The organism is Saccharopolyspora terrae (assembly GCF_004348435.1).
In the GTDB taxonomy this organism is placed as follows: Bacteria; Actinomycetota; Actinomycetes; order Mycobacteriales; family Pseudonocardiaceae; genus Saccharopolyspora; species Saccharopolyspora endophytica.
In genome coordinates, this window is the sequence record NZ_SMKS01000004.1 from 1 (window position 1) to 209,347 (window position 209,347).

Genomic DNA, 209,347 nt, shown 5'->3' on the forward strand with positions numbered 1-209,347 from the left:
GGCTCGGGCTCCGGCTCCGGCTCCGGCTCGGCGGCCGGAGCCGCGGCCGGGGCGGCGGACGCCTCGCCGGCGTCGCCGATGACGGCGAGCTCGCCGCCGATCTCAACGGTGTCGTCCTCCTGGGCGACGATGCGCTGCAGCACGCCGGCGGCCGGGGACGGGATTTCGGTGTCGACCTTGTCGGTGGAGACCTCGAGCAGGGGTTCGTCGACCTCGACGGTCTCGCCCTCCTGCTTGAGCCACCGGGTGATCGTGCCCTCGGCGACGCTCTCGCCGAGCGCCGGCATCTGAACGGAGAAGGCCATCGGTTGCTGACTCCTCGTGGGTGTGGCGGGGTGCGGCTGTCTTTTCGCTGCTGCTGCGTGCGGCTGTCAGCCGTGCACGTGCAGCGGCTTGCCGGCCAGGGCGAGGTGGGCCTCGCCCAGAGCTTCGGTCTGGGTCGGGTGGGCGTGGACCAGCGGAGCGACGTCCTCCGGCAGCGCCTCCCAGTTGTAGATCAGCTGCGCCTCGCCGATGAGCTCACCGACGCGGTCGCCGACCATGTGCAGGCCGACGACCGGGCCGTCGGTCGCGCGGACCAGCTTGACCGCGCCCTGGGTCTTGAGGATCTGGCTCTTGCCGTTGCCGGCCAGGTCGTAGGTGAAGGTCTCCACCGAGCCGTACTGCTCCTTGGCGGCGGCTTCGGTCAGGCCCACCGAGGCGACCTCGGGGTGGCAGTAGGTCACGCGCGGGATGCCGGCCTCGTCGATCGGCTGCGGGTTCAGGCCCGCGATCTCCTCGGCGATGAAGATGCCCTGCTGGAAGCCGCGGTGCGCCAGCTGCAGGCCCGGCACGATGTCGCCGACGGCGAACACGCCCGGGACGTTGGTGCGCAGGCGCTCGTCGGTGCGCACGAAGCCGCGCTCCATGGTGACGCCGACCTGCTCGAAGCCGTGTCCGGCGGTGTTCGGGCCGCGGCCGACGGCGACCAGCAGCAGGTCGGCGTCGTAGGTCTCGCCGTTCTCCAGGCTGACCGACACGCCGTCGTCGCTCTGGGTGGCGCCGGTGAACTTCACGCCGGTCTTGAACTTGATGCCGCGCTTGCGGAAGGCGCGCTCCAGGCGCTTCGAGGCGAACTCGTCCTCGTTGGGCACCAGGTGCGGCAGCGCTTCCACGACGGTGACCTCGGCGCCGAACGAGGCCCAGACGCTTGCGAACTCCACGCCGATCACGCCGCCGCCGAGCACGACGACCTTGTTCGGGATGAAGTCCAGGTTCAGCGCCTGCTCGCTGGCGATGACGCGCCCGCCGAGCTCCAGGCCGGGCAGCGTCTTGGAGTAGGAACCGGTGGCCAGAACCACGTTCTTGCCGGTGTAGCGGGTGCCGTCGACCTCGACGGTGTTGGCGTCGACGAGGGTGCCCGCACCCTCGACCATCGTCACCTTGTGGGCCTTGGCCAGGCCCTGCAGGCCCTTGTACAGGCCCGAGATGATGTTGTCCTTGTACTTGTTGACACCGTCGATGTCGATGCCTTCGAGGGCGGCGCGCACCCCGAACTGGTCGGCGTCTCGGGTGGAATCGGCGACCTCGGCCGCGTGCAGCAGGGCCTTGGTCGGGATGCAACCTCGGTGAAGGCAGGTCCCACCGAGCTTGTCCTTTTCAATGAGGACGACGGACAGGCCGAGCTCGGCCGCGCGGAAAGCGCAGGCGTAGCCGCCCGAACCGCCGCCGAGAATGACCAGATCGGCGGACGTGTCGGTCACTTCGCACTCCTCGACAGGGCGTCATTGACTTGCGGTTGGTCGCGTGACCTGGTGGTCATGCACACCACCAGCCATCTTGTCACCACCCGAGCGGACGATGCGCGGTGGGCCGGGTGATCTGTGCTGCATTCATCACCTGGGCGCCGCGCATTCTCAGCTCGTTTTCACACTCCGCACATGTTCGCGGTGGCAAAATCGAATGCAGCCGGCCTGAATCGGTATTGGGGAGGCGAGTTCGGTGGGCTTATTCGACCGGTTCCGCAACCGCCGTCCCGGCACCGGGCGGCGCGCCACGGCCGCGGACACCGACCACCTCCGGAACTGGACGGCGCAGCGCCGCGGCGTCGAGGGCTACCTCGAACCGCAGACGTTGGTCACCGAGACGACGCTGCTGCTCATCGCCCACGACGGGGAATGGACGCGTCGGCGGATCGAGTCGCCTTCGGCGGCCGGGCGCTTCACCAGTCGGCTCGGCATCCCGCTCTACGAAGTCGCCAAGGTCGGATATCCGCAACGAATGCGCGATTACCAGGCCCGGCAGCGCATTCTCCGCAGGCGTGCGCAGCGCGCCGCCGACGAACGGCCGTGAACGCGCGAGTCGCGGTTTTCGCGGATTCGCTGCGCGCACGGCCGCGGGTGAGGGCTGAATCGATTCGTCGGTGAATCAGTTCGCGACGCGCGTCGTCGGCGTGCACCGCACCGGGAACGTCACGGACTTGGCGATGTAGCAGAGCTCGTGGGCGCGCTCGTGCAGCGCTTCGGCGACGTCGACGGTCGCCAGGTCGCAGACGGTGACCTCCGGTGCCAGCTCGATGGCCTCGAACTGACCGGTGCCGTCGGAGTTCTCGGTCAGGATGCCGCGAGCGTGGTCGTGGTAGCCGGTGACGACGACGCCGGAGTCGGCCGCGAGGTGCAGGAACCAGAGCATGTGGCACTGCGACAGCGATGCGACCAGGAGTTCCTCGGGGTTGTAGCGGTCCGCGTCACCCAGGAACACCGGGTCGGCGGAGGCGTCGATGGAGTCCTTGCCGACGGCTCGCACCTCGTGGGTGCGCTCGTAGCTGTGGTAGGAGCTGGTGCCCTGGCCGGTGTTGCCGGTCCACACCACGTCGACCTGATAGCCGTGCCTGGCCGCGGTCAGCGTGGCCGGTTGCGATTCGGTCATAAACCCATCGTGACATCGGCGCACCCCGCAGTGGTGACCTTTTCGTGACCCGGATCACAAAGACTGGGCCGAGGTCACCCCGGGTTGAACTTCTCGTTCCGCATCGTGGGCGGTTCGCCGGTTCCGCCCGGAGCCGACCGGGTTGGTCGGCTCCAGACGGCCGGCGAGTGCGGGCTCAGCCGTTCTCGGCGATGTCGGCGAGCACCGCCGCGAGGGTCCGGACCGGGACACCGGTGCCGCCCTTGGGCGTGTAGCCCCACGGCGAGTTGGTGTTGTAGGACGGGCCCGCGATGTCGATGTGCGCCCACTGCACGCCCTCGGCCACGAATTCCCGGAGGAAGATGCCCGCGGCCAGCATGCCGCCCCAGCGGTGGTTGGTGACGTTGGCCAGGTCGGCGAGCTTGGAGTCCAGGTCCGCGCGCAGCTCGTCCGGCAGCGGCATCGGCCAGCCGCCCTCGCCCACGGCCTGCGACAGCCTGGCAACCCGGTCGCGGAAGCCGTCCTCGCCCATCACGCCCGGGGTGCGGTTGCCCAGCGCGACGACCTGCGCACCGGTCAGCGTGGAGGTTTCGATCAGGTAGTCGGGCTCGTCCTCGCAGGCGCGGGCCATCGCGTCGACCAGGATCAGCCGGCCCTCGGCGTCGGTGTTGAGCACCTCGACGGTCTTGCCGCCGTACATCTTCAGCACGTCACCCGGGCGGTAGGCGGTGCCCGACGGCATGTTCTCCGCCATCGGGACGGTCGCGGTGATCTCCAGCGGGTAGTTCAGCTTCGCCGCCAGCACCATCGTCGCGATCACCGAAGCGGCACCGGACATGTCCGAGGTCATGTTCTCCATGCCCGCGCCCGGCTTCAGCGAGATGCCGCCGGTGTCGAAGGTGATGCCCTTGCCGACCAGCGCGACCTTCTTCGCGGCCTTCGGGCCCTTGTGCCGCAGTCGCACCATGCGCGGCGGGCGCGACGAGCCCGCGCCGACGCCGAGGATGCCGCCGAAGCCCTGCTTGCGCAGCGCCGCCTCGTCGAGGACCTCGACCTCCAGGCCCGCGGCCTTGGCCAGCTCGGTGGCGCGCTCGGCGAAGGAGGCCGGGAACAGGTCGTTCGGCGGGGTGTTGATCAGGTCGCGGGCGGTGTTGACCGCCTCGCCGATCGCGGTGCCGCCCTTGAGCGCGTGGGTGGCGGTGTCGGCCTTGGCGTCGGCGACCACGAAGTCCACCGCGGCCACCGGGCCGTCACCGTTGCTCGACTTGTACTGGGTGAAGGCGTAGGCGCCCATGACCGTGCCCTGCACCGCAGCGGGCAGGTCGGCGGCGGGCAGGGTGGTCGCGGCGTGCTCCACACCGGACAGCGCGCGGGCGGCGGCACCGGAGGCGCGGCGGACGGCCTCGGCGCTCGGGCCGTCCTCGCCGGCCTTGCCCAGGCCGACGGCCACCAGCACGGTCGCGGCCAGCCCGTGGGCGGGCAGCTTGACGACCTCATCGGCCTTCCCGCTCGCGCCCAGCGAGGTCAGCACCTTGACCAGGTCGCCGTCGAAGGCCGTGGCGACCGGCTCGGCACCGGGTGCGAGCCGCAGGCCGTCGGCGCCGGAAACGGTGCCGATGACGAGCGCGTCCGCGCTCAGCTTGGCCACCGCGGTGTCGGTGAGTGCGAGTTTCGGGGTCGTCACGTGGTCATCCTCCGGATCGGTGCCTTTCCCGCACTCTAGAACGCCGGGTCCGCCGATGATCGGCGTGTTCACCGTGAGCGTGGCGGGAGGGCAGTGGTCATCACGTCCGTCATACGCTCACCGGCGGTCTCCCGCCATGAGTCAGCCGACAGGAGGCTGAAGTGCCCGCACTCGTCTGCAAGGGTGGTCCGGTGACCCGACAGGTGGAAACGGACAGCCGGGCGGTGACCGGCCGCGACGCGTTACCGCTCGCGCTCAGCGGCATGGTCGGCATCGGCGTGCTGCTCGGACCCGCACCCGCAGCGGCGGCGGCCGGACCGTGGGCGCCGCTGGGACTGCTGATCGCGCTGCTGGCAGCGGTGTGCGCGTCCTCGGCTGTCGCCCACCAGTCCCGAGCCCACCACGGGCCCGGCGCGACCTACGCGTGCGTGCGCGAGCGGATGGGCCTGCTGCCCGCCCGCATCGGAGCCTCGGCCCACCTGGCCGCGCAGGTCGCCGCGATCGCCGCGATCGCCCGCGTGATCGGCGAGTTCTTCCTGCCGTCGGCCAGCGCCCTGGTGGCGGGGGCGGTGATCCTGCTCGTGGTCCTCTCGGCGACCACCGGGCTTCGGATCCGCGGTGCCGCGGCCTGGTTGTGGGTCGCGCTGAGCCTGGCGGTGATCGTGCTCGTGGTGGCGATCTGCTTCGCCATCGACCCGGTCGGAGGACTACCCGCGCACGTCGATCCCGGCGCCTCCAACGAGAGCGCCGTGGGGATCATCGGCGCAGGTGGGGTGCTGTTCCTCGCGTTCACCGGCTTCGAGCGACTCGCCGCGCCCACCGAGGACGGCGACCGCGCGCCCTGGGCGGTGACCCGCCGCCTCACCACGATCTCGCTGGTCGTGGTGACGGTGCTGCTGGCGGCGATGACGGCCGCCCTGACCTACCAGCTCGGCTGGGAGCGGCTGGCGCTGTCGCCGATGCCGATCCGCGACGTCCTCACCGCCGCCGCGGCCGCCGACCTGGTGCCGCTGGTGTGCGTCGGGGCGGCCGTCGCGCTGCTGCCGGTGCTGCTGGGCGCGCTGGAATCGCTGCGCTCGACGGGGCTGGGGATGGTGCGCGACGGCGAGCTCCCGCGAGTCCTGGGCCGCACCGGTCCGGCCGGAACCCCGTACCTGCTCGACCTGATCGCCGGGGTCGCGGCGGTGATCGTCTCCCAGCTGATCGACCCGATCGCGTTGATGTCCTTCGCGGCCTGCGCGCTGCTCCTGCACTACGCTCTTGCCAACGCAGGCGCCCGTTTGCTGCTCTCCGATGGACCCACTTGGCCCATGCGGGGTGCATGCCTTGGGATGGGTTTGTCGGTCGTGCTGGCGATGAGCATGCCGGTTTCTGCGATGCTGACAACGCTCGGAGTGGTTGTTGTCGGTCCTTTGCTGGCGGGAATCGTTTCGCGCCGGTGGAAATGAGGCGGTCATGCCCAACTCGATTGTGGACGAGATGACCTGGAATTCTCAGCGCTACCAGTGGTCCTCGGGCGACGAGGTGCTCTACAGCTTCTGGCGCCTGGACGGCTCGCTCGGGAACGTGCACCCGGCTCGCGTCGTCTCCGACGACGGCGAGGAGCTGCTGTGCTGGGTGCTGCCGGACACCCCGGTTCGGACCACGACCTCCCCGGACGGGCGGCACCCGCGTGAATTGCCGCTCGCGGAGCGGTTCTCCGGACCGCGCGTGCCGGCCCTGTCGACCTGGCGCGGTACCTCGACGTTGCGCTTGGTCCACGAGAACCGGTGGTCGTCGGTGTGGTGGTTCTTCGAACCCAGCGGGGAATTCCGGAACTGGTACGTCAATCTCGAAATCCCGCGCGGCCGGGACGAATACGGCGTGCGGCGGGTCGACGGCGTGCTGGACGTGGAGGTCATGGCGGACGGCAGTTGGTCCTGGAAGGACGAGGACGAGCTCGACGACGCGCTGGCCGCAGGCCGTTTCAGCCACGCCGAACTGGCGAAGCTGCGCGCCGAGGGTGAGGAGATGATCTCCCTGGCCAAGGACGGCGCGTTCCCCTTCGACGGGACCTACTGCGACGCCCGCCCGGACCCGTCCTGGTCCGTGCCGAAGCTCCCCGCGCACCTGCTCAGCTGATTCACGCGGCGTCAGCCGCTTTCTCCAGAGCTCGCACCGCTCAGCAAGACGAGTGGAACGAGTGAAGAGTCAGCTGATCGAGATGAACAGCAGAAGGGTGATCACCGCGACCAGGACGGTCGTGCCGACCACCGAGCCGGTGGTCACCTGCTGCGGGAACCACTGCTGGTACTTGTTGCGCCACCAGAAGGCCCAGCCCGCGGCCCCGATCGCCGCGAGGACGACGCCGAACACGCCGATCCAGGCGTAGCCGAGGGTGAGCAGCATGCCCGCGCCGAACGGCATCAGGCCGGCCAGCACACCAGCGCGGACGTCCTGCGGGACCGAGGTGGGCTGCGGCGCGGGGGTGTTCTGGGCCTGCGTCATGGCTCCATCATATGTCGCCCGCCGCGGAGGAATCAGCAGAATCTCCGCGTCCGTTTAGCAACGCCCGGATACTTGGATGACCAACTGACGCCAAGCCGGTTTTCACTGCTCCAGCGCACGCGATACCGTACGCGCATGAACGGAGAACTGTCTTTCACCCGGACCCCCAACCCGCAACCGGTCTCAGCCGAGCGCCGCGCGGAGGTACTGGAGAATCCCGGGTTCGGCAAGTTCTTCACCGACCACATGGTGACGATCAAGTGGTCCGAGGACCAGGGCTGGCACGACGCCCGCCTGGAGGCGTACCACACGCTGGAGTTCGACCCGGCGACGTCGGTCCTGCACTACGCGCAGGCGATCTTCGAGGGGCTCAAGGCCTACCGCCAGCCCGATGGCTCGATCGCGGCGTTCCGCCCGGACGCCAACGCCCGCCGTTTCCGCAGCTCCGCGAACCGGATCGCGATGGCGGAGTTGCCCGAGGAGCTGTTCCTCGAATCGCTGCGCGAGCTGGTCGCGGTGGATCGCGACTGGGTGCCCAGCACTGGTGAGAGCTCGCTGTACCTGCGGCCCTTCATGGTCTCCACCGAGATCGGCCTGGGCGTGAACCACCCGTCGAAGACCTACCTGTACTCGCTGATCGCCTCGCCGGCCGGCTCCTACTTCGCCGGTGGCGTGAAGCCGGTGACGGTGTGGCTGAGCCACGAGTACGTGCGCGCCGCTCCCGGTGGCACCGGCGCGGCCAAGTTCGCGGGCAACTACGCGGCGTCGTTCCTGGCGCAGGCGCAGGCCGTGGAGCAGGGCTGCGACCAGGTGGTCTGGCTGGACGCCTGCGACCGGCACACGGTCGAGGAGATGGGCGGCATGAACCTGTTCTTCGTGTTCGGCTCCGGTGCCGACGCGAAGCTGGTGACCCCGGCGCTGAGCGGCAGCCTGCTGCCCGGCGTGACCCGGTCCTCGCTGCTGGAGCTGGGCAAGGAGCTCGGCATGCAGGTCGAGGAGCGCAAGATCACCGTCGAGGAGTGGGAGAAGGCGGCCACCACCGGCGAGCTCACCGAGGTCTTCGCCTGCGGCACTGCCGCGGTGATCACCCCGGTCGGTCACGTCAAGCACCGCGACGGCGAGTTCGGCGTCGCCGACGGCCGGCCCGGCGAGGTCACGATGAAGCTCCGCGAGCGCCTGACCGCGATCCAGTACGGCACGGTCGAGGACACCCACGGCTGGATGACCAAGCTCGGCTGAGCACCTGGTCCACCGACGCCCCTTGCGGTTGATCGCAGGGGGCGTCGTCGTGTCTAGAAGTCGAGGCGGGTGACCTTGTCCGGGTGCAGGACGATGCGGAACCAGGTCCCAGCGCGGAGTCCGGCGAGGTCGTGCGCGCGGCTCGGGTCGTCGAGGTCCCAGTACCGGGCCGCGAGGCGTTCCACCAGCTCGGGCGCTCCGCCGGTTTCCACCGAGGTGCGGCCGGCGACCGACACCCAGCGTTCGCGTTCGGTCGCGGGTGCGGCGACGACCAGCGACGCCCGGGGATCGCGCCGCAGGCGCTCGACCTTGGGCGAGGCGGGGTCGGTGAACAGCTCGATCGTGCCCTCGGTGGTGGCCTCGAACCACACCGGCCGGGGCTGCGGCGGGGTCGGGCCTGCGGCCACCGACAGGAAGCCGTGCAGCGGGCGGCGGAGGAATTCGAGGTCCTGTGCGCTCAGCGTGCTCATGCCGACGATTCAACGCCCCGATCCTGGACGGTTCCATGGGTGAGAAGCCGGATCACCTGCGTCATCGTCTAACGTCGGTGATGTGGACGCGTTCGGTGACCTCTTCCGGGGGCTGCGGGCCCAGGGCTCGTTGTTCGGCAGCTCGACGCTGACGCCGCCGTGGTCGCTGCACTTCGTGGACGGAGCACCGCTGACCCTGTGCACCGTCCTCGACGGACAGGGCTGGATCGTGCCGGGGCGCGGCGAGCCCGAACCGCTGCGGGACCGCGACACGGTCGTGGTCCGCGGACCTGCGACGTTCACCTTCGTCGACGAGATCGGCACCTCGGCGGAACCGCTGGCGTGCGGCGAGTTCTGCGCGACTCCCGAGCTGGGCGGCACGCGGCACCGGCTCGGCTGGCACGACCCGGGCCAGGGGAGCGGGACGACGTTGATCGTCGGCGCCTACCCGCTGCGCGGCGAGATCAGCCGAAGGCTGCTGGAAGCCCTGCCGGTCGTGCTGCGCGTGGAGTCGGGCGGCACGGGTGATCCGGTGCTCGACCACCTCGCCGCCGAGGTGGCGGTGGACGCGCCGGGTCAGCAGCTGGTGCTCGACCGGCTGCTGGACTGGATGCTCGTCTGCACCTTGCGCGAGTGGTTCGACCGTCCCGGCGGTGAACCTCCGGCCTGGTGGGAGGCTCAGCGGGACCCGGTCGCGGGCGAGGCGCTGCGCCTGCTGCACGCGGAACCGGCGACGTCGTGGACGGTCGCCTCGCTCGCCGGGCGCATCGGGGTGTCGCGCTCGACGCTGGCCAAGCGGTTCACCGATCTGGTCGGTGAACCGCCGCTGACCTACCTCACCCGCTGGCGCATGACCCTCGCGGCGGACCTGCTGACCGAGCGCGGCTCGGCGACCATCGGCGAGATCGCTCGCACCGTCGGCTACGCCGATCCCTTCACCTTCAGCGCCGCGTTCAAGCGCATCCGCGGCACGACGCCGAGCGCCCACCGCCGAGCGATCTGAGGGTCTAGAACTGCCCGAGCGTCGCGCCCACCAGGACGACGGTCGTCGCGAGCTCCGAGGCCGCGCCCAGGACGTCGCCGGTGATCCCGCCGAAGCGGCGGCCGACGTGCCGGGTGAACAGCAGCAGCACCCCCGCCGCGACCAGGACGGACACCGCGGCGGCCGGGCTGATCAGCGCGGCGGCGAGCGTCGCCGCGAGCCACCAGGCGATCACCAGCCACAGCGGCTGGCTCCCGGCGACGAGCGCACCCATGCCCTCCGGGCGCGCCGACGGCAGGCCGCTGCGGCAGCACAGCACGAACGCCGCGCGCCCGGTGGCGCAGGCCAGCGCCAGCACCCACGGGGTCTGCGCGACCGCACCGATGCTGACGGCCTGCACGCCGATCACCAGGATCAGCGCGACCACCGCGAACGGTCCCGCGCCGCCGTCGCGCATCACCTGCAGCGCGCGTTCCGGAGGTCCGTAGCAGCCGAGACCGTCGACGGTGTCGGCCAGACCGTCCACGTGCATGCCCCGGGTGATCAGCACCAGCAGCGCCACCACGAGCAGGCCCGCGAGCAGCGGGGGAGCGCCCAGCGAGCTCAGCGCCCACAGCACCAGCGCCCCGGCGCCGCCGACGAGCGCCCCGACCAGCGGTGCGAAGGAGATCGCCTGCCGGCACGAGCGGTCATCGACCTGTCTCGCGGGCCACGGCAGCACCGTCAGCCAGGACACCGCCAGCCGCAGACCGTCGGTCACGCCCCGGCCTCTCCGGCGACGCCGGCTTCGTCGAACGTGGCCATCTCACCGAGCACCTTCACCGCCGCGGTCAGCACCGGCAGCGCAGTGAGCGCGCCGGAACCTTCGCCGAGCCGCAGCCGCATGTCCAGCACCGGCTCCAGGTCGAGGTGCTGGAGCACCAGCGGTCCGCCCGGTTCGGCGGACCGGTGCCCGGCCAGCCACCACTGCCGCGCTCCGGGCGCGAGCTCCTCGGCGACCAGCGCCGCCGCTCCGACGACGACCCCGTCCAGCATCACCGGGGTCTTGCGCACGGCGGCCTGCGCGAGGAAGCCCGCGAGGGCGGCGATGTCGGCGCCGGTGGAGGTGCGCAGCAGCGCGATCGGGTCGTTGTGCACCTTGCGGGCCCGGCGCAGCGCGTCGCGGATCGCCGCGGTCTTGCGCATCCACGCGTGGTCGTCGATGCCGGTGCCGCGCCCGACGACGGCGACCGGTTCGGTGCCGGTGAGCAGCGAGATCAGCACGGCGGCGGGCGTGGTGTTGCCGATGCCCATGTCCCCGGCGATGAGCAGGTCGGCCCCGGAGTCGACCTCCTCGTCGGCGATCGTCCGCCCGGCCTGGACGGCGGCCCGGACCTCCTCGTCGGTCAGCGCGTCCTCGCGGTCGATCGCCCCGGAACCGCGCCGCACCTTGTGCGCGCTGACCGCCGGCGGCGTGTCGACGGTGACCGACATGTCCACCACGCGCACGGTCGCTCCGGCGTGCGAGGCCAGCACGTTGACGGCCGCGCCACCGGAGAGGAAGTTGCTGACCATCTGGCCGGTCACCTCGGGCGGGTAGGCCGACACGCCGTGCTGGGCGATGCCGTGGTCACCTGCGAAGACGACCACGCGGGCGCGCGCGGGCGCGTGCGGCGGGCACACGCCCTGCCGCGCGGCGAACCACACGCCGAGCTCTTCCAGCCGTCCCAGCGACCCGGCCGGCTTGGTCAACTGCGCCTGCCGCGCCACGGCTTCCCGGGATGCCTGCTCGTCGGGTGCGGGAACGGGCGGGAACTCGATCGTGCCGGGGTCGTTCTGTTCGGTGGGCAAGCGAAACCTCCGTGTTCAAAAACCGCAGCTCAGCAGGGTTCTCCGAAGCTCACCGGATCCGCAGCGGGCATCCGGCGACCAGCAGCAGCACCTCGTCGCACACCGCCGCCAACCGGGCGTTGAGCGAGCCGAGCTCGTCCCGGAACAGCCTTCCAGACCGGGTCCCGGGCACGACGCCGAGGCCGACCTCCGCCGACACCAGCACGACGCGCGCGGCGCTCGCCGACACGGCCTCGACCAGCGCGTCGCAGTGCGCCGCGACGACGTCCAGCGCCGCCGGATCGCGCTCCCAGGCCCCGGCGTCGTCGAGCACCCCGGTCAGCCAGGTGGCCAGATCATCCACCAGCACGGGGTCGCCCCCGGAGGCCTCGGCGAGAACCCGCCGCAGCGACTCGGAGTCCGGCGCCTCCACGGTCCGCCAGCAGTCGGGCCGCCGCGCCACGTGCTTGGCGATCCGCTCGTTCCACTCGCCGTCCGAAGGATCCCGCCGCGCGGTGGCCACGTAGGTCACCGCGGCGTCCTCGGGCACCAACCCCTCGGCATGCGCCGACTTCCCGGACCGAGCCCCACCCAGCACCAACGACCGCACGAAAACCTCCGCTCAACAACCGCCGAGACCGTACCCGGAGGAGGGCCCCGACCGGCCCAGTGGTGCCCACGCTCACCGGAGGTGGTTCTGGTCCGAATTGACCGGGCGAATCGGACATTGATCATGGACGGTTCGAACCGAAACTGCCCACCGGTGACCCACTCCAGCCACGATCGCGAGGGCCTTCCCCGAGGAAGCCCCCGACTGGCGCTGCCCCGCTAGTGCTTCGCGGTGTAGGGGGCTGGGGCGGGGAGGTCGGCGTTCTCGCGGACCCTGGTGGCGTGGCGGTCGATGGAGGTGAGGGCGGCGGCGACGTCGTCCGCGGTGACCTCGAAGGGCATCGAGTGGATCGTCTCGCCTTCGGCGGTTGCCGCGGTGGCCACGGCGCGCACCGACTCGGTGTCGTCGGGGCGGATGCCGACCTCGGTGAGGGTGGTGGGCAGGCCGACGGCCGTGGTGAACTCGATGAAGTCGCGCAGGTCGCCCGGGGTGGCGCCTTCCAGGACCAGCTGGGCCACTGAGCCGAGGTTGACCTTCTGACCGTGGGCCAGGCCGTGGGTGGCGGCGACCGAGGTCAGGCCGTTGTGGACCGCGTGGGCCGCGGCGAGTCCGCCCGACTCGAAGCCCAGGCCGGAGAGCAGCGTGTTGGCCTCGATGACCTTCTCGACCGCCGGGGTCACCTGGTGGTCGCGGACCGCGTCGATGGCTGGCAGCGCGTTCTCCCACAGGACGTCCCAGCTGAGCTTCGCCAGCGCGGTGCCGGTGAGCGTGGGCAGGCCCCCGGCCATCGTCTTCGAGCCGGACCGGGAGGTGGCGCGGGCCTCCAGCCAGGTGGCGAGCGCGTCGCCGACACCGGCGATCAGGAACTCCGCGGGGGCGTTGGCGACGACCTGCGAATCGACCAGGACGAGATCGGGGTTGCGCGGGAAGAAGCGGTACGCCTCGAACTCGCCGTCCTCGGTGTAGATCACCGACAGCGCGCTGCAGGGCGCATCGGTCGAAGCCACCGTGGGAGCGTTGGCCCAGCGGATCCCGGCGATGTGCCCGGCCGCCTTCACCGCGTCGATGGTGCTGCCACCACCGATCGCGACCACGACGTCGGCGCCGGACGAGGTGATCTCGCCGACGAGCCGGTCCACCTCTCGCGAGCTCGGGTTCCCGCTGAAGTCCCTGCGGTCGACCGGGAGACCCGCTCGGGTCAGCGAGGCCTCGACGTCATGACCGACGAACCCCCACACCACGCCGTCGGCGACCAGGAGCGGTTTCGAGCCGAGTTGGGCGAGGTACTGGCCGAGCTGGTCGATCGCTCCCTTGCCCTGGACGTATCGGCCGGGGCTGATCATCGTGCGGATCGTCATGGTTGCCGTTCCTTCGGGCCTCGATGCGATGGATCGGCCGAGCGTAGGAGCGGTGCACGCGCGGCTGCAGGGTGAGCGTGTCTCATCTTGAGACGAAAAAATCCGCCCCGCTCACGTGGGTGAGCGGGGCGGATCTCGAAGCTCGGGATCAGCCGATCTTGGCGATGTCCTTGGGGGTGTAGCGCGGGCGCGGGACACGCAGCTTGCGGATCTGCATGGCTCGGGTGAAGGCGTACCAGCCCAGCGAGAACGGCCGGTCCTTGTGGTCCGGGAACTTGGCGCGGACCCGCTTGTTGACGTAGCGACCCAGCAGCGTGCCCTCGACGACCATCATGATCAGCAGGGCCAGGCAGAACAGCGTCGCGTACTGCTGGATGAGCATGTTCTGCGCCAGCGTGGTGGCGAAGACGATCAGCACCAGCGGCATGAACAGGCCCATCAGGTGCCTGCGGGTGTCGACCAGGTCGCGGACGTGGGCACGGACCGGGCCCTTGTCACGCGGCATCAGGTAGCGGTCGTCGCCCTGCATCATGCGCTCGCGGCGCTCGGTGGCGGCCTTGCGGCGCTCGTCCTTGTTGCCCCGAGCGCGCTTGACCGCCTCGCGCTGCGTCATCGGCGGCGGCGGGACCGGGCCGCGCCGCCTGCCCTCGGCCTCGCGCCGCGAAGGCGTGGGCTTCCCCTTCTTGGGGGTGTGATTCTGCGCGCGCTCCTCCGCGGACTGCTCTGCGTCGTTCTCGGAGTCCGTGCTTGCGGTCTGCTCAGCGCTGCTGCGGCGAAGGAACCTCACCCCTCCAGGTTATTCGACGCGTCGAGCGGGCTTGCAGGAGACCGTCCGGTTCGTCCTGCGCCTACCACGTCACACCTGATCCGGGCGTGCTTGTGCCACCATGTAGGGAGGAGACAACAACGTCCCCGGGTTCGCCCGCGGGAATACCCCGGGTCCGGTCGTGGTTGAACGTCACGCCGGAATCGGAGAGCGAGACCACGAGGGAGTGTCCATGACCGCCCCGAACACTGTTACCGAGACCGAGGCGCCTGCCCACGGTGTCACGCTGACCGACTCTGCTGCCCAGAAGGCCAAGGCCCTGCTGGACCAGGAGGGTCGCGACGACATGCACCTGCGCATCGCCGTGCAGCCGGGTGGCTGCGCCGGTCTGCGCTACCAGCTCTTCTTCGACGAGCGCAGCCTCGACGGCGACGCGCGCCGCGACTTCGAGGGCCTCGGCGTGGTCGTCGACCGGATGAGCGCCCCGTACCTGGAGGGCGCGGTCATCGACTTCGTCGACTCCATCGAGAAGCAGGGCTTCACGATCGACAACCCCAACGCCGGCGGTTCGTGCGCCTGCGGCGACTCGTTCCACTGACGAGCAACCCGTTCTGGCAGGAGGCCGGCACCCGCTCGGGTGCCGGCCTCGTTGCTGTTCAGGCCGTGCTGACGACGCGGACGATCTCGTCGTCGAGCACGATCTCGTCGCCGTCGACGAGCTGGCGGCCGCGGCGGGTCTCCACCGCGCCGTTGACCATGACCAGGCCCTCTTCCAGCACGTCCTTGGCTTCGGCGCCGTGCTCGACCAGCCCGGACAGCTTGAGCAGCTGACCCAGCCGGATCATGTCGTCGGAGATCTCCACTTCGCGCATGCCCCCATTGTCTGCCGCCGCCCCTGGTCGCGGCGTGGGGGCACGACCGGTGCTCGTCGAGAGCGCTACTCTCGAATTTTCCGTCACCGTCCGTAGTGAATTGGAGGCGTGCTGTGTCAGTCGCAGTGACCGGAAGCATCGCCAGCGACCACCTGATGCACTTCCCCGGCAAGTTCACCGACCAGCTCGTCGCCGACAACCTGCAGCAGGTCTCGCTGAGCTTCCTCGTGGACGACCTGGTGGTGCGGCGGGGCGGTGCGGCGGCCAACATCGCCTTCGCGCTCGGAGTGCTCGGCAGGCGTCCGGTGCTGGTGGGCGCCGTGGGTGAGGACTTCGCCGACTACCGGTCGTGGCTGGAGCGCAACGGGGTCGACTGCGCGGGAGTGCACGTCTCGGAGTACGCCCACACCGCGCGGTTCGTGTGCACCACCGACCAGGCCTTCAACCAGATCGCCTCCTTCTACGCGGGAGCGATGACCGAGGCCCGCAACATCGAACTCGCACCGGTCGTGGCCGCGCACGAGGTCGACCTGGTGCTGATCAGCCCGAACGACCCCAAGGCCATGCTCCGGCACGCCGATGAGTGCAGGCAGCGCGGCTACCGCTTCGCCAGCGACCCGTCGCAGCAGCTCGCGCGGCTGAGCGGCGACGAGATCCGCCGGATGGTCGAAGGTGCCGACTACCTGTTCACCAACCGCTACGAGTGGGGCCTGCTGCTGCAGAAGACCGGCTGGAGCGAGGACGACGTGCGCGCCAAGGTCGGCGTCCGCATCACCACGCTCGGAGCCGACGGGGCGGAGATCGTCGAGCGGGACGGTCAGCGGCTGGAGGTGCCCGCAGTTCCCGAGGTGGCCCGCGCCGACCCGACGGGTGTCGGTGACGGCTTCCGCGCCGGTTTCCTCGCCGCCGTCGAGAGCGGGCTGTCGCTGGAGCGGGCCGCGCAGCTCGGCTCGCTGATCGCGGTGCACGTGCTCGAGGTGACCGGGACGCAGGAGTGGACCCTCGACCACGGCCGCGCCCGCAAGCGCTTCGCCGAGACCTACGGGGAGGACGCCGCGGCCGAGGTCGCCGCCGCGCTGCCGCTCGGATAGGCCTCGCGATTCGCAATCCTTGCAAAAAATTGCGAAGTGTTATGGCTGGTAAATTGCTGGTTCGGTTGGCGTATTGACTTTACCTGCGCAAGAAAATGTGATCGTAGGCGTTCGCTCATCGCAGGAGATGCGAAGGAGAATGTCGATGCGATTAACGGTGCTAGCGCTGGCCGCGACCGTGGTCGGCACCGCCCTGGTGCCCGCCGCGTTCGGCCAGGAACGCGCTCCGGCGCCGGCCACCGCCCCCGTGGCCGGGCCGATCATCCAGATGTTCCAGTGGCCGTGGGACTCGGTCGCGAGTGAGTGCACCAACTTCCTGGGCCCGAAGAAGTTCGGCGCGGTCCAGGTGTCGCCGCCGCAGGAGCACATCGTGCTCCCCGAGGCCGGTCACCCCTGGTACCAGGACTACCAACCGGTCAGCTACCAGCTCGAGACCCGCCGAGGGAACCGCGAGCAGTTCGCCAACATGGTCAAGACCTGCAACGACGCCGGCGTGCAGATCTACGCCGACGCCGTGGTCAACCACATGGCCGGTTCCGACGGCGACCACCCGGGCAGCGCGGGTTCGGAGTTCACCAAGTACGACTACCCCGGCACCTATTCGGACGCCGATTTCCACGACTGCCGCAGGGACATCGCCAACTACAACGACAAGTGGGAGGTCCGGAACTGCGAGCTCGTGGGGCTCGCCGACCTCAAGACCGAGAGCGACTGGGTCCGCCAGTCCGAGATCAAGTACCTCAACGACCTGATCAGCCTGGGCGTGTCCGGGTTCCGAGTCGACGGGGTCAAGCACATGCCGCCGGAGGACATCGGCGCGATCTTCGGTGGTCTCAACGCCGTTCCCGGAACGGGCCAGAAGCCCTACGTGTTCCAGGAGGTCATCGCCGACTCCACCACCACGGCGGGGGAGTACGCCGGCAACGGTGACGTCACCGAGTTCGCCTACCAGGGCAAGGTCAGCGACGCGTTCAAGAACGGCTCGCTGGAGCAGCTCGACGGATTCACCGACGAGATGCCGCTGCCCGCCGATCAGGCCGTGGTGTTCATCGACAACCACGACACCCAGCGCAGTTCGCCGACGCTGACCTACAAGGACGGCACGGCCTACGACCTGGCCGTGGGCTTCGAACTCGCCTACCCCTACGGCACGCCGCAGCTGATCTCGAGCTTCGCCTTCGACAACTCCGAGCAGGGCCCGCCCGCGGAGGCCGACGGCACGACCAAGCCCGCGAGCTGCGACGACCCGGCGTGGGTGTGCGAGCACCGGCGGCCGATCATCGCCGGGATGACCGGGTTCCACAACGCGGTCCAGGGCGCCCCGCTCACCGACTGGTGGGACAACGGCGGCGGTCAGATCGCGTTCGGCCGTCAGGACAAGGGCTTCGTGGCGATCAACCGCGAAGGAGGGGAGCTCTCGCAGACCTTCCAGACCTCGCTGCCCGCGGGCAGCTACTGCGACGTGATGTCCGGTGAGCTCTCGAACGGCGCCTGCACCGGCCAGACCGTCGAGGTCGGTGAGGACGGGAAGTTCACCGCGACGGTGGCCGCGAACTCCGGTGTCGCGCTGCACGCCGGAGCCAAGCTCGGCTGATCGACGCCCGGCACGTGGGCTGTTCGGATGCATTTGCCGAACTCCTGCGTGCCGGGCATATCCGAATTGATCTCATGTTCGTTGGGGGGTTGATCCCACGTGGGCAGGAAGGGCGATTCGGATGCGACACAGGATTTGGGCGATAGGCGCGGCAGCGCTCATCGCGCTCGCGGCGGTGCCGGCCTCCGCGACCGCTGACGAGCGGCGCGACGTGATGTTCGTCGGCAACAACTGGGACGGCACCGTCGACCTGCTCGACGCCGCCGACTTCGACAAGTACCAGCGCATCAACGTGGTCCCGGACCTCGACCAGCGGATGCGCGAGATGACCCCGGACCAGCACGCGGCCATGCTGATCATCCGCGAAACCGCGGGCGAGGGGAACGACCAGCTGGTCGACGACATCGCGGTCTCCCCGGACGGCAAGACGATGTACGTCTCGCGGCCCAGCCTCGGCGACGTGGCCGCCTACGAGATCGCCACCGGCGAGCAGGTCTGGCGCACCCCCGTCGAGGGCTACCGGTCCGACCACATGGCGCTGTCCCCGGACGGCACCGAACTGGCGGTCTCGGCGACCACCGCCAACATCGTGCAGCTGCTCAACCCCGCCGACGGCTCGGTCACCGGCAGCTTCCCGACCGGCGACTTCCCGCACGAGAACCGCTACTCCGCCGACGGGAAGACGCTGTACAACGCCACCATCGGCCGCGTGGTCATGCCCGACGACCCGGCGCTGGACGGCCTCAAGGGCAAGCGGCAGCTGACCATCGTGGACGCCGAGACCCAGCAGGTCCGCGACACCATCGACTTCGGCGTCGGCATCCGCCCGTTCCTGGTGACCCCCGACGGCAAGACGATGTACGCGCAGCTGTCGTTCCACAACGGTTTCGTCGAGTACAGCCTCGAGGAGAAGCGGGTCACCCGCACCGTGCACCTGCCGCTGTCCGAGGACGCGCAGCAGATGAAGCGCGAGGACTACCCGCTGGACTCCGCGCACCACGGCCTCAGCGCCAACGCCGACGGCACCAAGCTGTGCGACGCGGGCACGATCTCGGACTACGCGGCCATCGTGTCGGTCCCGTCGCTGACCACCGATGCCATCGTGCCGGTCGGCAAGAAGCCGTACTGGGCCGCGACCAGTCCCAACGGCCAGTACTGCTTCCTGTCCAACAGCGACAGCGACGACATCTCGGTGGTCGACTTCAACGGCACCAAGGAGACGGCGCGCATCCCCGTCGGCGACCACCCGCAGCGAGTCCGCGGCTACGCGATCCCCACCTCGGTCCTGCACGGCTGAGCGCGCAAGGGGGTGGAAGCACCGGCCGGAACTTCCACCCCCTACCGCGAAACCGGTGGTTCTGCGGGGCGTTCCGTTCCTGTGTCAGTTGACGCTCTCGTCCGCGTCGTCGTCGGGTTCCCAGCGGAGGAGGTCTCCCGGGGTGCAGTCGAGGGCCTGGCAGAGGGCTTCGAGGGTGGTGAAGCGGACGGCCTTGGCTCGGCCGTTCTTCAGGACCGCGAGGTTCGCCGGGGTGATGCCGACGCGCTCGGCGAGCTCACCCACCGACATCTTGCGCTTGGCCAGCATGACGTCGATGTCGACCGCGATCGGCACTCAGATCACCTCGTCCAGCTCGGCCTGCATCTGCGTCGCCTCGATGTCGCGGTCGACGGCCTGCGCCAGCAGCACGCGCAGCACCAGCACGATCAGCGCCACCCCCAGGATCGCCACGACCACGCCGCAGATCAGCAGCACGACACCCGGGGCCACTGCTTCGCCGGGTGCCAGCAGGCAGGCGAGGGCGAACACGTCGAGCGCCGCCGCCACGATCGCACCGATGATGACGTGCACGTGACGGAAAGCCGCGTGGGAGAACACGGTTCCGCGCCGCACCATCGTGACCAGCCGCCACACGCAGACGACCACGACCTGGCAGGCCACCAGTCCGAGCACGACGATGAGCAGCAGCGGCACCCGCAGGTAGGCGTAGTGCGGGTTCAGCTCCTCCAGATCGGCGTTGAGCAGCGGCACCATCACGGCCTGCACGAACAGCGACCCGGCCAGCAACACCACGAGCACGACTCGCAGCGCGAGCACCGCCAGCTTTCCCATCGCCACTCCTTCGATCGAACAACGATAAGAATCTATCGAAAAACGATAGGTCGTGGCAAATCAGGAGTTACCGGGTGAGGATCATCGTGGTGGCGCGCTCGCGCAGCTGGACATCGGAGCGCTGCCCGGTCAGCTCTCCGGGTCGAGGAGGGCCTCCGCGACTGCGGTGATGTCTTCGGGTCGCACCCGGCAGCAGCCGCCGACGAGCATGGCGCCGGCTGCGCGCCACTGGCGGGCTTGCCGTGGGGACAGGCGGGGATCGCCGGTCCAGGCGTGGTGCTCGGCGTCCCACCCCTCGCCGCTGTTGGGGTAGGCGACGAGCGGCTTTTCCGTTGCGGCACGGGCAGTTTCGAGCGCGGGCAGGACGTCCTCGGGATTCGAGCAGTTGATGCCGATCGCGTGGATCGCGTCGGATCCGGCCAGGGCGAAGGCGTCGGCGAGCGGTTGGCCGGCGCGGGTGCGGTCGCCGTCGACGGTGAACGACAGCCACGCCGGCAGTCCCAGACCGGCGACGGCTTCGATTAGGACCTCGGCCTCCTCGACGTCCGGGATGGTCTCCAGCGCGAGGATGTCCGGGGCCGCGTCGGCCAGCGTCTCCAAGCGCGGGACGTGGAACTCCCGCAGCTCGTGCTTGGTCAGCCCGTAGTCGCCCCGGTATTCGGAGCCGTCGGCGAGGGTCGCGCCGTACGGACCGATGGAGGCGGCGACCCACCGGTGCTCGCCGGGCTCGACCTCACCCGCCAGCCGCGCCAGCTCGACGCTGCGGCGCAGCAGCCGCTCGGCTCCGGCGCGGTCGAGACCGCGCTCGGCGAAGCCCTCGTACGACGCCTGGTAGCTGGCGGTGGTGGCGATGTCGGCGCCCGCCCGGTAGAACGCGGCGTGCGCGGCGACGATCTCCTCCGGGGCGTCGGCCAGCAGGCGCGCTGACCACAGCGCGTCGGCGAGCTCGTGCCCCATCGCCTCCAGCTCCGTGGCTAACCCGCCGTCGAGCACCAGCGGCCGATCGACCCTGAATCCCTGCATGCCGTCCAGCGTAGTGGTGTTCCGTAGGGCGGACCCCCTCGAAACCCGGCGTGGGGAGATCCGAATTTCGCGCGAAATTCGACCCCGAAACTTCGGACACGAATTTCGCGCGAAATTCGAACGGCTCAGCCCTTCACGCTGCCCGCCGCCAACCCGGAGACCAGGAAGCGCTGCACGGCGTAGAACACGATCACCGCCGGGATCGCCACCAGCACCGACGCGGCTGCGAGGTGGCCCCACTCCGCCCGGTTCTGCTGGACGAAGACCTGAAGGCCGACCGCGAGGGTCTTGGACTCGTCGGCCGCGGACAGGAACGCCGAGGCGAAGGCGACCTCGCTCCAGGCGACGATGAACGAGTAGAAGCCGGTCACCGCCAGACCCGGGCGGGCCAGCGGCAGCACCAGCCGCCAGAACACGCCGAGCGGTGAGAGCCCGTCGACCCGCCCGGCCTCGTCGATGTCGGCCGGGATGCCGTCGAAGTAGCCCTTGAGCATGAACGTGCAGAACGGGATCGCGGTGCTGCAGTAGACCAGCACCAATCCCAGCGCGCTGCCCTGCAACCCCAGCTTGAGCAGGATGTTGTACAGCGGCACGATCAGCACCGCGAACGGGAACATCTGCACGACCAGGAACGACAGCAGCAGCCAGTGCCTGCCGGGGAACCGGAACCGGCTCAGCGCGTAGGCGGTGGTCGCCGCCAGCAGCACGCCGAGCACGGTGGTCAGCGCCGCGATCAGCACCGAGTTGCCGAACCACGCCAGGAACGAGCCCTTCGCGCCGCTGAGCACGTCGGTGTAGTTGTCCAGGCTGGAGTCGTTGAACAGCGACGGCGTCGCCTCGATCGCCTTCGCGTCCGGCTTGAACGACACCACCACGACCCAGAACACCGGGAACACCGCGATCAGCGACGCGATGATCAGCGCGCCGTGCAACCCGATGCTCGCCGGGGTCGAGCGCCGGCCCCGGCCGCGCGGTCGCGCGGCGGCCGACGACGCCCGAAGGGACGCTGCGTCGATGCTCATCACAGCACCTCTCCCTGCCGCGCCATCGCGCGGCGGTAGATCGCGGCGAAGACCAGCAGCACCGACAGGATCAGCACGCCGTAGGTGGAGGCGATGGCGTAATCCCTGGTGGCGCCGGAGAAGAACCGCTCGAAGGCGTAGGTCACCAGAATCCGGGTGTGCGGGTTGTTGCCGGTGATCAGGTAGATGACCGGGAACATGTTGAACGTCCAGATCACCCCGAGCAGCACCACGCTGCTCGACACCGGGCGCAGGCCGGGCATCGTCACGTTGACGAACCGCTGCCAGGGCGTGGCCCCGTCCATCTCGGCGGCCTCGTAGAGGTCCGACGGGATGGCCTGCAGCCCGCCGAGCAGGGCGACCATCATGAACGGCACGCCCAGCCACACGTTGACCACGATCACCGACACCAGCGCCAGGTCCGACTGCCCGAGCCACACCTGACCGGGCAGCCCCAGGGCCTCCAGCACCCAGTTGAGCAGGCCGTAGTCGGCGTTGAGCAGGTACCGCCAGGCGAAGGCGCTGATGAACACCGGCACCGCCCACGGCAGGATCAGCAGAACCCGGTACACCCCGCGCCCGCGCATCCGCCGGTTGAGCAGCATCGCCAGGCCCAGGCCGATGCCGTAGTGGCAGACCACGCACGCGAAGGTCCAGATCACGGTGCGCACCAGCGTCGCCCAGAACGAGCCGAACGCCGCCGAGCCGGACAGCACGTTGAGGTAGTTGTCCCACCCGACGAAGGAGTAGCGCGCCTCGCGGTCCAGGACCGGGTTGGCGATGTTGGTGTCGTTGATGTCGGTGAACCCGAAGTACACGCCCTGCAGCAGCGGCAGCACGACCAGCAGCGCGAGGACCGCGACCACCGGCAGCACCATCGCGTAGCCGAACCAGTACCGGGCGAGGAAGTTCCGCATGATCAGCGCTTCGCGTAGTCGGTGAGGATCGTGGTCTGGTAGGTCTGCGCCAGCTCGTCCAGCGCGGCCTGGGTCTGCTTGCGGCCGGACAGGACGTCGCCGTAGGCGGTCTGCAGCGGCTCCAGCAGTTCGCTGTTCTGCGGGATCCAGGCGCGGCTGTGCGTGGTCGCGGCCAGCGGGCGGAACGCGGTGACGATCGGGTTGGCCGCCACCGCCGGGTCGTCGTAGGCGGACTTGCGGGTGGGCAGCAGACCCAGCTCCGCGGCGACCTTCGCCTGGCTGGCGGTGCTGCTCATGCAGGCGACGAACTTCTGCGAGGCCTCGGTGGCGTCGCTGCCCTGCCGGATCACGTAGTCGTGGCCGCCCACCGGCGACGGGGTCGCCGAGCCGGGAACCGGTGCGATGCCCAGGTTGGCGGGGTCGGCGAACTCCGGGGAGGCGGTGAACTCCGAGACCGCCCACGGGCCGTCGATGACCATGGCCGTCTCGCCGGTGGTGAACGCGGTCTTCATGCTGGTGTAGGAGTTGGGCTGGTCGAGCGAGGTGCGGGCGGCCTTGGCGTCGAGCAGGTCCTTGGCGACCTGCACGCCGCGCACGGTCTCCGGGGAGTTGACGGTGATCATCCGCGCGTCGGAGTTCACCAGGTCACCGCCGTGGGTGTAGATGAACGGCAGCGCGTAGTACTCGTCGTTGTTGAGGAACAGCGCGTTCTCGCCGCCCAGCTTCGGGGCGATGGCCTTCAGCTCGTCCCAGGTCTGCGGTGGTCTCACCCCTGCGGCGTCGAGCTTGCGCTTGTTGTAGAACAGCGCGAGCGCGTCGGTGACCTGCGGGACTGCGTAGGTCTTGCCCTCGAACCTGGTGGATTCCAGCGTGTTCGGCAGGAAGTCGTCGGTGCCTGCGGTCAGCGGCGTGCCGGAGAGGTCCTGGATGAGGCCGGCCTGCGCGAGCTGCGAAACCCAGCCGACGTCGGCGCGCAGCACGTCCGGGCCCTGCCCGCCTTGCGCCGCGGTCTTGTAGTTGTTCAGCGCCTGGTCGAAGGCCACCGTCTCCACTCGCACCTGGTAGCCGCCGGTGCGGCCGCACTCCTGGGCGAGTTCGCTGAACACCGCGCTTTCCGCCGAACCGCTGGTGTCCCAGTACACGACCTGGTTCGCGTCGCCTGCCGAACCGCCGCACCCGGTGAGGGTGAGGGCTCCGACCAGGCCCAGGGCAGCGGTGACCGTGGCCTTGGGTCTCATTTCCAGACCTCCCGTTGTGCAAATTTTTGCAACCGACTGGCGTTTGATTGCATACCCAGAATGTGATGCCCGTCAAGATGTTCGAGCAGAAATGGACAGATTCCGGCAATCGGCAATGGAGCTTCATTGCAAATTATTGCTACGCCGTGCAGTATCGTGTCGAGAACCATCGGAGTGGGAGGAGTTCGGCGTTGGCGGGTCTGGCCGAGATCGCGGAAGCGGCCGGGGTGAGCGTGTCCACGGTGAGCCGCGTGCTCAACCGCAAGTCCGGCATCGCCGAGGAGACCCGGCAGCGCGTGCTCGACGTGCTCAACCAGCTGCCGCACACCGCCCGGGGCGTCGGCGCCCTGCGGCGCACGGGAGTGATCGGCCTGCTGGTGCCGGAGCTGTCCAACCCGGTGTTCCCCGCCTTCGCCGAAGCGCTGGAAAGCCGTGCCTCGCAAGCGGGTTACGCCTCGCTGCTGTGCAACACGCGCGCAGCGATGAGCGAGCGGGAATACGTCCAGATGCTCCAGGCGCGCGGCGTCGAGGGCATGATCTTCGTGTCGCCGGAGATCGCCAACCCCGACAACGACGACCGCCGGACCCGCGGCTACTACGAGAAGCTGGCGCGCGAGGGCGTCCGGATGGTGTTCGTCAACGGCGGCACCCCGAGCCTGGACGTCCCCGACATCACCGTCGACGAGCACCTGGCCGGCCACACCGCCGCCCGGCACCTGCTGGAGCTGGGGCATCGCCGCATCGGCTTCGTCAGCGGGCCGTCGCGCGCGCTGCCGTCCCGGCTCAAGCGCGCGGGCTGGGCCGCGGCCCTGGAGGAAGCCGGCGTCGAACCGGCCGCCGAACTCGTCGCGCACGGCCCGTTCTCCGCCGAAGGCGGTGCCGAGGCGATGTCCCGGCTGCTCGACGGTCCGCAGCCCACGGCGGTGCTGTGCTCGTCGGACGTGATGGCGCTGGGTGCGATGGGGGAGGCCAAGCGGCGCGGGCTGAGCACGCCGGAGGACATCTCGGTGGTCGGCTTCGACGACATCCCGCTGGCCGCCTACTGCCAGCCGGCGCTGACGACCCTGGCCCAGCCCATCCGCGACATGGCCGCCGCGGCCGTCGACGAGCTCTTGCGGCAGCTCGACCCCGACGGCGACGAGCGCGGCTCGACCAGCTTCAGCCGCATGTTCCGGCCCAGCCTGATCGTCCGGGAGTCCACTCGGGAGCGTTGACGCAGGTCGAACTGCGCGTGATCGAAGTCCTGCCCGGTCGGTTCAGACCAGAACTGCCCGCACTTCGGAAAGGGAGCAGCATGTCTTGGTGGCGTGACGCCGTGGTGTACCAGATCTACGTGCGCAGCTTCGCCGATGGCGACGGCGACGGGATCGGCGACCTCGCGGGAGTGCGGGAGCGGCTGCCGCACCTCGTGGAGCTGGGCGTCGACGCGATCTGGCTGACCCCGTTCTACCCCTCGCCGATGGCCGACGGCGGCTACGACGTCGCCGACTACTGCGGCGTCGACCCGCTCTTCGGCGACCTCGACGACTTCGACGCACTGCTCGCCCAGGCCCACGACACCGGTCTGCGCGTGCTGGTCGACGTCGTCCCGAACCACACCTCCGACCAGCACGCGTGGTTCGCCGAAGCCCTGGCCGCCGAGCCGGGTTCGGCCGAACGCGACCGCTACCTGTTCCGCGAGGGACGCGGCGACGAGCCGCCGAACGACTGGGAATCGATCTTCGGCGGCCCGGCCTGGACCCGGCTGCCCGACGGGCAGTGGTACCTGCACCTGTTCGCGCCCGAACAGCCGGACCTCAACTGGCGGAACCCGCAGGTGCGCGCGGACTTCCGCAAGGTGCTCAAGTTCTGGCTGGACCGCGGGGTCGACGGGTTCCGCATCGACGTCGCGCACGGCATGATCAAGCACCCCGACCTGCCCGACACCGGTCTCAGCGAGCAGATCTCCCTGCTGGGGAAGGGAGAGCTGCCGTACTTCGACCAGGACGAGGTGCACGAGATCTACCGCGATTGGCGCGCGCTGTTCGACTCCTACTCCGGCGGGCGGATCGGCGTCGCTGAAGCCTGGGCGTCCACCCAGGAGCGGCTGGCCCGCTACGTCCGGCCCGACGAGCTGCACCAGGCGTTCAACTTCGCGCTGCTGGAGGCGCCCTGGTCGGCGGAGGAGTTCGGCAAGGTCGTCACCGAATCCCTGGCCACCACCGCTCAAGTCGGTGCGACCACCACGTGGGTGCTGGGCAACCACGACGTCCAGCGCCCGGTGACCCGCTACGGCGACAGCGAGCTCGGCCTGTCGCGCGCCCGCGCGGCGGCGCTGCTCAGCTTCGCCCTGCCCGGCTCGGTTTACGTCCACCAGGGCGAGGAGCTGGGACTGCGCGAGGTGCTGGACCTGCCCGACGAGGTCCGCCAGGACCCGATCTGGACTCGGTCCGGCGGCACCGACGTCGGCCGCGACGGCTGCCGCGTGCCGTTGCCGTGGTCCGGTGACGAGCCGCCGTTCGGCTTCGGTCCCGGCGGGAGCTGGCTCCCCGCGCCGGGGGAGTGGGCGTCGTCCACGGTGGAGGCCCAGCGCGCCACCCCGGGTTCGGTGCTGCGGCTCTACCGCTCGGCGCTGGCGCTGCGCCGCGAACTGGCCGTCCTCGGCGACGGGGAGCTGTCCTGGTTGGACGCTCCGGAGCAGGTGCTGGCGTTCGCCCGCGAGCCGGGTTTCGCGTGCGCCACCAACTTCGGCGAGACCTCGGTCAGCCTCGACCTCCCCGGTGACCTGCTGCTCCGCAGCGACGGCGCCGAGATCTGGACGGGAGAGCTGCCGCCGTCCACGACCGTCTGGCTCGTGGAAGGGAAGAAGTAACCAAGAATCGTCCTAGTGGGTCTATTTCTGCCCGAATGACCGTGGTCGCATGTGAGTCACCAACGACACGGAGGTGACTCGCATGATGCGACGATTAGCAACGACCATGGCAGCGGCGGCGCTGTCCGCCGTCGCCGTGGTCGGTTCCCAGGCGCCGGCGTCCGCCGCGCCGAACTTCCAGGTGCCCTTCAAGTGCGGCGTCGAGGTCACGGCCGCCACCTTCAGCGGGCACAGCCCGGCCAACTCGGTCGACTTCCAGCGCGAGGGCATCACCGGCATGGCCGTCCTCGCTTCCGCCGGAGGCACCGTGACCAGGTCGGAGAACGAGGGCGACACCAGCTACGGCCGCTGGATCGAACTCGACCACGGCAACGGCTGGCGCACCCGCTACGCCCACCTGTCCAGCCAGGCCGTCTCGGTCGGCGACGAGGTGTCGGCAGGCGGCAAGCTCGGCGAGGCCGGCGCCACCGGCGGAGTCACCGGCCCCCACCTGCACTACGAGCAGATCCTCGACGGCGCCGACCGCAAGGTCGTCCTCAACGGCGAAGCCGTCCCGTACTACGACCACACCCCCTTCACCAGCAAGAACAACTGCTGACGCCCCTGGGGGCATGAAAACGGCCGGTCCACCTCCAGCGAGGCGGACCGGCCGTTGTGCGGGTGCGTGGTCAGAGGCGCACGGGGTAGTGCGGCTCCGGGACCTCGGGGGAGAGGCGGCCTTCGATGAAGATGGCGTGCCAGAGCATGAAGACCAGCAGGGCCCAGAGGCGGCGGCTGTGGTCGAGGACGCCGGAGCGGTGCTCCTCCAGCAGCTGCAGGATCGCGCGGCGGTCCAGCAGGTGATCGGTCTGGGACTGCTGGATGATGTTGCGCGCCCAGTCGTGCATCTCGTCCTTGAGCCAGAGCCGGATCGGCACCGGGAAGCCGAGCTTGCGCCGGTTGAGCACGTGCGCCGGGACGACCTGGTACAGCGCCTGGCGCAGCGCGTACTTGGTGGTCTCGCTGGTGATCTTCTGCTCCAGCGGCACCGTGCTGGCCACCCGGAAGACCTCGTTGTCGAGGAACGGGACCCGCAGCTCCAGCGAGTTGGCCATGGTCACCTTGTCGGCCTTGACCAGGATGTCGCCGCGCAGCCACGTGAACAGGTCCACGTGCTGCATCCGCGTCACCGGGTCCCAGTCCTTCGACAGGCTGTACGGGCCGCCGGTGACGTCCTTGTGCGACACGCCCGGGTCGAAGGCGCGCATGATGTTGCGCAGCTGGTCGTCCCGGAAGATGCGCGCGTTGCCGTAGTAGCGCTCCTCCAGGTCCAGCGAACCGCGGCGCAGCAGGTCCTTGCCGCGCACGCCCTCCGGGATGTGGCTGGAGACCTTGCCCATCGCCTTGCGCAGCGCGCCCGGCACCTTCTCGAACGGCGCCAGCGACAGCGGCTCGCGGTAGATCGTGTAGCCGCCGAACAGCTCGTCGGCGCCCTCACCGGAGAGCACCACCTTCACGTGCTGCCGGGCCTCGCGGGCGATGAACCACAGCGGGACCAGCGCCGGGTCGGCCACCGGGTCGTCGAGGTACCAGATGATCAGCGGCAGCGCCTCCATCATCTCCTCGGCGGAGACGGTGCGGACCACGTGCTTGACGCCGATCGCCGCGGCCGACTCGGCGGCCACGTCCACCTCCGAGTAGCCCTGCCGCTCGAAACCGGTGGTGAAGGTGATCAGGTTCGGGTTGTGCTCCTTGGCCAGCGCTGCGATCGCCGTGGAGTCGATGCCGCCCGACAGGAACGAGCCGACCGTCACGTCCGCGCGCATGTGCTTGGCGACCGAGTCGCGCATCACATCGACGATCTCGTTCTGCAGCCGTCGCACGTCGGCGTCGGTGTTGGCCGGGCGCGGCCGGAAGTTCGGCTGGAAGTACCGCTCGGTCACCAGCTGCCCGCCCGGCGAGACGGTGAACGAGGTCCCCGACTCGATGCGGCGGATCTGCCGGTGCAGCGACTCGGGCTCCGGCACGTACTGGAGCACGAAGTAGTGCTGCAGCGCCTTGTGGTCGAGCTCCTCGCCGATCTTGAGCGTGTTGGCCAGGCTGAGCAGGCTCTTCTTCTCGCTGGCGAAGGCCGTGCCGCCGGGACCGGTGGCGTAGAACAGCGGCTTGATGCCGAACGGGTCGCGCGCGCCGTAGACCACCTTGCGCTCGCTGTCCCAGATCATGAACGCGAACATGCCGCGCAGCCGGCCGACCGAGTGCGGGCCCATGTAGTGGTAGGCGGCGACGATGACCTCGGTGTCGCCGTCGGTGGCGAAGCGGGCGCCGTACTGCTCGATGAGCTCGGCGCGCAGCTCGAGGTAGTTGTAGATCTCACCGTTGAACGTGATGGTGTAGCGCCGCGGGTTCTCCGGCGGACCCCAGGTCAACGGCTGGTGGGAGTGCTCAAGGTCGATGATGGACAGCCGGTTGAAGCCGAGGACGACCTCACCGCCCTGCCACGTGTCGCTCTCGTCCGGTCCCCGGTGTCGTTGACAGGGCAGCGCGTTGGCCACGGCGTTCACGCTGTAACCGGCAGATTCTTCAGTGGGACAGATGAGTCCAAGCAGGCCGCACACGCGTCTCGTGCACCTCTCCGAGTCGGGGGGAAAAGGCTGGCTCCAGTATGCAGAACCTCAGCCCGCGCGCTGCACGCGCGTGGTGTGGAGCGTTCTGGGTCGTCCTGCTCGGCGGCGCGGGTGGGGGAACCTGAGCGGCTCCGTGGACTCCGCGCGCCACTCCTTGAGTATGTCGATACGCGGCGTCGCGGCGTGCTCGCCACGAAGCCGCTGAAGAACCCCCGGCGGTGCAGGCTGCTCAGGTGGTCACCCGAAGGAGAAAGTGGCTCCGCCACTTCGAGACGAGCACTGCGCGAGCGATCGACGCCCCCGGAGCAGTATCGCGGCTACACCTGGGCTAGGCTCTGCCCAGGATTCCGGCGGCGGATCTGCGGTTGCCTGCGGGCGAACGGGGATCGACCAAGCCGCTTCGGTGAGTTTTGCACGAGGAGGCGTCGCGCAGTGGGCCTGAAGGAGGGGACCCGAGTGCCACGGCTGGTCAAGGTCGCTGGTCTGATCGGCCTGGTTGGTGTCGCGGCCACTGGCTGCACGACCGACGAGGTCCTGCGGTTCGGATGGCCAGAGGGTGTCACCCCGCAGGCCGAGGCGATGCGGAACCTGTGGACCTGGTCGGTGATCGCAGCACTCGCGGTCGGTGTGTTGGTGTGGGGACTGATCTTCTGGTCGGTCGCTTTCCACCGCAAGAAGAAGAACGACGAGGAACTGCCGCGTCAGTTCCAGTACAACCTGCCGCTCGAGCTCATCTACACGGCGATTCCGTTCGTGCTGGTGGTCGTGCTGTTCTACTTCACGGCGGTCACGCAGAACACGGTTCTGGCCAAGCCGGCGAAGCCGGACCAGACCGTGAACGTGATCTCGTTCCAGTGGAACTGGGAGTTCAACTACCCCGGTTACAAGACGCCGGACGGGCAGCCGGTGCGCACCGTCGGCAGCAGCAGCGAGATCCCGCTTCTGGTCGTGCCGGTCGGGCAGCGCGTCGAGTACCACATCAGCTCCACCGATGTGATCCACTCGTTCTTCGTCCCGGAGTGGCACTTCAAGCGGGACACCTTCCCGTACCCGGAGAAGAACAACCAGGACAACGTCTTCCAGAACACCGTTGAGCGGGAAGGCTCGTTCGTGGGCCGGTGCGCCGAGCTGTGCGGCACCTACCACGCGATGATGAACTTCGAGGTCCGGGCGCTTTCGCCGGACAAGTTCGACCGGTACATGCAGCTGCGCACCCAGGTGAACCCGCAGACCGGGCAGACCTACACCGCTGCCGAGGCCCTCGGCGCGATGAACTGCGGTGAGCTGTGCACGCCGCACGCGGTGACCGGTGTTCCGTTCAACACCGACCGCACCGGTGGCGTGCCCTCCGGCATCGGGACGAACAGCTAGGGGTGCCCTCGACAGGGCGTACGGCGTGAGAGCGAGGACTCCATGAAGGTCGAATCGAAGATCTTCAACATCATCACCGTTTTCTTCTTCCTGTCCGCAGTCGTCTACGGCGTCTGGGCCAAGGAGCCGGTGGGCACCGTGGCGCTGGTCCTGGTCGGCGGTCTGTCCTTGATCATCGGCAGCTACTTCTCCTTCGTGGCTCGCCGGATCGAGGAGCGTCCCGAGGACAACCCGGACGCGGAGATCAGCGACGGTGCTGGTGAGCTGGGCTTCTTCAGCCCGGGCAGCTACTGGCCGGTCGGCCTGGCCGCCGGTGCGGCGTTCGCGGGCATCGCCCTGGCGTTCTTCCACGTCTGGATGATCGTGCTCGCGGTCGGCTTCCTGCTGATCATGGTCGCCGGGCTGGTGTTCGAGTACCACACCGGTCAGAGCAGCCACTGACGCAAGAGAACGTGAAAGGCCCCTCGGTCGCGACCGAGGGGCCTTTTCGCATCTAGGATCTCGTTCGACGAACAACCACGCAGCAGGAGGTTCTCCCTCGTGATCACGGCCATCGTGCTGATCCAGACCGCCGCCGACCGCCTCGCCGAAGCGGCTCAGGAGATCGCCGACATCGACGGCGTCGACGAGGTCTACTCCTGCGCCGGTGATGTCGACCTGATCGCGATGCTCCGCGTCGCCAAGCACGAGCACCTCGCGGACATCGTCCCCGGCAAGATCAACAAGGTCGCCGGTGTCCAGGACACCGACACCCACATCGCCTTCCGCTCCTACTCCCGCAGGGACACAGAAGCAGCCTTCTCCATCGGTCTCGAAGAGGAGTAGCGGATTGATCCTTCGGCGTAGCGGTGCGGGTGGCGGAACCTGACACGCCTTCTGGCTCCGGGATCCGCGACTTGAGTATGTCGATACGCGGCGCTGCGGCTGTCCTCCCCAGAAGACGTGTCAGAACCCGCGGCGGTGCCGGTTGCTCAGGTGGTGAAAGAGAAAGCACCTCCGGTGCTTGCCTGACGGTGTTGTGGCCGTGGTTCCCCCACCCGCACCGCTGAGCAAGGCGAGCAGCTGTTGTTCCTTCAGCGGAGTTCTGCGCAGAGGGTTGTCCAGCGGTCCAGGAGGGCCGCTGCGGCGCCTGAGTCGATGGCTTCGGCCACTCGGGTCAGGCCGGCCTCGAACTGCGTCCGCAGGTCCGTTCCGGGGCCGTCGTAGGCGACGCAGGCTCCGGCCGCGTTGAGCAGGACCGCGTCGCGGACCGGGCCGGTGGCGCCTGCCAGGAGATCGCGGACGACCTCGGCGTTGTCCTTCGCGTCCCCGCCCTGCAGATCTTCCGGGCGGCTGCGGGCGATGCCGAAGTCCTGCGGGTCCAGCGCGTCCTCGCGGACCATGCCGTCGTTGACCACCCAGAGCGTGCTCGCGGCCGTGGTGGTGATCTCGTCCATGCCGTCGTCGCCGCGCACCACCAGCGCCGCGTTGCCGCGCGCGGCGAAGACCTCGGCGACCACCGGCGCCATCCGGCGGTCCGCGCAGCCGATCAGGCCTGCGGCCGGTCGGGCCGGGTTGGTCAGCGGGCCCAGCACGTTGAACGCGGTCGGGATGCCGATCTCGCGCCGCGGGGCTCCGGCGTGCTTGAACGCGGGGTGGAACACCGGCGCGAAGCAGAAGCCGATGCCGACCTCCTCCACGCAGCGCGCCACGGCGGTCGGCGGCAGGTCGATCGCCACGCCGAGCTCTTCGAGCACGTCGGCCGTGCCGCACTTCGACGAGGCCGCGCGGTTGCCGTGCTTGACCACGGTCACCCCGGACGCTGCCAGCACGATCGAGGCCATGGTGGAGATGTTCACGCTACCGCTGCGGTCACCGCCGGTGCCGACGATGTCCACCGCGCGCTGGGTGATGTCCAGCGTGCGGGCGTGCTGGAGCATCGCGTCGGCCATCCCGCGCACCTCGGCGGACGTCTCGCCCTTGGCCCGCAGCGCCACCACGAAGCCCGCCACCTGGGCCGGTGTCGCCTCGCCCGACATGATCAGGTCCATGGCCCAGGCGGTGTCCTCCGCGGACAGGTCCGTACCCGCGACCAGGCTGCCCAGCAGCCCTGCCCAACTTCCCGCCATGGTTCCCACGATCTACTCCGTCGGTTCGGCTGTCCAAGGAAAACTATCGTGCCGCCGCGCACGCCTCCTGATCTGCCCGATATGGCATGGATCGCAGGCACCGACCGGATCTCAGCGGAAACCGGAACGCGGAATTCCGTTGAGGCCCGGTCGGTGCCTGCGCAGACCGAGTCGCCCTCGCGGGCGAGGCGAGGATCAGGCCGGGACGGGCTTGCCCTGGGTGCGCAGGACCTCAGCGACGGTCTCGGCGGAGGCCAGCGGGTCCAGCGGGTGCACCAGGACCGCGTCCGCCTGCGACCAGGTGGCGAGCCATCGGTCGTCCTTGCGGCGGACCGCCACGACCACCGGCGGGCACTGGGTGATCTCGTTCTTGAGCTGCCGGGACACGCCCATGCCGCCGGTCGGCTGCGCTTCGCCGTCGAGGATCAGCAGGTCGACCTTGCCCGCGTCGACCTCGCTGAGGACGTCGGCGACGGTGCTCGCCTCGGTGTAGTGCAGCCGGTCCAGATCGGGTGCCGGGCGTCGCCCGACGGCGTTGATGATCGCCTCCCGGACCTCGGCGCGGTGGCTGAACACGAGAACGTTCGTTGTTGCGGTGCTCATCACTGGCTCCTCGGCGAGCTTGCGGACACCCGCACCCGATCTGCGCAGCACGGGGCATGAACAGGTCCGAATGCTAGCTGCCCGAGCGGGTGTGACAGTAGCCACCCGGCCGGATTCGATCATTACGGCCCCGGCTGCAGGGCGTCCCAGCCGAAGGTCTCGCCGCCGTGCCGTTGCGCCAGACCGGCCATCCGGGAGGTCTCCTGTGAGCAATGCAACGCATCCAATCGCTGCACACGGAGCGCTACCAACGGGGTCAAACCGGACACGCTGAGGTCATCTCCGCGGCCTCCGGGGCGCAAGGTCCACTCATCCGAGGCCAGCAAGGCCCTCGCGGTGTCGACCACGTCACCGGGAAGTGCCAGGTGGTGGCGCAGCACCGCAGGATCGTCCGGGTTCCAGTGGGTAGCCCTGGCCAGTGCCGTCGACGCGGCCTCGGCGTCGTCGTAGGACCACACCACCACCTGCAGTCCGGGGTCATCGATGCTGATCACGGGCTTGTCGCGGTCGGTCCGGCGGAGTCCCAGCGCGGTCAGAGCGGACCGAAGAGCTTTCACGTTGAGTTACCTCCAGATCGCAATCCGATCACCTCGCAGTCGTAGGGGAGGACCCGAGGGCGCGAGGGGAAAAGCTGCAAGACATAATGCGTCGCGTGACAACGGCAGCGCCCTCAATCAGTCAACGCGTGCACTCGCTGAACCGACCCAACATGGTCAGCGTCGGCACCATCGTTTGGTTGGCCAGCGAGCTGATGTTCTTCGCTGGACTCTTCGCCATGTTCTTCACGGTGAAGGCGCAGAACGAGGGCGCGTGGCCACCACCGCCCACTCACCTGAACCTCCCGTATGCCCTCCCGTTCACGGTCATCCTGGTGGCGTCGTCGTTCACCTGCCAGTGGGGCGTGTTCGCGGCGGAGCGGGGTGACGTCTTCGGTCTCCGCCGGTGGTACGTGATCACGCTGATCATGGGCACGGTCTTCGTGCTCGGGCAGGCCGGTGAGTACTTCCAGTTGGTCACCGAGCACGCGACCACGATCGCGTCGTCGGCCTACGGAACGGTCTTCTACATGACGACCGGCTTCCACGGGCTGCACGTCATCGGCGGACTGGTCGCGTTCGTCTTCCTGATCATCCGGACGAAGCTCAGCAAGTTCACGCCGGCTCAAGCCATCGCAGCGATCGTCGTGTCGTACTACTGGCACTTCGTGGACATCGTGTGGATCGGCCTCTTCGCCGTGATCTACCTCGTCCCGTGATCGCTCCTCCAGCGAGGAACCTCGATCGCCTGGCACGAACGAGGCCGAAACGAACACCCCGAACCGGACAGCAAGGGTTGCCGCACTCATGACCACCACTAAGAAACGGAACCGCGCGGGCTCGAAGCTCAAGCGGCGGATCTCCGGTGTACTGGCGCTGGGCATTGCGTTGGTGGGTGCCGGTGGGCTGTACACCGTCCTGACTCCCGAGCCGCAGACCGCGCACGCCGCAGCGGACCCGGCATTGGTGAGGCAGGGCGAGCAGCTCTACAACAACGCCTGCATCAGCTGCCACGGATCCAACCTGCAGGGCGTGCAGGACCGTGGACCCAGCCTGACGGGCGTCGGCGAAGCCGCAGTGCACTTCCAGGTCTCCACCGGCCGCATGCCGATGGTCCGCCAGGAAGCTCAGGCGATGCGCAAGCCGCCGAAGTTCACCCCGGAGGAGATCGACGCGCTGGGCGCGTACGTGCAGACCTACGGCGGTGGGCCGGCGGCCCAGAAGCAGTCCGGTCAGGCGCTGCAGGGCGGCGACCCCTCGCGCGGTGGCGAGCTCTACCGCCTGAACTGCTCGTCCTGCCACAACTTCACCGGACGAGGCATCGCGATGTCCTCCGGCAAGTTCGCGCCGAACCTGGACCAGGCGACGGAGCAGGACATCTACCACGCGATGCTCACCGGGCCGCAGAACATGCCCAAGTTCTCGGACCGGCAGCTCACGCCGGAAGAGAAGAAAGACATCATCGCCTACGTCAAGTCCGTCACCAACGGCAACAACAACCCGGGCGGCAACTCCCTCGGCGGCTACGGCCCCGGACCGGAAACGGTGATCGCCTGGGTCGTCGGACTCGGAGCGCTGATCGGCCTCACCCTGTGGATCGGAGCCAGGGCATGAGTGAGCAAGAGAACAAGGACTACACCGAGGCCGAGCTGGCGGAGATGAGCCGCGACGAGAAGATGCGGCTCGGCCTGGCGCTCGACGACGTCGAGCTGGTCGAGTACCGGGACAACTTCCCGGTCAGCGGGACCCGCGCCGAGCGACGTGCCGAGCGCAACGTCGCCGCCTGGTTCGTGCTGGCCGGCCTGTCCGCGCTGGCCTTCATCGCGGTGTTCATCTTCTGGCCGTGGGGCTACCAGCCCTCGACCGATCCGACCGCGCACTTCATCTACTCGCTGTACAACCCGCTGATCGGCTTCTTCCTCGGCCTGTCGATCCTGGCCGTGGGCATCGGCGTCGTGCAGTACCAGAAGAAGTTCATCCCGCACGAGGTCGCGGTGCAGCAGCGCCACGACGGTCACGGGTCCAGCGAGGTCGACCGGCAGACGACGGCCGCGATCCTGGCCGACGCCGGCAACCGCAGCGGGATCGCCCGCCGCAAGATGATCACGCGCACCGCGGGCTTCGGCCTGGGTGCCTTCGGCCTCGGCGCCGGCGTGTTCGCACTCGGCGGCATGGTGCGCAACCCCTGGGCCGAAGAGGGCCAGGAGTCGCTGCTGCACACCGGCTGGATGCCGGAGCACCCCGGCGAGAAGATCTACCTGCGTCGCGACACCGGCAACCCGCACGACGTCTCGTTGCTGCGGCCCGAGGACATCGACGCCGGTGGCTTCGAGACCGTCTTCCCGTTCCGGGAAGCCTGGCGGCACGACGAGCACGAGCTGATCACCTCGATGCGCAAGGGCGACGCGCCGGTCATGCTGATCCGGCTCCGCCCCGGCAGCAAGCCGGTCAAGCGCAAGGGGCAGGAAGACTTCAACTACGGCGACTACTACGCCTACTCGAAGATCTGCACCCACCTGGGCTGCCCGACGTCGCTGTTCGAGCAGCAGACCGGCCGCCTGCTCTGCCCGTGCCACCAGTCGCAGTTCGACGTGGTCAACACCTATGCGAAGCCGGTGTTCGGCCCGGCCACGCGTGCCCTGCCCCAGCTGCCGATCACGGTGGACGAGGACGGCTACTTCGTGGCGAAAGGCGACTTCATCGAGCCCGTCGGTCCGGCGTACTGGGAGCGTAAGTCATGAGTTCGATCACCACGCCCACGAAGGGAGAGAGCAAGCTGTACGGCAAAGTCGCGCACGCGGCCGACGAGCTGGACACGCGCTACCGCTTGGCTCCCGGCATGCGGCGGCAGCTGAACAAGGTCTTCCCGACGCACTGGTCGTTCCTGCTCGGCGAGATCGCGCTCTACACGTTCATCCTGCTGCTGATCACGGGCACGTACCTGGCCTTCTTCTTCGACCCCTCCATGCAGGAGGTCGAGTACCAGGGCCTGTACACCAACCTGCGCGGCGTGGAGATGTCGCGGGCGTTCGAGAGCACGCTGAACATCTCCTTCGAGGTTCGCGGCGGTCTGTTCGCCCGTCAGCTGCACCACTGGGCGGCGCTGCTGTTCATGGCGTCGATGGTGGCGCACATGCTGCGCATCTTCTTCACCGGTGCGTTCCGGCGCCCGCGTGAGACGAACTGGATGATCGGCGTCACGCTGTTCATCCTCGGCATGTTCGAGGGCTTCACCGGCTACTCGCTGCCGGACGACCTGCTGTCCGGCACCGGTGTCCGCATCGCCTCCGGCATCACCATGTCGGTCCCGGTGCTCGGCACCTGGGTGCACTGGATCCTGTTCGGCGCCGAGTTCCCCGGCACCGACCTGATCCCGCGGTTCTACCTGTTCCACGTGTTCCTGCTGCCGGGTCTGATCCTGGGTCTGGTCGCGGCGCACCTGGCGCTGGTCTGGTACCAGAAGCACACCCAGTTCCCGGGCGTGAAGCGCACCGAGAGCAACGTGGTCGGCGTCCGGATCATGCCGGTGTTCGCGGTCAAGGCCGGTGCCTTCTTCGCGATGGTCGTCGGCGTCTGCGCGATCATGGCCGGTGTCTTCCAGATCAACCCGATCTGGAACCTGGGCCCGTACATCGCCTCGCAGATCTCCGCCGCGTCGCAGCCCGACTGGTACATGATCTGGACGGACGGTTCGTCGCGTCTGTGGCCGGCCTGGGAGGTCTACCTGGGACCGTTCATTATCCCGGCGCCGTTCTTCCCGACCGCGCTGTTCATGGGCATGATCTTCACGGCGGCGATCATGTACCCGGCCATCGAGCGCAAGCTCAGCGGCGACAACGCGCACCACAACCTGCTGCAGCGTCCGCGCGACAACCCGGTACGCACCTCGCTGGGTGCCATGGCGCTGACGTTCTTCATGGTGCTGATGATCTCCGGTACCAACGACATCATCGCCTTCGAGTTCAACATCTCGCTGAACGCGATGACCTGGGCCGGCCGCATCGGCCTGCTGGTGGCGCCGCCGATCGCCTACTGGATCACCTACCGGATGTGCCTGGGTCTCCAGCACAGCGACCGGGAGGTGCTCGACCACGGCGTCGAGACCGGCATCATCAAGCGGCTCCCGCACGGTGAGTTCATCGAGGTCCACCAGCCGCTCGGCCCGGTGGACGACCACGGCCACCCGGAGGCGCTGCCCTACCAGGGCGCTCCGGTGCCGAAGAAGATGAACCAGCTGGGCGCCGCCGGTCACCCGGTCGAGGGCAGCCTGCTGAAGCCGGACCCGGTCGAGGAGACCGCCGCGCTGGAGCAGGCCCGTCACGACGACGCGGTCCGCGAAGCCGAGGAGCGCGCGCAGCTGACCGCCGGCAAGCCTTCGCAGCCGACGGAATAAGCACGAAGCCGAAATCGGCCCGGTACCCCGAGCGGGTGCCGGGCCGTTTCGCGTCTCCGGCGCGGGTTCGCGGCGGTCGGTAGCGTCCGGGCATGGCTACGTTGCAGGATCCGAAGGTTCGCGAGTTCCTCTCCCAGGGCACCCGGACCGGGTTGCTCGGTTTCACCGCCGCCGACGGCCGTCCGCTGGTCGCGCCGGTGTGGTTCGTCGTCGACGGCGACGTGCTGGTGTTCAACACCGGCAAGGACTCCGCCAAGGGCAGGTCCGTCCTCCGCGACCCCCGGTTGGCGCTGTGCGTCGACCTGCCCCACCCTCCGTACGCGTTCGTGCAGGTCCAGGGCACGGCGGAGGTGTCCGAGGATCCCCAGGACCTCGTCGACACCGCCACGATGATCGCGGCCCGCTACGTCGGACCGGACAAGGCCGAGGAGTTCGGCCGTCGCAACGGCGTCCCCGGCGAACTCGCGATCCGCATCCACCCCACCAAGATCAACGCGGCCTTCGACATGACGGCCTGACCCAGCTCAAACCCCGAATACCGCAGTAATCAGACCCCCAACAACGGCCGTTCTCCGCCCGACGAACCGGATTACGGCCGTAATCGGGACCCTGATTGCGGCGGTTTTCCGGGTGGTGGACGGATTGCCCGGTGATCGGCGTTCTGATCACCGGGGCGATCAGGGTGGGGTCAGTCGATGGCTGCGTAGGGGGTTCGGCCTGTGGTGGCCTTGTCGAGCCAGGTCCGCCAGGTGGCTGCTGCGCTCGCGGGCTCGGTCCAGGGCGTGGTGGTGCGGACCAGGCGGGTTCCGCCGGTGGTGAGCCAGCGGTAGATGACGCGGGTCTCGTCGGCGGTGGCGCCGTGGAGGGGACCTGGGCCGTCGAGCACCGTTTCCGCCGACGCCTGGAGCATGTCGACGACCGGCATCGGCGGGACGCCCCGGCGCGCGACCCCGGCGGAGGCGAGCCGGCCGTGGCGGATGACCGACAGGTGCCAGCCGCGCCGCCCGTCCGGGCGGGCCGCGACGAGTTCCGGGACCGAGGCGAGCGCGGACAGCCGCTGGCCGCGGTCCAGCGAGCGGACGAGATCGGCGAGCCGGTCGCGGTGGTTGGCAGCGTCCTCGAACCGCTCGGTGTCGGAGAGCCGCTGGAGCTCCTCGCGCAATCGCTCCAGCAGGTCTCCGCTGCGTCCGCGGATCACGTCCCGGATGGCGATGACCTCGGGCTCGTACTCCTCGGCGCTCTGCAGCCCGGCGCACGGGGCGCCGCACCGACCCAGCTCGTGCAGCGCGCACGGCCGGATCGGTTTGCGCGGTGAGAGGCGCTCGGTGCAGCGCCGGACGAACGTCGCCGACTGCAGGGCTTCTACGGCCGCGCTCGCGGCGTGCCGGGAACCGAAGGGCCCCAGCGCGTCCTCGCGCGGCGTGCGCACGATCGACAGCCTCGGGAACGCCTCGTCGGTGAGCACCACCCACCACGCGCGCTGCGGGAACTTGGAGCGCCGGTTGTAGCGGGGTTGGTGCGCCGAGAGCAGCCGCAGTTCCCGCACTTCGGCTTCCAGCGGGTGCGCGCACTCGACGTGGTCCACCCGGTCGGCGATGCCGACCATCTCCTTGACGCGGGCCCTGCGCTCGCCCGCGGTGAAGTACTGGCGCACGCGTCGCCTCAGGTCGGAGGCGGTGCCGACGTAGAGCACCTCGTCGTTGGGGCCGCGGAAGAGGTAGACGCCGGGGGAGTTGGGCAGCGAATCGGCCAGGCCGCGCTTGCGCTTCTGCTGGGGCGTGACGTCCGGGAGGTGCCCGAGCAGGTCCTCCAGGGTGCGCACGCCGAGCGGTCCGAGCCGTTCCAGCAGGGCGTGCAGCACGTCGACGGTGGCGCGGGCGTCGTCCAGCGCGCGGTGCACGGGTTCGGTGCGGGCGCCGAGGACGCGGGCCAGCGTGCCGAGCTTGTGGTTGGGCGTCTCGTCGCGGGTCAGGACCCGGCGAGCCAGCCGGACGGTGTCGACTACCTGCGGTTTCGGCCATTCCAGCCCGAGCTGTTCGCAGCCGGCCCGCAGGAATCCGAGGTCGAAGGGAGCGTTGTGCGCGACCAGCACCGCGCCGCGGCAGAACTCCAGGAACGCGGGCAGCACGCTGTCCCAGCGAGGTGCGTCGTGCACCATCGCCTCGGTGATGCCGGTGATCGACACGACGGCGGGCGGGATGCCGCGTTCGGGGTTGACCAGGGTTGCGAACTCGCCGAGCACTTCTCCGCCGCGCACCTTCACCGCGCCGATCTCGGTGACGGCGTCGCCCTGCCGGTCGCCACCGGTGGTCTCCAGGTCGACCACCACGAACGTCGCCTCCTGCAGCGGGATTTCCTCGCTGATGGCGATCTCGTCGAAGGTCAGTTGGCGGTGCGCGGACATCATCGGCACGCTACGTCCCACCACCGACACCGCCACGCGTGCGTGTGCGCGGAACGACGGCGATTAGCCTGTGGGAATGGCGACACCGAACTCGGGGCCGGACGGTCCCACTCCGGAGGAGTCCGCTGTGGACGGTTCCCAGCAGACTCCCGGTGCCGCGCCTGTCGATCCCGAGCACCTGCCTCCTCCGCTGCGCGCCCGGCTGGCCGACCTGGCCGCGGGCGCGCTCGACGAGATGCGCTCGACCGACGTGCCCGCCGCGCTGCGCCCGGTGGTGCGCTTCGCACCGGCCAAGCGCGCCAAGCTTGGTCAGCCCGCGCTGCTGAGCGCGCTGCGCGATTCCTCGGTGTTCCGCACCTCGGTGCTCGACTGGTGCCGCAACCACCGCCCGGGGGCGCTGTCGTTGCAGGACCCGGATCCGGTGGTCGTCGGTGCCGCGGCGGTGTTGCAGGGCGCCGCGATCGCCTCGCACTACGCGGAGTTGATCGGGTTCCGCACCGAGCAGGGGCAGTTGCGGGCAGAACGCGATTCGGCCCTGGCGAAGGTCGAGCGGCTGACCACCGAGGTCGACCGGCTCAAGGCGGAGCTCGCGCAGGCTCGCGAGTCGGCGGATCAGGCCGCGGGCAACGCGGAAGCCGACCGGCTGCGGAAGCGCCTGCGGGAGCAGGGCGTGCGGTTGCGGGAGGCCAAGGACGCCGCCGAGGCCGCGCGGGAGGAGCTCGCGCGGGCCCACGAGGAACGGGAATCGGCCGTCGCCGAGGTCGCGGCCGACCGGGATCGTGAACGCCTGCGCGCGCAGGATGAGCGGCAGCGCGCCGATCACGCCGCCGCGGAGGTGCGGGTGGCGCGGGAGAGCGCCCGGGAGGCGCGGCAGGGCGACGAGGTCCGGCTGGCGCTGCTGCTGGAGACCTTGGAGGGCGCGGTCGGCGGATTGCGCCGCGAGCTGGGTGCCGCCGGTTCCGGGCCGCGCCCGGCCGACGTGGTGCGGCGGGTCCGGGAGCAGATGGCGACCTCCGGCGTGGTCGCCGACGTCGCCGCGCTGGACAGGCTCCTGGGCCTTCCCGCGGTGCACCTGATCGTGGACGGCTACAACGTCACCAAGACCGGGTATCCGGAGCTGCCGCTGGCCGATCAGCGCGATCGGCTGAGCCATCAGCTCGCGGCGCTGGCCGCTCGCACCGGTGCCGAGGTCACGCTGGTTTTCGACGGGGCGGACGTGCTGGCGGTGCCGACGGCGGGACCTCGTGGGGTGCGGGTGCTGTTCAGCGAATCAGGGGTGCAGGCCGACGACGTGATCCGCGATCTGGTCGCCGCCGAGCCGGAGGGCCGTCAGGTCGTGGTCGCCACGTCGGACCGGGCGGTGGTGACCTCGGTGCAGCGGCGCGGCGCCTACTCGGTGTCCTCGGCGATGTTGTTGGCACGGCTGAACCGGGTCTAGGTGCTGTTGAGGAGTCGTTTTGCTCAGCGGTGCGGGTAGCAGAACCTGAGCGGCTCCGTGGACTCCGTGCGCGCTCCTGATGTATGTCCAATACACGCGTCGCGACGTGCTCGCCACGAAGCCGCTGGCGAACCTGCGGCGGTGCAGGTTGAGTCCCGCACCTGAAACAGCGGCTCCGCCGCATTCTCAAACCGGGTCCAGCCGTTCGTCGCTGTTCTGGTGCCGCCCGGCGACTTCGGGGAGGTGTCCGAAGTCATAGTGGATCACTCGGGTACGCTCCGTATCCCGAAGGTGGGCGTGTTGTGGTGACAAGTCCAGGTGACGGTGGCGCAAGATCCGTTACTGTGAGCAAGTGACTATCCTCCGTTAGGGGAGTTCAGTCGCGCTCAGTAGAAAAGGGGCCCCGCTTCTAGACGTGTCGCCTCACCTTTCGTAACCTACCTGAGTCCTCGTGGCGATCAGTTGCTCATACCGGGCGACACGCGAGGCGCCGCTGATTCGGTTTTGTCGGGGAACCGGGCCGCGTTCCAGCGGGTTTTCCGCATGCGGTCAGGCGGTCGGAAGCAGAAGGAGCTGTGCGCGACGTGGCGTCGCACGGAATCAAGCGCTCATTGCGAGGCGCCCTGGCCGCTACCGCGGTCGCTGCAGTCGTCGGCATGACCTCCGGCGGTGCCGCCCTCGCAGACCCGCCTCTCCCGAACAACGCCTCGGACGCGGCCAAGCAGGTCCGCGAGCTCCAGCACCAGGCTGAGCAGCTCACCGAGGACATGAAGAAGGCCGAGGACGACCACGAGGCCAAGAAGGCCGAACTGGCTCGTTCCGAAGCTCAGGCCGTGCAGGCCGAGCAGGTCGCCAACCAGGCCCGCGGTGAAGAAGAACGGTTCCGCGGCCAGGTCGACAAGCTCACCCACGCCTCCTACCAGGGCGCGCGGTTGAACAAGCTTTCCGCACTGCTGGTGAGCGAGACCCCGGACGACTTCCTGAACCGCGCTTCCGCGCTGGACGCGCTGGCCAAGGACAACAACGACGCGGTCAAGGCGCTCGCGGCGGCCACGCACCAGGCCGAGAACGCGGAGCGGACCGCGAAGGACGCGCGCAACCGCGCGGCCCAGGCCGAGCAGGACGCCGCACGGCTGTCCGTGGACATGAAGAACAAGTCCAAGGCCATGAAGGACCAGATCGAGAAGGTCGAGGAGAAGTACGCCGAGCTCAGCGGCGAGGACCAGGACTCCCTGATCTCCGACGGTGAGACCGGTGTCGACTCGATCGCCGGTGCCGGTGCGGCCATCCAGGCCGTCAACGCGGCGCTGGGCAAGCAGGGCTCGCCCTACGTCTGGGGCGCCAAGGGCCCCAGCAGCTTCGACTGCTCCGGGCTCATGTACTGGGCCTACAAGCAGGCGGGCGTGACCATCGGCGGCTCGACCAAGACCCAGGTCAGCGAGGGCAAGTCGGTGACGGCCAGCCAGCTCAAGCCGGGCGACCTGATCTTCTACTACAGCCCGGTCAGCCACGTGTCGATGTACATCGGCAACGGCAAGGCCGTGCACGCCCCCACCTCGGGCGACGTGGTGAAGGTGACCGACTACAAGAAGATCGGTGACGTCACGGCCATGCGCCGCGTGGCGGGCTGATCCGCGAAGTCGTGCTTCGGGGCCGGTGCCTTCGGGTGCCGGCCCCGAAACGTTTTCGCGTGCGGTTTGCGTCGACCGGTGCGGTGAACGGACTTACGATGCGAGCCGTGTCTTCGACCGGAAAAGCGCGCGGCTGGCTGGTGCTCGCCGCGTCGGCCGCGGTGCTGGGTGGGCTCGCGCTGGTGGGTCTGCCGTCCCCGGCTCCGGTCGAACCACCGCCGGCCCCGGCCGGGCACGCGGGTCTGGCCGCCCGGTTGCCGGCCCCTGAGATGGCCGTGCGCGACTTGCTGACCCGCCGCGAGGAATCCATCCGGGACGGCGACGAAGCGGCGTTCGCGGCCACTGTGGACCCGGAAGCGCCCGCCGAGTTCCAGCAGCGCCAGGTGCAGCTGTTCCACAACCTGCGGTCCGTGCCGCTGAGCAGCTTCGGCTACCGGCTCGACGGCGCTCCGCTGGCGCACGCCCCGGTTCCGGCCGCCGACGAGGTGCTGGCGTCCCGGGTGGTGCTGCGGTACGCGCTGTCCGGTGCCGATTCGGTGCCCACGCAGCGCCCGCTCGGCTACTTGTTCGTCCGCCGGGGCGCCTCCTGGTACCTGTCCGCGGACACCGGCGTGGTGCCCGACGCGTGGCGCGGACCGTGGGACTTCGGCCGCGTCGAGGTGCGGCGCACCGATCGCGGGGTGGTCGTGGGCCACGACGCCGCCGCTGTGGACCGGATCGCGGAGCAGCTGGACGCGTCGGTGGCCGACGTGACCGAGGTGTGGGGGAGTGGCTGGGCGCAGCGCGTGGGCGTGCTGGTTCCCGGCTCACCGGAGGAGCTGCGGTCGCTGGTGGGACCGGAGTTCGCCGTCGACGGCATCGCCGGTGTGGCGATCGCCGATCTGGTGGACACCCGGACGAGGCGGGTGGAGGGCGCTCGCGTCGTGCTCAGCCCGAGCACCACCGAGCAGCTCTCCGGTGTGGCGCTGGGCGTGGTGCTGCGGCACGAGATCACCCACGTCGCGGCTCGGGCGGTCACCGCCGACGGCGCTCCGATGTGGATGCTGGAGGGCTACCCGGACTACATCGGCTACCGCAAGAGCGGACTGGCCCCGCGCGACGTCGCCCCGGACCTCGCCCGCTCGGTCCGGGAAGTGGGCCCGCCGCTGCGGCTGCCCACCAACACCGAGTTCCACCAGGCCGGTCGCCGTCTCGACCTCGCCTACCAGCAGTCCTGGTCGGTGGTGCACTTCCTGGCGCAGCGCTTGGGCGAGCCGGGCCTCACCCAGCTCTACCGCCGCATCGCGATGGCCACCAGCCCGGACGAGGCGGAGGCCGCCCTCCACGAGTCCACCGGCATGACCTCGCCGCAGCTGCTGGCGGCCTGGGGCGCGGACCTCCCGAGGTCGCTGGCCTGAGGGACGAGAACGGCGGTGCGACGACCGGAATCCGGTCGTCGCACCGCCGTGTGTCACCCGGAGGCGTTCGAGAACCGGCACCGCCCGGGTCGACCGGACGGTGCCGGTGGCTCAGGAGTAGATCGCCTCGATGTCGGCCGCGTGGTTCTCCGCGACCTTGTTGCGCTTGAGCTTCATGCTCGGGGTGAGTTCGCCGGTCGCCTCGGTGAAGTCCTCGGTGAGGATGCGGAACTGCTTGATCGCCTCCGCCCGGGACACCGCCTTGTTGGCCTCGTCGACCGCGCCCTGGACCTCGGCCCGCAGGTCCGGGTCGTTGATCAGCTCGGACATCGGCGTGTCGGCCGGCCGGTTGTTGTTGGCCAGCCAGGACGGCACGAACTCCGGGTCCAGCGTGATCAGCACGCCGATGAACGGCTTCTGGTCGCCGACCACCATGCACTGGCTGATCAGCGGGTGCGAGCGCAGCCCGTCCTCCAGCACGGCCGGGGCGACGTTCTTGCCGCCGGCGGTGACGATGATCTCCTTCTTGCGGCCGGTGATCCGGAGGTAGCCCTCGTCGTCCAGCGAGCCCAGGTCGCCGGTGTGGAACCAGCCGTCCTCGATGGACTCCTTGGTGGCGGTCGGGTTGTTCCAGTACTCCTTGAACACCACGTCGCCCTTGATCAGGATCTCGCCGTCCTCGGCGATGCGGATCGAGGTCCCCGCCAGCGGGCGGCCGACGGTGCCGACCTTGAAGCCCTCCTCGACGTTCACCGCGGCCGCGGCGGTCGTCTCGGTCAGGCCGTAGCCCTCCAGCACCGGGACGCCGACGCCGCGGAAGAAGTGCGCCAGCCGCTCGCCCAGCGGAGCACCGCCGGAGACCGCCGCGATGCAGCGGCCGCCCAGCGCGGCGCGCAGCTTGCCGTAGACGAGCTTGTTGAACACAGCGTGCTTGACCTTGAGGCCGAGCCCGGCGCCGCCGGTGTCCATGGCCTTGGAGTACTGGACGGCGGTTTCCTCGGCGGCGTCGAAGATCTTGCCCTTGCCGTCGCCGTGGGCCTTCTGCTTCGCGGTGTTGTAGACCTTCTCGAACACGCGCGGCACGGCCAGCACGAACGTCGGCCGGAACGAACCGAGGTCGTTGATCAGGTCCTTGACGTCCGCGGTGTGGCCGAGGGTGACCTTGCCGTAGACGCACATGATGGTGATCGCGCGGGCGAGCACGTGCGCCATCGGCAGGAACATCAGCAATGAGTTGCCGGGCTTGGTCAGCTGCGGGAACGCGTCGATGTCGGCGCGCACCTCGGCGAGCAGGTTGCGGTGGGTCAGCACGCAGCCCTTGGGGCGGCCGGTGGTGCCCGAGGTGTAGATGAGGGTCGCGGCGTCCTCGGCGGTGACCGCCCTGCGCCGCTCGTGCACCTGCTGGTCGGGTACCTCGGCGCCCAGCGCGGTGAGCTCGTCGACCGCGCCGGCCGCGCCGCCGCTGGTCGGTCCCTCGATCTGCCAGACGTGGCGGACCTCGGAGAGCCGGTCGATGACCTTGTCGATCTCGGCGCGGTGCGCCTCGGTCTCGACGAAGGCGGCCTTCGCGCCGGAGTCGGTGAGGATCCACTCGGCCTGGTCGGCCGAGGAGGTCTCGTAGATCGGGACTGTGATGCATCCGACAGTCCAGATCGCGAAGTCCAGCAGCGTCCACTCGTAGCGGGTGCGGGACATCAGCCCCACCCGGTCGCCGGGTTCCAGCCCGGCGGCGATCATGCCCTTGGCCACGGCCAGGACCTGCGCGGCGAAGTCGGCGGCGGTGACGTCGACCCAGGTGCCGTCCACCCGGCGCCGGAAGCTCACGGTGCTCCCGAAACGCTCCGCGTTGGCCCACACCATGTCGGTGAGGTTCTCGTCCTCGGCCACTTTCGTAGTGGCGGGTGCGCTGAACTCTCGCACGTCGAAACCTCCGAAGAAAAGCCTGTCTAGTGGGCTCAACCTAACGCTGATAGTTACTGGGCGGTAGCCCCCGTTATCTCAGGCCACACCAGCGGGCACAGCCTAAACCTCTTCCATTCGGACGATCGTCCACCGGTCGGCGGCGCGACGGGTGCGGCGACGGCGGGTAAGAACAAGTGCACAACGGGCGGTGCGATCCGGCACCTCGGCGGATTAGGTTCGACAGAAGCCGTCATCTCGGAAGTGGGGTTGGAAGTTGCGCGTTCACGTCGTGTCCGACGTCCATGGCAACGTCGAGGCGCTCAAGCGCGCCGGCGACGGGGCCGACGCGCTGGTCGTGCTGGGTGACCTGATCGACTTCGTCGACTACCACGATCACGGCAACGGCATCCTCGGTCGCGTCTTCGGCGCGGAGAAGGTCGAGCGGTTCGCCGAACTGCGGCGCAGCCGCCGCGGCCCGGAGTTCGGGGCCTACATCCGCTCGCTGTGGGCGAGCCTGACCGACCCGGCCCAGACGGTCGCCGACGCCGTGCGCGAGCAGTACGCGGAGCTGTTCGGCGCGATGACCGCACCCACCTACGCGACGCCGGGCAACGTCGACGCGCCCTACCTGTGGCCGGAGTTCGCGCGCGAGGGCATCCACGTCCTCGACGGCGAGACGACCGAGATCGGCGGGCTGACGTTCGGGTTCGTCGGTGGCGTGCGGTTGCCCGAAGGAGCGACGCTGCGCCTCCACTCGGCCTGGGTGCCCTACCTGCGTGTCGCGGAGGAGTACGACGAGGCGGTCGCCTCGCTGCCCGCCGTGGACGTGCTGTGCACCCACCAGCCGCCCGCCGTCGCGGAGCTGACCTACGACGTGGTGGCGCGCAGCCAGGAGGCCGGTGCCGCCAGCGTGCTGGCGCGCATCAACGCTGATCAGCCCCGGTGGTCGCTGTTCGGGCACGTGCACCAGCCGCTGTCGCAGCGGATGCGCATCGGCCGCACCGAGTGCGTCAACGTCGGGCACTTCAAGCGGACGGAGCGGCCGTACGTCCTGCGGTGGTGAATGACGCCCGAGGAGGTGAGTTTCGCGGACTTCGCAGAAACCTCGCTCCTCGTTGACGCCGCGCGGGTGGCTACCCGGTAGCCTGCGCGCATGGTCGATCAGTCCACCCAGTCCATCGAGATCGAGGCCCCCGCTGCGCGGATCATGGCGGTCATCGCGGATTTCCCGGCGTATCCGGAGTGGGCGGAAGCGGTCAAGGAGACCGAGGTGCTCACCCAGAACTCCGGCGGGAGCGCCGAGCGGGTCCGCTTCGTGCTGGACGCGGGCGTGGTCAAGGACACCTACACCAACGTCTACAGCTGGTCCGCCGACGGCCTCTCGGTGAGCTGGGAGCTGGTCGAAGGTCAGGTGCAGAAGGCCCAGAAGGGCAGCTACGCGCTCAAGCCGCTCGGTGACGAGCGCACCGAGGTCACCTACAGCCTCGCTGTCGACCTGGCGATCCCGATGATCGGCCTGTTCCGGCGCAAGGCGGAGAAGATGATCATGGATACGGCGCTCAAGGAGCTCAAGCGCCGCGTGGAAGCGGAATAGATCGCCCATTGCGCATACTGCTGTTCACCGGAAAGGGCGGGGTCGGCAAGACGACCCTGGCCGCGGCCACTGCCGCGCGCGTCGCGGGCGACGGCGGCAAGGTGCTGGCGGTGTCGACCGACCCGGCCCACTCGCTGGCCGACGCGCTCGCCGCCGACCTGGGCGCGCAACCCGCCGAGGTCCGCGTCGGTGACACCGGCGCGGTGCTGCACGCCGCCGAGGTCCAGACCCGCAGCCTCGTCGACGGGACCTGGCGCGAGCTCCGCGAGCACCTGCGAACCCTGTTGCGGGGCGCGGGGGTCGGCGAGGTCGACGCCGAGGAGCTCACCGTGCTGCCCGGTGTCGAGGACCTGCTCGCATTGACCGAGGTGCACCGGCTCGCGAGCAGCGGGCTGTGGGACACCGTCATCGTCGACTGCGGCCCGACCGCTGAAACGCTGCGCCTGCTGGCACTTCCCGAGTCCCTGGCCGGGTACCTGGAGCGGCTGTTCCCCGCCCATCGCAGGGCCGTTCGCGGTCTGCTGGCCGGCATCGCCGGCAGCGACCAGGTGGAGCGCTGGGACGCCGTCGCCGACGGGCTCGGCAGGCTCGCCGAGCAGCTGGCCGCGCTCAAGGAGATGCTCACCGACCCCGGCACCAGCGTTCGCCTGGTGCTGACGCCGGAATCCGTCGTCGCCGCCGAGACCCGCAGGACGCTGACGGCCCTCGCTCTGCAGCGGATCCGCGTCGACGGGCTGGTCGCCAATCGCGTGGTCCCGCACCCGGGTTCGGCTCGGGGCGACGCCGCCGGTTGGCTGCGGACCCGCCGCAAGGAGCAGGAGGCGGTCCTCGACACGCTGCGCGCTGCCACCGACCTGCCGCTGCGCACCGTCGAGCACCGCGCCGCCGAGCCGGTCGGCACCGCGCAGCTGCTGGAACTCGGCGCTGAGCTCTACGGCGACGGCGACCCGCTCGCCAACGACGCGACCCCGCCGGAGATGCGCGTCGGCGGTGGCGGCAAGTCGCTGGACGCGGAGTACACGCTGCGCATCGGACTGCCGCTGCACCCGGCGGCCGAGCTGGACCTGGCCCGGATCGGACCCGAGCTGGCGATTACCGTCGATGGACGGCGACGGCTCGTCGCCCTGCCCGCTGTGCTGCAGCGGTGCGTGGTGACCTCGGCCGTGGCCGGCGACGACGGGCTGACGGTGCGGTTCCGTCCCGACCCCGATCTGTGGATGCGGTGAACCAGATGCGCGAGCACGATCGACTGCTCGAAGAGCTGCGGCTGCTGTTGGACGCCTTGGCGGGCAAGGCGGAGGAGTACCTGCGCGGCTGCGCGCGCGAAGGGCAGCCGGACGAGTCCGGTGCGGGCTGCGGCTGGTGCCCGCTGTGCGCCGCGATGGACCTGGCGCGCGGGCAGCGTCCCGAGCTCAACGACCAGCTGCTGGGCATCGTCCAGCAGCTGCGGCAAGCGCTGGCCGACCACGCCGAGCACTCCGCGGACGAGCCTGAGGAGGCCCAGCCGGAGGAGCCGAAGGTGCAGCGCATCCAGGTCCAGCGGGTCGCGGGACCGGTTCTGGCGGAGAGAGACGCGGTGTGCTGACCATCGGCGTGGACGTGGGCGGTACCAGCGTGCGCGCGGCCGTGGCGGACGAGCACGGCCAGATCCTGCGGATGCACCGGGTGCCGACCCCGAAGACGGGTCCGGAGCTCAACACGGCCATCGCCGACACGGTCCGGGTGCTCACCGACCAGTACCCGATCGACGGAGTCGGTCTGGCGGTCGCGGGTTTCGTCAGCGAAGACCGCCGGGTGGTGCGGTTCGCGCCGCATCTGCCGTGGCGGCACGTCGCCGTCGCCGACGAGCTCTCCCACCGGCTGGGGCTTCCGGTGGTGCTGGAGCACGACGCGAACGCGGCGGCCGTGGCCGAGCAGCGCTTCGGCGCCGCCGTCGGCGCCCGCGTCGCCGCCCTGGTGGCGATCGGGACCGGCATCGGCGGTGCGCTGGTGATCGACGGCGAGGTCTTCCGGGGCGCGTTCGGCGTGGCCCCGGAACTCGGCCACCTGCGGTTGGTCCCGGGAGGCCGGGAGTGCCCGTGCGGCAAGAGCGGCTGCTGGGAGCGCTACTGCAGCGGAACCGCGCTGGCCGCGACCGCCGCCGAGCTCATCAGAACCGGCAGCACGTCGTTGCCTGCGGAACCGTCCGGCCTCGACGTCGCCCGCGCGGCGGACGCAGGCGACGAGGTCGCGGTCCGCGCGATGGACGACCTGGCCCGCTGGCTGGGGGAGGGGTTGGCGCTGGTCGCCGACGTCTACGACCCCGAGGTCGTGGTCATCTCCGGCGGTGTCTCCGACTCGGCGCACCTGTTCCTCGACAAGGCCCGCGATCATTACGCGGCGGCCGTCACCGGCTCCGGTCACCGGCCCCTCGCCCGGGTCCGCGTCGCCCACCACGGCGACCCGGCCGCGATGATCGGGGCGGCGGCCATGGCCCGCCAGCACGTCCTGACCGGCCCGAAGGTCCCCTGAGACAAGCGGTCTTCTAAACCTGCGCGCCGTCGTCGTCGGAATCGCTGGGCGGCGTGTGCCGGAGCCGGAAGAGCAGCCAGCCGATACCGGCGCTGATGAGCACCAGGCCCAGCGGGAGCTTCACGGTCGCCGCGATGCCCGCCAGGCCGGGGATCAGCAGCACCAGCACGCCGAGCACCACGATCCCGACTCCGAGGAAGGTCGCCGGGCGCGGGATCGGCAGCGGCGGGGGCTCGGGCGGAACGAAGTGCTCCTCCTCTTCCGCCGCCGGTGCCCAATCGCGCGGTCCTTGCTCGGCGGGCGGTTCCACCGGCTTGGTCTCGTCCGGTGCGCTGGCCGCCGGACGGGTCTGCTCCTCCGGGGACGGCTGCGACTGCGCGTCGTCGTCCTCGCCCGGCCACTTGCCGAACTTGGTGTCGCGTTCGAGGTCGGCGACGATCTCGGCGAAGGCGGCGTCGATGTCCTCCGGCCCGTCCGAGGAGTTGTGGCGGGCGCTCATGCCGATTCACCGACCCGTGCGCTGTGGACGCGGTGCACGAACTCGACGCTGCCGCTGAAGATTCGCGGCGCGTCGTGATCCAGGGTCGCGACGTGGTAGCTGTCGTCGAGCACGACCTCGGTGACGTCCTGGCTGCCCACCTCGTTCAGCACGATCGCGGAGTTCTCCGGCTCCACGACGTGGTCGACCGCGGAGTGCAGCAGGAGCAGCGGCTGCCGGACCGATCCGAGGTCGGCCCGCACCACGCTCCACAGCTGCTGCAGGCTCGCCATGCCGCGCAGCGGCAGGCGCGAGTAGGCGAGCTCCACGACCTCCGGCTTGGCGATGTCACCCGCGATGGCCGCCAGCGACGGAACGACCCGGCTGAGCACCGGCAGCAGCTTGGCCTCCTTGCGCAGGGTCATCACCGACGGGTTGACCAGCACGATCCCGGCGATGTCGGGGTGCTGCTCGGCGAGGCGCAGCGTCAGCGTGCCGCCCATCGAGAGGCCGAAGACGAACACCGACCGGCACCGGTCGCGCAGCTCGTCGAGCGCCTGCTCGACGGCGCCGTACCAGTCGCGCCAGGTCGTCCGGTTGAGTTCCTGCCACCGCGTTCCGTGGCCGGGGAGCAGCGGGCAGCGCACGGTGTGGCCGGCTTCGGCCAGGTGTTCGGCCCAGCCCCGCATGCTCTGCGGTGTGCTGGTGAACCCGTGGCACAGCAGCACGCCGATGTCGTCGGAGCCCTCGTGCGCGAATGGTTCTGCGCCGACTAGCACTGACCCTGTTCCTCCCACCCGTGAACCTCCCACCCGGCTCGAACGCCACGGGGCCGCTGTGCCTGTTGCGCTTCATCGTCGCACGCGGAGCCGCCGATTGGGACTGGCTCGTGAGCGTCCGAGGATCCGCCGTTCGCGGCGCAGTGCACAACGAGGTCGTGTTGGGGAGTGCGGCGGAGCCGCTGTTTCAGGTGTGGGACTCAGCTCGCACCGCCTCAGAACCCGCTACCCGCTGAGCAAACAGTTCCCAAACGGCTCCTAGCGGAACGGAGGATTCCATACCAGGTGTGACGTGATCGGTTTCCGGACGGTGCTCATTGTGCGCAAAGTTCGCGCTCCGTAGGCTGAGCAGCAAAGTTTCGCGCGTGAGGAGGCGGCGGCGCCGTGATGTACTGGGTGATGAAACACCTACTGCTCGGTCCCCTCATGAAGTTGTTCTGCCGCCCGCGAGTCGAAGGCGTTGAGCGCGTGCCGCGCGAGGGTGGCGCGATCCTGGTCAGCAATCACATGGCCGTCGCCGACTCGTTCTTCATGCCGCTGATGATGCCGCGGCGGGTGACGTTCCTGGCCAAGCGCGAGTACTTCACCGGCAAGGGAGTGCGCGGCAAGCTCAAGAAGGCGTTCTTCTCCGGCGTCGGCCAGGTGCCGATCGACCGCTCCAGCGGTGCCGCCGCGCAAGCAGCCCTGGACACGGGTGTGCGACTGCTGTCGGAGGGCAAGCTGCTGGGCGTGTACCCGGAGGGCACCCGTTCCCCGGACGGCCGCCTCTACAAGGGCAAGACCGGTGTGGCCCGGATGGCGCTGGAGTCGGGGATGCAGGTGATCCCGATCGCGATGTTCGGCACCGACAAGGTCAACCCGATCGGCTCGAAGATGTGGTGGCCGCACAAGGTCGTGGTCAAGGTCGGCGAGCCGCTGGACTTCTCCCGCTACGAGGGCATGGCGGGTGACCGCTTCGTCGAGCGCTCGATCACCGACGAGATCATGTACGCCCTGATGGAGCTCTCCGGCCAGGAGTACGTCGACGTCTACGCCTCCAAGGTCAAAGACGAGCTGGCCGCGCAGGGCAACGACCTGGGCGGGTGGAGCAGCAGTTCGGCTTCGCGGCTGCCGCAGACCAAGGCGGGCTGACGGGCCGGACCGAGTCGCTCGAACACCGCCGCATACGCTTCGTGGGTGCGGTACTTCTACGACTGCGAGTTCATCGAGGACGGGCGGACCATCGATCTGGTGTCGATCGGTGTGGTCGACGAGACGGGTCGCGAGTTCTACGCGGTGTCCACCGAGTTCGACGCCGCCCGCGCGGGCGCCTGGGTGCGCGAGCACGTCCTGCCGCAGTTGCCGCCGCCGGCCGAGCAGTGCTGGAAGTCCCGGTCCCGCATCCGCGAGGACCTGTACAAGTTCCTCACCTCGCGCAGCGGGAACATCGAGCTGTGGGCCTGGTACGCCGCCTACGACCACGTGGCGCTGGCGCAGCTGTGGGGCCCGATGCCGACGCTGCCGTCCCGGATCCCGAAGTTCACCCGCGACCTGCGGCAGCGCTGGGAGGACGTCGGCAAGCCCAAGCTGCCGTCGGCCCCGGACAACGCCCACGACGCGCTCGCCGACGCCAAGCACAACCTCGAGCGCTGGAAGGTCATCGAGGAGATCCAGCGCAAGCGCGGATACCCGCTGTAATTCCGCCATACCGGCGAGTAAGCACGTCAGGTTCTTGCTGCACCGATCCAGTCCGTGAAACGCTGTCCCGAGGGGGAGACGTGGATCACTGACGGGTTGGATTCGAGGAGGCGGCAACAGCGATGCCCGCTGGAATGCGTGTCGGAGTACTCACCGGTGGCGGCGACTGCCCAGGGCTCAACGCGGTGCTCCGCGCGGTGACCCGCAAGGGGATCTCGGTCTTCGGGCACGAGATCATCGGATTCCGGAACGGCTGGCTCGGCCCGATCGAAGGCCTGACGACGCCGCTGACTCTGGACAAGGTGGAGGAGATCCTCAACCGGGGCGGCACGATCCTCGGCTCCTCGCGCACCAACCCGTTCAAGGTCGACGGTGGCGTGGACCGGCTCAAGGCCACGATCGCCGAGCACCGGATCGACGCGCTGGTCGCCATCGGCGGTGAGGACACCCTCGGCGTGGCAGAGAAGCTCACCCAGGAGGGCGTGCCGGTGGTGGGGGTGCCGAAGACGATCGACAACGACCTCGACGCCACCGACTACACCTTCGGTTTCGACACCGCCGTGCACATCGCCACCGAGGCGATCGACCGGCTGCGCACGACGGCCGAGTCGCACCACCGCGCGCTGGTGGTCGAGGTGATGGGCCGGCACGCGGGCTGGATCGCCCTGCACTCGGGCCTGGCGGGCGGCGCGAACGTGATCCTGGTGCCGGAGCAGGAGTTCAGCGTCGAGCGCGTCGTGGACTGGGTCGAGCAGCGCTTCGAGCGCCAGTACGCCCCGATCATCGTCGTCGCGGAGGGAGCGATCCCGGAGGGCGGCGAGGAGCTGCTGGCCGGTGGCGAGAAGGACGCGTTCGGGCACGTCCGGCTCGGCGGAGTCGGCACCTGGCTGGCCGATGAGATCGCCAACCGGACCGGCAAGGAGTCCCGCGCGGTCGTGCTCGGCCACACCCAGCGCGGCGGCACCCCCACGGCGTACGACCGGGTGCTGGCCACCCGCTTCGGCCTGCACGCCATCGACGCCATCGCCGACGGCGACTACGGCAAGATGGTCGCCCTGCGCGGCACCGACATCGTCCGGGTCCCGCTCGGCGAGGCGACGGCGGCGCTCAAGACGGTCCCCAAGGAACGCCTCGCCGAAGCCGAAGTCCTCTTCGGCTGACCCACCCGGCAACGCGGGGGCCTCGAACGAAGGCCCCCACGTTCCATCATGTGGACGCGGTTTCTCGTCCGGTTAGGCTCTTCCTTCGCGATTCGAACGGTTCGCAGCGTCGCGGCCGACACCCCCGTTCATCTCGAAGGAGCCCGCGTGTCCACGCAATCCGCCGCCGAGCGCCCGCCGGTGCTCATCCGCTCGGCGCAGGACGTCACCGAACTGGTCAACTCGGGTGCGGCGCGCGGCAGTCACGCGAAGATGATCGTCCTGCTGGCGCTGGGCGGGATCTTCCTGGACGCCTACGACCTCACCTCGCTGGCCTACGGCATCACCGACATCAAGCAGCAGTTCGGCCTGACCTCGGTGGGCGCGGGCGCGGTGACGGCCTCGATCAGCGTGGGCGCGATCCTCGGCGCCTGGTTCGGCGGCGTGCTGGTCGACCGGCTCGGCCGCTACCGCGTGTTCATGGCCGACATGCTGTTCTTCGTGATCTCCGCGCTGGGCTGCGCGCTCGCCCCCAACGCCGAGGTGCTGATCTTCTTCCGGTTCCTGATGGGCTTCGGCGTCGGCATGGACATCCCGGTGGCGATGGCCTTCCTCGCCGAGTTCTCCCGGCTGCGCGGCAAGGGCAGCAAGGGCGCGCGCACCGCGTCCTGGTCGACGGCCTGGTACGTGGCCACCAGCGGTTGCTACGTGGTGATCATGGCGCTGTACTTCCTGCTGCCGGAGGCCCACCACGGTCTGCTGTGGCGGTTCACCGTCGGTTTCGGCGCGGTGCCCGCGCTGGTGATCCTGCTGGTGCGCAACAAGTACATGAACGAGTCCCCGTCCTGGGCGGCCGACAACGGTGATCTGCGGCGCGCTGCGGAGATCCTCACCCGTTCCTACGGCGTGAACGCGACCGTCGCCGAGGACGCGCAGGTTCCCGAGAAGCCCAAGCGCAAGGGACTTCCGGAGGTCAAGCGGCTCTTCGAGCGCCGCTACCGGGCCCGCACCTTCCAAGCCCTGACGATCGGCCTGGCGCAGACCTTCGGCTACAACGCGGTCGCCTACGGCCTGCCGGTGATCATCGCGAGCATCCTGGCGCAGGGCGCGCTGAACACGATCAGCGCGTCGCTGGTGCTCAACCTGGTCTTCGCGGTCACCGGTGGTGTGCTGGGGATCCGGCTGGCCAACCGGGTCGGCGCGTGGAAGCTGACGTTCGTCGGCTTCGCCGTCCAGCTGGCTTCGCTGGTGGCGCTGGCCCTGATCGGCAAGCCGGACGGCACCGCCTACGTGCTGTTCGCAATCGCCGCGCTGGGCGCGTTCATGTTCGCCCAGGCGTCCGGTCCGGGCGCGCACTTCATGAGCTTCGCGTCGCTGAGCTACCCGACGTCGATGCGCGGCACTGGCCTCGGCTTCAACCAGGGCACGCTGCGCGTCGGTTCGACGCTGGCCCTGTTCTTCTTCCCGGTCCTGAGCGCAGCCCTCGCCAGCGGCGTCTTCTGGGTGATCGCCCTAGCGCCCCTCATGGGCTTGATCGCCCTCGTCGCCAAGCGCTGGGAACCGGTCGGCTACGACGCCGACGCCGTCGAAGCGGAAGCCGCACCAGCCGACACCCCCGAAGCGGAACCCGAGTCCGCCACCCGATGACGACGCTTCCGCAGGTGACCGGATTGCTCCAGTTCTCCGTGACCCGATTACGGCGGTAATCCGCGTTCAACCCGGAATACCGCCGTAATCGGGACCCCGAATACGGCCGTAATCCGGGTCCCTCGGTGCCGAGGACGGGATGGCTCCTGGTTCGTCGATGAGGTCGCTCGGGTGGGGCGTGTTGCGTGTCACCGCGTCCGCCGAGTGCGGGTGTGGAGCCTGGGTGGAGGCTGGGGAGTGGTGCTCTCCGGGATCGTCCTCGCTTCGGGTCAGGTCAGGGTGCGTCCTGGGGTGGGTGCGGTGCTCGCGGGGGAGTGCGGGATTGCGGGGATTCGCGCGGTGGATGGGGTTGATCCGGTTCTGAATCGACGCCGACCGGTAGTGGACGTCGCGGGTCCGAGTGTGAGACTGCGCTCCCGACGAAAAAGGAGTAGCGCGGAGCGCCTATTCTTGACCGCGTGAACTGGACCGTCGACGTCCCCGTAGATGACCTGCCCGAGTTGCCTCCGCTGCCGTCGGAGATGCGCGCCCGTCTTGATGACGCCTTGGCTCGCCCCGCGGCTCAGCAGCCGACGTGGCCGGACCAAGAGGTCGGCAGCGTTCGCAAGGTGCTGGAGAGCGTTCCGCCGGTGACCGTGCCCTCCGAGGTGGACCAGCTGCGCCAGCACCTCGCCGCGGTCGCCCGTGGCGAGGCGTTTCTGCTGCAGGGGGGTGACTGCGCGGAGACGTTCGCGGACAACACCGAGCCGCACATCCGCGGCAACATCCGGACCCTGCTGCAGATGGCCGTCGTGCTGACCTACGGCGCGAGCATGCCGGTGGTCAAGCTCGGACGGATCGCCGGCCAGTACGCCAAGCCGCGCTCCAGCAACACCGACGCGCTCGGCCTGCCCTCCTACCGCGGCGACATGGTCAACTCGCTGGTCGCCACCGAGGAGGCCCGGCGGCACGACCCGTCGCGGCTGATCCGCGCCTACGCCAACGCCAGCGCCGCGATGAACCTCTCCCGCGCGCTGACCAGCGCCGGGATGGCCGCGCTGACCAAGGTGCACGACTGGAACAAGGACTTCGTGCTCAACTCGCCGGCCGGTGAGCGCTACGAGTCCGTGGCCGCCGAGATCGACCGGGGCCTGCGCTTCATGCACGCCTGCGGCGTCGACGACTCCAGCCTGCACTCCGTGGAGTTCTTCGCCAGCCACGAGGCGCTGGTGCTCGACTACGAGCGGGCCATGCTGCGGCTGGACCACAGCGGCGACACGCCCCGGCTCTACGACCTGTCCGGTCACTTCCTGTGGGTCGGCGACCGCACCCGTCAGCTCGACGGCGCGCACATCGCCTTCGCCGAGCTGATCTCGAACCCGATCGGCCTCAAGATCGGCCCGAGCACCACGCCCGAGCAGGCGGTCGAGTACGTCGAGCGGCTGGACCCGAACAACGAGCCGGGCCGGCTCACGCTGATCAGCCGGATGGGCAACGGCAAGGTGCGCGACGTCCTGCCCGCCATCGTGGAGAAGGTCACCGCCTCCGGGCACCAGGTGATCTGGCAGTGCGACCCCATGCACGGCAACACCCACGAGGCCAGCACCGGCTACAAGACCCGCCACTTCGACCGCATCGTCGACGAGGTGCAGGGCTTCTTCGAGGTGCACAACCGGCTGGGCACGCACCCGGGCGGCATCCACATCGAGCTGACCGGTGAGGACGTCACCGAGTGCCTGGGCGGCGCCCAGGAGATCTCCGACTCGGACCTGTCCGGACGCTACGAGACCGCCTGCGACCCCCGCCTGAACACCCAGCAGTCCCTGGAACTCGCATTCCTGGTCGCAGAGATGCTGCGCGGCTGATCTTCGGTCGGTTGCCGAACAGGACCCGGGATCTCTTCCGGGTCCTGTTCTCGTTGGTCAGCGGCGGAGGAGGTGCTCTTCGCGGAGGTCGCGGGTGAAGTCGCGGATCGGGCCGCTCAGGCCGAGCGGGTCGAAGCGCAGCAGCGAGATCCCGCCCAGCACGGCCGCGCCGATGCCGACCGCGACGAACGGCCAGTTGTACATCGCCTGCTCGCCGTCGGGGTAGTAGGCGAGCACCAGCGCGATCGAGGCGCCCACCACGTAGGACAGGGCGCGGGGCGTCCAGGCGAACGCCGAGCCGAGGGCGAGGCCCCAGGTCAGGTACCAGGGCAGCACCACCGGCGAGAGCAGCGCGCCGCAGCACAGCACGATCGCCGCGCGGCGCACGGCTTCGGTCCCGCCGTCGCGGGCCTGCCACCAGTTCCAGGCCAGCAGCGCCAGCAGCAGCATCGAGCCCAGCGTGCGGGTGGTGCCCACGATCGGCCAGATGTTGAGCTCGCCGAACAGCGACAGCACGGTGTGCACGGCCTGCCCGACGGCGGTCGGCGCCGACAGGTAGTTCACGATCATACCGGGTGCCGACAGCGCCGACAGCCAGCCGAAACCGACCTTGGCCAGCGCCGTGCAGGCGCCGAAGACCACCGCGAACACGCCCAGCGCGGGCACGACCGCGTGCACGAAACGGCGCAGCCTCGGGCCCTCCAGCCGGGCAGCCCAGATCCACACCAGGAACGGCAGCGCCAGCCCGGCGGTCGCCTTCACCGCCATCGCCGCCGACACCAGGCCGATGCCGAGCACGTTGCGTCCCCGCAGCATCGCCAGCGTGCCCGTCGCGAGCAGGCCGATCATCAGCATGTCGTTGTGCGGGCCGCCGACCAGGTGCACCACGGTCATCGGGCTCGCCGCCACCAGCCACAGCGCGACCGGCAGGCGTCCTCCCAGGTGCTCGACCAGTCCGGGCAGCGCGCAGATCAGCAGCACCAGGCCGCCGAGCAGCACGAGCCGCATGACGATGACGCTGGCGATCACGTCGTGCCCGGCCAGCAGGATCACGCCCTTGGCCACGCCCATGAACAGCGGGCCGTAGGGCGCGGGGGTGGTCTGCCAGGTGGGGTGGACGTTCTCCGGGATCGGGCCGGTCAGCATCGCCGGCCCCACGCCGTAGGGGTCGAGGCCGTGGAGCGCGAGCAGCCCCTGGCCGAGGTAGCTGTAGACGTCGCGGGTGAACAGCGGCGGGGCGATGAGGATCGGCGCGAGCCAGGCGGCCGTCGCCCACAGCACTCCGCGCGAGGACACCAGTCGTGCGATCACGCCGCGGCCGAGCCGCACCCACGCCCAGACCAGCAGGGCGAATCCCACGTAGACGACGGTGACCGCCACATCGCGACCGTGACCGTAGCGCAGCACCGACAGCGGGCTGTCGCCCAGGATCGGGTCGTGGATGAGGGTTCCCGCGGCGCCGACCGAGCCGGCCAGCAGCATCACGGAACCGATCGCGCCGAGCGCGATGGTGCGCAGGGGCAGCGGACGTCCGGGGAGACGTCCGCCGAAGCTGAACGGGTCGGCTGTCGTGTTGTGGGTCCGTCCGGACCTGCCTGGTGCCGACTCCACGGAGACAATCGGGGCCATGGTGCGCTCAATATTTCCACAAGCGCCCGCCCGTCCGGCTCTGACCAGGTCAGATCGCGTGTTCCGGCACCTTCGCGGATGATCTCCGCATCCCGGATCCCCCCTGGTAGATCCACACGTTGGAAAAACGTTACAACTCAGACACGAGATCAGGATCACGCCTACGGGTGGAGATCTTCCCCCGGAAAGGCGACCGCCGATTCGGCTAGCGAGTCGTCAGAACGCTGTGACGTGGATGGCTGAACCGGGCTTCACCCGGCTGCCCGGCAGCGGGTACTGGCCCAGGATCACCATGTCCTCGCGCTGGAACAGCGCCTGCACGCTCAGCTGGAGTCCGAGCTGAGCCACCTGCACCTGCGCCTCGGTGACCTTCATGCCGTTGAGGCTGGGCACCGGGACCGCGTTGGACACCACCACGCCGATGCGCGGACGGCCGACCAGCTTGACCTCGGTGCCGATCGTCGGGTTGGTGCTGACGACCTTGCCGGCATCGATGTCGCCGTCGAACTGCTGGCCCGCGTCGTAGGGCTCGAAGCCCGCGTTGCTCAGCGTGGTGAAGGCGTCCTCGCGGCTCATCCCGCGCACGTCCGGGACCTGCACCGGCGGTGGGCCCTTGCTGACGACCAGCGACACCTCGGAGTTGAGGTTCACCCGGGTGCCCGGGGCCGGATCCACGCTGATCACGCGCCCTTCGGGCACCGCGCGGTCGTACTGCGCCGACGAGGAGTCCTGCTTGGGCTGCAGCTTGGCGTTGCGGATCAGGTTCTCGGCCTCCGCGACCGTGATGCCCGCGGCGATCTGCGGCACGGCGGGCTTGCCCAGCGAGACCACGACGTCGACCGAGCCACCGCTGCGCACCTGCGAACCCTCGGTCGGGTTCGAGCTGAGCACGATGCCTTCCGGCACGTCGTTGTCGTTCTCCTTGGCCACATTCGCGGTCAGCCCGGCGCCTTCCAGCGTCTGGACGGCCTGCTGCTCGGACACCCCGACGATCCTGGGCACCGAGACGTAGCTGCCGAAGCCGAGCCAGAACGCCGCACCGCCCACCAGCGCGGCCAGGACCAGCACGATCGCGGCCCACATCGCGCCGTTGCGGCGGCCCTTGCGCCGCTGCGGCTCCATGCCCGCGCCCGGTTGCGGGGTGTCGTAGTCCTCGGTGGCCGGGCGGGCGAGCGCGCGGGTGTGCTGGCGCGGCGGCTGCTGCTCGAAGTTCGCCGGGACCGGCTCGACCCGGGTCGGCTGGGCCCGCACGGTCGGGAACTGCTCGGTCGGCGGGTCGGCGACCGGCGGCATCAGCGCGGTCGTGGCCTCCGAGGCCGGCACCGGCACGGCCACCGGGGCGATGCCCAGGTCGCTGCGCACCTGCTCCAGCTCGGCCAGGAACGCCTCCGCGTCGGCGGGACGCTGCGCCGGGTCGCGCCGGGTGGCGCGCAGCACCAGGGCGTCGACCGCGTCGGGCACCTCGGGTGAGGTCGTGGCGGGAGGGGGCACGTCGTCGTTGACGTGCTGGTAGGCCACCGACATCGCGGTGTCGCCGGTGAAGGGAGGGCGGCCGGTCAGCAGCTCGTAGAGCACGATCCCGGCGGCGTAGACGTCGGTGCGGGCGTCGGCGGCACCCGTGGTGACCTGCTCGGGGGAGAGGTAGGCGACGGTGCCGAGGATGACGCTCCCGCTGGTCGTGCCCGCCTCGGCGGCGGCGCGGACCAGCCCGAAGTCGGCGACCTTGACCGACCCGTCCTTGCCGATGAGCACGTTCTCCGGCTTGACGTCGCGGTGCACCATGCCCGCGCGATGCGCGGAGGCCAGCGCCGAGAGCACCGGCTGCATCACGCTGATCGCCATGGCCAGCGGCAGCTTCCCGCCGCGGTCCAGGATCAGGTCGCGCAGCGTGCACCCCTCGACCAGCTCCATGACCAGGAACACGTGGTCGCCGTCGGATCCGTGGTCCACGCCCTGGTCGTAGACGGCCACGACGTCGTTGTGGTGCAGCTTCGCGGCGGAGCGGGCTTCGCGCTCGAACCGGTCGACGAAGGAGCGGTCGCCCGAGTAGCGGGCGTCCATCACCTTCAGCGCCACCGGGCGCTCCAGGCGGGTGTCCAGACCTCGGTAAACGGTCGACATGCCGCCGCGCGCGATCATCGAGTCGACCCGGTAGCGACGTTCGAGAAAGGCTCCGACGAGGCTGTTGCCCTGTCCTTGCCGCGTCTCAGGTGTCATCGCTCGCCATTCCCCGGGTTCCTTGCCACCACCGATTGTGGCAGGTACGCGCACGGTACCGGTGCTCGGTGGGGCAGAGGTGGTGATCAACAACTTTACCCGCGCGGTGCACGGCACGCCGGGCGGTCATGTGGCAAGGTGTTCGATGTGGTTGCAATCCCTGCTGCCCCGGACGTGCTGGCTCCCGATGTGGAGGTCGTGCCGCTGACCGCCGTGGCTGAGAAGCTCGGTCGGTCCGTCACCCGGGTGCATCAACTCATTCGTGATGGTCATCTGCTCGCCCTGCGGCGGAACAAGGAGCTGGGCGTGCCCAGCGCCTTCTTCGTCGACGACGAGATCGTGAAGGGACTTCCCGGCACGATCACCCTGCTCCGGGACGCCGGTTACCACGAGGACGAGATCCTCCGGTGGCTGTTCACCCCGGACGACACGCTCCCGGGCGCTCCGATCGACGCGTTGCGCGGCGACCGAGGCCGAGAGGTCAAGCGCCGGGCTCAAGCACTGGGCTTCTGACGGACTCCCCGGGTGGCGTGGCACCACCCGGGGAGAACGCGCTCAGCCGGGCTGGTCGTTGTCCTTCATCGAGCCCCAGCCGTGCCACTTGTCGACCTCGATCCAGGCGCTGACCCGCGGGTTCTCCCGGTTCGGGTACTGGTTGCCGAGGTAGTGGTGGGCGAGGCGGTCGATGTCGACCAGCCCCTCGTCGTCCTTGAACTCGGTCACCCGGCCGACGACGGTGACGTGGGTGTACCAGTCGCCGGAATCCAGGACGCTCAGCGTCACGCGCGGGTCCCGCTGGATGTGCTTGAGGCGAACGCGGGCCGCGTCCATGTTGATCAGGACCCGTCCGTCGTCCTCCCACAGGTACCAGGTGGGGGTGGACACCGGCGTGCCGTCGGAACGCAGCGTCGTGATCACGGACGGGTTGGCGCGGCGCAACAGCTCGACGGCGTCGGGCGGCAGCGGCGGCTTGGACATGAGGTCTCCTCGATCACTGGGGTGTCGTTGCGGCGGAGCCGTGAAGATCACCGATCCCCGCGATGAGCATCATCGCCACATCGGCGGCGCGCCGCCATCCGGGGGTGGCGGGGTCCGAACAGTCCCTTTCGCCTGGTCAGCTCGGGCCTGAACCGCCCAGGACCCGCTGCGCGGCGAGCTTCCCCGAGATCAGCACCGGAGGGACCCCGACCCCCGGAGTCGTCCCGGAACCCGCGAGGACGACGTTGCCCGGACCCCGGACCAGGTTCTTCGGCCGGAACGGCCCGGTCTGGGAGAAGGTGTGCGCGGCCGAGAACGGAGTGCCCGCGGCGTGTCCCTCCGCAGCCCACTCCACGGGCGTCACCAGGTCCGACGTCTCGATCGCCGCGCCGAACCCGGAGAACCCCCGGTCGTCGAGAACGCGCACCAGCTCCTCGCGGTAGCGGGGTCCCACGCGCGCCCAGTCGATCGGTCCGGCCTGCAGGTTCGGGCACGGGGCGAGGACGTAGTGCAGTTCCCCGCCGGCCGGCGCCAGCGAAGGATCGCTCGCCGTCGGCCGCGTGACCAGCAGGGACGGGTCGGTCATCGGTCGTCCGTCGCGGATGATCTCGGTGAAGGTGCTCTGCCACGCCTCGCCGAAGGAGATCGTGTGATGGGCCGTCGACCAGCTCCGCGTGGTGCCGGCGTGCAGCACCACGGCCGACGGCGACCAGCGCAACCGGCGCTTCGGCCGGCTGCCCAGCAGCCGGTGCACCACGGGCAGGTCGGGGGTGAGCACCACCGCGTCGGCGGGGATCCGCTCGTCGGCGGTGAGCACCGCGCTGACCCGGTCGCCGCTGCGCTCCAGCCCGGTCACCTCGGTCCCGTACCGGAACTCCACCCCGGCCTGCGCTGCGGCTTCGGCCATCGCCGCGGGGACCGCGTGCATGCCGCCGCGCGGGAACCACACGCCGTTGATCGTGTCCATGTAGGAGATCACCGCGTACAGCGCCAGCGCGCGGCGCGGGTCCAGGCCCGCGTAGAGCGCTTGGAAGGAGAACACCCGGCGCAGCCGCTCGTCGCGCAGGAACCGCCCGATCGCCGGGCCGAGCCTGCCGAAGCCCCCGAGCGCCACCAGCCGCGCCAGTTCCGGCGAGATGAGGTCCAGCGGCGAGTCGAAGTTGGCGTCGATGAACCGGTGCATCTCCGCCCGGTAGACCTCGGTCAGCCAGCGCCGCAGCCGCCGGTACCCGTCGGCCTCGCGTGGTCCGGCCAGCCGCCGCACCTCGTGCTCCATCGCTTCGGCGTCGGTGTGCACGTCCAGCACCGACCCGTCGGCGAACTTGGCCTGGTAGGCCGGGTGCAGCGGGATCAGGTCGAGCCGTTCGCGCACCGACGAGCCGACGGCGTGCAGGGCTTCGTCGAGCAGCTCCGGCATCGTCAGCACGGTCGGGCCGGTGTCGATCCGGTACCCGTCGAGCACCTTCAGGCCGGCTCGGCCGCCCGGAACCTCAGCGCGTTCCACGACCGTCACCCGGCGCCCCGCACCGGCCAGGTGCAGCGCCGCGGACAACCCGGCCAGCCCGGCGCCGACGATCACCACGTGGTCGGTGCGTCCGGTGACCGAGCGCATCGCGTCAGTGGCTTCGGTCGGTGACCGCGATGGCCAGCTCTGCCAGCCGCGACGCCGCGGGCTCGTCAAGCCCTGCGGTGTGCAGCGCGAGCATCGCCGATCCGGTCAGCTCGGTGATCCGCTTCTCCACGGCCGCCACCGCTCCCAGCTCGGTGAGCACCTCGCGGGCCGAGGCCACTCGCTGCTCGGTGAGCAGCGGATCGCCCAGCACCTCGTGCAGCAGGTCCAGCTTCGCCTGGTCGTCGCGCTCGTGGGCGGCCGCGACCGCTTCGGCGATCAGGACCGTGCGCTTGCCCTCGCGCAGGTCGTCCCCGGCGGGCTTGCCGGTGACCGCGGGGTCGCCGAACACGCCGAGCAGGTCGTCGCGCAGCTGGAACGCCACGCCGATGCCGGAGCCGAACCGGCGCAGCGCGGTCAGCGCCTCGGGCGTGGCCCCGGCGATCTCCGCGCCCAGCTCGAGCGGCCGCTGCACGGTGTAGGAGGCGGCCTTGAGCAGGCAGATCTTCAGCGCGGCTTCGGGCGACTCGTCGACGTTGACCTGTCCCAGCACGTCCAGGTACTGGCCGGAGAGCACCTCGGTGCGCATCGCGCGCCACGGCCGCAGTGCCCGCGTCATCGCCTCGGCCGGGATGCCCGAGGTGTGCAGCATGTCGTCGGCCCAGGCCAGCGCGAGGTCGCCGAGCAGCACGGCCGCGGCCATGCCGAACTGGGTGTCGTCGCCGGTGTAGTCGGAGTCCCGGTGCTGCTGCTGGAACCGGCGGTGGATCGTCGGTTTGCCGCGCCGCGTGTCGGACTCGTCGATGAGGTCGTCGTGCACCAGCGCGCACGTCTGGATCAGCTCCAGGGCGCTGGCGGCCTGGAGCATCGCCTCCGCCTCGGGCCCGGTGGCCGCGCCACCGCAGGCCCGCCAACCCCACCAGGCGAAGGTCGGGCGGATGCGCTTGCCGCCGCCGAGCACGAAGTCGTTGAGCTCGGCAACCGCCGACCCGACGGCGGGGTCGAGGTCGGCCGCCTCGTCGCGCCGGGCCTGCAGGCAGGTGGCCAGCACCCGCTGGACGTGACCGGGCAGATCAGCTTCGAAATCGGCGTTGCCGCCGACGGCCCGCATGGTGGCCGAGTACATGGGAGGCACGCCTCCATCCTGCGCGATGCCGTCACGCGGTTTCCTGCGGGGCCACGGCGTTGCTCCCCGTATCTGGGCGAACTCCGGAGGGTGACGATCTCGGATGTTGGGGCTCCGTGCGAAGCCCGTGATCAGAGCTTGGCGCCGGGTCGGGTTCGCAGGTGGTTGCGCAGCGCGAGCGTGGCGATCAGGACCGCCGCGACGATCGCGACTCCGCCCACCAGCAGTGCCCATCCGATCCAGTCCATCCCGGAACCGGTGGTGAACTGGAAGGTCGCGTAAGGCTGGGTGACCTCGCCCGGGCTCAGCAGCCAGGTGACCGTGCCCGCGCTCTCCTCGCCGTTGGTCGTGGTGATCTGACCCGGTGCGCTGATCTTGAGCTCGATGCCGCTGTCGGTGTCCGCCAGCGGCGTCAGGTCCGCCTGACCTTGGAAGATCACCAGCGAGCCGCTGCGGTGCATCTGGAGGGAGAAGCGCGAATCCGTCGGGCTCATCGCCGCTGCGAGCTGCTCGACCTCCTGGAAGGAGAGGTCGTTGAACGACAGGTTCGCCCCGACCCTGGTGCCCTCATGGTAGGGCCGGACCTGGACGCGATCGGCCAGGTTCGGGGGCGGTCGGAGGTCGAACGGTACTTTGCCGTCCGGCGTTTCGGTGGCCACCAGCACCTCTCCGGAGACCTTGTCGTCGCCGGAGATGGTCATGGCGGACCTGACGTGCAGGCACCCGCTGAGCATCGTGCCGAGCAGGATGATCAGCAGTACCAACAGGGTTCGGCGCGGTGTGTTGCCCTCCACGCGAGGGATGCTGCCACCGAAGCGGGGAGTTCGCCGTTCGTGTGATCGTCGGCGGTGTCCGCTTTTCGTCGTATCGCGTCGGTTCTTTCGGCGCGCGCTAGCGTGGGCCGCATGGGAGTTGACCACAACGGCGTACACGCGATCAGCGACCGGTTCGTCGACGAGCTGGCGGCGCTCGATCCGATCGCGAGCACCTACCTGGGCCTGCCCGGTGGGGAAGAGCAACTGACCGACTACTCGCCCGACGGCCACCGGGCGCGCGCCGAACTGGCAGCCCGCAGCCTCGCCGAGGTGCGCGAGGCCGAACCGGCCGACGACGCCGAGCGCATCGCGAAGGCGGTGTTCACCGAGCGCATCGGGCTCGACCTCGAACTGCACGAGATCGGCGCGGACATGTCCTCGCTGAACGTGATCGCCAGCCCGGCGCAGGAGCTGCGGCAGGTCTTCGACCTGATGCCCGGTGACACCGACGCCGACTGGCGGACCATCGGCCGCCGCCTCTCGGCGATGCCCGAAGCAGTCCTGGGGCTGCGCGCGGGCCTGACCGAAGCGGCCGCGGCGGGCAACGTCTCCGCGGCGCGGCAGGTCCGCAAGGTCGCCGAGCAGTGCGACACCTGGTCCGGGCGCAAGGGCGAGGAGTCGTTCTTCGCCGCGATGGTCGGCCGCGCCCAGGGCATCGAGGACTCGCTGCGCCGTGAGCTGGAGACGGCCGCGGAATCGGCCGCGGAGGCCTACGCCGGCCTGGCCGACTACCTGCGCGGCGACCTCCTGCCCAAGGCGCCGGAGAAGGACGCGGTGGGGGAGGAGCGCTACCGGCTCTGGTCGCGCTACTTCACCGGCGCGAAGCTCGACCTGCGCGAGGCCTACGAGTGGGGCTGGCAGGAGTTCTCCGGCATCGAGGCGGAGATGAAGCAGGTCGCGAACCGGATCAAGACCGGCGCGACGCTGGCCGAGGCCGCGGCCGTGCTCGACGCCGACGAGCGCTACCGGGTGCGCGGTCAGCGCGAGTTCGAGCAGTGGATGCAGCGGTTGTCCGACCAGGCCCTCGCCGACCTGCGCGGAACGCACTTCGAGATCCCGGACGCGCTGATGCGGCTGGAGTGCAAGATCGCCCCGCCGGGCGGGGGCGTCGGCGCCTACTACACCGGTCCCACCGACGACTTCTCGCGTCCCGGCCGGATGTGGTGGTCGGTTCCCGCCGACCGGCAGGACTTCCCGACCTGGCGCGAAGTGTCCACTGTGTACCACGAGGGCGTGCCCGGGCATCACCTGCAGGTGGCGACCTCGGTGCACGAGGCCCAGCGGCTCAACAAGTTCCAGCGGCTGGCCTGCTTCGTCTCCGGCCACGGCGAGGGCTGGGCGCTCTACGCGGAGCGGTTGATGCGCGAGCTCGGCTACCTCTCCGACGACGGCGACCTGCTCGGCATGCTCAACGACCAGCTCTTCCGCGCCGCGCGCGTGGTCGTGGACATCGGCATGCACCTGGAGCTGGAGATCCCCGCCGGAACGGGGTTCCACGAGGGTGAGAGGTGGACGCCGGACCTGGGGCTGGAGTTCATGCTCAGCCGCACCATCACCGACCCGGCGCAAGTGCGCGACGAGATCGACCGCTACCTGGGCTGGCCCGGTCAGGCGCCGTCCTACAAGCTCGGCGAACGCTTGTGGCGCGCCGCTCGCGACGAGGCCAGGCAGCGCCACGGCGCGAACTTCGACGTCAAGGCGTTCCACACCGAAGCCCTCAAGATGGGCTCGATGGGCCTGGACACCCTCCGCGAACAGCTCGTGGAGCTGTAGGACCGACGGGAGGAGAACTGCGGTGTTCGCCCTGGCGAGCACCGCAGTTCCGCGCCGGTCAGGCCAGGGGGAGGGGACGGCCCAGGACCGCGAAGGGCCTGGGATCGCCGGTGAAGCTGTAGTTGCGCAGGACGTCCTGGAAGCCGACGCGCTGGTAGAGCTTCCAGGCGCGGGTCGGGCCCTCCGGGGTGGACAGCAGGACCTTGCTGCCGGGCGCTCCGGCGAGCAGCTTGCGCAGGATCTCCTCGCCGAGCCCGGCGCCCTGCGCGCTCGGGTGCACGTGGAGCTCGGTGAGCTCGAAGTAGTCCTCCAGCCAGGACTCCCCGCCGACGCCCGTGGTCGCCAGCCCTTGCCGGACCTGCTCGTGCCACCACTGCCCCGGGGCGCCGAGGTAGCCGTAGCCGATGCCGGTGAGCTCGTCGTCGTCGTTGAACGCGCCGATGCAGCGCCAGCCGGCGCGAAGCATGTGGGCCGACCACATCGGAGCGCGCTGCTGGGCGGTCACCGGTGGGTAGCCCATCGCGGTCACGTAGATCCGGAGGGCTTCCGGGAGTCTCGCTCGCAACTGTTCGGCGGTCAGTTCGAATACCCGGTCGCAGCTGGGGGAGGGCGCAGCGGTCACGGCCGAACACTAACGCCTCTCGGGTCTGAGGTCTTTCCTGCTCCCGGGCAACGCCGTTCGCCGGTGCTTCACGCCCGCAGGCACTCGAACAGGTGAGCTACGGCGCATCGCTTGAGTCGATCTCCGTTCGACGCTAATCTGAGCTTGTTCGAACGAGAGTTCGACGAACCCTCGTTCGAACCTCGGTCCGGCGGTGGGGTGGGGGAAGCACCTCACCGCCGGGCCTCACAGCTGAAGGGAGAGAGCCGATGTCTTATCCCACCGACCTGTCGATCCCGTCGCCGCGCTACTCCGTCGAGAACCAGGGGCCCACGCCGGAAGCGGACACGCCCGCCGGTGCCCTCTCACTCCTGCTGCACGCGCGAACCTGCCTGCACGAGGCCGAGACCGCGGACCGCCCGGGTGAGCGGTTCATCGCCGCGCACCTGGCGGCGCTGCGGGCGGCCACAGCGGTGGTCGTGGCGCGTGCCGCGCCGCGCGAGGACAAGCGCCCGGCGAGCGTGTGGCAGCTGCTCACCGCCGCCGCACCAGAACTGCGCGAGTGGGCCGCCTACTTCGCCGCGCGCTCCAACCGGCGGGCCGCTGCCGAGGCCGGTGTTCCGACCACGACCGACGCGCACGCCGACGAACTGCTGGACAACAGCCGGGAATTCCTCGGCATCGTGGGGCGGAGCCTGCTGGGGGCGACGCGTGAACGGTACTGACGTGGGACTCGACTACGGACGCATGCTCGATCAGCTGGGCGTCGAAGCGCAGCTGCTGACCGCCGCGACGCACGACGCGCACGCTGACGCACCGGTGTTCAGCGCGTCCGGCCGCACGGTCGGCCAGACCCTCCGGCACCTCGGTGATCTGTGCGAGGACGTGCTCTGCTGGCTCGGATCACCGGATGCTCAACGCCACTGGGATCTTTCCGCCGAACCCGACCTCCGGGAGCTGACCAACCGGTTCGCCGTCCGGATGGCCGACCTGCTCGCCGAGTTCATCTCCCGCCCGCCGGACGACCCGTGCCCGACGTGGTGGCCCGAGCAGCACACCGTGGCCTTCTGGGTGCGGCGGATGCTGCACGCCGCCACCGTGCACCGCGCCGACGTGCAGACGGCGGCGGGCATCGAGCACACGCCGATCGATCCGGAGGTCGCCGCCGACGGCATCGACGAGGTGCTGCGGGCCTGGTTCGGCTACCGGCTGCACTCGTTGCGGATCACCGCGACCCGGCCCTGCTCGGTGGGCGTGCACGTGCCCGGACGCAACTGGCTGATCACCGCGGACCCGAGCGGCGCCGCGGTGACCAGCTCCGAGGACGTGGCCACCACGACCCCGGACGCGGTGGTCGGCGGTGACCCGAGCGCGGTCTACCTGTGGATGTGGGGGCGCTTGCCCAACCGCGCGGTGGAGACCAGCGGCGACCCGGATGCCATCGCCCAGCTCTGGGGCCTGCTGCAGCTGGCGACCCGATGACCACGGGACCGGCGTGGCCGGTTCGGCGAAATTCGATTGCCCTAGCCCAGGAGGTGACACATCGTGGACGGATGCTGATCCGCCGCGAAACCCCCGCCGACCTCGCCGCCATCCGCCAGGTGCACGCGGCGGCCTTCGCCGACGCCGAGAACCCCGACCGTGAGCCGGTCGAGGTCGGACTCGTCGACGCCCTGCGCGCGGGCGAGGCGTGGCTTCCGGCGTTGTCGCTGGTCGCCGAGCGATCCGGGCAGATCGCCGGGCACGTCGTGTGCAGCCGGGCGCACGTCGGCGAGGTGCCGGTGCTGGCGCTCGGACCGATCGGCGTGCCCCCGGAGTCGCAGCGCGCGGGCATCGGATCGGCGCTCATGCACGCCGTGCTCGGCGCCGCCGACGCGCTGGGCGAACCGCTGGTCGCACTGCTCGGCCACCGCGAGTACTACCCCCGGTTCGGCTTCGAACCCGCGGCGGACTTCGGCATCGCACCGCCGGTGGCCGAGTGGGCCTCGCACTTCCAGGTCCGCCCGCTGACCGCCCACGACCCGGCCGTGCGCGGCGAATTCGCCTACGCCGCACCGTTCATGCAGCTGTAGCGGACGCTCACGCCCGCAGCCGGAGACCTTTCGGCGTGGCGCGGAACCCCGCCTCGGTGAGGACCTCCGCCAGCCGCGAACCCCACGCGCCTTCGCCGTCGGCCCGCTCGACCGCGAGCTGGTCGAGCCAGCCCTCGCGCACCACGCGGGCCAGGCCCGCTGCCGCCGCTCGGAGCGCGGCGTCGTCGTCGGTGAACGACAGCAGCGACTTGCCGCCGCGTTCGACGTAGAACACCGCCTCACCGGCCACCAGCACCACCAGCGCACCGGCCTTCCGGCCCGGCCGGTGCCGGGTGTCGCCCATCGGCGCGGGCCAGTCCAGCGCACCGCCGTAGGGCTGCGCGGGATCGGCGGCGGCCAGCACCACCGCATCGGTGCTCGCCTCGTCGTCGCCGGAGAGCGCCCGCAGCCGGTCGATCGCACCCGGAACCGCGAACTGCGCGGCGCCGAGCCCTTCGATCACGTAACCGCGCCGGCAGCGCCCGGACTCCTCCATCGCCCGAAGCACCTTGTACACCGCCGAGAACCCGCCGGTCACCCGCTCGACGTCCAGGGCGCCCCGGGTCAGCACCCCGTGCCGTTCCAGGAACGCTTCGGCGCGGGCGTGCGCGCGGCGCGTCGGTTCGGCGGCGGGTTGCGGGGCGAGCGACCAGCGTCCGGACACCGTCGGCGGTCCGCTGCGCGGCGGCATCGACGGGCGTCCGGCGCGCAGCCGCGCGTACCGGCCGCGCGGCGCGCTGCGACGCGGCTTGTGCGCGGCACCGCGGCCGGAGACCAGGGCGCGCAGCGGTGCGAGGGTGTCGTTGGTGACCGCCCCGGCCCAGACCAGGTCCCACAGCGCGGTGGTGATCGCGTCGTCGGCAGGTGCCTCCTCCTCCTGCTCCAGCAGGAGCCCACCGGCCCGGTCGGCCAGCTGCCGGAAGAACAGCGCTCCACCCTCCAAAGAGGACAGAACCGCCCGGTGCAGCGGTGAATCCGTCGAATCCTCCGGGAGGTCCGGCAGCAGGAGGTCGGCGACATCGGTCGGGGCCAGCGCGATCCACCCGTCACCGCCGGCCAGCGAGCCCGACCCCACCCAGCTCACCTCGCCGGTCGCGGTCAGCTCGTCGAGCAGTGCGGGGGAGTAGCCGGGCAACCGCGCGGGCAGCACCAGCGACTCCAGCGCGCTCGCCGGGACCGGTGCCCCGGCGAGCTGCTCGACCACCGAGTACACGTCGTCCACGGTCGGAGCGGTGCGCAGCCGCGCGCCGATGCCGTGCCACACCGGCAGGAAGCGGCCCAGCGCAGCGGGTTCCACCGGCTCGACCTCGGCCCGCAGTCGAGCCAGCGACGCCCGCCGCAACCGGCGCAGCACCTCGGCGTCGCAGTAGTCCAGCGCACCCCCGCCACCGGCCTCCAAGGGACGCAACTCGCCGCGCACCAGACGTCCTGAGCCGGTCAGCCGGTCCAGCACGCCGTGCACCACGGCCACGCCCAGCCCGAACCGCCGGGCGGCGGCGTCGGCGGTGAACGGACCGCGGCACCGCGCGTAGCGGATCAGCAGGTCGGCCAGCGGATCGGCGACGGGCTCGGTGAACGCCTCCGGCACACCGACCGGCAGTGCGACGCCGAGCGCGTCGCGCACCTTGCCCGCGTCCTCGATCGGGATCCAGCGCTGCTCGCCGGCCATCCGGACCTGCAGGACGCGGCGCTGCTCGGCCAGCTCGTCGAGCCATTCCGGCCGCACACCGCGTTTCTCGGCCTCCGACGTGGACAGATCGCCGAGGAAGCGCAGCAGGTCGGCCGCGCCTTCGGCGTCGCGCGCGTGGCGCTCGGGGGCGAGCCGCTGCAACTGCTGCTCGATCTCGTCCAGGGCCTCGGAATCCAGCAGTTCGCGAAGCGCCTCCGAGCCCAGCAGCTCGGCGAGCAGCGTCGAGTCCAGGCTCAGCGCCGCCGACCGGCGCTCGGCCAGCGGAGCGTCGGTCTCGTAGAGGAACATGCCGATGTAGCCGAACAGCAGGCTGCGCGCGAACGGCGACGGCGTCGGCGTCTCGACCTCGACGACCCGCACCTTGCGGGCCGCGACCTGCTGCATCAGCTCGGTCAGACCCGGCACGTCGTAGACGTCCTGCAAGCATTCCCGCATCGCCTCCAGCACGATCGGGAATTGCTCGTACTGCGCCGCCACGGTGAGCAGCTGCGCCGACCGCTGCCGCTGCTGCCACAGCGGGGTGCGGCGGCGGGGGTCCCGGCGCGGCAGCAGCAGGGCCCGCGCCGCGCACTCCCGGAACCGGGCGGCGAACAGCGCCGAACCGCCGACTTCGTCGGTCACCATCTGCTGCACCTCGGCCGGTGGGAGCAGCACGTCCTCGGCGGTCGGCAGCACTTCGGCGCCGGAATCGTCGAGCGCGTCGGCCAGCCGCAGCACGATGCCGTCGTCGGAGGAGGCGATCTGCGGTTCGACACCCCGCCGTTCCCTGATCCGCGCGCCGACCGCCAGCGCCCACGGCCCGTTGACCTGGGCGCCGAAGGGGGAGTGGATCACCATCCGCCAGTCGCCGAGCTCGTCGCGGAACCGCTCGACCACGATCGTCCGGTCGTCCGGCACGTGCCGCGTGGCACGCCGCTGCTCGTCCAAGTAGGACATCAGGTTGTCGCGGGCCCACTCGTCCAGCCCGGCCGCCGTGATGCGCTCCCGGGCGTCGTCGGCATCCGCGCTGGTCAGCTCGCGGACGAAGGCGCCCAGGGCGCGGCCGAGCTCCAGCGGGCGTCCGGGTTGATCGCCCTTCCAGAACGGCATCCGCCCGGGTTCGCCCGGCGCCGGGGTGACGATGACCCGGTCGTGGGTGATGTCCTCCACCCGCCACGCGCTCGTGCCCAGCAGGAACGTGTCGCCGACGCGGGATTCGTAGACCATCTCCTCGTCGAGCTCACCGACCCGCACGCCACCGCGACCGGCCTCCTCGTCGCCGGGCGTGGTCACCGTGAACAGGCCCCGGTCGGGGATGGTGCCGCCGGAGGTCACCGCGAGCCGCTGCGCGCCGGGACGGGCGCGCAGCTCGTCGTTGACCCGGTCCCACACGATCCTCGCCCGCAGCTCGCCGAACTCCTCGCTGGGATAGCGCCCGGCGAGCATGTCCAGCACCGCGTGCAGCGCCGAGTCCGGCAGCCCCGCGTACGGCGCCGAGCGGCGCACCAGCGCGGCGAGCTCGGCCACCGGCCAGTCGTCCATCGCCGCCATCGACACGATCTGCTGCGCCAGCACGTCCAGCGGGTTGCGCGGGTAGGAGATCGACTCGATCAGCCCGCCCGCCATCCGCTCCGACACCACCGCGCACCCGACCAGGTCGCCGCGGAACTTCGGGAACACCACGCCGCGGGAGACCGCGCCGACCTGGTGACCGCCGCGCCCGATGCGCTGCAAACCGGAGGCCACCGTCGGCGGCGTCTCGATCTGGACCACCAGGTCGACCGCACCCATGTCGATGCCCAGCTCCAGCGACGAGGTCGCCACCACGCACGGCAGGTGCCCGGACTTGAGCTCCTCCTCGACGACGGCCCGCTGCTCCTTCGACATCGAGCCGTGGTGCGCCTTGGCCACCACCGGCGGAGCTCCCGAGCCGATGCCGGAGCCGCCGACGGCCTCCGCCGGGAACCGGGTCATCGGCTCCGTTTGCTCGGCGGCGAGCTCGTTGATGCCGGCGGTGAGCCGCTCGGCCAGCCGCCGCGAGTTGCTGAACACGATCGTCGAGCGGTGCTGGCGGATCAGCTCCAGGACGCGCTCCTGGACCGAGGGCCAGATCGAGGTGTGCTGCTCGGCCGCCTGCTCTCCGGTCTCGCCGGTGGACGCGCCGAGCTCGGCCATGTCCGGAACCGGCACCTCCACCCGGACCTCGACCTCCTTGGGGTGGGCGGGCTGCACGGTGCGCACCGGCCGACCGCCTGCCAGGTAGGTCCGGACCTCCTCGACCGGTCGCACCGTCGCCGACAGCCCGACGCGCTGCGCGGGGCGGGCCAGCAGCTGGTCGAGCCGTTCCAGCGACAGCGCCAGGTGCGCTCCGCGCTTGGTGCCCGCGACCGCGTGCACCTCGTCGACGATCACCGTCTCCACCCCGGCCAGCGATTCGCGCGCGGCCGAGGTCAGCAGCAGGAACAGCGATTCCGGGGTGGTGACCAGCACGTCCGGCGGTGTGCGGGCGAAGGAACGTCGCTGGTCGGCGGGGGTGTCACCGGTGCGGATGCCGACCTGGATGTCCGGTGGATCGCCACCCAGCCGCTGGGTGGCCTGGCGGATCCCGGCCAGCGGCGCGCGCAGGTTGCGCTCCACGTCGACGGCCAGGGCCTTCAGCGGTGACACGTAGAGCACCCGGCAGCGCTTCTTCGGCTCCGACGGCACGCCCTCGGAGGCGAGCCGGTCCAGCGCGGCGAGGAAGGCCGCGAGCGTCTTGCCGGAGCCGGTCGGCGCCACCACCAGGGCGTGCTCGCCCGCCGCGATGGCCTGCCACGCGCCCCGCTGCGCCTCGGTGGGCGCGTCGAAGGCGCTGCGGAACCAGTCGCGGGTCGCTGCGGAGAAACCGTCCAGCACGTCGCTCATGCTCCCCATGCTGGACCACGACACCGACGAACGGCGCTGGTGATGGCGCTCGTCGGGCCCCGAGGCCTACCGCGACCGCGGGGGCGGGCCGCTCACTTCCGGTTCTGCCAGAAGAAGCGGATGGCCAGCGCGATCACGGCGATGAGGGTCGCGGCGATCACCACTTGCCCCAGCGGCGTGGACATACCGGTCGGATCGGTCTGCAGGAGCAGCACACCACCAGCGTACGGGCGCCACGTAGGCTGGTCGACGATGCGCCACACCGCTTTCCGCCAACGCATGGCCGAGGAGTTCGGCAGGGTCCGGTCCGAGATGCTCGCCCAGGACCACGTGTTCTCGGCCCTCGGAGGACGCACCGTGGACCAGGCCCTGGAGGACGGCTACACGACCAAGGAGGTCTGGGCCGCGGTCTGCGAGACCTTCGAGGTCCCGGCCGAACGCCGCTAGGGGTTGCAGCGGGCTCTGCCGCGCGGGTCGTGGAGCTCTCAGCCCCGGGCCCCGTCCTCCTGCTGGAAGTCGGCCCACGGGTTCTGGGCGCTGATCTGCTGCTGCTCGGTGCGCCCGACTTCGCGGTAGTGGTCGTAGGCGCGGCGGCGCTCCTGGCGCATGTGCTCGAGCCGGTCCGCCGTGACCCGTCGTCGCTGCTCAGGCGTGGCGTGGCCCTCCGCGACGGCCAGTTCGTCGGCGCACATCGGTTCGAGTTCGGAGATCCGCCGCTCGTCGGCGATCACGGACTCGGGGTCCTCCTGGACCGGCGGCTCGTGGTGGCGGTAGCGCACGTAGGGGTTGTCCTCGGGGAGCCCGCCGCTGACCCGGCCGTAGAAGCCGAAGAACATCAGCACCAGACCCGCGACGAAGCTGAACACCACGTTGCTCATCTCGAAGGCGAACACGTTCCACGGGGTGTGGAGCAGGCCGAGGTTGATCAGCCCGGACAGGAAGAACAGCACCCCGATGGCGGCCGTGGTGGTGGAGGCGACGGGGCCGCCCCAGGCCGCGGCGGCGACCAGGGCGGCGCCGACGACGATCGACACCACGGCGAGCAGGCCGTTGCTGGACAGCCCCAGCACGTCGATTCCGTCGGTGGTGAACAGCGGGACCCGGTTGGCGAGCCCGAGCACGCCGAAGACCATCAGGCACGCCCCGAACACGGCCGCGGCGATCCGGTAGAAGCGGTTCAGCGGGTGTTCCGGTGGTAGGTAGCGATCCATGCGCATGTCGGGCACCTCCTGCGAGCGAGGTAATCCCGAGTGTCCACCTGTGGTGCGCTGATCGCACTGTCACTCGACCAGGTGATGCATCCGGCGTGTCGGCATGACGCTCGAACATCCGTTCGCTTAGTATGGGTTCACGGACCGGGAAGGCCCGCAAACCCCGCGAGTCGGATTGTCGGTCCCAGCCCGTAGCGTCTGAAACGACGTGAACGACTCGCTCCCCAGAGAGTCGCCCGAAGACCCGACTCGAAGACTTCACCGAGGTGGACCCCGATGGCAGCAGCGACACCGGACAAGGGCAAAGCGCTGGAGCTGGCGCTCGCTCAGATCGACAAGCAGTTCGGCAAGGGATCGGTCATGCGGCTCGGCGACGACTCGCGGCCGCCGGTCGAGGTCATCCCGACCGGTTCGATCTCGCTGGACGTCGCACTGGGCATCGGCGGCCTGCCGCGCGGTCGTGTCGTGGAGATCTACGGCCCGGAGAGCAGCGGTAAGACCTCGGTCGCCCTGCACGCCGTGGCCAACGCCCAGAAGCTCGGCGGCACGGCGGCCTTCGTCGACGCCGAGCACGCGCTGGACCCGGAGTACGCCAAGGCGATCGGTGTGGACACCGACGCGCTGCTGGTCTCCCAGCCGGACACCGGTGAGCAGGCGCTGGAGATCGCGGACATGCTGATCCGCTCCGGTGCGCTGGACGTCATCGTCATCGACTCGGTGGCCGCGCTGGTGCCGCGCGCCGAGATCGAGGGCGAGATGGGCGACAGCCACGTGGGTCTGCAGGCCCGCCTGATGAGCCAGGCGCTGCGGAAGCTGACCTCCGCGCTGTACAACGCCAAGACCACCGCGATCTTCATCAACCAGCTCCGCGAGAAGGTCGGCGTCATGTTCGGCTCCCCGGAGACCACCACCGGTGGTAAAGCGCTGAAGTTCTACTCCTCGGTGCGACTGGACGTGCGCCGGATCGAGACGCTCAAGGACGGCTCCGACGCGGTCGGCAACCGGACCCGCGTGAAGGTCGTCAAGAACAAGGTCGCACCGCCGTTTAAGCAGGCCGAGTTCGACATCATCTACGGCATCGGCATCAGCCGCGAGGGCTCGCTGATCGACATGGGCGTCGAGCAGGGCATCATCCGCAAGTCGGGTGCCTGGTACACCTACGAGGGCGACCAGCTGGGCCAGGGCAAGGAGAACGCCCGCAAGTTCATGCGGGAGAACCCTGACGTGGCCAACGAGATCGAGAAGCGGATCAAGGAGAAGCTCGGCATCGGCGCCACCCTCGACGCCGAGGGCGGCGACAGCGCCGCCGAGCCGGCGCCGGTCGAGTTCTGATCGACGCCTTGGCACGGATGAACGACGAAGGAACGCGCCGGGGGAGCGGTCGTCGCGCCCCCGGCGCCGAACCTCGCGACGGCGAGGCGGCGGAGAAGAAGCAGCCTCGCAAGCCCGAGGACCCCGCCGCGCAGGCCCGCGACATCGTGTACCGGCTGCTGGCCAGTCGCGCTCGCAGCCGACTCGAACTGCGGCAGGCGTTGCTGCGCAAGGACATCGAGGAAGACGTCGCCGACGGCGTGCTGCAGAAGTTCGCCGACGCGGGCCTCATCGACGACGCCTCGTTCGCCGAGGAGTGGGTGAACCAGCGCCAGCGCTCCCAGGGCCTGGGGCGCAAGGCGCTGGGCTTCGAGCTGCGGCGCAAGGGCATCGACGAGCACCTCGTGGAATCGGCTCTGTCCAACGTGGACAACGATGCCGAAGCTGAGCGCGCCCGCGAACTGGTGCAGCGCAAGCTGCGCAGCACAGGATCGCTCGACTACACCGCGAAGGTGCGCCGCCTGGTCGGCATGCTCGCCCGCAAGGGCTACTCCGAAGGTCTGGCCTACCGCATCGTCAAGGAGGAGATCGAGAACGCCGGCGACGCGGCGGACTCCGACTTCTCCTGACCCCTGGCGGCTTTCTGGGCCGTTGGGGTGAAGCCCGGTGAATACCCCGAGCGGAGCTGATCTCTCTCCCTAGGCTCCAGCGCGCCGCGTGGATCGGCGCATTGGACGTCGGTCGCGCTCGACGGACCTGGGGGACAAGGTGAGTCAGCCCGCGCGAACACCAACGCAGAACCCGTACGTGGCCCAGCCGAAACCGAAGTTCGGCGGGCTGGCGTGGACAGCGCTCATCCTCGGAATCGTCGGGATCTGCGGATCGATCCTGCCGATCCTGAACAACGCCACGGCCCTGGCCGCGCTCGTCGGTCTGGTGCTGGGCGTCATCGCGCTGTTCGGAAGCCGGAAGGTGCTGGCCGGACTCGGCGCGGTGCTGTGTGCGCTGGGGATCGCCGCCACCGCCGTGCTCCAAGGGCTCGTGGTCGCCGAGCTGGACCGGGTGCTCCCCGGTGCGCAGCAAGAACAGCCGCCGTCGAGCGCGCCGGCCCCCGCTCTGCGGCTGCCGTTCGGCGAACGGCACACCTGGCCGAAGGGGCGGACGATCTCGATCCTCCCGCCCGTTCACTACGAGGAGACCAGCCAGTTCTCCCGTCCTCCCGAGGGGAAGCGGCACGTCCAGTTCGACGTGGCGGTGCGCAACGGCGGTGACACCGCTTACAACGTCATCAACGCGACGATCACTGTCACCCACAACGGGCGGCTCGCCCAGCAGCACTTCGGAGCGGGGGATCCGATCCCGGTGGCGCAGCTGCCGCCGGGCGGAGAAGTGCTCTACACCATGGTTTTCGAGATCGGGGCCGAGCCGGGCGAGCTCCAGGTCAGCGTGCAGCCGGCGTTCGCCGCTGAGGAGACCGCCCACTTCGCCGGTCCGTTCTGACTGTGGGACGTGGGTACCAGAACGTCGGTGGCGCGTCGTAGGGTTCCTGGCCATGACGAAGTCGAGGAGCCCGCAGCACATCGTGTGGGACTGGAACGGAACACTTCTTGACGACAACCACGCGGTCGTGGCCGCGGTGAACAGCGTGTGCACCCGGTTCGGCCGGGAGCACATCGACATCGACGAGTGGCGCACGATCTACAGCCGGCCGTTGCGCGCCTGCTACGAGACCCTCCTGCGGCGCGAGATCGCCGAGGACGACTGGGCCGCTGTCGACGAGCTCTACCACGTCGCCTACCGGGAACTGCTGGACTCCTGCGGCATGACCGAGGGCGTGCCGCACGTGCTGCAGGACTGGGCGGCGACCGGCCGGACCCAGTCGCTGCTGTCGATGTGGTTCCACGACGAGCTGGTCGAGCTGGTCACGGCCCGCGGTCTGCACGAGCTCTTCGACCGGATGGACGGGCTGCGCACCTCGGTGGGCGGCGGGTCCAAGGACGAGCACCTGCGCGCCCACCTCAAGGTGCAGGAGCTCGATCCGGCCGAGGTGGTGCTCATCGGTGACGTCCTCGACGACGCCCACGCGGCCGAGCAGGCCGGTGCGCAGTGCGTTCTGGTGACCACCGGCGTGATGGACCGCCCCAAGCTGGAGAAGTCCGGGTACCCGGTCGTGGACTCGATTCCGGAGGCCCTCACCCTGATCGCGGCGTGAAGCCGGGGCGCCCGCCGGAGCGGGCGCCCCGAGCGTCAGCGCAGCGCGGCGGCCTCGGCGGCCAGCTGCTCGATCTTCGCCCAGTCACCCGCTGCCAGCAGGTCCTTCGGAGCGAGCCAGGAGCCGCCGACGCAACCGACGTTGGGCAGTGCCAGGTAGTCCGGCGCGGTCGCCGGGCTGATCCCGCCGGTCGGGCAGAACCGCAGGTGCGGCAGGGGGCCGGCGATGCCCTTGAGGAACGGCACCCCGCCGCTGGGCTCGGCGGGGAAGAACTTCATCGCGCTCGCCCCGCGCTCGGCCAGCCGCATCGCCTCCGACACCGTGCCGGCACCCGCCAGGTACGGCACCCCGGAGGCGTCCAGGTCGTCCAGCAGCCGGTCGGTGGTGCCGGGGGTGACCAAGTAGCGCGCACCGGCGTCGGCGGCCTGCTTGGCCTGGCCGACCTCGGTGATCGTGCCGGCGCCGGCGACCATGTCGGGCACCTCGGCCGCGATGCGTTCGATGGCCGGGAGACCGGCCGGGGTGCGCAGGGTGACCTCGATGGTCCGGATTCCGCCGCGCAGCAGCGCTTCGGCCAGCGGGACGGCGTGCTCGGCGTCGCCGAGGGCCACGACCGGCACCACGGGTGCCAGGTCGAAAACGTCGGCTGCGGTGTTCATCTGCTCGTCCAATCGCGTCGGGGCGGTGGTTCCGCCGCTGGTCATACTCGCACCTGCGGTTGGGCCTGCCCGAACACGCTCGCGCCCTGGTCGGCCCTGCCGACGGCCTGGCGGAAGGCGGCGAACAGCTCCCGGCCGGTGCCGAACGGCGCCGGGTCCGCCCCGCGCGCGGGTTGCCGCGCGGTGAGCTCGTCGTCGGGCACGAGGGCTTCCAGCGTGCCCCGGTCGGCGTCGAGCCGGATCACGTCGCCGTCCTGGATGCGCGAGAGCGGTCCGCCCGCAGTGGCTTCCGGGGTGAGCTGGATGGCGGCCGGGATCTTGCCGGAGGCGCCCGACATCCGGCCGTCGGTGACCAGCGCGACCTGGTGCCCGCGATCCATCAGCACGCCCAGCGCCGGGGTGAGGCCGTGCAGCTCGGGCATGCCGTTGGCCTGCGGGCCCTGGTTGCGGATCACGACCACGACGTCGTGGTCGATCTCGCCCGCGGAGAAGGCCGCGGTGAAGTCGTGCTGGTCGTCGAAGACCCGCGCCGGCGCGGTAACGGTGCGGTGCGTGGCGGCCACGGCCGACACCTTGATCACCGCGCGTCCGAGGTTGCCCTCCAGCACGCGCAGTCCGCCGTCGGGCGCGAACGGGTCGTCGACGCCGCGCAGCACGTCGGTGTCCAGGCTCTTGGCGGGACCATCGCGCCACACCAGCTCGCCGTCGTCGAGGAACGGCTGCTGCCGGTAGCGGTCCAGGCCGGGCCCGGCGACCGTCTTGACGTCGGCGTGCAGCAGGCCCGCGTCGAGCAGCTCACCGATCAGCGTCTGCACGCCACCGGCCGCCGCGAAGTGGTTGATGTCGGCGGATCCGTTCGGGTAGACCTTCGCCAGCGACGGCACGACCGCCGACAGCTCCGAGAAGTCGTCCCAGGTCAGCTCGATGCCCGCGGCCGCGGCGATGGCCGGCAGGTGCAGCGTGTGGTTGGTCGAGCCGCCGGTGGCCAACAGCGCGACCACGCCGTTGACGATGGCCTTCTCGTCGAGCAGCTCGCCGATCGGCGTGCGTCCCTCGCCCTGGCCGAGCCGCACGACCTGACGGCCGGCTTCCTCGGTGAGCGCCTTGCGCAGCGGGGTGCCCGGCGGCACGAAGCTGGAGCCGGGCAGGTGCAGGCCCATGACCTCGACGACCAGCTGGTTGGAGTTGGCGGTGCCGTAGAACGTGCAGGTGCCGGGGGAGTGGTAGGAGGCGGACTCGGCCTCCAGCAGGTCCTCGCGGGTGGCCTTGCCCTCGGCGAAGAGCTGCCGGATGCGGCTCTTCTCGCGGTTGGGCAGGCCCGAGGGCATGGGGCCGGCCGGCACCAGCAGGGTCGGCAGGTGACCGAACGCCAGCGCGCCGATGAGCAGACCGGGCACGATCTTGTCGCACACCCCGAGCATCAGCGCCCCGTCGAACATCTCGTGGGACAGCGCCACGCCGGTGGCCATCGCGATCACGTCGCGGGAGAACAGCGACAGCTCCATGCCGGTGCGGCCCTGGGTGATCCCGTCGCACATCGCGGGAACGCCGCCCGCGAACTGCGCGACACCGCCCGCTTCGCGCACCGAGTCCTTCAGCCACGCCGGGAACTCGTTGTAGGGCTGGTGCGCGGAGAGCATGTCGTTGTAGGCCGACACGATCGCCACCCCGGGCTTGCTGACGCCGCGCACCGCGAGCCGGTCGGAGCCGCTGCATGCGGCGAAACCGTGCGCGAGGTTGCTGCAGGGCAGTTCGGCCCGGACGGGGCCCTGCGCTGCTGCGGCGTTGATGCGTTCGAGGTAGGCGGAGCGGGTCTGCTCGCTGCGTTCTGCGATGCGGCGGGTGACCTGCTCGACGACGGCGTGCAGTGGCGCCATGATCGCCTCCGAAGGTGAGCTGGACAAACGGGCGACTTCGTTGGCGCCACATGGCGCGGGTCACACTAGTGGGTGTGGCCTGGATTTCACAATCGATCCAGTCCATGAGAACTCGTTCCCGTCGGGCACCGACCGTGCGCGATCATGGTCGGGTGGACCCGACGGTGAAGGAGTGGTTGTGAGGATTCGCCTGCTCGCAGTGGCGGCACTGGCCGTCGTCCTGACCGGGTGCGGGCAAGCCGAACCCGCAGCGCCGCCGCCACCTCCTCCACCCGCCCCGGAGGTCCCGGCCGCACCGCCGAGCTCCTCGGCGGGAGGCGACGTGGAGCTGGGCAGCTCGCCGACGCTGACTGCGATCAAGCAGCGGAAGCGCCTGCTGGTGGGTGTGCGCGCCGACCAGCCGGAGTTCGTCACGCGCGACCCCGCGGGCGGCTACCGGGGCTTCGACGTCGACATCGCCCGCGACATCGCCCGCCGCATCGGTCTGGACCCCAGCACCCAGGTGCAGTTCCGCCGCCTGCCCCCGACGCTGCTGCGCGACGCGGTCGCCGCGGGCAACGTCGATGTCCTGCTGGGCGGCACCGCGGACGTCCCGCAGCTCGCGCAGATCCCGTACGCCGTCACCGACACCGAGCGGAACCTGGTCGTCAAGGCCGACGACCCCAAGCTCGCCGAAGAGCTCCGGGGGATGCTGCGGGCCGCGGTCGCCGACGGGACCTGGCAACGAGCCCACGACCAGAACCTGGCGCCCCAGGGGATCTCAGCCCACCCGTGACGTGAAGAGGCGCCTCCGGGAACGAGTCCCGAAGGCGCCTGCTTCGTCCGGATCAGGCGTCGCGGCCGGTGTCGTCGACGGCGACCGCGCCCAGCTTGCCCTTGCGCCCTTGGCTCATCCGGCGCTCGGTGTAGACCGCCAGCCTGCTCAGCGCGTAGTTGATGAGGATGAAGATCGCGCCGACCACGATGTAGGTCTGGATCGGGTTGCCGAGGTTCTGGATGATCACCTGCGCCTCACGCACCACGTCGACGTAGGCGACGATGAAGCCCAGCGAGGTGTCCTTGACGATGACCACGAGCTGGCTGATCAGCGCGGGCAGCATCGCCCGGAACGCCTGCGGCAGCAGCACCGTGCTCAGCACCTGACCGCGGCGCAGGCCGATGGCGTAGGCGGCCTCGCTCTGGCCCTTGGGCAGCGAGAGGATCCCGGCGCGCACGATCTCGGCGATGATCACCGAGTTGTACGCGGTCAGGCCGATCACCAGGAACCACATCGGCGACAGGTCCAAGCCCACCGAGGGAAGCACCCGGAAGGCGAAGAAGACCATGATGACCACCGGGATGCCGCGCAGAAGCTCGATCACGCCGACCACCAGCCAGCGGTACCAGGGCGCGCTCACGACGCGGGTGATCGCCAGCAGGGTGCCGATGACCAGCGAGAACACCATCGCCAGCGCGGCTGCGGTGAGGGTGCCCAGCAGGCCGGTGCCCATCAGGCCCCACAGCGCGGTGAACGTGCCGTTGGTCGGGTCCAGCAGCGGACCCCACTTCTCGGCGGTCAGCTGGCCTCGCGTGCCCAGCGTGTAGAGCACCCAACCGACCACCGCGAGCAGCAGCAGCCCGACCGCCGCGCTGGCGACCAGCGAGCGTCGTTTCGCCTGCGGGCCGGGGGCTTCGTAGAGAACCGCGTTGGTCATCGCGCGATCGCCACCTTCCGCTCCAGGTAACCCAGCAGCAGACCGGCCGGGATGGTGAGCACCAGGTAGAACAGCACCACGCCGAGCAGCACCGGCAGCGCGGCCAGGCCGCGCGCCGAGGTCAGCGTGTCGCCGACCGAGAACAGGTCCCCGCCGACGCCGAAGGCGCCCACCAGGGCCGAGTTCTTGATCATCGCGATGATCACGTTGCCCAGCGGCGGGACCACCGTGCGCACGGCCTGCGGCAGCACGACCAGCGACAGCGACTGGCCGAAGGTCAGGCCCACGGCGCGCGCGGCCTCGGCCTGACCTGCCGGAACGGCGTTGATGCCGCTTCGGATCGCCTCGCACACGAACGCCGAGGTGTACAGCGCCAGGCCGATGGTGCCGAACCAGAAGTACGAACCGTTGATGCCCAGCTCCGGCAGGCCGAAGGCCATGAAGAACAGCACCACGGTCAGCGGACAGTTGCGCAGCACGTTGACCCAGCTGGTCCCGGCGGCGCGCAGCGGAGGTAGCGGGGAGACCCGGAAGCCCGCCGCGATGGTGCCGATGACCAGCGCGAGCAGACCCGCCAGCAGGCAGATCTCCAACGTGCGCACGAGACCGCTCAGGTACAGCGGCAGGTTGTCGATGATGACTTGCACAGATTCCACTCCGGCCAAGAGATGAGGGTGCCGACCGGATCGGACGGCACCCTCATTCCGCTATCAGGTCAGCTGCAGGGGTCGGCCTGCGGAAGGCTCGGCGTCTGCTTGGACACCTTGCCGGCGGTCGCCTGCCACGCCTTCGCGTAGGTGCCGTCCTGGCCGGCCTGCGCGAGGGTCTGGTTGATGAACTCGCAGAACTTCACATCGCCCTTCTTGATGCCGATGCCGTAGGGCTCTTCGGTGAAGGGCTTCTCCACGAGCTTGAACTGCCCGCCGCTCTTCTCGACCAGACCCATCAGGATCACGTTGTCCGTGGTCACCGCCTGGACCTGACCGGTGCGCAGCGCGTCGGCGCACTTGGAGTAGACGTCGAAGAGCACCAGGTTCGGCTCGTCGACGTACTCCTTGATCTTCTCGGCCGGCGTCGAGCCGGTCACCGAGCAGACCTTCGCGCCGGTGGCCCGCAGCGTCTCCGGACCGGTGATCTGGGCGTTGTCGGACTTGACCATGATGTCCTGACCGGCCTGGTAGTACGGCCCGGCGAAGCTGATCCGCTGCTTGCGCGAGTCGTTGATGGTGTAGGTGGCCACCACCATGTCGACGCGGCCCTGCTCGATGATCTCCTCGCGGGTCTTGCTCGGCGCCTCGACCCACTGGATCTTGTCCGCGGGGATGCCCATCTTCGCCGCGACCAGCTTGGCCATCTCGACGTCGAAGCCCTGCGGCTTGCCCTCGAGGTCGTTCAGGCCGAACAGCGGCTGGTCGATCTTCGTGCCGATCCGGATGGTGCCCGCCTGCTTGAGGTTGGCCATCGTGCTTCCGGGCTCGAACTGCGCGTTCTGGTCCACCGGGATCTCCGGGGCGCCTCCGCCGCCGCCCAGTTGGTTCTCGCCGCCCCCGCCGCAGGCGGACAACGCCAGCGCCAGCGATGCCGTCAGCACCGTGACCAGACGAAATCTCTTGCCTCGCATCTGCTTACGCCTCTCTGTGCAGTGGTGGTGACACTCAGTGGGTGAGGATCTTGCCGAGGAAGTCCTTCGCCCGGTCGCTCTTCGGCTCGCCGAAGAACTTCTGGGGCTCGGCGTCCTCGACGACCTCGCCATCGGCCATGAACAGCACGCGGTGCGCGGCGCGGCGTGCGAAACCCATCTCGTGCGTGACGACGACCATGGTCATGCCCTCTTCAGCGAGACCGGTCATCACGTCGAGCACCTCGTTGACCATCTCCGGGTCCAGCGCGGAGGTCGGCTCGTCGAAGAGCATGACCTTCGGCTTCATCGCCAGCGCCCGGGCGATCGCCGCCCGCTGCTGCTGGCCGCCGGAGAGCTGTGCCGGGTACTTCTGAGCCTGGTCGGTGATGCCGACCCGCTCCAGCAGCGTCATCGCGTCGCGCTGGGCCTCGTCCCGGCTCTGCCCGCGAACCTTGATCGGCCCGAGCGTGACGTTCTCCAGGATCGTCTTGTGCGCGAAGAGGTTGAACTGCTGGAAGACCATGCCGACGTCGGCGCGCAGCTCGGCCAGGGCTCGTCCTTCGGCCGGCAGCGGCACGCCGTCGATCTCGATCGACCCGTCGTTGATCGGTTCCAGCCGGTTGATAGCCCGGCACAGCGTCGACTTTCCGGAGCCGGACGGGCCCAGGACCACGACGACCTGCCCCTTGGGCACGTCGAGGTCGATCGACCGCAGCACGTGCAGTGAGCCGAAGAACTTGTCGACCGCGGACATCCGGATCATCGGAACGTCCGTGGGGGCTGCGGTCATCCAGTGCTCCCGAATGCGTCGTATGTGGATTTCGATGGCCGAAACTTAAGCCTGTCGTGGCTGCGGAGTCCAGAGGTTGGGATCGATACGTTGTTTCAACTCCGTTACGCAACGGAGTTAGCGTCGTCCGCCTGACCGCCTATCGTGTCGGGGATTTCCAGCCGTTCGTTGCGGTCAGTAATCACCCGCAGCGTGTTCCTTCCGCTCCATCATCGGTCCGGGCGGGTGAATCGGCGATCTGACCAGGCGCTACCGTGGAACGGTGAGCACGAAGACGTACGAGATCCGCACTTTCGGCTGCCAGATGAACGTGCACGATTCCGAGCGGCTCGCGGGCATGCTGGAAGACGCCGGGTACGTGCGGGCCGACAACGGTCGGGAGATGCCCGCCGACGTGGTCGTGTTCAACACCTGCGCCGTGCGCGAGAACGCCGACAACCGGCTCTACGGCACGCTCGGCCACATGCGTCCGCAGAAGGACGTCAACCCGAACATGCAGATCGCCGTCGGTGGCTGCCTCGCGCAGAAGGACCGCGACACGATCGTCAAGAAGGCGCCCTGGGTCGACGTCGTCTTCGGCACCCACAACCTCGGTTCGCTGCCGACGCTGCTGGAACGCGCGCGGCACAACCAGGAAGCCGAGGTCGAGATCCTGGAGTCGCTGGACGTCTTCCCGTCCACGCTCCCCGCCCGCCGCGACTCCGCCTACTCCGGCTGGGTGTCGGTGTCGGTCGGCTGCAACAACACCTGCACCTTCTGCATCGTGCCCGCGCTGCGAGGCAAGGAGAAGGACCGCCGGCCCGGCGAGATCCTCTCCGAGGTCGAGGCGCTGGTGGCAGAGGGCGTGCTCGAAGTGACCTTGCTCGGCCAGAACGTCAACGCCTACGGCGTGGAGTTCGGCGACCGCTTCGCCTTCGGCAAGCTGCTGCGCTCCTGCGGCGAGATCGAGGGCCTGGAGCGGGTCCGCTTCACCTCGCCGCACCCGCGCGACTTCACCGACGACGTCATCGAGGCGATGGCCGCGACCCCCAACGTCTGCCCGCAGCTGCACATGCCGCTGCAGTCCGGCTCGGACCGCGTCCTCAAGGCGATGCGCCGCTCCTACCGCAGCGAGCGCTTCCTCGACATCGTGGGCAAGGTCCGCACGGCCATGCCGGAAGCGGCCATCACCACCGACATCATCGTCGGCTTCCCCGGGGAGACCGAGGAGGACTTCGAGGCCACGATGGAGGTCGTGCGGCGCGCCCGGTTCTCCAGCGCCTTCACCTTCCAGTACTCCAAGCGACCGGGCACGCCCGCTGCCGACATGCCCGACCAGCTGCCCAAGGAGATCGTGCAGCAGCGCTACGACCGCCTGGTCGCGCTGCAGAACGAGATCTCCTGGGACGAGAACAAGAAGATCGTCGGACGCGAGGTCGAGCTGCTGGTCGCCGAAGGGGAGGGGCGCAAGGACGCCGAGACCCACCGGCTCTCCGGCCGCGCCCGCGACGGCCGCCTGGTGCACTTCACGCCCACCGGCGCGCTCGACGGCGAGATCCGGCCCGGCGACCTCGTGCGCACCACGGTCACCCGCGCCGCCCCGCACCACCTGGTCGCCGACGCCGACATCTCAGGCCACCGCCGCACCCGGGCGGGCGACCACTGGGAAGAGGGCGTGCGCCCCAAGACCTCCGGGGTCAGCCTCGGGCTGCCCTCCATCGGTGCCCCGGCTTCGCAGCCGGCGGCGCAGCAGGGATGTGCGTGTTGAGCGAGGAACAGGACGTGAAGAGCCGCGGTGAGGTGCTGCGGCGGTTCGAACCGGGAGCCAAGGCGCTGGTCATCGCCACGGTGATGCTGGCGCTCGTGGTGAGCTCGCTGCTGCCCTGGGTGGGCGGCAGTCCCGGGTACGAGGTGCTGACCGGGCATGCGGATCCGTCGCTGAAGGTGGGGCTGCTGCCACGGCTGTTCGCGATCAACTCCGCGATCGTCGGCCTGGGCTTCGGCGCGCTGGCGCTGATCACCCGCCGCTGGGGCGCGTCCTTCCTGGCCGGTGTCGCCGGACTCGTGGTCACCTTCGAAGGCATGATCGCGATCTGGTCCCGCCAGACCAGCGGCCAGGCCGGACCGGGCCTCGGCCTGGTGCTCGCGGTCATCTGCATGGCCGTCCTGGCGATCCAGTGGATGCGCATCGTCTGGTCCCGCGACTGAGCGGTTGCTGGTTCGCGTTCTGACCACAACCGCCCGCAGAGCGATGACGCCCGCACCGAGTCCGGTGCGGGCGTCGTCGTTGGCGCGGGTCAGCGGTTAGCGATGGCCTGTTCTGCTGCGTGCAGCCATTCGCGCCACTGGGCGGCTTGCTCGTCGGCCTTCTTCGCGCGGCGCTCGTCGCCCGCGGCGCGGGCCTTCTCCGCCTGAGCCTCGAACTGCTCGACGCGGTCGCGGAACTGGTCGACGCGGGCCTGGGCCTCCGGGTCCGTGCGGCGCCACTGGGCGTCGACCGCGTCGCGGACCTTGTCGGCCACGGCGCGAAGCCTGCCCTCCAGCTCGCGCATCCGCTCGCGCGGCACCTTGCCGATCTCGTCCCAGCGCTCCTGCACGCGCTGCAGCTGCGCCTGCGCGGCCTTCAGGTCGGCCGACGGGTCGATCTGCTCGGCCTCGACCAGCAGCTCCTCCTTGAGCTTGGCGTTGGCGGCGAACTCGGCGTCGCGCTCGGAGAACGCCTCCGACCGGCGGCTGAAGAACCGGTCCTGCGCGGCCCGGAAGCGCTGCCAGAGCGCCTCATCGCTGTCCTTGGGCGCGCGACCGGCGGCCTTCCAGTCGGCCATCAGCTGCTTGTAGCGGTTGGCGGTGTCGCCCCAGTCGCTGGACTCGGTGAGCGACTCGGCCTCCTCGACCAGCTCCTGCTTGTGAGCCTTGGCCGCCGCGCGCTGGCGGTCCAGCTCGGCGAAGTGCGAGCCGCGACGGCGGCTGAAGGCGTCGCGGGCCTTGGAGAACCGCCGCCACAGCTGCTCGTCGGTCTTGCGGTCGACGCCGCGGACCTTCTTCCACTCGTCGAGGATCTGGCGCAGTCGGTCACCGGCCGACTTCCAGTGCGTCGCCTCGTGGGCGATCTCCTCGGCCTCGGCGACCAGCGCTTCCTTGCGGGCGATCGCCTCGGTCCGGGCGCGCTCCTTCTCGTGCTTGGCGCCCTCGACCGCTTCCTCGGCGCGGGCCAGCAGGTGCTCGATGCGGGCGCCCAGGGCGGCCAGGTCGCCGATCACCGCGGCCTCGGCCAACGATTCCTGCAGGTGCTTGGCGCTGGTCAGCGTGTGCTTGGGCTCGCCGGCGTGGGTGCCCAGTCGGGTCTCCAGCAGCTCGACCTCGGTGACCATGTCGTCGAACTTGCGCGCGTAGAGGGCGAGGCCTTCGGCCGCATCACCGGCCTGCCAGGAACCGATCGCCCGCTCACCGTCGGCGGTGCTCACGTACACCGTGCCGTCGGCGTCCACCCGTCCCCACTTGGAGGGGTCCGCGGAAGCCTTCGGTACTGCGGGCGCGACCGCGGGTGACCCGGTGTTGCTGCTGGTCGAGTCCGCGACCGCCTTGCTGGCGACCGACTCGGGGCTCGTGTCCTGGTGCGTCATGGCCGGCTTCCTCCTTGCGTGCCCGCTTCGATGCCCGTGTCAGCCACGGGCGCCCCGCATCGGCGGGGCCCAGCAAGCGTCAGCCCGAACCGTCGGATGGTCCGGCCTCCGCTGGCGCATTCAAACAGGTCAACAGCCGATTCGGTACTCCATACCCGAATCGGTGCCCGGCTGAAACCTCGGGACCTCATGACCTGCACGGCTTCATTGTCATCGGTCACCCGTGTGGCGGCAGCGAGCAGGGTGCCGATGCCTCGCATCGGTTCGATCCGCCGCAGTGCGCGGCCACCTGCTCCAGCCAACTCGCCCGTGACCCCATGCCGTGCACGAGTGCGATCACCCGTGTCATCGTGCCGCACCCGCCGCTGCTGGTCCTCGCGCTGGCTGTGCTCGCCGGCGCCGAAGCCGAGCGGTTGCGGGGCGCCTGTTCGCGCGCCCTGTCCAGTCTGACGGATTCGAACGCCGAATGGGTGGTCGTTGGTGCAGATCCATCCTTCCCGACGCGATTCAGATCGCACACCGCTTCGAGTGGCGCCACGACCCGCTCCGGGCGGACGGAACCGGGCAGTGGGCACTTAGAGTTCTGGTGTGTCTTCGCTCCCGCACCCCGTCGCCGTCGTCGGGCCCACAGCCACCGGAAAGTCCGACCTCGCCGTGCTGCTCGCCGAGCGGTTCGACGGCGAGGTGATCAACGCCGACGCGATGCAGCTCTACCGCGGGATGGACATCGGCACCGCCAAGCTCACCCTCGACGAGCGGCGGGGCGTCCCGCACCACCAGCTCGACGTCCTCGACGTCACCGAGACCGCCTCGGTCGCCGCGTACCAGCGAGCGGCCCGAGCCGACCTGGAGGACGTGCTCGCCCGCGGTCGCACCCCGATCCTCGTGGGCGGGTCCGGGCTCTACGTGCAGGCGGTCGTGGACGACCTGACGTTCCCCGGGACCGATCCGCAGGTGCGGCAGAAGTACGAGGACGAGCTGGCCAAGCTCGGACCGGTCGCGCTGCACCGGAGGCTCGCCGAACTCGACCCCGCCGCCGCGGCGGCCATCCTGACCAGCAACGGACGTCGCATCGTGCGGGCGCTGGAGGTCATCGAGATCACCGGCGAGCCGTTCTCGGCGAACCTGCCCACCCCGGGCCCGCCCCGCTACGGCACGGTCCTGGTCGGCCTGGACCGGCCCGCCGAGGACCTCGATGATCGCGTCGACGAGCGCGTGACCCGCATGTTCGACTCCGGCCTGGTCGATGAGGTGCGCCGCCTGGAGGAGAAGGGGCTGCGCCACGGCCGCACCGCCAGTCGTGCGCTGGGCTACCAGCAGGTGCTGGCCGAGTTCGACGGCGCGGACGACATGACCGCCGCCGCGGCCGAGACCGCACGGTTGACGCGCCGCTTCGTCCGGCGGCAGCGCTCGTGGTTCCGCCGCGACGAGCGCATCAACTGGTTCGACGCCGCGGACCCCGAGCTTGCCGACCATGTCCGTGCCCTGGTGAATCCGTAGACTGGCGACGTGCACGCCTTCGGAGGACCCGAGTACATCAAGGGCCACGGGACCCAGAACGACTTCGTCATCCTGCCCGACCCGGACGGTGAGCTGGAGCTCACCGGCGATCGGGTGCGCGCTCTGTGCGACCGGCAGCGCGGTCTGGGCGCGGACGGCGTGCTGCGCGTGATCCGCGCGGGCAACCTGCCCGACGCCCCGGCCGACGTCCCCTCGGACGTGTGGTTCATGGACTACCGCAACGCCGATGGATCGATCGCCGAGATGTGCGGCAACGGCGTGCGCGTGTTCGCCCGCTACCTCGTCGCGTCCGGACTCGCCCCGTCCGGGGACCTGCAGGTCGGCACCCGCGCGGGCATCCGCCCCGTGCACACCCACCAGGACGGCCGGGTGACCGTCGAGATGGGGCAGGCCAAGATCTTCGGCGAGTCCACCACCACGGTGAACGGCACCGCTTTCGCCGGCGTTGCCGTCGACGTCGGCAACCCGCACCTGGCCTGCGTCGGAGGCCACGATCTCGACGCCCTCGACCTCAGCGCAGCCCCGCCGCACGACGTGAACCTGTTCCCGGACGGCGTGAACGTCGAGTTCGTGCGGCCGCTCGGCGGCGACGAGGTGCGGATGCGGGTGCACGAGCGCGGTGTCGGCGAGACCCGCTCCTGCGGCACCGGCACGGTCGCCGCGACCGCCGCCGCCCTGCACGCCGCAGGTCAGACCACCGGTCGCCGGGTCGTGCACATCCCCGGCGGCACCGTCGAGGTGGAGATCACCGCGAGCGGTTCCACCCTGACCGGCCCTGCCGTGCTGGTCGGTGGAGGACGGCTGGACCCCGACTGGTGGCAGAACCCGTGACGACCTCTTCGACGATCCCGAACCCGCAGTTCAGTGCTGCGCGGACGGGTTCGGGCAAGCGCAGCGAGTGAAAATGGGTCGCGCAGCGTGGGACAATGACCGTGAGATGAGAGATTCCTTGACCGCATCCCCAGAGCTCGACCACGACGCCGCCTTGGACCAGGACATGGCCGACGGCGACGAATTCGAACCGATCCTGGCCGGTGGTGAGCCTTCCACCGGCGAGATGGAGCTGGAAGACCGCGCCTCGCTGCGGCGGATCTCCGGGCTGTCCACCGAGCTCGAGGACATCACCGAGGTCGAGTACCGGCGGCTGCGGCTGGAGCGCGTCGTTTTGGTGGGCGTCTGGACCGAGGGCGACGCCGCGCACGCCGACGCGTCGCTCGCCGAGCTCGCCCGCCTCGCCGAGACCGCCGGTTCGGAGGTGCTCGAAGGCATCATCCAGCGGCGCGACCGTCCCGACCCCGGTACCTACATCGGCTCCGGCAAGGTCCGCGAGCTGCGCGACCTGGTCGCCTCCAACGGCGCCGACACGGTCATCTGCGATGGTGAGCTCTCGCCCGGCCAGCTGCGGCAGCTGGAGGAGAAGCTCAAGGTCAAGGTGGTCGACCGCACCGCGCTGATCCTCGACATCTTCGCCCAGCACGCCCGTTCCAAGGAGGGCAAGGCGCAGGTCGAGCTCGCTCAGCTGCAGTACTTCCTGCCGCGACTGCGCGGCTGGGGTGAAACGATGTCCCGTCAGGCCGGTGGCCGGGCGGGCGCCAACGGCGGTGTGGGCACCCGTGGTCCCGGTGAGACCAAGCTGGAGACCGACCGCCGGAGCATCCACAAGCGCATCAGCAAGCTGCGCAAGGAACTGGCCGCGATGAAGACGGTCCGCGGCACCAAGCGCAGCCGCCGCGAGTCCAACGAGGTCCCCGGCGTGGCCATCGCCGGCTACACCAACGCCGGCAAGTCCAGCCTGCTCAACGCGTTGACCGGTGCCGGTGTTCTGGTCGAGGACGCCCTGTTCGCGACTCTGGACCCGACCACCCGCAAGGCCGTCACACCCGATGGCCAGCCGCACACGCTCACCGACACCGTCGGGTTCGTGCGCCACCTGCCGCACCAGCTGGTCGAGGCGTTCCGCTCCACCCTCGAAGAGGTCGCCAGCGCGGACCTGCTGGTCCACGTCGTCGACGGCTCCGAGGCGTCGCCGCACGAGCAGGTCGCCGCCGTGCGCGAGGTGCTCAGCGAGATCTCCGCGGAGCACAAGTCGGAGATGCCTCCAGAGCTGCTCGTCGTCAACAAGATCGACTCGGTGGACGCGACGCGCATGGCCGAACTGCGCCGCCTGTTGCCGGAGGCCGTGCTCGTCTCGGCCCACAGCGGCAAGGGCATCGAGCACCTGCGCGAGATCATCGCCGACAGGCTCCCGCGCCCGGAGGTGTTCGTCGACGCCCTGATCCCCTACACGCGGGGTGACCTGGTGGCGCGGCTGCACAGCGACGGCGAGGTCGTCGAGGAGGAGCACACGCCCGAGGGCACCCGGATCCAGGCCAAGGTCCGCCCGGACCTGGCCTCGCTGATCGAGCCCTTCGCGGCCAACGGTGCGGCCTGACCGAGCCGGCGGCCTGACCGGGGCCGCGCTGCTCGCCGCCTGCGCGATCCTCTCCGGCGCGCCCGCGCACGCGCAGTCGGCTCCGGTGGAGTTGTGCACCATCGAGGAATCCGGGCTCTCCGAGCTGTCCGGTCTGGCCTCGGACGGGGACAACTGGTACGCCGTCAACGACAGCGGATCGCGGGCGCGGGCCTTCGTGCTCGACCCGCGGACCTGCGAGGTCCGCTCGCAACGCACGGGCGACAGCGATCCCTACGACGTCGAGGACCTGGCGCTGGCTCCGGACGGAGCGCTCTGGCTGGCCGACACCGGCGACAACCGGCACAAGCGGGAGAACGTGGCGCTGCACGTGCTGGACCGCAACGGCGGTTCCGCGCTGTACCGGATGTCCTATCCGGACAGTCCGCACGACGCCGAGGCGCTGCTGCTGGATCGGGCCGGAGTGCCGCACATCGTCACCAAGGAGCCGCTCGGCTGGGCGGGGGTGTACCGGCCCGCGGAACTGTTGGACGCAGGGCGGGTCGTCCCGATGGAACGGGTCGGTTCGGTGTCCCTGCGCGCGACGAAGACCCCGGGCGGACCGCTCGACGGATCGATGGGTTCGGTTCTGGTCACGGGTGGATCGGTGAGCGCGGACGGCACGCTGGTGGCGCTGCGCACCTACAACGAGGCCTACGTCTACCGCTCGCCGAACGGGGACGTGCTCGAAGCGCTCAAGGGCGAACCGGTGCGGATTCCGCTCCCGGACGAGGAGCAGGGCGAAGCCATCGCCTGGCAACCCGACGGCAGCCTGCTGTCCGGTTCAGAAGGTGGAGAAGCGGTCCGCCGCGTCGCCGGGGCGGACGGCGACCCGTCGGCTGAGACGGCCACCGACCAGCCCGCGCCGTCCGGCGGCGACGGCGACCAGGCCCAGCCCGCGACCGAGGAGGGCGGCATGTCCACCGGTCGCGCGCTGCTGTTCGCCGGAGTCATCGCCGCCCTGCTGGTCTACCTCGTCAGCTGGCGCCGCAAGCGCTCCTGACCGCCTCGCTCAGAGGCGGCGCAGGACTGCGACGACCTTGCCGAGGATCTGGGCGTCGTCACCCAGGATCGGCTCGTAGGCCGAGTTGTGCGGCATCAGCCAGACGTGCTCGTCGGTGCGCTTGAAGGTCTTCACCGTCGCCTCGCCGTCGATCATCGCCGCGACGACCTCGCCGTTGTCCGCGTCGGGCTGCTGGCGGACGGCGACCCAGTCGCCATCGGTGATGGCCAGGTCGACCATCGAGTCGCCGACGACCTTCAGCAGGAACAGGGTTCCGTCGCCGACGATCTCCTTGGGCAGCGGGAAGACGTCCTCGATGGACTCCTCCGCCAGGATCGGACCGCCCGCCGCGATGCGACCGACGACCGGGACGTAGGCCGGCTTCGACTGAGCCTCGTTCTCCGGCTCGCCGCCGACCAGCACGCCCACGGTGCGCGGCCGGTGCGGGTCGCGGCGCAGGAAGCCCTTCCGCTCCAGCACGCGCAGTTGGTAGGCGACCGAGGAGGTCGACGTCAGGCCCACCGCGTCACCGATCTCCCGGACGCTGGGTGGATAGCCGTGCTCGCTCATCCACTCCCGGATGGCCTCCAGCACCTTGAGCTGGCGGTCGCTGAGCTCCTCGGCCGCGGTGGCCTGCTCTGGCACGGTGTCCACCTCGGCAGGGGAGTCCTTGATGTCGTCTACGCGGCCCCCGATAGAGCCGGTCGCATTTCTCGCCACCGCTGCCTCCTGAATCCGTGTGAACTGCGGTGCTGGTCTTCATCGAGCGGTGTGCCGCCCCGGATCTGGTCACCGGTGTTCGCCGTCCGCTGCTCGCTTTCCACAGTAGACGCGGTAAACACGGAGATCAAACACCTGTTCGAGTTAATTTTGGCTCAGGGTCTCGCGCTGAAGGCCACTCTTGGTACACAATCGCACGGAGGTTCGATCGAACAACCTTTCGATCATCGTTCCGCGCGGGAGGCGACATGACCACGTTCATCGACACAGTACGGCGAGTTCGGCCTGTTGAGCGGGAGTCGCTCGCCGGTCGGCCGGAAGTCGAGCCGATCGTGTCGCCCCTGCGTCGGGCCGAGGCTCGTCGCCCGCATGGGCGGGTGATCGAGGCTCGGCGTCGCGGGCAGGCCGCCGAAGCCAGATCGTGCGCCAGGCCGGTGCTGGAGAAGGGCAGACTCGGCGAGTGGCTCGTGCTCTCCGGCGTCGCCGCCGCAGCCTTCCTCGGCGTGGTGCTGGTGGGGCTGTTCGGGGCGGGCGACGCGCCGGTGGCGGGAGGTACCACCGTTGTGCAGGTGCGAACGGGGGACACTCTGTGGAGCATCGCGACGCGCATGACACCCGATGCCGACCCCCGCGCGGCGGTCGATCGCATCGTCGAGCTCAACGGTCTCGGGGCGCCTTCCGCGGAAGCGGGCCGATTCCTGGTGGTGCCGGTCGGTAGCTGACCGAACCCCAAGATGTTGTGGTTCGCCGGGTTTTCCCAGCTGGGGCGAGGGGTGCGTCATCCGGCCGGGCGACACAGGTGTGTCGGTTTGCAACGCGGTCCGGCGCGGGTTTAAAGTCGACCACAACATCTAGTAGTTACGTCCATGTGGTTAGTCCATAGATTGGGCTTCCAGGGTTCTGGGTACCCCGTGGACGTACGTGGTCGCGGGCCGGTGGGACCGGCTGACGACCTCCAAGGGGGAAGGGGGGTGAATGGCCGGTGCGGTGCCCGTTCTGCCGCGGCGATGACTCCAGGGTCGTGGACTCGCGCGAAGTGGAGGACGGCCAGGCGATCCGCCGCCGACGCTCGTGCTCGGCGTGTGGTCGCCGGTTCACGACGATCGAAGAGCTGGTGTTGTCGGTCGTGAAGCGATCGGGCGTCACCGAGCCCTTCAGCCGGGAGAAAGTGGTCACCGGTGTCCGCCGGGCCTGTCAGGGGCGTCCTGTAGAAGAGGACGCGCTGCAGCAGTTGGCGCACCAGGTGGAGGAGGCGATCCGGTCCTCCGGCGTCGCCGAGCTGCCCAGCCACGAAGTCGGGCTGGCCATCCTCGGTCCGCTGCGGGAACTGGACGAAGTCGCCTACCTGCGCTTCGCGAGCGTTTACCGCGCGTACTCCTCGGTGGAGGACTTCGAGAAGGAAATCACCGACCTGCGGGCTGCGAGGGAGTCACTGCGGGACGGCGAGCAACTAGACGTGGAGTGCGGCGGTTGAGCAAGCCGCGACGGCGTGCGTCCCGCAGAGGGGGCGGAAGCGCGAAAGGCCATTCGCAGCCCCGGGCGGGGACGGCGAAGAGAACAGAGTCACGACCGAACCGGACGGGGAGCCCGGACGGGGCCGACGAAACGCGACGAGCGACTGAGCGAGCGATGAAGAAGGAAAAGGGGCAGGTCATGACAGAGACCGTCGGTAGCCCGGCCGGCGCAGCGGGGGAGCCGGAAGCAGATGCTCGCAAGGGCATCCGGGTTGAGCGCGTCTACACCACCGAGGGGGTGCACCCCTACGACGACGTCAAGTGGGAGCGTCGCGACGTGGTGATGACCAACTGGCGGGACGGTTCGGTCAACTTCGAGCAGCGCGGGGTCGAGTTCCCCGACTTCTGGTCGTTGAACGCGGTCAACATCGTCACCAGCAAGTACTTCCGCGGTGCCGTCGGCACCGACGAGCGGGAGGGCAGCCTGCGGCAGCTGATCGACCGCGTCGTGAAGACCTACGTCGCCTCCGGCGTCGAGAACGACTACTTCGCGACCGACGAGGACGCGGAGATCTTCGAGCACGAGCTGACCTACATGCTGTTGCACCAGGTCTTCAGCTTCAACTCGCCCGTCTGGTTCAACGTGGGAACCAGCTCGCGCCAGCAGGTCTCGGCCTGCTTCATCCTGTCGGTCGACGACACGATGGAGTCGATCCTCGACTGGTACAAGGAAGAGGGCCTGATCTTCAAGGGCGGTTCCGGTGCCGGGCTGAACCTGTCCCGCATCCGCTCCTCCAAGGAGCTGCTGTCCTCCGGTGGCACCGCTTCCGGCCCGGTCTCGTTCATGCGCGGCGCGGACGCCTCGGCGGGCACCATCAAGTCCGGTGGCGCGACCCGTCGCGCGGCCAAGATGGTCGTCCTCGACGTCGACCACCCGGACGTCGAGGAGTTCATCGAGACCAAGGCGCGCGAGGAGCACAAGATCCGCGCGCTGCGCGACGCCGGTTTCGACATGGACCTCGGTGGCGCGGACTCCAACTCGGTGCAGTACCAGAACGCCAACAACTCGGTGCGCGTCTCCGACGAGTTCATGCGCTCGGTCGAGAGCGACAACGACTTCGGCTTGCGCTCCCGCACCGACGGCGACGTGATCGACACCGTCAAGGGCCGCGACCTGTTCCGCAAGCTGGCCAAGGCCGCGTGGGAATGCGCCGACCCGGGCATCCAGTACGACGACACGATCAACGACTGGCACACCTCGCCGGAGACGGGCCGGATCACCGCGTCCAACCCGTGCTCGGAGTACATGCACCTGGACAACTCCAGCTGCAACCTGGCCTCGTTGAACCTGATGAAGTTCCTGCGCGATGACCTGACCTTCGACGCCGAGCTGTTCGAGAAGGCCGTCGAGTTCGTCATCACCGCGATGGACATCTCGATCTGCTTCGCGGACTTCCCGACGGAGTCGATCGGCGTCACGACCCGCAAGTTCCGCCAGCTCGGCATCGGTTACGCCAACCTCGGCGCGCTGCTGATGGCCACCGGTCACGCCTACGACTCCGACGGCGGTCGTGCGCTGGCGGCGGCGATCACCTCGCTGATGACCGGCACCGCCTACAAGCGTTCGGCCGAGCTCGCCGGTGTCGTCGGCCCCTACGATGGCTACGCCCGCAACGCCGAGGGCCACCAGCGGGTCATGCGCAAGCACGCCGCTGCCAACGACCTGGTGCGCACCTACCACCACAACGACAAGACCGTGCACAAGCTGGCCACCAAGGTGTGGCAGCAGGGTCTGGAGATCGGGAACCGCAACGGCTGGCGCAACGCCCAGGCGTCGGTGTTGGCCCCGACCGGCACGATCGGCCTGATGATGGACTGCGACACCACCGGTGTCGAGCCCGACCTGGCGCTGGTGAAGTTCAAGAAGCTGGTCGGCGGCGGCTCGATGCAGATCGTCAACCAGACGGTCCCGCGCGCCCTGCAGGCCCTGGGCTACCAGGAAGAGCAGATCGAGGCGATCGTCGAGTACATCGCCGAGCACGGTCACGTCGTGGACGCGCCTGGTCTGCGCCAGGAGCACTACGAGGTCTTCGACTGCGCGATGGGCGAGCGCTCGATCGCGCCGATGGGCCACGTGCGGATGATGGCCGCGGTGCAGCCGTTCATCTCGGGTGCGATCTCCAAGACGGTGAACATGCCGGAGTCGGCGACCGTCGAAGAGGTCGAGGAGCTCTACTTCGAGGGCTGGAAGCTGGGCCTGAAGGCGCTGGCGATCTACCGCGACAACTGCAAGGTCGGCCAGCCGCTGTCCGCCGGCAAGGGCGACAAGGGCGAGTCGGAGAAGGTCGTCGAGAAGCAGATCGAGTACCGCCCGGTCCGCAAGCGCCTGCCGAAGAAGCGCCCGAGCCAGACGGTGTCGTTCACCGTCGGCGGTGCCGAGGGCTACCTGCACGCCGGTTCGTACCCCGACGACGGGCTGGGCGAGATCTTCGTCAAGCTCGGCAAGCAGGGATCGACCCTGGCCGGTGTGATGGACGCCTTCTCCATGTCGATCTCGGTGGGTCTGCAGTACGGCATCCCGCTGGAGTTCTACGTCTCGAAGTTCCAGAACCTGCGCTTCGAGCCGGCCGGCATGACCGACGACCCGGACATCCGGATGGCCAGCAGCGTCCTGGACTACCTGTTCCGCCGCCTGGCGCTGGACTACCTGCCCTACGAGAAGCGCGCCCAGCTGGGCATCTTCACCGTGGACGAGCGGGAAGCCCAGGTCAACAACACGGAACCGGCTCAGCCTTCGGACAACGTCGACCTGGACACCATGCGGTCCACGGTGGACTACGCGAAGGCCGAGGAGAAGTCCGAGTCCAAGCAGGAGGTCCGCGCGGGCAGCTCCACCGAGCTGCTCGAGCTCCAGCTGGGCAAGGCCGCCGACGCGCCGCTGTGCATGACCTGCGGTACGAAGATGCGCCCGTCGGGCTCGTGCTACCTCTGCGAGGGCTGCGGCTCCACGTCGGGCTGCAGCTGAGCCTGAGCGCTGAATGACCGAAGTCCGGGGTGGGCGTGACCAACACGCCCAACCCGGACTTCTTTCGTGTCAACGCCTTTCGCATTCGCCCAGCACGCGTGCTCACGTTCGGGGGATAGCCGTGGGGCGGGCGTCGTGAGACGACGAACGGCGAGCCCCTGGTTCGGCACTCTCGTCCGCACCGAAACACGCGGAGGTGGAGATGCGGGCACGAAGCTTGCTGAAGAACGCGGTCCTTTTCGCCGCACCGGGAGTGCACGTCCTGACCGTGACGGGGTTTCCGGACCGGTCGGTGAACAGCCTGGCGGCGTTGGACCACCGCGGTGAACTGGTCCTGGACAACCCCGAGGTCGAGCGCTTCCTCGACGAGTTGCTGCACGAGGGGACGATGGTGTCGCTCGTCCTCCACTCGCTCACCGACGAGGTCGCGTTCACCGATTCCGAGGGCAGCGACGTCCTGATCAAGCACGTGTACGGCTGGTTCATCGAAGACGGAACGGTCAGTCCGGTTCGCGCCGCTGAGGCGTTCGACCTGGGGTGCGTCGACCCCGACGCCGGTGAGCCCATCCCGCCGGAACCAGGCATCCACTACGAGGACGCCTGGCCGCTGGTCCTCCAGGACTAGGTGTGATGTCCGGGAGGTTGTCCCGGTCGTGGTGTGTGAGTTGGTCCTATTCTGCAGACAGGTGAAGGCCTCTGGTTGTGAAGTGGAGCTGTCTAGGAACCGCTTCATCAACCGGAGGCCTTCGTGTCCCACCCTAACGCCACGCTGACCCCACGTACCCGGCTGCGATTGGCTCGTTTGATCGTCGAGGAGGGCTGGACGGCCACTCATGCGGCGAAGATGTTCATGGTGGCTCCGAGAACAGCACGGAAGTGGGCCCAGCGGTACCGGGTCGAAGGCGTCGCGGGAATGCGTGATCGCAGTTGCCGGCCGCACCACAGCCCGAACAAAACCCCTGATCAGCTCGTGCGGCGGATCGTGGGGCTGCGGTGGCGTCACCGGCTGGGCCCGGTCCAGATCGGCGGGCGTGTGGGCATGCCGGCCTCGACCGTGCACGCGGTCCTGGTGCGCTGCCGGATCAACCGGCTCGCACGAATCGACCGGGTCACCGGCGAACCCTTACGCCGCTACGAACACGACCACCCCGGATCGCTGATCCACGTCGACGTCACCAAGTTCGGCAACATCCCCGACGGTGGCGGCTGGCGCTACCTCGGACGGCACCAGGGAAAACGCAACCGCGCCCTCACAGCACACCGCACCGGCGAGCGCGACCGTCACCACGCCCCACTGCTGGGCACTGCTTACCTGCACACCGTCATCGATGACCATTCCAGGGTCGCCTACGCCGAAATCCGCCAGGACGAGAAAACGACCACCGCGATCGATGTGCTGCACGGCGCTGTCGCGTGGTTCGCCGAACACGGCGTCACCGTCGAACGGGGACATCACAACTAGGCCTCCAGCTGGAACCCCGCTCCCACGACGAAGGCCGGTGCGGTCCCGAGGAACCGCACCGGCCTTCGTCGTGCTCAGATCAGGACTGCTTCTCGGCCAGGATCTTCTCCGTGGCGACGAGGCGAACGCAGACGGCCAGGCCCGCGGTGGCGGCCTCGACGTCGGCGAGCTCCGGGAAGGTCGGCGCGATGCGGATCACCGAGTCCGTCGGGTCGTCACCGTAGGGGTGGGTCGCACCGGCAGGGGTGAGGGCGATGCCCGCTTCCTTGGCCTTGGCGACGACGGCCTTGGCGCAGCCCTCGGGGACCTCCAGGCTGATGAAGTAGCCACCGGCCGGGTTGCTCCACTTGGCCAGCCCGGTGCCGCCCAGCTCAGCGCTGAGGATCTTGTCCACAGCTTCGAACTTCGGGCGGATCAGCGCGGCGTGCTTGTGCATGTGCTCGCGCAGGCCGGCGGCGTCGCGCAGCAGCCGGGCGTGCGCCCGCTGGTTGACCTTGTTCGGGCCGATGCTGCGCTTGGACGTCGAGGCCAGCCACCACTCCACGTTCGCAGGCGAGGAGCCGAAGAACGCCACGCCCGCACCCGCGAAGGTGATCTTCGAGGTGGAGCCGAACACGAGCGCGCGGTCGGGGTTGCCGTGCTCGGCGCACAGCGCCAGCACGTCGGCGATCTCGGCTTCGTCATCGGTGAGGTGGTGCACCGCGTAGGCGTTGTCCCAGAAGATCCGGAAGTCCGGAGCCGCGGTGCTCATCGCGGCGAGGCGTCGCACGGTCTCGTCGGAGTAGACGGCACCGTCCGGGTTGCTGTACTTCGGCACGCACCAGATGCCCTTGATCCGGGAGTCCTCGGCCACCAGCCGCTCGACGACGTCCATGTCCGGGCCGTCGGGCGTCATCGGTACGGTGATCATCTTGATGCCGAGCCGCTCGGACAGCGCGAAGTGGCGGTCGTAGCCGGGCACCGGGCACAGGAACGCGATCTCCTGCTCGGCGACCCAGCGCTGGGTGCCGCCGGGCACGCCGTTGAGCAGCGCGAAGACCAGGGCGTCGTGCATGAGCTCCAGGCTCGAGTTGCCCGCCGCCAGCAGCTGGTCGACCGGCACCTGCAGGTCGTCGCTGAAGATCGCCCGCAGCTCGGGAAGGCCGTTGAGCCCGCCGTAATTGCGCAGGTCAGCGCCGTCGGCGTCGGTTCCGCTGGAGAGGTCGAGCAGCTCGTTGGACAGGTCCAGCTGCTTCGGCGACGGCTTTCCTCGGGTGATATCCAGTTTCAGGCCGCGCGCCACGAGATCTGCGAACTCCTGGTGGGCGCGGTCGCGCTGGGCGGTCAGCTCTTCAATGGATGAAGCTGGATCAGGCACCGGTTGTTTCCTTCGCCGTGTCGAGTAACGGGTCGGCAAACAGCCTAGCTCTCACCTGCAAACCGGTTTGAGACGGCACGCGGGCCTGCGAGCCGGATGTGACCACGTGGGTGCTGGTGCTGCCCCTCGGCAAGCGGCATGGTGGGGCTCGTGCGCAGGTCATCGGCCACGGTCGGCAGTGCCGTGTTCTTCTTCGCCGGGCCGGGAACGGTCACCGTTCTCGTCCCGTGGCTGCTCACGGGCTTCCGATGGCACGAGCCCGTCCCGCACTGGTGGCCGGCGCGGGTGCTGGGCGGTGCGCTGATCCTCGCGGGTGCGGCGGTCCTCGTGCGCGCGTTCAGCCGGTTCGTCCGCGAGGGCCGGGGGACGCCCGTCCCGGTCGCCGCTCCTGACCAGTTGGTGGTGGGCGGGCTGTACCGGCACGTGCGCAATCCGATGTACGTGGCGTTGTTCGCGGTGCTCATCGGCGAGCCGCTGCTGCTCGGAGGCCTGTGGCTGCTGTACCCGCTGCTGCTGTGGTGCTTCGTGGCTCCGTACGTGCGCTGGCGCGAGGAACCGGCGCTGGTCCGCCGCTTCGGCGCGGACTACCAGCGCTACCGGAGCGAGGTTCCCGCCTGGATCCCGCGACTGCGTCCCTGGCACGGGTAGAGCGCCGGAGAGGACCGGAGCACGGGCGGATCGATCCTGGTCACCGGTGGTACGGGCACGCTCGGCAGCGCCGTGGTGGGGTTGGACTCCCTCAGCGGCGGCTGAGCAGGTGTGCCGCGGTCGCGGTCGCGGCGGTCACGGCGAACACCGAGGGCCAGGCGCCGATCTTCTTCGCCAGCGGGTGCGAGCCCGCCAGCGCCGTTCCGTAGGTCGCCCCCAGGGCCAGCGCCGGGATCACACCGGCGCGGCGGCGGCAGACCTCCATCGCGCCCAGGCCGGCACCTGCCGCGACGACTCCGCCCCAGTGCCGGTGCTGGGAGGCGCGAGCCACCGCGAAGCCACCGATCAAACCGGCCGAGGTCAGCAGGCTGGACGGAATCGACATGCGTACTCCTCGTTCGTTCCGGTCCCGAGGCTTCGACCTTACTGCCGCTCGGGTGGTTCTGGCGGGAACCCGCCGCATCGGTGATTGACTTCCCATTTCGCGCTAAGAAAAGTGCTGGTCTCGTCCTTCTTCCAGACTCGGGAGCCTGCATGCGGCGCGTTGTGACCGGTTATCTCGCGGCGATCTTCGCCCTGCCCCTGGTCGGGTCCACGGCGGCGGCCCAGCCACCGCAGGGCCCGGTGTTCTCCGACGGCGAAGCGCAGCCGGTGTTCGACCCGGCTCAAGCGGTGCGCCAGGACCTGTTCGTCACCGCGCCGGTCGACAGCGACCACGACGGGCAGCAGGACCGGGTGCACGTCCAGGTGGTGCGGCCGAAGGAGTCCGAGCAGGGCCTGCGGGTTCCGGTGGTCTACCAGGCCAGCCCGTACTTCTCCGGCGGCAACGACGTGCCCAACCACAACGTCGACACCGAGCTGCACGTGCCGGAGCAGGCCGGGCCGCGCACGATGCGCCGCACGACGGGTGACGAGCGGGTCGCCGTCGCCGCCGAGATCGACTGGGCGTACGAGCAGTACCTGCTGGCCAGGGGCTATGCCGTGGTCTACGCCGAGTCGCTGGGAACGGGGGAGTCCACGGGGTGCCCGACCACCGGTGCCGAGAACGAGACGATCGGCGCCAAGTCCGTGGTGGACTGGCTCAACCACCGCGCACCCGGCCACGACGCCGGCGGTGCGCCCGTTCAGGCCCACTGGTCGACCGGCAAGGTCGGCATGATGGGCGTCTCCTACAACGGCACCCTGCCCAACGCCGTGGCCTCCACGGGGGTCGAAGGCCTCGAAGCGATCGTCCCGATCGGGGCGATCTCGAACTGGTACGACTACTACCGGACCGACGGGGCCGTGGTCGCTCCCGGTGGTTACCAGGGCGAGGACGCCGATGTGCTGGCCGAATACGTCCACACCCGCGCCGACAGGGAGCCGTGCCGTCCGGTGATCGACGGCCTCACCGCTGAGCAGGACCGGATCACCGGCGACTACAGCCGGTTCTGGGACGAGCGCAACTACCTCGACGACGTCGACAAGGTGCACGCGGCCGTGCTGTCGGTGCACGGGCTCAACGACTGGAACGTCAAGACGCGCCAGGCCGCGCAGTGGTACGGGGCGCTGCGGGAGCACGACGTGCCGCACAAGATCTGGTGGCACCAGTCCGGCCACACCGACCCGATCAAGCTGCGCGAGCAGGAGTGGCTGCGGACGCTGAACCGCTGGTTCACCCGCTACCTCTACGACGTGCCCAACGGCGTCGAGGGCGAGCCGCGCGCCACGGTGCAGCGCGAGGACGGCAGCTGGACCGAGGAACCCGAATGGCCTGCCCCGGATGCCGCCGAGACGGTGTTGCGGCCGAGCGCGGGTGGATCGCAGCGAGGTGGTCTCAGCGCTGGCAGCCCTGCTGCTGAGGCGGTGGAAGGCCTCACCGACGACGCCGGTCTGCTGGCCGAGGACCTCGCGGCGGCACCGAGTTCGCCGAACCGGCTGGCCTACTTCACCGAGCCGCTGGCCGAGCAGGCGCGGGTCAGCGGTGAGGTCCGCGCCGACCTGGCGCTGACCTTCGACCGGCCGGCGGCCAACGTGACCGCTCTGCTGGTCGACCAGGCGCCGGACGGTTCGGTCTCGGTGGTCACCCGCGGGTGGACCGATCCGCAGAACCGGGAGGCGCTGGACCGCACCACCCCGATCGAGCCCGGGCAGAACTACGCGATCACCGTGTCCATGCAGCCCGACGACTACGTGTTCGCTCCCGGGCACCGGCTGGGCGTGGTGGTGCTCTCCAGCGACCACGACTTCACGCTGCGCCCCAAGCCGGGCGCGGGGATGCGGCTGGACCTGGCGCGCACCAGCATCTCGATTCCCGCCGTCGGAAGGATTTCATGACCGAGTTTCATGAAATCCGTTGCGGTAGCGGAGAGCAACCTTCGACGGGGTGGCGAAGTTAGCCTGATCGATCGTCGCTGATGGGTGTGGTTGCGGGCGTTTCGGCGCTGATCTGTCCACAGCGGACGAAGTTGTCCGGAGATTCGCGAAACCGGTTTCGCTGAGCCGGTTTTCGGCTCCATCGTTGTGGCATGACAACGCGACTGAACACCCAGATATCGCTCAGCGATCCCGGTGACGTGCTCGCCGCGCTACCGCACATGATCGGGTTCAACCCGGTCAACTCCTTCGTGCTGCTGACGCTGCACGAACTGACCTGCACCCCGAAGTTCGGCATGACCATGCGCGTGGACCTGCCGTGCCCCGCGAACGCCTGCGCGTTCGGCGAGTTCCTGCTGACGGGCCCGCTGAGCAGGAAGAACGTCGAAGGCGTGATCATGGTGGTGGTCGGGGACAAACCCAACTACTCGGGCTGCCCGCAGAGCTGCGGAGGCAGGTGCCACGAGTCCGACGAGCCCGGTCCCGACTCCGAGCCGCCGATGCTCGGCCTGATCGACGTGGTCCGGAAAACGCTGCTGCAGGCCGGGATCGTGACCGCTCACGCGCTGCACGTGCCGGAGATCGCGGCCGGCGAGAAGTGGCGGTGCTACTTCGACGAGGGCTGCCGCGGAGTCGTCGCGGATCCGAAGGAATCCGCGATGGGAGCGGTGATGGCCGCCGAGGGGTCGGTGACCTTCGGGAGCAGGGACGAACTGCGCGAACTCGTCGCGCCCGAATCGCAAGAGGTGATCAGCCGCTGGTCGGCGAAGCTCGACGCGCTGACCGAGGAGGCCATCGACTCCTACGACCCGTCGCGCGTCACCGAAGACCTGCGCAAGGTCTTCGGCGCCATCCAGCGCATCGCCGCGGGCTCCGCGCTCACCGAGGACGACCTGCTGGGCGTGCTGCAGGCCGTCGCGGACACCCGGGTTCGGGACATCGTGATGGGCACAGCGCTGAGCGAACTGGCGCGCCCGGCCGAAGAGCTCTGGCTGACGCTCGTGCGCAAGGCGCCGGATCCCGAACTCGCGGAGGTCGCCGCGCTGCTGGCGTTCTCGGCCTACGTGCGCGGTGAGGGCGCGCTGGCGGGTGTGGCCCTGGAACGCATCGAGAGGGTCACACCCGGACACACCCTCGGCACCCTGCTCCGGCAGGCCATGGACTCCGGAATCCCGCCCGCGGAGCTGGCCGGCATCGCCCGGCACTCGGTCGACGACGCCCAGCTCCTGCTCGACGAGGACGGAGCCTGCTGATGTGCGCGAAGAAGCGGAAGAAGCGATCAGGACGCGTGGCGCGCGCGGGTGAACTCCCACGCGTCACGCACGATCACGCCGATGTCGGCGCGCTGGGGCTGCCACCCCAGGTCCTCCCGCGCCCGCTGGCTGGACGCCACCAGGGTCGCTGGGTCGCCCGCCCGGCGGGGTGCGACCTTCGCCGGGATCGGGTGCCCGGTGACCTCGCGGCAGGTGTCGATGACCTGCTTGACCGAGAAGCCCGTGCCGTTGCCCAGGTTGTAGATGCGGTGCTGGCCGGCCTCGGCGTTCTGCAACGCCAGCAGGTGGGCGTCGGCGAGGTCGGTGACGTGGATGTAGTCGCGGACGCAGGTGCCGTCGGTGGTGGGCCAGTCCTCACCGAAGATCTGCACCTGCTCGCGCTGACCCAGCGCGACCTGGAGCACGATCGGGATCAGGTGGGTCTCCACGGTGTGCCGCTCGCCGAACGCGCCGTGCGCCCCGGCGACGTTGAAGTACCGCAGGCTGACCGCACCGATGCCGTGCGCCGTCGCGTAGGAGGTGATCGCGTGGTCGATCGCGAGCTTGGTGGCGCCGTAGGTGTTGGTCGGCCGCGTCGCCAGGTCCTCGGTGATCGGGGAGACCTCGGGCTCGCCGTAGGTCGCCGCCGTCGAGGAGAACACCAGTCGCGGCGTGCCGTGCTCGCGCATCGCATCCAGCAGGCGCAGCGACGTGACGACGTTGCCCTGCCAGTACTTCTGCGGGTCCTCCATGGACTCGCCGACCAGCGACTTGGCCGCGAAGTGCAGCACACCGTCGAACTTCTCCGCGAGCAGCTCGCTCGCCGCGGAGGCGATGTCGGCCTCGACGAACTTGCAGCCGTCCGGGATCGCGTCGGCGTGCCCGGTGGAGAGGTCGTCGACCACGACGACCTCGTGGCCCGCCTCCACCAGGCGTGCTGCGCACACGCTTCCGACGTAACCGGCACCGCCTGTGACCAGGAGCTTCAACTGCGCACTGCCTTCCGTGGGAAAACTAGTCGATTCAGCGGGAAGCGGAGGTCGACGAGCTCGTCACAGGTCCCGTCCCGCACCGGCGGAGGGTATCGCGATGAACACGCGCGGCTCGGTGAGGCTCCGCTCGGCGAACGCGGACCGGACGGCGGACTCGATCCGCTCCCGGTCAGCGCTGGAGATCAGCGCGATCGCCGAACCGCCGAAGCCGCCGCCGATCATCCGCGCGCCCAGTGCGCCGGCCTGCACCGCTGCGTCCGCTGCGACGTCGAGTTCCAGGCAGGAGACGCGGTAGTCGTCGCGGAGGCTGGCGTGGGAGGCGTTGAGCAGCGGGCCGATCTCGGCGTAACCGCCGGAGCGCAGCACCTCCACGGTGGACAGCACTCGCTCGTTCTCGGTGACCACGTGCTTGACCAGCGGCTGGAGCTCGTCCGGAAGCTGCTCCAACGCCGCAGGCAGTTGCGCCGCCGAAACGTCCCGAAGTGCCTTCACCTCGAGCAGCTCCGCCGCCCGCTCGCAGCCCTTCCGGCGTTCTCCGTAACCGGATTCGCTGTGCGAGTGCTTCGCGCGGGTGTCGATGACCAGCAGCTCGAGGTCGGCGCTGCGCGGGTCGAACGGGACCTGCTCGGCCTCGCCGGAGCGGACGTCGAAGAACAGCACGTGGGACTCGACGCAGCGCAGCGACGCGGTCTGGTCGAGCAGTCCGGTGGGAGCGCCGACGTAGTCGTTCTCCGAGCGCTGCACGAGCCGCGCGATCTCCGCCAGGCTCGGCGCGTCCGGCTCGCCCGGCGCCAAGCCCAGGTGGTCAAGCAACGCCAGCGCAACAGCGCACTGCAGCGCGTGGGAGGACGACAGACCTGCGCCGGTGGGGACGTCACCGACGATCATCAGGTTCATGCCCGGTACGGGGTGACCGGCTTCGCGCAGCGCCCACGCGACGCCCGCCGGGAAGGCGGACCAGCCGGTGTGGGACCCGGGCTGGAGGTCGTCGACGACGACCTCCTCGCCCTGGTGGAGCTCGCCGTCGTCGCCCAGCGTCGTGCTCACGAGCGTGCGGTCCTCGCGCGGCCCGACGGCCACCGCCACCCGGTGCGGAATCGCCATCGGGAGCACGAAACCGTCGTTGTAGTCGGTGTGCTCACCGATCAGGTTGACCCGGCCCGGGGCCGACCACACCGCGCTGGCGGCACGGCCGTGCTCAGCGGCGAACAGCTCCGCCGCGCGTTCGGAGACGGTCACTTGGCGGTCACCATGACCGCGTGGGCGATGCTCGACGTGAGCTCGGCGGTACCGCTCTGGCCGCGCACCTCGATTGGCTTGTTGGCCCCGACCACCGACAGGATCTCGACCTCGTTGCCCGGCACGATGCCGACCTCCTTGAGGTCGGTCATCAGGTCGGGGTCCAGCTGCACGTGCTCGGCGATGCGGCGGATGACCGCGCGGCCACCGCCGTTGCGGGCGATCTCGTCGACTCGCTGGAGCTCGCCGTCGACCGCGCTCTCGACGTGATCGACACCGAGGTCGTCGAGTCCGGGGATGGGGTTGCCGTAGGGGGACGTGGTGGGGCCACCGAGGAGCTTGACGAGCTTGCGCTCGACGGCCTCGCTCATCACGTGCTCCCAGCGGCACGCCTCGTTGTGCACGTGCTCCCACTCGAGGCCGATCACGTCGACGAGGAGCCGTTCGGCGAGGCGGTGCTTGCGCATGACGCTGATCGCCCGGGCGCGTCCGGCCTTGGTCAGCTCGAGGTGGCGGTCCTCGGCGACCATCAGCAGGCCATCGCGCTCCATGCGGGCCACCGTCTGGCTCACGGTGGGTCCGCTCTGCTCCAGGCGCTCGGCGATCCGCGCCCGGAGTGGCACCACGCCCTCTTCCTCGAGGTCGTAAATGGTGCGAAGGTACATCTCAGTGGTATCGATGAGATCGTTCACGTCGGCTCCCCATTCAAGTCCCAACCACGATGCTAGTCGCTGGCAGCGACAACGGTCAGTGGCCGGGGAGTTGACAGCCAAGATTGATGACCGACCTCGTCGGCGGGTTTCGAAAGGCCGTCATGCATCCCTTGATCAGTACCGATGATCTCATGTCCGCGCTGAGTGCGGACCCGCACCCGACGCTGCTCGACGTGCGGTGGTCACTGCTCGGACCACCGGGACGGGAGGACTACGCCGAGGGGCACTTGCCCGGAGCGGTTTTCGTGGATCTGGACGCCGAGCTGGCGTCCGAGCCAGGCCCCGCCGGCCGGCATCCACTGCCCGATCCGGCGGCCTTCCAGGAGGTCCTCCGCCGTGCCGGAGTGGACGCCGACCGGACCGTGGTGGTCTACGACGCGGACAACGGTTCGGCAGCGGCCCGGGCGTGGTGGCTGCTGCGCTGGGCCGGGCACCGCTCGGTCGCCGTCCTCGACGGGGGCTACGCGGCGTGGACCGCCGAGGGCAAGCCGACCACCACCGAGGTCCCGGGACCCGGTGACGGCGGATTCCGGGTTCGGCCCGGTGCGATGCCGGTGATCGACGCGGACCAGGCGGCCGGTCTGGCTCGCGACGGCGTGCTGCTCGACGCGCGGGCTCCGGAGCGATACCGGGGTGAGGTCGAGCCGATGGACCCGCGCGCCGGGCACGTCCCCGGAGCGCGCAACGCGCCGTTCAGCGAGCACACCGGTGAGTCGGGGCGCTGGCGTTCTCCGGAGGACCTGGCCGAGCGCTTCGCCGCGCTGGGCGTCACCGGCGACAGCGCGGTCGGCGCCTACTGCGGCTCGGGCGTGACCGCTTGCTCGGTGCTGCTCGCGCTGGAGCACGCCGGCATCACCGACGCTCGCAACCCGGCGGCGCTGTACGCGGGCTCGTGGTCGAACTGGGCAGCGGACCCCGCTCGGCCGGCGGCCACCGGTGCGGACGCGGGCTGAGGCCCTCGCAAGATCGATCCGGTTCGGCGGGTCACGCGGCCGAGACCCTGTGGCGGGTGGCTTCCTGCGGGTAGCGTCCCGCCCATGGGTTCTCAGTTGGCCGTGGTCTGGGACGAGTCGCTGCTCGAGTACGACCTCGGCGGGCACCATCCGCTGCATCCGATCCGCCTGGACCTGACCATGCGGCTGGCCGACTCGCTCGGCCTGCTCGACGGCGTGGAGACGCTCAAACCTGAGCCGGCCACCGAACGGGACCTGCTGCGGGTGCACACCGCCGAGTACATGGCCGCCGTTCGCTCGGCGCCGCTGAGCGGCTGGGAGGTCGGGCACGGGCTGGGCACCGACGACAACCCGATCTTCGACCGGATGCACGAGGCGTCGGCCCTGATCGCGGGCGCGTCCATCAAGGCGGCCGAGCAGATCGTGTCCGGTCAGGCCGATCGCGCCGTCAACATCGCCGGCGGACTGCACCACGCGATGGCCGATCACGCGGCCGGGTTCTGCGTCTACAACGACTGCTCGGTGGCCATCGCCTGGATGCTGGAGCAAGGCGTCGAACGGATCGCCTACCTCGACGTCGACGTGCACCACGGTGACGGTGTCCAGGCGGCGTTCTACGACGACCCGCGCGTCATGACGATCTCGCTGCACCAGCACCCGGTGACGCTGTGGCCGGGCACCGGCTTCGCCACCGAGGTCGGCAAGGGCAACGCCGACGGCACGGCGGTCAACATCCCGCTGCCGCCGGGCACCGGCGATGCGGACTGGCGGCGCGCCTTCCACGCGGTGGTGCCCTCGGTGCTGGACCAGTTCCGCCCGCAGGTGCTGGTCACCCAGTGCGGGGCCGACGCGCACCGCGACGACCCGCTCGCCGACCTGTCGATGACGGTCGACGGTCAGCGCGCGACCTACCAGAACCTGCGCGAACTCGCCGAGAGCTACGCCGGCGGCAAGTGGCTGGCGCTCGGCGGTGGGGGATATTCGCTGTTCCGCGTGGTGCCCCGGGCGTGGACACACCTGCTGGCGACGCTGCTGAACCGGGACGTAGCGCCGGAGACGACGATCCCTGAGGATTGGATCGCGCACGCCGTCCGGCGTGCGCAGAACGTACCGATGCCGACGTCGATGTCGGACGGGGCCGACCCGTCCTTCGAACCCTGGACCGGGGTGACCGCTTCGGCGGTGGACACCGCGATCCGCGACGCCCGGCACGCGGTTTTCCCGCTGCTCGGGCTGGACCCGGCAGACAGCCGCGACTGAGGAGCATCCGAAGTGGACGAAGTGCTGGGAGAGGAGGCCGGGCCGCAGCAGGACTACCCCCGGCAGTGGGAAGCCGACGTGGTGCTGTCCGACGGCGGCACCGTGCACCTGCGGCCGATCGTCCCGGCCGACAAGGACAAGCTGCTGGCCTTCCACGGGCGGCTCAGCGACAGGACGAGGTACTACCGGTACTTCGGCCCGTACCCGCGGATGCCGGAGCGCGACGTGCGGCGGTTCACGCAGGTCGACTACCTCAACCGGATCGCGCTGGTCGCGCTGCTCGGTGACGACATCGTCGCGGTCGGCCGCTTCGACCGGCTCGGTGAGCAGAAGTCCGCCGAGGTCGCGTTCGTGGTCGAGGACGGTCACCAGGGGCGAGGGCTGGGCTCGATCCTGCTGGAGCACCTCGCGGCCGCGGCGCAGGAGCGCGGTCTGCGGCGCTTCGTGGCCGAGGTCCTGGCGGAGAACTCGACGATGGTCCGGGTCTTCCGCGACGCCGGCTACCAGGTCAGCCGGGCCATGGAGGAAGGCGTCGTGCACCTGGAGTTCGACATCGACCCGACCGAGGAATCGGTCGCGGTGGCCCGAGCCCGGGAACAGGCCGCTGAGGCGCGCAGCGTGCACAACCTGCTGCGCCCGCGGTCGGTGGCGGTGATCGGGGCCTCCACGGATCACCGCAAGATCGGTCACGCGGTGCTGACCAACCTGCTCACCGCGGACTTCACGGGCCCGGTCTACCCGGTCAACCCCGAGCACCGCTCGGTGCGCGGCGTGCGGGCCTACGCCTCGGTGCTCGACATCCCCGACGAGGTCGACCTGGCGGTGGTGGCGATTCCGGCTGCCAGCGTCAACGAGGTCCTCGACGACTGCCTGGCCAAGGGCGTGAAGACGCTGGTCATCGTCTCCTCCGGCTTCAGCGAGTCCGGTCCGGCGGGGCGCGAGGTCGAGCGCGAGATGGTGCGCGCCGCTCGCGTGCACGGCATGCGGGTGGTGGGCCCCAACGCGCTCGGCGTGGTCAACCCCGATCCGGAGTTCCGGCTCAACGCCAGCCTCGCGCCGCAGCTGCCCGGACGTGGCCGCACCGGGTTCTTCTGCCAGTCCGGCGCGCTGGGCGTGGCGATCCTGGAGACGGCTACCGAGCGCGGGCTCGGGTTGTCGACGTTCGTCTCCGCGGGCAACCGCGCCGACCTGTCCGGCAACGACCTGCTGCAGTACTGGCAGACCGACCCGGCCACCGATGTCGTGCTGCTGTACCTGGAGTCGTTCGGCAATCCGCGCAAGTTCGGTCGGCTCGCCCGGCGTCTGGCCCGCAGCAAGCCGGTCGTGGTGGTCAAGTCGGGCCGCAACTCGGTGCGCGCGGGCCTGGCGGCGACCACGGTGGAGATCGACGAGACGAGCGTGCAGGCGCTGTTCGAGCAGTCCGGCGTGATCCGGGTCGAGTCGGTGGCGCAGATGTTCGACACCGCGCTGCTGCTCGCGCACCAGCCGCTGCCGCAGGGCGATCGGGTCTCGATCGTGGGCAATTCCTCGGCGCTGGGCATGATCGCCGCCGACGTGGCGCAGGCGCAGGGACTGCAGCTGGCGCACGAGCCGGTCGACGTCGGGGCCGTGGCCGGGCCGGAGGAGTTCGCCGCCGCGGTGCGCGATGCGGCCCTGCGCGACGACGTCGATGCGCTGATCACGGTGTTCGCCCCGCCGGTGGCGGTGCCTGGAACCGCGTACGCGCGGGCGCTGCGGAACGCGCTGCAGGAGGCCGACGCCGCGCGTTCGAAGCCTGTGGTGACCACGTTCCTGGCGGCCGAAGGCGTGCCGGACGAACTGGTCGTGCCGGGACCGGACGGGACCACGGGCAAGGGATCGGTGCCGTCGTACCCGAGCCCGGAGCGCTCGGTGCTCGCGCTGGCTCGCGTCACCCGCTACGCGAAGTGGCGTGCGGCGCCGAAGGGGCACTTCGTGCGGCCGGAGGTGGAGGCCGAGCAGGCGCGTTCGCTGGTCGAGCAGTGGCTGGCCGAGGGCGTGGGGGAGCTCGGCGACGAGCGCACCGTGCGGCTGCTGGGTTGCTACGGCATCGAGGTGGTGGCCTTCCGCAAGGTCGTCGACGTCGACGGCGCGGTCGCCGCGGCCGAGGAGCTGGGCTACCCGGTGGTGCTGAAGTCCACCAGCGCCAAGCTGCGGCACCGCAACGACCTGGTCGGGGTCCGGCTGGACCTGGGCAGTCCGGAGGCGGTGCGCACGGCGTACGCCGACGTGCGCCGGGTGTCGGGGATCGACGAGGTCTACGTGCAGCGGATGGCCGGGCGCGGGACGTCGTGCGTGATCGACCTCATCGACGACCCCTCGTTCGGCACGCTGGTCTCGTTCGGGCTCTCCGGCGTGGCCAGCGAGCTGCTGGGGGACAAGGCGTACCGCGCGCTGCCGTTGACCGACGTCGACGTCGCCACGCTGGTGCGCGCTCCCCGGGCCGCGCCGCTGCTGGTCGGGTACCGGGGCGTGGAGCCGGCCGACCTGTCCGCGCTGGAGGACCTGGTGCTGCGGGTGGCGACCTTGGCCGAGGATCTGCCCGAGGTGCGGCAGCTGGTGTTGCAGCCGGTCCTGGCCTCGCCGAACGGTGCTGCGGTGACCGGGGCGAGGGTGTCGCTGGGCGAGTCCGTGGCGGTTCCGGACACCGGGCCGCGAAGACTGCGATAGGGGACACAGACGGAACGTGTTAGTTCCGTTAATCTGTGCGCGTGGATGAGGTCACGACCCGGAAGATCGACGCGCCCGCCCCCGTGCTCGGCGTGGTCCCCGCAGGCCAGTACCGGATCAAGGTGCGCGCGTTGCAGCAGGACGACCCGAGCGCGCCGGTCGCCGTGCTGGCACCGGCCATGGGCGTGCCCGCCGGCTACTACCGGCGGTTCGTCGCCGAGCTGCACCAGCTCGGCATGACCGTGGTGTCGTACGACGTGCGCGGGCAGGGCGAGAACAAGCCCCGGGCCCAGCGCGGAGTCCACTTCGGCTACCAGGACTTCGTCAACGACCTCGACGCCGTGCTCGACCTGGTCGAATCGGTCTTCCCCAGGGCGCCCCGGTTCGTCCTCGGTCACAGCCTCGGCGGTCAGATCGCGTTGCTGCACACCGCTGCCAACCCCGGCCGGATCCAGGGCGCCGCGCTGATCGCCACCGGTTCCGTCTGGTACCGGGGCTATCCCGGCCTGGCCAAGTACTACTACTCGCTGCTGGGCACTCAGACGATCGCACTGGCTTCGACGCTGCTCGGGTACTGGCCCGGCTACGTCTTCGGCGGCAGGCAGGCGACCGGCCTGATGCGCGACTGGGCGCGCCAGGCGCGCACCGGGCGCTGGCGGCTGACCGGATCCGACCTCGACTACGACGCCGCCCTGGCCGAGGTGACGACCCCGCTGCTCACCGTGACCGTGGACAACGACGAGCTGGCGCCGACCTCGGCCATGGACGACCTGGTCAAGCACTCCACCCGCGCAGACCGCACGTCCCGGCACTACACGGCCGACGACGCGGGCGGGCCGGTGGACCACTTCAAGTGGACGCGGAGCTCCGCGGAGATGGCGGCCTGGATCGAGGACTGGATGAACGGCGTCCTCGGGCGCTGATCGCGGATTCGCGCACCGGCCGGGTGAATTGTGTGAAAGGTGTGGACTGATCCACCTCGGCCGGGACGCAACCGCTGGCTCCCGAGCGTCCGTCTTAGAGGTATGAGACGCCTACACACTGCAGTGGGCGCGGGGAGTCTGCTTATCGTTCTGGCAGCCTGCGCCCAACAGCCGACCAACGACGTGGGGTTCGGTGGTCAACCGCCGGTGCCTCCCGGACCGGTTCAGCCGAAACCTGAACCGGAACGGACGCCGGTGGCCGCAGAGGCCATCGACCTCTCGCTGCTGCCAAAAGGATATCCGAAGAAGGTCTGGACCCAGGACAACGGTACCGCAGTAGTCGCCTCCGGTCAGGAGGGCGGCTGCAGCAAGGTTCGCGCCGAACTGGCGGAGCAGACCCCGGACCACGTGAAGATCATCCTGGTGGAGGAGACTCCGGAGCCGCCGGGCATCTGCACGATGGACCTGAGGTACCCGCCGGTGGCGGTGAGCCTCGACGCACCGCTGGAAGGGCGAAAAGTGGTCCTGGAGCAGAAAGATGTGAAGGTTCCGCGCTGATCGGGCTGTAGCGCGGCGGTAACCTGCCGCCGTCGCGCGCGCAGAACCCGGCTCGCCGCCGGAGGTGGGGCTCCACGGCGGACCTGGTTCGGCAGTCCTGTTCTCGATGCGGGCTTTTGCAGCGGGATGACCGCAGCCGCTTGGGCTCACCCGCGCACCACGCGCGGGTGAGCCCAAGACCGGTCGCCCATCGCGAAAACCTCGGAGACGTGTGCAAGCGGCGCAGCCCGGATTCCAGACGGCGTGTCAGGTTCCGCCACCTGCACCGTCGCGCACCACGAGTTCGGGAGGAGGCTCTCAGCGGCCGAAGGAGATCTGCAGGGTGGGCTGCGTCGAGTTGGCGAAGAAGTCGTTGCCCTTGTCGTCGACGACGATGAAGGCGGGGAAGTCCTCGACCTCGATGCGCCAGACCGCTTCCATGCCCAGCTCGGGGTACTCCAGCACCTCGACCTTGCGGATGCAGTCCTGCGCCAGCCGCGCGGCCGGGCCACCGATCGAACCGAGGTAGAACCCGCCGTGGTTCTGGCAGGACTCGGCGACCTTCTTCGACCGGTTGCCCTTGGCCAGCATGACCATCGAGCCACCCGCGGCCTGGAACTGCTCGACGTAGGAGTCCATCCGGCCGGCGGTGGTCGGGCCGAACGAACCCGATGCGTAGCCGTCGGGGGTCTTGGCCGGACCGGCGTAGTAGACCGGGTGGTCGCGCATGTAGTCGGGCATCGGCTCGCCCGCGTCGAGCCGCTCGGCGATCTTGGAGTGCGCGATGTCGCGCGCCACGACCAGCGGACCGGTCAGCGAGACGCGGGTCTTGACCGGCAGCTTGGACAGCTCGGAGCGGATCTCGGCCATCGGCCGGTTCAGGTCGATCTTGACGACCTCGTCGGAGAGCTGTTCGTCGGCGACCTCCGGCAGGTACTTGGCCGGGTCGCGCTCCAACTGCTCCAGGAACACGCCCTCAGGGGTGATCTTGGCCTTGGCCTGCCGGTCCGCCGAGCAGGACACCGCGACGCCGACCGGCAGCGAAGCGCCGTGCCGGGGCAGTCGGATCACGCGCACGTCGTGGCAGAAGTACTTGCCGCCGAACTGCGCGCCGATGCCGAACTGGCGGGTCATCTCCAGGACCTGCTGCTCCATCTCGACGTCGCGCAGCGCGTGCCCGGAGCCGGAGCCCTCGCGCGGCAGCTCGTCGAGGTAGCGCGCGGAGGCGAGCTTGGCGACCTTGAGGTTGTACTCGGCCGACATGCCGCCGACGACGATCGCCAGGTGGTACGGCGGGCACGCGGCGGTGCCCAGCGAGCGCAGCTTCTCCTCCAGGAAGCGGCCCAGGCGCGTCGGGTTCAGCAGCGCCTTGGTCTCCTGGTAGAGGAAGGTCTTGTTCGCGCTGCCGCCGCCCTTGGCCATGAACAGCAGCTCGTAGAACGGGTCGGTGCCCGGCTTGTTGAACAGCTCGATCTGGGCGGGCAGGTTGCTGCCGGTGTTGCGCTCTTCCCAGAAGTTCAGCGGCGCCATCTGCGAGTAGCGCAGGTTGAGGTCCTGGTAGGCGTTGAAGATGCCGCGAGCCAGCGACTCCTCGTCCTGGCCGCCGGTGAGCACCGACTCGGTCCGCTTGCCGATGACGATCGCGGTGCCGGTGTCCTGGCACATCGGCAGCACGCCGCCGGCCGACACGCAGGCGTTGCGCAGCAGGTCCGTGGCCACGAAGCGGTCGTTCGCGCTGGCCTCGGGGTCTTCCACGATCGACTTCAGCTGGGCGAGGTGCGACGGACGCAGCAGGTGCTGGATGTCCTTGATCGCCTCGGCGGCCAGCGAAGTCAGCGTGGCGGGTTCGATCTCCAGGAAGCGGCGCCCTGCGGCTTCGACGACCTTGATGCCTTCATCGGTCACCAAGCGGTACTCGGTGTCGTCGGGGCCGAGGGGGAGCACCTCGGTGAAGTCGAAATTCGTGGTGGTCACGTCGCGGCTCCTTTGCGCGCGTTCGGGTTACGCGTGCACTCATGTAACCGCGCAGCGGATCACGCCGTCCACACGGGTGGGCTATGTGTGACGGAGACCTGATGGTGCGCGCCGGGTGCGCCCTGGTCGAAACCTGCTCGGATTGACATTCTCGGGGGGACGGCTCCCCTCACATCGGAGGCTTCATGCCGACGTCGGACGCTCTCGATGAACTGGTCAACCTCCGCGACCTCGGCGGTCAGCCCACCGGCGACGGTGTTCTGACCAGGTCCGGCGTGGTCTACCGCAGCGATGCCCCGCACCCCGGTGATCGGGACCCGGCCGAGGCCGCCGCGTGGCCGCCGCGGGTGGTGGTGGACCTGCGCGAAGCGGTCGAGACGCAGGACGAGCACCCGCTGGCCACCGTCGCGCAGGTCCACCGGGTTCGGGTGCTGGAAGGGCTGGACAAGCCGGAGACCGACGGTTCCGTGCACGAGCTGACCCTGCTCTACGAGGGGATGCTGCAGGGCGCTCCGAAGAAGCTCGTCGAGGTGTTCCGGCAGGTCCTGGAGGCCGACGGCCCGGCGCTGGTGCACTGCGCGGCGGGCAAGGACCGGACCGGTGTGGCCTCGGCGATGCTGCTGGGCGCGGCGGGAGTGCGGCAGGACGCGATCATCGCCGACTACGTGCGCACCGACAAGAACATGTTCCGCGTGCTGCAGCGGCTCAACGAGGCGCCGGAACTGCCGCCCGGGGTGGACGAGGAGATGGTCGCCGAGTTCTTGGCGACCCCGACTCAGGCCATCGAGCGAGTGCTGGAGATCTTCGACGACCACCGGGGCGCTGCGGGCTGGCTGAGCACCCACGGGGTCACCGACGACGAGCTGGATCGCTGGCAGGAGAAGTTCCTGCAGAAGTAGGTGAGGAGGCCGGACCCGCCTGTTCGACGAGCCCGCCCTCCTCCAGCAGGCGGTGGAGGACCCCACCGCTCAAGCAAACGGGAAGAAGATCTTCGCGTTTTCTCCGCATCGGGTCAACGAGCCGATCGGGTGCAAAGTGACGCAGATCGGCCAGAACAGGGCACGACCTCGCGCCCGATCGCCTCAACCGTCACAGAGGTCACAGGAGAAGGCGGAGCGCCCCTCGGGTGGGGAGGGGCGCTCCGCCGGCTTCAGCTGGCGTAGGCGCGGAGCCGGTCGGCGCGGTCGCCCTGGCGGAGCTTGGACATGACCTCGCGCTCGATCTGGCGGACCCGCTCGCGGGACAGCCCGAACGCCTTGCCGATCTGGTCCAGGGTGCGCGGCTGGCCGTCTTCGAGGCCGTAGCGCATCCGGATGACCGCCTGCTCGCGCTCCTCCAGCGTGGACAGCACCCTGCGCAGGTCGTCCTGCAGGAAGCCCGAGATCACCGCGTTCTCGGCGTCGGCGGACTCGGCGTCCTCGATGAAGTCACCGAGCGGCGCGTCCTCCTCGGCGCCCACCGGCATGTCCAGGCTCACCGGGTCACGCGAGTGGTCCATCAGGTCGAGGATCTTCTCGACCGGGATGCCGGCCTCTTCGGAGAGCTCGTCGTCGGTGGCCTCGCGGCCCAGCTTCTGGTGCAGGTCGCGCTTGATCCGGGCCAGCTTGTTGACCTGCTCGACCAGGTGGACGGGCAGCCGGATGGTGCGGCTCTGGTCCGCCATGCCCCGGGTGATGGCCTGGCGGATCCACCAGGTCGCGTAGGTCGAGAACTTGAAGCCCTTGGTGTAGTCGAACTTCTCCACCGCGCGGATCAGGCCCAGGTTGCCCTCCTGGATGAGGTCCAGCAGGGGCATGCCGCGTCCGGTGTAGCGCTTGGCGAGGCTGACGACCAGACGGAGGTTGGCCTCCATCAGGTGGTTCTTCGCGCGCCGACCATCCCGCACGACGGCATTGAGGTCCGAACGCCGCTCGGGGGAGAGGTTCTTGCCGGTCTCCAGCAAGTGCTTGGCGAAAACTCCGGCCTCGATCCGCTTGGCGAGGTCGACCTCTTCCTGTGCGGTGAGCAGCGCGGTGCGCCCGATGCCGTTGAGGTAGACGCGCACCAGGTCGGCCGATGGTCCCTGGGTGTCCAGTTCTTCGGCGACGGCGACGTCTGGCTTGGTGGTCTGCGGGACGGTCATGAGCTCCCTCCCTGACGGGCTGGCTAGCGGGGCGCAATTCACACCGACGCATCGGTGCGCGGTGCGGAAGACGCGTACGCTCGGTATTACCGGGGCTTCCGCGTCGACGTTCTTCTTCGGATGTCGGGTCGGTGCCGGTGCTGTCGGTTCCGCCGGATGTCCGGTCGGGAACTTCCAGGGTTCGGTCACCGCTGTCGGCATGGCCGTCGAAGCTTCGTTACCTGGAAAACGACGGGCGCGACGAATTCGTTCCCGATGTTCTCGATTCGAAGACGTCGCGGCCGTCACATCCGTTGCGCCCCCAAGCCTGAGGATTTCCTGAGAGCTCTCGTTACATTTAGACCTCAACCAAAAGTGTGAATGGTCCGTCGTTCACGCTTTCGACCGCCATCATCGCCCCGAACACCCCCGCGGACACCCGAGCGCCCCGCTCGCGGAGCTCCGCGACGACCTCTTCCACCAGCGGCTCCGCCTGCTCGGGGCGGGCCGCTTCGGTCCACGACGGTCGACGTCCCTTCTTGGTCGATCCGTACAGGGTGAACTGGCTGACGACGAGCAGCGGTGCCCCTGTCGTGGCGCACGACTCCTCGTCCCGCAGGGCTCGAATCTCGTGCAGTTTCCGGGCCATTTTTACGACTTCCTCGCGGCCGTCGGAATGCGTCACACCCAATAGGACCAACAGTCCGGGTTCATCGATCTTGCCGACCACTTCACCCTCGACCGTTACCGAGGCGCGAGTGACGCGCGTGGCGATTGCCCTCATTGATCAACACCTCGCCATTCGACCGGAACGACCATTCCGTGCCGCACGAGTTCGCGCACCATCGGAATCGCAGCGGAGGTCAACTCCTCCACATCTTCGCCGTAACCCATCGCGAGCAACTCCAGCAGTTCGTCCAACGGCAGCGCACCGCGGAATCCGGCCAGCAACCGGACGCCGAGCTCGTCGATCTCGTGCTGCCAACCGGGTCCGTCGGTGCGGTGCAGGCGGTGCACGATCGGCTCCCAGCCCTCGTCGCCCGGCTGCGAGACCTGCTCCAGCACCGTGCTGTCGGCGGTGACCAGGCGAGCGGCCAGCAGGTCGTCGTCCGAGTCGTGCTCCCGCAGCCAGTCGACCCGGCGCAGCCAGGCGTCGGACTCCGGGCCCAGCGGGTCGTCGAAGGCGTGCCGCAGGTCCTCGCAGATGACCTCACCGGGGCCGTCGGTGCGGCGCAGGGTGACGAAACCGAAGCCGATGCCGATCACGTCGTTGCTCTCGAACCAGTCCAGCCACTCGGCGGCCTTGCGCATGCCCTGCTCGGAACGCAGGTCGTAGCCGGCGTCGCGCAACCAGGTGCCGACGTAGAGGTCGGGGTCGGCGACGTCGCGCTGCACGAACCAGGCGTCCACCCCCGCGCCCGGCGGGAGCCAGGACGCGACGCGGTCCTCCCAGTCCTCGCCCTCGCGGTGCACCCAGGACGCCAGCAGCTGCCCGGTGCCGCCCTCGTTGAGGAACGACGGCAGCTGGCGCACCACCAGCGCGCTCGCGTCGTCACCGGCCAGGCCGGAGTCGCGGTAGGTGAAGTCGGTGCGCGGCGGTCCGACCACGAACGGCGGGTTGCACACGACCAGGTCGAACCGGCGGCCCCGGACCGGGTCGAACCACTCGCCCTCGCCGAGCTCGGCGTCGACGTCGTTGAGCCGGAAGGTCGCCGCGGCCAGCGCCAGCGCCCGCTGCGAGACGTCGGTGACGGTGACGCTGCTCGCGTGAGTGCTCGCGTGCAGCGCTTGCACGCCGCAGCCGGTGCCCAGGTCGAGCACCGAGCCGACCGGCCGCCGGGTGGTGGCGCGCACCAGGCTCAGCGAGGCGTGCCCGACGCCCAGCACGTGGTCGGGGTCGACGGGACGGCCGCCGCGCAGGTCGGAGTCCAGGTCCGACACGACCCACCAGGAGTGCTCGCCCTCGCCGTGGGGGCGGATGTCCAGCCCGGCGCGCAGCAGCTCGCCGTCGGCGGCGAGGATGCCGGCCGCCAGCGCGTCGTCGATGGTCAGCGAGCCCAGCGCGGCCTGCACGTCGGCGCGGGTCTCGGGTCGGCCCAGCAGGAACAGGCGGACCAGGGTGCCCAGCGGGCCGGCGCCCTCGGTGGCGCGCAGCGCGGGCATCGGCTCGCCGCGGCCGAGCGCGGCGTGCGCGGAGTGGCCGAGCAGGTCGAGGACGCCGTCGGCGTCGTAGGAGGCGGCGCGGAACGCCTCGCGAAGTCGGTCGATGCGGTCAGCGGACAGATCTGGAATCACGTCCTGAATCCTCACACGCCCGTCGACCGATGCCGCCGCTCACTCGGTCGGGCGGTTCGCCGCGGCCGGAAACCGTCGGTGGTGCGACCTAGCATCGAGGCATCGCTGATGGGGGAGTCGACATGACCGTTCTGGACAACAGGCCGAACACCGCGCTGCTGGTCATCGACGTGCAGAAGGGCGTGGTCGCCGACGCGCACGATCGGGACCGGGTCGTGGCCAACATCGGCCACCTGGTCGGCCGGGCCCGTTCGGCCGGTGTCGACGTGGTGTGGATCCAGCACCACGACGACGGGCTGGTCCGCGACAGCGAGGGCTGGGAGCTGGTTCCCGAGCTGGACCGCGGCGAGGCCGAGCCGCTGGTGCACAAGTCCTACGGAGACGCCTTCGAGGACACCGAGCTGGAGGAGGTGCTGGCCGACCGCGGCATCGGCCGGCTGATCGTCACCGGGGCGGCGACCGATCAGTGCGTCCGGTGCACGCTGCACGGCGCGTTCGTCCGCGGCTACGACGCGACGCTGGTCGCCGACGCCCACACCACCAGCGACCTCAGCCGCTACGGGGCGCCATCGCCGGACGAAGTCATCGCGCACACCAACCTGTACTGGCAGTACCAGGTCGCACCCGGACGCACGGCGGGAACGGTCAGCGCGGCGGCGGTCGACTTCGCCCGCGCATGAGCGAAACGGCGGTAGTCACCGCGCCGACGCCTCGCTAGATTCGATCGGTGCCTGACGCGATGTTCGCCCATCCCCGGCTCGCGCCGCTCTACGACGCGTTCGAATCCGACCGCAGCGACCTTCCCGCCTACGTCGAGATCGCCGACGAACTGGGCGCGGCCCGCGTTCTCGACGTCGGGTGCGGCACCGGCTCGCTGGCGATCCTGCTCGAGGAAACCGGCCGGACGGTCGTGGGAACGGACCCCGCGGAGGCCTCCCTCGCGGTCGCCAGGTCCAAGGACGGCTCCGCGCGGATCGTCTGGGTGCGCTGCGACGCCACCGCCCTGCCGACGATCGCGGCCGACCTCGTGGTGATGACCGGCAACGTCGCGCAGGTCTTCCACACCGACGAGGAGTGGACGCGCGTCCTGCTCAGCGTCCGCGCCGCCCTCCGGCCGGGCACGCACTTCGTGTTCGAGACGAGGAAGCCGGAGCGCCGCGCCTGGGAGCGGTGGCCGGGCACGACCAGCGTCGACCTGCCGGGCCTCGGCCGCGTCGACGGCACGACGAGCTCACCGACGTGAGCCCGCCGCTGATCTCGTTCCGCAACACCTACCGGTTCGCCGACGGCGAGGAGCTCACCTCCGAGTCCACCCTGCGCTTCCGGGAACGGGAGGAGATCGAAACCTCCCTGGGCGAAGCCGGCTTCGAAGTCCGCGAGGTGCGCGAAGCACCGGATCGGCCGGACGAGGAGCACGTCTTCATCGCCCGTCGCGCGGACTGAAGCGGCTCACGCCGAGTTCAGGATGCGCTCCAAAGTGCGACGTCCCATGCGGCTCATGACCGGGTTGCTCTCGACGTAGTACCAGACGAGCCCCATCGCCTGCTCGAACGCCCACGCCTTGCCGCGCTCCCACTCGAGGTCGTCGCAGCCGAGGTCGTCGCGGAACTCGCGTCGCGGCTCCTGCTCCAGCAGATGCCACGCGGCGACCAGGTCGAGGGAAGGATCGGCCGGCCCCAGCCCGCCGACGTCGATGACCCCGCTCAGGCGCCCGTCGGACACCAGCAGGTTGCCGGGGATGAGATCACCGTGGGACATCACATCGGGGGCCCAGCCGCGGGGCAGCTCGCGCATCGACTCCCAGAGCCGCTGGAGCCGCGCGACGTCGAGGAGCTGCTCGCTGTTGTCGAAGCAGGTCCGCATCCAGGAGTCGTGCGACCGGAGATCACCGCCTCGTCCGGAGCCGCGGAACGTCCGCCCGCGCGTGTCGATGGCGCGAACGCCGCGAACGAATTCGGCGAGATCGTGCGCGAAGGCGACGGAGGAACCGGGGTCCTCGTCCGTCGCGACCATGCCGGGCAACCAGGTGTGCACCGACCACGGCATGGGGAACCCGGCACCGGGCTCGCCCAGAGCGATGGGCTCGGGCGTGCGGAACGGCGTGCGTCCCAGCAGCTCGCGGGCCGCCTCTGCCTCGGTCTCCAGCTCGCGCCGCTTCACCGCGAGGTCCTCGGGCAGCAGGGGGAACCGGGCGGCGAACTGCTCACCGATCCGAACGATGGCGTTGACCGTGCCCTGCGACGACGGCTCCCAGACCGGAAGACCTCGCCACTCGGGGAACTGCTCGTCCACCAGCTCGCGCACGGTCGCCAGCGACACGGTCACCTCATCGGGATGCATGCCCACCCGCGCAGCATCGCTCACCGAGATCGCCACCGGCAAAGGATGTTCGCCGCTGACGAGCTCCGGGTGCTCGTCCGAGCGAGGACCGGACCCGCGCGTGCGAGGATGGGGCCATGTCCGATGTACTGCACCTCACCGGGGACGCCGAAGCGGATCAGTTGTTGTCCGACGACCCGTTCGCGCTGCTCACCGGGATGCTTCTGGACCAGCAGGTGGCGATGGAGCTGGCGTTCGCCGGCCCGAAGAAGATCGCGGACAGGATGGGCGGGTTCGACGTCGCCAAGATCGCCGAGGCCGATCCGGAGGAGTTCGTCGAGCTCTGCGTGGCCAAGCCCGCGATCCACCGCTACGGCGGTTCGATGGCCAAGCGGGTCCAGGCCCTCGCCCAGCACGTCGTCGAGCACTACGACGGCAGGACCGAGGCGCTGTGGACCGACGGCGACCCCGACGGCAAGGAAGTCCTCAAGCGGCTCAAGGCCCTGCCCGGTTACGGCGAGCAGAAGGCCCGGATCTTCCTCGCCCTGCTCGGCAAGCAGCGCGGGGTCGAGCCGCGGGGCTGGCGCGAAGCGGCGGGCGCCTACGGCGACGAGGGCTCGCGGCGCTCCATCGCCGACGTCGTCGACGAGCAGACCCTCCAGGAGGTCCGCTCCTTCAAGAAGGCTCAGAAGGCCGCCGCGAAGGCTGCGAAGTAGTACGCACTTTCCGCTGGGCGGGTGGTGTTCGGGGCGGAAGCCGGGCGAACGAGAACCGGCCGCCCTCCTGACGAGGACGGCCGGGCGGTCAGGCGGCGGCTGCTGCTCCGGGCTTCTGGTACTTGTCGACGTACTCCTGGTCCGAGAGCTCGGAGATGGCGTACATGATCTCGTCGGTGATCGAGCGCAGGACCGGGAGCGACGCCTCCATCCCCGAGTAGCGGGTGAAGTCCAGCGGGTCGCCGAAGCGGACCGTGACCTTGGCCAGGCGCGGGATCTTGGTTCCGCGGGGCTGCAGCTTGTCGGTGCCGGTCAGCGCCACCGGGACGACCGGGGCGCCGGTGTTGAGAGTGAGCCTCGCGACGCCGGTGCGGCCCCGGTAGAGACGGCCGTCGGGGGAGCGCGTGCCCTCCGGGTGGATGCCGAAGGCGCCGCCGTTGCGCAGGACGTCCTCGGCCGCGCCGATGGCCTCCATCGCGGCCCGGCCGCGTCCTCGCTCGACCGGGATCGCGCCGAGCGAGCTGAACAGCCACTTGCTCAGGCCGCCCTTGAAACCCGTGCCCCGGAAGTACTCGGCTTTGGCCAGGAACGCCACCGGACGTGGCAGCACCAGCGGGACGATGAAGCTGTCCAGCACGGCGAGGTGGTTCGGCGCCAGGATCACCGGGCCCGTCGTGGGCACCTTCTCCGCGCCGATGATCTTGGGTCGGTAGACGGACCGGGCTACCGCACCCACGACCCGTTTGCTCACCGCGTACATCATGTGTGGTCACTCCCGCGCCGAAGTTCTCTCGCTCCCACGTCGAATCTAACGCGGTGAGGTTTCGCGCGTGCGTCGCGCCGGTCAACCAGTGGGGGTAATCGCCGGGCCCCGGGGGTATCGGCGGGCACCTGCGGGTGGGAGCATGGAGATTGGAGGTAGCGTCGTGAACACTTCACATCGTGACGACACCCCGGTGCTGATCACCGAGGCTCAGCCGTCGATGGACGATGAGCAGGCGACTCGCCGCCGCAGGTACGCGATCATGATGGCAAGCCGGATTCCGTGCCTGATCGGCGCGGTGGTCGTGTTCCAGGTGTGGCAGCTGTGGTGGTTGGCCCTGATCATCCTGGCCATTTCGATCCCCCTGCCGTGGATGGCGGTCCTGATCGCCAACGATCGGCCCGCCCGCAAGTCCGAGCACGTGAACCGGTTCCGCCGTTCGCACCGCAGCATCGAGTCCTCGAGCCATCGCGTCATCGAGAGCACCTGACACCGCCTCCGCGGTGGTCAGAACAGAGCCGCTGCGGACAGACGCATGCGGCGTGCGGCATCATTGGTGCCATGAGCACGATGACGCTGCCGGAGACCGACACCCGGAACGAGACAGCTGATCAGACCAGCGATGATCGTCCCGAGGTATTCCACTACGTGCAGAAGGACAAGATCGCCGAGAGCGCGGTCATGGGCACCCACGTCGTGGCGCTGTGCGGCGAGGTCTTCCCGGTCACCAAGTCCGCGAAGCCCGGTTCGCCCGTCTGCCCGGACTGCAAGGAGATCTTCGAGTCGCTGCCTCCCGGGGCCGACAAGTAAGTCGGGTGCCTCCCGAACCGCCGCGGGTCAGCCGCCGTGCGGTTCGGGTTGGCCTGCGCGCTTGAAGTTCACCGGCTTGCCGTTGGTGTGCGGCGGCTCGGGGTCGGACGTCGGTGACTCCGCCTCGTGCTCCGGTTCCGGCGCGTTGTCCTCGCGCCAGGCGCGGTAACCGTCCTCGGTGTGCATCCGCTGAGCCAGTCGCCGCATCTCCAGCCGACGCCAGCGCCGCCGCTCGCGGCGGGTCATCTTCGCCGGCCACATCTCCTGGATCGCGTTGTTGAACTCCGCGCCCATGATGATCGCGAAACCGATGAAGAACGCGAAGAGCAGGAACGCGATCGGCGTGGCCAGCGCGCCGTAGGTGTATCCGGTGCTGGTGATCCAGGTGATGTAGACCCGCAGCCCGTAGCTGGCCACCAGGAACAGCACCATCGCCAGCAGCGCGCCCGGCACGCCGCGGTGCCAGGGCAGCTTGCGCGGGAGCGCCACGCTGTAGAGCGTGGCCAGCGCGATCACCAGACCGGCCGCCGTCGCCGGGTAGTAGATCGCGTGGATGAGCCAGGTGACGTCGTCCTGCAGCGCGTGCGGGAACACCGTCGGCAGCCACTCCGGCCCCAGCGCCACCACCGGCATCCCGATGATCGCCAGCACCAGGCCCACCAGGTAGAGCAGCAACGCCACGATCCGCTGCCAGACGCTGTTGCGAACCAGGTACTGGTCGTAGGCCTGGGTGATCGAGTCCACCAGCGACGCCAGCGCCGAGGAACCCGCCCACAGCGACAGCAGGAAACCCATCGAAGCGATCTCGCTGCGTCCCTTGGTCAGGATGTCGCCGACCGTCGGCCCGATGATCTGGTCCACGACGCTGCTGGTGAACACGGTCCGGCAGAAGGCCAGGATCTTGTCGTGCACGGCGTCGACGATCGCGGGCCCGAACCAGTCGCCGAGGTAGCCCAAGCTGCCCAGCAGACCCAGCAGCAGCGGTGGCAGCGACATCGTCTGCCAGAACGCCGCAGCCGCGGATTCCGAGAAGATGTTGTCCCACCACGCCTTGTCCAGGGTGCGTGCGACCAAGCGCAGGGGACCGCGGCGGACCGGGACCTCGTCCCGCGCTGCGGTCGTGCTGCGCCCCCGACTGTCTGGCGAACTCGGCGAACCCATGTCGCCTATAAGGATGCTTCATAGCTCCCGCGCTTAGGCGTCGAGGTGTTGAAACCGGAGTGTCGGAACCATCTCGATCGGCCGAACCGGTGTCGACCGGAGCGCGAAGGTAAGCTGCACGGCGGCCCGCCACGAGTTGATCGGTGCTGGTTGATCCAGTTCTCCGGTCAGACCAGATGTCCGGGGGAGTGTGGCGGTCGCGGGGCTCAACGGATGTGCCCGCACCATCCGGTTTGGGGAAACGAGGAAGGGAGCGGCGAGCCGGCGTGTCCGAAGCGCAACTCGACTATTCCGTCCGATCTGTTCTGAGCGACCCCTCGCAGGCACCGTCCCGGCCACTTCGAGCCTGGCAGCGGCGAGCTCTCACCAAGTACCTGGCCAACCGGCCCACGGACTTCCTGGCCGTCGCGACGCCCGGCGCGGGCAAGACGACGTTCGGTCTGCGGGTGGCCGCCGAGCTGCTCGCCGACCGCACGGTCGAGCAGGTCACGGTGGTCGCGCCGACCGAGCACCTCAAGCACCAGTGGGCGTTGGCGGCCGGCGGCGCCGGGATCCCGCTGGACTCCAACTTCCGCAACGCCGACGGCATCACCTCCAGCGACTACCGCGGCGTGGTCGTCACCTACGCGCAGGTCGCGGCCCATCCCAACCTGCACCGGGTGCGCACCGAGCGGCGCAAGACGCTGGTGATCCTCGACGAGGTGCACCACGCGGGCGACGCGAAGTCCTGGGGTGACGCGATCCGGGAGGCGTTCACCCCCGCGGTTCGCCGGCTGTCGTTGACCGGTACGCCGTTCCGAAGCGACGACTCGCCCATCCCGTTCATCGGGTACGAGTCCGACGCCGACGGGTCGTTGCGCAGCCGCGCCGACCACTCCTACGGCTACTCCGACGCGCTCGCTGACGGCGTCGTGCGGCCGGTGCTCTTCCTCGCCTACTCGGGCGAGGCGCGCTGGCGCACCAACGCCGGCGACGAGTTCAGCGCGCGCCTCGGTGAGCCGCTGACCGCCGAGCAGACCGCCCGCGCGTGGCGGACCGCGCTGGACCCGTCCGGCGAGTGGATCCCCGCGGTGCTCAAGGCCGCCGACACGCGGCTGGAGCAGCTCCGCCAGGGCGGCATCCCCGACGCGGGCGGTCTCGTGATCGCCACCGATCACCCGACGGCCAAGGCCTACGCCAAGGCGCTGCACCAGATCACCGGCTCGGATCCGGTGGTCGTGCTCTCGGACGACCCGCAGGCCTCGTCGCGGATCGGTGCCTTCGCCGAGTCCGACGACAAGTGGATGGTCGCGGTCAGGATGGTCTCCGAAGGCGTCGACGTGCCTCGCCTGGCCGTCGGCGTCTACGCCACCAGCGCCTCGACGCCGCTGTTCTTCGCCCAGGCCATCGGCCGCTTCGTGCGCTCGCGGCGACCGGGGGAGACGGCCAGCATCTTCCTGCCCAGCGTTCCGGTGCTGCTGGAGCTGGCCAGCCAGCTGGAGGCGCAGCGCGACCACGTGCTGGGCAAGCCGCACCGGGAGAAGGACGGCTGGGACGACGAGCTGGTCGCTGCCGCCAACGCCCAGCGCGACGAGCCCGGCGAGGAGGAGAAGGCGTTCACCTCGCTGGGCGCCGAGGCCGAGCTCGACCAGGTGATCTACGACGGTTCGTCGTTCGGCACGGCCGCGTTCAGCACCACCGAGGAGGAGCAGGACTACCTCGGGCTGCCGGGTCTGCTGGAACCGGATCAGGTCAGGGCGCTGCTGCGGCAGCGCCAGTCGCAGCAGCTGGACGACGTCGGCAAGCGCGAGGCCGATGCGAAGGCGGCCAAGGCCGCCGAGCAGGCCGAGCAGCAGTCGCGTCCGCAGAGCGTGCAGGAGCGGCTGCAGAAGCTGCGCAAGGAGCTCAACACGCTCGTGTCGCTGCACCACCACCGCACCCGCAAGCCGCACGGCAAGATCTACAACGAGTTGCAGAAGGTCTGCGGCGGTCCGCCCACGGCGATGGCCACGGTCGAGCAGCTCGAAGAGCGGATCGCCACCCTGCGCTCTTGGTGAACCCCTGATGCGCGGGCGGGTGTCCGGCTAACCTGTCACCCGCCAGAGCGACGATCTTGGGGCGGGTGCGGTGACCGGCGACGCGTGGAACATCGGGCTCAACATCATCGCCAGCGTGATCACCGGCTCGGTGGTCTGGATCTCCACTCGGTTGCTGCGACTGCGGAAACTGCGGCGCAAGCAGGCGTTCTTCGGGTTGAGCAGCGGGGGTGAATGCCTGCTCGTGGTGCCGCGGATGGTCTCGGCGGACAACGAGCGGAGCGTTCACCGCAACGACGCCGCCGCGATGCTCGACCTCTCGGCGATCCTCGGCGAGTGCGGCGCGAAGCCCGAGGTGATCTTCCACGACCAGGTCTACCAGGGCTTGGCGGACAAGCCCGAGTTCTGCATCGGCGGGCCGGTGGCCAACCAGCGCACCGAAGCGCACGTGAGGTCGGTGCTTCCAGGCGTCCGCATCGCAGGACCGGAGGAGCGGACGGCGATCGAGGTGGGCGGGGAGAGCTACCCGTCGAACACCCGCCGGGTCGAGTACGCGCTGCTGGCGAAGATCGTCCGGAGCAAGCGCGACAAGCCGGCGTTCGTGATCTGCGGTCAGACCTCGATCGCCAACCGGGCCGCTGCCCGCTACCTCGATGCCGAATATCAGCGCCTCCGGAGCCGGTACGGCGTCCGGCGGTTCTGCGTGCTGCTGCGGGTCATCGAATCCGAGAGCTACGGTCCCAGCGTCGTCGAGCTCGTCCGCGACATCACCGCCGAGGCGTTCACCCCGCGCCCCGCCGAATCGGCCGAGGTCACCTCCGCGTAGTGCGGTGCTGGTCCGAACCCCGTGATCAATGTCCTCTTTGTCGGGTCAATTCGGACCAAGGCCGCCCGGGTGCGGGAGCGAGGGCGATGATCTTGGCGGTGCGTTCGGTCTTCTAGGGTCGCGGCATGGGATTCGACGTGGAGAAGGTCCGGGCGCAGTACCCGGCGCTGGCAGATGGCCGGGCGTGGCTGGACGGGGCAGCGGGCACGCAGGTGCCGGAATCGGTGATCGAGGCGATCAGCGACGCCTACCGAGCCGGGTTGTCGAACGTGGGCGGACCGTACGAGTCGAGCCGCCGCTCGTCCGGGATCGTCGCCGAGGCTCGCGCGGCCGTGGCGGATCTGGTGAGCGCGCCCGATCCGGCGTGCGTGGCGTTCGGGCCGAGCATGACGTCACTGACCTACCGGTTCGCCGGAGTGCTGGCGCTCGGCTGGAACCCGGGCGACGAGATCGTGGTGACCGGCCTCGACCACGACGCCAACGTGCGGCCGTGGGCGCAGCTGGCGCAGCGGGCCGGTGCGACCGTGCGCACCGCCGAGATCGACCCGGCCACGGGTGAGCTCCCGGTCGACAACGTCGTCGGGCTGATCGGGGATCGCACCAAGCTGGTCGCGGTCACCGCCGCGTCCAACCTGCTGGGGGTCATGCCAGACCTCAAGCCGATCACCGACCGGGCCCGCGAGGTCGGCGCTCTGTCCTACGTCGACGGCGTGCAGCACTGCCCGCACGCGCACGTGCGGATCGCCGACCTGGGCGCGGACCTCTACGCCACCAGCGCCTACAAGTGGGCCGGACCGCACCTGGCCGCCGTCGTCGCCGCCGATCCGTGGGTCTTGGAGAACCTCCACCCGGACAAGCTCGCGCCGTCGCCCGAGAGCTCCCCGGAGCGCTTCGAGCTGGGCACCAACCCCTTCGCCCCGATGGCCGGTGTCGTCGCGGCGGTGGAGCACCTGGCGGGCTTGGACAGCGATGCGACGGGCAGCCGCGCCGAACGCCTCGCGACCTCGCGGGCGGCCGTCGTGGCGCACGAGGAGCAGCTCGCCGGTCGGTTGTTCTCGGGACTGGCCGAACTGGACGGCGTCCAGCGCCACGGCACCCCGCAGGGACCCACCACGCCCACCGCGTTCTTCACCGTCCGGGGCAAGGCCCCGGCGGAGGTCTCCGCGGCGCTGTCGGAGCGGGGGCTGAACGTCTCCGCCGGTCACTCCTACGCCTGGGAGCTCGTTCACGCCCTCGGGATCGGGCCCGAGGGCGGCGTGCGGGCGAGCCTGTCGCACTACTCCACGGCCGACGAGGTCGACCGCCTGCTGGCGGCCCTGCGCGAGATCAGCGCCTGAGAACGCACCGGGCCCCCGCAGCGCTCGGCTGCGGGGGCCCGGTGACCTGGCTGATCAGGTTGTCACTGCTCGTCCTGTTGGAGGTCGGCCCGCACGTCGCGGAGACCGGCTTCGTAGGCGCGGGCGTGGTGCCCGCAGAACAGAAGCTCGCCACCGGACGGTAGTACGGCGCGAAGCTTGGCAGCGGCCCCGCAGCGGTCGCAGCGGTCGGCGGCGGTCAGCTCGGGGCGGGTGAGCGTTCCCGGCATCGATATCTCCCTCCGTCCCGGCGTCGGATTCCACCCGACGCCCTCGATCCTGCTACGACCACCGGTGTCCTACTGGCTGCAGGGTCGGTGCTCGTTGGCTCTACTCTTCCAGACGTTTTAGCCGGAGTCAGTGTTCCCGCGCGGGCTAGCGACGGTCGTCACCATGAAGTACCCGGTTGCAGCAGTGATCCTTGCGGAGCGTGATCAACATCGGGGTTGCCTCGCTGACCTGCGATGATGCGAAGATCGGCGAATCTAGCTGGACAAACGCTCCGACCGGTCAAGGCCGATGCAGGTGGGTTGGATCACAAATATGACGATCCGTGATCGGTCGTGTTCCTCTGGAAGCGAACAGCAAATCTCAGCACTCGGACGGAAAATCGGCCGCTCGAACCTCCGGAATCGGCCTTCGGGGCCGAAGTGGACACGCGAAAAAGGTCGCCGACCCGAGTGGGTCGACGGCCGATTCCGGACAATTCGGTCAGTCGAGGTAGTCCCGGAGGACCTGCGACCGCGACGGGTGGCGCAGCTTCGACATCGTCTTGGACTCGATCTGCCGGATCCGCTCCCGGGTCACCCCGTAGACCTGGCCGATCTCGTCCAGCGTGCGCGGCTGGCCGTCGGTGAGGCCGAAGCGCAGTCGGACCACGCCCGCCTCGCGCTCGGACAGCGTCGCCAGGACCGACTGCAGCTGGTCCTGCAGCAGCGTGAACGACACCGCGTCGACCGCGACGACCGCCTCGGAGTCCTCGATGAAGTCACCGAGCTGGCTGTCGCCCTCGTCGCCGATGGTCTGGTCGAGCGAAATGGGCTCCCGGGCGTACTGCTGGATCTCCAGCACCTTCTCCGGGGTGATGTCCATTTCCTTGGCGAGCTCTTCCGGCGTGGGCTCGCGACCGAGGTCCTGCAGCAGCTCGCGCTGGATGCGGCCGAGCTTGTTGATGACCTCGACCATGTGCACCGGGATGCGGATGGTGCGCGCCTGGTCGGCCATCGCACGCGTGATGGCCTGACGGATCCACCAGGTCGCGTACGTGGAGAACTTGTAGCCCTTGGTGTAGTCGAACTTCTCGACCGCGCGGATCAGACCGAGGTTGCCCTCCTGGATCAGGTCCAGGAACGCCATGCCGCGGCCGGTGTAGCGCTTGGCGAGGCTGACCACCAGGCGGAGGTTGGCCTCCAGCAGGTGGTTCTTGGCGCGCTCGCCGTCGCGCACGATCCAGCGCAGGTCGCGCCGCATCTGCGTGGTCAGCTGCTCGCCGGACTCCTCGATCTGGCGCAACCGCTCGGCACCGTAGAGGCCGGCCTCGATGCGCTTGGCCAGCTCGACCTCTTCCTCGGCGTTGAGCAGAGCGACCTTGCCGATCTGCTTGAGGTAGGCGCGCACCGAGTCCGCGGAAGCGGTCAGCTCGGCGTCCTTGCGCGCCTGCCGGAGCGCCTCGGACTCCTCTTCGTCCCAGACGAAGTCACCGGACTCCTTGGAGTCCTCGTCCGGAACCGGCTCCTCGGGAATCTCCACCTCGACTTCCGCGAGATCGCCGACCTCGGGAGAGGTCAGGTCGGTCTCGATCGGTTCGTCGATCTCCATGCCCTCGCCAGTGCCCTTGGCGGAAGCCGACTTGGTCGTCTTCTTCGCCGGGGCCTTGGCGGCGCCCTTCTTGGCCGCGGGCTTGCGGGTGGTCGACTTCGCACCCGTCGAGCTCTTGGCGGTGCTCTTGCGCGCGGCAGGCTTCGTCTGCTCGACGTCAGACGAAGCAGCCGCCTCCGAAGCTGGGGTGGCCTGGGACTGGCCCGACTCGGCTTGAGCGCCGCCAGCGTTTGCGGCGGTGCTGGAGCGTCGGGTTGCGGTTTCTGCGGCTGCCACGTACGCCCTTTCGCGACGGTCGATCAGGGCAGGCCGGAGGGCGCGAAACCTCGGCCGCCAAAGGTCGGGGAACAACCCACCGGACTCGGCGTCCTGGCTGACGAACAATCACCCGTGAAGTGCCGGGGTGATCGGCTCGCCGCCGCACCGGCTCCCGCCGTCGGTGAAGGTGTTGCACCAGCGGGCGGGCTCACCAGCGTTCACCAGCCAAAAGGACTTCGAACCAAGTGGGTCGTGTTCCATTGTAACCGCGATGCGGGGGTGCGGTTCCGCTGCAAGGCGGAGTCCGCGCGTCCCTCGGTGTGCTAGGCACGGCTCCGGAAGGCCGTTGCGAGCCGTGCCGAACACTCCGACGGGTGTCCCTCGGGACGCCCCTTCGGAGCCGGGCTCAGCACGCGGTCGCAGCTGTGCCCGGCAGCGGTCGGATCAGCTCTTCGCGCTGCTCGCAGAGGCCATCGCAGCACCCACGATGCCCGCGTCGTTGCGCAGCGCGGCCGCCACCACGGGGGTGCGGGTCTCCAGCAGCGGGATCCACTTGTGACCCTTCCGGCTGACACCGCCGCCGGCGATGATCAGATCGGGCCAGATGAACTTCTCCAAGGACTGGATGTAGCGGGTGACCCGCGGCGCCCACTCCTCGTAGGAGAGCTCCAGATCGTCCTTCACCGACGCGGCGGCCTGCGACTCGGCGTCGTGGCCGTCGACCTCGATGTGGCCGAACTCGGTGCTGGGGACGAGCTTGCCGTCGATGAACATCGCGCTGCCGATGCCGGTGCCGAAGGTCAGCACGACGACCTGGCCCTCGTGCCCGACGCCCGCGCCCGCCTTCATCTCGGCGACCCCGGCGGCGTCGGCGTCGTTGAGCACGACGATCTCGTCCCGGCTGCGCCCGAGGCGCTCGGCGAACAGGGCCTGGGCGTCGGTACCGATCCAGCCCTTGTCGATGTTGGCTGCGGTCAGCGCCGTGCCGTCCTTGATGACGCAGGGGAGCGTCACGCCGACCGGTCCGGTCCAGGCGAACTTCTCGACGATCTCGGCCACGGCATCGGCCACCGCGTCCGGCGTCGAGGGTTGCGGCGTCGGGATGCGCAAGCGCTCCTCGGCCAGCACTCCGGCCTCGATGTCCACCGGCGATCCCTTGATGCCGGACCCACCGATGTCCACGCCGAACCCGCGGGCTGTCGCCATGGCTGATCCTTCCTATTCGATTCAGACCAAGGTGTGCAGACCTTAACGGGACTGTGTTGCGATGTCTGCGTGGGATTGCCAAAAGATGTGGATGCGAACGCCTTGTCCGAGGTCGCGGTGCGAATCGCCCGCGAAGCCGCCGATTTGGCCCGAACCGTGCGTGATCAGGCGGTGACCGACGGTGTTGACACGAAGAGCACCGAGACCGATGTGGTCACCATGGGCGATCGAGCCGTGGAGCGCTTGGTGCGCGAGCGGCTCGCCGAGCTTCGCCCGGGGGAGTCCGTGCTGGGTGAGGAGGAAGGCGGCGACGGTGCGCTGGACGGACTGCGCTGGGTCGTCGACCCGATCGACGGCACTGTGAATTATCTCTACGGGTTCCCCTTCTACGCGGTCTCGCTGGCCGCGCAGGTCGACGGCCGCTCGGTCGCCGGAGCCGTCGTCGAACCCGTCTCAGGACGGGTCTGGAGCGCCGCGGCCGGCCACGGGGCCTTCCTCGACGGGAAGCCGCTGCACGTCTCCGGCGCCGACCGGCTGGACCTGGCGCTGGTGGGCACCGGGTTCGCCTACGCGGTCCAACGCCGCACCGCCCAGGCGCGCGTGGTGAACGACCTGCTCGGCCAGGTCCGCGACATCCGCCGCGCGGGAGCCGCCTCGCTGGACCTGTGCTCGGTCGCCGCGGGCTGGCTCGACGCGACCTACGAGGTCGGGCTCAACCGCTGGGACTGGGCGGCCGGCGCGCTGATCGCGCAGGAGGCCGGAGCGGCGCTGCGGCTCCCGGAGAAGGGCTCGTCGGACGGGCTGGGCGACGAGATGCTCGTCTGCGCCACGCCCGGGATCGCCGAGGGGCTCACGGGCGCCCTGCGCGCGGTCAACGCCGGCGAGGTCTGACCGCTCGTGGCGGGAACCCGCCAATCAGGTTCGGGTTTCCGCCACGGCATCGATAGCGGTCCGTTGCGAGTTGTTGCCGGGAATCGTTATCAGCAGTGCACGTCGCGGGCCTTGGTGAGCAGGTCCTCGCTGATCTGCGGCGGCGTCACCTCTTGCTGCGCGCCGTCCTGCTGATCGCGCTGCGGCACCCAGTTCTGCAGCTGCTGCAGGATCTGCTTGGCCTCTTGCGTGGTCTTGATGTCGTCGAAGCGCGAACCCAGCGCCAGGTCCAGGCCGGCGTCCTCGCGCTCGTCGCGCACCAGCTGCGCGCACGGCGCGATCAGGCTCAACGTGCGGGCCGCGCTCATCCCGGCGGCTCCGAACCGGATCTGACCGTGGCACTGCAGGTCGTAGTTGACGTAGACCGAGTCGTTGTCGGCGCCGGTCTTGACGAAGCCCAGGCTGGCCAGCTCGTCGCCGACCATGCTCGCCTGCCTGCTCTCGCCGTTGCCGTTGAGCACCCGCACGTGCACGTCCTGCGGCGGGACGGGGGTCGTGGAGTTCAGCGCGTCGCGTTCGAGCATGGTGCCCACCGGAACCTGCGGCGGCATGCCGCTGGCCTCGGGCGGAGCGGTCGGCGCTCCGGGCGGGTTGCACCTGGTGGCCGTGTCGATGTCCTCCACGGACCCGAAGACGCGAGTCCACAGCAGTCCGGACAGCACGACCAGCGCCACCAGCACGACCAGCGCGGGCAGTGGTCGGCGTCGGCGATATCCGACTCGCCGTCCCGGCCTTGCACCTACGGCTCCCACGTCCGCCCCTCCCTGGATGCCTCGGATCCGCGCGCTCCCGCCCGCACTGGATCAGCCTAGGGGTTGAACCTGTGGTGCGCGGTGTTGGTCGCCGCTGCCGTGTCTTGATCTCCCAGTGATCGTCTCGAAGCCGATGTCGACCGGGAAACCGCGAGCGCATCGCATCACGCGGGGATCGGCAGGGCAACCGGGACGGGCCGCCGCGAGGACTCGGCCGACCGGTCGAATTTTGATCTACGATGCCCTCCGAATGCGCGCAATGCCACACCTATGGGTGACCTGCTGCGTGTTCGCAGAAGTTATGAGCTACCCTCTCGGCGCCTCACGGAGTGCCGAGTTGAGGCAAGTCGCTCTTTACGGGGGAACTAGACGCGTTGCAGGGCGAGACCGCGATCACTGTCCCATCGGGCACAAATTCGGGTCCTGGAACGTTTACCAGCGGCACACCATTGCAGTCTCCACAAACGCAGGGGTGAATCACGATGGCGACCGACTACGACGCTCCTCGCCGCGAGTCCGAGGACTTGGCGGAGGACTCGTTGGAGGAGCTGAAGGCGCGACGCAACGATGCGCAATCCGGCGTCGTCGACGAAGACGAAGGGGCGATCGCGGAGAATTTCGAACTGCCGGGCGCTGACCTGTCCGGCGAGGAGATGACCGTCAAGGTGCTCCCGAAGCAGGCTGACGAGTTCACCTGCTCGAGCTGCTTCCTCGTCCATCACCGCAGCCGACTGGCCGAGACCAAGAACGGTCAGTTCATCTGTCGTGATTGCGCCGCCTGAGGCGCACGTCGACGACTCACAACGGGAAGTGGCTGGGCACACGCGGGCGGCGTGTGCCCAGTGTTTTTCCCGAGAAGAATTGAGAGTGGTCTCTTCGCTCGGCGGTCCGGGTGGCGGACCCGCGAACGCCTCACGAGACCGGTATCCGCTCGCCTGACCCGGGTTCTGTCACCGCTCGCGGAGCAGGACGGCCTTGAGCCGTTCCGGCTTGCGCGTGCTGACCACCCAGTACGGAGTGGGGTCGTCCGGGTCGTCGAGCCAGATGCGCACGGAGGTGCGCACCCAGGAGCGATGCACCAGGAACGCCGCGGGATCCAGGTTCGGGCCCAGGGAACGCCGCTGCTCGGCGGGGGAGATGACCTCGACCTCGTCGATGAACCGGAGCGGCAGGTGGGCGTCGCCGACCCACAGCTCGTCGTCGACGACCTCGACCTTGAGCCTGCCCAGCCACAGCGGCACGACGATCGCCAGCGGCACCAGCACGACGTAGGGCAGCCACGCCCGCACGCCCGGGTAGCCCATGTGCACCTGAGCGGCCATCAAGACCGCTGCGACCAGCGGCAACGGCCAGGTCCACCACGACGCGTACAGACGCTCGCGGAACACCGCCTGCCCCTCCGAGTTCGCCTGACCGGGGGTGTCCCGGCTCGTGGTGGCTGCTTCTGCGCTTTCCGACACGCATCCAGGGTAGTCTCGCCGCCCGTGTCGAACGTGCAGGTCCTGCTTACCCGAACCGACCCCGGCGTACCGCTTCCCGAATACGCCAAACCCGGGGATGCCGGTGCCGATCTGGTAACCACCAGGGATGTGGTTCTCGAACCGGGCGAACGCGCGCTGGTGGGCACCGGAGTCGCCGTGGCGCTCCCGGAGGGCTACGCGGGCTTCGTCCACCCGCGCTCGGGGCTCGCCGCCAAGACCGGGCTCAGCGTGGTCAACACGCCCGGCACGATCGATTCCGGGTACCGCGGTGAGATCAAGGTCTGCCTGATCAATCATGATCGTGTGCAGCCGGTGTCGCTGCGACGAGGTGACCGGATCGCCCAGCTCGTCGTGCAGAAGGTCGAGCACGCCGTGTTCACCGAGGTCGACGAGCTGCCCGAGTCGTTGCGCGGTACCGGTGGGCATGGCTCCACTGGTGGTCATGAGGTGCTGACGGCGTCGGGAACCACCGAGGCCGGTCACAGGACGGAGGTCTGAGGGGATGTTCAGAAGGGGCCGGGGGAAGTCCAAGCGCGACGCGGCCATCGAGGAACAGGCCGAGGCGGCGGAGCAGGTTCCCTCGCGGGGACCGTACGACGAGAGCGAAGCACCCGATTCCGGGGTGGAGCGGCTCGACCTCGGTTCGGTGCGGGTGCCGGTGCCCGAGGGAGGCCAGCTGCAAGTCGAGGTCGACCCCTCCGGGCCGGTGCGCGCGGTGCACCTGGTGACCCCGGTCGGCAGGCTGACCGTGAGCGCCTTCGCGGCGCCGCGCAGCGGCGGGCTGTGGGAGGAGGTCGGCAACGAACTGGCCGACCAGCTCCGCAAGGACGGCGCGCGGGTGCACACCGAGCAGGGCGACTGGGGCGTCGAGCTGGTGGCCGACTCGCCGAAGGCGGCGTTGCGGTTCGTCGGCGTCGACGGTCCGCGGTGGCTCCTGCGCGGTGTGGCGGCGGGTCCGGCGGAGTCCGCCAAGGAGTGCGCTCGGCTGCTCTACGGCGTCCTGGACGACACGGTCGTGGTCCGCGGCTCCGAGCCGATGCCGGTGCGCACGCCGTTGCCCATCGAGCTCCCCGAGGCGATCCTCCGCCACATCCAGCAGGCGCAGGCGCAGCAGACCGAGACGCCCAACGGGCAGGTCTGAGGCCGGCGCGGGGTGGGGAGCTCGACGGCCCCACCCCTGCGCCGAACGGGTGAGACGAACGGCGTGCTCCGGTGCGAGTTCTTAATCCCGCCGGGCGTGGGATTCGGCCCGCGCAGGCGGTTAGGCTGGGAAGTGCACGGGCTGCGGAGTCGAGCCCCGAGGCGCACAGGAGCGCTAGATGAGCAAGACCGAAGGCGGCTACTGGAAGCGCCTCGTGCGGAGCCTGACCAGCGATGTCGCCGAACTTGACGCCGACGACCTGTCAGACCGGTCGCAGGCGGGAGGCGCGCAGCGGGCCAGCGATTGCCAGTGCGGGCAGGAAGCCGTGGTGCTGGGCCGGGTTCGCAGCGTCGAGCTCTGCCCCAAGACCTCCGCGCCCACCCTGGAGGCAGAGCTCTACGACGGCACCGAAGGGGTGACTCTCGTGTGGCTCGGGCGCAGGCGCATCGTGGGAATCGAGCCGGGCCGTATCGTCAAGGCCCGTGGCCGGATCGCAGTCCGTGACGGTCGCAAGGTGCTGTACAACCCCTACTACGAGTTGCAGAACACCGCATGAGCGAACATGACGCATCGGCTGCCGGGCTCAACGCCCGGCAGACCGACGATGACCGGCAGCCCGCGGGCAAGGCCGGTGTTTCCGAGCAGACCCTGCTGGAGCAGATGGGCGGTGTCAGCGGGCTCGCGTACTCCGCTGTGCCGATCGTCGTGTTCGTGGTGGTCAGCTCGTTCACCTCGATGATGCCCGCGATCTGGGCCTCGATCGGTGTCGCGGTGGCCATCGCGATCTTCCGCCTGGTGCGCAAGGAGCCGCTGCAACCGGCGATCTCCGGCGTGCTGGGCGTGGCGGTGTGCTCGTTCATCGCCTACCGCTCCGGCGAGACCAAGGGCTTCTTCCTGCTCGGCATCTGGACCAGCCTGATCTACGGCGGGGTGTTCCTGGTGTCGGTGGCGGCGCGCTGGCCGCTGGTCGGAGTGGTCTGGTCGGCCCTCAACGGCCTGGGCATGGAGTGGCGCAAGCAGCGCCGCGCGATGCGCGCCTACGACATCGCCACGCTGTCCTGGGCGGCGGTGTTCGGCGCCAAGTACGTGGTGCAGCAGTGGCTCTACGACAACGACCAGACCGGCTGGCTGGCCTTCGCCCGCATCGCCATGGGCTACCCGCTGACCGGCATCGCGCTGGTCGTGACGGTCTGGGCGATCCGCAGGGCCAAGAAGGTCGCCGAAGAGGCGGCGGTCGCCGCGGCCTGAGCGCGCTCGACGTGGTGCGGGGCGGTTCCACCGGGAACCGCCCCGTTCGTCATTCCCCGTGGTCGTGGATGACCGCGCGGATCTCGTTCTCGACGTTGCTGGTGGCCACGAACAGCATCTCGTCGCCCGCTTCGAGCGGGTCGTCAGCCTGGGGCACGATGACCCGGCCGCCGCGCAGGATGCTCACCAGCGCCGCGTCGACGGGCAGCTTGAGGTCGCGGACCCGGCGCCCGGCCAGCGGGGTCGACTCCGGCAGCGTCACCTCGACGAGGTTGGCCTGGCCCTGGCGCAGCGTCATCAGGCGCACCAGGTCGCCGACGTTGACGGCTTCCTCGACCATCGCGGCCAGCATCCGCGGCGTGGAGACCGCGACGTCCACGCCCCAGGCGTCGGTGAACAGCCACTCGTTGCGCGGGTCGTTGACCCGGGCCACGACGCGGCGCACCGCGAACTCGGTCTTGGACAGCAGCGAGACCACGAGGTTGACCTTGTCGTCGCCGGTGGCCGCGATGACCACGTCGCAGGACTGCAGTCCCGCCTCCTCCAGCGACGCCAGCTCGCAGGCGTCGGCGAGCATCCACTCCGCGCCCGGGATGCGCCTGGGGTGGTAGTTGCCGGTGCTGCGCTCGATGAGCAGCACCTCGTGCTCGCCTTCGAGCAGCTCCCGCGCGATGGACTGGCCGACCGCGCCGGCTCCCGCGATCGCGATTCGCATTACTCGCTCTCCTCGGGTGTGCGGCGAGCAGCCGCGGTGACGTCGGTGACGGTTCCGGACAGCGCCGCCACGTAGACGAGGTCGTCGGCCTGGATCACCGTCTTGCGATCGGGCAGCACCCCGTTGCCGAACCGCATGATGAACGCGACCCGCGCGCCGGTCGCCGACTCCACCTCGGAGACCTTGCGCCCGATCCAGCTCTCGTGCAGCGGGAGCTGCAGCACGGCGACGGCACCGGACGGCTCCCGCCACGCGGTGGCCACGCCCTCCGGCAGCAGCATCCGCAGGAAGCGGTCCGTCGTCCACGGCACGGTGGCCACGGTCGGGATGCCGAGCCGCTGGTAGACCTCGGCTCTCTTGGGGTCGTAGATGCGGGCCACGACGTGCGCCACGCCGAAGGTCTCCCGCGCCACCCTGGCCGAGACGATGTTGGAGTTGTCCCCGTTGGACACCGCGGCGAAGGCGCTGGCCTGCTCGATCCCCGCTTCTTCCAGGATGTCCCGGTCGAAGCCGTTGCCCGTGACCTGCTGACCGCGGAAGTCCCGGCCCAGGCGGTGGAACGCCTGCGGGTCCTTGTCCACCACGGCCACGGTGTGATCGAGCCGTTGCAGCGCGGCGGCCAGGGAGGCCCCGACCCGGCCGCAGCCCATGATCACGACGTGCACGACCTTGTCTCCTCGCTGCGTGTTGAGCGCACTGGAACAGCTGCTGCGGACGACGCCGCTCGTCGCCGCTGACCGTACCCGGGCGGGGGCGGTTCGGTGACCGCCGCGGCCGTCCGGAAACGGGCTGGTGCACCGTACCGGGTGACTCCCTCGGAGGGGCACCACGCCACCCCGGATGTGACCTGAGAGCAATTCGAAAGCCCGCATTCACCGGTACCCGCGCCCCACCGCTTACGCTCTGCACCGTGTCCAAGCTCGCAACCGCGGCGAAGCGGCTGATCGTCGGTCGGCCGTTCCGCAGCGATCGCCTCTCGCACACGCTGCTGCCCAAGAGGATCGCGCTCCCGGTGTTCGCCTCCGACCCGATGTCCAGCGTCGCCTACGCGCCGGAGGAGATCCTGCTGGTGCTGTCGGTGGCGGGTGTGTCCGCCTTCGCCATCAGCCCGTGGATCGGCGTTCTGGTCGCGCTGGTGATGATCGCGGTGGTGGCCTCCTACCGGCAGAACGTGCACGCTTACCCCTCCGGTGGCGGTGACTACGAGGTCGCCACGGTCAACCACGGCCCGCGCTGGGGGCTGGTGGTGGCCAGCGCGCTCCTCGTCGACTACATCCTCACCGTCGCGGTGTCGATCTCCTCGGCCGCGGCGAACATCGGTTCGGTCATCCCGTTCGTCGCCGAGCACAAGGTGCTGTTCGCGGTCGGCGCGATCGCGTTGCTGACCGCGATGAACCTGCGCGGCATCCGCGAGTCGGGCAACTTGTTCGCGATCCCCACCTACGCGTTCGTGATCGGCGTTCTCGGCATGATCGGCTGGGGTTTCTTCCAGAGCGTCGTGCTGGGTTCGGACCTGCGCGCCGAGAGCGCGGGATTTCAGCTGGCGCAGGAGGAGGGCCAGTTCGCCGGAGTGGCGTTCGTGTTCCTCATCCTGCGCGCGTTCTCATCCGGCAGCGCCGCGCTGACCGGCGTCGAGGCGATCAGCAACGGTGTGCCGGCCTTCCGCAAGCCCAAGTCCCGCAACGCCGCGACCACGTTGGCGCTGATGGGCGGGCTGGCGATCCTGATGTTCCTGGGCCTGATCATGCTGGCCCGCGTCACCGGCGTCGTCGTCGCCGAGGATCCCGCGCACCAGCTCATCGGCGCGCCCGAGGGGTACGAGCAGAAGACGCTGGTCGCGCAGCTGGCCGGCGCCGTGTTCGCGGGTTTCCCGCCGGGCGTCTGGTACCTGGTGTTCTTCACCGGCCTGATCCTGGTGCTGGCCGCCAACACCGCCTTCAACGGTTTCCCCGTGCTGGGGTCGATCCTGGCGCAGGACCGCTTCCTGCCGCGCCAGCTGCACACCCGAGGCGACCGGCTGGCGTTCTCCAACGGCATCCTGTTCCTGGCGTTCGGCGCGATCATCCTGGTGTTCGCCTTCGAAGCTGAGGTGACGCGGCTGATCCAGCTCTACATCGTCGGCGTGTTCGTCTCGTTCGTGCTCAGCCAGAGCGGCATGCTCCGGCACTGGAACCGGCTGCTGCTGCACGAGACCGACCCGATGGCGCGGCGCAGGATGCGCCGGGCGCAGGCGACCAACGCCTTCGGCCTGTTCATGACCGCCAGCGTGCTGGTCATCGTGCTGATCACGAAGTTCACCCACGGCGCCTGGATCGCGATCGCGGCGATGGCGGCCATCTACGTGCTGATGACGGCGATCCGCAAGCACTACGACCGGGTCGCCGACGAGCTCCAGGAGTCCGAGGCCGACGCGGTCCTGCCGTCGCGCAACCACGCGCTGGTGCTGGTCTCCAAGCTGCACCTGCCGACGATGCGGGCCATCGCCTACGCGCGCGCCACCCGGCCGGACGAGCTCGAAGGCGTCACCGTCAACGTCGACGAGGAGGACACCCGGACGCTGACCGCCGAGTGGGAGCAGCTGAACCTGCCGCTGCCGCTGAAGGTCCTCGAATCGCCGTACCGGGAGATCACCCGACCGGTGCTGGAGTACGTCAAGCGGATCCGGCGGGACAGCCCGCGCGACGTGGTCACGGTGTTCATCCCCGAGTACGTCGTCGGACACTGGTGGGAGCAGCTGCTGCACAACCAGAGCGCGCTGCGCCTCAAGAGCAGGCTGTTGTTCCAGCCGGGAGTGATGGTCACCAGCGTGCCGTGGCAGCTGGCGTCGTCCACGAGGGTGCGAGCACAGCGGATCACCTCGATGCCCGGCGCGACGCGTCGGGGTCTGGGGAGCAATGGAAAGGTGAACGGTGACCGAAAAGCCGGATTGGACCGGTAGGCGGCTGGAGGTCGAAGTCGGCCCGGTGGCCCACGGAGGCCACTGCGTGGCCAGGTACGAGGGCCGCGTGGTGTTCGTCCGCCACGCCCTGCCGGGGGAGACCGTGACCGTCGAGGTCACCGAGGACAACGGCGGTGGCTTCTGCCGCGCGGACGCCGTCGAGGTGCGCGAGGCCGCGCCGGGCCGGGTCATCCCGCCGTGCCCGCTGGCCGACGCGGCGCTGGGCACGGACCGCTGCGGTGGCTGCGACTTCCAGCACGCCGACGGCGAGACGCAGCGCGAGCTCAAGGCCGCGGTGGTCACCGAGCAGCTGCAGCGCATCGCGGGCCTGGACTGGCCGGTGCGGGTCCAGGAGCTGCCCGGCGGGCTGCTGCGCTGGCGCACCCGCGCGCGGCTGGCGGTCGACCGCAAGGGCAACGCCGGTTTCCGGCCGAGCCGCAGTCACCGGGTCATCCCGGTGGCCGACTGCCCGATCACCGTCAAAGGTGCCGTGGAGGAGCTCGCCGAGCGCCGCTGGCGGCCGGGTGCGGAGCTGACCGTGGCCGCCGACGGCGAGGGCGAACTGCACGTCACCGCCGTGGACCGCAAGCCGCAGCGGCGCGGTCGCCAGCAGGGCGTCGCTCGCCAGGTGGCGGGCAGCGGGGTGGCGCACGAGACGGTGCGGGGGCGCCGGTTCGACGTCGGCGCGCAGGGCTTCTGGCAGGTCCACAAGGCCGCGCCGGAGACCTTCACCGAGGTCGTGGCCCGCTTCGCCGCCGCTCCCCCCGGTGGCGTGGCGTGGGACCTCTACGGCGGTGTGGGCTTGTTCGCCGCGGACCTCGCCGAGCAGGTCGGCCCGACCGGTTCGGTGCTGCTCGTGGAGTCCTCGCGCGGCGCGGTGGAGGACGCGGTGTCCAACCTCCGCGACCAGCCGCAGGTGGCGTTCCGCGCGGGAACGGTGGAGCGCGTCCTCGAGGACGAGGACCTGCAGGCGCCGGACGTCGTCGTCCTCGACCCGCCCCGCAAGGGCGCGGGCCGGCAAGTGGTGGAGGCGATCGCGGCCCGCGAACCGGCTCGCGTCGTGCACGTCGCCTGCGACCCGGCGGCCCTGGCCCGCGACGTCTCGCTGTACGCCGAGAACGGCTACCGGATGGTCGACCTGGAGGCGTTCGACGCGTTCCCGATGACCCACCACGTGGAGTGCGTCGCCGTCCTCGAACACACCCCGAATAACGCCTGACCAGCGAAATCACCACGGACCAACGCCGCCCTCAGCCCACGGACTACCGCCGTGTTCAGATCACGGATTACGGCGGTATTCGGGGTGACGGATTACGGCCGTAATCAGGTGACCGATCATGGCCGTAGTCGGGTCGCGGATTACCGCCGTAATCAGGTGACCGATTGCGGCCGTAATCGGGATAGTGGTGGCCGCTGGGGGTTCAGGTGAGGCGGAGGACGTGCTTGCCTCGGACGCCGCCGGCCTCCAAGGCGCGGTGGGCGTCGGCGATCTCGTCGAACGGCCGGACGGTGTCGACGACCGGGCGGATCGAACCGGCCTCGGCGTGGCGCGCGAGCTCGACGAGCTGGGAGGTCGTCGGGTTGCCGCTGAAGAAGCGGACGCGCTGCGCGCCGTGGACGACCGAGCCCGCGATGTATCCGAGGCTCGCTCCGATCCGGTCGATGTCGAAGGCGATGGCCACCATGCGTCCTCCCGGCGCGAGCAACCGCCGGTAGGCCCGTTGCTCGGTCCCGACGGTGTCCAGGACGACGTCGTAGCGGCCGAGGTCGGACGGCCGGTGCGTGCGGTGGTCGAGCGCTTCGGCGGCGCCGAGGTCGCGCACGAAGTCGAGGTTCCCGGCCCCGGCGAGCGCGGTGACGCGGGCACCGAGCAGCGCGCCGATCTGCACGGCCACGCTGCCGACACCACCGCTGCCGCCGCGCACCAGGAGACGTTCTCCCGGCTGGAGGCGTGCCTTGTCGCGCAGGGCGGTCATGGCGGTCGTGCCGCCGGCGAGGAGCGAGACGGCTTCGGCGTCGGAGAGGTTCGCCGGTGCGGGGGCGATCTTGCGGGGGTGGACCGCGACGTAGTCGGCGGCGGCGCCGAAGCTGCGCCCCAGCACGCCCCACACCCGGCGCCCGGCGGCGATGCCGGTGACCGAGGAACCCACCTCGGTGACCTCGCCGACGAAGTCGATCCCGAGGCGCTGCGGGAACCGGCGCCCGGTCACCAGGCGCATCTTGCCCGCCCGGGCCGTGAGCTCACCTCCGTTGACGCTGGTGGTGCGGACGCGAACCAGCACCTGGTCGGAGGTGATCTCGGGTGCGGGCACCGCGCCGACGTAGAGCACGTCGGGGGCGCCGAAGCGGTCGTAGAGGGCAGCGCGCATGTCGGTCACGAAGGTTCCCTTCCGGGACTGGGGAGGCGGTTCTCCCACGCTAACGAGATAAACGGTCGACCCCTTCCGTTTTCCGTAAAGTGAGAGACATGCCTGCTCAGGACCCTCAGATGGCACCGGCGAAGCCCCAGCGCTCCGACGCCCGGCGCAACCGGGAGCAGATCCTCGCCGCGGCTCGCGCGGCGTTCACCGCGCAGGGGATCGACGTGCCGATCACCGCGATCGCACGCCGCGCCGGAGTCGGCCCCGCGACGCTCTACCGGCACTTCCCGACCCGCTCGGCGCTGGTCACCGAGGCGTTCGCCGAGCAGCTCGCCGCGTGCGTCGCGGTGCTCGACGACGCGCTCGCCGACCCCGACCCGTGGCGCGGGTTCTGCGCGGTGGTCGAGAAGGTGTGCGCGATGCAGGTGGCCGACAGGGGTTTCACAGCCGCCTTCCTGTCGGAGTTCCCCGAGGCCGTCGACCACGAGCGCGAGCGCCGCCGGGCCGAGGAGGGCATCGCCGAGCTCGTGCGGCGCGCCCAGGAAGCCGGGAAGCTGCGGGCGGATTTCGCTCCCGACGACATCACCCTGCTGCTGCTCGCCAACTGCGGTGTCGCGGAAGGCGTGGGGGAGCAGAAGCTCGCGGCCGCTGCGTCCCGGCGGCTCGTCGGCTACCTGCTCCAGTCCTTCAGCGCGGGCGATGGCTCTCTGCTGCCGCCTGCGCCTCCACTGGGGTTGGAGCAGGTTCACAGCAGATGACCGCATTGGTCAGTGGGGCTGAGTTCAGCGGGCGGCTGCCGCTAGGGTTGCCGCGGCTGGAGGAGGTGGCCGGGTGTTCGGTGAGGTGCCAGGACGGGTGGACCCGCGCGTGTCCGACGTCGTTGGACGGCGTTGGGTGAGGGCGCGATCGTGGCTGAGGCTCGCAGCGTTCTGGTGCGTTGCGGCGGCCGTGGTGAGCGTGGTGGCGGCTGCGGCGTCCGTGGCCACCAACTGGTCGTCCTTGCCTTGGGTGGCTCCCTTGGACACGCGAGAGACGCCGGACGTGCTCTTCTCGCACGGCATTGTCGTCGTGCTCGCGGTGGTGCCCCTCGTGTTGGCGAAGCGGATGTTCAAGTCGGGTGCCGATGGCATCGACTGGAGGCTCAAACCGGATTTCTGGGTCTTTCTCGGGATCTTCGTCGGCGTTTTCGAAGCTGTCGCGCTGATGGTGATGACGGTCGTTGTGACCGACGTTCCCTGGTGGGTCCGGGTCAGTGGGCTGATCATCGGGTTCTCCGTTCCGACGCTGGCGGCGTTCATGGCTCGACGGGCGATTGTGGCCGAGCCGTTGAGGGAGATAGGCGGTAGCGAGTTCGTACTGGTGAAGGGACTTCGGTCCCCGCAGGGCGACGGTGAGGACTCCGTCAAGATCACGGGAGACTCACTGCGACTGTCGGTCCGCACGGCTGCTGGACACCCGGCCAACCGGCCGTCCACGAAGGACATCAAGCTCGCGGACATCACCGAGATCGGCGTCCGGACCAGTCGGCCCGGCGACGGTTCCTGGGCGAGACTTGCTGATGGCAGGGGAGCTTCTCTGCCGGAGGGTGACATCGTCGAGATCCGCACGCGCACCGACACGCAGCTACTCCCGGCGGATCCGGAGCTCGCCGAGCTCATCCGTGCACGGGCAGCGCTGAACGGCTCGGAACCGGCACGCATCGAGGACCGGACGTGACGGCTCACGAGCACACTCCCGAGGTCCTCCCGGCGCCGCCGGAGGCCGGAACCGAGATCGCCCCGGTCGTCGGGCTGCCGAGCTCTGCTGCCGAGTCAGTTCCGGGGCGCCGCGCGCAGGCCTTCGGCATCGGTGCCGTGGCGGTCGTGGTGATCCCGGTCGGCCTCGTGCTCTGGGGCATGCGCGGACTTGACCTCGGTGCCGGCATCGCGGGCCTGGTCGGCATCGCCGTGGCGACCGCTGCCTGGCTGGCCGACGCGCGCACGCCGAGGCGCTGGAGCGGGTGGGCGCTGCTCGCCGCGCTCTCCGCGGCCTACGTCAACCTCGCGCTGGCGCCGATCGGGCTGGTCGCCCTCGCCGCCGTGATCATCTGCCCGCTGCTGGCCCGGGTCGCGCACAAGCGTTTCACCGCAGCGGGTTTCGACCTGGCGGAGATCGACGTCGAGGTCGGCTTCGAGATCTACCGCCACCAGTCCGCGCGCCTGCGGATCGAGCGCGATCGGGCCGTGCTGGCGCTCAAGCGCATGGCCGGTGGCGGGAACGTCGATCAGGCGATCCCGCTCTCCGAGGTCAAGCTGGCCCAGCCCGGCGAGATCGTCGGCGGTGACTCGTGGCCGCTGCCGGGCGCGATGGCCGTCCGGCTGTCCGAAGGCCCGGCCGTGCGGGTCGTAGCCGGCAAGCAGCAGTGGATCGTCAACGTCGAGGACCCGCGACTGGTCGCCGCGATCCTGCGCAGGCGGCAGTCCGCGGCCTGGTCGCAGCGGACCGGGCCGCAGGACCTCGGATCCTGGCACGCGCTGCGCAAGTGGGCCACGGCCCAGACGACGACCTTCCGCAACGGCAAGAAGGCCCAGTCCTACCGCGTGTTCCGCCCGATCGTCGGCTTCTTCGCGGGCGTGCTCGGCCTGATGCTGCTCACGATGCAGATCGCCGGTGGCGGCACGAGCCCGAGCACGTGGCTCGCCACCGCGGCGATGCTGCTCATCGGCGGGTTCTTCGTGGTCAGCTGGCTGCGGCAGCGCACCCGGCTCGGCTACGCCGAACTGCAGTCGCTGCCGCCGAACAGCCCGCCGTGGGGCGACCCGCGACCCGAGGTCGCCCCGATCTCCGGCTGGCGGCCGTGGAGCTGACGCGACCCCGGATCAGCGCGGGCCGTCGGGCAGGTCCAGCTTCTCCGGAGACTGCTGCTTCGGGGTGTCGGTCTCTCCGTAGGAGTTGTTGTTGACGTTGTTCGGCCCGCCGTCGATGTTGGCGTGCTGCCCGACGGTCGAGGAGTTCACGCCGTTGCTGTAGGGACTGTCCACATTGGCCCCGGACACCGCGCCCTCGTCGCTCTCGAAGCGCCAGCCCTGCGTGTTGGAGCCGGAAACCCACTCGCCGCCGTCGCCGGTCGGTCCGCGACCGTTGCCCTCCCAGGTCGCGTTGAGGCCCTCGTGCCTGCTCTGCATCCCGCCCGTCGCGCCGCTGACACCACCGGAGATGGCGCCCGAGGTGATGTCGTTGATCCCCGGTGCCTGGCCGTGAAAGCCCTGGTTGATGGTGTTGCCGAGCACGCCCGAGATCGAACCCCGCGCTGCGCCGTAGGCGGCGGCTTCGGTGAAGTTCTTCGTGGCGTTGCCCGCCAGGTCCTTGCCGACCTGCTGGCCGATGCCCGGAGCGACACCGTCGACGAGACCACCGGCCAGACCCGCCGCGACACCCGACACCGCCGCGTTGCCGGTGTTGGACCAGTCCCAGCTCTGCCGGTCGCCCTTGGCGAACTGGAGGCCCTGGATGGCCCCGTCCACGCCGACGTTGATCGCCACGTTCAGCAGGACCTGCTGGCCGATCTTGGTCAGCAGCTGCTGGAAGAACGTCCGCACCGTCAACTGCGTCGCCGCCTGGGCGATCGGGATGCCCGCCGTGCTCGCGCCGAAGGTCGCCACCGCCGAGGCGATCATCGCGGCGATCTGCGCGGCCAGGATGACCAGCGCGGCGATGATGCTGTACTTGGTGTACTCGATCTCCAGCGCGGCGTTGTCGGCTCCCTCGCCGAGGGCCTCGCAGAGCTTCTTCATCTCCGGAAGGTGACCGGCGTCGCCGTTGCAGAAGTCCTTCATGAACTTCTCGAAGGCGTCGTGCGTGTCGCCCTTCATCGTGCCCAGCGCCGACCGCACCGCGCCCTCCGTCTCGCTGATGACGCCCTCGATGTCGACGCCGCACTGCGTCCACGCCTCGGCGACCCTGCGCAGCGCCGTCTCGTCGCCCTCGGGCCAGCTCGCGCCGACCACGATGGGGAACAACCAGCTGACCTCGCCCGGGATCTCGATGCCCACGTCGTCCCCCTCAGCCCTGGCTCTTGATGCCGTCGGCGTTCGCCTGGTCGACGTCGTCCCAGGTCCGGGCGGTGGCGTCGAGCTCGCCGCGGACCTGGTGCAGCGCCTGGGCGAGGCCCTTCATGCCGTCGGTCCCCTGCTGGGAACCGGGCACGTAGTTCTTGGCGAACTCCTGGCCCGCCTCGTCACCGCCCCAGCACTGCCCTTCGGCCTGCAGGACGCCGTTGAGCTTGTCCAGCGCGGACTGGAGCTTGTCCGACGACGCGTCGAACTTCGGTGAGGCGCCGCGCAGCGCCTCGGGGTCGACCTCGAATCCCATCACCAACGGTCCTTCCGGAATCGCGACCGGGGTTCGAAGTCGTCCCAGTCCTCCTCAGCTGCGGGCTTGGACGCAGTCGAGGGGGCGCTCGGTTCCGGGGCCGGCGGGATCAGTTGCGACAGCGAAGGCGCGCCCGGGAACAGGTCCGGCAGGTCGGGGACGTTCTCCTGCAGCGGCGCCACCGCCGCATCGGCCTTCGCGCGGGCGTCCCGGGCTGCGGACTGGGCCGCTTCGGTGAAGCTCTTGGCGAGTTTTTCCGGCGTGCTCGACCGCAGCGCGGAAGCCGACAGCGCCGTGTCGGTGACGATGCCCACGGCGTTGACCCGAACCGTGACCAGACCGTCGGCGGAGGTGGCCTCACCCGTCGCGGACAGCGCGCTGGCCTGCGCCTCGTGCAACTGGGCGGTCTGACGCTGCAACCCTTCGAGCATCGAGCTCACCTGCTCGCGCATCGCGGCGTTGCGCGCTTCGAGCTCGGCCCTGCGGCCATCCGGATCAGTCATCTCGCCTCCCGTTGGATCAGACGGAAGGTAGCAAGACCGCGATTCGGGTGGTGCTGGACACAGGGACGTCACATCCGCAGGTGGGGAGCACGACGGAGCAGGTGGGAGAGCATCACCGCTGGTGCGCGACCGCGCCCGGTGGCCGCATGGCCCCTCCGTAGACTGGGGCGCACTATGCAGACGGAGCCGGGTTGCCGGCCAGGCCCCGGCATTGCGATTGTGACCGACCGGCACGACAAGCGAGGTGGAACACGGTGACGCTGCTGGGGTCCGTGCGCAGTCCGGCCGACGTCAAGCGCCTGACGCACGCCGAATTGGCGGAGCTGGCCGAGGAGATCAGGCACTTCCTGATCCAGAAGGTGTCGCGGACCGGTGGACACCTGGGGCCCAACCTGGGTGCGCTGGAGCTGACCCTCGCGCTGCACCGGGTCTTCGACTCGCCGAACGACGCGCTCGTGTTCGACACCGGGCACCAGGCGTACGTGCATAAGATCGTGACCGGTCGCCAGGACGGCTTCGACCAGCTGCGCAAGCGGGACGGCCTGTCCGGCTACCCGTCGCGCACCGAGAGCGAGCACGACTTCGTCGAGAACAGCCACGCCTCGACCGCGCTGTCCTACGCCGACGGGCTGGCCCGCTCGTTCCAGGTCACCGGTGCCGAGCGGCACGCGGTGGCGGTCGTCGGCGACGGCGCGCTCACCGGCGGCATGTGCTGGGAGGCGCTGAACAACATCGCGGCCGACCAGGACCGCCCGGTCGTCATCGTTGTCAACGACAACGGCCGCTCCTACGCGCCGACCATCGGCGGTCTCGCCGAGCACCTGGCGGCGCTGCGGCTCAACCCGAGCTACGAGAAGGCCCTGGAGTCCGGCAAGCGCACGCTGCGCAAAATGCCGGTCGTGGGCCGCTCGCTCTACACCGGTCTGCACGCCGCCAAGAGCGGCATCAAGGACGCGATCAGCCCGCAGGTCATGTTCTCCGACCTGGGCCTGAAGTACCTGGGCCCGGTGGACGGTCACGACATGCGCGCGATGGAGTACGCGCTGCAGATGGCCAAGTCCTTCGGCGGACCTGTGATCGTGCACGCCGTGACCCGCAAGGGCAACGGCTTCGCCCCGGCCGAGAACGACGAGGCCGAGCAGATGCACCAGGTCAAGGTCATCGACCCGGAGACCGGCCTGCCGAAGAAGCCCGCGCCGAAGAGCTGGACCGACGTCTACGCCGACGAACTGGTCGGCATCGGCGCCGAGCGCTCCGACGTCGTGGCGATCACCGCCGCGATGCTGGGGCCGACCGGGCTGAAGAAGTTCGCCGAGGCCTACCCGGAGCGCTGCTTCGACGTGGGCATCGCCGAGCAGCACGGCATGACCTCCGCCGCCGGTCTGGCCATGGGCGGCCTGCACCCGGTGTTCGCGGTCTACTCGACGTTCCTGAACCGGGCGTTCGACCAGCTGCTGATGGACGTCGCCCTGCACAAGCAGCCGGTCACCGTGACGCTCGACCGCTCCGGCATCACCGGCGACGACGGTGCCAGCCACAACGGCATGTGGGACCTGTCGATCCTCGGTTTGATCCCCGGCATCCAGGTGGCGGCTCCGCGCGACGCGGTGACGCTGCGCGAGGAGCTGCGCGAGGCCGTCGCCGTGGACGACGGGCCGACCGTGCTGCGCTTCTCCAAGGGTTCGGTGATCGAAGAAGTCCCGTCCGTGGAGCGCGTCGGCGGGATCGACGTGCTGCGCGCCGACGAGCGCAAGGACGTGCTGCTGGTGGCCGTCGGCGCGTTCGGCGAGCTCGCCGTGGCCGCCGCCGAGCGGCTGGCCGCGACCGGCGTCGGCGTGACCGTGGTCGACCCGCGCTGGGTCGTCCCGGTGCCGTCGAAGGTCGTGGAGATGGCCGCCGAGCACCGGCTGGTGGTCTCGCTGGAGGACTGCGGACGGCACGGCGGGTTCGGCTCGTCGCTGGCCGCCGCGCTGCGCGACGCCGAGCTGGACGTGCCGCTGCGCGACCTGGCGGTGCCGAACGACTTCCTCCAGCACTCCTCCCGCGAGGAGGTGCTGGCCGATCTCGGCCTGACCGAGGCCGACATCGCCGCCCGCATCAACAACTGGTTCTCCGGCCGGCGCGGCGCGCAGCTGCACGTCGCCACCGAGGCGGACGCCGCCCACGGCTGACCGCGCACCCCGATTTCAGTGGGAATCCGGTTCCTGATCTCCACTGCGATCGGGGTTCGGATTTCCGCTGAAATCCGGTAACCCGGCCTTGACCTCGGCGGGTGACCGCCTGTGCTGTGGCAGGGTGGATTCGTGCGAATCCTGGTCGTGGAGGACGAGAAGCCGCTGGCCGATGCGGTGGCGCGAGGGCTGCGGCGCGACGGCATGGCCGTCGACGTCGCCTACGACGGCGAGAGCGGCCAGGAGAAGGCCGCGATCACCCGCTACGACGTCGTCGTGCTCGACCGCGACCTGCCCGGCATGTCCGGTGATGACCTGTGCCGCGATCTGGTCGGTTCCGGCGAGCTGACCAGGGTGATCATGCTGACCGCCTCGGGCACGGTCGCCGACCGCGTCGCGGGGCTGTCGCTGGGCGCCGACGACTACCTCGCCAAGCCCTTCGCGTTCCCCGAGCTCATCGCCCGGGTGCGCGCGCTGGGCCGCCGCGCCACGCCCGCTCAACCGCCGCTGCTGACGGCCGAGGACCTGGAGCTGGACCCGGCCCGCCGCACCGTCAGCCGCTCCGGAGCCGAGATCGAGCTGACCCGCAAGGAACTCGGCGTGCTGGAGGTGCTGCTGTCGGCCGGTGGCGCGGTCGTCAGCTCCGAGGAGCTGCTGGAGCGGGTCTGGGACGAGAACGCCGACCCGTTCACCACCACGGTGCGGGTCACGATGATGACCTTGCGCAAGAAGCTGGGGGAGCCGGGCGTCATCGAGACCGTGGTCGGCTCCGGGTACCGGGTGCCCTCCGCGGCTCGCGCCGAACACGCCAGGGACTGATCGTGGGAGCGCTCACCCGGCGCGGACCGGGATTGCGGCTCCGGCTGACGCTGCTGGCGACGTCGCTGGTCGCGCTGGTCAGCGCGGTGCTGCTCTGGCTGGGCTGGGTGCTGGTCGGCAACGTCGTCGCCGCGGTGCCGCGGCTGCCGGCGGGCACACCGGTGCGGGTCGGGGGAGTGGACGTGCCCGCCGAGCTGCTCGGTGCCGCGCTGCGCGATTCGGCCCGCGAGCAGGTCCTGCTGATCGGCGGGCCGGCGTTCGTCGCCGTGGTGGTCGCCGCCGCGCTGCTGGCCTGGCTGGTCACCGGCCGGATGCTGCGACCGCTGCAGGACGTCACCGAGACCGCGCAGCGGCTGTCGGCCGAGTCGCTGGACGAGCGGATCGCGCTCAGCGGTCCCCGCGACGAGGTGGCCAGGCTCGCCGACACCTTCGACGCCATGCTGGACCGCCTGCAGGCCGCCTTCGACGCCCAGCGCCGCTTCGTCGCCAACGCCAGCCACGAGCTGCGCACCCCGCTGTCGGTGGTGCGCACCGAGCTCGACGTGACCCTGTCGGACCCGCACGCCGACGAGGCCGAGCTGCGCCGGATGGCCGATGTCGTCCGCGAGGCCACGGCCCGCGCCGAACGCCTCGTGGAGGCGCTCCTGCTGCTGGCCCGCACGGAGGGAGTGGAGCTCGCGGTCCGCGAACCGGTCGACCTCACCGACGTCGTCGGCCGGGCCCTGCGCGCGGTCGACCCCGAGGCCCGCAGGCGGGGGTTGCGCGTGAAGCGTTGCACCGAGCCCGCTTTCGCGGTCGGAGATCCGGCGCTGCTGGAGCGGGTGGCGGGAAACCTGCTGGAGAACGCGGTCCGGCACAACGTCGAGGGCGGCTGGGTGGAGGTCAGCACCGGCGCCGACCCGCGGTGGACGACGCTGCGCGTGGCGTCCTCGGGTCCGGCGATCGCACCGGAGTCGGTGAACGCCCTCTTCGAGCCGTTCCGCCGCGCCGGTGTTCAGCGCACCGCCCGCAACGGCACCGGACTGGGCCTGTCGATCGTCCAGGCCGCCACCACGGCCCACCACGGCAACATCCACGCCACCGCGCTGCCCGCGGGCGGCCTCGCGATCACGATCCAACTCCCCGCCGCACCCTGAGGCCGTGAACGAGGAACGGGGGCCGGAGCACGTGCTCCGGCCCCCGTTCCGGGTTGCTCGGGTCAGGCGGGCAGGGACGCCACGCCCGGGGCGAGGAACCGCTTGCCGTTGACCTTCTCGGACACGCCGGAGCGGTCCAGGAACGGGGTGATGCCGCCCAGCCAGAACGGCCAGCCCGCGCCGAGGAGCATGCACAGGTCGATGTCCTGCGCCTCGGCGACGACGCCCTCGTCCAGCATGATCCGGATCTCCTCGGCCAGCGCGTTGAGCGCGCGGTCGCGGACCTCCTCGCTGGTGGAGGGCTTGTCACCCGACTTCCACAGCTCGGCGACCTCGGGGTCGACGACGGTGTTGCCGGACTCGTCGAACGTCCACACCGCGGTCTTGCCCTCGTCGACGAACCGCTGCAGGTTCTCGCTGATGCCGAACCGGTCCGGGAACGCCGCGTTCATGGTGCCGTTGACGTGCTGGGCGACGGCCGGGCCGACCAGCTGCAGCAGCACCATCGGGCTCATCGGCAGACCGAGCTCGTCGAGGGCGTTGTCGGCCACCTCGAAGGGCGTGCCCTCGTCGACGGCGGCGATGATCTCGCCCATGAAGCGGGTCAGCAGCCGGTTGACCACGAACGCCGGGGCATCGGAGACCAGCACGGACGACTTCTTCAGCTTCTTGCCGACCGCGAAGGCGGTGGCCAGCGAGGCGTCGTCGGTCTTCTCGCCGCGCACGATCTCCAGCAGCGGCAGCACCGCGACCGGGTTGAAGAAGTGGAAGCCGACGACCCGCTCCGGGTTCTTCAACTTCGACGCCATCTCGGTGATCGACAGCGAGGAGGTGTTGGTCGCCAGGATCGCCTCGGGGGAGACGTGCTCCTCCAGCTCGGCGAAGACCTTCTGCTTGACCGTCATCTCCTCGAAGACGGCCTCGATGACGAAGTCGGCGTCGGCGAAGGCCTTCTTGTCCAGCTCACCGGTCACCAGGGCCTTGAGGCGGTTGGTGGCGTCCGGCGACAGGCGGCCCTTGCCGGCGAGCTTGTCGATCTCGCCGTGGATGTAGGCCACGCCCTTGTCGATGCGCTCCTGGTCGATGTCGGTGATGACCACCGGCACCTGCAGGCGGCGCACGAACAGCAGCGCCAGCTGACCGGCCATCAGACCGGCACCGACCACGCCGACCTTGTTCACCGGGCGGGCCAGGCCCTTGTCCGGCGCACCGGCCGGGCGCTTGGCGCGCTTCTGGGCCAGGTCGAACGAGTACAGCCCGGCGCGCAGCTCGTCGGACATCAGCGCGTCGGTCAGCGCCTCGGTCTCGGCGGCGTAGCCGGCGTCGATGTCGTTGTTGCGGGCCAGCTCGATGAGCTCGACCGTCTTGGTCACCGCGGGCGAAGCGCCCTTGGTGCGGGCCTCGACGATGCCCTTGGCGCGCGCCACGGCGTCGTCCCAGCCCTTGCCGCGGTCGATCTCCGGGCGCTCGACGGTCTTGTCGCCGTTGACCACGCGGACCAGCCAGCGCAGCGACTCCTCGAGGAAGTCCGCGCCTTCCAGCAGCTCGTCGAAGATGCCCAGCTGCAGGGCCTTCTTCGGGTTGAGCATCTTGTTCTGGCTCAGCGCGTTCTCGATGATCACCGTCACGGCCGCGTCCGGGCCGATGAGGTTCGGCAGCAGCTGCGTGCCGCCCCAGCCCGGGAACAGGCCCAGGTAGCACTCCGGGAACGCGATCGCGCCCGCGTTGGAGGCGACGGTCCGGTAGTGGCAGGACAGCGCCAGCTCCAGGCCACCGCCGAGGGCGGCGCCGTTGACGAAGGCGAACGTCGGGATCGTCGACTCGGTGAGCCGGCGGAACACGTCGTGGCCGGTCTGCGCGATGGCCTGCGCGTGCTCGCGCTGCGACACCTGGCCGACGCCGGTGAGGTCCGCGCCGACGGCGAACACGAACGGCTTGCCGGTGACCGCGATCGCGGCCGGCTCGGCGGCGAACGCCTCGTCCAGCGCGGCGTTCAGGCTGCTCAGACCACCCGGGCCGAAGGTCGACGGCTTGGTGTGGTCGTGGCCGTTGTCGATGGTGATGAGCGCGAGCTTGCCGGTCAGACCGGGAACGTCGACGAGGCGGGTGAACGCCTTGGTCACGACCTCGTCGGGGAACAGCGCCGCGAAGTCAGTCACTGCTCGCCTCCTGCGTTGTAGTTCGGGTTCTCCCAGATGACCGTTCCGCCCATGCCGATGCCGATGCACATGGTGGTGATGCCGTAGCGGACCTCGGGGTGCTCTTCGAAGTGGCGGGACAGCTGAGTCATCAGCCGCACGCCGGAGGAGGCCAGCGGGTGGCCGCAGGCGATCGCGCCGCCCCACGGGTTGACCCGCGGGTCGTCGTCGGCGATGCCGAAGTGCTCCAGGAAGGCCAGCACCTGCACGGCGAAGGCCTCGTTGATCTCGAACAGACCGATGTCGTCGATGGTCAGCCCGGCGCGCTTGAGGGCCTTCTCGGTGGCCGGGACCGGTCCGACGCCCATGACCTCGGGCTCGACACCGGCGAAGGAGTAGCCCACGAGTCGCATGCCGATCGGCAGACCCAGTTCCTTGGCCGTCTCGGCGTCGGCCAGCAGGGCGCCGGTGGCGCCGTCGTTGAGGCCGGCGGCGTTGCCCGGGGTGACCCGGCCGTGCGGGCGGAACGGCGTTTTGAGGCCGGCGAGGGTCTCGACCGTGGTGCCCGGCCGCGGCGGCTCGTCGGTGGTCGCCAGGCCCCAGCCCTCGTCGGAGCGGGTGGAGACCGGGACCAGGTCGGGGCTGATCTTGCCCGCCTTCTGCGCCTCTTCGTAGCGCTGCTGGCTCAGGGCGGCGTACGCGTCGGTGCGCTCCTTGGTCAGCGACGGGTAGCGGTCGTGCAGGTTCTCGGCGGTGGAGCCCATGACCAGCGCGGACGGGTCGACGATCTTGTCGGACACGAAGCGCGGGTTGGGGTCGGCGCCCTCACCCATCGGGTGGTTGCCCATGTGCTCGACGCCGCCTGCGATCACGACGTCGTAGGCGCCGAAGGCGATGCCGCTGGACACGGTGGTCACGGCGGTCATGGCGCCGGCGCACATGCGGTCGATGGCGAAGCCCGGCACGGACTTGGGCAGCCCGGCCAGCAGCGCCGCCGTGCGGCCGATGGTCAGGCCCTGGTCACCGATCTGGGTGGTCGCGGCGATGGCGACCTCGTCGATGCGCTCCGCCGGGAGTTCGGGGTGGCGGCGCAGCAGTTCCCGGATGACCTTGACGACCATGTCGTCCGCGCGCGTCTGGGCGTACTGGCCCTTCGAACCGGCCTTGCCGAACGGCGTGCGTACGCCGTCGACGAAGACCACGTCCCGAACCGCTGGGCGGCTGCGGCTGTCGGCGGGTGCCGACGCAGGTGCGGCCACGGCGTGCTCCTCACTGGCTTGGTGGATGGTGCTCGGCCGGAGTCCGCGAGGGGCGGCGCCTTACCGGCCGGTAACCGCACTCTAGCGCTTATTACCCACCGGTAACCACGTGCCCGCCCCTGTCGGTTGTCTCACATGCTGACCAGCCCGGACCCGGCCAGCCGAATCCTTCCCGAGGAATCGAGCCCGTGCTCGGCGGACAGGCGGCGGTTCTGGTCCGAACCGACCGGGCGAAACGTTGATCACGGACGGTTCGGGCCACGACCGCCCGTTGCCTCAGGAGTCCTCGGGCGGGGTCGCGTGCAGCGCCTTGGAGAGGGCTTCGGCGGTGAGGGTGATCTGCCACTCGCGGGCGCCCTTGGCGCGCAGCAGCTCGATGACCGCCGGGACGTCGCGGTCCTCCGGAGGCGTCCAGCAGGTGCGCCGGACCAGATCGGGCAGCAGCAGGTTCTCCACGGGCAGGGAGTGCTCCTCGGCGATCTCGTTCAGCGCCGCGCGGGCCGCGGTGAGCCGCGCCGCGGCGGCCGGGTCGCGGTCCGACCAGCGGTTGGTGGGCGGCGGGCCCTCGTTCGGCGTGGACGCGGCGGGCAGCTCCTCGTTGGTGAGCCGTCGCGCGGCGCGCAGCGCCTGCAGCCACATCGAGGCGCGCCTGCGCTGCTGGCGTCCGCCGAAGACCGGCATGGCCACCAGATCGCCCTCGGACTTGGGGTTGGACTGCGCCGCCAGCACGATCGAGGAGTCCGGCAGCACGCGGCCCGGCGCGATGTCGCGCTCGCGGGCGAACTCGTCCCTGGCCTGCCACAGCGCGCGCACCGCGGCCAGCTGCCGGGGGCTGCGCACCTTGTGGATTCCCGAGGTCCGGCGCCACGGCTCGGCGCGCGGGGGAGCGGGTTCGGCGTTGCGGACGGCCTCGAACTCCTCGAAGGCCCAGTCCAGCTTGTCCTGGCGCTGGAGTTCGGCGTGCATCTCGTCGCGGAGCGCGACCAGCAGCTCCACGTCCAGCGCGGCGTAGACCAGCCAGTCCTCGGGCAGCGGCCGTCTCGACCAGTCGGCGGCGCTGTGGCCCTTCTCCAGCCGGTAGCCGAGCATGCGCTCCACCAGCGCGCCCAGCGACACCCGGTCGAACCCGGCGAGCCGGCCGGCCAGTTCGGTGTCGAAGAGCCTGGAGGGGTGCAGATCGAGCTCGGCCAGGCACGGGAGGTCCTGGGATGCGGCGTGCAGCACCCATTCGGTGTCGGCCAGAGCCGGAACCAAGGGGTCGAGCGCGCCTTTGAGAGCGATCGGGTCCACCAGCACGGTGCCTGATCCCTCGCGACGCAGCTGCACCAGGTAGGCGCGCTGCGAGTAGCGGTAACCCGAGGCGCGCTCGGTGTCCACCGCGACCGGCCCGGTGCCTGCGGCCAGCGCTTCTGCGGCCGCGTCCAGCGCGGCCGGGGTGTCCACCACCGGCGGCACGCCGTCGACGGGTTCGGTCAACAACACCGGCTCCGGGCGGCCGGATCCGACGGTCTCGGGGCTTGCAGCTTCCACGGCTAACAGACCTTACGTGCTTTGGCCCGTCTCGTGTGGCTGGTCCACCCGACGTCGTCGGTCCGGCCGACCCGGCGCTGGTGTTTTCTCAGCGATCCGTCACCGGATCACGCCGGCGCGCATGGCCAGTGCGACCATCTGCGCCCGGTCGCCAGTGCCCAACTTGCGCCCGATCCGCGACAGGTGAGACTTCACCGTGAGCGCGGAAAGGTTCAGGGCCTCGCCGATCTCCTTGTTGGAGCGGCCATCGGCCACCAACTGGAGAACTTCGACCTCACGCCCGGACAGCTCGCGAGGTGTGTTGTCCGTTCCCGGCACGCGGGTTCCGGCGGCGAGCACCGGAGCCACGCTGGGATCGGCGTACACACCGCCGTCGAGCACGCGGCGCACGCCGTCGGTGACCACCATGGGCGAGGCCGACTTCAACAGGTACGCCTGCGCACCTGCCTGGAAGGCGGCCCGGACCGCATAGGGGTCATCGGACGAAGCGAGCACCACGATCCGCGGCCAGCCCTGGCTCCGGAGTTCGGTAACCAGTTCGATGCCGGTCCCGTCTGGGAGTCCGAGATCGAGAATCGCGAGGTCGCACGGACCGGTCGCCAGAGCGCGAGCCCTGGCTTCGGCCATGGATGCGGCCTCGTGCACCGTGCCGGCGCCCATCTGCAGCAACCGAGCGGCGATCGCCTCTCGGAGCAGCGGATGGTCATCCACCACGAGCACCGTGAACAGCTCTTCCCGCGGGTGCGGGACCATGTTGGCCGGCAAAGCGCCGGCAGGCGTGGTTCGAGCGGCCTGACCTAAGCCGACGGCAGCCACGTCACTACCTCCCTGGAGTCGGTCGTGCCCCCCGACCGGCACCGGGACTCTCGACCAATCAGCCGCGCCACTGATCGACCGAAAGTGGTGTCGTCGGGGTGAGCGTAACCGCCCAAGCGGGTCAGCGGGACGATCAATCGGGTATCTATCCCGATCGAGTTGTGACGAGCGCAGAGTTTTGTCGCTCTTTTGGGTGACTCAGAGCGACGACCGTAACGGCGGAGCGTGGCCATGCGACATATTTCGAATGCGTATGGTGAAAATCTTGCTTCGACAAGAACTTCAACGGAGCTGAACGAACTTCGCGAATGAAAATCGGACATCGGCGTGTCGCGCCCCGGCGTGTCGCATTCGAGGGGGCTGCGGGAGCGAAGTCCCGCCTCAACGCTACGCGCTGGGCCTACCTGTCGCAGCCGATGATCGGGGGACCCCGATCAGTCCTGCCGCATTGCGCCGTTCGGTCGCCTGCCGAGTAGCGCAACGCCTTCCGGCGGAAGCCCGGCCGCACTTGCCATGAGTTCGTGGAATGCATCCGCATGCGGTGCGAGATCGACTTCCTCGGAGCCGAACACCGAGGGTTTCGGCGTCCACGACCCGCGCAACTCCAGATCGTGACTGCGCGAGGGTCCGGCGATGTCGCCGAACCGCGCCGAGGACGTCAGCGTCACCGTGCCGCCCAGGGCGGTGAACGACGCGTCCGCGTTCTCCAGGGCGTCGGTCAGCCACGACCACCCGACAGCGGGCAGCAGCGGGTCGTCGGCCACTTCGGGATCGAGCTCGGCCCGCAGGTAGACCACCAGCCGCAGCACGCCGTCCCAGGCCTCCTGGCCTTCCGGGTCGTAGAGGAGCACGAAACGCGCGGTCGCCAGCTCACCGGCCGGTCCGTTCGCCTCCGCGGCCAGCGCGTGGGCCCAGGGGGCCAAGCGCTTGGGGGGACCGACTTCGCTGAGCTCGATCTCCGCACGCGGCTGAGGCGACGTCAACGCGGCAACCGCCTGCCGGAAAACTTCGGGCGCCGCCGACATCTCCGTCACGCCGACGACTCTAAGGGCCCACCCCGGCGCGTGGGTGGAGGCACGCCGTGGAGGAGCGGGCGCTTGGAGTGGGAGCGCGGGCATCGTGCGAAGATTGCCGGAGCCAGCCCGGCAGTCCGTCGTGGCAGATCCGTTCCAGGTAGCCCGCAGACCGCACCGGGATCCGACGATTCGACGTACGGACACCCTTCGATGACGAACTCCGCTCCGGTCTCCACTCGCCGGGACCTCGCCGACGCACCTCTGCTCGTGGCCGCACGTGGTGGAAAGCCCCGGCACACGCCGGTGTGGTTCATGCGGCAGGCGGGGCGTTCCCTGCCCGAGTACCGCCAGGTGCGCGAAGGCACCCCGATGCTGCAGGCGTGCCTGACCCCGGAGCTGGTCAGCGAGATCACCATGCAGCCGGTCCGCCGGCACGGGGTGGACGCCGCGATCCTGTTCAGCGACATCGTGCTCCCGCTCTACGCCGCGGGCGTCGGGCTGGACATCGTGGCCGGGACCGGCCCGGTGGTGAGCAACCCGATCGGCGGGCCGTCCGACGTCGAAGCGCTGCCGTCGCTGGACGCCGAGCAGGTCGCGCCGGTCGCCGAAGCCGTGGGCCTGCTGGTGAAGGAGCTCGGGAGCACGCCGCTGATCGGTTTCGCCGGTGCGCCGTTCACGCTCGCCTCCTACCTCGTCGAGGGCGGCCCGAGCCGCAACCACGAGCGCACCAAGGCGCTGATGCACTCCGACCCCAAGACCTGGCACGCGCTGCTGGAGAAGCTCGCCGACACCACGCTGGAGTTCCTGCGGGTGCAGCTGAACGCGGGCGTCGACGCCATCCAGCTGTTCGACTCGTGGGCGGGCGCGCTCTCGCTGCGCGACTACCGCGAGTTCGTGCTGCCGCACAGCCGCCGCATCTTCGAGGGCGTCGCCGAGATCTCCGACGTGCCGCGGATCCACTTCGGGGTCGGCACCGGTGAGCTGCTGGGCGCGATGCGCAACGCCGGACCCGACGTGGTCGGCGTGGACTGGCGCGTTCCGCTGGACACCGCCGTCGCCCGCCTGGGCGCCGCTGAGCCGGGCGCGGCCAAGCCGGTCGTGCAGGGCAATCTCGACCCGGCCGTGCTGTTCGCCGGTTGGGAGGCCGTCGAGCGCGAGGTGCACCGCATCCTCGAGGAGGGCCGCGAAGCGGGCGGGCACATCTTCAACCTCGGCCACGGCGTGCTGCCGACCACCGATCCGGAGATCCTGACCCGGGTCGTCGAGCTGGTGCACACCGCGACCGCGCAGCGCTGATGGCCGGCCGCGTCGCGGTCGTCGGGGGCGGTGTCGCCGGACTGGCCGCCGCCCACCGGCTCCGCCGCGAGCTGGGCGCCGAAGCCGAGATCGTGCTGGTGGAGCAGACCTCCCGCCTCGGCGGCAAGCTGCGCACCGTCGAACTCGCCGGACGCCCCTACGACCTGGGCGCCGAGGCGTTCCTCGCCCGGCGGCCCGAGGTGCTGAACCTGGCCGAGGAGCTGGGCGTGCGCACCGATGTCGTGCACCCGGCCGGTGCGGCCGCGACCGTTCGGGCCGGTGGGCGGACCCAGCGGTTGCCCGGCGGCACCGTGATGGGCGTTCCCGCCGAGGCCGATTCGGTCGCCGGAGTGCTCTCCGACGCCGGGATCGCCGCCGTGCGAGCTGAAGCCGAGATGCCGCCGATCGAGCTGGGCGGCGCGGACATCTCGGTCGGCGACCTGCTGCGCGCCCGCGTCGGCGACGAGGTCGTCGACCGGCTGGTGGAGCCGCTGCTCGGCGGTGTCTACGCCGGAGACGCCAACCGGCTGGGCCTGCGCGCGACGGTTCCCGCACTGGCCAAGGCCCTCGACGACGGCGCGGGCTGGATCACCGCGGCCGCCCGCGCTGCGCTGCCGACGCCGAAACCCGGTGCGCCGCAACCCGTTTTCGGCGCCTTCCGGGACGGCTACCGGGAGCTGCTCGACCGGCTGCTGATCGCCGCCGACGTCGAGGTGCGGCTCGGTCTGCCGGTTCGCGCGATGGTCCGCACCGGCGAGGGTTGGCGGCTGGAGATCGGTTCGGCACCCGCGCCGGAGCACCTCGACGTCGACGCCGTGGTGCTCGCGGTCCCGGCACCGGCAGCTCGGAAGCTGTTGCAGGACCCCGTTCCCGCTGCCGCCGCGAAGCTCGCCGAGGTCGAACTGGCCTCGATGGTCGTGGTCGGTCTCGCGCTGCCGCCCGGCACGCAGCTGCCCGAGCACGACGGCACCCCGGCCTCCGGTGCGCTGATCGCGCGCGGCGAGCGGCACTCCGGCGGAACCCCGTTCACCGCCAAGGCGTTCACCTTCTCCAGCAACAAGTGGCCGCACCTGCGCGGTTCCGGGGGAGAGGTGCTGCTGCGCGGCTCGGTCGGCCGCTTCGGCGAGACCGAGGACCTCCGGCTGGACGACGAGGAGCTGCTGCGCCGCGTCCGCGCGGACCTGGCCGAGCTGACCGGGATCACCGCCGAACCGGTGGATTCGGCGGTGCTGCGCTGGGGCGGCGGGTTGCCTCAGTACGGCGTCGGGCACCTGGACCTGGTCGCCGACGTGGAACGCGAGGTGGCCGGGGTTCCGGGTCTGGCGATCGCGGGAGCCGCGCTGCACGGGGTCGGCGTGCCCGCGTGCGTGGCGACCGGTGAGGTGGCAGCGACCAGCATCACGCGGGACCTGGTGCAGCCCGGGCGCTGAGCAGTGGGACCATGAGGGCATGGCGCGGCTGAATTACGACGAGCTCAACGACACCATCCGCTACACCATGTGGTCGGTCTTCCGGATCGAGCAGGGAACCCTGCCCGAGGACCGGGCCAAGGCCGCGCAGGTGACCCAGGAGTACCTGGACTCGCTGGCGGAAACCGGTGTCGTGGTGCGCGGTGTCTACGACGTGTCCGGCCTGCGTGCCGACGCGGACTTCATGATCTGGTGGCACGCGGAGGAGATCGAGGCCGTGCAGGCCGCCTACACCGGGTTCCGCCGCGAAACCCCGCTCGGCCAGTCCTCCGAGCCGGTGTGGAGCAACGTGGCGCTGCACCGCCCCGCGGAGTTCAACAAGAGCCACATCCCGGCGTTCATGGCCGGTGAGGACCCGAAGAAGTACATCTGCGTGTACCCCTTCGTGCGGTCCTACGAGTGGTACCTGCTGCCCGACGACGAGCGCCGCAAGATGCTCGCCGACCACGGCAAGGAAGCCCGCGACTACCCGGACGTGCGCGCCAACACCGTCGCGTCCTTCGCGCTGGGCGACTACGAGTGGATGCTCGCCTTCGAGGCTGACGAGCTGCACCGCATCGTCGACCTGATGCGCCACCTGCGCGGCACGGAGGCCCGCCTGCACGTCCGCGAGGAGATCCCGTTCTACACCGGGCACCGAGTCGAGGTCGGAGACCTCGTCACCCGGCTTCCCTGAAGGTCGAACTCACCCGTCCCGTTCGGGTGAGCCCAAGACGAATCATGGCGCCACCTGGGCAGATCCTGCCAAGGTGGCGCCATGATCATGTTGTTCGGCTTCGTCAGGCAGCTTTGGAGTTCTGACTGACCAGCTGATGCGCTCGTTGATAGGAGATCCCGAGCACCTCGCCGATCTCGCGCATCGACATCCCTTGGTCGTGCAGGGTCCGGGCTGCACTGCTGAATTCCTCGGCGGCTTGGCCCTGAGCGCGGGACGCCTGTGACCGAAGCTCAGCAGCGCGGTCCAAGCGTTCCTGCACCTCTTCGGGGAGTGAGATGGTGATGTCCAGTTCGATCGACTCGCCCGGATCCCCGGTCATGATCTCGATGAGATCCTGCGCCATCTCGTGAATCTCGCCGAGCTTGCGCGCTTGGGTCCACCGTTCTACGGCTGGAACGTGGATCAACCAGAACTTGCCGTCCCGAGTGACTTGCACTTGGTACGTGGTCATCGTTGCTGCCACCACTTCTTCCCGAGCTCTCGTTGGCACTCCTTGAAGATGACGAGAGCCATGTTTTCGCCGAGTTCTGCGTGTCTCGGGACTGGGATCGTCGTGGACCCGAGGCGATAGATCGTGTGTTGCTTCACGAGATTACGTCTATAGCGGGGTTGACGCAAGCGTCAACCATGGGTAGACAGCTGGATGACCTGCTGCTGGGTGCATGTAGCGCGGTGTGATCGAGCCGGCTGGCGCTTCACGGGAGGTACTCCTCAAGTGGAGTCGACCGGGTGAGCGCAAGACGAACCATGGCGCCACCTGGGCAGACCCTGCCAAGGTGGCGCCATGATCGTTCTTGTTCGGCGGTGGGCGTCCTGGCGACGTTGACCATTCGCGATGTTCCCGATGACGACTGCGAGGCGCTTCGCGCAGATGCGCGGGCCAAGGGGCGGTCGTTCCAGGAGTGCATGCCGGAGAGGGCGATCGAGCTCGCTCGGAAGTCAGCTCTCGACGAGGCGGACGGCGATTGAGTTGATGCAGTAGCGCTGGTCGGTGGGCGTCGCGTAGCCCTCGCCGGTGAAGACGTGGCCGAGGTGACCGTGGCAGGAGGCGCAGAGGACCTCCGTGCGGACCATGCCCATGCTGCGGTCCTCGCGGACGATCACCGCGTCGGAGTCGCTCGGGTCGTAGAACGACGGCCAGCCGCAGTGCGACTCGAACTTGGTCTCGCTGCGGAACAGCTCCGCTTCGCAGCCCCGGCACTCGTAGACGCCGGTGGTCTTGGTGTCGACGTACTCGCCCACCCACGCGGGTTCGGTGGCGGCCTGGCGCAGCACCGCGAACTCGTTCGGGGTGAGCTGCTCCCGCCACTCCTGCTCGCTCTTGGTGACCTTGGGAGTGCCTGCAACCGGATCCATGCTTCCACGCTAATGCGATCGAAGATCGATTGCTAAGCCGCCCGGTCCGATCGAGGCCCAGGCCACGATCAGCCGAAGAAGGCCCCGAGCATGTAGGCCACCGCGTTCCAGACCGTGAACAGCACCCCGAACAGGATCAGCACGACGACGGCCACCGCCACCAGCCTGCGGTGGCCTCCGGTGCGGTTGGCGCTCTGGGCGAACTCGTCCACCCCGCGCAGCATGCCCTCGACCGTGGCCTCCGAGGCCGGCCGGTCCATCCGGGCGCGGTGCTCGGCGAAGGCGCGGACCTCGGGATCGTTCTGATCGAGGTCGTCCAGGTCGCCGAAGCGGGCCGGCTCCTCGGATTCACGGCGCTGCATCGGCACACCGTATCGCCTCATCAGCGGGGAGCGGAATCGCCGAGTTCACCGAATGGAGTGGGGGCCGACCAGGGCAATCGCGCTCGCCGCCGCATGCGGACCGCCTAGGCTGGGAAGAATTCGTCGTGGAGCGCGGGGAGGGTGGCTTTGAGCGAGTCAGCCGCAGTCGAGGACGGCCGGTTCCTGCCGGAGCTGCTGGTCACGCCACCGCAGCGGCACCGCCGCTGGACCGTGCTGCTGCGGATTCTGCTGCTCGTCCCGCACTTCATCGTGCTGTGGGCGCTGGGCATCGCGGCGGCCGTGGTGGTGTTCATCGGCTGGTTCGCCGCGCTGGTCCTGGGCAGGCTCCCCGAGTGGATCTCCGGGTTCCTCATCCTCTACATCTCCTACAGCACGCGGGTCGGAGCCTCCGCGTGGCTGCTGGTCGACCGCTACCCGCCGTTCGTCGTGGGCGACCCGGAGTTCCCGGTCGACGTCGAGATCCGGCCGGGCAGGCTCAACCGCTGGGCGGTGGCGTTCCGGTTCGTCCTGCTGATCCCGGCGGCGATCGTGGCCTCGGTGACCTCGTGGGGATTCGCCGTCCTGGCGTTCTTCCTGTGGCTGATCATCCTGGTCATGGGCCGCAACCCGCGCCCGGTCTTCGACGCCTCGGTGGCCGCCCTGCGCTACTCGATGCGCACCAACGCCTACATCTACCTGCTCACCGGCGCCTACCCGAAGCGCCTGTTCGGCGACGCCCGCGAGGAGGGCGAGGTCGCCGAGGTCCCGGCCGGCACGCGGCCGCTGGTGATGTCCCGGGGCGGGCGGATCCTGCTGATCGTGTTCATCGTGCTCGGCGCTCTCGCGATGGTGGGCAACGGCGCGGTGTCGTCCACGCAGCCGTCCCCGCACGAGTACCAGTACGCCCACCTCGGATGATCGACCAGACGACCTCGTCCGGTCACTGATCGCAGCCGCCGGGTTCCGCTCGTCGGGCGACGTCGGTTCGCTCGTGCAGCGGTGTTCGGGCGGTTGGATCGGCGAGGAACATCGGACGGTGCTGGTATCCAACACCGATCGGAGGTCGGAGATGGTCGGCACCGACGCACCGCACCAGGGCGGTTGCAGCTGCTGCGGCAGCTGCAGCGGTCCTTCCTGTGGCTGCTGCTCCAGCTGCGGCTGAAGCGGCGGTGGCTTGCCCGGGGTGTTGCGGGATCACTCCGGGCAAGCCATGCCTTCGGTGGGCACGACCCCCTGCACCAGGAATCGGCTGATCGCGTCGGTGACGCACGTCGAGCGGGTGATCGCTCCGTGCCCGGCGCCCTGCCAGCGCATCGACACCCCGGTCGGCAGCTCGTCGGCCAGGTGATCGGTGCCCAGCGCCAGCGCTCGCGGATCGTGGGCCGTGGTGATCACCGGGATCGGCGGCAGATCCGCGCGGCGAGGAGTCGGCAGCGGCTGCTGCGGAACCGGCCACGAACCGCACCACACCACGCGCTGCGCCGCGACCCCGCCGAACAGCGGGAAGCGGTTCACCCAGTCCTGCGCGATCTCGCTGCTGCGCTGCGGCGGAACGCGCAACGTCGTGTCGTTGCAGCTGGTGATCAGGTCGCCGTCGAACCACGGCGGGTTCACGCCCTGGGCGGCGACCAGCGGGGCGGTGAGCTCGGCGAGTCGCGTGCCGTCACCGCGGTTGCCCGCCGCCAGCGCATCCGCCAGCGCGGGCCAGCCGTTGCGGTCGGAGAGCCCCCGCAGCACCGCCTGCGTGACCCGGCCCGCCGGCACCGACGTGCCCGGCGCGGGCAGCGGGGCGTTCCGGGTGCGCTCGACCAGGTCGCTGACGGCCTGCCGGGGATTCGGCCCGAGCGGGCAGTTGCGGCTGACGCAGTCGGCGGCGAAGACGTCGAAGGTCTGCTCGGCGGTCTGCGCCTGGTACTCGGCCTGCCCCATCGAGTCGCGCGTCGGATCCGGGGCGCCATCGATCACGAACCGCCCGACCCCGCCCGGGTACCGCTCGGCGTAGGTCGTCAGCAGCCGTCCGGCCTCGCCGCGGCCGATCGCGTGCAGCCTCGGCACGCCCAGTTCCAGGCGGAGTTCTTCCAGGTCGGAGGCGGTGCGCCAGGTGTCGTAGGCCTGCAGTCGCTCGTCGAGCTTGAGCAGGCACTCCTGGCTGGCCGACAGCACCGACTCCAGCAGCCGGTCCAGATCCGCTCGCTGGGTCGCGCGCGGGTCGAAGCCCAGGACCTCCTCGCGCTGCTGCGGAGGAACGCAGTCGGCGGGTTCCGACTCGCCGGTGCCTCGCCGGTCCATGCCGATGATGTCGAAGGTGTTGCGGATCTCCGGCGGCAGCTGCGTGGCCATCCGCGCGGCGAAGGTCGTGCCCGGTTCGCCGCCGACATCGCCCACGACCACCAGCGGGACCCGGCCGGAGCCCGCGCGGATCAGCGAGTTGCGCGCGGTGCCCCGCTCCGGGGCCTCCGGTGCGTCGAGCGTGGAGAGCAGGCGGGAGCAGGAGAACGTCAGGCCGGGCGGCAAGGCTCCCAGCTCAGCGCGGGTCTGGTCGGTGCAGTCCTGCCAGTTCAGCGCGTCGTGGGGAGCGGCGCCCAGCGGCGGCACGGGCCGCGGCTTCGGCGGCTGCGGCGCGGGCGCCACCTGCTGCTCGCTGTCGTGGTAGGCGACCGCGGGGCGCTGGGACGGTCCGACCGAACAACCGGCGACCACCAGCAGCAGCAACGGCAGCAGCGCGGCCCCGGCCCGGTTGATGGTGCGCGGCACAAGAACTCCTAGTCGACCGGCGAACGTGCTACGCAGCATCCCATGATCGACGTGTGACCTCGGTTAGGGGACGTTCCGCCGCGGTCGTCGGCTGGTTCTCCGCGGTCAGCGGATGCCGGAAGCCGAACCCGGCTCCGGATGCGAGAGTCCGGTGCACGGCGTACTCCCGCAGGGTGCGGAGGAGCACCTCCGGCGCTCGTTCGTCGGGTGTTCGCTGGGATAGCGTGCTGGTCGTTGTCGCTTGAGCCGTGAAGGAGCGTTGTGCAGGTCGCCTGGGGGCCGGGAGACGAACGTCGGTGGAGCGCGAGCCGGGTGTCGGCCGCTGCGCTGGGAGCCGTGCCGCCGCCGATGATGGTGCTGGTCGGCGTGGTCAGCGTGCAGGTGGGCGCCGCGTTCGCCAAGCAGCTGTTCAGCGTCGCCGGGGCCTCGGGCGTGGTGCTGCTGCGGCTGGTGTTCGCCGCGCTGATCCTGCTGGCGGTGTTCCGCCCGTCGCTGCGGCTGGACTGGCCGACGCTGCGCGTCGTCGCCGGGTACGGGCTGGTTCTGGCCGGCATGAACATGTGCATCTACCAGGCGTTCGAGCGGATTCCGCTGGGCGCTGCGGTGACCATCGAGTTCCTCGGGCCGCTGACGGTGGCGCTGTTCGGCTCGCACCGCAAGCTCGACGTCGTGTGGGCGCTGCTGGCCGGAACCGGCGTGTTCCTGCTGTCCCGCGTCGAAGGTGGCCTCGACTGGGTCGGTGTCGCGTTCGCGCTGGCCGCGGGTGCCTGCTGGGCCGGGTACATCCTGCTCGGCGCCAAGCTCGGCAGCCGCACGACCGGAACCTCCGGGCTGGCGCTGGCGATGGCCTTCGGCGCCCTGGTGGCGCTGCCCATCGGTGCGTTCGACTCCGGGCCCGCCCTGCTGAGCCCGACGGTGCTGATCATCGGACTGGTGGTCGCGCTGATGTCCTCGGTGGTGCCCTACACGCTCGAGCTCGAAGCGCTCCGCAGGATGCCGGCCCGCGTCTTCGGGATCCTGATGAGCACCGAACCCGCCGTCGCCGCCCTCGCCGGCCTGGTGGTCCTCGGCGAGCTCCTGACCGGTTGGCAGTGGCTGGCCATCTGCTGCGTCGTCATCGCCTCCGTCGGCTCGGTCGCCACCACCCGCACAACCCCCGAGTCCAGCGACCCACCCGCGAACTGACCCGATCGGGCGACAAATTCGAATTTCGCGCGAAATTCGAGATCGCAGCCCGGGCACGGCGCTGAGCTGCGATGACACGCCCGGGTGTGGGGGACTTCGCGACGGTCTTGGGTCAGGGGTTTGGCTTGATCGCGCGGAGGAGGGTCAGGAGCGTGCGGTTGAGGGGGACCGGGATGCCGTGGCGGTCGGCCGCCCGGACGAGGGTTCCGGTGATGTGCTCGTGCTCCAGCGGGAGGCCGGCGATGCGGTCGTAGAGCATCGAGGTGCCGTTGGTCGGAGGCATCTGGGCGGTGTAGTCGGCCAGGACCTTGTCCGCGTCCTGCTGAGTAAGCGAAGCCCCCTCGGCCTGGGCGACCGCGATCGCCTCGGTGAGGATGCCCGCGCAGAGCTCCTGGACCTCGGCGTCGGCGAGCACGTCCAGGCGGCGCAGGGTCAGCGCGGTGATCGGGTTCGGCGCGACGTTGGTGAGCATCTTGCGCCAGGCCGCGGTGTGGAAGTCGTGGGTCTCGCGCAGCTTCAGCGCCGAGCCCGCCAGCATCGACACGAACCGGGAACCGAGATCGCCCGCGGGGACCTGCACGGTGGCCGGCGACCGGCGCACCACGCGGCCGGGACTGGTCCGCTCCGCTCCGACGTAGATCAGCGCGGGCAGCACGGGCGCCTGCAGCCGCAGCTCGGCGACCGACTCGCGGTGCGCGACACCGTTCTGCACGACCACCAGGGGTGTGCGCCCGTCGTCGAGCTCGCGCAGCCAGGGAGCCGTGCTCGGCACGTCGTGGACCTTGGTCGTCAGCACGATCCAGTCGAACCCGCCGACGGCACCGGGATCGGTCGCCACCGACACCGGGACCTCCACGGGCCCCTCGGGCGCGTCCACGACCAGCCGCTCGAACGGCGTGCGCACGCACATCGTCACCTCGTGGCCCGCGGCGTGCGCCGCTTCGGCGATCACCCCGCCGATGCCACCTGAACCGATCACCGCAATCCGCTCTGCCACGGGAGCGGACGTTACCCGCTCGAACGATCCGTGCGGTGCACTGCGCCGAACAGCACCGAGTCGAGGTCGTAGCGCATCGGCTCGTCCAGCTGGGCGTAGTCGCAGGACTCCGGGTCCCGGTCGGGACGCCAGCGCACGAACTGCGTGGTGTGCCGGAACCGGGCCGGATGCCCGCCTTCGGTGTGGTCGTAGGAGACCTCTACGACCCGCTCCGGGCGCAGCGGCACCCACGGCTGCTCGTTGCTGTTCCAGCGGTTCACCGACCCGGGCAGCCGACGCTCGGTCGCGTTCTCGCCGACCCACGGGTGCTCGCCCTCGGTGATCAGCTCGGTGAGCTCCCCGGCCAGCTCGCGCCTGCGCGCGGCGGAGAACGAACCGACGACGCCGACGTGGTGCAGCACCCCGTGCTCGTCGTGCAACCCCAGCTGCAACGACCCGACCGCGGTGCCGGGTTCGGTGTTGGCGTGCCAGCGGAGCCCGGCGACCACGCAGTCGACGGTGCGCGAGTGCTTGATCTTGAGCATCGTCCGCTTGCCCGGCACGTACCGGCCGTCGAGGGGCTTGGCGATGATGCCGTCCAGCCCGGCGCCCTCGAACAGCCGGAACCACTCCTCGGCCAGCTCCGGGTCCTCGGTGGCCGGGGTCGTGCGCAGACCCGGGCGGTCCAGCCCCAGGTCGGCGAGCAGCGAGCGTCGTTCGGACTGGGCCGATCCGGTGAGGTCCTGGTCGTCCAGCGCCAGCAGGTCGAAGGCGATGAAGGTGGCCGGGGTGCGCTCGGCGAGCGCCTTGACCCGGCTGGCCGCGGGGTGGATCCGCTCGCTGAGCAGGTTCCAGTCGAGCTTGTCCCCGTCGGAGTCGTGGTGGATCACCACCAGCTCCCCGTCGAGCACCGCCGGGCGCTCCAGCTGCTGGGCGAGCGTCGCCTGCACTTCGGGGAAGTAGCGCTCCAGCCCGCGCCCGGTGCGCGACTGCAGCAGCACGGGACTGCCGGGATCGACGAAGGCCAGGCAGCGGAAACCGTCCCACTTCGGTTCGAACAGCAGGCCCTCGCGGCGCGGCACGCCGTCGACCGGACTGGCCAGCATCGGTTTCACCGGAGGGTGCAGCGGCAGCACGACGGCCTCCTACTGAACGCGTTGCTTGGGTGCGCGGTCCAGTCGCAGCCTGATGGCCGTGGGCAGCGTCTCCCGCCCCAGCGCCTGGCGGGCGCGGGCGAGGACCTTCTCGTCCAGCTCCTCCCACACGTGCCGGACGTTGGTGCCCTCCTGCAGCGACAGCGTCAGGCGCAGCGACGGCGAGCGGTCGGTGCCGGCCATCCGCACCCGGGCCCGCTTGACGCCCTGAACCTGCTCGGCGTCGGCGCGCACGGCGTCGGACAGCGCCCCGGCCGTCACGTCGAGGTCGCCCGAGTCGGAGCGCTCCAGGCGGAAGTCCGGCCGCTGCTCGGGCCGCAGCGCGCGCACCAGCCACCACAGGCCCAGCACGAACAGCACGAGCCCGGCGATGATGCCGATCACCGCGGCCAGCCGGGAGTGGACCTGCACCCACTGCACCACCAGCGGATCGGCCACCGGCCGCTGCGCGCGGAACACGCCCAGCACCCCGGAACCCACGACGATCGCGGCGGCGCCCACCAGCAGCGACAGCAGGCCCAGCAGGGTCACGGCGCCGCGTTCGAACCCCGCGCCGCGACCGATCGGGGTGCTGCTCGGCTTGATCTCGCTCATCGGCGCTCCTTGGGCGTGGCCAGCGACACCTGCACCTTCGGCGTGCTGGGCAGCGGCAGGTCACCGACGGCGTGCTCGGCGGTCTCGGTCAGCCGCCCTCGCAGGTCACCGGTCTCCCGGAAGCGCGAGGTGGCCTTGACGCGGACCCGCTTCGCGCCGGCGGTGACGGTCGCGCCCGCGACGCCGTCCTGGTCGCGGACCTGGTGGCCGACCAGCCGCGCGAGCGAACGGCGGTCGGTGGTCACGGTGACCTCGGGCGCCGGGTCGTGCAGCCGGATCTCCCCGTGCCCCGCGCTCATCGCGGCGATCAGCAGCACCAGGCCGAGCACGATCAGAGCGCAGGCCACGAGCCGCACCGGCACGTCGTTCCACGAGAACCCGGCCAGCGCATCGCGCACCGCGGCCGGGCCGAGGATCAGGCCGCGGCCGCCCGGCCGGATCAGCGACCACACCGACTCGATGGTCAGCAGCGCTCCGGCGGCGGCGAGGACGATGCCGGCCACAGCGGTGATCAGTCGTACGAACAGGCGCATCGCTCACTCCACCCGGGGTGCCGCGGCCGGTGGAACCAGCCCGGACACGGTCACGTCGATGCTGCGCACCGTGCAGCCCGCGATGCGGGACAGCTCGGCCTCGACCCGCTCGCGCATCGAGGCGACGGTGTCGCGCACCGGGTTCGGGTAGCGCAGCGCCACGGTCAGCCGGACCCGCAACGCGTCGTCCGGGCCGCTGATCTCGGCACCGGCGGCGTGCTTGCGGCCGCTGCGCGCGCTGCCCGGGTCGACGTCGGCGGCGTGCTCGGCGATCTTGCGCAGCACCGAGCGGTTGATGTGCAGGTCGCCGCGCTCCTCCAGCGCTTCGTCGGAGGCGGACTCCTCCGGCTTGGTCGCGGCTGCGGTCATCGACGGTCCTTGGAGCGGCCGAGCAGATCGCCGACCTCCAGCTCGCCGTCGAGGATCCGGCCGATGACCAGCCCCACCACACCGATCAGCAAGGCGATCAGGAACCCGCTGAACCCGCCGACCGCCGCGGCGGTGCCGAGGATCAGCCCGGCGATCAGTCCGGTCTGCGTCGCATTCATCTCCGATGCCTCCTGTGAAGAAACGGGCTGTTGCACGAACGGGTCATCGAACGCGGGGAGGTGCGTGGCGGCGCCGCCAGCGGCATCGGAGGCGGTGCAGCAGGCCCCGGACTCCGCTCGGCCTGGTCTCCACCACGATCGGCGCGTCGAACCGAGGATCGGCGGTCCTGCCGCGCAGCCGAGCGAGCCCGGCGGCGAACGCCTCCGGGTCCCCTCCCACGTCCGGGTGATTCGCCCGGATGAACGCGCGGATCTCGGCGCGCGTCGCCGGATCGTGCGGCACGTCCACCATTCTGCGCCTCCAGGCGGGACCGGCCACTCATGCCGGTTCCGGCGGATCCTCGGCGGTTTCCACGTCGGACACGTAGATGTCCACCCGGGTTTCGCCCAGCGTCCCGGCCAGCGAGTCGCGCAGTTCGGCGATGGTCGTGCCGACCGGCTGGTCGAGGCGCACCACCACGCCGATCTCCACGCCCCCGTCCTCGGGCATCCGCACGCCGGTGATGCGGTGGCCGGGGAAGTAGGACGTGATCTCCCCGAACGCGCCGCCGGCCAGCCGCGCCACCGACGGGTGCGCCAGCACCTTCTCGGCGAGCTCACTGGCGGATGGCTGCTCCGGCAACTGGGCCTCCTAAGACCTGTTGAGGAGTTGCTTTGCGTGGCGGTGCGGGTAGCGGAACCTGACCGCCTCCGTGGTCTCCGTGCGCCGCTCCTTGAGTATGTCAATACGCGGCGTCCCGGCGTACTCGCCACGAAGGCGCTGGCGAACCCGCGGCGGTGCGAGTGCCTCGGATGGCGGAAGAGGATGCGGCTGCGCCGCATTCTTGAACAGCTCCCAGGCGATTTCGGACCGACGATGTCACTCGACGCGCGACTGCGCCTGCTGCGGCGCTTCCTCCTCGTCGTCGCTGGGGAGGTGGATGTCGTTGACGACGATGTTGACCTCGATGACGTCGAGACCGGTCATCCGCTCCACGGCGGTGATCACGTTGCGCCGCACCGCGCGCGAGAGGTCCACGATGGACGCGCCGTACTCGACGACCAGGTCGAGGTCCACCGCGGTCTGCTTCTCGCCGACCTCCACCTGCACGCCCGAGGTGGAGGAAGTGCCGCTGCCGCCGGGGATCCGGTCGCGCAGCGCGCCGAAGGCGCGGGAGACGCCGCCGCCCATCGCGTGGACGCCGGAGACCTCGCGGGCCGCCATGCCCGCGATCTTCTGCACGACCGACGCCGCGATGGTCGTCTTGCCCTGCGAGCCCTCGTCGGCGGTGCGCGCGGGCGATCCGCCGCTGCGCGTGTCCGGGATGCGCCGCTCGCTGCTCTGAGCCCCCGTCTGCTGGGTGGCTTGGCCGGACGACGTGTCGCTGTTCTGGGCCATGGAAATCCAGCTCCTTCCCGGTACGCCGAGGAATGTCGGCGAGGTGTGGCGCGAGTGAGTGGCCGCACCTGGTCCGAAGGGTGTCCCAGATGCGATCGCGGCACCATTCGGGTGCCTCGGGTGACAGCGTCGGCGGTTCGCCACATCCGTCACTCCCGCATTCTTCCGTAACGCAGGAACAGCAGCGAATCCGAGTGCAGCACCGACTCCAGGCGCATCCGGTGCGGCGGCTCCACGCCGCTGCCTTCCGCGATCCGACCGGCGTCCCCACTGGTCAGCATGGGGGACAGGGTCAGGCAGAGCTCGTCGACCAAGTCGGCGTCGACGAGGCCGCCGAACAGCTGCGGCCCGCCTTCGCAGCCGATCCGGCGAAGCCCCCGCCGATCCAGCGCGTCGAGCGCGGCGGCGAGGTCCACCCGGTCGGCGCCCGCGATCACCACGTCGGCACCGGCCTCGGCGAGCGCGACCCGCCGCTGCGCGGGCGCCGACTCGCAGGTGAGCACGATCGGCGGCACCAGCGTGTCGGTCAGCAGCGGCGAGTCCAGCGGCAGGGCGGCGCGCGCGGTGACCAGAGCGATCGGTGGTACCTCGGACAGGCACAGGCGGGTGCGGCGCTCGGTGCGGACCGCGTTGCGCTTCACACCCCGGTACCCCTCGGCGACGGCGGTGCCCGCGCCGACCAGGATCACGTCGGAGAGATCGCGGATCAGGCTCAACACCTGGCGGTCCACCGGATCCGACAGCGGCCGGGAGCTGCCCCCGGAGGTGACCGCACCGTCCAGGCTCGACACGAAGTTCACCCGCACCCACGGGCGGTGGAGGGTCTCGGGGTAGGCGTAGTGCGCCTCCAGGCGCTCGTCCGCTTCTGGTGCGCCGTCCACCGGCCAGAGCTCATCGACCACAGATCCATCCCACCACGGGTGACGAGTGGCACGTGACGTCAGGACCTGGCTCAGCGGTGTCCGGTTATAGAGTCGGTCGCATGAATTTCGCCCGTCTGGTCGACCGCCGTCCAGAGATCACCCCGGACGAGCTGGTCCAGGCGATGACGCCGCCGCCCCGCTTCGAGGCGGCGCGCTTCGAGACCTACATCCCCAATCCGGACGAGCCCAGCCAGGCGCAGGCCGTGCGGGACTGCGCGGCGTTCGCGGAGCGGATCAACGCCTCCGCCGGCGGTGGTGGCGGCTGGTTGCGCGGGATGTTCGGCGGCAAGAAGAAGACCGACGGCGACAAGCGCGGGCTCTACCTCGACGGCGGGTTCGGCGTCGGCAAGACCCACCTGCTGGCCTCGTTGTGGCACGCCACCGAGGGCACCAAGTCCTACGGCACCTTCGTCGAGATCACCAACCTCGTGGGCACTCTCGGGTTCGCCGCGACCGTCGAGCGGCTCTCGCAGCACCGGCTGCTGGCCATCGACGAGTTCGAGCTGGACGACCCGGGTGACACGATGCTGGTCACGCAGCTGATCGCGAAGCTCACCGACGCCGGTGTGCACGTGGCGGCCACGTCCAACACGCTGCCGGACAAGCTGGGCGAGGGCCGGTTCGCCGCGGCGGACTTCCTGCGCGAGATCCACGCGATGTCGGCCCGGTTCGGCGTGGTGCGGGTCGACGGGCCGGACTACCGGCACCGCGGTCTGCCGGACGCGCCGCCGCCGATGGCCGATGACGAGCTGTCCCGGCTGGCGGAGGCCACCGACGGGTCGACGTTCGACGACTTCGACGCGCTCTGCGGTTTCCTCGCCGGTCTGCACGCCTCGAAGTACGGCAGGCTCGTCGACGACATCACCGCCGTGCACCTCTCGGGCGTGCACGCGGCCCCGGACCAGGACGTGGCGCTGCGCCTGGTGGCGCTGGCGGACCGCCTCTACGACCGGGCCATCCCGGTCCGCGTCTCGGGCGCGCCGCTGTCGGGCCTGTTCACCGAGGAGATGCTGCAGGGCGGCTACCGCAAGAAGTACCTGCGGGCGATCAGCCGCCTCACCGCTCTGTCCCGGGACCTCACCAAGTCCTGAACCGCGGTCAGCAGTTCCGGTCCGAACTGCTGGACGGTTCGGACCGGAACTGACCGGCGGCTACTTCGCGAGGACCTCGGCGATGGCGTCGATGCCGGTGTCGAGCTCGTCCCGCGTGATCGTCAGCGGCGGGGCGATGCGCAGCGTCGTGTCCTGCGTTTCCTTGCACAGCACGCCCTTGGCCATCAGCGCCTCGCTGGCCTCGCGACCCGCCGGGCCGCCGGGCGCGATCTCCACGCCCGCCCACAGGCCCCGGCCGCGCACCTGCGCCACGCCGTTGCCGATCAGGTCGCCGAGGCGCGCGTGCAGGTGAGCGCCCAGGTCGCGGGAGCGCTCCTGGAACTCGCCGGTGCTCAGCAGTCGGATCACCGCGCGGCCCACGGCCGCCGCCAGCGGGTTCCCGCCGAAGGTCGAACCGTGCTGACCGGGCTGGAGCACGCCGATGACGTCGTCGCGGCCCACCACCGCCGACACCGGCAGGATGCCGCCGCCCAGCGCCTTGCCCAGCGTGTAGAGGTCGGCGCGGACGCCGTCGTGGGCGCTGGCCAGCAGCTCACCGGTGCGGGCGAGGCCGGACTGGATCTCGTCGCAGATGAGCAGCGCGCCGTGCTCGTCGCACAGCCGCCGCAGCCGGGGCAGGTAGTCGGCCGGCGGCACGACCACGCCTGCCTCGCCCTGGATGGGCTCGACCAGCACCGCTGCGGTCCGTTCGCTGATCGCGGCCTCGACCGAGGCGGCGTCGCCGTAGTCGGTGACGGTGAAGCCCGGCGTGTAGGGGCCGAACTCGGCGCGCGCCTCCGGATCGGTGGAGAAGGAGACGATGGTCGTGGTGCGGCCGTGGAAGTTGGAGCCGGCCACGATGATCTCGGCCTGGTTCTCCGGTACGCCCTTGACCTGGTAGGCCCACTTGCGGGCGATCTTGATCGCCGACTCGACCGCCTCGGCACCGGAGTTCATCGGCAGCACCCGGTCGGTGCCGGTGAGCTCGGCGAGCTCGCGGCAGAACGGCCCCAGCTGGTCGTGGTGGAACGCGCGGCTGGTCAGCGTGAGCTTGCCGAGCTGCTCGGTCGCGGCGGCGATCAGATCGGGGTGCCGGTGCCCGAAGTTCAGGGCCGAGTAGCCGGCGAGGAAGTCCAGGTAGCGCCGTCCGTCCACATCGGTCATCCAGGCGCCGTCGGCCTCGGCGATCACGACCGGGAGCGGGTGGTAGTTGTGCGCGCTGTAGCGCTCGTCGAGCGCCAGGAACTCTCCGGCGCGGGACTCGGTGTCGAGGTGGTGGGCGGTAGCCATGAGCACAAGGCTATGTCGACGGTCCAGTGGATTTCAGTCGTCAAGCCTTGCTTGTTGCGTCGCTTCGTTGCGTAGATTCGAGTGAATGCGAAGCTTCGTTGTGGGATCTCGGCTTCAGAGCATGCGTGAGTCGTAGCGCCCGCGGGCGTACTGCTCCAGGGCCCCGCGCAACCGCCGGGCCTCCTGCCGCCGGGAGATGAAGCCGCCGGTCGCGCCGACCGGGTAGATCCGCGCGCCGCCGTGGTAGCGCCGGACCCGGTGCCACGCCGACGAGCGCGGTGCCGAACCGTCGGCCAACCACACCGCCAGGGACGTCGACTTGCCCTTGCCGACCACGCCGACCCGGGACACCTGCTGCCACGGGATCTCACGGGTGAGGCCCATCCGGTGGACCACGACGCCGTCGGAGTTGACCTTCAACCGAAGGCTCGGCGCCAGCATCCGGCCGCACGACCAGACCGCGCCGAACAGCAGCAGCAGCGCACCGATCCGGAAGACCGCCAGCCGGTCCGGGTTCATGGACACGGACCCGTGGGTGAACGGGATGTCCATGTGGTCGGAGAGGTAGAACGCCGCGACCAGCAGCAGGGCGAAGACCGCGGTCCACATCGCCGCGGACGCCCGTCCCCGGGTGCGGAACTCCGGGCCCGGCCCGTCCCGTCGCACGCGGGGTGCGCGCTGCTGCTGCGCCTGCGTCTGGCGCTTCTGCGGCGGGGACGGGACGATCTTGTCGCGCATCTGCGGTGCGGGCGCGGCCGCCGGTTGCGCGGGCGCGGCGACCGGGGGCGCCTGGGTGTAGGCCTGGGTGACCGGCCTGGGCGCTGCGTGCGGGGCCGCGGGAACCGGCTGCGGCGGGGGAGTGTCCGGGACCTGGACCGTGCGCTGCAGCTCGGTCGAGTGCTGCGCGATCACCGCGGTGATCGTCGGCGGCAGCCAGCTGCTGCCCTGCGGGCTGGTCTCGCCGATCCGGTCCAGCATCTGCGCCGGGGTCGGGCGGGCCGCCGGGTCCTTGTGCAGGCACTCGGCGAGCAGCGGCCGCAGGCCTTCCGGCACCTTCTCCAGGTCCGGCTCTGCGTGCGCGACCTTGTACAGCAGGGAGGCGGTGCTCTCCTCGCCGAACGGTCCGGAGCCGACGGCGGCGAACACGAGCACCGCGCCGAGGGAGAACACGTCGCTGGGCGGACCCACTTCGCTGCCGAGCGTCTGCTCGGGCGAGAAGAACCCGGGGGTGCCCAGGAAGATGCCGGTCGCGGTCAGCGAGTGGCCGGTCATCGCCCGGGAGATCCCGAAGTCGATGACGCGCGGGCCGTCCGGGCCCAGCAGGACGTTGGCCGGTTTGAGATCGCGGTGCACCAGCTCGGCCTTGTGGATGGCCACCAGCGCCTCGGCCAGCCCGGCGCCCAGGCTGCGCACGGTGGCCTCGGGCAGCGGGCCGTGATCGGCGACGGCCTGGTGCAGCGTCGGTCCGGGCACGTACTCGGTGGCCAGCCAGGGCTGTTCGGCGTCCGGGTCGGCGTTGACGACGGCGGCGGTCCAGAACCCGCCGACCGCGTGGGCCGCGTCGGCCTCGCGCCGGAAACGTTCGCGGAACTCCGGGTCCTCGGCGAGGTCGGCGCGGATGACCTTGACGGCGACCACGCGGCCACCGCGCGACCGGCCGAGGTAGACCCCGCCCATCGCGCCGCGGCCCAGACGTGCCAGCAGCCGGTAGTCGCCGACCCTGGTCGGATCACTGGTCAGCAACGGCTGCACGGCGTCCTCGCCCCCTAGATCATCGGTCGTCGCGTGCGTTGTCCCGACAGAAAGCTTACGTAACCTCCGCTTCCTCGTCCGGCGGTCGCTCGAATTCGCACCGCCGAGCCGGTCCGGTAATCGGTTACTTGGCTTCGTTCCAGCTCTTTCACGATGAGCCGCGCTGTGGGTATGATCCGGCGCACCGTGACCTGGAGCACGCTCGCAGCGGATCGAGGGAGGCACGCCGTGACAGCCAGCGGACAACGCCCGGCAGTGGCGCTGCGCGGCGTCGGCAAGCGGTTCCCCGGGGTGGTGGCCGTCGACCGCGTCACTCTGGAGATCGCACCGGGCGAAGTGCACGTCTTCGCAGGTGAGAACGGTGCGGGCAAGTCGACGCTGATGAAGATGATCGCTCAGATCGAGCAGCCCAGCAGCGGTCACATCGAACTGGACGGAGCGCGGGTCACTTACCAGGGGCCCGGTTCGGCGCGGCGGCTCGGCGTGTCCATGGTGCACCAGGAGTTCGCCCTCGCCCCGGACCTGTCGGTCGCTGAGAACCTCTTCATCGGGCACGAACCCGGCCGGGGCGGCTGGATCTCCCGCAACGCCGAGCGCCGGGCCGCGCGCGAACTGCTCGCCCGCGTCGGCCTGGACGTCGACCCCGGTCGTCGCGTGTCGCTGCTGTCCACAGCGGAGCAGCAGCGGGTCGAGCTCGCCAAAGCCCTGGCGGTGCAGGCGAAAGTGCTCATCCTCGACGAGCCGACCGCGAGCCTGACCGAGCGCGAGGCCGAGGAGCTGTTCGGCATCGTCCGCGAGCTCACCGCCCAGGGCATCGCGGTCCTCTACATCTCGCACCGGCTGGACGAGATCTTCGAGATCGGCGACCGGGTCACCGTGATGCGCGACGGGGCCGTTGTGGACACCGGCCCGGTCGACGGGCTGGACGAGGCGCGGCTGGTGCAGCTGATGGTGGGCCGCGACGTCTCCAACCTCTACCCGCGCACCCACCAGCCGCCCGGCGAGGTGCGGTTGAAGGTCGACGGGCTCACCCGGGGCGAGCAGGTCCGCGACGTGTCCTTCGAGGTCCGCGCGGGGGAGATCGTCGGGTTGGCCGGTCTGGTCGGCGCCGGGCGCACGGAGCTGGCCCGCGCGGTCTTCGGCGCCGAACCGCCCGAACGCGGAACGATCACAATGGACGGTCGCAAGCTGCGCATCCGCGGCCCGGCCGACGCCATCGCCGCCGGGATCGGCTACCTCACCGAGAGCCGCAAGACCGACGGCCTGGCGATGCAGCTGGGCGTGGACAAGAACATCACGATGGCCAAGCTGCCGATGCTGCGCTACGGGCTCATCGACCTGCAGGGCGAACGGCGCATCGCCGAGCGCCAGCGCGATTCGCTGCGCATCCGCGTCCCGCGCGTGGGCCGGCACGCGCAGACGCTCTCCGGCGGCAACCAGCAGAAGGTGGTGCTGGCGCGCTGGTTGGAGACCGGCGCCGACGTGCTGTTCTTCGACGAGCCGGGCCGGGGCATGGACGTCGGTGCCAAGTCGGAGATGTTCCAGCAGCTGGATTCCCTCGCGGAGCGGGGAAAAGCGGTCGTGCTGATCTCCAGCTACCTGCCGGAGCTGCTGAACATGTGCGACCGGATCCTGGTGATGCGCGGTGGCCGGATCACCGGCGAGGTCCAGCGGACCGAGTTCTCCGAAGAACGCGTCGTCGCACTCGCGACCGGAGCGAAGGGCAACCATGACTGAGCAGACCAAGGCACCGTCCAATGGGGACCGCGGCCTGCTGGGCGGGCTGAGCGACCGGCTCTCCGGCGCGGTCTCCCAGGTCGCGGCGGCCGGCGCGCTGATCGTCGTGTTCATCCTGCTGTCGATCGTCGCGCCGTCCTTCCTCACCGCCGACAACCTGTTCAACCTCGGGTCGCAGACCTCGGTGAACGCGGTGATGGCGGTGGGCGTGACGCTGGTGATCATCACCGGCGGGATCGACCTGTCGGTGGGCTCGGTGGCCGCGCTCTCCGGTGTGATCGGTGTGCTGCTGATGGCCGAGTACGGGTTCAACCCGCTGCTGGGCGTCGTCGGCGGGCTCGTCGTGGGTGCGCTGGCGGGGTTGGTCAACGGCCTGCTGGTGTCGGTGGTGGGACTGCCGCCGTTCATCGCCACGCTGGGCATGCTCAGCGTGGGACGTGGTTTGGTGCTGATCGCCACCGGTGCGGTCGCGGTGTTCGGCGCGCCGGACTCGTTCCGGCTGCTCGGGCAGGGCGTCATCGGGATCCTGCCGATCCCGGTGCTGCTCATCATCGTGGTGGCCTTGCTCGGGTACGTGGTGCTCACCCGCACTCGGCTCGGCCGCTACGCGTACGTGATGGGTTCCAACATGGAGGCCGCGCGGCTGTCCGGCGTCCCGGTCAAGCGCTACATCACCTCGGTGTACGTGCTCTCCGGTGCGCTGGCGGGGCTCGGCGGCATGATCGCGGCGTCGCGGATCAACTCCGGCCAGCCGAACTTCGGCGAGGGCCTGGAGCTGGACGTGATCGCGGCGGTCGTCATCGGCGGCGCCAGCCTCTTCGGCGGCCGCGGCACCGTGCTCGGTTCGCTGATCGGGGCCTTCCTGGTCGCGGTCATCCGCAACGGCGCGGTGCAGCTCAACATCGGCACCTTCTACCAAAACGTGCTGATCGGCGTGATCATCTGGCTGGCCGTCTGGTGGGACTACTACCAGCGCCGCAAGCTCGGCGGCGACGTCGGATAGCCACTTTCGCGAAGAGCAAGGGAGCTCGGCGATGAAGAAGGTTCTGACCGCAACGTGCGTGATGCTGACGCTGGCGGCCACCGGTTGCAGCGTCGGCGTGCGCGAGCAGACCGGCGGCGGGCAGGAGTCCGGCGGCCCGATCAAGATCGCGGTGGTGCCCAAGGCGATCGGTTTCGACTTCTGGGAGAAGGTCCGCGTCGGCGCCGAGTGCGCCGGGTCCAAGCAGAAGGACGTCGAGCTGCAGTGGGACGGCGTGAGCGCGGAGAGCGACGTCAGCGGTCAGCAGAGCCTGCTGCAGGACATGCTCGCCCAGGGCGACGTCAAGGGCCTGGTCTACGCGGCCACCGACGCCAAGGCGCTGTCGGACGTCACCAAGACCGCGCAGGGCCAGGGCACCACGGTGGTCAACATGGACTCCGGCACCACCCCGCAGCCGCCGGACGTGCCGGTGTTCGCCACCAACAACGTCGCCGCGGCCGAGCAGGGCACCGACGAGCTGGCGCGCCAGCTGGGCGGGAAGGGCAAGGTCGCCTTCATCGAGTTCCAGGCCGGAACCAGCACCAACGAGACCCGCGGGCAGGGCTTCAAGAACGGACTGGCCAAGAACCCCGGGTTGCAGCTGGTGGCGCAGCAGTCCAGCGACAGCGACTACAACAAGGCGTTGCAGGTCACCCAGGACATCCTGACGGCCAACCCGGACCTCAACGGCATCTACGCGGCCAACGAGCCGAGCGTGCTGGGCGCGGCCGAGGCGGTCCGCCAGTCCGGCAAGACCGGGCAGGTCAAGATCATCGGCTGGGACACCTCGGAGGGGCAGATCCAGTCGCTGCGGGACGGCGTGATCACCGGTCTGATCGCCCAGAACCCGTTCAAGATGGGCTACGCGGCGGTCAACACCGCGGTCGCCAAGATCCGGGGCACGGGCGAGCAGACCCCGAGCACCGACACCGGCGCCACCCTCATCACCAAGGAGAACCTGGACTCGCCCGAGATCCAGAAGATCCTCAACCCCTCCTGCGAGAACCCGCCCCAGTGACGTGATCGCGGCGGTGGGCGGCTCCTGAGAAGCCCGGAGTCGTTCACCGCCGCGAGCGCGGCCGTGTGCGGTGTTCCCGGGCAAGCGCTACCTGGGAATTCGCGAATCCGGCCGGTCGGGGAGTGGACGCGGTGCGCGAGATTCGCGACGACATCGACCACCGTGTGGGTGTCCTGCTCGTCGAACTGGCGCTGCGCGAGTGACGTCCGGTCGCCGGTGCGGTACCCATCGGGTGGTTTAGCGCCGCACCGGCACCCGGAAGCGGGACGCAAGGCTTCCACCTGCGGATTCGCCCCTCCTGTGCTGTCGTGACCTGGACGGTGTTGTGAATCGGGTTCACAACACCGGACGTCACGACCGGGGGGTTGCGTGTTAGGCAGGAAGTCGGCTTCTCCGCTGCCGCGCCACGGCGCGGTCGGGGTGGCCGCTGCCGCGCTGTCGGTCCTGCTCGTCGGCTGCGCGCCGTCGGCCGTGGCCACCTTCCCGGACCAGCAGAGCGCCTCGGAGACCCGCGCGAAGCCCACCGGAGCTCCTGCCGCCGCCACCGCCTCGGTCGACCAGCAGGCGGACGCTCGGCGAAACCCCCTGGGAGTCGCGGTCCTGGACCGCGCGACCGGCGAAGTCGCCCACGGCAGGCTGGCGCAGCAACCGATGTACTCCGCATCGCTGTCGAAGGTCATCGTGGCCGTCGAACTGCTCGAACGCCACCGGGTCACCCCGCAGGACCGGTTCGCCCTGCGGCGGGCCCTCGGACCCAGCGACGACGAGGCCATGAACGCCCTGTGGGACCGCTACGGCGGGTCCTCGCTGATCACGGCCGCGGCGGACCGGATGAAGCTCCAGCAGACCCGGCCTCCGGAGGAGCCGGGCCGCTGGGGCGACACCGTCACCTCGGCTCGCGACATCGCCGCCGTCTACCAGTACCTGCTCGCCCAGATGCCGGCCGCGGACCGCGACTTCGTCCTCGACGCGCTGCACGCGGCCCCGAGCCGCGCGGCGGACGGGGTCAACCAGGAGTTCGGGCTGATGGCGGTGGACGCGCAGGCGGTGAAGTCCGGCTGGATGTGCTGCCAGAAGGGCACGGTCTGGGTGCACAGCGCGGGCGTCGTCGACTCCGAACGCCGCTACGTCGTCGCCCTGCTCAGCGCCCAGCCCAGCTCGGTCGGCTACGGCAAGGCCATCGAGGACCTCACCGAAGCCTCCCGGACCGCGGTCACCCGGCTTCGCTGACCGGCTCCCGCTGCGTGGCCAGCCCGACGGTCAGCAGCAGCGCCATCAGCACGCCGAGCAGCAGCACCGCCGAGGAGACGCCGAGGGTGTGCGCCAGCAGCGCGGTGCCCAGCAGCAGCACCGAACCGACCGCCGAGATCAGCGCCGAACGCCCGCCCGCGTCGGCGAACCTGCTGTGCAGCAGACCGGTCAGCAGCAGGTACACCACCAGCGGCACGGCCACGGTCAGCGCGGCCGAGACCTCGCTGATGTGCGCCTTGTGCGCGTCGGCGTCGATGGCCACCTCCAGGCCGGCGCCGACCGCCGCGACCGAGGCGAACACGAAGATGTGGCTGTACCCCCAGGTCAAGGAACCGCGGAGGTTCTCGCGGATGCGCTGGACGTGGGAGTGCTTGAAGTAGATCCACCACATCGCGAAGATCATCAGCAGGCCGCCGACGCCGATCTCCAGCAGTCCGGCCGACCAGCCGCCGTCGGCGACGTTCTCCTGCATCGCGGCGGTCACCGCCAGCACGACCTCGCCGAGCACGATGATCGTGAACAGGCCGTAGCGCTCGGCGATGTGGTGGGGGTGCCACGCCGTCGGCGCGTTGCGCTCGGCGAAGGCGGGCACCGCCAGCTCCGCCACGACCAGCAGCAGGAAGCCGACCTCGGCGTAGGGGTGCGGCAGCAGCAGGCGCAGCAACCAGCCGACCTGCACCACCGCGATGCCACCGGCGTAGCGCAGCGCGCAGGAGCGTCCCTCGGGATGCTCGGCGGCGGCGCGCAACCACTGCGCGATCATCGCCACCCGCATCACGACGTAGCCGATGGTGACGACCAGGAAGTCGTAGTCGTGGAACGTCGCGGGCACCCCTGCGGCCAGCACCAGCACGCCGCCCATCTGCAGCAGCGTCAGCAGCCGGTAGGGCACGTCGTCGGTGTCGTAGGCCGAGGCGAACCAGGTGAAGTTCATCCACGCCCACCAGATGGCGAAGAAGACCATCATGTAGCCGATCGAGGTGGGTGCGAAGTGCCCTTCGCTGAGCCCGTGGTGCAGCTGCACCGCGGCTTGGCCGACGGCGGCCACGAAGCACAGGTCGAACAGCAGCTCGAGCGGTGTCGCCGCGCGGTGCCCCTCCTCGGGATCGCGCGAAACCATCCGACGACGCAGCGGCGGCATCTGCTTGCTCATGGTGGCGGATTATTGCAGTCCGCCGCATGGATACCCGTTAGCGCTGATCGTGGCGTTGTGCGACCGAAATGATCGTCCACTGTGCATGTCCGGAGCGCATGCGCCCGGACACGCACAGTGGGGTAACCTCGACACCGCACAGGGGGTCAGGGTCGGACAGTCGGGGGACGACCGGGAGCCGGGTTCGCACGCGGACCCGGCTCTCTGCGCACCCGGGTGTGCCTTCGCGCACTGTTGATCGGTCCCGTTCGGTGGTTTTTGGCATGATCCGAGCCGGATAACGTCGCGTAGCGGCAGTGCGGCCGGGAGCGGAAGGAACTGTGTGGTGACCAAGATCGAACGCCTGGGAGTCGTCGGTGGCGGGCAGATGGGCGGGGGCATCGCCGAGGTCGGCGCCCGCGCGGGTCTGGACGTGATCGTTCGCGAGATCGACGACGACGCGGCCCGGGCGGCTCGCTCTCGGCTGTGGAAGTCGCTCAACCGCGCGGTCCAGAAGGGCAAGCTGACCGAGGCCGAGCGCGACGCGACCCAGGAGCGCCTGCACTTCACCACCACCCTCGCCGACCTCGACGACCGCGACATGGTGATCGAGGCGATCGCCGAGGACGAGGGCCTCAAGCTCGCGCTGTTCGAGGAGCTCGACGAGCTGCTCACCGACCCGGAGGCGATCCTGGCCTCCAACACCTCGTCCATCCCGATCGCCAAGCTCGCCGGCGCCACCAAGCGTCCCGACAAGGTCATCGGCGTGCACTTCTTCAACCCGGTTCCGGTGCTCAACCTGGTCGAGCTGGTTCCGTCGCTGCTCACCAGCGAGGAGACCGTCAAGCGCGCCCGCGGTTTCGCCACCGAGCAGCTGGGCAAGGAGACCATCCGCGCCGAGGACCGCTCCGGGTTCATCGTCAACGCGCTGCTGGTGCCCTACCTGCTCTCGGCGATCCGCATGTTCGAGGCCGGGCACGCCAGCGCCGAGGACATCGACAACGGCATGGTGCAGGGCTGCGCCCACCCGATGGGTCCGCTGCGGCTGTCGGACATGGTCGGCCTGGACACCCTCAAGGCCATCGCCGACTCGATGTACCAGGAGTACGCAGAGCCCACCTACGCCGCTCCGCCGCTGCTCAAGCGCATGGTCGACGCGGGCATCAAGGGCAAGAAGACGGGCGCGGGCTTCTACGACTACTAATAGAAGTGATCAGTGGTCTCCCTGCTCAGCGGTGCGGGTAGCGGAACCTGACACGTCTTCTGGCTTCCGTGCGCCACGACTTATGTATGCCAATACACGGCGTCGCGGCGTACTCACCCAGAAGACGTGTCAGAACCCGCGGCGGTGCAGGTTGACTCCCACACTTGGAACAGCGGCTACCGCCGCGAATGATCTTCTTCCCCGATGGTGCTGCGCAGGGCGTCGACCGCGTGGTCGCGGTGCTCGGCGAGCAGGTGGATGAGCTCCTCGGCGCGGCCGTTTTCCGCCGCGGAGATGATGGCCTCGTGCTCGCGGCGGACGCGGGCCCGGTTGGTGCCGGAGTTGTAGTAGACGGCGCGGTAGGCGTCGGTGGCGTCCCAGAGCGTGCGCACCACGCGCAGCAGTCGCGGCATCCCCGACGGTTCCAGCAGCGCGAAGTGGAAGCGGCGGTTGGCCGCGATCATCGCCACCAGATCGCCGTCCTCGGCCGCCTTCTCCACGTCCTGGCCCGCATCGGTGATGCGCGTCAGATCGGCGTCGGTGAGCCGTTCGGCGGCCACCCGCGCCGCCTCGGACTCCAGCAGCTCCCGCATCCGGTAGACCTCCAGCAGATCTGCCAGCGACAGCTCCGCCACCGAGTAGCCCCGGTGCGGCTGGTAGACGACCTGCCCTTCGGCTTCGAGCGTTTTCAACGCCTCCCGCAGCGGCACGCGGCTGACGCCCAGGCCGGCCGCGATCGTGTCCTGGCGGATCGGCTGGCCCGGCGAGAGCTCTCCCGAGACGATGGATCTGCGCAGCTCATCGAGGACGAAGGCCTGAGTGGTCGGCGGTCTGCGCATCGAAGTTCTCCAGCGTCGGGTGCGGACACGCGGGCGCTCGGAACGGCTTGACCGCGCATCGATCAACTGTATATTGGATCCAAATTTCCGGACGCGCAAGAACGTCGCTGCGCGCGCCGTCGGAAGGGTGGGGTCATGGAAGCGCTGCCGTTGGACGGCGTCGTCGTCGCGGACTTCAGTCGGGTGCTGGCCGGTCCGTACGCCACGATGCTGCTCGCCGACCTCGGGGCCACCGTGATCAAGGTGGAGCGCCCCGGCACGGGGGACGACACGCGTTCCTGGGGGCCGCCCTGGACCGAGAACAGCTCCTCCTACTTCGAATCCGTCAACCGCGGCAAGCGCAGCGTGCGCCTCGACCTGTCCCAGGACGAGGACCGGGCCGCCGCGCGCGAGCTGGTCCGGCGGGCCGACGTGCTGGTCGAGAACTTCAAGGTCGGTTCGCTGGCGCAGCACGGTTTGGACTTCGAGTCCGCGCACGAGCTCAACCCGCGGCTGATCTACACCTCGATCTCCGGGTTCGGCTCCCAGGAGGGCGCCGAGCTGCCCGGGTACGACTTCGTGGTGCAGGCCCTGGGCGGCCTGATGAGCATCACCGGTGAGCCCGAGCGGCCACCGGTGAAGGTCGGCGTCGCCGTGGTCGACGTGCTCACCGGCAAGGACGCGGCGCTGGGCATCATGGCCGCGCTGCGCCACCGGGAGATGACCGGCCGGGGGCAGCACGTCGAGGTCAACCTGATGTCCAGCCTGCTGGGCTCGCTGGCCAACCAGATGTCGAGCCTGCTGACCACCGGCATCGCGCCGCAGCGGATGGGCAACCAGCACCCGAGCATCGCCCCCTACGAGACGCTGCGCTGCGAGGACGCCTTCCTGGCGGTGGCGGTCGGCAACGACGCGCAGTTCCGCAAGCTCAGCGAGGCGCTGGGGCTGGTGTCCATGGCCGACGACCCGAAGTTCGCCACCAACGCCCAGCGGGTCGCCCACCGCGAGGAGATGGTGAGCAGGCTGGAGAACGTGCTCGGCGCGCGCACGGCCGCCGACTGGCAGCAGCGGCTGCAGGGCGTGGGCATCGCGTGCGGGCAGGTCAACGACCTGTCCGGTGCCGTGCACTACGCCGAGTCGCTGGGGTTGCGCCCGATGGTCGACCCGGGCGGGGGCGCCGCGATGCAGGTGCGGATGCCCATCGACTTCTCCGGGCACGGCAGCGCCGAGGTGACCGCGCCGCCGCTGCTCGGCGAGCACGACAAGGAGGTCCTCGCGTGGCTGGAGGACCCCGAACAACAGCTTCCCCCGATCTCGTCCAGGAGGGACACGCCATGAGCGCCGGTGGAAACCGCCCGAAGTTCGACCCGCACGACCCGCTGGGCATCGACGCCGAATTCACCCCGGAACAGCTGGCGATCCGCGACAGCGTGCGCGCCCTGTGCCGCGACCACGTGCAGCCGCACGTCGCCGAGTGGTACGAGAACGGCGAGTTCCCGCAGGCCCGCGAACTGGCCAGGGAGCTGGGCAAGCTCGGCGTGCTGGGCATGCACCTGGAGGGCTACGGCTGCGCCGGTCTGTCCGCTGTGGACTACGGAATCGCCTGCGAGGAGCTGGAAGCCTGCGATTCCGGGTTGCGCTCGCTGGTGTCGGTGCAGGGATCGCTGGCGATGTACGCGATCTGGCGCTGGGGCTCGGAGGAGCACAAGCAGCGCTGGCTGCCGCTGATGGCCGCCGGCGAGGCGATCGGGTGCTTCGGCCTGACCGAGCCCGACCACGGTTCGGACCCGTCGTCGATGCGCACCGCCGCTCGCCGCGACGGCTCCGACTGGGTGCTCAACGGCCGCAAGATGTGGATCACCAACGGCAGCATCGCCTCGGTGGCGGTCGTGTGGGCGCAGACCGACGAGGGCGTGCGCGGCTTCGTCGTGCCCACCGACACGCCGGGGTTCTCGGCTCCGGAGATCAAGCACAAGCTCTCGCTGCGCGCGTCGGTGACCGCCGAGCTGGTGCTCGACGACGTCCGGCTGCCGGCCGATGCGGTGCTGCCCGAGGTCACCGGCCTGCGCGGGCCGCTGTCCTGCCTCAACGAGGCCCGCTTCGGCATCGTGTGGGGTTCGGTGGGCGCCGGGCGCAGCTGCCTGGAAGCCGCGCTGGACTACTCCACGAGCAGGGAGCAGTTCGGACGCCCGATCGCCGGTTTCCAGCTCACCCAGTCCAAGCTGGCCGACATGGCCGTGCGGGTGCAGAACGGCAGGCTGCTGGCACTGCACCTGGGCAAGCGCAAGGACGCCGGGCAGTTGAGCCCGCAGCAGGTCAGCTTCGGCAAGCTGGACAACGTCCGGGGTGCCCTGGAGGTCGCCCGCACCGCGCGGACCATCCTGGGCGCCAACGGGATCTCGCTGGAGTACCCGGTGATCCGGCACATGACGAACCTGGAGTCGGTGCTGACCTACGAGGGCACCAGCGAGATGCACGCGCTGACCATCGGCCAGGCGCTGACCGGGATCCCGGCCTTCCGGGGATGACTGGTTCGTCACCTTAGCCTTGCTAAGGATCGTTCGGCGCCGGAGGCTGGCAGGACCTGGGACGAAGGGGCCTTGATGTCAGCCGTGGCGGTCGAACAACGCAGCGTCGGAATACCGCGAGTGCTCTCGTCGGTGGCCGCGGTGGTGACCGTCGGGGTGTTCCCGGTGTTCCTGGTCGGCGGGCTGGGCGTGCAGTTGCAGCAGGACCTGCGCTTCGGCGCGGCGCTGCTGGGCGTGGGCGCGGCCGGGTTCTTCGGCGTGGCGTCGGTGTCCTCGCGCGGCATGGGCTGGGTGGTCGAGCGCATCGGCGCCCGGCTCGGCATGCGCATCGGCGTTCTCGGCAGCTCGCTGTGCCTGTTCGGGCTGTCCGCCGCGCCGAACGCGGTCTGGCTGATGGGACTGCTGTGGCTGGCCGGGCTGCCCAACTCGCTGGCGCAACCGGCCTCGAACCTGCTGATCGCACAAGGAGTTCCGGCGCACCACCGGGGCATGGGCTTCGGCGTGAAGCAGTCGTCGATCCCGGCCGCCACGCTCCTGGCGGGAGTGGCGGTGCCCGCCATCGCGCTCACCGTCGGCTGGCGCTGGGTGTTCCTGATCGGTGGCGTGATCGGACTGGTCGCGGCCGTGGCGGTGCCCAAGCTGCCGCAGGCTGAGCGGTCCCAGACCACCCGCCCGGGTTCCGCCGGCGCCGACGGGAAGTTCACGGCGCTGCTGCTGATCGCGATCGCCGGCGGCTTGGGTTCGGCAGCGGCCAACGCGCTGGGAGCCTTCGTCACCACCACCGCCGTCGAGGTGGGCTTCAGTCCGTGGGCCGCCGGGCTGGTGCTGTCGCTGGGCTCGGCCGTGGGGTTGACGATCCGGCTGGCCGCCGGTGTGACCGCCGACCGGAAGAACCCCAACCTGATCCGCGTCATCACGGTGATGCTGCTGATCGGTTCGCTGGGTTTCGGCCTGATGGCGGTGGATTCGCCGACGGTGTTCCTCATCGGCGTGGCCATCGGTTTCGGCGCGGGCTGGGCGTGGCCGGGTCTGCTGAACTTCGCCGTCGCCAAGATCGCCCCGGACCGGGTGGCCAGCGCGACCTCCTTCACCCAGACCGGAATCTACTTCGGGGGCAGCCTCGGTCCGCTCCTGTTCGGACTCATCGCCGAGCACGCGGGCCTCACCGGCGCTTGGATCGCCGCTGGGGCCTGCGCCATCACCGCCGCGATCCTGCTGATGTTCGTCCGGCGCTGACCAGGCCTGTCACTTCCGCGCGAGGCCGCCGAACATCAGGCGGTACGGAGCAGGGGTCCGCGTGCCCGGATCCGGACGCCAGTCGCTCAGGTAGGTGGCGCCGGGAGGAACGGGCGTGAAGTCGCCGAAGAAGGACTCGATGCGGTCGGTGTCGCGCGAGAAGAGCGGGTCCGAGGTTTCCGCGTAGTGCTCGGTGAGCGTGCGTGCTGAGGCCGGGTCGTGACTGCCGGTGACGTGCGAGATCAGCAGGTGGCTTCCGGGGGCGAGTCCGGCCCGGTACTCGGCCACCAGGTCGTCCGGGTCATCGGAGTCCGGGATGAAGTGCAGCACCGAGGACATCAGCAGCCCGACCGGCTCGTCCAGGTTCAGCAGCGCCCTGACCTCGGCGGACTCCAGAACGGACTGGGGATCGCGCATATCGGCGAGGGTGATGGCGGCGTTGATCTCGGCGGCGAGCAGCGGCTTGCTGTGCGCGACCGTCAGCGGCTCGTTGTCCACGTAGACGACCCGGAAGTGGCGGGTGCGCCGGCGTGCCACCTCGTGCACGTGGCCGATGGTGGGGATGCCCGAGCCGAGGTCGAGGAACTGCCGGACACCGTGCGCGAGCAGGTATTCCACCGCTCGGCGCAGGAACGCGCGGTTCTCCTGGTAGGTGCCGGTGATACCGGGCAGGGCTGTGCCGATGCGCTCCACCATGGCGCGTTCGACTCCGAAGTTGTGACAACCTCCGAGGAACGCGTCGTACATCCTGGCGGCGGCGGGACGTCCGATGTCCATTTCCCGGACAGCCGCCTTGCGCGTGTCGACCATGCTCGTTTTCTCCCCTCTCCACCGAAATCGTACAGTAGTCGGCGGGTAACCCTTCGTGTTCAACATCGATCGGGGACGCGGCGCGGCGAGCCCTTGTGATGGCCGGTCGTGCATATGACGATGTGGCTGCGCCAACTCGCAGCGAAATCCGACAACGCGGTTCCAGGAGGTAGTCGTGTCCGACGTGCAGGCGGTGGTTTCGGCCGGCAAGGGCAAGCCGGTCGAAGTGGTGACGATCAAGGTCCCGGACCCGGGACCGGGCGAGGCGGTCGTTCGCGTCCAGGCGTGCGGGGTCTGCCACACCGACCTGCACTACCGCGAGGGCGGCATCAGCGACGACTACCCGTTCCTGCTCGGCCACGAGGCCGCCGGTGTCGTGGAGCAGGTCGGGGAGGGCGTCACCGACGTCGAGCCCGGTGACTTCGTGGTGCTCAACTGGCGGGCGGTGTGCGGGGTCTGCCGGGCCTGCAAGCGCGGTCGTCCGCAGTACTGCTTCGACACCCACAACGCCTCCCAGCCGATGACCCTGACCGACGGAACGCCGTTGTCCCCGGCGCTGGGGATCGGGGCTTTCGCGGAGAAGACGCTGGTCCACGCCGGTCAGTGCACGAAGGTCGATCCCTCGGCGCGGGCCGCGGTGGCCGGGCTGCTGGGATGCGGCGTGATGGCGGGCATCGGCGCGGCGGTCAACACCGGCCAGGCCGGGCCGGGCGACAGCGTGGCCGTCATCGGTTGCGGCGGTGTCGGCGACGGCGCCGTTGCCGGAGCGGCGATGGCCGGTGCCCGGCGCATCATCGCGGTGGACACCGACCCCAAGAAGCTGAGCTGGGCCGAGGGCTTCGGCGCCACGCACACGGTCAACGCCGCCGAGCAGGACAGCGTCGAAGCGATCCGGGAGCTCACCGGTGGTTTCGGCGCGGACGTGGTGATCGACGCGGTCGGCAGGGTCGAGACCTTCAAGCAGGCGTTCTACGCCCGCGACCTGGCCGGAACCGTGGTCCTGGTGGGCGTTCCCACGCCCGAGATGACGCTGGACCTGCCGCTGCTGGACGTCTTCGGCCGCGGCGGTGCGATCAAGTCGTCCTGGTACGGCGACTGCCTGCCGGAACGCGACTTCCCGATGCTCATCGAGCTGTACCAGCAGGGCAGGTTGCCGCTGGAGAAGTTCGTGACCGAGGAGATCGCCCTCGGCGACGTCGAGGAGGCGTTCGACAAGATGCACCGCGGAGAGGTCCTCCGCTCCGTGGTGACTTTCTGAGAGCCCGATGCTGGACTCCCCTCGCGCGGCGAAACCTGAAAACGCCGATGCCGCTCGCGCACGTCCAGGAACACCTCCCCAAACCCCCGAACCCCGAATCCTGGTGGTGAAGATGACTTTGCGAATGGACCACGCGGTCACGTCCGGAACCTTCTCGCTGGACGGCCAGACGTTCGAAGTGGACAACAACGCCTGGGTCATCGGCGATGACTCCGAGTGCGTGGTGCTGGACGCGCCGCACGACGTGCCCGCGATCCAGAAGCTGATCGGTGACCGGAAGGTGCGCGCCGTGCTGTGCACGCACGCTCACGACGACCACGTGCGCCGGGCACCGGAACTGGCCGACGCGGTCGGCGCTCCCATCCACCTGCACCCGGACGACCTGGTGCTGTGGAACATGACCCACCCCGACCGCGAGCCCGACCGGCAGCTGGCCGACGGCGAGGTGATCGAGATCGGCGGCGGTGAGCTGCACGTGCTGCACACGCCGGGCCACGCGCCGGGCGCGGTGTGCTTCTACGCGCCGAACGAGGGCGTGGTGTTCACCGGCGACACGCTGTTCGCCGGTGGTCCGGGTGCGACCGGGCGTTCCTACTCGGACTTCGGCGTGATCACCGGTTCGATCCGGGATCGGTTGCTGCCGCTGCCGCCGGAGACCAAGGTCCACCCTGGACACGGAGAGTCGACGACGATCGGCGAGGTTCGTCCGCAATTCGACGAATGGGTGGCTCGCGGCCACTGATCAGTCGTCGGTTCGACACGGAGCGTTCTACACTCCCACTTTCGACGGATGAGGTGGAGCCGAACGGCGGGCAAGATCTTGGGCCCGTCGTTCGGCGTGCCGGTGCGACGGGAGCGGCGTGCCGCGGATGCCGGAACCCCCGACTCCGGTGTTCGCGGCGCGTGTTGCCGACGGGGCCGCGCTCGGCTCCGTGAGCCCCGTTGCAGACAGGCAGGTGCGATGGATCAGGTCGTCGGCAGGCTGTCGTTGTCCCGTTCGAAGTCGGGGTTCTGGCAGTGGGCTCTGACCCATCGCGTGACGCTCGGTGACGTCGCGTTCGTGCTCGCCGCGTCGGTGCTGTACGTCTTCGACGCCGCGCTGGCCGACCACCCGCCGTGGATGCCGTGGTGGGTGCCGATGGCCATCGGCGGCCCGGCCGGTCTGCTGCTGCCGCTGCGCCGACGGGCTCCGTGGACGGTGCTGTTCGTGCTGGTCGCGACTGCGTCCGGGCTGAGCGCCTTCCAGCTGAGCATCGGTGCGCTGAACCTGGTCATCCAGGTCGCGCTGTACTCGGTGTGCGTGCGCAGCACGCCGTCGATGATGGTGGCCGCCGCGGGGCTGGCGATGTTCTACCCGGTCGCCGACGCGATCGCCTACGAGATGGGCCCGCTGATGGGCGCGCTGCGGGTCATCGGGGCCGTGGTGAACCTGGTGATCGTCGTCGGCCTGGCCTACGCCGTGCAGATCGGCCGCAGGCGCGCTGATCAGCTCGAACGCACGCTGGCGCTGCTGGACGAGGCGCGCGATCAGCTGGCCGCCGACGCAGCCTCGATCGAACGCGCCCGGATAGCGCGGGAGTTCCACGACATCGTCTCGCACAACCTCTCGGTGGTGGCGCTGCGCGCGGGCGTGGCGCGGGCGGTGATCGATCGCGATCCCGACCACGCCCGGCAGACGCTCCAGGAGCTGGAGAGCAGTTCGCGGGGAGCGCTGGGGGAGATGCGGGACATGCTCACGGCGCTGCGCGAGCGGGACGTGACCGGCAAGGAAACCGTCGACTGGCAGCCCACGCCCACCCTGGACGGCCTGGACGCCCTGGTGGACTCGGTCCGCGGCGGGCAGGTGACCTGGAAGCTGGACCGGCGCGGCCCGGTCCGCGAGCTCGGGCAGGCCGTGGAGATGACCGCGTACCGCATCGCCCAGGAGGCGATGACCAACGTGCTCAAGCACGCCGGAGCCGGCCGCGCGCGGGTGCTGGTGGAGTACGCGCCCACCACGGTGCGCATCGAGGTCACCAACGAGCTCAGCGCGCTGGACGACCAGAAGCAGCGGCCTGCGCACCAACAGTCGGGTCACGGATTGATCGGCCTGCGGGAACGCGTTGCGCTGCTGGGTGGAACTTTGACAGCACATCCAGTCATGAACGGTTTTCGCCTTGAGGCCGTGTTACCGTGCCCGGAAAATTCGGACCTGGCCTGAGCCGAAATGTCAGGCCGCCAGGACCTAGGAGGCTCGGTGGGAACTGCGGAGACGACCGTCCTGGTTGCCGATGACCAAGCGATGATCCGCGCGGGGCTGGTCGCGCTGCTGTCCAACGAACCGGGACTGCGCGTCCTGGCCGAGGCTTCCGACGGTGACTCGGCGGTGGCCGCGGTGCGGCGGAGACGCCCGGACGTGGTGCTGCTGGACGTGCGGATGCCCGGCAAGGACGGCATCGCCGCAGCGCAGGAGATCCTCGCGGAGACCGACGGCACCACATCGGTGATCATGCTGACGGTGCACGACCTCGACGAGTACGTCTACGGCGCGCTGCGCGCCGGGGCCAGCGGCTTCCTGCTCAAGGACGCCAGTCCGGAGGAGCTGGTCAAGGCCGTGCACACGGTCGCGGCGGGCGAGGCGCTGTTGGCGCCCCGGGTGACCAAGCGGCTGCTCCAGCGCTTCGCGGCGCTGGGCGTGCGCGACGCCCGCAGCGAGCTGTCCGTGCTCACCGAGCGCGAGGTGGACGTGCTGCTGGAGGTCGCGCGCGGCGGCTCCAACGCCGAGATCGCCCGCAACCTGGGTCTGGCCGAGCTGACCGTGAAATCGCACCTCTACCACGTGATGCAGAAGCTGCAGATCTCCTCGCGGACGCAGCTGGTGATCCTCGCCTACGAGACCGGCCTGGTCTGCCCGGGGCAGGACAACGCCCGCCCAGCGCGCCAGGTCTCGGCCTGACGCCGTGGCGAACCCGTGCGGCGCGACGTGTCTAATGGGGCCATGCACGGCTCGGAACAGCACGAACTCAAGGTCGGACTCGTCGGCTACGGCTCGGGTGGAGCGATCTTCCACGCGCCGCTGATCGCCGCCAACCCGCGGCTGCGGCTCGACGCGGTCGTCACCTCGAACGCGGAGCGGCAGGCGCAGGTGCGCGCCGACCACCCGGGTGCCGAGCCGGTGTCCGGCATGGACGCGCTGTTCGCCCGCGAGCCCGACCTGGTGGTCATCACCACGCCCAACCGCACGCACGTCGAGCTCGCCAAGGCCGCGCTGGACGCCGGTGTCCCGGTGGTGGTGGACAAGCCCTTCACGCCGACCGCGCAGGAGGGGCGCGAGCTCATCGAGCACGCCCGCGAGCGGGGACTGCTGCTGACGGTGTTCCAGAACCGCCGCTGGGACAGCGACATCCGCACCGTGCGCAAGGTGCTAGCCGGCGGCGAGCTGGGGCGGGTGCACCGCTTCGAGTCCCGATTCGACCGCTGGGCGCCGCAGCCCAAGCCCACCTGGCGCGATTCCGGTGGCGCCGAGGACGTCGCGGGACTGCTCTACGACCTGGGCAGTCACCTCATCGACCAGTCGTTGCAGCTGTTCGGGCCGGTCGCCTCGGTCTACGCCGAGATCGACCGCCGCAGGCCTGGCGTGCGCGCCGACGACGACTCGTTCGTCTCGCTGACCCACGCCAACGGCGTCCGCTCGCACCTGTGGATGAGCAAGCTCGCGGCGGTGTCCGGCCCGCGCCTGCGCCTGCTCGGCGACCAGGGCACGTTCACCAAGCACGGCACCGACCCTCAGGAAGCCGACCTCCGCGCCGGCAAGCGGCCCGTGGACGACACCTGGGGCCGCGAGCCCGAGGACATCTGGGGCGAGCTCGGCGACGGCGAGACCGCGCGGAAGGTTCCGAGCGAGCCCGGCGCCTACCAGGCGTTCTACGACGAGGTCGTCGAAGCCCTGACGGTCCACGGCCCGGCGCCGGTGGATCCGGCCGACGCGGTCACGGCCCTGGACATCATCGCGGCGGCCCAGCGCTCCTCGGAGAACCAGACGGTCGAACGCCTCCTCTGAGGCGCACCCCCGACAGCCGTGCCACCGGGCGGTCGTTGGTCCGCACCGACCCGTGATCACGTCCGCATTGCCCGGTCAGCTCCGACCAGAACCGCCCCGTGCACCCGCGCGCCCGACGTCCACCCGCGCTCCTGCTCGTCCGCTCCGCGGGTCTGACGACCCCGGGCCCATTACTCCGAGTTGCGCCTGCGCTGTGGGCCAGCAGGCTGTGTGGGTGGTTCGACGTTCGGGGGGCGGGGATGAGCAGTGATGCGCAGGTGTCCGAGGCGGGGTGGACGATGACCCCGGCGGTGAGCGAGCACCTGGAGCCGCAAGAGCTCGACGGGGTGCAGCTGTGGTGGCGCGCGGCCAACTTCCTGTCGGCGGGCCAGATCTACCTGATGGACAACCCGCTGCTGCGCGAACCGCTGCGCCCCGAGCACATCAAGCCCCGGCTGCTCGGGCACTGGGGGACCACACCCGGTCTGAACTTCATCTACGCGCACCTCAACCGGGTCATCCGGATGCGCGATCTCGCCATGATGTACGTGATCGGCCCAGGCCACGGCGGTCCGGGCCTGGTGTCGGCGGCCTGGCTGGAAGGCACCTACAGCGAGATCTACCCGGACGTCGCCCAGGACAACGACGGCCTGAAGCGGCTGGTCACCCAGTTCTCGTTCCCCGGCGGCATCCCCAGCCACGTGGCGCCCGAGACGCCCGGGTCGATCCACGAGGGCGGCGAGCTCGGCTACGCGCTCTCGCACGCGTTCGGGGCCGTGTTCGACAACCCCGACCTGATCGTCCCCTGCGTCATCGGCGACGGCGAGGCCGAGACGGGTCCGCTGGCGACCAGCTGGCACTCCAACAAGTTCCTCAACCCGGCCACTGACGGCGCGGTGCTGCCGATCCTGCACCTCAACGGCTACAAGATCGCCAGCCCGGCGGTCCTCGCGCGCATCCCCGACGACGAACTGCTCGGCATGCTGCGCGGTTTCGGCTACGAGCCCTACCTCGTCGCCGGGGACGAACCGGCACCGATGCACCACCTGTTCGCCGCGACGCTGGACCGCTGCCTCGACGAGATCGCCGCGATCCAGCGCCGGTCGCGGCGGGAGGGCGTCCAGCAGCGGCCCCGGTGGCCGATGATCGTGCTGCGCACCCCGAAGGGCTGGACCGGGCCCGACACCGTGGACGGCAAGTACGTGGCCGGCACCTGGCGCGCGCACCAGGTGCCGATCTCCGATCCGCGGGGCAACCCGGAGCACCTGTGGCAGCTGGAGTCGTGGTTGCGCAGCTACGAGCCGGGGGAGCTGTTCGAGTCCTCGGGCGCTCCGGTGCGCAAGATCCGCGAGCACAACCCGACCGGTGATCGCCGGATGAGCGCCAGCCCGCACGCCAACGGCGGGCACCTGCTGCGCGCCCTGCGACTGCCGGAGTTCCGGGACTACGGGATCGAGGTGGAGCAGCCGGGTGCGAGCTCCGGTGAGGCGACCCGCGTCCTGGGCCGGTTCCTGCGGGACGTGATGCGGCTGAACGAGAACGAGCGGAACTTCCGGGTCTTCTCCCCGGACGAGAACAACTCCAACCGGCTGGCCGCGATCCTGGCGGCCACCGCGCGCACCTGGAGCGCCGAGACGCTGCCCGGCGACGACTCGCTGGCGCGCGACGGCAGGGTGATGGAGGTGCTCTCCGAGCACACCTGCCAGGGCTGGCTGGAGGGCTACCTGCTCACCGGCAGGCACGGTTTCTTCTCCTGCTACGAGGCCTTCGCGCACATCGTGGACTCGATGGTCAACCAGCACGCCAAGTGGCTCAAGGTCGCCGGGCAGCTGGCCTGGCGGCAGCCGATCGCCTCGCTGAACTACCTGCTGACCTCCCACGTGTGGCGGCAGGACCACAACGGCTTCTCCCACCAGGACCCGGGTTTCATCGACCACGTGGTGAACAAGAAGGCCGAGGTGGTGCGGGTCTACCTGCCGCCGGACGCCAACACCCTGCTGTCGGTGGTGGACCACTGCCTGCGCAGCCGCGACTACATCAACGTCGTCGTGGCGGGGAAGCAGCCCTCGCCGCAGTACCTGGACATGGAGTCGGCGGTGGTGCACTGCACCAAGGGGATCGGCATCTGGGACTGGGCCTCCAGCGACGACGACGGCGATCCCGACGTGGTGATGGGCTGCGCGGGCGACGTGCCCACGATGGAGACCCTGGCTGCGGTGGATCTGCTGCTGCGCGAGTTCCCGGACCTGCGGATCCGAGTGGTCAACGTGGTGGACCTGATGCGATTGCAGGGCGAGCGGGAACACCCGCACGGGCTGTCCGACGCCGAGTTCGACAGCCTGTTCACCCGGGACCGCCCGGTGATCTTCAACTTCCACGGCTACCCGTGGCTGATCCACCGGCTGACCTACCGCCGGAGCAACCACGAGAACCTCCACGTGCGCGGCTACAAGGAGGAGGGCACCACGACCACGCCGTTCGACATGTGCGTGCTCAACCAGATCGACCGGTTCAACCTGGCCATCGACGTCATCGACCGGGTTCCCCGGCTCGGCCCGCGCGCCGCCTACGCGCGGGAAGCGTTGAAGACCAAGCTGATCGAGCACCGGCACTACGTGTCCACGCACGGGGAGGACATGCCTGAGATCCGGGAGTGGTCTTGGCCGGGCCGGTGAGGGTGCTGACGGTCAACGCCGGCTCCAGCAGCCTCAAGCTCGCCCTGCTCGACGGCGACGAGCTGGTCGACGACCGGCACGTGGAGCGCTGGGGTGGCGAGCCGGAGCCGATCGAGGAGTTCCTCGACGAGCACGGCGCCGACATCATCGGGCACCGGGTGGTGCACGGCGGCGACCACATCACCGAAGCCGCGATCGTCGACGACGAGGTGCAGGACTACCTGGAATCGCTCACCGATCTCGCGCCGCTGCACCAGCCGCGCGCGATCGACGGGATCCGGGTGGCGCGGCGGATCGCGCCTCGCGTGCCGTCGGTGGTGTGCGTGGACACCGCCTTCCACGCGAGACTGCCCACCGCCGCTGCGATCTACGCGCTGCCGCGCGAGTGGAACGAGCGGTATTCCCTGCGCCGCTACGGTTTTCACGGTCTGTCGCACTCCTACGCGGTGCGGCGCGGGGCGGAGCTTGCAGGCCTGGACCCCGGGCGCGGGAAGGTGCTGAGCTGCCACCTCGGGGCCGGGGCGTCGATGGCGGCGGTGCTCAACGGCCGTTGCGTGGACACCACGATGGGCTTCACCCCGGAGGAGGGGCTGGTGATGAACACCCGGAGCGGCAGCGTCGATCCCGGGCTCATCGGCTGGCTCATCGATTCTCGCGGTCTCGCGCCGAAGGAGGTCTTCGAGACCCTGGCGCGGAGGTCCGGAATTGCGGGCCTGGCGGGCGGGAACGGCGACCTCCGCGATGTGCTGGACGCCCGGGAGAACGGAGATCACGACGCCGCAACGGCTTTCGACGTCTACCGGCACAGCTTGGTGCGCCACGCGGGGGCGATGCTGGCGGTGCTCGGCGGGTTGGACCTGCTGGTGTTCACCGGCGGGATCGGCGAGCACCAGCCGCCGGTGCGCGCGGCCGTGGGCTCGGCGCTGGTCTTCGCGGGGGCGGCCATCGATCCGGCGCACAACATCCACGCGACCGAGGGCGAGATCAGCGCGGCCGGCGCCACCGCCCGCAGCGTCGTCGTGCGGGCGCGGGAGGACCTGGAGATCGCGCGGCAATCGCGCGTCGCCGTGGCGGTGCACGGCTGAATTTCGATCTTCACCCGTCCGTGTCTAAATTCATCCGAATGAATCTCCTCCGATTCTCGAATGGTTGTCCGGGGTGTCCGCGTTTGCGCTGGAAATGCGTTCCGATGCGGCAATCTCGCATGATTGGTGGAAACAGGTCGGTTACACGTCACGGCCCGTTTTCGCGTTGACAGGGCCAAAGGGGCGACTTACGGTCTGCCCAACCGCATCACTCGAATGGGCGATGTATCAGGGAGGTCTGGGCCGATGCGCAGGACCGAAATTTCTCGACGGCAGATGCTCCGCGCCGGTGGAGCGGCGGCACTCGCGGTGCCCGTCACCGGTTTCCTCGGCGGGTGCACCTTCACCCAGCCCGGCTCCGGGCAACCGACCGGATCCACCTTGGACCGACTCAAGCAGCAGGGATACGCGCGAATCGCGATCGCCAACGAACCGCCCTACACCCAGATCAACCCCGACGGCAGCGTCACCGGAGCCGAGCCCGACGTGGTCGCCGCGGTGCTCAAGCGAATGGGCGTGCCCCGCATCGAGGGCATCGTCACCCCCTACGAGTCGATGATTCCGGGGCTCAACGCGAGCCGGTGGGACATCATCGCCGCCGGATTGTTCATGAAGCAGTCGCGGTGCAGTCAGATCCGCTACTCCGAACCGGAAATCGTGTCCACCGAATCGTTCGCGGTGCCCGCGGGAAATCCGAAGAAGCTCACCGGAATCGCGGCCGTGAAAGCCGATCCCGCGCTGAAGATCGCCGTCCTGCCGGGCGGTTTCGAGGACGGCGCGCTCAAAACCGCCGGGGTCCCGGCCTCGCAGGTCGTCAACATCCCCGACGGCCGCAGCGGGATCGAAGCCGTGCAGGCGGGCCGCGCCGACGCGTTCTTCCTGCCGACCCTGTCGCTCAACGCGCTCAAGACCGAGGGCATCGAGATCACCGGTCCCATCACCGACGTGCAGCAGACCGGATCGGGCGCCGGTTTCCGCCAGGCCGACGGCGACCTGGTCGCCGCCTACGACGAGCAGCTCAAGGCGCTCAAGGCCACGCCCGAGTTCGACCAGATCCTCGGCAAGTGGGGCTTCTCCGGGGACGCCGCGAGATCCGTGACCCGCGAACAGCTCTGCGCCGTACCGGGCTGAGCCGCGAATGTCGCAGATCCTGCCCTACTTCCCGCTGCTCGGCGAAGGTCTGCTGATCACCATCGCGCTCACCATCGCAGGCATGGTGCTCGCGGTGGTGGTCGCCTTCGCCGCCGGCATCGCCCGGATGTCGCACCGCCGCTGGCTGAGCTGGCCGGCGTCGGTGTTCATCGAGGTCTTCCGCGGGACGTCGATGCTGGTCCAGCTGTTCTGGCTGTTCTTCGCGCTGCCGTTCTTCGGGGTCCAGCTGGTCCCGTTCGCCGCGGCGATCCTCGCGCTCGGCCTCAACGAAGGCGCCTACGGCGCGGAGATCGTGCGCGGCGCGATCACCGCCCTGCCGCGCGGTCAGCGGGAAGGCGCCGTCGCGCTGAGCCTGAGCCCCTACCAGCGGATGCGGTTCGTCATCCTGCCGCAGGCGGTTCCGGCGATGATCCCGCCCTTCGGCAACGTGATGGTCGACCTGCTCAAGAACACCTCCCTGGTGTCGCTGGTGACCGTCGCCGACCTGACCTTCACCGCCCAGATGGTCCGCAACACCACCGGCGCCACGGCAGCGGTCTTCGGCACGATCCTGGTGCTCTACTTCGTCGTCGCCTACGTCCTCTCGCTCGGCTCGTCGTGGCTGGAGCGGCGCGTCGACCCGACCCGGCCGGCGCGGGCGCAGAGCTTCTGGCAGCGCGTCCTGCCGGATCGGCGGGTGACGTCGTGATCTGGGACTGGTCGTTCGCCGCGCAGATCGTGCCCTTCCTGCTGCAAGGGCTGTGGATCACCGTGCAGATCACGCTCGTCGGCATGGCGATCGCGCTGGTCGTCGGGCTGTTCGTGGCCGTGGTGCGCTACTCCCAGGTGCCGATGATCAGCAAGCTGTTCACCTTCTACGTGTTGTTCGTCCGGGGAACGCCGCTGCTGGTGCAGGCGTACTTCGCGTTCTTCGTGCTGCCCGGCATCGGGGTGCAGTTCTCGCCGATGATCACCGGCATCGTCGTCATCGGCCTCAACTACAGCGCCTACACCGCCGAGGTGTACCGCGCGGGAATCCAGAGCGTCGCCGTCGGACAGTGGGAGGCGTGCACCGCGCTGAGCCTGTCGAACTGGCAGCGCTGGCGGTTCGTGGTGCTTCCGCAGGCGATCCGCGACGTCATCCCGGCGCTGGGCAACTACCTGGTGCAGATGTTCAAGGATTCCGCGATCCTGCACGCCATCACGGTGTTCGAACTGCTCGGCCACGCGACGGCCATCGGCTCCAGCAGCTACCGCTACCTGGAACCCATGACCATCGCCGCCCTGCTGTTCCTGGCGGTCAGCCTGCCCGCCGCGAGGCTGATCAAACGATTGGAGCTGCGTCTTGCCCACCCCAGATGAGGCGATGATCTCCTTCTCCGGCGTGGGGAAGTCCTTCGGGGACAACCACGTGCTGCGCGAACTCGACCTGACGGTGGCGCCGGGGGAGAAGGTGTCCATCATCGGACCGAGCGGCTCCGGCAAGACCACCATCCTGCGGCTGCTCATGACCCTGGAGAACCCCGACACCGGGTTGATCGAGGTCGATGGGGAACCGCTGTGGGACTGCCGCGAAGGCGCCCGGCTCGATGCGAAGAAGCAGGCCGAGGTGCGGCGCACGATCGGCATGGTGTTCCAGCACTTCAACCTGTTCCCGCACATGACCGTGCTGGACAACGTGACGCTCTCGCCGGTTCAGGTGCTGGGCATGAGCCGCGACGAAGCCGGGCAGCGAGCGGTCGAACTGCTGCAGCTGGTGGGGCTGGAGAAGCACATGTCGCACAAGCCGGGGCAGCTCTCCGGCGGTCAGCAGCAGCGCGTCGCCATCGCCCGGGCCCTGGCGATGCGACCCAAGGTGATGCTGTTCGACGAGGTCACCTCCGCGCTGGACCCGGAGCTCATCGGCGAGGTCCTCGCGGTCATCCGCGACCTCGCGCACACCACGGCCATGACGATGCTGCTGGTCACCCACGAGATGCGCTTCGCGGAGGAGATCTCCGACCGCGTCCTGATGTTCGACTCCGGCGCGGTGATCGAGTCCGGACCCCCGTCCCAGATCCTCCAGAACCCCCAGCACGAACGAACCCAACGCTTCCTCAAAGCCGTTCTCGAACGCAAATAACCCCCCACCCCCCGT

At 70.0% G+C, this 209,347-nt stretch carries 200 protein-coding genes and 3 pseudogenes; 112 read left to right on the forward strand and 91 right to left on the reverse strand.

Features of this window, described 5'->3' with window-relative positions; genetic code table 11:
- Both E1181_RS03995 and lpdA read right to left on the reverse strand, forming a co-directional pair.
- The coding region (locus E1181_RS03995) for a biotin/lipoyl-containing protein (protein ID WP_328590838.1) at nucleotides 1–305 on the reverse strand (305 nt) is incomplete at its 3' end.
- A gap of 66 nt (nucleotides 306–371) precedes the next feature.
- Nucleotides 372–1,742, reverse strand: a complete 1,371-nt coding sequence (gene lpdA / locus E1181_RS04000; protein WP_132672521.1) for a dihydrolipoyl dehydrogenase — start codon at nucleotides 1,740–1,742, stop codon at nucleotides 372–374.
- 238 nt (nucleotides 1,743–1,980) lie between these two features.
- Between lpdA and E1181_RS04005 the strand changes: the two genes are divergently transcribed.
- Nucleotides 1,981–2,331, forward strand: coding sequence for an oxidoreductase (locus E1181_RS04005; protein ID WP_132672522.1), 351 nt, complete (start codon nucleotides 1,981–1,983; stop codon nucleotides 2,329–2,331).
- 75 nt (nucleotides 2,332–2,406) lie between these two features.
- Here the strand turns inward: E1181_RS04005 and E1181_RS04010 are convergent, their stop codons facing one another.
- On the reverse strand, nucleotides 2,407–2,907 hold the full coding sequence (locus E1181_RS04010; RefSeq protein WP_132672523.1) for an OsmC family protein: 501 nt from the start codon (nucleotides 2,905–2,907) through the stop codon (nucleotides 2,407–2,409).
- Between the two features lie 175 nt (nucleotides 2,908–3,082).
- Nucleotides 3,083–4,570, reverse strand: a complete 1,488-nt coding sequence (locus E1181_RS04015) for a leucyl aminopeptidase (RefSeq protein WP_132672524.1) — start codon at nucleotides 4,568–4,570, stop codon at nucleotides 3,083–3,085.
- A gap of 191 nt (nucleotides 4,571–4,761) precedes the next feature.
- Between E1181_RS04015 and E1181_RS04020 the strand changes: the two genes are divergently transcribed.
- Nucleotides 4,762–6,018, forward strand: a complete 1,257-nt coding sequence (locus E1181_RS04020; RefSeq protein ID WP_132672525.1) for an APC family permease — start codon at nucleotides 4,762–4,764, stop codon at nucleotides 6,016–6,018.
- A gap of 7 nt (nucleotides 6,019–6,025) precedes the next feature.
- A complete protein-coding gene (locus E1181_RS04025; RefSeq protein ID WP_235876108.1) occupies nucleotides 6,026–6,691 on the forward strand; it encodes a DUF402 domain-containing protein in 666 nt (221 codons plus the stop codon).
- A gap of 69 nt (nucleotides 6,692–6,760) precedes the next feature.
- Here E1181_RS04025 and E1181_RS04030 read toward each other — a convergent pair whose 3' ends face one another.
- Nucleotides 6,761–7,057: a hypothetical protein gene (locus tag E1181_RS04030; protein ID WP_132672526.1), complete on the reverse strand. Its 297-nt coding sequence runs from the start codon at nucleotides 7,055–7,057 to the stop codon at nucleotides 6,761–6,763.
- 135 nt (nucleotides 7,058–7,192) lie between these two features.
- Between E1181_RS04030 and E1181_RS04035 the strand changes: the two genes are divergently transcribed.
- Nucleotides 7,193–8,296: a branched-chain amino acid aminotransferase gene (locus E1181_RS04035; RefSeq protein ID WP_132672527.1), complete on the forward strand. Its 1,104-nt coding sequence runs from the start codon at nucleotides 7,193–7,195 to the stop codon at nucleotides 8,294–8,296.
- A gap of 53 nt (nucleotides 8,297–8,349) precedes the next feature.
- Here E1181_RS04035 and E1181_RS04040 read toward each other — a convergent pair whose 3' ends face one another.
- Nucleotides 8,350–8,766 carry a pyridoxamine 5'-phosphate oxidase family protein gene (locus E1181_RS04040; protein WP_132672528.1) on the reverse strand — a complete coding sequence of 139 codons (417 nt, stop codon included), beginning with the start codon at nucleotides 8,764–8,766 and terminating at the stop codon, nucleotides 8,350–8,352.
- Between the two features lie 82 nt (nucleotides 8,767–8,848).
- On the opposite strand from E1181_RS04040, the gene E1181_RS04045 reads away from it, so the two are divergent.
- Nucleotides 8,849–9,769 carry an AraC family transcriptional regulator gene (locus E1181_RS04045; protein ID WP_132672529.1) on the forward strand — a complete coding sequence of 307 codons (921 nt, stop codon included), beginning with the start codon at nucleotides 8,849–8,851 and terminating at the stop codon, nucleotides 9,767–9,769.
- A 4-nt stretch (nucleotides 9,770–9,773) separates the two neighbouring features.
- Here the strand turns inward: E1181_RS04045 and cobS are convergent, their stop codons facing one another.
- From cobS to E1181_RS04070, 5 genes are all read right to left on the reverse strand, one after another.
- Nucleotides 9,774–10,508 (reverse strand): adenosylcobinamide-GDP ribazoletransferase, encoded by a 735-nt coding sequence (gene cobS, locus E1181_RS04050; RefSeq protein WP_235876116.1) that lies wholly within the window; start codon nucleotides 10,506–10,508, stop codon nucleotides 9,774–9,776.
- Complete coding sequence (cobT, locus tag E1181_RS04055) at nucleotides 10,505–11,578, reverse strand: nicotinate-nucleotide--dimethylbenzimidazole phosphoribosyltransferase (protein WP_132672530.1); 1,074 nt, start codon at nucleotides 11,576–11,578, stop codon at nucleotides 10,505–10,507. The genes cobS and cobT overlap by 4 nt, the downstream gene beginning before the upstream one ends.
- Nucleotides 11,579–11,627: 49 nt before the next feature.
- Nucleotides 11,628–12,167 carry a bifunctional adenosylcobinamide kinase/adenosylcobinamide-phosphate guanylyltransferase gene (cobU, locus tag E1181_RS04060; RefSeq protein WP_132672531.1) on the reverse strand — a complete coding sequence of 180 codons (540 nt, stop codon included), beginning with the start codon at nucleotides 12,165–12,167 and terminating at the stop codon, nucleotides 11,628–11,630.
- Nucleotides 12,168–12,385: 218 nt separating this feature from the next.
- On the reverse strand, nucleotides 12,386–13,525 hold the full coding sequence (locus tag E1181_RS04065) for a glycerol dehydrogenase (protein ID WP_132672532.1): 1,140 nt from the start codon (nucleotides 13,523–13,525) through the stop codon (nucleotides 12,386–12,388).
- A gap of 148 nt (nucleotides 13,526–13,673) precedes the next feature.
- The gene (locus E1181_RS04070) at nucleotides 13,674–14,312 is read right to left on the reverse strand and encodes a DUF3043 domain-containing protein (RefSeq protein WP_132672533.1); all 639 of its coding nucleotides are present in this window, start codon (nucleotides 14,310–14,312) and stop codon (nucleotides 13,674–13,676) included.
- A 211-nt stretch (nucleotides 14,313–14,523) separates the two neighbouring features.
- On the opposite strand from E1181_RS04070, the gene E1181_RS04075 reads away from it, so the two are divergent.
- The gene (locus tag E1181_RS04075; protein ID WP_132672534.1) at nucleotides 14,524–14,889 is read left to right on the forward strand and encodes a HesB/IscA family protein; all 366 of its coding nucleotides are present in this window, start codon (nucleotides 14,524–14,526) and stop codon (nucleotides 14,887–14,889) included.
- Nucleotides 14,890–14,947: 58 nt separating this feature from the next.
- Here E1181_RS04075 and E1181_RS04080 read toward each other — a convergent pair whose 3' ends face one another.
- Nucleotides 14,948–15,163 carry an RNA-binding S4 domain-containing protein gene (locus tag E1181_RS04080; RefSeq protein WP_132672535.1) on the reverse strand — a complete coding sequence of 72 codons (216 nt, stop codon included), beginning with the start codon at nucleotides 15,161–15,163 and terminating at the stop codon, nucleotides 14,948–14,950.
- A 155-nt stretch (nucleotides 15,164–15,318) separates the two neighbouring features.
- Here E1181_RS04080 and E1181_RS04085 point away from each other — a divergent pair, with 155 nt between their 5' ends.
- The 3 genes from E1181_RS04085 (at nucleotide 15,319) to E1181_RS04095 (ending at nucleotide 19,145) form a co-directional block, all read left to right on the forward strand.
- Nucleotides 15,319–16,254, forward strand: coding sequence for a carbohydrate kinase family protein (locus tag E1181_RS04085; RefSeq protein ID WP_132672693.1), 936 nt, complete (start codon nucleotides 15,319–15,321; stop codon nucleotides 16,252–16,254).
- A 145-nt stretch (nucleotides 16,255–16,399) separates the two neighbouring features.
- Entirely contained in the window at nucleotides 16,400–17,848 is a 1,449-nt protein-coding gene (locus tag E1181_RS04090; RefSeq protein WP_132672536.1) for an alpha-amylase, read from the forward strand.
- Between the two features lie 121 nt (nucleotides 17,849–17,969).
- Nucleotides 17,970–19,145, forward strand: coding sequence for a YncE family protein (locus tag E1181_RS04095; protein ID WP_132672537.1), 1,176 nt, complete (start codon nucleotides 17,970–17,972; stop codon nucleotides 19,143–19,145).
- 84 nt (nucleotides 19,146–19,229) lie between these two features.
- Here E1181_RS04095 and E1181_RS04100 read toward each other — a convergent pair whose 3' ends face one another.
- The 6 genes from E1181_RS04100 to E1181_RS04125 form a co-directional block, all read right to left on the reverse strand.
- A complete protein-coding gene (locus E1181_RS04100; protein WP_132672538.1) occupies nucleotides 19,230–19,460 on the reverse strand; it encodes a helix-turn-helix domain-containing protein in 231 nt (76 codons plus the stop codon).
- Complete coding sequence (locus tag E1181_RS04105) at nucleotides 19,461–19,958, reverse strand: DUF2975 domain-containing protein (protein WP_132672539.1); 498 nt, start codon at nucleotides 19,956–19,958, stop codon at nucleotides 19,461–19,463.
- Nucleotides 19,959–20,087: 129 nt separating this feature from the next.
- A complete protein-coding gene (gene mmuM / locus E1181_RS04110) occupies nucleotides 20,088–20,981 on the reverse strand; it encodes a homocysteine S-methyltransferase (RefSeq protein ID WP_132672540.1) in 894 nt (297 codons plus the stop codon).
- Nucleotides 20,982–21,106: 125 nt separating this feature from the next.
- Nucleotides 21,107–22,003, reverse strand: a complete 897-nt coding sequence (locus E1181_RS04115) for a sugar ABC transporter permease (protein WP_132672541.1) — start codon at nucleotides 22,001–22,003, stop codon at nucleotides 21,107–21,109.
- Complete coding sequence (locus E1181_RS04120) at nucleotides 22,003–22,920, reverse strand: carbohydrate ABC transporter permease (protein ID WP_132672542.1); 918 nt, start codon at nucleotides 22,918–22,920, stop codon at nucleotides 22,003–22,005. The genes E1181_RS04115 and E1181_RS04120 overlap by 1 nt, the downstream gene beginning before the upstream one ends.
- A 2-nt stretch (nucleotides 22,921–22,922) precedes the next feature.
- A complete protein-coding gene (locus tag E1181_RS04125) occupies nucleotides 22,923–24,158 on the reverse strand; it encodes an extracellular solute-binding protein (RefSeq protein ID WP_132672543.1) in 1,236 nt (411 codons plus the stop codon).
- A gap of 191 nt (nucleotides 24,159–24,349) precedes the next feature.
- Between E1181_RS04125 and E1181_RS04130 the strand changes: the two genes are divergently transcribed.
- From E1181_RS04130 to E1181_RS04140, 3 genes and pseudogenes are all read left to right on the forward strand, one after another.
- Nucleotides 24,350–25,372, forward strand: coding sequence for a LacI family DNA-binding transcriptional regulator (locus E1181_RS04130; protein WP_132672544.1), 1,023 nt, complete (start codon nucleotides 24,350–24,352; stop codon nucleotides 25,370–25,372).
- A gap of 80 nt (nucleotides 25,373–25,452) precedes the next feature.
- Nucleotides 25,453–27,009, forward strand: coding sequence for a glycoside hydrolase family 13 protein (locus tag E1181_RS04135; protein ID WP_132672545.1), 1,557 nt, complete (start codon nucleotides 25,453–25,455; stop codon nucleotides 27,007–27,009).
- A gap of 85 nt (nucleotides 27,010–27,094) precedes the next feature.
- Nucleotides 27,095–27,604: pseudogene (locus E1181_RS04140) on the forward strand (M23 family metallopeptidase); the annotation flags it as partial.
- Between the two features lie 73 nt (nucleotides 27,605–27,677).
- On the opposite strand, the gene asnB reads toward E1181_RS04140, so the two are convergent.
- Nucleotides 27,678–29,606, reverse strand: a complete 1,929-nt coding sequence (gene asnB, locus E1181_RS04145; protein WP_132672547.1) for an asparagine synthase (glutamine-hydrolyzing) — start codon at nucleotides 29,604–29,606, stop codon at nucleotides 27,678–27,680.
- Between the two features lie 441 nt (nucleotides 29,607–30,047).
- Here asnB and ctaC point away from each other — a divergent pair, with 441 nt between their 5' ends.
- From ctaC to E1181_RS04160, 3 genes are all read left to right on the forward strand, one after another.
- Nucleotides 30,048–30,986, forward strand: a complete 939-nt coding sequence (ctaC, locus tag E1181_RS04150; RefSeq protein WP_132672548.1) for an aa3-type cytochrome oxidase subunit II — start codon at nucleotides 30,048–30,050, stop codon at nucleotides 30,984–30,986.
- 42 nt (nucleotides 30,987–31,028) lie between these two features.
- Nucleotides 31,029–31,427 (forward strand): cytochrome c oxidase subunit 4, encoded by a 399-nt coding sequence (locus E1181_RS04155; RefSeq protein WP_132672549.1) that lies wholly within the window; start codon nucleotides 31,029–31,031, stop codon nucleotides 31,425–31,427.
- Nucleotides 31,428–31,526: 99 nt separating this feature from the next.
- Entirely contained in the window at nucleotides 31,527–31,811 is a 285-nt protein-coding gene (locus E1181_RS04160) for an Lrp/AsnC family transcriptional regulator (RefSeq protein WP_132672550.1), read from the forward strand.
- A gap of 248 nt (nucleotides 31,812–32,059) precedes the next feature.
- Here the strand turns inward: E1181_RS04160 and trpD are convergent, their stop codons facing one another.
- The 3 genes from trpD to E1181_RS04175 form a co-directional block, all read right to left on the reverse strand.
- Nucleotides 32,060–33,094 carry an anthranilate phosphoribosyltransferase gene (gene trpD, locus E1181_RS04165; protein ID WP_207922007.1) on the reverse strand — a complete coding sequence of 345 codons (1,035 nt, stop codon included), beginning with the start codon at nucleotides 33,092–33,094 and terminating at the stop codon, nucleotides 32,060–32,062.
- Between the two features lie 195 nt (nucleotides 33,095–33,289).
- The gene (locus E1181_RS04170) at nucleotides 33,290–33,697 is read right to left on the reverse strand and encodes a hypothetical protein (RefSeq protein WP_132672552.1); all 408 of its coding nucleotides are present in this window, start codon (nucleotides 33,695–33,697) and stop codon (nucleotides 33,290–33,292) included.
- A gap of 122 nt (nucleotides 33,698–33,819) precedes the next feature.
- Nucleotides 33,820–34,254 carry a hypothetical protein gene (locus E1181_RS04175; RefSeq protein ID WP_235876118.1) on the reverse strand — a complete coding sequence of 145 codons (435 nt, stop codon included), beginning with the start codon at nucleotides 34,252–34,254 and terminating at the stop codon, nucleotides 33,820–33,822.
- Between the two features lie 86 nt (nucleotides 34,255–34,340).
- Here E1181_RS04175 and ctaE point away from each other — a divergent pair, with 86 nt between their 5' ends.
- The 5 genes from ctaE (at nucleotide 34,341) to E1181_RS04200 (ending at nucleotide 39,144) form a co-directional block, all read left to right on the forward strand.
- Nucleotides 34,341–34,952, forward strand: a complete 612-nt coding sequence (gene ctaE, locus E1181_RS04180; protein WP_132672553.1) for an aa3-type cytochrome oxidase subunit III — start codon at nucleotides 34,341–34,343, stop codon at nucleotides 34,950–34,952.
- 88 nt (nucleotides 34,953–35,040) lie between these two features.
- Nucleotides 35,041–35,847, forward strand: coding sequence for a cytochrome bc1 complex diheme cytochrome c subunit (gene qcrC / locus E1181_RS04185; protein ID WP_132672554.1), 807 nt, complete (start codon nucleotides 35,041–35,043; stop codon nucleotides 35,845–35,847).
- Nucleotides 35,844–36,974, forward strand: a complete 1,131-nt coding sequence (qcrA, locus tag E1181_RS04190) for a cytochrome bc1 complex Rieske iron-sulfur subunit (protein WP_132672555.1) — start codon at nucleotides 35,844–35,846, stop codon at nucleotides 36,972–36,974. The genes qcrC and qcrA overlap by 4 nt, the downstream gene beginning before the upstream one ends.
- Nucleotides 36,971–38,626, forward strand: a complete 1,656-nt coding sequence (gene qcrB / locus E1181_RS04195; RefSeq protein ID WP_132672556.1) for a cytochrome bc1 complex cytochrome b subunit — start codon at nucleotides 36,971–36,973, stop codon at nucleotides 38,624–38,626. Before qcrA ends, qcrB begins: the two co-directional genes overlap by 4 nt.
- A gap of 92 nt (nucleotides 38,627–38,718) precedes the next feature.
- Nucleotides 38,719–39,144: a PPOX class F420-dependent oxidoreductase gene (locus E1181_RS04200; protein WP_132672557.1), complete on the forward strand. Its 426-nt coding sequence runs from the start codon at nucleotides 38,719–38,721 to the stop codon at nucleotides 39,142–39,144.
- 170 nt (nucleotides 39,145–39,314) lie between these two features.
- Here E1181_RS04200 and E1181_RS04205 read toward each other — a convergent pair whose 3' ends face one another.
- Nucleotides 39,315–41,030, reverse strand: coding sequence for a DEDD exonuclease domain-containing protein (locus E1181_RS04205; RefSeq protein ID WP_132672558.1), 1,716 nt, complete (start codon nucleotides 41,028–41,030; stop codon nucleotides 39,315–39,317).
- A 76-nt stretch (nucleotides 41,031–41,106) separates the two neighbouring features.
- On the opposite strand from E1181_RS04205, the gene E1181_RS04210 reads away from it, so the two are divergent.
- The 3 genes from E1181_RS04210 (at nucleotide 41,107) to E1181_RS04220 (ending at nucleotide 45,496) form a co-directional block, all read left to right on the forward strand.
- On the forward strand, nucleotides 41,107–42,468 hold the full coding sequence (locus E1181_RS04210) for an NYN domain-containing protein (RefSeq protein ID WP_132672559.1): 1,362 nt from the start codon (nucleotides 41,107–41,109) through the stop codon (nucleotides 42,466–42,468).
- A gap of 584 nt (nucleotides 42,469–43,052) precedes the next feature.
- Nucleotides 43,053–44,099, forward strand: coding sequence for a C40 family peptidase (locus E1181_RS04215; RefSeq protein WP_235876129.1), 1,047 nt, complete (start codon nucleotides 43,053–43,055; stop codon nucleotides 44,097–44,099).
- A 98-nt stretch (nucleotides 44,100–44,197) separates the two neighbouring features.
- Nucleotides 44,198–45,496, forward strand: coding sequence for a hypothetical protein (locus tag E1181_RS04220; RefSeq protein WP_408009162.1), 1,299 nt, complete (start codon nucleotides 44,198–44,200; stop codon nucleotides 45,494–45,496).
- A gap of 111 nt (nucleotides 45,497–45,607) precedes the next feature.
- Here E1181_RS04220 and E1181_RS04225 read toward each other — a convergent pair whose 3' ends face one another.
- Entirely contained in the window at nucleotides 45,608–47,416 is a 1,809-nt protein-coding gene (locus E1181_RS04225; protein WP_132672560.1) for an AMP-dependent synthetase/ligase, read from the reverse strand.
- 256 nt (nucleotides 47,417–47,672) lie between these two features.
- Between E1181_RS04225 and E1181_RS04230 the strand changes: the two genes are divergently transcribed.
- The 5 genes from E1181_RS04230 to E1181_RS04250 all read left to right on the forward strand — a co-directional run bounded on the left by E1181_RS04230 (nucleotide 47,673) and on the right by E1181_RS04250 (nucleotide 51,503).
- A complete protein-coding gene (locus E1181_RS04230) occupies nucleotides 47,673–48,461 on the forward strand; it encodes a metallophosphoesterase family protein (RefSeq protein WP_132672561.1) in 789 nt (262 codons plus the stop codon).
- Between the two features lie 90 nt (nucleotides 48,462–48,551).
- Nucleotides 48,552–48,992 carry an SRPBCC family protein gene (locus E1181_RS04235; RefSeq protein WP_132672562.1) on the forward strand — a complete coding sequence of 147 codons (441 nt, stop codon included), beginning with the start codon at nucleotides 48,552–48,554 and terminating at the stop codon, nucleotides 48,990–48,992.
- Between the two features lie 8 nt (nucleotides 48,993–49,000).
- On the forward strand, nucleotides 49,001–50,218 hold the full coding sequence (locus tag E1181_RS04240) for an ArsA family ATPase (RefSeq protein WP_132672563.1): 1,218 nt from the start codon (nucleotides 49,001–49,003) through the stop codon (nucleotides 50,216–50,218).
- A gap of 5 nt (nucleotides 50,219–50,223) precedes the next feature.
- Nucleotides 50,224–50,577: a hypothetical protein gene (locus E1181_RS04245; RefSeq protein WP_132672564.1), complete on the forward strand. Its 354-nt coding sequence runs from the start codon at nucleotides 50,224–50,226 to the stop codon at nucleotides 50,575–50,577.
- Nucleotides 50,571–51,503 carry an ROK family protein gene (locus E1181_RS04250; protein ID WP_207922009.1) on the forward strand — a complete coding sequence of 311 codons (933 nt, stop codon included), beginning with the start codon at nucleotides 50,571–50,573 and terminating at the stop codon, nucleotides 51,501–51,503. Before E1181_RS04245 ends, E1181_RS04250 begins: the two co-directional genes overlap by 7 nt.
- A gap of 13 nt (nucleotides 51,504–51,516) precedes the next feature.
- On the opposite strand, the gene E1181_RS04255 is transcribed toward E1181_RS04250, so the two are convergent.
- Both E1181_RS04255 and E1181_RS04260 read right to left on the reverse strand, forming a co-directional pair.
- Entirely contained in the window at nucleotides 51,517–52,002 is a 486-nt protein-coding gene (locus E1181_RS04255; protein WP_132672565.1) for a DUF308 domain-containing protein, read from the reverse strand.
- On the reverse strand, nucleotides 51,999–52,760 hold the full coding sequence (locus E1181_RS04260; protein ID WP_132672566.1) for an alpha/beta hydrolase: 762 nt from the start codon (nucleotides 52,758–52,760) through the stop codon (nucleotides 51,999–52,001). The genes E1181_RS04255 and E1181_RS04260 overlap by 4 nt, the downstream gene beginning before the upstream one ends.
- Before the next feature lie 384 nt (nucleotides 52,761–53,144).
- Between E1181_RS04260 and E1181_RS04265 the strand changes: the two genes are divergently transcribed.
- The 5 genes from E1181_RS04265 (at nucleotide 53,145) to E1181_RS04285 (ending at nucleotide 59,067) form a co-directional block, all read left to right on the forward strand.
- The gene (locus E1181_RS04265; protein WP_132672567.1) at nucleotides 53,145–53,891 is read left to right on the forward strand and encodes a lysophospholipid acyltransferase family protein; all 747 of its coding nucleotides are present in this window, start codon (nucleotides 53,145–53,147) and stop codon (nucleotides 53,889–53,891) included.
- A 45-nt stretch (nucleotides 53,892–53,936) separates the two neighbouring features.
- Nucleotides 53,937–54,437 (forward strand): polyadenylate-specific 3'-exoribonuclease AS, encoded by a 501-nt coding sequence (locus E1181_RS04270; RefSeq protein WP_132672568.1) that lies wholly within the window; start codon nucleotides 53,937–53,939, stop codon nucleotides 54,435–54,437.
- 134 nt (nucleotides 54,438–54,571) lie between these two features.
- Complete coding sequence (locus tag E1181_RS04275) at nucleotides 54,572–55,597, forward strand: 6-phosphofructokinase (protein WP_132672569.1); 1,026 nt, start codon at nucleotides 54,572–54,574, stop codon at nucleotides 55,595–55,597.
- A gap of 147 nt (nucleotides 55,598–55,744) precedes the next feature.
- A complete protein-coding gene (locus E1181_RS04280; RefSeq protein ID WP_235876142.1) occupies nucleotides 55,745–57,223 on the forward strand; it encodes an MFS transporter in 1,479 nt (492 codons plus the stop codon).
- A 458-nt stretch (nucleotides 57,224–57,681) separates the two neighbouring features.
- Nucleotides 57,682–59,067 carry a class II 3-deoxy-7-phosphoheptulonate synthase gene (locus E1181_RS04285; RefSeq protein ID WP_132672571.1) on the forward strand — a complete coding sequence of 462 codons (1,386 nt, stop codon included), beginning with the start codon at nucleotides 57,682–57,684 and terminating at the stop codon, nucleotides 59,065–59,067.
- A 57-nt stretch (nucleotides 59,068–59,124) separates the two neighbouring features.
- On the opposite strand, the gene mptB is transcribed toward E1181_RS04285, so the two are convergent.
- On the reverse strand, nucleotides 59,125–60,678 hold the full coding sequence (mptB, locus tag E1181_RS04290) for a polyprenol phosphomannose-dependent alpha 1,6 mannosyltransferase MptB (protein WP_235876149.1): 1,554 nt from the start codon (nucleotides 60,676–60,678) through the stop codon (nucleotides 59,125–59,127).
- Nucleotides 60,679–60,912: 234 nt separating this feature from the next.
- Nucleotides 60,913–62,913 (reverse strand): Stk1 family PASTA domain-containing Ser/Thr kinase, encoded by a 2,001-nt coding sequence (gene pknB / locus E1181_RS04295; RefSeq protein ID WP_132672572.1) that lies wholly within the window; start codon nucleotides 62,911–62,913, stop codon nucleotides 60,913–60,915.
- Nucleotides 62,914–63,060: 147 nt separating this feature from the next.
- Here pknB and E1181_RS04300 point away from each other — a divergent pair, with 147 nt between their 5' ends.
- A complete protein-coding gene (locus E1181_RS04300) occupies nucleotides 63,061–63,426 on the forward strand; it encodes an Rv2175c family DNA-binding protein (protein WP_207918473.1) in 366 nt (121 codons plus the stop codon).
- A gap of 42 nt (nucleotides 63,427–63,468) precedes the next feature.
- Here the strand turns inward: E1181_RS04300 and E1181_RS04305 are convergent, their stop codons facing one another.
- From E1181_RS04305 to E1181_RS04320, 4 genes are all read right to left on the reverse strand, one after another.
- Nucleotides 63,469–63,891 carry a PPOX class F420-dependent oxidoreductase gene (locus E1181_RS04305; protein WP_132672573.1) on the reverse strand — a complete coding sequence of 141 codons (423 nt, stop codon included), beginning with the start codon at nucleotides 63,889–63,891 and terminating at the stop codon, nucleotides 63,469–63,471.
- A 136-nt stretch (nucleotides 63,892–64,027) separates the two neighbouring features.
- The gene (gene crtI, locus E1181_RS04310; protein ID WP_132672574.1) at nucleotides 64,028–65,503 is read right to left on the reverse strand and encodes a phytoene desaturase family protein; all 1,476 of its coding nucleotides are present in this window, start codon (nucleotides 65,501–65,503) and stop codon (nucleotides 64,028–64,030) included.
- 4 nt (nucleotides 65,504–65,507) lie between these two features.
- The gene (locus E1181_RS04315) at nucleotides 65,508–66,626 is read right to left on the reverse strand and encodes a polyprenyl synthetase family protein (RefSeq protein ID WP_235876277.1); all 1,119 of its coding nucleotides are present in this window, start codon (nucleotides 66,624–66,626) and stop codon (nucleotides 65,508–65,510) included.
- A 131-nt stretch (nucleotides 66,627–66,757) separates the two neighbouring features.
- Nucleotides 66,758–67,420 (reverse strand): DUF3153 domain-containing protein, encoded by a 663-nt coding sequence (locus E1181_RS04320; protein WP_235876158.1) that lies wholly within the window; start codon nucleotides 67,418–67,420, stop codon nucleotides 66,758–66,760.
- 111 nt (nucleotides 67,421–67,531) lie between these two features.
- On the opposite strand from E1181_RS04320, the gene E1181_RS04325 reads away from it, so the two are divergent.
- Complete coding sequence (locus tag E1181_RS04325; RefSeq protein WP_132672575.1) at nucleotides 67,532–69,214, forward strand: DUF885 domain-containing protein; 1,683 nt, start codon at nucleotides 67,532–67,534, stop codon at nucleotides 69,212–69,214.
- Nucleotides 69,215–69,272: 58 nt separating this feature from the next.
- On the opposite strand, the gene E1181_RS04330 is transcribed toward E1181_RS04325, so the two are convergent.
- Nucleotides 69,273–69,836 carry a GNAT family N-acetyltransferase gene (locus tag E1181_RS04330; protein WP_132672576.1) on the reverse strand — a complete coding sequence of 188 codons (564 nt, stop codon included), beginning with the start codon at nucleotides 69,834–69,836 and terminating at the stop codon, nucleotides 69,273–69,275.
- A gap of 248 nt (nucleotides 69,837–70,084) precedes the next feature.
- Here E1181_RS04330 and E1181_RS04335 point away from each other — a divergent pair, with 248 nt between their 5' ends.
- The 3 genes from E1181_RS04335 (at nucleotide 70,085) to E1181_RS04345 (ending at nucleotide 71,887) form a co-directional block, all read left to right on the forward strand.
- Entirely contained in the window at nucleotides 70,085–70,540 is a 456-nt protein-coding gene (locus tag E1181_RS04335) for an SAV_6107 family HEPN domain-containing protein (protein WP_132672577.1), read from the forward strand.
- 1 nt (nucleotide 70,541) lies between these two features.
- A complete protein-coding gene (locus E1181_RS04340; RefSeq protein ID WP_132672578.1) occupies nucleotides 70,542–71,297 on the forward strand; it encodes a maleylpyruvate isomerase N-terminal domain-containing protein in 756 nt (251 codons plus the stop codon).
- Between the two features lie 71 nt (nucleotides 71,298–71,368).
- Nucleotides 71,369–71,887 (forward strand): GNAT family N-acetyltransferase, encoded by a 519-nt coding sequence (locus E1181_RS04345; RefSeq protein WP_132672579.1) that lies wholly within the window; start codon nucleotides 71,369–71,371, stop codon nucleotides 71,885–71,887.
- Nucleotides 71,888–71,894: 7 nt separating this feature from the next.
- Here E1181_RS04345 and E1181_RS04350 read toward each other — a convergent pair whose 3' ends face one another.
- Together E1181_RS04350 and E1181_RS32510 are read right to left on the reverse strand one after the other, a co-directional pair.
- Nucleotides 71,895–76,460, reverse strand: a complete 4,566-nt coding sequence (locus tag E1181_RS04350) for an ATP-dependent helicase (RefSeq protein WP_132672580.1) — start codon at nucleotides 76,458–76,460, stop codon at nucleotides 71,895–71,897.
- A gap of 92 nt (nucleotides 76,461–76,552) precedes the next feature.
- The gene (locus E1181_RS32510) at nucleotides 76,553–76,675 is read right to left on the reverse strand and encodes a hypothetical protein (RefSeq protein WP_268952428.1); all 123 of its coding nucleotides are present in this window, start codon (nucleotides 76,673–76,675) and stop codon (nucleotides 76,553–76,555) included.
- Between the two features lie 37 nt (nucleotides 76,676–76,712).
- Between E1181_RS32510 and E1181_RS04355 the strand changes: the two genes are divergently transcribed.
- The gene (locus E1181_RS04355) at nucleotides 76,713–76,907 is read left to right on the forward strand and encodes a DUF3046 domain-containing protein (protein ID WP_132672581.1); all 195 of its coding nucleotides are present in this window, start codon (nucleotides 76,713–76,715) and stop codon (nucleotides 76,905–76,907) included.
- A gap of 38 nt (nucleotides 76,908–76,945) precedes the next feature.
- Here the strand turns inward: E1181_RS04355 and E1181_RS04360 are convergent, their stop codons facing one another.
- Nucleotides 76,946–77,677: a DUF4383 domain-containing protein gene (locus tag E1181_RS04360; RefSeq protein ID WP_132672582.1), complete on the reverse strand. Its 732-nt coding sequence runs from the start codon at nucleotides 77,675–77,677 to the stop codon at nucleotides 76,946–76,948.
- 270 nt (nucleotides 77,678–77,947) lie between these two features.
- Between E1181_RS04360 and recA the strand changes: the two genes are divergently transcribed.
- The 4 genes from recA to E1181_RS04380 all read left to right on the forward strand — a co-directional run bounded on the left by recA (nucleotide 77,948) and on the right by E1181_RS04380 (nucleotide 81,194).
- Nucleotides 77,948–79,003 carry a recombinase RecA gene (gene recA / locus E1181_RS04365; protein WP_132672583.1) on the forward strand — a complete coding sequence of 352 codons (1,056 nt, stop codon included), beginning with the start codon at nucleotides 77,948–77,950 and terminating at the stop codon, nucleotides 79,001–79,003.
- A 17-nt stretch (nucleotides 79,004–79,020) separates the two neighbouring features.
- Nucleotides 79,021–79,611 (forward strand): regulatory protein RecX, encoded by a 591-nt coding sequence (locus E1181_RS04370; RefSeq protein WP_132672584.1) that lies wholly within the window; start codon nucleotides 79,021–79,023, stop codon nucleotides 79,609–79,611.
- Nucleotides 79,612–79,789: 178 nt separating this feature from the next.
- Nucleotides 79,790–80,482, forward strand: a complete 693-nt coding sequence (locus E1181_RS04375) for a DUF4352 domain-containing protein (RefSeq protein WP_132672585.1) — start codon at nucleotides 79,790–79,792, stop codon at nucleotides 80,480–80,482.
- A gap of 52 nt (nucleotides 80,483–80,534) precedes the next feature.
- The gene (locus E1181_RS04380; RefSeq protein WP_132672586.1) at nucleotides 80,535–81,194 is read left to right on the forward strand and encodes an HAD family hydrolase; all 660 of its coding nucleotides are present in this window, start codon (nucleotides 80,535–80,537) and stop codon (nucleotides 81,192–81,194) included.
- A 35-nt stretch (nucleotides 81,195–81,229) separates the two neighbouring features.
- Here E1181_RS04380 and eda read toward each other — a convergent pair whose 3' ends face one another.
- Both eda and edd read right to left on the reverse strand, forming a co-directional pair.
- Nucleotides 81,230–81,853, reverse strand: a complete 624-nt coding sequence (eda, locus tag E1181_RS04385; protein ID WP_132672702.1) for a bifunctional 4-hydroxy-2-oxoglutarate aldolase/2-dehydro-3-deoxy-phosphogluconate aldolase — start codon at nucleotides 81,851–81,853, stop codon at nucleotides 81,230–81,232.
- 41 nt (nucleotides 81,854–81,894) lie between these two features.
- Nucleotides 81,895–83,730, reverse strand: a complete 1,836-nt coding sequence (gene edd / locus E1181_RS04390) for a phosphogluconate dehydratase (protein ID WP_132672587.1) — start codon at nucleotides 83,728–83,730, stop codon at nucleotides 81,895–81,897.
- A gap of 178 nt (nucleotides 83,731–83,908) precedes the next feature.
- On the opposite strand from edd, the gene E1181_RS04395 reads away from it, so the two are divergent.
- The gene (locus tag E1181_RS04395; protein ID WP_132672588.1) at nucleotides 83,909–84,505 is read left to right on the forward strand and encodes a substrate-binding periplasmic protein; all 597 of its coding nucleotides are present in this window, start codon (nucleotides 83,909–83,911) and stop codon (nucleotides 84,503–84,505) included.
- A 52-nt stretch (nucleotides 84,506–84,557) separates the two neighbouring features.
- On the opposite strand, the gene E1181_RS04400 is transcribed toward E1181_RS04395, so the two are convergent.
- The 4 genes from E1181_RS04400 to E1181_RS04415 are packed head-to-tail and all read right to left on the reverse strand — an operon-like array spanning nucleotide 84,558 to nucleotide 87,808.
- Nucleotides 84,558–85,424 carry an amino acid ABC transporter permease gene (locus E1181_RS04400; RefSeq protein ID WP_132672589.1) on the reverse strand — a complete coding sequence of 289 codons (867 nt, stop codon included), beginning with the start codon at nucleotides 85,422–85,424 and terminating at the stop codon, nucleotides 84,558–84,560.
- A complete protein-coding gene (locus tag E1181_RS04405) occupies nucleotides 85,421–86,080 on the reverse strand; it encodes an amino acid ABC transporter permease (RefSeq protein ID WP_235876170.1) in 660 nt (219 codons plus the stop codon). Before E1181_RS04405 ends, E1181_RS04400 begins: the two co-directional genes overlap by 4 nt.
- A gap of 59 nt (nucleotides 86,081–86,139) precedes the next feature.
- Nucleotides 86,140–87,045: a glutamate ABC transporter substrate-binding protein gene (locus E1181_RS04410; RefSeq protein WP_132672590.1), complete on the reverse strand. Its 906-nt coding sequence runs from the start codon at nucleotides 87,043–87,045 to the stop codon at nucleotides 86,140–86,142.
- A 34-nt stretch (nucleotides 87,046–87,079) separates the two neighbouring features.
- The gene (locus tag E1181_RS04415; RefSeq protein WP_165944517.1) at nucleotides 87,080–87,808 is read right to left on the reverse strand and encodes an amino acid ABC transporter ATP-binding protein; all 729 of its coding nucleotides are present in this window, start codon (nucleotides 87,806–87,808) and stop codon (nucleotides 87,080–87,082) included.
- Between the two features lie 289 nt (nucleotides 87,809–88,097).
- Between E1181_RS04415 and miaB the strand changes: the two genes are divergently transcribed.
- Both miaB and E1181_RS04425 read left to right on the forward strand, forming a co-directional pair.
- Entirely contained in the window at nucleotides 88,098–89,582 is a 1,485-nt protein-coding gene (miaB, locus tag E1181_RS04420) for a tRNA (N6-isopentenyl adenosine(37)-C2)-methylthiotransferase MiaB (RefSeq protein ID WP_132672592.1), read from the forward strand.
- On the forward strand, nucleotides 89,570–90,022 hold the full coding sequence (locus E1181_RS04425; RefSeq protein ID WP_132672593.1) for an Rv2732c family membrane protein: 453 nt from the start codon (nucleotides 89,570–89,572) through the stop codon (nucleotides 90,020–90,022). The genes miaB and E1181_RS04425 overlap by 13 nt, the downstream gene beginning before the upstream one ends.
- Before the next feature lie 89 nt (nucleotides 90,023–90,111).
- Here the strand turns inward: E1181_RS04425 and E1181_RS04430 are convergent, their stop codons facing one another.
- Nucleotides 90,112–91,437 (reverse strand): DUF349 domain-containing protein, encoded by a 1,326-nt coding sequence (locus E1181_RS04430; RefSeq protein ID WP_132672594.1) that lies wholly within the window; start codon nucleotides 91,435–91,437, stop codon nucleotides 90,112–90,114.
- A 588-nt stretch (nucleotides 91,438–92,025) separates the two neighbouring features.
- Between E1181_RS04430 and miaA the strand changes: the two genes are divergently transcribed.
- The 4 genes from miaA to E1181_RS04455 all read left to right on the forward strand — a co-directional run bounded on the left by miaA (nucleotide 92,026) and on the right by E1181_RS04455 (nucleotide 96,410).
- Nucleotides 92,026–92,937 carry a tRNA (adenosine(37)-N6)-dimethylallyltransferase MiaA gene (gene miaA, locus E1181_RS04440; protein WP_132672595.1) on the forward strand — a complete coding sequence of 304 codons (912 nt, stop codon included), beginning with the start codon at nucleotides 92,026–92,028 and terminating at the stop codon, nucleotides 92,935–92,937.
- Between the two features lie 9 nt (nucleotides 92,938–92,946).
- On the forward strand, nucleotides 92,947–93,789 hold the full coding sequence (gene dapF, locus E1181_RS04445) for a diaminopimelate epimerase (RefSeq protein ID WP_132672596.1): 843 nt from the start codon (nucleotides 92,947–92,949) through the stop codon (nucleotides 93,787–93,789).
- A 166-nt stretch (nucleotides 93,790–93,955) separates the two neighbouring features.
- The gene (hflX, locus tag E1181_RS04450; RefSeq protein WP_132672704.1) at nucleotides 93,956–95,389 is read left to right on the forward strand and encodes a GTPase HflX; all 1,434 of its coding nucleotides are present in this window, start codon (nucleotides 93,956–93,958) and stop codon (nucleotides 95,387–95,389) included.
- On the forward strand, nucleotides 95,379–96,410 hold the full coding sequence (locus tag E1181_RS04455) for an esterase-like activity of phytase family protein (protein WP_235876188.1): 1,032 nt from the start codon (nucleotides 95,379–95,381) through the stop codon (nucleotides 96,408–96,410). Before hflX ends, E1181_RS04455 begins: the two co-directional genes overlap by 11 nt.
- Before the next feature lie 9 nt (nucleotides 96,411–96,419).
- Here the strand turns inward: E1181_RS04455 and lexA are convergent, their stop codons facing one another.
- Nucleotides 96,420–97,085, reverse strand: a complete 666-nt coding sequence (gene lexA, locus E1181_RS04460) for a transcriptional repressor LexA (RefSeq protein ID WP_235876320.1) — start codon at nucleotides 97,083–97,085, stop codon at nucleotides 96,420–96,422.
- Nucleotides 97,086–97,378: 293 nt separating this feature from the next.
- Here lexA and E1181_RS04465 point away from each other — a divergent pair, with 293 nt between their 5' ends.
- From E1181_RS04465 to E1181_RS04485, 5 genes and pseudogenes are all read left to right on the forward strand, one after another.
- Nucleotides 97,379–97,852 (forward strand): LysM peptidoglycan-binding domain-containing protein, encoded by a 474-nt coding sequence (locus E1181_RS04465; RefSeq protein ID WP_132672597.1) that lies wholly within the window; start codon nucleotides 97,379–97,381, stop codon nucleotides 97,850–97,852.
- Between the two features lie 260 nt (nucleotides 97,853–98,112).
- Nucleotides 98,113–98,604, forward strand: coding sequence for a transcriptional regulator NrdR (gene nrdR / locus E1181_RS04470; protein WP_132672598.1), 492 nt, complete (start codon nucleotides 98,113–98,115; stop codon nucleotides 98,602–98,604).
- 179 nt (nucleotides 98,605–98,783) lie between these two features.
- Entirely contained in the window at nucleotides 98,784–101,609 is a 2,826-nt protein-coding gene (locus E1181_RS04475; protein ID WP_132672599.1) for a vitamin B12-dependent ribonucleotide reductase, read from the forward strand.
- Nucleotides 101,610–101,811: 202 nt separating this feature from the next.
- A complete protein-coding gene (locus E1181_RS04480; protein ID WP_132672600.1) occupies nucleotides 101,812–102,234 on the forward strand; it encodes a hypothetical protein in 423 nt (140 codons plus the stop codon).
- A 123-nt stretch (nucleotides 102,235–102,357) separates the two neighbouring features.
- Nucleotides 102,358–103,056 (forward strand): annotated as a pseudogene (locus tag E1181_RS04485) (leucine zipper domain-containing protein); the annotation flags it as partial.
- Between the two features lie 94 nt (nucleotides 103,057–103,150).
- On the opposite strand, the gene E1181_RS04490 reads toward E1181_RS04485, so the two are convergent.
- On the reverse strand, nucleotides 103,151–104,428 hold the full coding sequence (locus tag E1181_RS04490; protein ID WP_132672601.1) for an aminotransferase class I/II-fold pyridoxal phosphate-dependent enzyme: 1,278 nt from the start codon (nucleotides 104,426–104,428) through the stop codon (nucleotides 103,151–103,153).
- A 150-nt stretch (nucleotides 104,429–104,578) separates the two neighbouring features.
- Between E1181_RS04490 and E1181_RS04495 the strand changes: the two genes are divergently transcribed.
- The gene (locus E1181_RS04495; protein ID WP_207922010.1) at nucleotides 104,579–105,076 is read left to right on the forward strand and encodes a methyltransferase family protein; all 498 of its coding nucleotides are present in this window, start codon (nucleotides 104,579–104,581) and stop codon (nucleotides 105,074–105,076) included.
- Between the two features lie 91 nt (nucleotides 105,077–105,167).
- Here E1181_RS04495 and E1181_RS04500 read toward each other — a convergent pair whose 3' ends face one another.
- Nucleotides 105,168–105,461 carry a hypothetical protein gene (locus tag E1181_RS04500; RefSeq protein ID WP_132672603.1) on the reverse strand — a complete coding sequence of 98 codons (294 nt, stop codon included), beginning with the start codon at nucleotides 105,459–105,461 and terminating at the stop codon, nucleotides 105,168–105,170.
- Between the two features lie 149 nt (nucleotides 105,462–105,610).
- Between E1181_RS04500 and E1181_RS04505 the strand changes: the two genes are divergently transcribed.
- Both E1181_RS04505 and E1181_RS04510 read left to right on the forward strand, forming a co-directional pair.
- A complete protein-coding gene (locus tag E1181_RS04505) occupies nucleotides 105,611–107,392 on the forward strand; it encodes a Xaa-Pro dipeptidyl-peptidase (RefSeq protein ID WP_132672604.1) in 1,782 nt (593 codons plus the stop codon).
- Between the two features lie 191 nt (nucleotides 107,393–107,583).
- The gene (locus E1181_RS04510) at nucleotides 107,584–108,684 is read left to right on the forward strand and encodes a DUF4192 domain-containing protein (RefSeq protein ID WP_132672605.1); all 1,101 of its coding nucleotides are present in this window, start codon (nucleotides 107,584–107,586) and stop codon (nucleotides 108,682–108,684) included.
- 26 nt (nucleotides 108,685–108,710) lie between these two features.
- On the opposite strand, the gene galE is transcribed toward E1181_RS04510, so the two are convergent.
- From galE to E1181_RS04525, 3 genes are all read right to left on the reverse strand, one after another.
- Nucleotides 108,711–109,673 carry a UDP-glucose 4-epimerase GalE gene (gene galE / locus E1181_RS04515; RefSeq protein WP_132672606.1) on the reverse strand — a complete coding sequence of 321 codons (963 nt, stop codon included), beginning with the start codon at nucleotides 109,671–109,673 and terminating at the stop codon, nucleotides 108,711–108,713.
- Between the two features lie 63 nt (nucleotides 109,674–109,736).
- Nucleotides 109,737–110,915, reverse strand: coding sequence for a galactokinase (gene galK, locus E1181_RS04520; protein WP_132672607.1), 1,179 nt, complete (start codon nucleotides 110,913–110,915; stop codon nucleotides 109,737–109,739).
- Complete coding sequence (locus E1181_RS04525; protein ID WP_132672608.1) at nucleotides 110,912–111,607, reverse strand: metal-dependent transcriptional regulator; 696 nt, start codon at nucleotides 111,605–111,607, stop codon at nucleotides 110,912–110,914. Before E1181_RS04525 ends, galK begins: the two co-directional genes overlap by 4 nt.
- A gap of 122 nt (nucleotides 111,608–111,729) precedes the next feature.
- On the opposite strand from E1181_RS04525, the gene E1181_RS04530 reads away from it, so the two are divergent.
- From E1181_RS04530 to E1181_RS04550, 5 genes are all read left to right on the forward strand, one after another.
- Entirely contained in the window at nucleotides 111,730–112,581 is an 852-nt protein-coding gene (locus E1181_RS04530; protein WP_132672609.1) for a sulfurtransferase, read from the forward strand.
- An 84-nt stretch (nucleotides 112,582–112,665) separates the two neighbouring features.
- Nucleotides 112,666–113,841, forward strand: a complete 1,176-nt coding sequence (locus tag E1181_RS04535) for an acetoin utilization protein AcuC (RefSeq protein ID WP_132672610.1) — start codon at nucleotides 112,666–112,668, stop codon at nucleotides 113,839–113,841.
- A gap of 12 nt (nucleotides 113,842–113,853) precedes the next feature.
- Nucleotides 113,854–116,529: a bifunctional acetate--CoA ligase family protein/GNAT family N-acetyltransferase gene (locus E1181_RS04540; protein ID WP_235876197.1), complete on the forward strand. Its 2,676-nt coding sequence runs from the start codon at nucleotides 113,854–113,856 to the stop codon at nucleotides 116,527–116,529.
- A 41-nt stretch (nucleotides 116,530–116,570) separates the two neighbouring features.
- The gene (locus E1181_RS04545) at nucleotides 116,571–117,452 is read left to right on the forward strand and encodes an alpha/beta hydrolase family protein (protein ID WP_235876217.1); all 882 of its coding nucleotides are present in this window, start codon (nucleotides 116,571–116,573) and stop codon (nucleotides 117,450–117,452) included.
- 255 nt (nucleotides 117,453–117,707) lie between these two features.
- Entirely contained in the window at nucleotides 117,708–118,010 is a 303-nt protein-coding gene (locus tag E1181_RS04550; protein ID WP_235876219.1) for a hypothetical protein, read from the forward strand.
- Nucleotides 118,011–118,307: 297 nt separating this feature from the next.
- Here the strand turns inward: E1181_RS04550 and E1181_RS04555 are convergent, their stop codons facing one another.
- Nucleotides 118,308–119,963 carry a fumarate hydratase gene (locus E1181_RS04555; RefSeq protein WP_132672613.1) on the reverse strand — a complete coding sequence of 552 codons (1,656 nt, stop codon included), beginning with the start codon at nucleotides 119,961–119,963 and terminating at the stop codon, nucleotides 118,308–118,310.
- A 185-nt stretch (nucleotides 119,964–120,148) separates the two neighbouring features.
- Here E1181_RS04555 and E1181_RS04560 point away from each other — a divergent pair, with 185 nt between their 5' ends.
- Nucleotides 120,149–120,862: a tyrosine-protein phosphatase gene (locus E1181_RS04560; RefSeq protein WP_132672614.1), complete on the forward strand. Its 714-nt coding sequence runs from the start codon at nucleotides 120,149–120,151 to the stop codon at nucleotides 120,860–120,862.
- A 251-nt stretch (nucleotides 120,863–121,113) separates the two neighbouring features.
- On the opposite strand, the gene E1181_RS04565 is transcribed toward E1181_RS04560, so the two are convergent.
- The 3 genes from E1181_RS04565 to E1181_RS04575 form a co-directional block, all read right to left on the reverse strand.
- Nucleotides 121,114–122,085, reverse strand: coding sequence for a sigma-70 family RNA polymerase sigma factor (locus E1181_RS04565; RefSeq protein ID WP_132672615.1), 972 nt, complete (start codon nucleotides 122,083–122,085; stop codon nucleotides 121,114–121,116).
- Between the two features lie 337 nt (nucleotides 122,086–122,422).
- A complete protein-coding gene (gene dtd / locus E1181_RS04570) occupies nucleotides 122,423–122,848 on the reverse strand; it encodes a D-aminoacyl-tRNA deacylase (protein WP_132672616.1) in 426 nt (141 codons plus the stop codon).
- A complete protein-coding gene (locus E1181_RS04575) occupies nucleotides 122,845–124,359 on the reverse strand; it encodes a N5-glutamine methyltransferase family protein (RefSeq protein ID WP_132672617.1) in 1,515 nt (504 codons plus the stop codon). Before E1181_RS04575 ends, dtd begins: the two co-directional genes overlap by 4 nt.
- A gap of 122 nt (nucleotides 124,360–124,481) precedes the next feature.
- Between E1181_RS04575 and E1181_RS04580 the strand changes: the two genes are divergently transcribed.
- Nucleotides 124,482–125,039 carry an isochorismatase family protein gene (locus E1181_RS04580; protein WP_132672618.1) on the forward strand — a complete coding sequence of 186 codons (558 nt, stop codon included), beginning with the start codon at nucleotides 124,482–124,484 and terminating at the stop codon, nucleotides 125,037–125,039.
- 47 nt (nucleotides 125,040–125,086) lie between these two features.
- Nucleotides 125,087–125,802 (forward strand): annotated as a pseudogene (locus E1181_RS04585) (class I SAM-dependent methyltransferase).
- 6 nt (nucleotides 125,803–125,808) lie between these two features.
- Here the strand turns inward: E1181_RS04585 and E1181_RS04590 are convergent.
- Nucleotides 125,809–126,723, reverse strand: a complete 915-nt coding sequence (locus E1181_RS04590; RefSeq protein ID WP_235876228.1) for an aminoglycoside phosphotransferase family protein — start codon at nucleotides 126,721–126,723, stop codon at nucleotides 125,809–125,811.
- A gap of 92 nt (nucleotides 126,724–126,815) precedes the next feature.
- On the opposite strand from E1181_RS04590, the gene E1181_RS04595 reads away from it, so the two are divergent.
- Complete coding sequence (locus tag E1181_RS04595) at nucleotides 126,816–127,394, forward strand: HhH-GPD-type base excision DNA repair protein (RefSeq protein ID WP_132672619.1); 579 nt, start codon at nucleotides 126,816–126,818, stop codon at nucleotides 127,392–127,394.
- Between the two features lie 88 nt (nucleotides 127,395–127,482).
- Here the strand turns inward: E1181_RS04595 and E1181_RS04600 are convergent, their stop codons facing one another.
- Nucleotides 127,483–128,157, reverse strand: coding sequence for a lysophospholipid acyltransferase family protein (locus tag E1181_RS04600; protein WP_132672620.1), 675 nt, complete (start codon nucleotides 128,155–128,157; stop codon nucleotides 127,483–127,485).
- Between the two features lie 142 nt (nucleotides 128,158–128,299).
- Between E1181_RS04600 and E1181_RS04605 the strand changes: the two genes are divergently transcribed.
- On the forward strand, nucleotides 128,300–128,647 hold the full coding sequence (locus tag E1181_RS04605; RefSeq protein WP_132672621.1) for a DUF3099 domain-containing protein: 348 nt from the start codon (nucleotides 128,300–128,302) through the stop codon (nucleotides 128,645–128,647).
- Nucleotides 128,648–128,718: 71 nt separating this feature from the next.
- Nucleotides 128,719–128,967, forward strand: coding sequence for a DUF3039 domain-containing protein (locus tag E1181_RS04610; RefSeq protein ID WP_132672622.1), 249 nt, complete (start codon nucleotides 128,719–128,721; stop codon nucleotides 128,965–128,967).
- 27 nt (nucleotides 128,968–128,994) lie between these two features.
- On the opposite strand, the gene E1181_RS04615 is transcribed toward E1181_RS04610, so the two are convergent.
- Nucleotides 128,995–130,128, reverse strand: coding sequence for a YihY/virulence factor BrkB family protein (locus E1181_RS04615; protein WP_132672623.1), 1,134 nt, complete (start codon nucleotides 130,126–130,128; stop codon nucleotides 128,995–128,997).
- A 266-nt stretch (nucleotides 130,129–130,394) separates the two neighbouring features.
- Here E1181_RS04615 and E1181_RS04620 point away from each other — a divergent pair, with 266 nt between their 5' ends.
- From E1181_RS04620 to E1181_RS04630, 3 genes are all read left to right on the forward strand, one after another.
- Entirely contained in the window at nucleotides 130,395–132,164 is a 1,770-nt protein-coding gene (locus E1181_RS04620) for a DEAD/DEAH box helicase (protein WP_132672624.1), read from the forward strand.
- 70 nt (nucleotides 132,165–132,234) lie between these two features.
- Nucleotides 132,235–132,969 carry a hypothetical protein gene (locus E1181_RS04625; protein WP_132672625.1) on the forward strand — a complete coding sequence of 245 codons (735 nt, stop codon included), beginning with the start codon at nucleotides 132,235–132,237 and terminating at the stop codon, nucleotides 132,967–132,969.
- A gap of 125 nt (nucleotides 132,970–133,094) precedes the next feature.
- Nucleotides 133,095–134,306 (forward strand): cysteine desulfurase-like protein, encoded by a 1,212-nt coding sequence (locus E1181_RS04630; protein WP_132672626.1) that lies wholly within the window; start codon nucleotides 133,095–133,097, stop codon nucleotides 134,304–134,306.
- A gap of 62 nt (nucleotides 134,307–134,368) precedes the next feature.
- On the opposite strand, the gene E1181_RS04635 is transcribed toward E1181_RS04630, so the two are convergent.
- The 3 genes from E1181_RS04635 to ppgK all read right to left on the reverse strand — a co-directional run bounded on the left by E1181_RS04635 (nucleotide 134,369) and on the right by ppgK (nucleotide 137,606).
- Nucleotides 134,369–134,554 carry a DUF7455 domain-containing protein gene (locus E1181_RS04635; RefSeq protein ID WP_132620257.1) on the reverse strand — a complete coding sequence of 62 codons (186 nt, stop codon included), beginning with the start codon at nucleotides 134,552–134,554 and terminating at the stop codon, nucleotides 134,369–134,371.
- Nucleotides 134,555–135,035: 481 nt separating this feature from the next.
- Nucleotides 135,036–136,418 (reverse strand): RNA polymerase sigma factor, encoded by a 1,383-nt coding sequence (locus E1181_RS04640; protein ID WP_132672627.1) that lies wholly within the window; start codon nucleotides 136,416–136,418, stop codon nucleotides 135,036–135,038.
- A gap of 426 nt (nucleotides 136,419–136,844) precedes the next feature.
- Nucleotides 136,845–137,606: a polyphosphate--glucose phosphotransferase gene (gene ppgK, locus E1181_RS04645; protein ID WP_132672628.1), complete on the reverse strand. Its 762-nt coding sequence runs from the start codon at nucleotides 137,604–137,606 to the stop codon at nucleotides 136,845–136,847.
- 102 nt (nucleotides 137,607–137,708) lie between these two features.
- Here ppgK and E1181_RS04650 point away from each other — a divergent pair, with 102 nt between their 5' ends.
- Entirely contained in the window at nucleotides 137,709–138,497 is a 789-nt protein-coding gene (locus E1181_RS04650; protein ID WP_132672629.1) for an inositol monophosphatase family protein, read from the forward strand.
- An 89-nt stretch (nucleotides 138,498–138,586) separates the two neighbouring features.
- On the opposite strand, the gene cei is transcribed toward E1181_RS04650, so the two are convergent.
- Entirely contained in the window at nucleotides 138,587–139,288 is a 702-nt protein-coding gene (gene cei / locus E1181_RS04655; protein WP_165944515.1) for an envelope integrity protein Cei, read from the reverse strand.
- 482 nt (nucleotides 139,289–139,770) lie between these two features.
- On the opposite strand from cei, the gene E1181_RS04660 reads away from it, so the two are divergent.
- Nucleotides 139,771–140,070, forward strand: a complete 300-nt coding sequence (locus E1181_RS04660; protein ID WP_093416518.1) for a DUF4193 domain-containing protein — start codon at nucleotides 139,771–139,773, stop codon at nucleotides 140,068–140,070.
- A 168-nt stretch (nucleotides 140,071–140,238) separates the two neighbouring features.
- Here the strand turns inward: E1181_RS04660 and E1181_RS04665 are convergent, their stop codons facing one another.
- Nucleotides 140,239–140,748: a DUF3093 domain-containing protein gene (locus E1181_RS04665; protein WP_132672630.1), complete on the reverse strand. Its 510-nt coding sequence runs from the start codon at nucleotides 140,746–140,748 to the stop codon at nucleotides 140,239–140,241.
- Between the two features lie 24 nt (nucleotides 140,749–140,772).
- Here E1181_RS04665 and dut point away from each other — a divergent pair, with 24 nt between their 5' ends.
- The 4 genes from dut to E1181_RS04685 all read left to right on the forward strand — a co-directional run bounded on the left by dut (nucleotide 140,773) and on the right by E1181_RS04685 (nucleotide 143,158).
- The gene (gene dut, locus E1181_RS04670; protein ID WP_132672631.1) at nucleotides 140,773–141,267 is read left to right on the forward strand and encodes a dUTP diphosphatase; all 495 of its coding nucleotides are present in this window, start codon (nucleotides 140,773–140,775) and stop codon (nucleotides 141,265–141,267) included.
- 4 nt (nucleotides 141,268–141,271) lie between these two features.
- Entirely contained in the window at nucleotides 141,272–141,910 is a 639-nt protein-coding gene (locus tag E1181_RS04675) for a DUF3710 domain-containing protein (RefSeq protein ID WP_132672632.1), read from the forward strand.
- A gap of 178 nt (nucleotides 141,911–142,088) precedes the next feature.
- Nucleotides 142,089–142,466 (forward strand): OB-fold nucleic acid binding domain-containing protein, encoded by a 378-nt coding sequence (locus tag E1181_RS04680; RefSeq protein ID WP_132672633.1) that lies wholly within the window; start codon nucleotides 142,089–142,091, stop codon nucleotides 142,464–142,466.
- On the forward strand, nucleotides 142,463–143,158 hold the full coding sequence (locus tag E1181_RS04685) for a DUF3159 domain-containing protein (protein WP_132672634.1): 696 nt from the start codon (nucleotides 142,463–142,465) through the stop codon (nucleotides 143,156–143,158). The genes E1181_RS04680 and E1181_RS04685 overlap by 4 nt, the downstream gene beginning before the upstream one ends.
- A gap of 49 nt (nucleotides 143,159–143,207) precedes the next feature.
- Here E1181_RS04685 and E1181_RS04690 read toward each other — a convergent pair whose 3' ends face one another.
- Both E1181_RS04690 and E1181_RS04695 read right to left on the reverse strand, forming a co-directional pair.
- The gene (locus E1181_RS04690; protein WP_132672635.1) at nucleotides 143,208–143,873 is read right to left on the reverse strand and encodes a potassium channel family protein; all 666 of its coding nucleotides are present in this window, start codon (nucleotides 143,871–143,873) and stop codon (nucleotides 143,208–143,210) included.
- Complete coding sequence (locus E1181_RS04695; RefSeq protein ID WP_132672636.1) at nucleotides 143,873–144,538, reverse strand: potassium channel family protein; 666 nt, start codon at nucleotides 144,536–144,538, stop codon at nucleotides 143,873–143,875. Before E1181_RS04695 ends, E1181_RS04690 begins: the two co-directional genes overlap by 1 nt.
- Nucleotides 144,539–144,783: 245 nt before the next feature.
- On the opposite strand from E1181_RS04695, the gene E1181_RS04700 reads away from it, so the two are divergent.
- Nucleotides 144,784–146,811 carry an APC family permease gene (locus tag E1181_RS04700; protein WP_132672637.1) on the forward strand — a complete coding sequence of 676 codons (2,028 nt, stop codon included), beginning with the start codon at nucleotides 144,784–144,786 and terminating at the stop codon, nucleotides 146,809–146,811.
- Entirely contained in the window at nucleotides 146,783–148,030 is a 1,248-nt protein-coding gene (locus tag E1181_RS04705; RefSeq protein WP_132672638.1) for a class I SAM-dependent RNA methyltransferase, read from the forward strand. Before E1181_RS04700 ends, E1181_RS04705 begins: the two co-directional genes overlap by 29 nt.
- 202 nt (nucleotides 148,031–148,232) lie before the next feature.
- On the opposite strand, the gene E1181_RS04710 is transcribed toward E1181_RS04705, so the two are convergent.
- The gene (locus E1181_RS04710) at nucleotides 148,233–149,180 is read right to left on the reverse strand and encodes an NAD(P)-dependent alcohol dehydrogenase (protein ID WP_165944518.1); all 948 of its coding nucleotides are present in this window, start codon (nucleotides 149,178–149,180) and stop codon (nucleotides 148,233–148,235) included.
- Between the two features lie 98 nt (nucleotides 149,181–149,278).
- Between E1181_RS04710 and E1181_RS04715 the strand changes: the two genes are divergently transcribed.
- The 3 genes from E1181_RS04715 to E1181_RS04725 all read left to right on the forward strand — a co-directional run bounded on the left by E1181_RS04715 (nucleotide 149,279) and on the right by E1181_RS04725 (nucleotide 152,017).
- Nucleotides 149,279–149,929: a TetR/AcrR family transcriptional regulator gene (locus E1181_RS04715; RefSeq protein ID WP_132672640.1), complete on the forward strand. Its 651-nt coding sequence runs from the start codon at nucleotides 149,279–149,281 to the stop codon at nucleotides 149,927–149,929.
- Between the two features lie 109 nt (nucleotides 149,930–150,038).
- Complete coding sequence (locus E1181_RS04720) at nucleotides 150,039–150,887, forward strand: hypothetical protein (RefSeq protein WP_132672641.1); 849 nt, start codon at nucleotides 150,039–150,041, stop codon at nucleotides 150,885–150,887.
- On the forward strand, nucleotides 150,884–152,017 hold the full coding sequence (locus E1181_RS04725; protein ID WP_132672642.1) for a hypothetical protein: 1,134 nt from the start codon (nucleotides 150,884–150,886) through the stop codon (nucleotides 152,015–152,017). The genes E1181_RS04720 and E1181_RS04725 overlap by 4 nt, the downstream gene beginning before the upstream one ends.
- Before the next feature lie 12 nt (nucleotides 152,018–152,029).
- Here the strand turns inward: E1181_RS04725 and E1181_RS04730 are convergent, their stop codons facing one another.
- From E1181_RS04730 to E1181_RS04740, 3 genes are read right to left on the reverse strand one after another with little or no spacing between them, the layout of a single operon-like run.
- The gene (locus tag E1181_RS04730; protein ID WP_132672643.1) at nucleotides 152,030–153,202 is read right to left on the reverse strand and encodes a WXG100-like domain-containing protein; all 1,173 of its coding nucleotides are present in this window, start codon (nucleotides 153,200–153,202) and stop codon (nucleotides 152,030–152,032) included.
- A gap of 10 nt (nucleotides 153,203–153,212) precedes the next feature.
- The gene (locus E1181_RS04735; RefSeq protein ID WP_132672644.1) at nucleotides 153,213–153,521 is read right to left on the reverse strand and encodes a WXG100 family type VII secretion target; all 309 of its coding nucleotides are present in this window, start codon (nucleotides 153,519–153,521) and stop codon (nucleotides 153,213–153,215) included.
- On the reverse strand, nucleotides 153,521–154,024 hold the full coding sequence (locus tag E1181_RS04740) for a YbaB/EbfC family nucleoid-associated protein (RefSeq protein ID WP_132672645.1): 504 nt from the start codon (nucleotides 154,022–154,024) through the stop codon (nucleotides 153,521–153,523). The genes E1181_RS04735 and E1181_RS04740 overlap by 1 nt, the downstream gene beginning before the upstream one ends.
- Before the next feature lie 254 nt (nucleotides 154,025–154,278).
- On the opposite strand from E1181_RS04740, the gene dxs reads away from it, so the two are divergent.
- From dxs to E1181_RS04755, 3 genes are all read left to right on the forward strand, one after another.
- Nucleotides 154,279–156,195, forward strand: coding sequence for a 1-deoxy-D-xylulose-5-phosphate synthase (dxs, locus tag E1181_RS04745; protein WP_132672646.1), 1,917 nt, complete (start codon nucleotides 154,279–154,281; stop codon nucleotides 156,193–156,195).
- Between the two features lie 132 nt (nucleotides 156,196–156,327).
- Nucleotides 156,328–157,014, forward strand: a complete 687-nt coding sequence (locus E1181_RS04750; RefSeq protein ID WP_132672647.1) for a response regulator transcription factor — start codon at nucleotides 156,328–156,330, stop codon at nucleotides 157,012–157,014.
- 2 nt (nucleotides 157,015–157,016) lie between these two features.
- Nucleotides 157,017–158,150 carry a sensor histidine kinase gene (locus E1181_RS04755; RefSeq protein ID WP_132672648.1) on the forward strand — a complete coding sequence of 378 codons (1,134 nt, stop codon included), beginning with the start codon at nucleotides 157,017–157,019 and terminating at the stop codon, nucleotides 158,148–158,150.
- A 62-nt stretch (nucleotides 158,151–158,212) separates the two neighbouring features.
- Here the strand turns inward: E1181_RS04755 and E1181_RS04760 are convergent, their stop codons facing one another.
- The 5 genes from E1181_RS04760 to E1181_RS04780 form a co-directional block, all read right to left on the reverse strand.
- On the reverse strand, nucleotides 158,213–160,309 hold the full coding sequence (locus tag E1181_RS04760; RefSeq protein ID WP_132672649.1) for a 3-hydroxyacyl-CoA dehydrogenase NAD-binding domain-containing protein: 2,097 nt from the start codon (nucleotides 160,307–160,309) through the stop codon (nucleotides 158,213–158,215).
- A complete protein-coding gene (locus E1181_RS04765) occupies nucleotides 160,306–161,547 on the reverse strand; it encodes a thiolase family protein (RefSeq protein ID WP_207922011.1) in 1,242 nt (413 codons plus the stop codon). Before E1181_RS04765 ends, E1181_RS04760 begins: the two co-directional genes overlap by 4 nt.
- Before the next feature lie 276 nt (nucleotides 161,548–161,823).
- The gene (locus E1181_RS04770) at nucleotides 161,824–163,077 is read right to left on the reverse strand and encodes an HRDC domain-containing protein (RefSeq protein ID WP_207922012.1); all 1,254 of its coding nucleotides are present in this window, start codon (nucleotides 163,075–163,077) and stop codon (nucleotides 161,824–161,826) included.
- A 99-nt stretch (nucleotides 163,078–163,176) separates the two neighbouring features.
- On the reverse strand, nucleotides 163,177–163,893 hold the full coding sequence (locus E1181_RS04775) for a response regulator (RefSeq protein ID WP_093264979.1): 717 nt from the start codon (nucleotides 163,891–163,893) through the stop codon (nucleotides 163,177–163,179).
- 434 nt (nucleotides 163,894–164,327) lie between these two features.
- Nucleotides 164,328–164,927: a DUF3000 domain-containing protein gene (locus E1181_RS04780; protein WP_132672651.1), complete on the reverse strand. Its 600-nt coding sequence runs from the start codon at nucleotides 164,925–164,927 to the stop codon at nucleotides 164,328–164,330.
- 192 nt (nucleotides 164,928–165,119) lie between these two features.
- Here E1181_RS04780 and hemE point away from each other — a divergent pair, with 192 nt between their 5' ends.
- Genes hemE through hemQ form a run of 3 tightly spaced genes read left to right on the forward strand, consistent with a single transcriptional unit; the run spans nucleotide 165,120 to nucleotide 168,350 of the window.
- Complete coding sequence (gene hemE / locus E1181_RS04785) at nucleotides 165,120–166,205, forward strand: uroporphyrinogen decarboxylase (protein WP_132672652.1); 1,086 nt, start codon at nucleotides 165,120–165,122, stop codon at nucleotides 166,203–166,205.
- Nucleotides 166,205–167,635 (forward strand): protoporphyrinogen oxidase, encoded by a 1,431-nt coding sequence (hemG, locus tag E1181_RS04790; RefSeq protein ID WP_132672653.1) that lies wholly within the window; start codon nucleotides 166,205–166,207, stop codon nucleotides 167,633–167,635. The genes hemE and hemG overlap by 1 nt, the downstream gene beginning before the upstream one ends.
- Nucleotides 167,636–167,654: 19 nt before the next feature.
- A complete protein-coding gene (gene hemQ / locus E1181_RS04795; RefSeq protein WP_132672654.1) occupies nucleotides 167,655–168,350 on the forward strand; it encodes a hydrogen peroxide-dependent heme synthase in 696 nt (231 codons plus the stop codon).
- Between the two features lie 103 nt (nucleotides 168,351–168,453).
- Here hemQ and E1181_RS04800 read toward each other — a convergent pair whose 3' ends face one another.
- Nucleotides 168,454–168,843, reverse strand: a complete 390-nt coding sequence (locus tag E1181_RS04800) for a hypothetical protein (protein ID WP_132672655.1) — start codon at nucleotides 168,841–168,843, stop codon at nucleotides 168,454–168,456.
- Nucleotides 168,844–169,139: 296 nt separating this feature from the next.
- On the opposite strand from E1181_RS04800, the gene E1181_RS32835 reads away from it, so the two are divergent.
- On the forward strand, nucleotides 169,140–169,361 hold the full coding sequence (locus tag E1181_RS32835; protein WP_408009213.1) for a FitA-like ribbon-helix-helix domain-containing protein: 222 nt from the start codon (nucleotides 169,140–169,142) through the stop codon (nucleotides 169,359–169,361).
- Here E1181_RS32835 and msrB read toward each other — a convergent pair.
- Nucleotides 169,332–169,748, reverse strand: coding sequence for a peptide-methionine (R)-S-oxide reductase MsrB (gene msrB, locus E1181_RS04805; protein WP_132672656.1), 417 nt, complete (start codon nucleotides 169,746–169,748; stop codon nucleotides 169,332–169,334). The two genes, E1181_RS32835 and msrB, sit on opposite strands and share 30 nt — an antisense overlap.
- Before the next feature lie 68 nt (nucleotides 169,749–169,816).
- Nucleotides 169,817–170,110 carry a hypothetical protein gene (locus tag E1181_RS04810; protein ID WP_132672657.1) on the reverse strand — a complete coding sequence of 98 codons (294 nt, stop codon included), beginning with the start codon at nucleotides 170,108–170,110 and terminating at the stop codon, nucleotides 169,817–169,819.
- A 147-nt stretch (nucleotides 170,111–170,257) separates the two neighbouring features.
- Between E1181_RS04810 and E1181_RS04815 the strand changes: the two genes are divergently transcribed.
- Complete coding sequence (locus E1181_RS04815; RefSeq protein WP_132672658.1) at nucleotides 170,258–171,028, forward strand: DUF4389 domain-containing protein; 771 nt, start codon at nucleotides 170,258–170,260, stop codon at nucleotides 171,026–171,028.
- Nucleotides 171,029–171,304: 276 nt separating this feature from the next.
- Here E1181_RS04815 and E1181_RS04820 read toward each other — a convergent pair whose 3' ends face one another.
- Nucleotides 171,305–172,864 (reverse strand): alpha/beta fold hydrolase, encoded by a 1,560-nt coding sequence (locus tag E1181_RS04820; protein ID WP_132672659.1) that lies wholly within the window; start codon nucleotides 172,862–172,864, stop codon nucleotides 171,305–171,307.
- A gap of 261 nt (nucleotides 172,865–173,125) precedes the next feature.
- Between E1181_RS04820 and E1181_RS04825 the strand changes: the two genes are divergently transcribed.
- Entirely contained in the window at nucleotides 173,126–174,049 is a 924-nt protein-coding gene (locus E1181_RS04825; protein ID WP_235876230.1) for an EamA family transporter, read from the forward strand.
- A gap of 112 nt (nucleotides 174,050–174,161) precedes the next feature.
- Here E1181_RS04825 and E1181_RS04830 read toward each other — a convergent pair whose 3' ends face one another.
- The 10 genes from E1181_RS04830 to E1181_RS04875 form a co-directional block, all read right to left on the reverse strand.
- On the reverse strand, nucleotides 174,162–175,046 hold the full coding sequence (locus E1181_RS04830) for a 2-dehydropantoate 2-reductase (RefSeq protein WP_235876241.1): 885 nt from the start codon (nucleotides 175,044–175,046) through the stop codon (nucleotides 174,162–174,164).
- Nucleotides 175,047–175,057: 11 nt separating this feature from the next.
- Entirely contained in the window at nucleotides 175,058–176,161 is a 1,104-nt protein-coding gene (locus tag E1181_RS04835; RefSeq protein ID WP_132672660.1) for an ATP-dependent DNA ligase, read from the reverse strand.
- A 9-nt stretch (nucleotides 176,162–176,170) separates the two neighbouring features.
- Nucleotides 176,171–176,773, reverse strand: a complete 603-nt coding sequence (gene amaP, locus E1181_RS04840; protein ID WP_132672661.1) for an alkaline shock response membrane anchor protein AmaP — start codon at nucleotides 176,771–176,773, stop codon at nucleotides 176,171–176,173.
- Complete coding sequence (locus tag E1181_RS04845; protein WP_132672662.1) at nucleotides 176,770–177,306, reverse strand: DUF6286 domain-containing protein; 537 nt, start codon at nucleotides 177,304–177,306, stop codon at nucleotides 176,770–176,772. Before E1181_RS04845 ends, amaP begins: the two co-directional genes overlap by 4 nt.
- Before the next feature lie 3 nt (nucleotides 177,307–177,309).
- Nucleotides 177,310–177,675 (reverse strand): Asp23/Gls24 family envelope stress response protein, encoded by a 366-nt coding sequence (locus tag E1181_RS04850; protein WP_132672663.1) that lies wholly within the window; start codon nucleotides 177,673–177,675, stop codon nucleotides 177,310–177,312.
- Nucleotides 177,672–177,854, reverse strand: coding sequence for a hypothetical protein (locus E1181_RS04855; RefSeq protein ID WP_132672664.1), 183 nt, complete (start codon nucleotides 177,852–177,854; stop codon nucleotides 177,672–177,674). The genes E1181_RS04850 and E1181_RS04855 overlap by 4 nt, the downstream gene beginning before the upstream one ends.
- Nucleotides 177,855–177,897: 43 nt before the next feature.
- Nucleotides 177,898–178,146, reverse strand: a complete 249-nt coding sequence (locus tag E1181_RS04860) for a hypothetical protein (protein WP_132672665.1) — start codon at nucleotides 178,144–178,146, stop codon at nucleotides 177,898–177,900.
- Nucleotides 178,147–178,173: 27 nt separating this feature from the next.
- Complete coding sequence (locus E1181_RS04865) at nucleotides 178,174–178,476, reverse strand: hypothetical protein (protein ID WP_132672666.1); 303 nt, start codon at nucleotides 178,474–178,476, stop codon at nucleotides 178,174–178,176.
- 237 nt (nucleotides 178,477–178,713) lie between these two features.
- Nucleotides 178,714–179,232, reverse strand: coding sequence for an Asp23/Gls24 family envelope stress response protein (locus E1181_RS04870; protein WP_132672667.1), 519 nt, complete (start codon nucleotides 179,230–179,232; stop codon nucleotides 178,714–178,716).
- Between the two features lie 149 nt (nucleotides 179,233–179,381).
- Complete coding sequence (locus E1181_RS04875) at nucleotides 179,382–180,134, reverse strand: pyrimidine reductase family protein (protein ID WP_132672668.1); 753 nt, start codon at nucleotides 180,132–180,134, stop codon at nucleotides 179,382–179,384.
- A gap of 80 nt (nucleotides 180,135–180,214) precedes the next feature.
- Here E1181_RS04875 and zapE point away from each other — a divergent pair, with 80 nt between their 5' ends.
- A complete protein-coding gene (gene zapE / locus E1181_RS04880) occupies nucleotides 180,215–181,246 on the forward strand; it encodes a cell division protein ZapE (RefSeq protein WP_132672669.1) in 1,032 nt (343 codons plus the stop codon).
- Between the two features lie 60 nt (nucleotides 181,247–181,306).
- On the opposite strand, the gene rocD is transcribed toward zapE, so the two are convergent.
- Together rocD and E1181_RS04890 are read right to left on the reverse strand one after the other, a co-directional pair.
- A complete protein-coding gene (gene rocD / locus E1181_RS04885; protein ID WP_132672670.1) occupies nucleotides 181,307–182,536 on the reverse strand; it encodes an ornithine--oxo-acid transaminase in 1,230 nt (409 codons plus the stop codon).
- Nucleotides 182,537–182,650: 114 nt separating this feature from the next.
- Nucleotides 182,651–184,288, reverse strand: coding sequence for a serine/threonine-protein kinase (locus tag E1181_RS04890; protein WP_132672671.1), 1,638 nt, complete (start codon nucleotides 184,286–184,288; stop codon nucleotides 182,651–182,653).
- Nucleotides 184,289–184,516: 228 nt separating this feature from the next.
- On the opposite strand from E1181_RS04890, the gene E1181_RS04895 reads away from it, so the two are divergent.
- The 4 genes from E1181_RS04895 to E1181_RS04910 all read left to right on the forward strand — a co-directional run bounded on the left by E1181_RS04895 (nucleotide 184,517) and on the right by E1181_RS04910 (nucleotide 189,294).
- The gene (locus E1181_RS04895; protein ID WP_235876243.1) at nucleotides 184,517–186,025 is read left to right on the forward strand and encodes a sugar ABC transporter ATP-binding protein; all 1,509 of its coding nucleotides are present in this window, start codon (nucleotides 184,517–184,519) and stop codon (nucleotides 186,023–186,025) included.
- On the forward strand, nucleotides 186,018–187,028 hold the full coding sequence (locus E1181_RS04900; RefSeq protein WP_132672673.1) for an ABC transporter permease: 1,011 nt from the start codon (nucleotides 186,018–186,020) through the stop codon (nucleotides 187,026–187,028). The genes E1181_RS04895 and E1181_RS04900 overlap by 8 nt, the downstream gene beginning before the upstream one ends.
- A gap of 31 nt (nucleotides 187,029–187,059) precedes the next feature.
- Nucleotides 187,060–188,064, forward strand: a complete 1,005-nt coding sequence (locus tag E1181_RS04905; protein ID WP_132672674.1) for a sugar ABC transporter substrate-binding protein — start codon at nucleotides 187,060–187,062, stop codon at nucleotides 188,062–188,064.
- Between the two features lie 369 nt (nucleotides 188,065–188,433).
- On the forward strand, nucleotides 188,434–189,294 hold the full coding sequence (locus tag E1181_RS04910) for a serine hydrolase (RefSeq protein WP_132672675.1): 861 nt from the start codon (nucleotides 188,434–188,436) through the stop codon (nucleotides 189,292–189,294).
- On the opposite strand, the gene E1181_RS04915 is transcribed toward E1181_RS04910, so the two are convergent.
- Nucleotides 189,278–190,468, reverse strand: a complete 1,191-nt coding sequence (locus tag E1181_RS04915; protein WP_235876254.1) for a low temperature requirement protein A — start codon at nucleotides 190,466–190,468, stop codon at nucleotides 189,278–189,280. The two genes, E1181_RS04910 and E1181_RS04915, sit on opposite strands and share 17 nt — an antisense overlap.
- A gap of 325 nt (nucleotides 190,469–190,793) precedes the next feature.
- Between E1181_RS04915 and E1181_RS04920 the strand changes: the two genes are divergently transcribed.
- On the forward strand, nucleotides 190,794–191,651 hold the full coding sequence (locus E1181_RS04920; RefSeq protein ID WP_132672676.1) for a 3-hydroxybutyryl-CoA dehydrogenase: 858 nt from the start codon (nucleotides 190,794–190,796) through the stop codon (nucleotides 191,649–191,651).
- A gap of 176 nt (nucleotides 191,652–191,827) precedes the next feature.
- Here the strand turns inward: E1181_RS04920 and E1181_RS04925 are convergent, their stop codons facing one another.
- Complete coding sequence (locus E1181_RS04925; RefSeq protein WP_132672677.1) at nucleotides 191,828–192,490, reverse strand: GntR family transcriptional regulator; 663 nt, start codon at nucleotides 192,488–192,490, stop codon at nucleotides 191,828–191,830.
- Nucleotides 192,491–192,625: 135 nt separating this feature from the next.
- On the opposite strand from E1181_RS04925, the gene E1181_RS04930 reads away from it, so the two are divergent.
- The 3 genes from E1181_RS04930 (at nucleotide 192,626) to E1181_RS04940 (ending at nucleotide 196,233) form a co-directional block, all read left to right on the forward strand.
- Nucleotides 192,626–193,807, forward strand: a complete 1,182-nt coding sequence (locus E1181_RS04930) for a CaiB/BaiF CoA transferase family protein (RefSeq protein WP_132672678.1) — start codon at nucleotides 192,626–192,628, stop codon at nucleotides 193,805–193,807.
- A complete protein-coding gene (locus E1181_RS04935; RefSeq protein ID WP_132672679.1) occupies nucleotides 193,804–194,997 on the forward strand; it encodes an acyl-CoA dehydrogenase family protein in 1,194 nt (397 codons plus the stop codon). Before E1181_RS04930 ends, E1181_RS04935 begins: the two co-directional genes overlap by 4 nt.
- A gap of 75 nt (nucleotides 194,998–195,072) precedes the next feature.
- Nucleotides 195,073–196,233 (forward strand): MFS transporter, encoded by a 1,161-nt coding sequence (locus E1181_RS04940; protein WP_132672680.1) that lies wholly within the window; start codon nucleotides 195,073–195,075, stop codon nucleotides 196,231–196,233.
- Nucleotides 196,234–196,242: 9 nt separating this feature from the next.
- On the opposite strand, the gene E1181_RS04945 is transcribed toward E1181_RS04940, so the two are convergent.
- On the reverse strand, nucleotides 196,243–197,043 hold the full coding sequence (locus E1181_RS04945) for an SAM-dependent methyltransferase (protein WP_132672681.1): 801 nt from the start codon (nucleotides 197,041–197,043) through the stop codon (nucleotides 196,243–196,245).
- Between the two features lie 175 nt (nucleotides 197,044–197,218).
- Between E1181_RS04945 and E1181_RS04950 the strand changes: the two genes are divergently transcribed.
- The 11 genes from E1181_RS04950 to ehuA all read left to right on the forward strand — a co-directional run bounded on the left by E1181_RS04950 (nucleotide 197,219) and on the right by ehuA (nucleotide 209,332).
- The gene (locus tag E1181_RS04950; RefSeq protein WP_132672682.1) at nucleotides 197,219–198,301 is read left to right on the forward strand and encodes an S-(hydroxymethyl)mycothiol dehydrogenase; all 1,083 of its coding nucleotides are present in this window, start codon (nucleotides 197,219–197,221) and stop codon (nucleotides 198,299–198,301) included.
- Between the two features lie 112 nt (nucleotides 198,302–198,413).
- The gene (locus E1181_RS04955) at nucleotides 198,414–199,043 is read left to right on the forward strand and encodes an MBL fold metallo-hydrolase (RefSeq protein ID WP_132672683.1); all 630 of its coding nucleotides are present in this window, start codon (nucleotides 198,414–198,416) and stop codon (nucleotides 199,041–199,043) included.
- A gap of 219 nt (nucleotides 199,044–199,262) precedes the next feature.
- Entirely contained in the window at nucleotides 199,263–200,501 is a 1,239-nt protein-coding gene (locus E1181_RS04960; RefSeq protein WP_132672684.1) for a sensor histidine kinase, read from the forward strand.
- Between the two features lie 36 nt (nucleotides 200,502–200,537).
- Nucleotides 200,538–201,236, forward strand: a complete 699-nt coding sequence (locus tag E1181_RS04965; protein ID WP_132672685.1) for a response regulator — start codon at nucleotides 200,538–200,540, stop codon at nucleotides 201,234–201,236.
- A gap of 42 nt (nucleotides 201,237–201,278) precedes the next feature.
- A complete protein-coding gene (locus tag E1181_RS04970; RefSeq protein WP_132672686.1) occupies nucleotides 201,279–202,340 on the forward strand; it encodes a Gfo/Idh/MocA family protein in 1,062 nt (353 codons plus the stop codon).
- Nucleotides 202,341–202,618: 278 nt separating this feature from the next.
- Nucleotides 202,619–204,994 (forward strand): phosphoketolase family protein, encoded by a 2,376-nt coding sequence (locus tag E1181_RS04975; protein ID WP_132672714.1) that lies wholly within the window; start codon nucleotides 202,619–202,621, stop codon nucleotides 204,992–204,994.
- The gene (locus E1181_RS04980) at nucleotides 204,979–206,079 is read left to right on the forward strand and encodes an acetate/propionate family kinase (protein ID WP_132672687.1); all 1,101 of its coding nucleotides are present in this window, start codon (nucleotides 204,979–204,981) and stop codon (nucleotides 206,077–206,079) included. Before E1181_RS04975 ends, E1181_RS04980 begins: the two co-directional genes overlap by 16 nt.
- Nucleotides 206,080–206,325: 246 nt before the next feature.
- Nucleotides 206,326–207,210, forward strand: a complete 885-nt coding sequence (gene ehuB / locus E1181_RS04985; RefSeq protein ID WP_132672688.1) for an ectoine/hydroxyectoine ABC transporter substrate-binding protein EhuB — start codon at nucleotides 206,326–206,328, stop codon at nucleotides 207,208–207,210.
- Nucleotides 207,211–207,217: 7 nt separating this feature from the next.
- Entirely contained in the window at nucleotides 207,218–207,919 is a 702-nt protein-coding gene (gene ehuC / locus E1181_RS04990) for an ectoine/hydroxyectoine ABC transporter permease subunit EhuC (RefSeq protein ID WP_132672689.1), read from the forward strand.
- Complete coding sequence (gene ehuD / locus E1181_RS04995) at nucleotides 207,916–208,572, forward strand: ectoine/hydroxyectoine ABC transporter permease subunit EhuD (RefSeq protein ID WP_132672690.1); 657 nt, start codon at nucleotides 207,916–207,918, stop codon at nucleotides 208,570–208,572. The genes ehuC and ehuD overlap by 4 nt, the downstream gene beginning before the upstream one ends.
- A 4-nt stretch (nucleotides 208,573–208,576) precedes the next feature.
- Nucleotides 208,577–209,332, forward strand: a complete 756-nt coding sequence (gene ehuA, locus E1181_RS05000; RefSeq protein ID WP_132672715.1) for an ectoine/hydroxyectoine ABC transporter ATP-binding protein EhuA — start codon at nucleotides 208,577–208,579, stop codon at nucleotides 209,330–209,332.
- Nucleotides 209,333–209,347: the final 15 nt, after the last annotated feature.

What these genes read in the sequence shown, in the direction of transcription:
- E1181_RS04010 (WP_132672523.1), bottom strand. Translation starts at nt 2,907, where the DNA reads ATGACCGAATCGCAACCGGCCACGCTGACCGCGGCCAGGCACGGCTAT.
- E1181_RS04025 (WP_235876108.1), top strand. Translation starts at nt 6,026, where the DNA reads ATGCCCAACTCGATTGTGGACGAGATGACCTGGAATTCTCAGCGCTAC.
- E1181_RS04030 (WP_132672526.1), bottom strand. Translation starts at nt 7,057, where the DNA reads ATGACGCAGGCCCAGAACACCCCCGCGCCGCAGCCCACCTCGGTCCCG.
- E1181_RS04035 (WP_132672527.1), top strand. Translation starts at nt 7,193, where the DNA reads ATGAACGGAGAACTGTCTTTCACCCGGACCCCCAACCCGCAACCGGTC.
- E1181_RS04040 (WP_132672528.1), bottom strand. Translation starts at nt 8,766, where the DNA reads ATGAGCACGCTGAGCGCACAGGACCTCGAATTCCTCCGCCGCCCGCTG.
- E1181_RS04065 (WP_132672532.1), bottom strand. Translation starts at nt 13,525, where the DNA reads ATGACGATCCGCACGATGATCAGCCCCGGCCGATACGTCCAGGGCAAG.
- E1181_RS04075 (WP_132672534.1), top strand. Translation starts at nt 14,524, where the DNA reads ATGACCGCCCCGAACACTGTTACCGAGACCGAGGCGCCTGCCCACGGT.
- E1181_RS04080 (WP_132672535.1), bottom strand. Translation starts at nt 15,163, where the DNA reads ATGCGCGAAGTGGAGATCTCCGACGACATGATCCGGCTGGGTCAGCTG.
- E1181_RS04085 (WP_132672693.1), top strand. Translation starts at nt 15,319, where the DNA reads ATGCACTTCCCCGGCAAGTTCACCGACCAGCTCGTCGCCGACAACCTG.
- E1181_RS04090 (WP_132672536.1), top strand. Translation starts at nt 16,400, where the DNA reads ATGCGATTAACGGTGCTAGCGCTGGCCGCGACCGTGGTCGGCACCGCC.
- E1181_RS04095 (WP_132672537.1), top strand. Translation starts at nt 17,970, where the DNA reads ATGCGACACAGGATTTGGGCGATAGGCGCGGCAGCGCTCATCGCGCTC.
- E1181_RS04105 (WP_132672539.1), bottom strand. Translation starts at nt 19,958, where the DNA reads ATGGGAAAGCTGGCGGTGCTCGCGCTGCGAGTCGTGCTCGTGGTGTTG.
- mmuM (WP_132672540.1), bottom strand. Translation starts at nt 20,981, where the DNA reads ATGCAGGGATTCAGGGTCGATCGGCCGCTGGTGCTCGACGGCGGGTTA.
- E1181_RS04115 (WP_132672541.1), bottom strand. Translation starts at nt 22,003, where the DNA reads ATGAGCATCGACGCAGCGTCCCTTCGGGCGTCGTCGGCCGCCGCGCGA.
- E1181_RS04120 (WP_132672542.1), bottom strand. Translation starts at nt 22,920, where the DNA reads ATGCGGAACTTCCTCGCCCGGTACTGGTTCGGCTACGCGATGGTGCTG.
- E1181_RS04125 (WP_132672543.1), bottom strand. Translation starts at nt 24,158, where the DNA reads ATGAGACCCAAGGCCACGGTCACCGCTGCCCTGGGCCTGGTCGGAGCC.
- E1181_RS04135 (WP_132672545.1), top strand. Translation starts at nt 25,453, where the DNA reads ATGTCTTGGTGGCGTGACGCCGTGGTGTACCAGATCTACGTGCGCAGC.
- E1181_RS04155 (WP_132672549.1), top strand. Translation starts at nt 31,029, where the DNA reads ATGAAGGTCGAATCGAAGATCTTCAACATCATCACCGTTTTCTTCTTC.
- trpD (WP_207922007.1), bottom strand. Translation starts at nt 33,094, where the DNA reads ATGGCGGGAAGTTGGGCAGGGCTGCTGGGCAGCCTGGTCGCGGGTACG.
- E1181_RS04170 (WP_132672552.1), bottom strand. Translation starts at nt 33,697, where the DNA reads ATGAGCACCGCAACAACGAACGTTCTCGTGTTCAGCCACCGCGCCGAG.
- ctaE (WP_132672553.1), top strand. Translation starts at nt 34,341, where the DNA reads ATGCGTCGCGTGACAACGGCAGCGCCCTCAATCAGTCAACGCGTGCAC.
- qcrC (WP_132672554.1), top strand. Translation starts at nt 35,041, where the DNA reads ATGACCACCACTAAGAAACGGAACCGCGCGGGCTCGAAGCTCAAGCGG.
- qcrA (WP_132672555.1), top strand. Translation starts at nt 35,844, where the DNA reads ATGAGTGAGCAAGAGAACAAGGACTACACCGAGGCCGAGCTGGCGGAG.
- qcrB (WP_132672556.1), top strand. Translation starts at nt 36,971, where the DNA reads ATGAGTTCGATCACCACGCCCACGAAGGGAGAGAGCAAGCTGTACGGC.
- E1181_RS04200 (WP_132672557.1), top strand. Translation starts at nt 38,719, where the DNA reads ATGGCTACGTTGCAGGATCCGAAGGTTCGCGAGTTCCTCTCCCAGGGC.
- E1181_RS04205 (WP_132672558.1), bottom strand. Translation starts at nt 41,030, where the DNA reads ATGTCCGCGCACCGCCAACTGACCTTCGACGAGATCGCCATCAGCGAG.
- E1181_RS04210 (WP_132672559.1), top strand. Translation starts at nt 41,107, where the DNA reads ATGGCGACACCGAACTCGGGGCCGGACGGTCCCACTCCGGAGGAGTCC.
- E1181_RS04220 (WP_408009162.1), top strand. Translation starts at nt 44,198, where the DNA reads ATGCGAGCCGTGTCTTCGACCGGAAAAGCGCGCGGCTGGCTGGTGCTC.
- E1181_RS04235 (WP_132672562.1), top strand. Translation starts at nt 48,552, where the DNA reads ATGGTCGATCAGTCCACCCAGTCCATCGAGATCGAGGCCCCCGCTGCG.
- E1181_RS04245 (WP_132672564.1), top strand. Translation starts at nt 50,224, where the DNA reads ATGCGCGAGCACGATCGACTGCTCGAAGAGCTGCGGCTGCTGTTGGAC.
- E1181_RS04255 (WP_132672565.1), bottom strand. Translation starts at nt 52,002, where the DNA reads ATGAGCGCCCGCCACAACTCCTCGGACGGGCCGGAGGACATCGACGCC.
- E1181_RS04275 (WP_132672569.1), top strand. Translation starts at nt 54,572, where the DNA reads ATGCGTGTCGGAGTACTCACCGGTGGCGGCGACTGCCCAGGGCTCAAC.
- pknB (WP_132672572.1), bottom strand. Translation starts at nt 62,913, where the DNA reads ATGACACCTGAGACGCGGCAAGGACAGGGCAACAGCCTCGTCGGAGCC.
- E1181_RS04305 (WP_132672573.1), bottom strand. Translation starts at nt 63,891, where the DNA reads ATGTCCAAGCCGCCGCTGCCGCCCGACGCCGTCGAGCTGTTGCGCCGC.
- crtI (WP_132672574.1), bottom strand. Translation starts at nt 65,503, where the DNA reads ATGCGCTCGGTCACCGGACGCACCGACCACGTGGTGATCGTCGGCGCC.
- E1181_RS04315 (WP_235876277.1), bottom strand. Translation starts at nt 66,626, where the DNA reads ATGTACTCGGCCACCATGCGGGCCGTCGGCGGCAACGCCGATTTCGAA.
- E1181_RS04325 (WP_132672575.1), top strand. Translation starts at nt 67,532, where the DNA reads ATGGGAGTTGACCACAACGGCGTACACGCGATCAGCGACCGGTTCGTC.
- E1181_RS04335 (WP_132672577.1), top strand. Translation starts at nt 70,085, where the DNA reads ATGTCTTATCCCACCGACCTGTCGATCCCGTCGCCGCGCTACTCCGTC.
- E1181_RS04345 (WP_132672579.1), top strand. Translation starts at nt 71,369, where the DNA reads ATGCTGATCCGCCGCGAAACCCCCGCCGACCTCGCCGCCATCCGCCAG.
- E1181_RS04350 (WP_132672580.1), bottom strand. Translation starts at nt 76,460, where the DNA reads ATGAGCGACGTGCTGGACGGTTTCTCCGCAGCGACCCGCGACTGGTTC.
- E1181_RS04355 (WP_132672581.1), top strand. Translation starts at nt 76,713, where the DNA reads ATGCGCCACACCGCTTTCCGCCAACGCATGGCCGAGGAGTTCGGCAGG.
- E1181_RS04360 (WP_132672582.1), bottom strand. Translation starts at nt 77,677, where the DNA reads ATGCGCATGGATCGCTACCTACCACCGGAACACCCGCTGAACCGCTTC.
- recA (WP_132672583.1), top strand. Translation starts at nt 77,948, where the DNA reads ATGGCAGCAGCGACACCGGACAAGGGCAAAGCGCTGGAGCTGGCGCTC.
- E1181_RS04370 (WP_132672584.1), top strand. Translation starts at nt 79,021, where the DNA reads ATGAACGACGAAGGAACGCGCCGGGGGAGCGGTCGTCGCGCCCCCGGC.
- E1181_RS04380 (WP_132672586.1), top strand. Translation starts at nt 80,535, where the DNA reads ATGACGAAGTCGAGGAGCCCGCAGCACATCGTGTGGGACTGGAACGGA.
- eda (WP_132672702.1), bottom strand. Translation starts at nt 81,853, where the DNA reads ATGAACACCGCAGCCGACGTTTTCGACCTGGCACCCGTGGTGCCGGTC.
- edd (WP_132672587.1), bottom strand. Translation starts at nt 83,730, where the DNA reads ATGGCGCCACTGCACGCCGTCGTCGAGCAGGTCACCCGCCGCATCGCA.
- E1181_RS04400 (WP_132672589.1), bottom strand. Translation starts at nt 85,424, where the DNA reads ATGACCAACGCGGTTCTCTACGAAGCCCCCGGCCCGCAGGCGAAACGA.
- E1181_RS04410 (WP_132672590.1), bottom strand. Translation starts at nt 87,045, where the DNA reads ATGCGAGGCAAGAGATTTCGTCTGGTCACGGTGCTGACGGCATCGCTG.
- E1181_RS04415 (WP_165944517.1), bottom strand. Translation starts at nt 87,808, where the DNA reads ATGATCCGGATGTCCGCGGTCGACAAGTTCTTCGGCTCACTGCACGTG.
- E1181_RS04425 (WP_132672593.1), top strand. Translation starts at nt 89,570, where the DNA reads ATGTGCGTGTTGAGCGAGGAACAGGACGTGAAGAGCCGCGGTGAGGTG.
- E1181_RS04430 (WP_132672594.1), bottom strand. Translation starts at nt 91,437, where the DNA reads ATGACGCACCAGGACACGAGCCCCGAGTCGGTCGCCAGCAAGGCGGTC.
- hflX (WP_132672704.1), top strand. Translation starts at nt 93,956, where the DNA reads ATGGCCGACGGCGACGAATTCGAACCGATCCTGGCCGGTGGTGAGCCT.
- E1181_RS04465 (WP_132672597.1), top strand. Translation starts at nt 97,379, where the DNA reads ATGACCACGTTCATCGACACAGTACGGCGAGTTCGGCCTGTTGAGCGG.
- E1181_RS04475 (WP_132672599.1), top strand. Translation starts at nt 98,784, where the DNA reads ATGACAGAGACCGTCGGTAGCCCGGCCGGCGCAGCGGGGGAGCCGGAA.
- E1181_RS04480 (WP_132672600.1), top strand. Translation starts at nt 101,812, where the DNA reads ATGCGGGCACGAAGCTTGCTGAAGAACGCGGTCCTTTTCGCCGCACCG.
- E1181_RS04500 (WP_132672603.1), bottom strand. Translation starts at nt 105,461, where the DNA reads ATGTCGATTCCGTCCAGCCTGCTGACCTCGGCCGGTTTGATCGGTGGC.
- E1181_RS04505 (WP_132672604.1), top strand. Translation starts at nt 105,611, where the DNA reads ATGCGGCGCGTTGTGACCGGTTATCTCGCGGCGATCTTCGCCCTGCCC.
- E1181_RS04510 (WP_132672605.1), top strand. Translation starts at nt 107,584, where the DNA reads ATGACAACGCGACTGAACACCCAGATATCGCTCAGCGATCCCGGTGAC.
- E1181_RS04530 (WP_132672609.1), top strand. Translation starts at nt 111,730, where the DNA reads ATGCATCCCTTGATCAGTACCGATGATCTCATGTCCGCGCTGAGTGCG.
- E1181_RS04535 (WP_132672610.1), top strand. Translation starts at nt 112,666, where the DNA reads ATGGGTTCTCAGTTGGCCGTGGTCTGGGACGAGTCGCTGCTCGAGTAC.
- E1181_RS04560 (WP_132672614.1), top strand. Translation starts at nt 120,149, where the DNA reads ATGCCGACGTCGGACGCTCTCGATGAACTGGTCAACCTCCGCGACCTC.
- E1181_RS04565 (WP_132672615.1), bottom strand. Translation starts at nt 122,085, where the DNA reads ATGACCGTCCCGCAGACCACCAAGCCAGACGTCGCCGTCGCCGAAGAA.
- dtd (WP_132672616.1), bottom strand. Translation starts at nt 122,848, where the DNA reads ATGAGGGCAATCGCCACGCGCGTCACTCGCGCCTCGGTAACGGTCGAG.
- E1181_RS04580 (WP_132672618.1), top strand. Translation starts at nt 124,482, where the DNA reads ATGACCGTTCTGGACAACAGGCCGAACACCGCGCTGCTGGTCATCGAC.
- E1181_RS04595 (WP_132672619.1), top strand. Translation starts at nt 126,816, where the DNA reads ATGTCCGATGTACTGCACCTCACCGGGGACGCCGAAGCGGATCAGTTG.
- E1181_RS04600 (WP_132672620.1), bottom strand. Translation starts at nt 128,157, where the DNA reads ATGATGTACGCGGTGAGCAAACGGGTCGTGGGTGCGGTAGCCCGGTCC.
- E1181_RS04605 (WP_132672621.1), top strand. Translation starts at nt 128,300, where the DNA reads ATGGAGATTGGAGGTAGCGTCGTGAACACTTCACATCGTGACGACACC.
- E1181_RS04610 (WP_132672622.1), top strand. Translation starts at nt 128,719, where the DNA reads ATGAGCACGATGACGCTGCCGGAGACCGACACCCGGAACGAGACAGCT.
- E1181_RS04615 (WP_132672623.1), bottom strand. Translation starts at nt 130,128, where the DNA reads ATGGGTTCGCCGAGTTCGCCAGACAGTCGGGGGCGCAGCACGACCGCA.
- E1181_RS04630 (WP_132672626.1), top strand. Translation starts at nt 133,095, where the DNA reads ATGGGATTCGACGTGGAGAAGGTCCGGGCGCAGTACCCGGCGCTGGCA.
- E1181_RS04635 (WP_132620257.1), bottom strand. Translation starts at nt 134,554, where the DNA reads ATGCCGGGAACGCTCACCCGCCCCGAGCTGACCGCCGCCGACCGCTGC.
- ppgK (WP_132672628.1), bottom strand. Translation starts at nt 137,606, where the DNA reads ATGGCGACAGCCCGCGGGTTCGGCGTGGACATCGGTGGGTCCGGCATC.
- E1181_RS04660 (WP_093416518.1), top strand. Translation starts at nt 139,771, where the DNA reads ATGGCGACCGACTACGACGCTCCTCGCCGCGAGTCCGAGGACTTGGCG.
- E1181_RS04675 (WP_132672632.1), top strand. Translation starts at nt 141,272, where the DNA reads ATGTTCAGAAGGGGCCGGGGGAAGTCCAAGCGCGACGCGGCCATCGAG.
- E1181_RS04680 (WP_132672633.1), top strand. Translation starts at nt 142,089, where the DNA reads ATGAGCAAGACCGAAGGCGGCTACTGGAAGCGCCTCGTGCGGAGCCTG.
- E1181_RS04685 (WP_132672634.1), top strand. Translation starts at nt 142,463, where the DNA reads ATGAGCGAACATGACGCATCGGCTGCCGGGCTCAACGCCCGGCAGACC.
- E1181_RS04690 (WP_132672635.1), bottom strand. Translation starts at nt 143,873, where the DNA reads ATGCGAATCGCGATCGCGGGAGCCGGCGCGGTCGGCCAGTCCATCGCG.
- E1181_RS04710 (WP_165944518.1), bottom strand. Translation starts at nt 149,180, where the DNA reads ATGCGCGCTGCCCTCTACGACCGCTTCGGCGCCCCCGACGTGCTCTAC.
- E1181_RS04715 (WP_132672640.1), top strand. Translation starts at nt 149,279, where the DNA reads ATGCCTGCTCAGGACCCTCAGATGGCACCGGCGAAGCCCCAGCGCTCC.
- E1181_RS04735 (WP_132672644.1), bottom strand. Translation starts at nt 153,521, where the DNA reads ATGGGATTCGAGGTCGACCCCGAGGCGCTGCGCGGCGCCTCACCGAAG.
- E1181_RS04740 (WP_132672645.1), bottom strand. Translation starts at nt 154,024, where the DNA reads ATGACTGATCCGGATGGCCGCAGGGCCGAGCTCGAAGCGCGCAACGCC.
- hemE (WP_132672652.1), top strand. Translation starts at nt 165,120, where the DNA reads ATGACGAACTCCGCTCCGGTCTCCACTCGCCGGGACCTCGCCGACGCA.
- hemG (WP_132672653.1), top strand. Translation starts at nt 166,205, where the DNA reads ATGGCCGGCCGCGTCGCGGTCGTCGGGGGCGGTGTCGCCGGACTGGCC.
- hemQ (WP_132672654.1), top strand. Translation starts at nt 167,655, where the DNA reads ATGGCGCGGCTGAATTACGACGAGCTCAACGACACCATCCGCTACACC.
- E1181_RS04800 (WP_132672655.1), bottom strand. Translation starts at nt 168,843, where the DNA reads ATGACCACGTACCAAGTGCAAGTCACTCGGGACGGCAAGTTCTGGTTG.
- E1181_RS32835 (WP_408009213.1), top strand. Translation starts at nt 169,140, where the DNA reads ATGGCGCCACCTGGGCAGACCCTGCCAAGGTGGCGCCATGATCGTTCT.
- msrB (WP_132672656.1), bottom strand. Translation starts at nt 169,748, where the DNA reads ATGGATCCGGTTGCAGGCACTCCCAAGGTCACCAAGAGCGAGCAGGAG.
- E1181_RS04810 (WP_132672657.1), bottom strand. Translation starts at nt 170,110, where the DNA reads ATGCAGCGCCGTGAATCCGAGGAGCCGGCCCGCTTCGGCGACCTGGAC.
- amaP (WP_132672661.1), bottom strand. Translation starts at nt 176,773, where the DNA reads ATGAGCGAGATCAAGCCGAGCAGCACCCCGATCGGTCGCGGCGCGGGG.
- E1181_RS04845 (WP_132672662.1), bottom strand. Translation starts at nt 177,306, where the DNA reads ATGCGCCTGTTCGTACGACTGATCACCGCTGTGGCCGGCATCGTCCTC.
- E1181_RS04850 (WP_132672663.1), bottom strand. Translation starts at nt 177,675, where the DNA reads ATGACCGCAGCCGCGACCAAGCCGGAGGAGTCCGCCTCCGACGAAGCG.
- E1181_RS04855 (WP_132672664.1), bottom strand. Translation starts at nt 177,854, where the DNA reads ATGAATGCGACGCAGACCGGACTGATCGCCGGGCTGATCCTCGGCACC.
- E1181_RS04860 (WP_132672665.1), bottom strand. Translation starts at nt 178,146, where the DNA reads ATGGTGGACGTGCCGCACGATCCGGCGACGCGCGCCGAGATCCGCGCG.
- E1181_RS04870 (WP_132672667.1), bottom strand. Translation starts at nt 179,232, where the DNA reads ATGGCCCAGAACAGCGACACGTCGTCCGGCCAAGCCACCCAGCAGACG.
- zapE (WP_132672669.1), top strand. Translation starts at nt 180,215, where the DNA reads ATGAATTTCGCCCGTCTGGTCGACCGCCGTCCAGAGATCACCCCGGAC.
- rocD (WP_132672670.1), bottom strand. Translation starts at nt 182,536, where the DNA reads ATGGCTACCGCCCACCACCTCGACACCGAGTCCCGCGCCGGAGAGTTC.
- E1181_RS04900 (WP_132672673.1), top strand. Translation starts at nt 186,018, where the DNA reads ATGACTGAGCAGACCAAGGCACCGTCCAATGGGGACCGCGGCCTGCTG.
- E1181_RS04905 (WP_132672674.1), top strand. Translation starts at nt 187,060, where the DNA reads ATGAAGAAGGTTCTGACCGCAACGTGCGTGATGCTGACGCTGGCGGCC.
- E1181_RS04915 (WP_235876254.1), bottom strand. Translation starts at nt 190,468, where the DNA reads ATGAGCAAGCAGATGCCGCCGCTGCGTCGTCGGATGGTTTCGCGCGAT.
- E1181_RS04925 (WP_132672677.1), bottom strand. Translation starts at nt 192,490, where the DNA reads ATGCGCAGACCGCCGACCACTCAGGCCTTCGTCCTCGATGAGCTGCGC.
- E1181_RS04930 (WP_132672678.1), top strand. Translation starts at nt 192,626, where the DNA reads ATGGAAGCGCTGCCGTTGGACGGCGTCGTCGTCGCGGACTTCAGTCGG.
- E1181_RS04935 (WP_132672679.1), top strand. Translation starts at nt 193,804, where the DNA reads ATGAGCGCCGGTGGAAACCGCCCGAAGTTCGACCCGCACGACCCGCTG.
- E1181_RS04940 (WP_132672680.1), top strand. Translation starts at nt 195,073, where the DNA reads ATGTCAGCCGTGGCGGTCGAACAACGCAGCGTCGGAATACCGCGAGTG.
- E1181_RS04945 (WP_132672681.1), bottom strand. Translation starts at nt 197,043, where the DNA reads ATGGTCGACACGCGCAAGGCGGCTGTCCGGGAAATGGACATCGGACGT.
- E1181_RS04955 (WP_132672683.1), top strand. Translation starts at nt 198,414, where the DNA reads ATGACTTTGCGAATGGACCACGCGGTCACGTCCGGAACCTTCTCGCTG.
- E1181_RS04960 (WP_132672684.1), top strand. Translation starts at nt 199,263, where the DNA reads ATGGATCAGGTCGTCGGCAGGCTGTCGTTGTCCCGTTCGAAGTCGGGG.
- E1181_RS04970 (WP_132672686.1), top strand. Translation starts at nt 201,279, where the DNA reads ATGCACGGCTCGGAACAGCACGAACTCAAGGTCGGACTCGTCGGCTAC.
- E1181_RS04975 (WP_132672714.1), top strand. Translation starts at nt 202,619, where the DNA reads ATGACCCCGGCGGTGAGCGAGCACCTGGAGCCGCAAGAGCTCGACGGG.
- ehuB (WP_132672688.1), top strand. Translation starts at nt 206,326, where the DNA reads ATGCGCAGGACCGAAATTTCTCGACGGCAGATGCTCCGCGCCGGTGGA.
- ehuC (WP_132672689.1), top strand. Translation starts at nt 207,218, where the DNA reads ATGTCGCAGATCCTGCCCTACTTCCCGCTGCTCGGCGAAGGTCTGCTG.
- ehuA (WP_132672715.1), top strand. Translation starts at nt 208,577, where the DNA reads ATGATCTCCTTCTCCGGCGTGGGGAAGTCCTTCGGGGACAACCACGTG.